Source organism: Pirellulales bacterium, assembly GCA_033762255.1.
Taxonomy (GTDB): domain Bacteria; phylum Planctomycetota; class Planctomycetia; order Pirellulales; family JALHPA01; genus JANRLT01.
Genome location: JANRLT010000044.1, coordinates 1 through 230,686 on the forward strand (window position 1 = coordinate 1; position 230,686 = coordinate 230,686).

The 230,686-nt window shown below is 55.1% G+C and carries 164 protein-coding genes, 3 tRNA genes and 1 other RNA gene (1 of these 168 cut by a window edge); 90 read left to right on the plus strand and 78 right to left on the minus strand.

Annotation, left to right across the window (positions count from 1 at the left end):
- Positions 1 to 1,347: 1,347 nt before the first annotated feature.
- Positions 1,348 to 1,419: transfer RNA gene (locus SFX18_12350), tRNA-Glu, on the minus strand.
- Positions 1,420 to 1,921: 502 nt separating this feature from the next.
- Entirely contained in the window at positions 1,922 to 2,140 is a 219-nt protein-coding gene (gene csrA / locus SFX18_12355; GenBank protein MDX1963938.1) for a carbon storage regulator CsrA, read from the minus strand.
- Between the two features lie 807 nt (positions 2,141 to 2,947).
- Here csrA (SFX18_12355) and SFX18_12360 point away from each other — a divergent pair.
- The 8 genes from SFX18_12360 (at position 2,948) to SFX18_12395 (ending at position 14,808) form a co-directional block, all read left to right on the plus strand.
- Positions 2,948 to 3,475, plus strand: coding sequence for a 4Fe-4S binding protein (locus SFX18_12360; GenBank protein ID MDX1963939.1), 528 nt, complete (start codon positions 2,948 to 2,950; stop codon positions 3,473 to 3,475).
- Positions 3,476 to 3,582: 107 nt separating this feature from the next.
- The gene (locus tag SFX18_12365; GenBank protein ID MDX1963940.1) at positions 3,583 to 4,050 is read left to right on the plus strand and encodes a DUF2203 domain-containing protein; all 468 of its coding nucleotides are present in this window, start codon (positions 3,583 to 3,585) and stop codon (positions 4,048 to 4,050) included.
- A gap of 60 nt (positions 4,051 to 4,110) precedes the next feature.
- Positions 4,111 to 4,758 carry an NADH-quinone oxidoreductase subunit A gene (ndhC, locus tag SFX18_12370; protein ID MDX1963941.1) on the plus strand — a complete coding sequence of 216 codons (648 nt, stop codon included), beginning with the start codon at positions 4,111 to 4,113 and terminating at the stop codon, positions 4,756 to 4,758.
- A 148-nt stretch (positions 4,759 to 4,906) separates the two neighbouring features.
- Positions 4,907 to 5,437, plus strand: coding sequence for an NADH-quinone oxidoreductase subunit C (locus tag SFX18_12375; GenBank protein MDX1963942.1), 531 nt, complete (start codon positions 4,907 to 4,909; stop codon positions 5,435 to 5,437).
- A 93-nt stretch (positions 5,438 to 5,530) separates the two neighbouring features.
- Entirely contained in the window at positions 5,531 to 6,739 is a 1,209-nt protein-coding gene (locus SFX18_12380; GenBank protein MDX1963943.1) for an NADH-quinone oxidoreductase subunit D, read from the plus strand.
- Positions 6,740 to 7,067: 328 nt separating this feature from the next.
- A complete protein-coding gene (locus SFX18_12385) occupies positions 7,068 to 11,363 on the plus strand; it encodes a DUF6288 domain-containing protein (GenBank protein ID MDX1963944.1) in 4,296 nt (1,431 codons plus the stop codon).
- A 143-nt stretch (positions 11,364 to 11,506) separates the two neighbouring features.
- On the plus strand, positions 11,507 to 12,367 hold the full coding sequence (locus SFX18_12390; protein MDX1963945.1) for a homocysteine S-methyltransferase family protein: 861 nt from the start codon (positions 11,507 to 11,509) through the stop codon (positions 12,365 to 12,367).
- Between the two features lie 314 nt (positions 12,368 to 12,681).
- On the plus strand, positions 12,682 to 14,808 hold the full coding sequence (locus SFX18_12395; protein MDX1963946.1) for a prolyl oligopeptidase family serine peptidase: 2,127 nt from the start codon (positions 12,682 to 12,684) through the stop codon (positions 14,806 to 14,808).
- A 138-nt stretch (positions 14,809 to 14,946) separates the two neighbouring features.
- Here SFX18_12395 and SFX18_12400 read toward each other — a convergent pair whose 3' ends face one another.
- Positions 14,947 to 15,432: an Rrf2 family transcriptional regulator gene (locus SFX18_12400; protein MDX1963947.1), complete on the minus strand. Its 486-nt coding sequence runs from the start codon at positions 15,430 to 15,432 to the stop codon at positions 14,947 to 14,949.
- A 247-nt stretch (positions 15,433 to 15,679) separates the two neighbouring features.
- Between SFX18_12400 and SFX18_12405 the strand changes: the two genes are divergently transcribed.
- Entirely contained in the window at positions 15,680 to 16,165 is a 486-nt protein-coding gene (locus SFX18_12405) for a protoglobin family protein (GenBank protein MDX1963948.1), read from the plus strand.
- A gap of 127 nt (positions 16,166 to 16,292) precedes the next feature.
- On the opposite strand, the gene SFX18_12410 is transcribed toward SFX18_12405, so the two are convergent.
- From SFX18_12410 to SFX18_12425, 4 genes are all read right to left on the minus strand, one after another.
- Entirely contained in the window at positions 16,293 to 16,676 is a 384-nt protein-coding gene (locus SFX18_12410) for a DUF4345 family protein (protein ID MDX1963949.1), read from the minus strand.
- 222 nt (positions 16,677 to 16,898) lie between these two features.
- On the minus strand, positions 16,899 to 18,278 hold the full coding sequence (locus SFX18_12415) for a heterodisulfide reductase-related iron-sulfur binding cluster (GenBank protein MDX1963950.1): 1,380 nt from the start codon (positions 18,276 to 18,278) through the stop codon (positions 16,899 to 16,901).
- A gap of 129 nt (positions 18,279 to 18,407) precedes the next feature.
- Positions 18,408 to 19,709 (minus strand): FAD-binding oxidoreductase, encoded by a 1,302-nt coding sequence (locus tag SFX18_12420; protein ID MDX1963951.1) that lies wholly within the window; start codon positions 19,707 to 19,709, stop codon positions 18,408 to 18,410.
- 38 nt (positions 19,710 to 19,747) lie between these two features.
- Entirely contained in the window at positions 19,748 to 21,265 is a 1,518-nt protein-coding gene (locus SFX18_12425; GenBank protein MDX1963952.1) for an FAD-linked oxidase C-terminal domain-containing protein, read from the minus strand.
- Between the two features lie 435 nt (positions 21,266 to 21,700).
- Here SFX18_12425 and SFX18_12430 point away from each other — a divergent pair, with 435 nt between their 5' ends.
- The 6 genes from SFX18_12430 (at position 21,701) to SFX18_12455 (ending at position 27,893) form a co-directional block, all read left to right on the plus strand.
- Positions 21,701 to 22,294, plus strand: a complete 594-nt coding sequence (locus tag SFX18_12430; protein MDX1963953.1) for a hypothetical protein — start codon at positions 21,701 to 21,703, stop codon at positions 22,292 to 22,294.
- Positions 22,275 to 22,697 (plus strand): transcriptional regulator, encoded by a 423-nt coding sequence (locus SFX18_12435; protein ID MDX1963954.1) that lies wholly within the window; start codon positions 22,275 to 22,277, stop codon positions 22,695 to 22,697. Before SFX18_12430 ends, SFX18_12435 begins: the two co-directional genes overlap by 20 nt.
- Before the next feature lie 96 nt (positions 22,698 to 22,793).
- Positions 22,794 to 23,648 (plus strand): hypothetical protein, encoded by an 855-nt coding sequence (locus SFX18_12440; protein MDX1963955.1) that lies wholly within the window; start codon positions 22,794 to 22,796, stop codon positions 23,646 to 23,648.
- 128 nt (positions 23,649 to 23,776) lie between these two features.
- A complete protein-coding gene (locus SFX18_12445) occupies positions 23,777 to 25,108 on the plus strand; it encodes an MFS transporter (GenBank protein MDX1963956.1) in 1,332 nt (443 codons plus the stop codon).
- A 33-nt stretch (positions 25,109 to 25,141) separates the two neighbouring features.
- Positions 25,142 to 26,071, plus strand: coding sequence for a dihydrodipicolinate synthase family protein (locus tag SFX18_12450; protein MDX1963957.1), 930 nt, complete (start codon positions 25,142 to 25,144; stop codon positions 26,069 to 26,071).
- Between the two features lie 223 nt (positions 26,072 to 26,294).
- Positions 26,295 to 27,893: a hypothetical protein gene (locus SFX18_12455; protein MDX1963958.1), complete on the plus strand. Its 1,599-nt coding sequence runs from the start codon at positions 26,295 to 26,297 to the stop codon at positions 27,891 to 27,893.
- Between the two features lie 150 nt (positions 27,894 to 28,043).
- On the opposite strand, the gene gcvPB is transcribed toward SFX18_12455, so the two are convergent.
- From gcvPB to gcvT, 4 genes are all read right to left on the minus strand, one after another.
- Positions 28,044 to 29,510, minus strand: a complete 1,467-nt coding sequence (gene gcvPB / locus SFX18_12460; protein ID MDX1963959.1) for an aminomethyl-transferring glycine dehydrogenase subunit GcvPB — start codon at positions 29,508 to 29,510, stop codon at positions 28,044 to 28,046.
- Positions 29,511 to 29,622: 112 nt separating this feature from the next.
- Positions 29,623 to 30,996, minus strand: coding sequence for an aminomethyl-transferring glycine dehydrogenase subunit GcvPA (gcvPA, locus tag SFX18_12465; protein ID MDX1963960.1), 1,374 nt, complete (start codon positions 30,994 to 30,996; stop codon positions 29,623 to 29,625).
- Between the two features lie 116 nt (positions 30,997 to 31,112).
- A complete protein-coding gene (gene gcvH, locus SFX18_12470; protein MDX1963961.1) occupies positions 31,113 to 31,505 on the minus strand; it encodes a glycine cleavage system protein GcvH in 393 nt (130 codons plus the stop codon).
- Positions 31,506 to 31,604: 99 nt separating this feature from the next.
- Positions 31,605 to 32,825 carry a glycine cleavage system aminomethyltransferase GcvT gene (gene gcvT / locus SFX18_12475; GenBank protein MDX1963962.1) on the minus strand — a complete coding sequence of 407 codons (1,221 nt, stop codon included), beginning with the start codon at positions 32,823 to 32,825 and terminating at the stop codon, positions 31,605 to 31,607.
- A 1,038-nt stretch (positions 32,826 to 33,863) separates the two neighbouring features.
- Here gcvT and SFX18_12480 point away from each other — a divergent pair.
- Both SFX18_12480 and crcB read left to right on the plus strand, forming a co-directional pair.
- The gene (locus tag SFX18_12480) at positions 33,864 to 35,447 is read left to right on the plus strand and encodes a hypothetical protein (GenBank protein ID MDX1963963.1); all 1,584 of its coding nucleotides are present in this window, start codon (positions 33,864 to 33,866) and stop codon (positions 35,445 to 35,447) included.
- 109 nt (positions 35,448 to 35,556) lie between these two features.
- Positions 35,557 to 35,952, plus strand: coding sequence for a fluoride efflux transporter CrcB (gene crcB / locus SFX18_12485; protein MDX1963964.1), 396 nt, complete (start codon positions 35,557 to 35,559; stop codon positions 35,950 to 35,952).
- Between the two features lie 79 nt (positions 35,953 to 36,031).
- On the opposite strand, the gene SFX18_12490 is transcribed toward crcB, so the two are convergent.
- The 3 genes from SFX18_12490 to SFX18_12500 all read right to left on the minus strand — a co-directional run bounded on the left by SFX18_12490 (position 36,032) and on the right by SFX18_12500 (position 41,373).
- Positions 36,032 to 38,431, minus strand: a complete 2,400-nt coding sequence (locus tag SFX18_12490; GenBank protein MDX1963965.1) for a 3'-5' exonuclease — start codon at positions 38,429 to 38,431, stop codon at positions 36,032 to 36,034.
- 178 nt (positions 38,432 to 38,609) lie between these two features.
- A complete protein-coding gene (locus tag SFX18_12495; GenBank protein MDX1963966.1) occupies positions 38,610 to 40,931 on the minus strand; it encodes a DEAD/DEAH box helicase in 2,322 nt (773 codons plus the stop codon).
- Positions 40,932 to 41,025: 94 nt separating this feature from the next.
- Positions 41,026 to 41,373, minus strand: coding sequence for a hypothetical protein (locus tag SFX18_12500; protein ID MDX1963967.1), 348 nt, complete (start codon positions 41,371 to 41,373; stop codon positions 41,026 to 41,028).
- A gap of 304 nt (positions 41,374 to 41,677) precedes the next feature.
- Here SFX18_12500 and SFX18_12505 point away from each other — a divergent pair, with 304 nt between their 5' ends.
- Entirely contained in the window at positions 41,678 to 42,283 is a 606-nt protein-coding gene (locus SFX18_12505) for an RNA polymerase sigma factor (GenBank protein ID MDX1963968.1), read from the plus strand.
- Positions 42,267 to 43,820, plus strand: a complete 1,554-nt coding sequence (locus SFX18_12510; GenBank protein ID MDX1963969.1) for a protein kinase — start codon at positions 42,267 to 42,269, stop codon at positions 43,818 to 43,820. The genes SFX18_12505 and SFX18_12510 overlap by 17 nt, the downstream gene beginning before the upstream one ends.
- Positions 43,821 to 44,129: 309 nt before the next feature.
- On the opposite strand, the gene SFX18_12515 is transcribed toward SFX18_12510, so the two are convergent.
- From SFX18_12515 to thrS, 3 genes are all read right to left on the minus strand, one after another.
- On the minus strand, positions 44,130 to 44,390 hold the full coding sequence (locus tag SFX18_12515; protein MDX1963970.1) for a hypothetical protein: 261 nt from the start codon (positions 44,388 to 44,390) through the stop codon (positions 44,130 to 44,132).
- 20 nt (positions 44,391 to 44,410) lie between these two features.
- Positions 44,411 to 45,499 (minus strand): sialate O-acetylesterase, encoded by a 1,089-nt coding sequence (locus SFX18_12520; GenBank protein MDX1963971.1) that lies wholly within the window; start codon positions 45,497 to 45,499, stop codon positions 44,411 to 44,413.
- 788 nt (positions 45,500 to 46,287) lie between these two features.
- Positions 46,288 to 48,480, minus strand: coding sequence for a threonine--tRNA ligase (gene thrS, locus SFX18_12525; GenBank protein ID MDX1963972.1), 2,193 nt, complete (start codon positions 48,478 to 48,480; stop codon positions 46,288 to 46,290).
- 504 nt (positions 48,481 to 48,984) lie between these two features.
- Here thrS and SFX18_12530 point away from each other — a divergent pair.
- A complete protein-coding gene (locus SFX18_12530; protein ID MDX1963973.1) occupies positions 48,985 to 49,635 on the plus strand; it encodes a hypothetical protein in 651 nt (216 codons plus the stop codon).
- 153 nt (positions 49,636 to 49,788) lie between these two features.
- Here SFX18_12530 and sdhB read toward each other — a convergent pair whose 3' ends face one another.
- The 12 genes from sdhB to queC all read right to left on the minus strand — a co-directional run bounded on the left by sdhB (position 49,789) and on the right by queC (position 72,924).
- Positions 49,789 to 50,697 carry a succinate dehydrogenase iron-sulfur subunit gene (gene sdhB, locus SFX18_12535; GenBank protein MDX1963974.1) on the minus strand — a complete coding sequence of 303 codons (909 nt, stop codon included), beginning with the start codon at positions 50,695 to 50,697 and terminating at the stop codon, positions 49,789 to 49,791.
- A gap of 40 nt (positions 50,698 to 50,737) precedes the next feature.
- On the minus strand, positions 50,738 to 52,777 hold the full coding sequence (sdhA, locus tag SFX18_12540; GenBank protein MDX1963975.1) for a succinate dehydrogenase flavoprotein subunit: 2,040 nt from the start codon (positions 52,775 to 52,777) through the stop codon (positions 50,738 to 50,740).
- A 186-nt stretch (positions 52,778 to 52,963) separates the two neighbouring features.
- Positions 52,964 to 53,773: a succinate dehydrogenase gene (locus tag SFX18_12545; protein MDX1963976.1), complete on the minus strand. Its 810-nt coding sequence runs from the start codon at positions 53,771 to 53,773 to the stop codon at positions 52,964 to 52,966.
- Between the two features lie 638 nt (positions 53,774 to 54,411).
- Positions 54,412 to 55,395, minus strand: coding sequence for a hypothetical protein (locus SFX18_12550; protein MDX1963977.1), 984 nt, complete (start codon positions 55,393 to 55,395; stop codon positions 54,412 to 54,414).
- Between the two features lie 332 nt (positions 55,396 to 55,727).
- Positions 55,728 to 56,150 carry a hypothetical protein gene (locus tag SFX18_12555; protein MDX1963978.1) on the minus strand — a complete coding sequence of 141 codons (423 nt, stop codon included), beginning with the start codon at positions 56,148 to 56,150 and terminating at the stop codon, positions 55,728 to 55,730.
- Positions 56,151 to 56,236: 86 nt separating this feature from the next.
- Entirely contained in the window at positions 56,237 to 57,199 is a 963-nt protein-coding gene (locus SFX18_12560) for a DUF1559 domain-containing protein (GenBank protein MDX1963979.1), read from the minus strand.
- A gap of 702 nt (positions 57,200 to 57,901) precedes the next feature.
- Positions 57,902 to 61,330, minus strand: a complete 3,429-nt coding sequence (gene fliD / locus SFX18_12565) for a flagellar filament capping protein FliD (protein MDX1963980.1) — start codon at positions 61,328 to 61,330, stop codon at positions 57,902 to 57,904.
- A 248-nt stretch (positions 61,331 to 61,578) separates the two neighbouring features.
- A complete protein-coding gene (locus tag SFX18_12570; protein MDX1963981.1) occupies positions 61,579 to 67,965 on the minus strand; it encodes a tetratricopeptide repeat protein in 6,387 nt (2,128 codons plus the stop codon).
- Between the two features lie 401 nt (positions 67,966 to 68,366).
- Positions 68,367 to 70,730, minus strand: a complete 2,364-nt coding sequence (locus SFX18_12575; GenBank protein ID MDX1963982.1) for a flagellin — start codon at positions 70,728 to 70,730, stop codon at positions 68,367 to 68,369.
- A 398-nt stretch (positions 70,731 to 71,128) separates the two neighbouring features.
- A complete protein-coding gene (gene csrA / locus SFX18_12580; protein ID MDX1963983.1) occupies positions 71,129 to 71,371 on the minus strand; it encodes a carbon storage regulator CsrA in 243 nt (80 codons plus the stop codon).
- Between the two features lie 224 nt (positions 71,372 to 71,595).
- Positions 71,596 to 72,036, minus strand: coding sequence for a flagellar assembly protein FliW (gene fliW / locus SFX18_12585; protein ID MDX1963984.1), 441 nt, complete (start codon positions 72,034 to 72,036; stop codon positions 71,596 to 71,598).
- Between the two features lie 222 nt (positions 72,037 to 72,258).
- Positions 72,259 to 72,924 carry a 7-cyano-7-deazaguanine synthase QueC gene (queC, locus tag SFX18_12590; protein ID MDX1963985.1) on the minus strand — a complete coding sequence of 222 codons (666 nt, stop codon included), beginning with the start codon at positions 72,922 to 72,924 and terminating at the stop codon, positions 72,259 to 72,261.
- A gap of 331 nt (positions 72,925 to 73,255) precedes the next feature.
- Between queC and SFX18_12595 the strand changes: the two genes are divergently transcribed.
- From SFX18_12595 to acs, 3 genes are all read left to right on the plus strand, one after another.
- On the plus strand, positions 73,256 to 73,894 hold the full coding sequence (locus SFX18_12595; GenBank protein ID MDX1963986.1) for an HNH endonuclease: 639 nt from the start codon (positions 73,256 to 73,258) through the stop codon (positions 73,892 to 73,894).
- A 426-nt stretch (positions 73,895 to 74,320) separates the two neighbouring features.
- Positions 74,321 to 75,634 (plus strand): adenosylhomocysteinase, encoded by a 1,314-nt coding sequence (gene ahcY / locus SFX18_12600; GenBank protein ID MDX1963987.1) that lies wholly within the window; start codon positions 74,321 to 74,323, stop codon positions 75,632 to 75,634.
- Between the two features lie 554 nt (positions 75,635 to 76,188).
- Complete coding sequence (gene acs, locus SFX18_12605) at positions 76,189 to 78,141, plus strand: acetate--CoA ligase (GenBank protein MDX1963988.1); 1,953 nt, start codon at positions 76,189 to 76,191, stop codon at positions 78,139 to 78,141.
- Between the two features lie 239 nt (positions 78,142 to 78,380).
- Here acs and rpoN read toward each other — a convergent pair whose 3' ends face one another.
- The 4 genes from rpoN to dnaX form a co-directional block, all read right to left on the minus strand.
- The gene (gene rpoN / locus SFX18_12610; GenBank protein ID MDX1963989.1) at positions 78,381 to 80,111 is read right to left on the minus strand and encodes an RNA polymerase factor sigma-54; all 1,731 of its coding nucleotides are present in this window, start codon (positions 80,109 to 80,111) and stop codon (positions 78,381 to 78,383) included.
- 247 nt (positions 80,112 to 80,358) lie between these two features.
- On the minus strand, positions 80,359 to 80,958 hold the full coding sequence (gene recR / locus SFX18_12615; protein MDX1963990.1) for a recombination mediator RecR: 600 nt from the start codon (positions 80,956 to 80,958) through the stop codon (positions 80,359 to 80,361).
- 100 nt (positions 80,959 to 81,058) lie between these two features.
- Positions 81,059 to 81,397, minus strand: coding sequence for a YbaB/EbfC family nucleoid-associated protein (locus SFX18_12620; GenBank protein MDX1963991.1), 339 nt, complete (start codon positions 81,395 to 81,397; stop codon positions 81,059 to 81,061).
- 102 nt (positions 81,398 to 81,499) lie between these two features.
- A complete protein-coding gene (gene dnaX, locus SFX18_12625; protein ID MDX1963992.1) occupies positions 81,500 to 83,413 on the minus strand; it encodes a DNA polymerase III subunit gamma/tau in 1,914 nt (637 codons plus the stop codon).
- A 53-nt stretch (positions 83,414 to 83,466) separates the two neighbouring features.
- On the opposite strand from dnaX, the gene SFX18_12630 reads away from it, so the two are divergent.
- Positions 83,467 to 83,595, plus strand: coding sequence for a hypothetical protein (locus SFX18_12630; protein ID MDX1963993.1), 129 nt, complete (start codon positions 83,467 to 83,469; stop codon positions 83,593 to 83,595).
- On the opposite strand, the gene ffs is transcribed toward SFX18_12630, so the two are convergent.
- Positions 83,588 to 83,686, minus strand: an RNA gene (ffs, locus tag SFX18_12635) — signal recognition particle sRNA small type. The genes SFX18_12630 and ffs overlap by 8 nt on opposite strands.
- A gap of 261 nt (positions 83,687 to 83,947) precedes the next feature.
- Between ffs and SFX18_12640 the strand changes: the two genes are divergently transcribed.
- The 6 genes from SFX18_12640 (at position 83,948) to SFX18_12665 (ending at position 88,066) form a co-directional block, all read left to right on the plus strand.
- Positions 83,948 to 84,367 (plus strand): hypothetical protein, encoded by a 420-nt coding sequence (locus SFX18_12640; GenBank protein ID MDX1963994.1) that lies wholly within the window; start codon positions 83,948 to 83,950, stop codon positions 84,365 to 84,367.
- 396 nt (positions 84,368 to 84,763) lie between these two features.
- Positions 84,764 to 85,213 carry a thioesterase family protein gene (locus SFX18_12645; protein ID MDX1963995.1) on the plus strand — a complete coding sequence of 150 codons (450 nt, stop codon included), beginning with the start codon at positions 84,764 to 84,766 and terminating at the stop codon, positions 85,211 to 85,213.
- Positions 85,214 to 85,269: 56 nt separating this feature from the next.
- The gene (locus tag SFX18_12650) at positions 85,270 to 86,271 is read left to right on the plus strand and encodes a hypothetical protein (protein ID MDX1963996.1); all 1,002 of its coding nucleotides are present in this window, start codon (positions 85,270 to 85,272) and stop codon (positions 86,269 to 86,271) included.
- Positions 86,272 to 86,469: 198 nt separating this feature from the next.
- Entirely contained in the window at positions 86,470 to 86,904 is a 435-nt protein-coding gene (rplM, locus tag SFX18_12655; GenBank protein MDX1963997.1) for a 50S ribosomal protein L13, read from the plus strand.
- A gap of 84 nt (positions 86,905 to 86,988) precedes the next feature.
- Positions 86,989 to 87,387, plus strand: coding sequence for a 30S ribosomal protein S9 (gene rpsI / locus SFX18_12660; protein MDX1963998.1), 399 nt, complete (start codon positions 86,989 to 86,991; stop codon positions 87,385 to 87,387).
- Between the two features lie 169 nt (positions 87,388 to 87,556).
- A complete protein-coding gene (locus SFX18_12665; GenBank protein ID MDX1963999.1) occupies positions 87,557 to 88,066 on the plus strand; it encodes a hypothetical protein in 510 nt (169 codons plus the stop codon).
- Positions 88,067 to 88,213: 147 nt separating this feature from the next.
- Here SFX18_12665 and SFX18_12670 read toward each other — a convergent pair whose 3' ends face one another.
- Both SFX18_12670 and SFX18_12675 read right to left on the minus strand, forming a co-directional pair.
- Entirely contained in the window at positions 88,214 to 89,965 is a 1,752-nt protein-coding gene (locus SFX18_12670) for a response regulator (protein MDX1964000.1), read from the minus strand.
- Between the two features lie 238 nt (positions 89,966 to 90,203).
- Positions 90,204 to 90,575, minus strand: a complete 372-nt coding sequence (locus tag SFX18_12675; GenBank protein MDX1964001.1) for a response regulator — start codon at positions 90,573 to 90,575, stop codon at positions 90,204 to 90,206.
- A 488-nt stretch (positions 90,576 to 91,063) separates the two neighbouring features.
- Here SFX18_12675 and SFX18_12680 point away from each other — a divergent pair, with 488 nt between their 5' ends.
- From SFX18_12680 to SFX18_12690, 3 genes are all read left to right on the plus strand, one after another.
- Positions 91,064 to 92,035: an HD domain-containing protein gene (locus tag SFX18_12680; GenBank protein MDX1964002.1), complete on the plus strand. Its 972-nt coding sequence runs from the start codon at positions 91,064 to 91,066 to the stop codon at positions 92,033 to 92,035.
- 61 nt (positions 92,036 to 92,096) lie between these two features.
- Positions 92,097 to 92,879, plus strand: coding sequence for a class I SAM-dependent methyltransferase (locus tag SFX18_12685; GenBank protein MDX1964003.1), 783 nt, complete (start codon positions 92,097 to 92,099; stop codon positions 92,877 to 92,879).
- Positions 92,880 to 93,017: 138 nt separating this feature from the next.
- Entirely contained in the window at positions 93,018 to 93,176 is a 159-nt protein-coding gene (locus SFX18_12690; GenBank protein ID MDX1964004.1) for a hypothetical protein, read from the plus strand.
- A gap of 39 nt (positions 93,177 to 93,215) precedes the next feature.
- Here SFX18_12690 and SFX18_12695 read toward each other — a convergent pair whose 3' ends face one another.
- The 3 genes from SFX18_12695 to SFX18_12705 all read right to left on the minus strand — a co-directional run bounded on the left by SFX18_12695 (position 93,216) and on the right by SFX18_12705 (position 96,159).
- Positions 93,216 to 94,064 carry a cupin domain-containing protein gene (locus SFX18_12695; GenBank protein ID MDX1964005.1) on the minus strand — a complete coding sequence of 283 codons (849 nt, stop codon included), beginning with the start codon at positions 94,062 to 94,064 and terminating at the stop codon, positions 93,216 to 93,218.
- A gap of 142 nt (positions 94,065 to 94,206) precedes the next feature.
- Complete coding sequence (locus SFX18_12700; GenBank protein MDX1964006.1) at positions 94,207 to 95,679, minus strand: serine/threonine-protein kinase; 1,473 nt, start codon at positions 95,677 to 95,679, stop codon at positions 94,207 to 94,209.
- Between the two features lie 204 nt (positions 95,680 to 95,883).
- Entirely contained in the window at positions 95,884 to 96,159 is a 276-nt protein-coding gene (locus SFX18_12705) for a transcriptional regulator (GenBank protein MDX1964007.1), read from the minus strand.
- A 351-nt stretch (positions 96,160 to 96,510) separates the two neighbouring features.
- Between SFX18_12705 and SFX18_12710 the strand changes: the two genes are divergently transcribed.
- The 10 genes from SFX18_12710 to SFX18_12755 all read left to right on the plus strand — a co-directional run bounded on the left by SFX18_12710 (position 96,511) and on the right by SFX18_12755 (position 108,446).
- Positions 96,511 to 99,606 carry a hypothetical protein gene (locus SFX18_12710; GenBank protein MDX1964008.1) on the plus strand — a complete coding sequence of 1,032 codons (3,096 nt, stop codon included), beginning with the start codon at positions 96,511 to 96,513 and terminating at the stop codon, positions 99,604 to 99,606.
- 78 nt (positions 99,607 to 99,684) lie between these two features.
- Complete coding sequence (locus SFX18_12715) at positions 99,685 to 101,085, plus strand: DUF4147 domain-containing protein (protein ID MDX1964009.1); 1,401 nt, start codon at positions 99,685 to 99,687, stop codon at positions 101,083 to 101,085.
- 200 nt (positions 101,086 to 101,285) lie between these two features.
- A complete protein-coding gene (locus SFX18_12720) occupies positions 101,286 to 101,747 on the plus strand; it encodes a hypothetical protein (protein ID MDX1964010.1) in 462 nt (153 codons plus the stop codon).
- 266 nt (positions 101,748 to 102,013) lie between these two features.
- On the plus strand, positions 102,014 to 102,502 hold the full coding sequence (locus SFX18_12725) for a DinB family protein (protein MDX1964011.1): 489 nt from the start codon (positions 102,014 to 102,016) through the stop codon (positions 102,500 to 102,502).
- A gap of 129 nt (positions 102,503 to 102,631) precedes the next feature.
- Complete coding sequence (locus tag SFX18_12730) at positions 102,632 to 103,711, plus strand: MBL fold metallo-hydrolase (GenBank protein ID MDX1964012.1); 1,080 nt, start codon at positions 102,632 to 102,634, stop codon at positions 103,709 to 103,711.
- Between the two features lie 163 nt (positions 103,712 to 103,874).
- The gene (locus SFX18_12735) at positions 103,875 to 104,309 is read left to right on the plus strand and encodes a hypothetical protein (GenBank protein MDX1964013.1); all 435 of its coding nucleotides are present in this window, start codon (positions 103,875 to 103,877) and stop codon (positions 104,307 to 104,309) included.
- Between the two features lie 582 nt (positions 104,310 to 104,891).
- On the plus strand, positions 104,892 to 106,340 hold the full coding sequence (locus SFX18_12740; protein ID MDX1964014.1) for an AAA family ATPase: 1,449 nt from the start codon (positions 104,892 to 104,894) through the stop codon (positions 106,338 to 106,340).
- Positions 106,303 to 107,394, plus strand: a complete 1,092-nt coding sequence (locus SFX18_12745) for a metallophosphoesterase family protein (GenBank protein MDX1964015.1) — start codon at positions 106,303 to 106,305, stop codon at positions 107,392 to 107,394. Before SFX18_12740 ends, SFX18_12745 begins: the two co-directional genes overlap by 38 nt.
- Before the next feature lie 10 nt (positions 107,395 to 107,404).
- Positions 107,405 to 107,716, plus strand: a complete 312-nt coding sequence (locus SFX18_12750) for a hypothetical protein (GenBank protein MDX1964016.1) — start codon at positions 107,405 to 107,407, stop codon at positions 107,714 to 107,716.
- A 52-nt stretch (positions 107,717 to 107,768) separates the two neighbouring features.
- Positions 107,769 to 108,446, plus strand: a complete 678-nt coding sequence (locus SFX18_12755) for a DNA repair protein (protein MDX1964017.1) — start codon at positions 107,769 to 107,771, stop codon at positions 108,444 to 108,446.
- 236 nt (positions 108,447 to 108,682) lie between these two features.
- Here SFX18_12755 and SFX18_12760 read toward each other — a convergent pair whose 3' ends face one another.
- Together SFX18_12760 and SFX18_12765 are read right to left on the minus strand one after the other, a co-directional pair.
- Positions 108,683 to 109,885 carry an isoaspartyl peptidase/L-asparaginase gene (locus tag SFX18_12760; GenBank protein ID MDX1964018.1) on the minus strand — a complete coding sequence of 401 codons (1,203 nt, stop codon included), beginning with the start codon at positions 109,883 to 109,885 and terminating at the stop codon, positions 108,683 to 108,685.
- A 116-nt stretch (positions 109,886 to 110,001) separates the two neighbouring features.
- Entirely contained in the window at positions 110,002 to 111,207 is a 1,206-nt protein-coding gene (locus SFX18_12765) for a trypsin-like peptidase domain-containing protein (GenBank protein MDX1964019.1), read from the minus strand.
- A gap of 348 nt (positions 111,208 to 111,555) precedes the next feature.
- Between SFX18_12765 and SFX18_12770 the strand changes: the two genes are divergently transcribed.
- On the plus strand, positions 111,556 to 112,446 hold the full coding sequence (locus SFX18_12770) for a hypothetical protein (protein ID MDX1964020.1): 891 nt from the start codon (positions 111,556 to 111,558) through the stop codon (positions 112,444 to 112,446).
- 66 nt (positions 112,447 to 112,512) lie between these two features.
- Here the strand turns inward: SFX18_12770 and SFX18_12775 are convergent, their stop codons facing one another.
- Together SFX18_12775 and SFX18_12780 are read right to left on the minus strand one after the other, a co-directional pair.
- On the minus strand, positions 112,513 to 112,989 hold the full coding sequence (locus tag SFX18_12775; GenBank protein MDX1964021.1) for a DUF1854 domain-containing protein: 477 nt from the start codon (positions 112,987 to 112,989) through the stop codon (positions 112,513 to 112,515).
- A gap of 331 nt (positions 112,990 to 113,320) precedes the next feature.
- Complete coding sequence (locus tag SFX18_12780) at positions 113,321 to 115,561, minus strand: ABC transporter ATP-binding protein (protein MDX1964022.1); 2,241 nt, start codon at positions 115,559 to 115,561, stop codon at positions 113,321 to 113,323.
- 729 nt (positions 115,562 to 116,290) lie between these two features.
- On the opposite strand from SFX18_12780, the gene cphA reads away from it, so the two are divergent.
- A complete protein-coding gene (gene cphA / locus SFX18_12785; protein ID MDX1964023.1) occupies positions 116,291 to 119,164 on the plus strand; it encodes a cyanophycin synthetase in 2,874 nt (957 codons plus the stop codon).
- A gap of 663 nt (positions 119,165 to 119,827) precedes the next feature.
- Complete coding sequence (locus tag SFX18_12790) at positions 119,828 to 121,210, plus strand: PQQ-binding-like beta-propeller repeat protein (protein ID MDX1964024.1); 1,383 nt, start codon at positions 119,828 to 119,830, stop codon at positions 121,208 to 121,210.
- A 190-nt stretch (positions 121,211 to 121,400) separates the two neighbouring features.
- Here SFX18_12790 and SFX18_12795 read toward each other — a convergent pair whose 3' ends face one another.
- The 4 genes from SFX18_12795 to SFX18_12810 form a co-directional block, all read right to left on the minus strand.
- Complete coding sequence (locus SFX18_12795) at positions 121,401 to 121,874, minus strand: hypothetical protein (GenBank protein ID MDX1964025.1); 474 nt, start codon at positions 121,872 to 121,874, stop codon at positions 121,401 to 121,403.
- 132 nt (positions 121,875 to 122,006) lie between these two features.
- A complete protein-coding gene (locus tag SFX18_12800) occupies positions 122,007 to 125,366 on the minus strand; it encodes an efflux RND transporter permease subunit (GenBank protein MDX1964026.1) in 3,360 nt (1,119 codons plus the stop codon).
- Between the two features lie 8 nt (positions 125,367 to 125,374).
- Positions 125,375 to 126,844 carry an MchE protein gene (locus SFX18_12805; protein MDX1964027.1) on the minus strand — a complete coding sequence of 490 codons (1,470 nt, stop codon included), beginning with the start codon at positions 126,842 to 126,844 and terminating at the stop codon, positions 125,375 to 125,377.
- Positions 126,845 to 127,222: 378 nt separating this feature from the next.
- Positions 127,223 to 127,756, minus strand: coding sequence for a hypothetical protein (locus SFX18_12810; GenBank protein MDX1964028.1), 534 nt, complete (start codon positions 127,754 to 127,756; stop codon positions 127,223 to 127,225).
- Between the two features lie 608 nt (positions 127,757 to 128,364).
- On the opposite strand from SFX18_12810, the gene SFX18_12815 reads away from it, so the two are divergent.
- A complete protein-coding gene (locus tag SFX18_12815; protein MDX1964029.1) occupies positions 128,365 to 129,939 on the plus strand; it encodes a PQQ-dependent sugar dehydrogenase in 1,575 nt (524 codons plus the stop codon).
- A gap of 191 nt (positions 129,940 to 130,130) precedes the next feature.
- Here the strand turns inward: SFX18_12815 and SFX18_12820 are convergent, their stop codons facing one another.
- Positions 130,131 to 130,685 (minus strand): hypothetical protein, encoded by a 555-nt coding sequence (locus SFX18_12820; protein MDX1964030.1) that lies wholly within the window; start codon positions 130,683 to 130,685, stop codon positions 130,131 to 130,133.
- A gap of 262 nt (positions 130,686 to 130,947) precedes the next feature.
- On the opposite strand from SFX18_12820, the gene SFX18_12825 reads away from it, so the two are divergent.
- Positions 130,948 to 132,240 carry a hypothetical protein gene (locus tag SFX18_12825; GenBank protein MDX1964031.1) on the plus strand — a complete coding sequence of 431 codons (1,293 nt, stop codon included), beginning with the start codon at positions 130,948 to 130,950 and terminating at the stop codon, positions 132,238 to 132,240.
- A 306-nt stretch (positions 132,241 to 132,546) separates the two neighbouring features.
- The gene (locus SFX18_12830) at positions 132,547 to 133,605 is read left to right on the plus strand and encodes a prenyltransferase/squalene oxidase repeat-containing protein (GenBank protein ID MDX1964032.1); all 1,059 of its coding nucleotides are present in this window, start codon (positions 132,547 to 132,549) and stop codon (positions 133,603 to 133,605) included.
- A 197-nt stretch (positions 133,606 to 133,802) separates the two neighbouring features.
- Here SFX18_12830 and gap read toward each other — a convergent pair whose 3' ends face one another.
- Positions 133,803 to 134,852, minus strand: coding sequence for a type I glyceraldehyde-3-phosphate dehydrogenase (gap, locus tag SFX18_12835; protein ID MDX1964033.1), 1,050 nt, complete (start codon positions 134,850 to 134,852; stop codon positions 133,803 to 133,805).
- Between the two features lie 285 nt (positions 134,853 to 135,137).
- On the opposite strand from gap, the gene SFX18_12840 reads away from it, so the two are divergent.
- Positions 135,138 to 135,797 carry a PEP-CTERM sorting domain-containing protein gene (locus tag SFX18_12840; protein ID MDX1964034.1) on the plus strand — a complete coding sequence of 220 codons (660 nt, stop codon included), beginning with the start codon at positions 135,138 to 135,140 and terminating at the stop codon, positions 135,795 to 135,797.
- Between the two features lie 301 nt (positions 135,798 to 136,098).
- On the opposite strand, the gene cysC is transcribed toward SFX18_12840, so the two are convergent.
- Entirely contained in the window at positions 136,099 to 136,755 is a 657-nt protein-coding gene (gene cysC / locus SFX18_12845) for an adenylyl-sulfate kinase (protein MDX1964035.1), read from the minus strand.
- A gap of 794 nt (positions 136,756 to 137,549) precedes the next feature.
- Between cysC and SFX18_12850 the strand changes: the two genes are divergently transcribed.
- Positions 137,550 to 139,673 carry a DUF1549 and DUF1553 domain-containing protein gene (locus SFX18_12850; GenBank protein ID MDX1964036.1) on the plus strand — a complete coding sequence of 708 codons (2,124 nt, stop codon included), beginning with the start codon at positions 137,550 to 137,552 and terminating at the stop codon, positions 139,671 to 139,673.
- 282 nt (positions 139,674 to 139,955) lie between these two features.
- Positions 139,956 to 141,161 carry an L-2-hydroxyglutarate oxidase gene (gene lhgO / locus SFX18_12855; GenBank protein MDX1964037.1) on the plus strand — a complete coding sequence of 402 codons (1,206 nt, stop codon included), beginning with the start codon at positions 139,956 to 139,958 and terminating at the stop codon, positions 141,159 to 141,161.
- Between the two features lie 111 nt (positions 141,162 to 141,272).
- On the opposite strand, the gene SFX18_12860 is transcribed toward lhgO, so the two are convergent.
- The 5 genes from SFX18_12860 to SFX18_12880 all read right to left on the minus strand — a co-directional run bounded on the left by SFX18_12860 (position 141,273) and on the right by SFX18_12880 (position 144,765).
- Entirely contained in the window at positions 141,273 to 141,653 is a 381-nt protein-coding gene (locus SFX18_12860) for a hypothetical protein (protein MDX1964038.1), read from the minus strand.
- A 147-nt stretch (positions 141,654 to 141,800) separates the two neighbouring features.
- Positions 141,801 to 142,040 (minus strand): hypothetical protein, encoded by a 240-nt coding sequence (locus SFX18_12865; protein ID MDX1964039.1) that lies wholly within the window; start codon positions 142,038 to 142,040, stop codon positions 141,801 to 141,803.
- Positions 142,027 to 142,470, minus strand: coding sequence for a PIN domain-containing protein (locus SFX18_12870; GenBank protein ID MDX1964040.1), 444 nt, complete (start codon positions 142,468 to 142,470; stop codon positions 142,027 to 142,029). Before SFX18_12870 ends, SFX18_12865 begins: the two co-directional genes overlap by 14 nt.
- Before the next feature lie 41 nt (positions 142,471 to 142,511).
- Positions 142,512 to 143,546 carry a hypothetical protein gene (locus SFX18_12875; GenBank protein ID MDX1964041.1) on the minus strand — a complete coding sequence of 345 codons (1,035 nt, stop codon included), beginning with the start codon at positions 143,544 to 143,546 and terminating at the stop codon, positions 142,512 to 142,514.
- Between the two features lie 229 nt (positions 143,547 to 143,775).
- The gene (locus SFX18_12880) at positions 143,776 to 144,765 is read right to left on the minus strand and encodes an SPFH domain-containing protein (protein MDX1964042.1); all 990 of its coding nucleotides are present in this window, start codon (positions 144,763 to 144,765) and stop codon (positions 143,776 to 143,778) included.
- Positions 144,766 to 145,225: 460 nt separating this feature from the next.
- Between SFX18_12880 and cysK the strand changes: the two genes are divergently transcribed.
- Positions 145,226 to 146,188: a cysteine synthase A gene (cysK, locus tag SFX18_12885; GenBank protein ID MDX1964043.1), complete on the plus strand. Its 963-nt coding sequence runs from the start codon at positions 145,226 to 145,228 to the stop codon at positions 146,186 to 146,188.
- 3 nt (positions 146,189 to 146,191) lie between these two features.
- Here the strand turns inward: cysK and SFX18_12890 are convergent, their stop codons facing one another.
- Positions 146,192 to 147,427, minus strand: coding sequence for a lysylphosphatidylglycerol synthase domain-containing protein (locus SFX18_12890; protein ID MDX1964044.1), 1,236 nt, complete (start codon positions 147,425 to 147,427; stop codon positions 146,192 to 146,194).
- Between the two features lie 222 nt (positions 147,428 to 147,649).
- On the opposite strand from SFX18_12890, the gene SFX18_12895 reads away from it, so the two are divergent.
- The gene (locus SFX18_12895) at positions 147,650 to 148,708 is read left to right on the plus strand and encodes an AI-2E family transporter (protein ID MDX1964045.1); all 1,059 of its coding nucleotides are present in this window, start codon (positions 147,650 to 147,652) and stop codon (positions 148,706 to 148,708) included.
- Positions 148,709 to 149,017: 309 nt separating this feature from the next.
- Here SFX18_12895 and SFX18_12900 read toward each other — a convergent pair whose 3' ends face one another.
- Positions 149,018 to 151,267: a DPP IV N-terminal domain-containing protein gene (locus tag SFX18_12900; GenBank protein ID MDX1964046.1), complete on the minus strand. Its 2,250-nt coding sequence runs from the start codon at positions 151,265 to 151,267 to the stop codon at positions 149,018 to 149,020.
- A 215-nt stretch (positions 151,268 to 151,482) separates the two neighbouring features.
- A tRNA-Lys gene (locus SFX18_12905) sits at positions 151,483 to 151,555 on the minus strand.
- Positions 151,556 to 151,974: 419 nt separating this feature from the next.
- Between SFX18_12905 and sthA the strand changes: the two genes are divergently transcribed.
- The 3 genes from sthA (at position 151,975) to SFX18_12920 (ending at position 157,796) form a co-directional block, all read left to right on the plus strand.
- Positions 151,975 to 153,381: a Si-specific NAD(P)(+) transhydrogenase gene (gene sthA / locus SFX18_12910; protein MDX1964047.1), complete on the plus strand. Its 1,407-nt coding sequence runs from the start codon at positions 151,975 to 151,977 to the stop codon at positions 153,379 to 153,381.
- 251 nt (positions 153,382 to 153,632) lie between these two features.
- Positions 153,633 to 154,802: an SWIM zinc finger family protein gene (locus SFX18_12915; protein MDX1964048.1), complete on the plus strand. Its 1,170-nt coding sequence runs from the start codon at positions 153,633 to 153,635 to the stop codon at positions 154,800 to 154,802.
- A 294-nt stretch (positions 154,803 to 155,096) separates the two neighbouring features.
- Positions 155,097 to 157,796 (plus strand): DEAD/DEAH box helicase, encoded by a 2,700-nt coding sequence (locus SFX18_12920; protein MDX1964049.1) that lies wholly within the window; start codon positions 155,097 to 155,099, stop codon positions 157,794 to 157,796.
- A gap of 105 nt (positions 157,797 to 157,901) precedes the next feature.
- Here SFX18_12920 and serA read toward each other — a convergent pair whose 3' ends face one another.
- Positions 157,902 to 159,527 carry a phosphoglycerate dehydrogenase gene (serA, locus tag SFX18_12925; GenBank protein ID MDX1964050.1) on the minus strand — a complete coding sequence of 542 codons (1,626 nt, stop codon included), beginning with the start codon at positions 159,525 to 159,527 and terminating at the stop codon, positions 157,902 to 157,904.
- Between the two features lie 398 nt (positions 159,528 to 159,925).
- On the opposite strand from serA, the gene SFX18_12930 reads away from it, so the two are divergent.
- The 3 genes from SFX18_12930 (at position 159,926) to SFX18_12940 (ending at position 163,927) form a co-directional block, all read left to right on the plus strand.
- Positions 159,926 to 161,179 carry a peptidylprolyl isomerase gene (locus tag SFX18_12930; protein MDX1964051.1) on the plus strand — a complete coding sequence of 418 codons (1,254 nt, stop codon included), beginning with the start codon at positions 159,926 to 159,928 and terminating at the stop codon, positions 161,177 to 161,179.
- A gap of 273 nt (positions 161,180 to 161,452) precedes the next feature.
- Positions 161,453 to 161,535 (plus strand) — tRNA-Leu (locus SFX18_12935).
- A gap of 55 nt (positions 161,536 to 161,590) precedes the next feature.
- Positions 161,591 to 163,927, plus strand: a complete 2,337-nt coding sequence (locus SFX18_12940) for a PQQ-binding-like beta-propeller repeat protein (protein ID MDX1964052.1) — start codon at positions 161,591 to 161,593, stop codon at positions 163,925 to 163,927.
- 22 nt (positions 163,928 to 163,949) lie between these two features.
- On the opposite strand, the gene SFX18_12945 is transcribed toward SFX18_12940, so the two are convergent.
- From SFX18_12945 to SFX18_12955, 3 genes are all read right to left on the minus strand, one after another.
- A complete protein-coding gene (locus tag SFX18_12945; protein ID MDX1964053.1) occupies positions 163,950 to 164,894 on the minus strand; it encodes a GNAT family N-acetyltransferase in 945 nt (314 codons plus the stop codon).
- A gap of 201 nt (positions 164,895 to 165,095) precedes the next feature.
- Positions 165,096 to 165,770 (minus strand): MOSC domain-containing protein, encoded by a 675-nt coding sequence (locus SFX18_12950; protein MDX1964054.1) that lies wholly within the window; start codon positions 165,768 to 165,770, stop codon positions 165,096 to 165,098.
- Between the two features lie 199 nt (positions 165,771 to 165,969).
- Entirely contained in the window at positions 165,970 to 166,203 is a 234-nt protein-coding gene (locus tag SFX18_12955) for a thioredoxin (GenBank protein MDX1964055.1), read from the minus strand.
- A 173-nt stretch (positions 166,204 to 166,376) separates the two neighbouring features.
- On the opposite strand from SFX18_12955, the gene SFX18_12960 reads away from it, so the two are divergent.
- The 5 genes from SFX18_12960 to SFX18_12980 all read left to right on the plus strand — a co-directional run bounded on the left by SFX18_12960 (position 166,377) and on the right by SFX18_12980 (position 170,098).
- Positions 166,377 to 166,697 (plus strand): helix-turn-helix domain-containing protein, encoded by a 321-nt coding sequence (locus tag SFX18_12960; protein MDX1964056.1) that lies wholly within the window; start codon positions 166,377 to 166,379, stop codon positions 166,695 to 166,697.
- 126 nt (positions 166,698 to 166,823) lie between these two features.
- Positions 166,824 to 168,050 carry a hypothetical protein gene (locus SFX18_12965; protein MDX1964057.1) on the plus strand — a complete coding sequence of 409 codons (1,227 nt, stop codon included), beginning with the start codon at positions 166,824 to 166,826 and terminating at the stop codon, positions 168,048 to 168,050.
- 30 nt (positions 168,051 to 168,080) lie between these two features.
- Positions 168,081 to 168,830 carry a Uma2 family endonuclease gene (locus SFX18_12970; protein MDX1964058.1) on the plus strand — a complete coding sequence of 250 codons (750 nt, stop codon included), beginning with the start codon at positions 168,081 to 168,083 and terminating at the stop codon, positions 168,828 to 168,830.
- Between the two features lie 35 nt (positions 168,831 to 168,865).
- On the plus strand, positions 168,866 to 169,021 hold the full coding sequence (locus SFX18_12975) for a hypothetical protein (protein MDX1964059.1): 156 nt from the start codon (positions 168,866 to 168,868) through the stop codon (positions 169,019 to 169,021).
- Positions 169,022 to 169,075: 54 nt separating this feature from the next.
- Complete coding sequence (locus tag SFX18_12980) at positions 169,076 to 170,098, plus strand: TIM barrel protein (protein ID MDX1964060.1); 1,023 nt, start codon at positions 169,076 to 169,078, stop codon at positions 170,096 to 170,098.
- A 263-nt stretch (positions 170,099 to 170,361) separates the two neighbouring features.
- Here SFX18_12980 and SFX18_12985 read toward each other — a convergent pair whose 3' ends face one another.
- Both SFX18_12985 and SFX18_12990 read right to left on the minus strand, forming a co-directional pair.
- A complete protein-coding gene (locus tag SFX18_12985) occupies positions 170,362 to 170,856 on the minus strand; it encodes a molybdopterin-dependent oxidoreductase (protein MDX1964061.1) in 495 nt (164 codons plus the stop codon).
- Between the two features lie 291 nt (positions 170,857 to 171,147).
- Complete coding sequence (locus tag SFX18_12990; GenBank protein MDX1964062.1) at positions 171,148 to 174,276, minus strand: vitamin B12-dependent ribonucleotide reductase; 3,129 nt, start codon at positions 174,274 to 174,276, stop codon at positions 171,148 to 171,150.
- Between the two features lie 682 nt (positions 174,277 to 174,958).
- Here SFX18_12990 and SFX18_12995 point away from each other — a divergent pair.
- The 4 genes from SFX18_12995 (at position 174,959) to SFX18_13010 (ending at position 181,855) form a co-directional block, all read left to right on the plus strand.
- The gene (locus SFX18_12995) at positions 174,959 to 176,119 is read left to right on the plus strand and encodes a cysteine desulfurase family protein (GenBank protein ID MDX1964063.1); all 1,161 of its coding nucleotides are present in this window, start codon (positions 174,959 to 174,961) and stop codon (positions 176,117 to 176,119) included.
- A gap of 147 nt (positions 176,120 to 176,266) precedes the next feature.
- Positions 176,267 to 179,155 (plus strand): hypothetical protein, encoded by a 2,889-nt coding sequence (locus SFX18_13000; GenBank protein ID MDX1964064.1) that lies wholly within the window; start codon positions 176,267 to 176,269, stop codon positions 179,153 to 179,155.
- A 20-nt stretch (positions 179,156 to 179,175) separates the two neighbouring features.
- Entirely contained in the window at positions 179,176 to 180,303 is a 1,128-nt protein-coding gene (locus SFX18_13005; GenBank protein MDX1964065.1) for a hypothetical protein, read from the plus strand.
- 232 nt (positions 180,304 to 180,535) lie between these two features.
- Positions 180,536 to 181,855, plus strand: coding sequence for a nucleotide sugar dehydrogenase (locus tag SFX18_13010; GenBank protein MDX1964066.1), 1,320 nt, complete (start codon positions 180,536 to 180,538; stop codon positions 181,853 to 181,855).
- Between the two features lie 160 nt (positions 181,856 to 182,015).
- Here SFX18_13010 and SFX18_13015 read toward each other — a convergent pair whose 3' ends face one another.
- The gene (locus SFX18_13015) at positions 182,016 to 183,821 is read right to left on the minus strand and encodes an NADPH-dependent assimilatory sulfite reductase hemoprotein subunit (protein ID MDX1964067.1); all 1,806 of its coding nucleotides are present in this window, start codon (positions 183,819 to 183,821) and stop codon (positions 182,016 to 182,018) included.
- A 389-nt stretch (positions 183,822 to 184,210) separates the two neighbouring features.
- Between SFX18_13015 and SFX18_13020 the strand changes: the two genes are divergently transcribed.
- A complete protein-coding gene (locus tag SFX18_13020; protein MDX1964068.1) occupies positions 184,211 to 184,492 on the plus strand; it encodes a BON domain-containing protein in 282 nt (93 codons plus the stop codon).
- 69 nt (positions 184,493 to 184,561) lie between these two features.
- Here SFX18_13020 and SFX18_13025 read toward each other — a convergent pair whose 3' ends face one another.
- Entirely contained in the window at positions 184,562 to 185,455 is an 894-nt protein-coding gene (locus SFX18_13025; protein MDX1964069.1) for a hypothetical protein, read from the minus strand.
- A gap of 626 nt (positions 185,456 to 186,081) precedes the next feature.
- On the opposite strand from SFX18_13025, the gene SFX18_13030 reads away from it, so the two are divergent.
- Positions 186,082 to 188,271, plus strand: coding sequence for a hypothetical protein (locus SFX18_13030; protein ID MDX1964070.1), 2,190 nt, complete (start codon positions 186,082 to 186,084; stop codon positions 188,269 to 188,271).
- A 12-nt stretch (positions 188,272 to 188,283) separates the two neighbouring features.
- Here the strand turns inward: SFX18_13030 and SFX18_13035 are convergent, their stop codons facing one another.
- Positions 188,284 to 189,033: a hypothetical protein gene (locus tag SFX18_13035; GenBank protein ID MDX1964071.1), complete on the minus strand. Its 750-nt coding sequence runs from the start codon at positions 189,031 to 189,033 to the stop codon at positions 188,284 to 188,286.
- Positions 189,034 to 189,509: 476 nt separating this feature from the next.
- Here SFX18_13035 and SFX18_13040 point away from each other — a divergent pair, with 476 nt between their 5' ends.
- The 7 genes from SFX18_13040 to SFX18_13070 all read left to right on the plus strand — a co-directional run bounded on the left by SFX18_13040 (position 189,510) and on the right by SFX18_13070 (position 204,461).
- Positions 189,510 to 189,743 (plus strand): hypothetical protein, encoded by a 234-nt coding sequence (locus tag SFX18_13040; GenBank protein MDX1964072.1) that lies wholly within the window; start codon positions 189,510 to 189,512, stop codon positions 189,741 to 189,743.
- 423 nt (positions 189,744 to 190,166) lie between these two features.
- Positions 190,167 to 191,009: a glycosyltransferase family 2 protein gene (locus tag SFX18_13045; protein ID MDX1964073.1), complete on the plus strand. Its 843-nt coding sequence runs from the start codon at positions 190,167 to 190,169 to the stop codon at positions 191,007 to 191,009.
- Positions 191,010 to 191,028: 19 nt separating this feature from the next.
- Positions 191,029 to 192,978, plus strand: a complete 1,950-nt coding sequence (locus tag SFX18_13050) for a hypothetical protein (GenBank protein ID MDX1964074.1) — start codon at positions 191,029 to 191,031, stop codon at positions 192,976 to 192,978.
- Between the two features lie 242 nt (positions 192,979 to 193,220).
- Positions 193,221 to 197,747 (plus strand): hypothetical protein, encoded by a 4,527-nt coding sequence (locus SFX18_13055; GenBank protein ID MDX1964075.1) that lies wholly within the window; start codon positions 193,221 to 193,223, stop codon positions 197,745 to 197,747.
- Positions 197,748 to 198,146: 399 nt separating this feature from the next.
- Positions 198,147 to 201,701: a hypothetical protein gene (locus tag SFX18_13060; GenBank protein ID MDX1964076.1), complete on the plus strand. Its 3,555-nt coding sequence runs from the start codon at positions 198,147 to 198,149 to the stop codon at positions 201,699 to 201,701.
- Between the two features lie 444 nt (positions 201,702 to 202,145).
- Positions 202,146 to 203,705, plus strand: coding sequence for an MFS transporter (locus SFX18_13065; protein MDX1964077.1), 1,560 nt, complete (start codon positions 202,146 to 202,148; stop codon positions 203,703 to 203,705).
- Between the two features lie 48 nt (positions 203,706 to 203,753).
- Positions 203,754 to 204,461, plus strand: a complete 708-nt coding sequence (locus SFX18_13070) for a VTT domain-containing protein (GenBank protein MDX1964078.1) — start codon at positions 203,754 to 203,756, stop codon at positions 204,459 to 204,461.
- A 649-nt stretch (positions 204,462 to 205,110) separates the two neighbouring features.
- Here SFX18_13070 and SFX18_13075 read toward each other — a convergent pair.
- Together SFX18_13075 and SFX18_13080 are read right to left on the minus strand one after the other, a co-directional pair.
- The gene (locus SFX18_13075) at positions 205,111 to 205,770 is read right to left on the minus strand and encodes a DUF1080 domain-containing protein (GenBank protein MDX1964079.1); all 660 of its coding nucleotides are present in this window, start codon (positions 205,768 to 205,770) and stop codon (positions 205,111 to 205,113) included.
- A gap of 133 nt (positions 205,771 to 205,903) precedes the next feature.
- A complete protein-coding gene (locus SFX18_13080; GenBank protein ID MDX1964080.1) occupies positions 205,904 to 206,845 on the minus strand; it encodes a GGDEF domain-containing protein in 942 nt (313 codons plus the stop codon).
- A 245-nt stretch (positions 206,846 to 207,090) separates the two neighbouring features.
- On the opposite strand from SFX18_13080, the gene SFX18_13085 reads away from it, so the two are divergent.
- From SFX18_13085 to frr, 4 genes are all read left to right on the plus strand, one after another.
- Positions 207,091 to 208,692 (plus strand): amidophosphoribosyltransferase, encoded by a 1,602-nt coding sequence (locus SFX18_13085; GenBank protein MDX1964081.1) that lies wholly within the window; start codon positions 207,091 to 207,093, stop codon positions 208,690 to 208,692.
- 280 nt (positions 208,693 to 208,972) lie between these two features.
- Positions 208,973 to 209,731, plus strand: a complete 759-nt coding sequence (pyrH, locus tag SFX18_13090) for a UMP kinase (protein ID MDX1964082.1) — start codon at positions 208,973 to 208,975, stop codon at positions 209,729 to 209,731.
- 51 nt (positions 209,732 to 209,782) lie between these two features.
- Positions 209,783 to 210,490, plus strand: a complete 708-nt coding sequence (locus tag SFX18_13095) for a Uma2 family endonuclease (GenBank protein MDX1964083.1) — start codon at positions 209,783 to 209,785, stop codon at positions 210,488 to 210,490.
- A gap of 114 nt (positions 210,491 to 210,604) precedes the next feature.
- Positions 210,605 to 211,165, plus strand: a complete 561-nt coding sequence (gene frr / locus SFX18_13100; GenBank protein MDX1964084.1) for a ribosome recycling factor — start codon at positions 210,605 to 210,607, stop codon at positions 211,163 to 211,165.
- Here the strand turns inward: frr and SFX18_13105 are convergent.
- The 6 genes from SFX18_13105 to SFX18_13130 all read right to left on the minus strand — a co-directional run bounded on the left by SFX18_13105 (position 211,162) and on the right by SFX18_13130 (position 218,089).
- Entirely contained in the window at positions 211,162 to 211,710 is a 549-nt protein-coding gene (locus tag SFX18_13105) for a class IV adenylate cyclase (GenBank protein ID MDX1964085.1), read from the minus strand. The genes frr and SFX18_13105 overlap by 4 nt on opposite strands.
- Positions 211,711 to 211,851: 141 nt before the next feature.
- On the minus strand, positions 211,852 to 212,073 hold the full coding sequence (locus SFX18_13110; GenBank protein MDX1964086.1) for a FeoB-associated Cys-rich membrane protein: 222 nt from the start codon (positions 212,071 to 212,073) through the stop codon (positions 211,852 to 211,854).
- Positions 212,074 to 212,398: 325 nt separating this feature from the next.
- Complete coding sequence (gene feoB, locus SFX18_13115; GenBank protein ID MDX1964087.1) at positions 212,399 to 214,678, minus strand: ferrous iron transport protein B; 2,280 nt, start codon at positions 214,676 to 214,678, stop codon at positions 212,399 to 212,401.
- A 13-nt stretch (positions 214,679 to 214,691) separates the two neighbouring features.
- A complete protein-coding gene (locus SFX18_13120) occupies positions 214,692 to 214,913 on the minus strand; it encodes a FeoA family protein (GenBank protein ID MDX1964088.1) in 222 nt (73 codons plus the stop codon).
- A gap of 45 nt (positions 214,914 to 214,958) precedes the next feature.
- On the minus strand, positions 214,959 to 215,195 hold the full coding sequence (locus tag SFX18_13125; protein ID MDX1964089.1) for a FeoA domain-containing protein: 237 nt from the start codon (positions 215,193 to 215,195) through the stop codon (positions 214,959 to 214,961).
- A gap of 413 nt (positions 215,196 to 215,608) precedes the next feature.
- Entirely contained in the window at positions 215,609 to 218,089 is a 2,481-nt protein-coding gene (locus SFX18_13130) for a hypothetical protein (protein MDX1964090.1), read from the minus strand.
- Between the two features lie 385 nt (positions 218,090 to 218,474).
- On the opposite strand from SFX18_13130, the gene SFX18_13135 reads away from it, so the two are divergent.
- The 5 genes from SFX18_13135 (at position 218,475) to SFX18_13155 (ending at position 223,941) form a co-directional block, all read left to right on the plus strand.
- Positions 218,475 to 218,606: a hypothetical protein gene (locus SFX18_13135; protein ID MDX1964091.1), complete on the plus strand. Its 132-nt coding sequence runs from the start codon at positions 218,475 to 218,477 to the stop codon at positions 218,604 to 218,606.
- 6 nt (positions 218,607 to 218,612) lie between these two features.
- The gene (gene rpsB / locus SFX18_13140; protein MDX1964092.1) at positions 218,613 to 219,341 is read left to right on the plus strand and encodes a 30S ribosomal protein S2; all 729 of its coding nucleotides are present in this window, start codon (positions 218,613 to 218,615) and stop codon (positions 219,339 to 219,341) included.
- A gap of 179 nt (positions 219,342 to 219,520) precedes the next feature.
- Positions 219,521 to 220,351: a translation elongation factor Ts gene (tsf, locus tag SFX18_13145; protein ID MDX1964093.1), complete on the plus strand. Its 831-nt coding sequence runs from the start codon at positions 219,521 to 219,523 to the stop codon at positions 220,349 to 220,351.
- Between the two features lie 355 nt (positions 220,352 to 220,706).
- Positions 220,707 to 222,923, plus strand: a complete 2,217-nt coding sequence (locus tag SFX18_13150) for a hypothetical protein (protein MDX1964094.1) — start codon at positions 220,707 to 220,709, stop codon at positions 222,921 to 222,923.
- 61 nt (positions 222,924 to 222,984) lie between these two features.
- Complete coding sequence (locus tag SFX18_13155; protein ID MDX1964095.1) at positions 222,985 to 223,941, plus strand: hypothetical protein; 957 nt, start codon at positions 222,985 to 222,987, stop codon at positions 223,939 to 223,941.
- A gap of 358 nt (positions 223,942 to 224,299) precedes the next feature.
- Here the strand turns inward: SFX18_13155 and lpxI are convergent, their stop codons facing one another.
- On the minus strand, positions 224,300 to 225,202 hold the full coding sequence (gene lpxI / locus SFX18_13160) for a UDP-2,3-diacylglucosamine diphosphatase LpxI (GenBank protein MDX1964096.1): 903 nt from the start codon (positions 225,200 to 225,202) through the stop codon (positions 224,300 to 224,302).
- Positions 225,203 to 225,247: 45 nt separating this feature from the next.
- On the minus strand, positions 225,248 to 226,438 hold the full coding sequence (gene lpxD, locus SFX18_13165; protein MDX1964097.1) for a UDP-3-O-(3-hydroxymyristoyl)glucosamine N-acyltransferase: 1,191 nt from the start codon (positions 226,436 to 226,438) through the stop codon (positions 225,248 to 225,250).
- 600 nt (positions 226,439 to 227,038) lie between these two features.
- Between lpxD and SFX18_13170 the strand changes: the two genes are divergently transcribed.
- Positions 227,039 to 227,341: a hypothetical protein gene (locus SFX18_13170; protein MDX1964098.1), complete on the plus strand. Its 303-nt coding sequence runs from the start codon at positions 227,039 to 227,041 to the stop codon at positions 227,339 to 227,341.
- Positions 227,342 to 227,542: 201 nt separating this feature from the next.
- On the plus strand, positions 227,543 to 228,283 hold the full coding sequence (locus SFX18_13175) for a thermonuclease family protein (protein MDX1964099.1): 741 nt from the start codon (positions 227,543 to 227,545) through the stop codon (positions 228,281 to 228,283).
- Between the two features lie 385 nt (positions 228,284 to 228,668).
- Here the strand turns inward: SFX18_13175 and SFX18_13180 are convergent, their stop codons facing one another.
- Entirely contained in the window at positions 228,669 to 229,040 is a 372-nt protein-coding gene (locus SFX18_13180) for a VOC family protein (protein ID MDX1964100.1), read from the minus strand.
- A 392-nt stretch (positions 229,041 to 229,432) separates the two neighbouring features.
- Between SFX18_13180 and lysS the strand changes: the two genes are divergently transcribed.
- Positions 229,433 to 230,686 carry the 5' portion of a lysine--tRNA ligase gene (gene lysS, locus SFX18_13185; GenBank protein MDX1964101.1) on the plus strand. It continues 252 nt past the right edge of the window, so only the first 1,254 of its 1,506 coding nucleotides appear in the window; it begins with the start codon at positions 229,433 to 229,435; its stop codon lies off the right edge, out of view.

Genomic DNA, 230,686 nt, shown 5'->3' on the forward strand with positions numbered 1-230,686 from the left:
CAGGATCGAACTTTCCAGCAAGGAACCGGAATAAATGGCCAGTCTAAGTAAAACCGCCAAAGCGTATCGGATCGTTTTCATTCACCCAGGCGACCGACGCCGACGCGCGATCTACTTACCCCTCACCAGCAAAGCCGGGGAACTGGATAAGTGGAAAAGCCATATCGAACATCTAGTTGTTTGTGCTGGCGATAAAAGCCAAGTCCCCCATGCCGCGACGGTCCGATGGTTAGGAGGACTCAGCGATGCACAGCATGGCAAGCTGGTGAAGGCGGATTTGGTGGAGGCGCGGGAGGCACAGCGGGTTTACACGCTGCGGGAACACCTGGACGATTACGTCCGCCGACAATCGACATTATCTAACTGGACGGAAAGCACGCATTGGCGGTTTGGCCAGACCGTGAACATTGTCATACGGTATTTTGGAGCGGATCGGCCCCTGCGATCCATAGCCCACAGCGACGCCGTAGATTTTAATGTTTGGCTACGGACGCCAGCGGCACGAATGTTAAAGCACGGTGACGCCGAAAAGACCGACCGGCTATCCGAAAACACGATCCTTAAACGGATGAAGGACGTCCGCGCGATATTTGCCGACGCCCTCACGCTAAAACGAATAAATACCGATCCCTTTGACCAAAAGAAATTCAAGAAAACCGATGGCGCGGCGGAAGATTACGTAACGGTGACGCCGGAAATGTTTCAAGCTTTACTTGCGCGGTGTCCTGACCAAGAATGGAAAGCAATCATGGCGTTTGCCCGTTACGCGCCAGCACGAATTGCCAGTGAGATTGCAGAATTGACATGGGATTGTATTTTGTGGGACTTAAACCAAGTCCGCATGGCCACACCAAAAACACGCCGGTATAAAGGAAAAACTGAAAAGATTATTCCTCTCTGGCCGGAACTGCGCCGGGAACTGGAACCGCTTTTTGAGGAACCGGGCAGGCCACAGAAATTATCCCACGAAAAAATATTCACAATCCACCTAACCCAGGGGGAGCACACAAATCTTCGCACAGACTTAGCGCGATTTATTAAACGGGCAGGATTGCCTAACTTCACATATAAGGATATGCGAAAAACACGCGCCACAGAACTAGCGGAACGGCTACCGGCCCACCAAGCCGCCTATTACGGCGGACACGATGAAAAGATTGCCCGCAAGCATTACTGGAAGATCAAAGGCGACAGTCACGCCCAGGCCCTGGCGGCTATGGCTACCCCCCCGGAATTGGTAGCGCAAAAAGTAGCGCACTCCGAGGCGATCCAAGGCAGTCTACCACAATTACAAGTTGAAAATTCCCCGCAATTAGCATCCCTGGCAATCAGTGAATGTACGTACAGTGACCCCAACGGGACTCGAACCCGTGTTACCGGCGTGAAAGGCCGATGTCCTAACCGCTAGACGATGGGGCCTAAAAGTGGCTCAACTCTGGCTAAAAATACTTTCTGTAACAGGGATATGCAATTCCGCATCAGGGTTCGCATCCGATCCGCGAATGAACTGACCCACATAACCAAAAACTGAGCGGGCGATTAACCAAATAGGCTAAAATGGCTGGGAAAATTTCCGAGGGAAACAGCCACGGGCCTAAATTAAGCCGATTCAATATGACATTTTGTGTCCAAGATGGCAAGCCCGCATCATTTAAGCTTTGAAGCAGCCGAGTTTACAAACCCAGTTGCTGGCATGCATCGTAGAAATGGGCACGCAGCCAACGCCTTGTGTAGGGTAGAGTCGTAGGGGACTAGCGCGCGGTTAGAGCTGAAAAAGCCGTAGACTGCCAGCAGCTACTCATCTACCCAATAGAAATTTATCTCTTGGACAAGTTAATCATCCCGTCGCAGGGATTATTGGCGGGCCACTGGGTTCGCTTTCGTACTATAAAGTACAGGCGTAACAAACTAGGGCTGGGAATTACTGTTCATTCGGCGTCGATGTCGCCGGCGAATCATCAGTATTAACCTGGTTGTTTCCGCGACAAATGGCGTCGTAAACCTCACGCCGATGGACAGGCACTTCCTTGGGAGCCTCAACACCCAGGCGCACCTTGTCGCCGCGGATTTCCACGACAACAATGGTAATGTCATTGTTAATGACAATACTCTCGTTCTTTTTCCTTGAGAGTACAAGCATGATCCGTTCCCTTCCTGATTACTGTGCCTGATACCAGCTACATAACAATAAGCGATACCGGGGAGCAAAAAATCGCAACCGACACCCGCTAGCGTCCTAAAATGCCGCAGCGTAGCGTTAAGTCCAGACACTTCCTTAATTTCACTGTACGAGCAAGAATACGATAGTCAAGCAAATCGAAAGATTTTCACAAGAATTTTGCAAATTTGGCATAAAATTCGTATAGAGCAAAAACGATTCTTACGACATTCAACTTGCCATTCCCTCTGAATTACAGAACGCAAACACATGCCTGCAAACAACTTGTGAAACTTTTTGACCTACTCATCGGCCTCCGGAGTCAATTTTCGGTGTATCAAAAAGACAAATACAAGGCATTAGCAAAACTGTACAATTAATTGAATAATACTTGACAGAATTTTAAGGAATTAGGATTTCTTTTAGTAAAAGGCTGTTTTGGCTAAGTTTTTTAATCTTTGTGCTTTCTCTCCTACTGTTCCTGAGGATGCTGACCCTGCATTTCGCAAATAGCCGTAAACAGTAAGTGGCATGGCGAGCAAAAACACCATGCCAAGATAGAATGCGCATGGGGTGTGCGGATTTGGCAGCGGGAATAGTCCCCTGGCCAAAGCGGAACCAGCTTGGCACAGTAGCACACGCGTTAGGGACTTATTGTGGAAATTTGCTTTGGCGAGCGCGGCGCAAAGTGTGGGGAAATCGTCGCTTGCGAACTTGCATCGCTTTTCTATAATTCTAGTGTGTGCGGGAATTTGCCGGAAAATCACTCGTTTATGGTGAGCGCGTTCCATGCTCCAATGGTTTAAAAATGTCCGAGACGCGGTCTTCACGGTTTTGCAGGGCCTGTGGATCACGATGCGTTATTGGATCATCACTTATGACAAAAAACGCCGCACATTTACCGAACATTTTGAGTATCCCGAGCTTCCCGTACCGGTCACTTCGCGTTATCGCGGCTTCCACCGTTATGATCTGACGACCTGCATTGCCTGCGACCAATGCGCCAAAGCCTGCCCCGTGGATTGCATTTATATTGGTAAAGAACGGGTGACGAACGGCAAGGGCTTTCGGATCACCGGCTTTACCATCGATTACTCTAAATGCATGTTTTGCGCCCTTTGTGTCGAGCCTTGCCCCGTGGATTGCATTTTTATGGGCTCGGTGCATGATCTCAGTTGTTACAGCCGCGATGGATGCATTGTTGATTTCTCCAAGATGCCGGTGGAAATTGCTTGGGGACGGACCACGCTTAATCCCACGGCCGTGGCCATGTCCAAGGTTATCACCCAACCGGTTCATGGCGGTCCCAACCAATAACCGCTTCTTTTTTCAAACGGCAAATTTTGAAAGAAGACGTTAAAAAAGCAACTAAAGAAATTACAACCCCATGGAATGAATGGCATCTCAGAGAGGGCATTTTTTATATGAGTGAACAAACAGAATCCGATATCCAGCATAAGCTTTTCACCCTAGAGCAGGCGAACGCCATGCTGCCGCTGGTGCGGGCTATTGTCCAGGATTTGTCCGTGCTTTCCCAGGATGTGATTGATCGCCGGGAACGCCTGGCCGGTTTAAAAGCCAAGCGTGCTAAACCACGTGACGATCTGTATCAGCAAGAAGTCCAGCAAATTGAACAAGAGTTACAACAAGACACCTTGCGACTCCGCGAGTTTGTCGAAGAACTTCAGGATCTAGGCGTCGAACCAAAAAACGGTCCCGAAGGGATCGTGGATTTTCGCTGCCTCTTGGATGGCCGGGTGGTTTATCTTTGTTGGAAATTAGGCGAAAACCGCATTACCCATTGGCATGAGCTAGAGGCGGGTTTTGCCGGTCGCCAAACTCTGCCGGTCGAGTTTTTATCAGGAAACACCGCACTTTCCAGCGAGAGTTAGTCTTTCGGCCGGATGTTTCATTTTTTTGTCCGAAGTGGTTGCCTTTTTTAAAGTTTTTTTATGCTTACGCCCGTTTCCATCGCCGGTTACATCCTCCTGTTTTTTGGCTTGGGCGTGGTTTTTTTAGCTGTAAATTTGAAAATTGGCGAATTTCTGCGCCCCAGTCTGCCTAGCCGGGAAAAACAGGAAATTTATGAATGCGGCGAACCGGCAATTGGATCGAGCTTTGTCCAATTTGACTTGCGGTTTTATGTGGTGGCTTTGCTCTTCATTATTTTTGATGTGGAAGTGGCCTTCTTTTTTCCCTGGGCCACCGTGTTTGGCAAAGCGTCCAATCTCGCCAATCCTCAACTGCCAGTCGTCATGCAAAGCGGCGATACGTTATCGCTGACTCCCGCCGCCCAGGGTATTTTAACAGAACTGGGTGCCAACCGCTTTTCCTTGACGCCCCCCCTTGGCGGAAATTTGGCTGCCGCGACCGCGCAGATAAAGCAGTCCGCCAGCCAACTTTCGTTTTTGTCATTGTGTGATATTCTGGTCTTTTTTGCGGTTTTGATGGTGGGATTTGCCTATGTCTGGCGACTGGGCGATCTCGATTGGGTGCGGGCGGTCAGCCAAGCCCGCAAAGAGGCGGCAACCGAGCTTAGTCTAGGCAGCCGCGGGAGCGCGCGATCCATTTTGGACCGCGAGCCTGCCATTAGCCCCTAACCTTATGTTATCTTGAGGTTTGCTAGTTTTGCTGGCCGCGTCCAGAGTCCTTCGGCACCTTCCAGTTTTACCATTCCCCCGGGCCGCGCGGGAATCATTTGCGGATTCACCATCCGCCCTTAGTTTTTAACTTTGACATTGTGACTTTATGCGTGGCACAACTTTTTTTGACCGACTAAAGAATCGCTTTGGGGAGGCAATCACCGGGGCTAATTTGGACGCCATTGATCCCTGGATCGAAGTCTCCCCCGCTGGCTTGGTCCCTCTATGCCTATACCTCAAGTCCGAGCCGGATTTGCGATTTGACATGCTTAGCTGTATCACAGGAGTGGATTACTTTGAGCCCGATCCTAAAAAAGCAGCAAAAGTTACCTGGCAACCTCATCTCGAAGTGGTCTACCACCTTTGGAGCGTGCCCAATCGAGTCAGCCTGGTATTAAAGGTCATGCTGCCCCGCTGGAAGAATGACATCCCGGGAGAATTGCCAGAGTGCCCCTCGGTCAGCGGAGTTTGGGCGACCGCCGATTGGCACGAACGGGAGGTTTACGACCTGAGCGGGGTCCAATTTACCGATCATCCGAATTTGCGGCGGATTTTATGCCCCGAGGACTGGGAGGGTTACCCACTCCGTAAGGATTACGAAATGCCACTGGAGTATCATGGAATTCGGGGACGGTGATGTGCAATGAAGAATTAAAAATGAAGAATGAAGAATGTAATGCAGTCATTCCCTGTTCCCTGACCCCTTGCCCCTATCACCTGACCCCATCCCATGCCACTCGCCATCGAAGACGATCCGCGGATTATCGAATTTGACGTCCGCACCGATGAAATGCTCGTCAACATGGGACCGCAACATCCCAGCACGCATGGCGTGCTCCGGCTGGTGTTACGGACCGATGGCGAAGTGGTCAGCGAGGTCACCCCTCACTTTGGTTATTTGCACCGCTGCGCCGAAAAAATCGGCGAAAACCTGACCCCGCGACAGTGGATTCCCTATACCGACCGGATGGATTATCTGGCGGCAATGAATATGAACCTGGGTTGGGCTCTGTGCGTGGAAAAGCTGATGAAGCTGGAGTTGCCCGAAAAAGCCAAACATTTGCGGGTGATCATCGCCGAACTGAATCGAATTGCCAGCCACCTGGTCGGCATGGGGACCTATGGGCTGGACTTAGGGACATTTAGCCCTTTTTTATACGCCTTTCGCGAACGCGAATTAATTTTGAATCTATTTGAAGAAGTCTGCGGCGCGCGGCTGACCTATAGCTATATCACGGTGGGGGGGGCGACCGCCGACCTGCCCAAGGGTTGGCTGCAAAAGTGCGAAAAGTTTTTGGACCAGTTTTTGCCAATCATCACGGAATACCACGCCCTGCTGACCACGAACGCGATTTTTGTGCGCCGTACCGCGGGAATTGGGATATTGACAGCGGAAAAGGCGATTGATTACGGGTGTTCCGGTCCGGTGCTGCGGGGGAGTGGTGTTGATCAAGATTTGCGCCGCGATGGCGAAGAACGCTACACCGAGATGTATGATGGCTACGCGTTTGAAGTGATCGTCCAAAAGAACGGCCATTACCCCAACGACCACGCTTACCCTCCCGTCCCCGAAAGCGCTGTGCTGGGGGATTGTTGGCATCGCTTTTATGTGCGGATGCTGGAAGTGATGCAATCGATCGACTTGATTCGGCAGGCGATCGACCGTTATAGCACGGCCGCCGGTTCCTGGGGTGAACCGGTTAAGCTGACCGAAAAGCTCCCCAAAGGAGAGGTCTATCTGGAGACCGAATGTCCCCGCGGCCAGATGGGTTTTTATTTGGTTAGTGATGGGACGTCCATTCCCTGGCGGGCCCGGGCCCGCAGCAGTTGCTTTTGTAATCTTTCCCCCACGGCGGAGCTTTGCCGGGGCTGCCTGATCGCGGATGTTCCGGCGATCGTGGGTTCGCTGGATATCGTGATGGGTGAGATTGATCGGTAGTTCCTCGGACCCAGGGTAGTTCTTGCGATTGAACCCATTGGGCTATCATCCAGAAACACTTTGTGGTAGCCATTTACCACAAGGTTATTGAATTGAATATCCTAAATTTATCGCTCAGATCATCCTGGATGCGCAGCCTTTTCTGATCCGGTAAACCGCGTCGCGTTTTATAAGAATCAAGACGATGGCGAGTTGGTGCCTGAAATTACCTTAGAGAATAGTTTTTTCAGGCCGCTGCGCCAGCAGCAGCGATAGTTCGTCTTTAGCCTGGCAACGGCCACATGATTTTAGCTTGGGATGCCAGCCCCTGGATCGCTGGGTAGTTTTCGTGAATGCCCGCGTAGCAACCAAAAAAAATCAAGCAAGTGTTGCAACCTGGGTGAAGCTAAAGTTCAATATTAGTGATCCAACCCTCCTTCCCGCCAGAACAACGATCAGCATGAAAACCCGACTAATTCTGCTTACACTAACGATCTTTTTCGCGGCGCACGGCTTGTGCCTTGCCGTAGGAAATACTCGAAAGTCGGCTGCCCCCGATTTTACCAAAGGCGAAAAGATACCGCAAAACGCGAACCACGACTGGAATCTCGGCGCCACGGGTCTCCGCGGTTGGATTTATTGCGACAAATTGGTCACCTCCGATGCCCGTCAGATCGCGATCACCAAGGTGGACCGGGGGTCTCCCGCCGACGGGATTTTTGCGATTGGCGACGTGATTTTGGGCGTCGGCGGCAAACCATTTTCCCATGACCCGCGCACCGAAATGGGCAAGGCCCTGACCCTGGCTGAAACGGAAGCGGGCCAAGGCCAGCTCACCCTGACCCGTTGGCGCGCAGGCAACTCGGAAGAGGTCGTAGTGCGGCTTCCCGTGCTGGGAACTTATAGTGCCACCGCTCCCTACAACTGCCCCAAGTCCGCACGCATTTTAGAACTAGGTTGCCGGGATCTTGCCAGGCGCATGGCTGATCCCAACTATGCCCAGCGGCTGGATCCCATCCCCCGCTCACTGAATGCCCTTGCCTTATTAGCCAGCGGCGATCCCAGCTACCTCCCGCTGATCAAAAAGGAAGCTGAATGGGCCGCGAACTTCTCCGATACAGGAATGGCAACCTGGTATTACGGGTACGTCATGATTTTCCTTTCGGAATACAAGATGGCGACGGGTGATGCTTCGGTCATGCCGGGCTTAGAGCGGCTTGCGCTCGAAGCCGCGCATGGTCAAAGCGCGGTCGGTTCGTGGGGGCACCGGTTCGCTCGGCCCGACGGACGACTTCACGGTTACGGAATGATGAATTCTCCGGGGTTGCCCCTCACAATCTCGTTGGTGCTGGCTCGTGAGGCGGGCGTCCAAGATCCGGCCTTGGACCTGGCGATCGCACGGAGTGCCAAGCTACTCCGTTTTTACGTCGGCAAAGGAGCGATTCCCTACGGTGATCATCATCCCTGGATTGAAAATCACGAGGACAACGGCAAGTGCGGAATGGCCGCCGTGCTTTTCAACCTTATGGGTGAAACGAACAGCGCGGAATTCTTCTCTCGCATGAGCGTTGCTTCCCACGGATCGGAACGGGACACGGGGCACACCGGCAATTATTTTAACATGCTGTGGGCGATGCCGGGTGTCGCACAGTCCGGCCCAAATGCCACCGGAGCCTGGATGAAGGAGTTTGGAAGTTGGTACTTTGACCTCGCCCGGCGTTGGGATCATAGCTACCTGCATCAAGGCCCCCCCGAAGCAGAAGAAGACAGCTACGCTGGCTGGGATAGCACCGGCGGCTATTTGCTGGCCTACGCCATGCCGCTGAAAAAGCTTTATCTCACGGGTAAGCAGGCAAGTGGCGCGCCGCAGTTGGATGCCGCCGCCGCCCAATCGCTTATTGTCGATGGGAGTGGCTGGAACAACAAAGACCGCCATGGTTTCTACGATAAGCTCAGCAATGAACAACTCCTCGAGCGCCTGCGTAGTTGGTCGCCCGTCGTGCGGGAGCGCGCGGCGATGGCGCTGGGCCGCCGCCAGGACGCTCCCGTGAGCCCTTTGGTCGAGATGCTCGATTCTCCAAGCATTGAGGCCCGTTATGGCGCCTGTCAAGGTTTGATCTTTCTTCGCGGACGGGGAGCGCTCGCCGTGGACGCCCTGCAAAAGACCTTGGCGCATCCCGATCTTTGGCTTCGTATCAAAGCGGCCGAGGCACTCGCTGCCATCGGTAAACCGGCGACAAAAGCTGTGCCGCAACTGCTGGAACTGCTGGCCCACGTGGATGAAATGAATGATCCGCGCGGGATGCAGCAGCGCTATTTAACCTTTACTCTATTTGGCAGTGACGGGATGCTCGCCCAATCTTTGGAAGGCGTGGACCGCCCCGCGCTCTACAAGGCCGTTCGGGCGGGGCTAAAGAATGAGGACGGGCGAGCTCGCGGCAGCATTGGTTCCGTCTATCGCCATCTCTCATTCGAAGAAATTAAACCTTTGCTACCTGCCATTCACCAGGCGATCGTTCAGCCCGCGCCTAGCGGCGAGATGTTCGCCGATGCGATTCGCGTGGAAGGCCTGCGTCTCCTGGCGGAGCACCGCATCGAGGAAGGCATCAACGCCCTCGTGACCTACACCCGCGATCAAAATCCTTGGGAAAGCCAAATTCGCACTCCAGAGCTGATGGAAATCCTCCTTACCTACGGCGCGCACGCCAAGGTGGCTATTCCTGAACTGGCCAAGATCGCAAATTACTTTGAGAAGGATGAAAAAGACTTTCCACCTCATCTGATGAGGTTGAAGGCCAAGAGCGTCCGCGATACGATCAGCGCGATAAAAGCCGCGACGGACTCGCCAAAACTCATTCGAATCAACCAGGTAGAGCCGGAAGCGAAGAAAACAATAGCGAAGGAGCCGGGGAGTGATTCCGCAAAAGCCCCACTCAAGGTATTCATCTTGGCTGGCCAATCGAACATGGAAGGCCATGCAGAAATCCGCACCTTTGACTACATCGGCAAAGATCCAGCCACGGCCCCCTTGCTCAAGGAGATGCGTAATCCTGACGGAACGCCGCGCGTCTGTGAAAAGGTCTGGATGTCCTATTTAACCGGGCCTTATGATGGTAGTGCGAATGGCGAGGGGTTGGGAAAATTGACCGCAGGTTTTGGCGCTCGCGGAGACCAGCCCACCCAGGATGGGGGAAAGATTGGGCCTGAGTTCACCTTTGGTATCTATATGGAGAAAGAGCTGAAGGAGCCCATCCTGATTATCAAGACTGCCTGGGGCGGCAGGTCGCTGAACACCGAATTTCGTCCACCGAGTGCCGGGTCATACAAGCTGCCCAAGCAGATTCAAGCAGAGTGGGACAAACATCCGCAAGGTGCCCACGGCATTCCCAAACTTGAGGATCGAAAGAAATGGCAGGAAGACAAAGATGCCGCCTCAGGCGTGTTTTACCGCATGATGGTTGAACATGTGAAAAAAGTGCTGGCCGATCCCGCTCGAGTATGTCCCGAGTATGATCCCGAGCAGGGCTACGAGTTGGCCGGTTTTGTCTGGCTTCAGGGTTTCAATGATTTGGTTGATGGCCAAACCTACCCAAATGGCAACTATGAGGAATATACGCGACTCTTGGCACACTTCATCCGCGACGTGCGCAAAGATCTTGACGCTCCAAAGATGCCCTTTGTCATTGGCGTGCTAGGGGTCGAAGGCGAAAAGAATGTCAATTTCCGCAATGCCATGGCCGCACCGGCCGCCATGCCCGAGTTCCAAGGCAACGTGGTTGCTGTAGATACCGCGCCTTTTTGGGATCGTGATATCGAAGCCGCCGAACCCAAGCAGGGTGAGTATAACAACATTCTCGATACGGCTCACGTATTGAAAGCCGATGGCACGCTCGATATGGAACGGAAATGGGACAAGTTCTGGAAGCCGATCGGCAAACCTTTGCCCGCAGCGCGTGACTGGCGGTTCATCACCATCGATGCCACCGAAACGAAGGATAAACTAGAAGAATTCACCGATAGGAGATTCCGGGATATCACACTGCCCTCCGCAATGAAGAATTGGTATATGCCGGACTTCGATGACAGCAAGTGGTCCGTGGGCAAGGCGCCCATTGGCAAGGGGGTGTGGAACCACAGCGGAATCATGTTGGACAAATATTCCTCAGAATGGGGCAAAGAAGAATTCCTGCTCATGCGTACCACATTTGACGTGGAGAACCTCGACTACGATTCCTACCGCATCGCGATTTTGGCGCGACAAGGTTTTCATGTTTATTTGAACGGCCACAAGATTCACACCTACATCTGGTGGCAGGATCAGCCGCAATACAGATCGATCGTCCTCGATAAAGAACAGACTCAATATTTAAAGAAAGGAAAGAACGTCTTGGCCGTATATGCCAATGATCAATACTCCCCAGGCTCCACGGAACATTACGCCGCGCTGGATGCATGGATTGAAGGAATCACTAAAGGGGATCAAGAGAAGCTCGAACTTGCTTTGGAGGAAGTCCTTTCCCCCAAAGACCGAGAGGCACTTAAGGGCGCTTCCAATGGCGGCTACCATTACTTTGGCAGCGCAAAAATCTTTGCTCAGATGGGTAAGGCGTTTGCCGAAGCAAACCTCAAACTTATCAATAAGTAAAACGGATGTGGATTGCCGCGGCATTCGCCTTTACCTAGAGCGGAAAACGAAACCGCTCGAGAAAGCTACAAGCGCCCTGGTTTCAGCGAAACGGGAATTCTGGTTTTCGAGCATTTGTTTTCCCGAATGGATGAAACCTGATCGTGAATTCGAAACATCTACTACTCGATGGCGCTACCGGCACTGAACTCAACCGCCGTGGCGTGGACACCGGCTTGCCAATGTGGTCGGCGAACGCGCTCACCTCCGATACTGGATTGAATGTGTTGCGCCAGATTCATCTGGATTATTTAAAGGCGGGCGCGGACATCCTCACCACCAACACGTTTCGGACCCATCGCCGCGCGCTGGCTGGTAAGGGGGACATCGCCCGCGAATTGACCATACGAGCGGTGGCGACCGCCCAAGAGGCTGTCGTAGAGCATGGCCAACCTGCGCAGGTGGCGGGCTCGCTGGCCCCGCTGGAAGATTGCTATCGACCGGACTTGGTGCCGTCCGAGGACGAATGCCGCGCCGAGCACTCCGAGCGCGTCCAGCATCTTGTGGACGCGGGTGTTGACCTGTTGTTGATCGAGACGATGAACTCAATTCGGGAAGCTGTCATCGCCGCCAAGTTGGCAACCATCACCGGCAGACCCACCTGGGTCAGTTTTGTGTGCGACCGTGACGGGCGAATCCTGTCTGGCGAACTGCTGACGGTTGCCGCCGAGCTATTGTTACCGCTGGGCGTGAAGGCCCTGGGCGTGAACTGCGCTCCGGCGCATACACTGGCAAAACCACTGGCCAAGTTGCGGGGGATCTGCGGCCCCGATTTTCCGCTCATTGCCTATGGAAACATTGGCTACGCCGACCAGTCGCAAGGCTGGATCAACACGGACGCCGTAAACCCGGATAGTTACTGGCAATATGCCCAGACTTGGCCGGCGCAAATCGTGGGGGGCTGTTGTGGCACCACGCCGGAACATATTCGCCAGCTAAGAGCTAAAAGAACCCCTGCCACATGAATTCGCCCCCTATGATGCAAAAATCTTTTGCTCGATTCGCCATCCCCTTCGCGTCTATCGCCACCGTATTATGACTGCGTGTGAATACATTCACGCCGCTGGTGTCGCAGGGGAGATTGTAACCCCATACGGGCATTGTTCCAGTTTTGCCATTGAGTCCCTATAATAACAGTCCGCTAAGCCGCATACCCCGCGACCAACTCTTCAACTTGGACGAGACCATGTTCGCTCGAATATCTCTTGACGGTATTTGTCAAGATCTGATTATTGTGTGTTCTTTCGCCTGTATCTTTTTGATATCTGAAAGCAGCCTCATGGCCGAACATCCTCCCGTCGCACCAATTCACAATGTCGTCGAAAATCACCATGGCACAACGATTATCGATCCCTATCGATACATGGAGGATTTTAAAAGTCCGCTGGTTCAAGATTGGGTGAGGGCGCAAGCGGAATTTACCGACAAAACCATCCATGCGCTGCATGGACGGGACGCTTTACTCGCGCGAATTATCGAACTGGATGCGGGGACGCCTTACACGATCTCCAACATTACTTGCCGGCCCAACGGGGATTTATTTTACTTTAAGCAGTTAGCCTCGGAGAATGTGGCAAAGGTTTATTTGCGCGACGGAAAAACCAACCAGGAACGGCTGCTGATCGATCCCGAAACATTCCCTAAAACGAATGCTGCCGATCATTATACGATCAGCTTTATTCGCGTCTCGCCCAACGGATCGCAACTGCTTTACGGTTTCGCGGCTTCGGGTAGCGAAGAAACCACGCTAAAAGTTTTCGATTTGCCCACGAATCAAGATCTGCCTATCGCCATCGATCGATTGGAGGCCGAATACGCCTTGCCTTCTTGGTTCTCGGATGGAAAATCATTCGCATACAGTCGACGACGAAAAGTCGCGGCGGACGCGCCCCCAACCGAGGGTTATAAATTTACCCAAGCGTACCGTTACCCAATTGGCGATTCAATCGATCAAGCGACGATGATTTTCGCGGACAGGGCTGCCGGTTCGCCCGCCATGGGGGAAATGGACTTTCCCGCCGTTATTATTCCCGCGGGCTCGACATGGGCGATTGGTCAAATCAGGCATGGCGACGAAACCGACATTTCGCTTTACGTTACGCCACAATCCGCTTTAGGTTCTCCTGACACGCAATGGGTGAAAATTTGCGACCGAACCGATCAAGTCACCAGTTTTGCCGTTCGCGGCGATGATATCTACCTGCTGAGCGCCCACAATGCCCCGCGCTTTAAAGTCATGCGCACTTCGCTGCGCGAGCCCAACTTAGCAAAGGCTGCAACGATTGTTCCCGCCGGGGAATATGTGGTGGATTCGTTGGCGGTCGCCCAGGACGCGCTGTATGTGGACGTGCTTAAGGGAGTCGCCAACCAGGTGCTGCGCATCCCTTTTGAAAACAACGCCGCCCCCGAATTTATCACCTTGCCCGCCGACGAGCCTTCCGGCACCGTCGCGGTTTCGCATCCAGAAATGCCCGGCGTGATGATTCGCACTAGCTCATGGACAAAATCCAGTCGTTTATATCGATATGATCCCCTGTCGGGATCACTAGCGGAAACAGGGTTGCAACCCCCGGGAAAATATGACTCGCCCGATTTTCTCACTTCCGTCGAAGTCATGGTGACGAGTCATGATGGCGTCCAGGTCCCGCTATCGATCATTCATCGCAAAGATATTCGCCAGGATGGATCCAACCCGACATTGCTGTCGGGCTACGGCGCTTATGGATTCACCATGCCTATGCGTTACGACCCCATTTCGCTCGCTTGGCTGGAACGGGGCGGAGTGCTGGCGTTCGCGCACGTTCGCGGTGGCGGAGCTTTTGGTAAAGAATGGCATCACGCGGGACGAAAGCACACCAAGCCAAATACTTGGAAGGATTTTATCGCGTGTGGCGAGTATTTAGTGCAAAAGGGCTATACTTCGCCCGCCAAACTGGCGGGTAAAGGGGGCAGCGCCGGAGGAATCTTAATTGGGCGGTCAATCACCGAACGGCCCGATTTATTCGCCGCCGCCCAAATCTCGGTCGGCTGCACCGACATGATGCGATTTGAATCCACCATGAATGGACCGCCCAATATTCCGGAATTTGGCACTATCACAAAAGCCGATGAATTTCGCGGTTTGCTGGCGATGAGCACTTTTCATCATATTCAAGACGGCGTCAAGTATCCCGCCGTCATCTTGACGCACGGCATCAACGACCCGCGCGTGGAACCTTGGATTTCAGCCAAGGCCACTGCCCGCCTGCAAGCCGCCACCGCTAGCGGAAAACCAGTTTTATTTCGCGTCGATTACCATTCCGGCCATGGCATCGGCTCGACGAAAAAACAACGCCAGGTAGAACTCGCTGATGTCTATTCATTCTTGCTCTGGCAATTTGGCGATCCGTCATTTCAAGCTGATTGAATGTATTTGCTAGAGTTCGTTATTAGAACTGGGGGAGAAAGTAACTCGCGTTACCCTCTGAAAAAAATCAAGTCAGCCGGGAATGACACAGGGGGTGCGACACCATGTTTTTAAAACGGGAATCGCTATCACCCCCCCCTACTTCCCATTCATACCCACCAAAACCTCCAGATGTGCTGTGCCATTCACCTCCCCCTTAGCGGGTATCTCGCATAATGGCCGGCTGGAGTTAGGTTCCGCCAATATCTCGGCCAAGGTCGTCTGCTGAAACGCCGATTCCACCTGGGCCAGCGCATTGTCAATCCGTCGATGGAGGGGGCAAAGCCGCGCGCCGTGTCCCGCCAAACCCAAGGGACATGTGCGAATCCGCGCAATCGGTTCAACCGCATTAACTACTTCTAAAATCGTCAATTCCGCCGGCGTTTTAACTAGTACCACCCCTCCTCCTATTCCCCGCTTGGAATGCAGGACATTCGCTCGACTTAGTCCCTGGATTACCTTGGAAAGATACGGCTTAGGTACAAGTGTCGCTTGGGAAATGTCTTCCGTGGTTTTGGCCTGCGGGGCTTGTGATGCTAAATAAACCACGGCTCTTAAGGCGTACTCAACTGTTTGTGATAACATGAAATTTCCTAAAATTTCAAAATTGGATATTGCAATCCAAAATAAAAGGGTAAAAAATCTAATGCGGACAAATAAATCCAATTTACTGCCTCAGTAGCTTTAAGTGCAAGTTTTATTCCAGATCACATTATCTATTTTGGAGCTTTTCCATGCAAGCCATTCAAGAATCTCGTTTGGAGTATGATCTTGGGTATCGATTTCAGATTTATGCGATTTTATCGAATTTGGAACGCCCGAAATTGACACCATCCACGCAGCGGCACCCCTTTTGGCTCCCCTCGTTCCCCACTTGGTGGATGCCGTCTACCACAAATTGCGTCAATACGACGCCACTTGGCGGCATTTTTTGCCTCGGCAATCGGGCTATGAAGGGGAACTATCCAAGAATCTAGCGGATTTGGATGTTCAGCACGCTCAAATTCAGTTTCGCAAAAGCCATTTGGCTCGTTACTTAACTAGACTGGTAACCATGCCTTACGATCAAAAGATGCTCCACTACCTGGACACAGTGGGCAAAATCCACACACTGCATGCCGGTTCGCCAGAGTTGAATGTCCCCTTGGTACAAATGAACGCCCTTTTAGGTTATGTGGCAGACGCGCTCACCTCGACAATCGTGGGATTCAAACTTCCCCACGAGCAAGAAACCCGAACGGTACGGGCATTTCAAAAGCTGTTATGGCTGCAAAATGATCTAATTAATCGGCATTACAGGGCGGCCCTGGCGGTCTAGTCGACTTTGAACCACTGTTGTCATTTATTCGGCAGCTTTGCAGTCACCTCGACTGCAAAGCTGCCATATAATGTAAGAAAGAACGCAATATGCACAATTTCAATACACATTAGAAGACCGGGTAATACTAAGTGCCCGGTTCTTTCCACCATAGCAGTGCCGCCGCTCCCAGAGCCAACACCCATTCGCTCATCGCAAAGCCAATCGTCATCGTGGGAATGCCGCTAAAGGCAAAAAATCCGATCGTGCGAAAAACCACAATCGAGGCATGAACTAAAAAACAACACCAAAGCGCTGGCTGGGTGAAAGAATTTTGTACCAGCGGCCACAAAAAAATTGCCCCTAGCCCAATTTGCAATCCGCCATACACGGCCAAATATTCCGACTGGCCATTCCCGGGCTGCAGCGTAAAGCCTAACGAACGGGAGGTTTGCTGGGGACTAAACGCGCACCACAAGGCCAATCCCCAATAAATCAAGCCCACAATCGCTAAAATCGAGCGTGTCACCATAAGTAATTTTCCGTTGTCTGGGCTGTAAGCGGACAATTAATCATTGCTTGGATTTTAGCCTGCAAGGAAAATTGCAACAGTGGTGCCGCGACCGAATAACGGGGGGTAGTTTGCAAAGAACTGAGGCGAATGATAAACCACCGAGCGCAGGGAGTGAAGGGAGGCAAGTGGTGGAACCCGTTCCGGCAAAAATGCTGGCGGAACCAGTTCCGCCCTACATTGCTAATACCGTTTTTCCCAGGGGATTTGGCGATAGCTCAGGTCTAAAAGCTCGATGGGGTGGATCACGGTCAATTTGTTGCCATCCAATCGGGCTTCGCGAGCAATTTGCAGCAAGCACCCCGCATTGGCCGTGGCGACAATCCTGGCTCCCGTGCCCAGGATATTGCCCAGTTTGCGGCGACTGAGTTGGGCGGACATTTCCGGCTGGGTCAGGTTGTATGTTCCCGCGGCGCCGCAGCAAAGTTCTGATTCGGGCAAATCCACCAGCGTTAATCCCGGGATCAGCCGTAGCAATCGCCGGGGTGCCTCGCGGATTTTTTGCGCGTGAACTAGATGGCAGGCGTCATGGTAAGTCACCGTCAGCGGCAGTTCGCCTTCCGGTTGATACGGCCCCAACTGATCCAAAAATTCCTGCACGTCGCGGACCTTTTCCGCAAACGCCGCCCGGGTCTGATCATGGGCGTCATGCCAGTGATGGGGATAATCTTTTAACATAGCGCCGCAACCCGCGACATTCACGATAACGGCATCGACATCGGCGGGTTGAAAAATCGCGGCGTTGGCATTGGCAAAGTGGCGCGCTGGCTCGCTTTCTCCCGCATGCAGAGCAATCGCGCCACAACAGACCTGCTCCCGTGGAATGAGCACATCGCAACCGTTCTGCTGCAGCACCCGCGCTGTCGCCCAATTCGTCTGGGCAAAGAGGGCTTCATTAACACAACCTGTAAACAAGGCCACCCGCGCGCGGCGCTTGCCGATGGCGGGTAAAACCTCGGGCAGGCGGGGCAACTTGCGGCCTCGCGGCGGCAGGGACTGGGTCAATTGCCGTAAATTGTGGGGAAGCAACCGCAGCAGGCCGAGTTTTTCAGCCATCCAAAGCAATCCCAATCGCTGCGCTATCCTGGCCGGCCACAACGCCCAGGCCAAACGCCGCGGATAGGGTAACAAACCCATCAGCACGTAGCGATGAAACCAATCTGGCGATTTTGCCTGTGCGTTGGCTAACTCGTGCATGCCCACGCGGAAGGGCTCGATCAAGCGGCCATATTGTACACCCGAGGGGCATGCCGTTTCGCACGCGCGGCAATCCAGGCATAAATCGAGATGTTTACGCACCTCATCGTTAAGGGGTATCCGCTGGTCCGTGACGGCCCGCATTAAGTAGATGCGCCCGCGGGGTCCGTCATTTTCATTGCCGGTCAGGACATACGTTGGGCAGGCGGAAGTACACAAGCCGCAGTGAATACAGTCCAAAAAGTCCGCGTAATCGACCCGCGCGCCGGGATTCGCTTTTCCGTTGCCCGACAATAGAGCATCCGTCCGGGTGGCCGTCGCGGAGCTATCATCAGTCACAACAGTGGAAGGAATGACGTCTGGCATAGGGCGAGCTGCCAAAAAAACCACCAGCGGGCTATGATTTGCGACCGGGACGTGAATTTTGCTCGGGGACAAGGAGAGCAACACGGTCGCGGTCCGATCGGCGAAAACCAACCATGGCAAACGGCATTTTTACCAAAAACGACCCGAGTTCAACCGGCCACGGGGGTCAAACTGCGCGCGCATGCGACCTTCAATCAATTGACCGTCGCCGCGCGGTCCCCAAGCACTCGCTTGGGTGAGTTCCATTCCCGGCGACCATCGCCAGACCCGTAGGCGTCCACCCAGTTGGCCTAAATGCGGGTGCCCTTGCTGCAACAGCCATTTGGACCACCCGCCGCTAGGCAATGCCGAAAACCGCACATATAAAATACCATTCGCCGCATGCAATTGCCAATGAGCCGCGGGATCAACCCCTTGTATCCAACGAACCAATTCCGCCGCCTGGCTGGGTCGTACGCAAAATTTTAAGATTGGCTGCGTTAGCATGGGCAGGTCCGTGGGTAAATTGCCAGGCGCCATTCCGGGGGAAATCCCTCCCGCAAAATCCCGCAACGCATGCAAACAACGCACCCAGGATTCTTTTTCCGGCGTATGGGGCGCGCCCAGCAGTTCATACAATTGCTGGGTGATGGTGGTCAATTGCCAATTGACTTCGGGTATTGTCCCCTCAAAACCGCAAATCAACCATGGCTCTTCGCCAGCGGAGGTCGTTGCAACGGAGTGGCCCGCATGGCCGAGACTTTGCAAAAAACCGCTCCACGCGTTTCCTCCCACCACATCCAACACCGCCGGTCGCGTAGGGCTGGCATGCAGCAGATTGAAAATCGCGGCCAAATCGACGCCAGGCGGCAACTTCCACAGACAAGCTCCGCTGGCTTGCGGCAGGGGCTGCACCTTGAGCGTGACCTGGGTGATGATCCCCAAGAGACCAACCGAGCCTACAAGCAACCGGCAAAAGTCATAGCCCGCCACATTTTTTACCACCCGTCCTCCGCCATGATAGATCCGCCCCGCCCCATCGACCGCCTCGATGCCAATGACATAATCCCGCAGCGTGCCATACAGCACTCTTCGCGGCCCGGCGGTATTGGTGGCAATGGCCCCCCCCAACGTCGCCAGATGCGGTAACGAAATATCGACTGGCAGCGTTTGCCCCTCGGTGGCTAAAACGTCCAGCAGTTCGCTAATCGTGATCCCCGCCCCGACGGTAATCGTCAGGTCCCGCGCCGGATAATCGACCACCGCCGCGAGCTTCTTTGTGGAAATACCAACACCCGCCACACGGGGAACCAGCGCGTCAGCTAGCGCAGTCTCTCCCCCCAGCGGATAGACGGCCAGGTTATCCGCGTCCGCGGCGCGTATGGCCTGCGCCACGGCGTCCACCGTATCGGGTGAATAGACTTCGCGAATGTTGGGCCAGGGAAGATTCACGATTCGACCAAAAACAAACTAGCAACAGTGCTTTACATTTATAACGCCGCGCGGCGACCGGGATGCGTTTGTTTCAAATGGATTTGTTCCGGATGGATGTGCTCCATGCCGCAGCCCCCCGCCGTGGGGAGCAATTTTTGCGGGCTGAGGAGTTGCCGGGGATTCCAGGCCGCGCGGTATCGTTCCATCGCCCGTAAGTCTTCCGGCGTGAACATTTCGTGCATAAGGCTTAGCTTTTCCACGCCAATGCCGTGCTCGCCGGTCACGCTGCCGCCACAGGCCAGGCACGCGCGCAAAATTTCCATCCCGGCGGCCAGTACCCGTTGGACCTGATCGGGATCACGCTCGTCAAAGCACAAAATAGGATGGATATTGCCATCGCCCGCGTGAAAAACATTCACAATCGTCAGGTTATAACGTTGGCCGATCTCTTGGATTTGGCGCAAAATCCAGGGCAGCTTGGTCCGGGGAACCACGCCATCCTGCGTGCAAAAACAAGGGGACAGCCTGCCCACCGCGCCAAACGCCTGCTTGCGGGCCTTCCACAATTTAGCGCGTTCGGCGTCACTGGCAGCGAGCCGCACCTCGCGCGCGCCGCATTGTAGACAGATCTGATGAATGCGGGTCCGCTGCTCGTCCAGGCCGGCCTCTAGTCCATCGACCTCAATCAGCAAGAGCGCCCCCGCGTCCGTGGGAAAGCCAAACCCAAACGCGGCCTCCAGCGGCACGATGATCCCCTGATCCAGCATCTCGAGCGCGGCGGGAATGATCCCCTGGCCAATGATTTCGCTAATGGTCGTCGTCGCCTGGTCCACCGATTCAAAAATCGCCAACAGCGTCCGCCATCCGGCGGGATTGGGCGTCAGCCGCACCCAAATTTTGGTAATGATCGCCAACGTCCCCTCGCCGCCGACCAATCCCCCGACCAAATCACAGCCCAGTTCGTCCGGGACTGGCCCCCCCAACTGCACAATCTGGCCATCGGGCAGGACAGCCTCGAGGCCCAAGACATGATTGACCGTAACTCCATATTTCAGCGTGTGGGGTCCACCGGCATTGGTGGCGACATTTCCGCCGATCGTGCAGGCCCCCTGGCTGCTGGGGTCGGGGGCGTAATGCCAACCGCTCCCTTTGAGCGCGGTGTTCAGTTGCGAATTAACGACACCTGGTTGCACCACGGCGTAACGGTCGCGGGTGTTTAGCTCTTCGATCCGATTGAGCCGGGTCAGTACGATCATGATCCCGCCGCCGACCGGCAGGCACCCTCCGGCCAGGCTGGTTCCCGCCCCGCGCGGGACAAACGGCACTCCAAACTGATTCGCCAGCTTGACGATTTCGGCCACCTGCGCGGTGGAACGTGGAAAGACCACGATGTCGGGCGAATTTTTTTCCAGAACGTAGCCATCGCACTCATAAACGAGCAGCTCGGTCCGATTGGAAAGCACGGCCTCCGCCCCGACAATTTGCCGCAGCCGACCGCACAGTTCGGCTAGCCCCCCGGAGGGGATTATTCCCCGCGCGGCTGAAGATGTTGGCGATTGTGGGCTAGTGGTCATGACGCCTGGGTGTGCAGTGGGGATTTGCCGGGCGGGAACGTAACGGAGATTTCCAGGAAAGCACGTATTCTAAACCAGATTGGACAGAGGCAGAATAGGGGAGAGGGACGCGGGTCGCGGGACGCGGGACGCGGGAGATGGGAGGTGGGAGGTGGGAGGTGGGAGGCGAGAGACGGGGGACGAGCCTTAGAGAGGACCCCTTGGGAAAACTTTCGAAGTTAGTGATACCACGAGACAGCCCACAACTTAGTAACCCCATAAACTCGCTCAAAAAATTTCCCTCATCCCCACGAACCGGCGTTCCCTTCGCCCCGTAGTTTCCCCCAGGAGCGTGATTTGTCGTTTAAATGACATTTCATCGGAAATTGTTCTTGTATTCTAATACTTTGCAGTGTAAAGTTATTCGGGGTACTAGCTCATGTCACGGGAATTGCCATGAATGTCCATCAAGCTTTGGCCGATGTGCGGGCGTTACGGGCCACCTTGGCTCGCAGTCGCGACTTTCCGCTGCTCAGCCCTAACTATGTCCTCTTCACCGGATTGGCCGGTGGCGCGGCGGCGATATACCAGTTTGCCCTGGGTACCGCCGATCCCCCCATCGACCGGGACTTTGTCCGCTATTGGAGTATACAGGGGGCCGTGTTGGCCGGGATCTGTCTGATTTCCGTCGCGGGGCGGTATCTACGCGAACCGTCCGAGTGGTCCTGGGGCATCCTCCGCGATACTTGCCTGCTCTTTGTCCCTCCCCTGTTGGTCGGCGGGTTGCTAACCTGGTTAGTTATGTTGCGCGCGCCTGCGGCGATGGCAATTCTGCCCGCTAGCTGGGCGTTGCTCTTTGGCTGCGCGGTCTGGTCCGCCGCGGCAAAATTTCCGCCAGGCATGGGCGGGGTGGCCATCTACTACTTTTTAGCGGGAATTGGCCTGATTTTTACACCCGATGCCTACCTTTCCGCGGGGATGGGCGTGGCCTTTGGCGGGGGGCAACTCATCATGGGGGGATTCTTGTCCTATGTGCGCCAAACGAGCTAAACCCACGCCCGGTTCCGCCATGCCCCCCAGTCCCCAGGACGCAGGAGCCGACTATGACTTTGCGGGCCTTGACCGGACTTTGCACGAAAAAGCCCGACTGGGCATCGTGTTGGCCCTGGCCAAGGCACCCGCGGGATTGGTCTTTGGAGATCTTAAGCGACTGTGCGGGCTGACCGATGGCAACCTCAGCCGACATTTAAAGACGCTGACCGATGCCCAGTTTGTCGAGGCCTGGAAAGGGTATCGCGACAACTACCCCCAGACGCTGCTGCGCTTGACCCCCCTGGGGAATAGCCGCTTTCAACAATATCTGGCCGAACTGGAACGCGTGCTGCAGACCGCCACGCAGACCCAGGCCGTGGTCGCCCCCGCCCCCCTTCCCCATCGTCCCCGCCTGGCCTAAGGCTCTCCCTTTTTTTAGCCTTTTACTTTGCATTACAAAGTACTTTGCTTTCCAGTGTTTATCTGCCCATTGTGTCATTTTTTTCCAGGTGAATCCATGTTCCTGACTAAATTCTTTGGCACACCAAAGCCCACCCCGCCAAAATTGCTCCCTCCGCCGCGCGAGGCTCACGCCTGGTGCCAGTACTTTCATCAGCAGGCGCGGATCGTGGGTGATGTTTTGCGCGGGGTGGACACCAATGTGACGCCAGCCGAATTGCAGGCCGTTGGCCGCTCGGTGCAAATTTTTCAATTGGGCGAAAGCGGCCAGGGCAAACACTTTCTCGCCTGCGCGGAACGATACGCTCAACAGTCGGGCGATGAGGATTATTTATTGGCTCTACCGCTGTTTCTGGCGGAGGAACACCGCCACGCCCGTGATTTGGGACGATTGCTCACGGCCTGGAAGTTACCACTACTGCAAAAAAACTGGACTAACGGCATCTTCCGCTGGCTGCGGCACCGGGCGGGATTAAAACTCACGATTAGCGTCTTGCTTTCGGCGGAAGTGATCGCCCAGGTGTATTATGCCGCGCTGCGCGAGGCGACCGCGTGCCCGGCGCTACAGCGGCTTTGTCGCCAAATTTTACGCGACGAGGCGCAGCATGTCCGCTTTCAGGCGGAGCGGCTGGCCATCCTGCGGGCGGGGCATTCCCGCTGGTGGGTGGCGGTGACGCAATGGGGAGAGCGAATGCTGTTCCTGGGGACGCGCTGGGTGGTGTGGCGGACGCATCATCCGGTGTTTCGCGCGGCGGGCATGAACTGGCGGGAATACCGCCGCAGGGTGCGTCGATGCTTTGCACGGGCCCAAACGCTGGCCAATCCGGCCAATTACGCCCCTATGCCCGATCGTCATGCCAGTATCACGGAACAACTTCGCTGGCAACTCGCTGGCCAAAAATGGCTGGATTAACGGGAGAAAGCGCGGCGGCGGGACTTGCGAAACGACCCGTGGGGAACGCATAATCCACTCAGTTTTGTTGATCAGCGGTTGTACTTGTATCAATGATAGCGGAAAACGCGGCACACGCGGATATTGGCATGAATCCCTACGCCGCGCCTCAAGCCGTCGACACACAAACCCCGCGGCGGTTTCCGCCGATTGATCCCGCCAGCGGCCTCTGGACGTATGCCTGGCTGGTCGTGCTGGTTTTATGGCCCGTAGCGCTTCTCAATTATCTGGACCGGCAGATGCTGGCCGCCATGAAATCCTCCGTCATGGCGGATATTCCCGATATCGCCCGCGAAGCCAACTGGGGCTACATGCTGGGCCAGTTCAAATGGGTGTATGCGTTTTTTAGTCCGCTGGGGGGGTATCTGGCCGACCGGTTTAGTCGCCGCTGGACCATCTGCGGCAGCCTGTTTGTCTGGTCGGGGGTCACCTGGGCGACAGGACAAGTCACCACGTATGACGGCCTGTTGTGGACGCGCACCTGGATGGGAATCAGCGAGGCGTTTTATATACCCGCGGCGCTCGCGCTCATCGCCGATTATCACAGCGGAGGGACGCGCTCGCGCGCGATTGGCCTGCACCAGACGGCCATTTATTGCGGAATTATCCTGGGGGGCTTTGGCGGCTACGTGGCGGACGCGCCCGACTGGGGCTGGCGCAGCGCGTTTGATATTTGCGGCATGGCGGGACTACTGTATGCGGTGCCGCTGTGGCTAATGTTGCGCGATAAACCGCGCAGCCCATCCGCCGCAACGACCGAAAGTGCACTATCCAGCGGGTCCGGCGCCCCCTCCATCGGTCAAACGCTACGCGAATTATTAGGCAACGGGTCATTCTTGTTGCTTGTCGCGTGTTTTACGCTCCCCGCGCTGGCCGGTTGGGTGGTTAAGGACTGGATGCCCGCGATCCTCAAGGACAAATTCATGATTGGGCAGGGTTTGGCCGGAGTTTCGGCCACGCTGTACGTCAATTTGGCCGCGCTGGTGGGCGTGTTTGCCGGAGGCTGGCTGGCCGATGGCTGGATGCGCCAAAACATTCGCGGACGAATTTATGTGAGCGCCCTGGGAATGACGCTGTTGATTCCGGCGCTGTTTGGCGTGGGAAATGCCGACACTCTGTTGCTGGCAATACTGTTCTTGGTGGTCTTTGGGGTCGGTTGGGGCTTTTTTGACTGTAATAACATGCCCATCTTGACGCAGATTGTCCGTCCGGGACTACGGGCCAGCGGGTATGGTATCATGAATTTGGTAAGTATCAGTTGTGGCGGGCTGGCTGATTGGGGCTTTGGCGAACTGCGCGATCGGCAAGTGCCATTGAATCTGATTTTTGGCGTGTTTGGCGCCGTGGCCCTCTTGTCCGTGGGATTGGTCCTGCTCATTAAGCCCCAACCCGAACAATCCGCCGGGCCACCGGAACACTAACTTCGTCACCCCTTTTTGCAGAAAGTCGCTTGCATGTCCCTCCGCCTTACCGGTTTAACCGCCGCCGCGCATACACCTTTCTTGGACGATGGCAGCCTGCATTTGGCGGCAATTGACCGCGCCGCCGAGCATTTCTTGTCCGTGGGCGTGGAGCGGGTGTTTATCTGCGGAACCACCGGCGAGAGCCATTCTTTGACCGTGGCCGAGCGGCAGGCGATCGCCGAGCGCTGGCTGACGGTCGCCCGCGGCACAAAGTTGCAGGTGGTAGTCCACGTGGGGAGCAACTGCCTGGCTGATAGCGCCGAACTGGCCCGGCACGCCCAGCGACAAGGGGCGTTGGCGATCGCGGCGGTCGCGCCGTCGTATTTTAAGCCGCCGCACATCCCGGCGCTGATCGCTTGCCTGCGGCAGATTAGTTCCGCCGCGCCGGATTTACCCTTTTATGCCTATGATATTCCCGTCATGACCGGACTAAGTTTATCCATGGCGGAATTGCTGGAGCAGGGACAGGCCGATTTACCCCGCTTGAACGGGCTAAAATTTACCAACCCCGACCAAAAGACGTTTCAATTTTGCCTGCAATACCAGGGGGGGCGGTATGACATCTTGTGGGGATTGGACGAGGCGCTGCTGGGGGCGTTGGCATTGGGCGCCACGGGGGCGATAGGCAGCAGTTATAACTTTGCCGCCCCGATTTATCTGCGGATGTGGCGGGCGTTTAGGGAACATGATCTGCCGCTCGCCCGCCAAGAACAATTTCGCGCCGCACGGGTCATTGCCGCGCTGGTCCAGGCGGGATACCTGCCAGCGACAAAACAGGTGATGTGCTGGCTGGGCATTCCCGTAGGCCCCCCGCGCCTGCCACTGGTCGCGCTGACCACCGCCCAAGCGTCAACATTGCGTAAGCAACTGGATGAGATGGAATTTTGGAGCTGGATCGACCAAGAGCCGGTTGGGGAGTAGGAGGGGAGATGAGAGGCAAGGGATGAGAGGCGGGAGATGGGAGGCGAGTGACGAGAGACAGAAGACGGGAGAAGCGAGTGGCGGAATTCAGCTCCGGAGGAGCGTCATCTTTATAGTAACCGACAACACACCACAAATATAATTATTTATTTATTCTTTTAATTGACATGTCCGCCGGGCATCGGCCAGCCCCCTAGCCCAATATTTTGATTACAATAGGTTCATGCGCGAATTTCGTATATTTCAATTTTTCGGAACCAAATCCTTGACGGGGCTGAGGGGAATGCATCTTATGGGAATAGCATTGAACGGCATCATAGCGGTTTTGAACAGCGGAACGCGACTGAGAGGCAATATTTTGGTGTATTGGAGCAAAAATATGCCTGCAGGTGTTTTTCAAATGGCGGGGATGCCATACCTTGATGGGTGTCCCCAGCGGGGTTCCGTTTCCCGCCCGATTCACCAATATGTGATGTTCTGTCTGGCGTTGCTCGCCTGTTTTACTGCTAATACTCCGGCCCAGGCGGTTGAAGCGCGGCTTTTGTACAAGTTGACCGCGCCTGACGGGCAGCCAAGCGAGGGTTTTGGCAGTCTATTAACTATAATCGATGGCGATTTATTGGTAACCGCACCTGCGGTTACAGAACATCTTCCTTCAGTGGATGTGCAAAATTTTGCAAATGGTAAAGCGTATCTGTTTGACGGAGCGACGGGTGCATACAAGTTCGCTTTAAGCAATCCCGAGCCGATGAACCTGGATCGATTCGCCGAAGCTGCGACGGGCGGCGATGGACAGGTGTTTCTATCGGCTATAGGGCTGCAGGAGCGCGTTTATGCGTTTAGCGCGGTCACGGGCAATTACCTGGGAAAAATTCAGAATCCAGAGCCTGTATCCGCGAAATTTGGCGGCAGCATAGCCTACGGATCGGGGAGTTTGCTGGTGGCGGCTCCTTCGTACAGTGATCCAGCGAACGATTACCAAAATGATCGCCTATATATCGGCCAAGTGTATCTATACAACGCGAATACGAGGGAGTTAGAGCTAACCATACCCAATCCGGAGCCAAGCTGGGGCGACCTTTTTGGATATAGTGGCATGGTAGTTAATCGGGATTCAATTTTAATCAGTTGCGTTGCCGATGGTCCGTTAAATGAGCCAAGTAATTTTGCGGGGCGTGTGTGGGAATTAGATCGTCAGTCGGGTCAAGTGTTGGGTACACTGGAAAATCCCAACCATACAATGGAATTTTTAGAATGGGATTGGTTTGGCTATAACGTAGCTGCAAATGAGCAATTGATAGTTGTTAGTGCCGATGAAGAAGACACTAATGGAATATACGGATCCGGGATGGTTTATATTTTTGATGCATTATCCGGAAATTTGTTGCACGCGCTCCACAGCCCTTTTCCTCGAGAAAATGCAGAGTTTGGTCAAACATTGGCGATTAATGCCGCTGGCCAAGTCCTGATTGGAGAAAGCAACTATTTGCAAAACGGTTTAAGTGGCACTTCTCAAGTCTATCTCTATGACGGACACAGTGGGCAATTATTGGCAACGATAATAAACCCTGATTCATCTATCAGCTACACAGGGTCTGTCACGACTTTTGAAAACCGCATTTATATTAGTGCTCTCGGGACTGGAGCGAGTGACCTCCCCTACACAAGCTCGGTTTACGTCTATGAGATCATTCCCGAGCCGTCGTTTTGGATGCTGGCTGTGTTGGCAATATCATATTTTGGAATAAGACACATTTTATGGAACGGGCCAAAGAGATTGAGCACTTGTGCGCCTCGTATTGCTCTAACGTCCCAAACTTAGGATACCCTTCTTAACCAGTCCTTGCCACGCTCTTGCCGGTTCCATTTCCTTGCACCGCGAATCATCCATTATAAAAAACCAAGTGGCACTGGCGTTCCGCCAGTGGAGGGCCAATTACAATTCGGTTTACAGCTAAATAGTATGTTAAGTTCAATGCCCCATGCCCTCCCCACCCCAGCTCATCACGGGTTTTCTCGCCGCGGCCACTTCGTCCGGGCGGCTGGTCGCGGTGGAGTGCGGCGCGCTGTGCAGGTAATCGGCGGATTCCTCGGTGATGCGAAACAGCGTCTCGGCAAAGGCGTCCAGCGTTTCCCGGCTTTCGGTCTCGGTCGGTTCGATCATCAGGGCCTCGCGCACGGTCAGGGGAAAATAAACCGTCGGCGCGTGAAAGCCGTAATCCAACAGCCGCTTGGCGATGTCCATCGCGCTGATCCCTTTCTCGGTCTTCAGCTTTTGGCCGCTCGCCACGAATTCGTGCAGGCAGCGGTCGCCATGCGGCACCGGGAAAATGTGTTTCACCTTAGCCAATAGATAATTGGCGTTGAGCACCGCGTTTTCGGAGACGCTTTTTAGCCCGTCCGGTCCATAGCTGCGAATGTAACAGTACGCCCGCACCAGCACGCCCACCTGGCCAAAAAAGCTGCGGACCCGGCCGATGGAATGGGGATGGTCATGATCCAAAAAGTAACGGTCGCCGTCGCGGCCCACGCGCGGCACGGGCAAAAACGGGGCCAGCATGCCCCTCACGGCGATCGGTCCCGCCCCCGGACCGCCCCCCCCATGCGGGCCGCTAAACGTCTTGTGCGGGTTATAGTGCATCATATCCGCCCCAAAGTCGCCGGGGCGGGCCTTGCCCAGGATGGCGTTCATGTTCGCCCCATCCAGGTAAATCAGCCCCCCCCGCGCGTGAATCAGGTCGGCGATCGCCTTCACCTGCGGCTCAAACAGGCCCAGCGTGTTGGGATTGGTGATCATAAAGACCGCGACGTCGTCGGTCAGCTTGGCCCGCAAATCGTCCAGGTCCACAAACCCCTGGACGTTACTTTTGACCGTGATGGCGTCAAATCCGGCCATGGCGGCGCTGGCGGGATTGGTACCGTGGGCGCTATCCGGGGCCAGGACCTTGGTCCGGTGTTCTCCCCGCGAGCGAAAGTAGGCCGCCGCCACCATGAGCGCGGTCAATTCACCATGCGCCCCCGCCGCCGGTTGCAGGGAAACCGCGTCCAACCCGGCGATCTCCGCCAGATAGTGCTGCATCTCAAAGAGGAGCTGCAATAAACCCTGTAGCGTTTCTTCCGGCTGGTAGGGGTGCAAATCGACAATGCCGGGCAAGTTGGCCGCCTGTTCATTGCGCTTGGGGTTGTACTTCATCGTACAGGAACCTAACGGATAAAAGTGCGTGTCCACGGACATATTCAGCGTGGAGAGATTCAGGAAATGCCGGACGATCTGTGGTTCGGTCACTTCGGGCAACGGGGGGACATCGCGCGCGAGCGCATCCGCGGGCAGCAGATCCGTCAGCGGTTGCTCCGGCACATCACACACCGGCACCCGCGTGGCCCGGCGGCCAGGAAGGGACTGTTCAAAAAGTAACGCCGTGGCACGGGTGTTGCGCATAGGGGAGTAGTGGAGGAGTGGAGGAGTGGAGTTTTGAGGAATGGAGGAGTGAAGCAAAATAGAGTCTCTAGTCTCTAAACTCCAGACTCCAAAAACCAAATACCAAAAACCATTAAGATCCCGCGAGTAGGACTTGTCGGCGGGGGGCTGATGCCAATGCCCGGACCAAGCCGTCGATTTCGCTCTTGGTACGCTTTTCGGTCACGGTTACTAACAAGCAATCCGCCATGTCGTGGTACCACTGACCAAGGGGAATACCGGCAAAGTAGCCCGCATTTCCGGCGGTTTCCAGCAGTTCCATGACTGCCCCGTCGTAATCGCGGATCACAAATTCCTGGTAAAACGGCCGATCAAACGCCGCGCCAAACCGGTTGAGCCGCACCAACTGTTGCTGGGCGTAATGGGCTTTTTGCAGGCACAGATTGGCGGTCTCGCGTAGGCCCTGGGGACCCAACGACGCTAGATACACTGTCGCCCGCAGGGCAAACAACCCCTGATTGGTGCAAATGTTGCTAGTCGCTTTTTCCCGGCGAATGTGCTGTTCGCGGGTTTGCAGGGTCAGCACCCAACAGCGCTGGCCGCGACGGTCGACTGTTTGTCCCACGATGCGACCGGGCATCCGGCGGACAAATTCCTCGCGGCAGGCCATGATGCCCAGGTAGGGACCGCCATACTGCAGCGGCGTCCCTAGGGATTGTCCCTCCGCAATGGCAATGTCCGCCCCGTAATCCCCCGGTCGCTGCAACAGTCCCAGGCTGATCGGATCGAACGAGACGATGTACATTGCCCCCCGGGCATGGGCGATCTGGCCCAATTGTTGGACTTGCTCTAGATTGCCAAAAAAGTTGGGATGTTGAATAAGGACGGCCGCGGTCTGGTCATCGACGACGGCGGCCAAATCCTCGGGAGTGACCACGCCATCCGGCGTCCCCACGGTGACCAGTTCGGTATCCAAATCCGCAAAGTAAGTTTCGATAATGGCGCGGTATTCGGGGTGGACGCTGGCCGCGGTGACCACTTTTTTATGCCGCTGGGTAGCGCTGATGCTCATGAGGACCGCCTCCGCCGCGGCGCTTCCCCCGTCATACAAACTGGCGTTGCTGATCGGCAGGCCGGTCAGCTCGGTGATCATGGTTTGATATTCAAAGAAGACCTGCACATTCCCTTGGCTAACTTCCGGCTGATAGGGGGTGTAGCTGGTGTAAAACTCTCCCCGTCCCGCCACGTAATCGACCACGCTGGGGATAAAGTGGTCATAAGCCCCCCCGCCCAAGAAGCAGACGCGCTGCGCCGGGGAGACATTTTTTGCGGCTAATTCCCCCATGTGGGCCATTAACTCTTGCTCGGTCAGGGCGGGAGGGAGGTTCAGGGGGCGATTGAACCGCAATTCCGGCGGAATCATCGTAAACAGTTCGTCAATGGACTGCACGCCGATCGTGGCCAGCATGGTTTCGACATCGTGCGGAGTATTAAGCAGGTAAGCCATGCGGGAGGAGAGTGGTTAGTGGGTAGTGGATAGTGAGTTGGGAGGTGAGAGGCGGGAGACGGGAAGTGGATAACTGGTATCTCATTCTGCATTCATCATTCTGAATTCTGCCTTCCTCAATGGTTGTGGCATTCTTTTTCATAAGTTGCATGATCCAGCAGATGTCCCGTTCCCGCGCCGGAATCGAGCTTGATTTTCACTAGCCATCCAGCGTTGTAGGGATCCGTATTGAGCGTTTCTAGTCGATTGGCCAAGTCGGTATTGGCGGCGATGATCTCTCCCGCCACCGGACTATACAAATCACTAACCGCTTTTACCGATTCGATTTCACCAAATACGTCTCCCACATTGACATGTTTTCCCACGGGGGAAAGCTGCATATGAACCAGGTCCGTCAGGGCCTCGACGGCAAAGGCCGATATTCCCACCACGGCCACTTGCTGTTCGCCCGAGGTTTCTAAACGGACCCATTCGTGGGTTTTGGCATAGTGCAGATTGGTCTGTGACATGGCGGGTGGTGGGGAAAGAAAGTGGTTAGTGGATGGTGGGAAGACTATTCAACCGGACGCTAGGGCGTGGCGGCTGATGTGGTGGTTTGTGTGTTAAAGTTACTTACGCTTGTAAAATGGCAGCGGCACAACCGTGACCGGGACCAAAGTCCCCCGCAGATTGATCTGTAGTTCTGTCCCGGGCGCGGAAACACCCGGCGGAACGTACGCCATGGCGATGCCCCGCTCTAGCGTGGGCGAGTAGGTGCCGCTGGTCACCACGCCAATTTGCGGTGCGGGGTCAGGACTATTTGCTCCATTGGTAACCGCCGCGTGCACGGGATATTGCTCGCGCGGGGCGCGTTTGCCCTCTACCGTCAGGCCGACCCGCGTCTTGGCTACGCCAGATTCCTTTTGGCTTTGTAATAGAGCATGACCGGGAAACGATCTCTCCCCTAAAGTCACGGCAAAGCCCAAGCCCGCCTCTAGCGGCGTGGTCGATTCATCCAGTTCATGCCCATACAGCGGCATCGCGGCTTCCAGCCGCAGGGTATCGCGCGCACCCAGGCCGCAAGCCATAACGCCATGAGTCTGGCCTGCTTGCAGCAATTTTTGCCAAACATCCACCGCCGCTCCGGCGGGAATAATCAGCTCGCAGCCATCTTCCCCGGTGTAGCCGGTCCGGCTAATCAGCGCCGGTACCCCGCCCACCTGCCCTCGGCCGCAGTGATAGTATTTCAATGTTGCGGGTGAGAAATCCGCAAATCGCGCAACCAGCCCCAGCGCGTCCGGTCCCTGTACGGCGATCATCGCCGTGCTAGCGGTCAAATCATGCACAGTTATTGCCCGAGGCAATCGCGACCGCAGCCACGCGATCACTTTTTGCCGGTTGCTGGCGTTGACCACCATGCCCACCTGCGGACCAGGGGGTATTTCACCTGCGGGAGTATCTGCAACTGTAGCGGCAATTTCCCCTGATATGCCCGCGGGAACATGATAGACCAGCACATCATCCAGAATCCCCGCCGCATCGTTGGTGAGCAGACTGTAGCGAATCTGCCCAGGAGCCAAATCGCTGACGCGCCGCGTGGTTAAACCGTCCACGGCCGCCAGCACCTGGGTGACAGAATCACCCGCGCTCGAGGAAAACAGCAGCCGGCCCATGTGGCTGACATCAAACAGCCCGGCGACGGTACGGACGGCGGTATGCTCGGCCACGATAGAGCTGTACTGAACCGGCATGGACCAGCCGCCAAATTCCACCATGCGACCGCCAGCGGCGGCATGCCAGGCATGCAGCGGTGTCTGCAAAAGCGGCAAAGATAGATTGGGCTGGGTCACGTGCGGCAAATCTTTATATTTTTTGGTCAAAAATGGGCCAATCCGCTTTATTTTGGATTCACCGTGCTAATGTGGTCCTACCGGTGCCAGGAACGGAACATGCCCCGAAGGCAGTGTTGAGAGCACATCCGTGGCTACAATAATTTTGACCACGGCCAGCGTCAGCAATGCTGACCAGGCCGGGGATTACCGCGCGAGCATGGGAGCCTGACCCCCGGTAAGGTGACCTGCACACATAATGTGTGTCATTCACCGAACCAAGTCGGGCTTCTTCCACGGAGCGCCAAATTGCCAAAGGACACTGGGATTTTAGTCCTTTGACCAGAGTCTGTACAGTAGCGAGATTTCGACAGTTTTTCTTACGCGAAAAAATTTGCATCGTCGCCAGCATTCTTCCCTGGTCTAGCCAGCCTGCCTTGTCCGCGGGAATGTGCCTTTAGCGTATATTTAACTATACATACTGGCGGCTTGGCAAACCTTGACGAATAGCCAGCCTTTAGCGGTTAAGTTGTTGCTAGCAGGGGATTTAGGAAAACGCCCCGACACCTTCGGCCAGTCCGGGCAAAAACTTGAAAAAATATTTTTTTGTCCTAAGTCGTTATCGGCTGTGTAGTTGAGTCAGGACTAGCCGCGCGGGGCAAAAAATAGCATTTGCCAAGGTCCAATTTTGCGCCCACATTGCAATGATGGAGTCCACTGTCCGCACAGTCGCGAGGCTGGCATGATCGGTCATGCTAGCAGTCACGGTTGCCATGTTCCCTAAAAAAATTCGGGACTGCGGTAAACCGACATCGAGACTGTCACGTAATACATTTGTTCAGTGGCCCAAGGATCGGGGGTCCGTCTGTTACAGGAAGTGCGCGTCGCCGCGCGCTTCTTTCAACAGGGGGACCCCTGTTTTATTGTCATACCGCGGTGGAGAAAACATTTGCCCGCAACTGACCCTTGTCAGGCAAATTTATTACCTACCGCGGATGGGATAAATGTTGACCCCGGACAGCACCAAGTTGATCGCAAATTGTTCGTGAGATCGCCGTTATGAATCGCCAATTCAAGTTAGCCGCTTTATCCACCACCCTGGCCGCCGCCATTGGCCTGCCGGTGGGAACCGCATTCTGGACTCAGGATAGCTGGGGCCAAAATGTCGGGGCATCCTGCAATGATTGCTGGACCACTCCAGCTGTGGTTGCCACGCCCGCCTTTCGCCTGGAAAGCCGGACCGTCTTTGACCAGCGAGCGGTCACTTCGTACAAGATCGACTGCGAAACCGTCTATGATGAATCGACCATCACCGTCTTTAAGCCTGTGTGGCAAACGGAAATGCGCGAACGGCGATTTACCGTGCAAAAGCCCGTCACCGAAACCAGTGAGCGCGAAGAACGGTTTGTCACCTACAAACCCGTGTGGGAAACCACCATGCGGGATTGCAGTTATGACCGCGTCCGCGAAGTGGTGGAAACCAGCGAGCGCGAAGAACGCGTGATTGTCAGCAAGCCCGTCACCGAGACCTGCGAGAGGTTGGACCGCTATCTGGTCACCAAGCCCGTCACCGAAACCAGCGAACGGGAAGAACGCTATCTCGTCGCCCGACCCGTTACCGAGACGTGCGAGCGCGAAGACCGCTTTTTAGTCCGGCGCCCCGTTACCGAGACATTTGAACGGGAGCAGTTTCACACGGTCTTTGATCCCGTCACCACCTTTCAAACCAATGTCGTTGACCAGGGATTTATGTCCCAGGCCACCGTCTGCGTTCCCGGCCCCACCCGCACACGGCTGATGTTCCGGCCTAATGGCTGCGTGGTTGATCCCGTCACTGGCATGACCCAATTCCAAAGGGGCGGCCTGGGCTGGGGCACGGTCGCCGGTCCCTCCCAACCGGCCACGGTCAACGTGTGGAACTCTAACCCCGTCGCGGTGCAAACACCTGTGACCACCATGCAGCCCCGCACCGTCGCGACCAAGGTGCCGGTCTCGGTCACGCGGATGGTCGAACAAGAAGTCGTCCAAAAAGTCCCCGTGCAAACCACCCGCATGGTTCAGGAAGAAATGGTCCGCAAGGTCCCCGTCCAAACCGTACGCATGGTCCAGGAAGAAATTGTTCGCAAGGTCCCTGTCCAAACCACCCGCATGGTCCAAGAGGAAATCGTCCGCAAGGTCCCCGTCCAAACCGTGCGCAAAGTGACCGAACGGGTCGAAAACATGGTCCCCGTGCAGGTCTGCCGCTATGTCCCCGAAGAGATCGTCCGCAAGGTTCCCGTCCACACCACCCGCATGGTCACCGAGGAACGCGTCGAGGAAATTCCCGTCCAAGTCTGCAAAATGGTGGCCGAGGAACGAGTCGTCCGCACCCCGCGCATCGTCGAACGCCGCACCCCCATCGAACGAACAATTTTGGTCCCCCGCACGGAAACTTTCAAAATTCCCGTCGATGCCTGTGGGCGTGACATATTAACTTCCACCAGTTCCACATCATCCGCATTGGACCGAACTGGCAACAGCGGGAACGGCAGTGGCGCAAGCGGTGAAAGCGCGACCGGCAAACCGACATTGGCGGATCCCCCTAGCGTGATGACATCTAAGAAAGTGACCGAAGACGCGCTGCCAGGACCGGAACCATTTTAAGCCCGGGCCAGGGCGTGACGCCCATATAAGCCAGCGCGTAACGATGCGCTTTTGGCAGGCATGTCATTTTGCCTTCTGCATTGATCAATCTAAAATTCCCCCGCCTCCCATGCCCGCTTGGCTGTTAAATCTTTTGTGCGTGGCCGGGGGTGGAGCCAGCGGTTCCCTGCTACGGTGGTGGACGGCGTTGGGCGTAAAGTCCCTGCTGGGAAACGCCTGGCCCTGGGGGACGCTGACGGTGAATATCCTCGGCTGCTTTTTGTTCGGCTTCGGCTTTCAATGGTCCCTAGCGCGCGGCGTCCCCGACGACCACCCCCTCCGGCTACTCTTCTTTACCGGCTTTTTAGGGGCTTACACGACTTACAGCACTTTTGCCTTTGATTCGCACGAGTTGCAGCTATCGCGCGGCTGGCACTGGGCCATGGTAAATGTCCTGGCCCAAGTGCTATTAGGCTGGTTGGCCGTGTGGGGAGGAATCGCGGCGGCGGGTGCATATAAAAATTAAGAATTAAAAATTAAGAATTAAGAATTTACACTCTCCACTCCCCACCATCCACTCTCCACTCTCCACATCCCACCATCCACTACTCCTTCGCCGGGCGCAGCGGCGCGTGGGCGAGTAAAAACTTCTTTTCCCCCGCCCCGGTCGCAAACTTGACCGTTGCCGTGCGGCGGATCCCCCGACCGCTCAGCGCGGTGATCTTTCCCAGGCCATATTCGGGATGCAGCACCACCATGCCATGGGCGAATGCCTCGGGCGGGACGCGCGGAGGGGGTGTTTCCCGCGCGGGGGAGTCCGGAGCGGTCACCGCAGACCCCTCGGCACCACTTTCTCCGGACAGATGATGCCCTCCATTGCCACCAGGGCCATTCTCCGCGACCGCCAGTTCCGCCGCCGTTTGCAATTTATACTGGGCGATGCGCTCCAGCTTACTTTCCAAAATGGTTTGCAAATCCGCCCGCACGGGAATCACCCGTTCCTCAAAATCTTCGTGAATATGATCCGCGTGGCCGTCGTCCTGTTCCAGCCACGTCAGTTCGCGGACGTGAATCTCGCCGCTGGGCAGCTCCAGCAAAAACATGCTGGGGATGGTCATCCGCGTCTGCCCGCGAAACGTGCGCATCTGCGCCGTGCTCAGGTGCAATTCTGCCTGGGCGCGGGTCATGCCCACGAATAGCAAGCGACGTTCCTCCTCGAGTTCGTCGGCGGCGTGGCGACTGCGCTCATGTGGCAACAAGCCCTCCTCGACGGCGATCAAATAGACCACGGGAAATTCCAGCCCCTTGGCCGCGTGCAACGTCATTAGCGACACGCGGTCAACCTCGGTCTCCCAGCCATCGATATCGTTGGTCAGGCAGGCCTGTTCCAAAAACTGCTCCAACCCGCCGTCATCGGGATGCTGGGCGTCAAATTCGGCCGCCGCCGAGAGTAGTTCTTGAATATTGGCCAGGCGTTCCTCATCCTCGGGGTCGGCTGCGGCGTACAGCTTGTCATAACCGGTGAGGGACAGCACCTGCCCCAAGACCTCTTCCACGGGGGCTTCCCGCGCGAGTTGCAACTGGTCAAAGAGCGCCATGAATTTGGCCGTCGAGGCCATCGCCCGTTTGTTCAGCTCCGCGATTAATCCTGCTTGCCGGGCGGCGTCGGTAATGCCCAGGCCGTGCAAGTTGGCATATTGTTCGATGGCGTCCACCGTGGTTTTGCTAATCCCCCGCGCGGGAAGATTCACAATCCGGCGAAATGCCACCAGATCGCGCGGGTTATTTAGCAACTGCAAATAGGCCAGCAGGTCCTTGACCTCTTTGCGCTGGTAAAATTCCACGCCGCGGACCAACTGATATGGCACCCCTTGTTCGCGCAGGGCATGTTCCAGCGTGCGCGACAGGGCGTTCATCCGGTAAAAAATGGCAAAGTCCCGCGCGCGGCGGCCCGACTTTTGAATGGCTTGCGCGATCGCCACCGCGATGGCGTCCGCCTCGTGCTGCTGGTTGGAGTAGCGCGTCAGTGTGACGGCGGCCCCCTCGTCATTGTCGGTAAACAGCGACTTGGCCTTGCGCTTTTTGTTATGGCTAATCAGCGCGTCCGCCGCCCGCAAGATCGCCTTGGTGCTGCGGTAATTTTGCTCCAGCCGCACAATCGCCACCTGCGGATAATCCTGTTCAAAGTCCAAGATATTGTTCAGATTCGCCCCGCGCCAGCCATAGATCGACTGGTCGGGGTCCCCTGTCACGGCCAGATTGGGATAATCGATCGACATCCCCCGCACGATCATGTACTGCGCAAGATTGGTGTCCTGGTATTCGTCCACCATGATATAGCGATAACGCTCGTCCAGCGCCGCCCGCAGCTCCGATTGCTCGCGTAGTAGCTGCGCCACATGCAGCAGCATATCGTCAAAGTCCACCGCGTTGGCCGACAGCAGGGCTTTTTGATACGCGGGATAAATCTGCTTGACCAAGTTGCCGATCGGGTGGCCGGGGCGGGACTCGTATTGCTCGGGCAAAATCAGGCTGTTCTTGGCCCAACTGATCGCCTGCTGGATCCGCTCCGGCGTGACATGCGTCAGTTGCACCGGGAGCGCGCGGATTGTTTCCTTCAGCAGTTGCAGGCTGTCGCCGGTGTCATAAATGGTAAAGTTCGACCCCAGGCCCACGAATTCGCCGTAGCGGCGTAGTAGGCTGCCGCAAAAGCGGTGAAACGTGCTGACCCAGACGTTTTGGCCGGGGGCGAGCAGTTCGAGCCGGCGTTTCATTTCGTCGGCGGCTTTGTTGGTAAAGGTCATCGCCAGGACCTGCCGCCCCGGCACCCCCTGGCGGAGGATGTACGCCACGCGATGGGTGACGACGCGGGTTTTGCCGCTGCCGGGCCCGGCCAGGATCAGCACCGGCCCGGCAATGGTGGTCACCGCCGCCCGCTGCGCGGGGGTCAGCATGGACAACAGGTCGTGATGGTCGGGGTTGTGCTGATCCGTAATGTCTGACATGGTTCCTCCGTGAGGGGGCGGCCTCCTAACTAGCCTGGAATGCCCACAGGCTTAGCTCCATTATACAGGAGAAAGTGGCTGAATATGCAAGGCTACGCGATACATCCTAGATAAAGTTCTTAGTCGCTTCGCTAAACGCTAAATTTTGCGTATGCCTAACTTTATATCTAGGGAACTTCTACATTACCCAGTTAGCTTGAAACGTGTCCAGAAAACTATTGGCACGTGCCCGCCATACCCCGTTAGACGTGGCTGGTTTAATTCCTCGCTCAAAAGCCTCTTTAATTGCCCCAGACGAGGGAAGAAACAGTCTCTCTCTAGCTTTAAAGTCAGGGTTATGGCCTGCATAGGGCATGTCCGCATGCAGCAATTCGTGGTACAAGAGAAACTCCATCACAAATTGAGGTACATCCGGTGAATTCAGAATTGGATTGATGCTGATACTGCAATCAGATTGTCGGTAAAAGCCAAACAAGCCCTTGCTGACTCGATTCATCCAACGCAGATCGCCCAGCTTTGGAGTTCCATTCGGAAAATGAGCTTTGGCTGCAAGCACAATGTCACGAATTTTCACGAGGTTATAACCTGCATCCTGGTTACCCCAGGAATTAGGTTTCGCGGTGGGAACAAGACTTAAAGTTTCAGGCTCCAATGGAAATGGAGGGGGAGTGATTAAGGTAGTTAATTCCCGAGAAACATCTTCTGCAAAGGCGTGAAAATTGTCGCGGTAAACAAAGCTACACGCTGGCAATCGATTCCAGATTTCTTGCATGCGCTCTTGCATCAGTTTTGGTGTCATTTGCTGTTCAAAGATTTGTTTTGCAAGCGCGGATGGGTCAAAATTCCTTTTATCATCAAAAGTGTATTGATGGATCTCGATGTTATTACGCTTAGCCTCCAGTAACGATTGGATATCCAACCAAGATGGCAAAGGATCTGGAGCATCAACAAAATATTTTTGAATCAAGTTTCTAGCATAGTCCTCGGAGACATCCTCGGGAATATTTTTAGAAGCATTAAGGTGGGCCAATAGGGTATCATAACCTTCGCGTTGGTTTTCAAAAACCATGACCGTCCGCTGATTCTGGTCGTCTTCGGATGTGTCCCACCAAATCAACCAGCCATGCGGCAGACATTGAAAGACGCCTTCTAAATGCGCCGCGCAGCTATTTGAAACCAAGCGATAGGCTTCTCGAACCAATTCAATAGGAATCGGCAATGTGGAAATTGGCTTATATTTGTTGGGCGCGATGTCGTTGTCTTGGGCATCTCCCAGCACATATTTGGGATCAAGTACATCAAATTGCTTCCAAGAATCAAGGAATGTAACAAGGTATGCCATGTCATTTCCGTTGGATTTCTTGCCCCGCAAGGCTCGTCCAACCATTTGTGTCATAAGAGTTTCGGACTTAGTGGGGCGCGCAATGAATACCGTGCGAGTATGAGGCGCATCAAACCCTTCGGTCAGCATCTCGACATTGACAATCACATCCAGCTTCTTCTTTGCTTGATAGTGACTCATCACCTCCTGGGCATCGTTCCGGTTGTGGGTCACATAGTCGGCACGAACCCCCGCCTTTTGAAATTCTTCCGCCAACGTGACACAATGCAGCGCATCCGCGGCAAAAACGATAGTTGGCCCATAACGGTCTTTATTCATGAGGTATTGATTGACTATGAGTTTGTTCCGAGGTGCATTCTTCGCTAGGCGACCTAATACGCCGGGAGCGATTTCGCCCCAACGTGCTAAATGACGGTAATCTTCGGGCGTGAAATCTTTTTCGGCTTCAACCCGCGTATCGACAGTTTCAAAGCAAGGTACTGCCAGGACGTTTGCATCTATTAACTTTTGTCGATTGATTTGGTACACAATCGACTCGTCGAATAAATTTGCCAATCGCTGCTGATCTTTGATATCGCCACGCACCGGCGTGGCAGTTAACCCCAGCACTTTGCAGTGTCGTTTCTTGAGACGACGCAACAGTCGAGCATAACTGGCAGCACTGGCGTGATGGGCTTCATCGACGACTACAAATGTTCCTTGGTCTGAATCATCGATAAATAAATCGACATAATCGAGGTTGTCTTGTCGAACCGCGCTTTGCATCGACGAAAATACCACATCGTGCTTTTGCGTGACCATGGACCAAGTAGAATCACTGGAAGAAATGGCAATTAATCCTAATTTTTGCTTCGGATACACTGAGTTGCCCCACTGGTAGAAAGTGTCTAATGCCTGGCGAAGCAAACTACGACGATGGGATAGCCATAGCACCCGCCCGCCCATCCGAACATGATGTTCGAGCAGCCAATTGGCCGCAACCACAGTCTTGCCAGCACCAGTTGGCATCACGATCATGCCAGTCTGATGTTCTTGGTCAAGAAAGTGTTTCGTCATGGCTTGCCAAGCAGCAACCTGATGATCTCGAGGTTTGTTCGGGTACTGCGTATTCGCCGGATTTAGCAAAACTTCGGATTCCCAAGTTTTCATCGTCGACATCGTTTGCTCCAAAAGAATTCTAGGGCAGTGAAATGAAATCTGTGTACTGTGACTAAACAAGCGAATTCATGCTGCAGCTTTGAGTTAGGTCAATTTAGACGCCTTTCGAGGGTCTTGTGATCGGTGAATTGGCTGGCAGATGAAAACAGCCATGTCCATCGAAGCGGACGCTGACAAGTCCTGTCTGGTAGGTCGAATCAATTGAAATACGGACTTTTTCGGGTTGCAGCATAGCTACACGTTGGATAGCCCTAAGTTTCAACTGCGAAAAGCTTTGCGCTGCGCGTAAATGGCCTTGTTTGGCTGAAATCCGACGCAATTCGGAAGCAACACGGGCACGTTCCCAGGCGGCAACCGCAGCATTGTTCCGGGTGGCTTGGATGGCGTCACGGAATGTTTGGGGGGGATTTTTCATCAGAATTGTTGGGTTTTTTAATTCCATCTTGGGTTATGCGTCAGACCGACAATTAACCTAAACGAAGAAAAATCGGAAGCGGTCCGTTTTGTTGTTAAAATCCATTTCAGATTCCTCACAATCACTAAAATCTCGAAGGATACGCCTTTATCCTAATCCATAAAAAAATCTTGGCATCGGCAACTTAGCAGTAAACCGTCTAGGCTGAATTGCGCGACCTGCAAGGCCGCCTATGGTTTTTTCCTAGACTGATACTAGGCATTTTGCGTTTGGAGGATTAAAATATTAACCATATTCCAATACGTAGCCAGTTGAACCGGAGCCAAAGGCGATGCAACGCAAATATGGCGATACTACCCGAATGCAATTGTGCATTGATCGCTTGCAGAAAGGGGATGAATCTGCGCGTAAAGACCTTTTGGAACGCGCCCAAAAGCGACTCAAGGCATATGCCACTAAAATGCTTAAAAGTTTTCCATTAGTAAAAGGCAGATATGATATTGATGCTCTTGTTAGCGATGTGAATGCACGCCTCCTTGTATCATTCAAGAATCAACGAAAAATTAATGATGTTGAGCATTTCATGTATACCGTTGCCAAGACTATCCGATGTCAGCTTATCGATTTACACAGAAAGCTAAAGAAACAAAGCGAGAAGGTCCAGGTACAAAACGACTCATCTGCTCTAAGTAAAGCAAAGGCAAAAACAATGGGACCTGTCAAACGCGCTGAAACCACAGAAGCGGCTAGTTTGATGCATTCGATCATTGGCACGTTGAAAATAGATCATCGTCAATTACTGGAAATGCGGTTCTATGGTGGTCTATCACTCTCAGAGATTGCTTCCACTCTCGGAATTCCGATAAGCACGATTAAGCGTCGATATGAAGATGCAAAGAAAGAAGCATCGAGGAGGTTAAATGGAAACCAAAACTAACACTAGCCAACTCGATATCGAGAAAGCCTTTCATGAATGGAATTCAAATGGTGGTCAACTAAAGCCTCTAAAACTTCTACGTAACCGGCCAGACATTCAAGAACAGCTTGACCAACAGATTCAAGCTGTCAATACGGTCAGCGGTCTGCTTAGGTTAACTTTTTTTGATCAACAAATAACGGAACAGTTATCAAGTGCTACCAAAGAACTTGATAAGGTCAAAGATAATATCAAAACACTTCTTGGGGGTAACTATAAATTAGTTATGGTGCTTGGGAGCGGTGGTTTTGCCCATGTGTTTCTTGCACAGCAACTAAAACCTACGCTGCGTCAAGTGGCCATTAAAGTCATTTGCAATCAACTTCGCGAACGTATCGAACGCGAAGCAAAGGCAATGCAGAAAATTCAGTCACCCTATGTCGTGAAAATTTACGATGACCCAATAATTTTCAATCACTTATCATTTCTTATAATGGAATTTGTTGAGGGCGGCTCACTTGAACAATACATTTTAAGAGCGGATAGACACGTTGACAAAGAAAAAGTTGCTGAATGGATGATCCAAGTCGCGCGGGGCATGCATGAAGCTGAGAAACTGCAAATTACGCATCGTGATCTTAAGCCTTCAAATATCCTGATTGATAAACTTGGAAATGCAAAAATAGCTGATTTTGGAATAGCTATTGGTAATTCCACTTCACTAGCAACTTCTTACCAAGGGGTTGCGGGTACATATGCGTTCATGGCCCCGGAGCAGTTTAGAAAATCAAGTGCAGTTGATACTCGAGCGGACATCTACAGCTACGGCGCTACTTTCTATTATGTATTGAAAGGCGAGCCCCCAGGTCTCGCAAGTTTCATTAAGGCACCAGATGTGCGCAGCCCTTTGCTTAATGACATATTTGAGATTTTGCAAAAATGTCTCAAAAGGAATCCAAGAGAGCGGTATCAGTCTTTTGAAGAAATCATTAACGCTTTGAATAAACTCCCTGCTTCCAAACAGCCAACGAAGGTGGCTTCGATTCGCAGTCCAGTTTCACAAAATGCGCGGACTAAGAAATCAAAGCTTACAGATTCACTGCCGCCCCTCTGGGTCTACAAATGCAATGCAAAATCAGAGGCCGCAGGTGATTGGAAAAAACATGTTTTTAACAAAAACAGCAAAGTAATTTCTTGGGGTCACGTACACGATGATATCAAAGAAGGCTCAATCCAAAGTCATGCGAGTCGAAAACTTGTACTTGAGCAGATGCAAGTTGGTGATTTGGTCCTTGCGTGGCAAAGTGATCGAAAGCAAGCCATTGGTCTTTGTCGCGTTTATGATTTAAATGTCAAAGGAAAAGTTACAAGAATCGTCTTGGAAAAAGTGTTCAAATTCGCTCATCCTGTCAACTTGTTGGAATATAAAAATAGTGAACCTGTTTTGATGAATTGTTCTGCATTTAAGCAAGGTGCTGGCTCAATATTCGAGACAACTCCGGATGAGGCCAAAAAAATCCTAGAAATCTGTGGTATCGATTGGCGGGATGTTTGCTAATCGCCTTTATGAGGCGGATATTCCAGTTCTATCGCCAAGTGGCTACCACTGGAACTTGTTCCAAGGCGGCACAGCCATAGAAAGCATTATTCGTGTAACGCATGGCAAACCATACCCGACCTAATTCCATATCAGGAGAGTTGGTAGCCCCAGTATCTCACCTCTTACCTGCCACCGTAACTTGTTCCGGTATGCACAGCAAGAGAATCACACGGCGCAAATAGTCTCCATGTTGGTGTGGTAAAAAGCAAAAGCATGCTTCTTACCGCTGCACGGCCTAAAAACAAGTTCCTTGGTTACTCGCAATGGCTATGGAGCAAATAAATTGATTTCAAAGTCATTACTCAAAAGAAACGCCTCCAAATCACTGAAACGTTCAAATAGATGGCGTTCATCACGTGTGTAAGCTGATTCATCATATTGCTTTCCTTTTGGACATTCTTCCCATGTTAAGATAAGTAACTCTTCGTGTTTCCAAACTGTAACTAACCCATCGTTGCCATCTCTTGAATATGTGAGGTTATTTGACTTGCCCTCTTCTAAACGTTTTACAAAGGTATAGGAATTCATAACTAGCGCCCCACCCTCACTTACTTCCTCTCCCCACCCTTTTCTTGCTCTAAAAGCTGGGTCATTGCCTCGCCCAGGCGCAGGCCCACCTCTAAATAAGTCTCGGCGTTCCGATTGTAATGGTAACCCTGGTTCTTGGGGGAGACGGCGACTTCCCGCCACAGGTCGCGGGCCTCCACCGTCCGCACGTTGCCCGCGAAGTTTGGGTGTTTGTTGGGATCGCTGACCGCCAGTTGGGCATTGGCGATGGTCAAGCCATTTCCCGCCAGTTTCCACCCGTCAAAACCGATGGTCGCCAGGACAAACTTGGCACGCGGGGCGTCGTAATCCCGGCGCAAACTCTCAATCAAGCGAACCAAGTTTTCCTCGTACTTGCTCGCGTGGGCCTTGTTGCCGGTGTCCTTGTGCCCTTGCCACCACACAAAACCGGCGATCTCATACCCCTGGTCCCGATAGCCAGGATAAATCGTGGCAAGTTGCTGGAGTGCCGCTTTGGCGTTTGCCTGATCATCGTCGTATTGCTTGCCAGCGTACCAATCGACCTCTTTTTTAGGCTGCCCCTCGATCCACGAATCGGGGGTCTCCTTGTATCCCGCATAGGTCCGCCCCTCATAGGTGTACGGCTCGCTCCCCGGCGGCAATAAATCCCAGCCCAGGCTGCGGTTGCCAATACACGACTTGAGAATTAGCACCGGCTCGGCAAAGTAGTGCCCCATGACATAGCCAAACCCGAGTTCAGGACCGATGGCCTTGCCATTATTGGCGGTGGGGCTGAGGGGAGCCCCCTTTTTTACCCGCGCGTCGTAGTAATAAACATCGCTCCGCGCGGTCCAGGTGTCGCCATCGACCAACCAGGGGTACTTTTTTTCAGTTTTGGTGAGAAAACCGAGTGTTCCCTTGCTCGTTTCGGGGCCAAGGTCCCCCATGCCGACCATGTTCGATTGCCCCATCAAGATAAAGACCTTGATCGGCTTATCCGCCGCGCCGGGCTGCTTGTCGGGTGTTAGGTGGTCGTCCGAAATGCGCTGCCCCATGGCCACCCCGCCGGAAAGCGCGACAAAAATCATCGCCCAACAGATGCTCGAGCGGATCAGCGGAAAAGTTGTCATATTTCACGTCCAGAGTGTTAGGGAACCAGAGTCAGCGCACAGACCGTCTCGCCCAGATAAATCCCGGGATTCAAGTAAATCCCGGGATTCAACCCTTGCGGGGATAATTGGCTATTATAGCAACTCCCTCCCGCACCGTCATAAGGGGGGGTGGGTGAGCGGGTGCCAATTAAGAATTATGAATGAAAAATGAAGAATTGGTTTCGGCATTCTGCATTCATCAATCTAAATTCATCATTCGTACTTCTCACTTTGCTCCACGGGGGGCTCGCTGAGACTCGACCCCCAATTAAATGCAGAATTATGAATGAAGAATGAAGAAAGGAAACAATTTATGCAGATTGATCCTGGGCGAGAAATAGTACGCTCCTCCGGAGGTAGGCATGGCGGCTAACCAAAAACCAGTCCAGCGACGGACCGTCGCTGCTACGGCCTGATCGGCGAGTGAAACTCGCCACTACGGGGAACCACGCTCCGCTACGCGTCGCGGCTAAGCTCCCTGCATCTCCGCGCGGCGTTATTCGGCGACGGAGTCGCCGCTACGGCCTGATAGGCGAGTGAAACTCGCCACTACCGGGAATCGCGCTCCAATATGCGTCGCGGCTAAGCTCTCCTGCATCTCCGCATAGCGTTATTCGGCGACGGAGTCGCCTCCTACATTTTTTACTGCGTCTCCCGCCTCGCGACCCCCAATTAAATGCAGAATTATGAATGAAGAATGCAGAATGGAATACCGGTGAATCTGCGCTCTGCATTCTTACTTCATCATTCATACTTCTCACTTTGCCCTAATACTCATTCGCGCTGCCGCTGGCGGCGAGTTTTGCGCCCGGTTTGACCGCTTGGCGGACCACTTTTTCCCGGACTTCGATTTGCAGTTTCTCGATCGCCTCGGACAGGGGCAAGCTACCCAGATCGCCGGTGATCCGGTCCCGCACCGCCACGCTGCCGGTCTCTTGCTCGCGCCCGCCGACCACAAACATGTACGGGATCAGCTCTAGCTGCGCGGCGCGAATCTTGGCATTAATTTTCTCCGGGCGGTAATCCCCCACCACGCGAAAACCCGCCTCGCGCAACTGCTGTTCCACGCTTTGGGCGTATTCCGCAAACTTTTCGCTGACGGAGAGCACCCGCACTTGCTCGGGCGCTAGCCACAAGGGAAACGCCCCGGCAAAATGCTCAATCAGCACGCCCATGAATCGCTCGAACGAGCCTAACGGCGCGCGGTGGATCATGACGGGCATGTGGGGCTGGTTGTCCGCTCCGACGTACTGCAGGAAAAAGCGGCTTTCGCTGGGCAATTGATAATCGAGCTGCACGGTCCCCAGTTGCCACTCGCGGCCGATGGCGTCCGAGACGACAAAGTCCGCCTTGGGCCCATAAAACGCGGCTTCGCCCGCTTCCTCGGTAAAGGGTAACTCCATCTCCCGGGCCACTTTGCGAATGGCGTCCTGGGCCTTGGTCCAGGCCTCCGCCGAGCCGACATATTTGCTGCTGGCCGGATCGCGAAAGCCCAGCCGCACGCGAAAGTCGTCCAGGCCCAGCGATTTGAGGACGGTCAGGGTAAAGTCGATGCACGAGCGGAATTCCCCCTCGACCTGTTCCTCGGTGCAAAAGATATGCGCATCATCCTGGGTAAAGCCCCGAACGCGGGTCAGGCCCCCCAATTCGCCCGATTGCTCATAACGATAAACGGTACCAAATTCGGCCAACCGGATCGGCAACTCGCGATAGCTGCGGGGCTTGGACTTGTAAATCATCACATGGTGCGGACAGTTCATCGGTTTGAGCAGATACCGCTCGTGCTTGCGGGACCAGTCCTTTAGGCAGTGGCAGCGGTCGGCGTCGCTGTCGGTGGGGCGATATTCGCCGTCAAAGCCCAGTTCGCGGGCGGTGGCGATGAGCCGGCTTTCCTGGTCGGGGGTCAGGTCTTTGGCCATTTCGCGGTCGGCGGGGTCGAGCTTGCGAATGACATAATCGACCACCTGCCCCGCGTCATGGTGAAAGATGGGAGTGAACTGCGCTTCGCGATAGTAGGGAAAGTGGCCGCTGGTTTCGTACAATTCCACCCGGCCAATGTTGGGCGTGTGGACCGGAGTGTAACCGCGCTTGAGCAACTCGCTTTTGACAAAATCCTCTAACAAACCGCGCACAGTGGCCCCTTTGGGCAGCCAGAGGATCAACCCCTGCCCCACGAGCTGGCTGGTGGTAAAGAGTTCCAACTGGCGGCCCAACACGCGGTGATCGCGGCGTTTGGCTTCTTCCACCGCTTGCAGGTATTGCTCTAGCTCTTCCTTGCTGAACCAGGCGGTGCCGTACAGCCGCTGCAGTTGGGCGTTTTTGGCGTCCCCTTTCCAGTAGGCGCCGGCGATGCTGAGGAGCTTGAACGCGCCGATCGCGCCGGTGGCGGGAATATGCCGTCCGCGGCAAAGGTCAACAAATTCACCCTGGCGATAGAATGATAGTTCTGTCTCGTTGGCCAGGCCGGTCTCGATATGTTCGACCTTGAACTGTTGCCGCAGGTCGGCGCACAGTTCGAGTGCCTTGGCGCGGGGCAGGTCGATCCGCTCGAAGGCTTGGTTTTCCTTGATAATTTTGGCCATTTCGGCCTCGATCTTGGGAAAATCCTCTTCGCTGAGGGAGCGCGGCGACTGCATGTCATAGTAAAAGCCATGCTCGGTCGTCGGGCCAAACGCCAACTGCACGCCAGGGAATAGCCGCATGACCGCCTGGGCCATGACATGCGCGCAGGAATGCCGCATGACGCGGAGCGCGGCGGGGTCTTTTTTTGTCAAAAATTTGAGCTGGACGGTCCCTTCGGCGGGGAGCCATTCGGAAAGATCACGCTCGGCGCCGTCCACCTCGGCCACAAGGGCCGCCTTGGCCAGGCCGGGGCCGATGGCCGCCGCGACATCGCTGGCGCGGACGCGCTGTGCAAAGCTTTTGGTACTGCCATCCGGCAACGCAACGATCAAAGTCATCGGGGGGTCCGCCTGAAAATAAAGAGGATTAAAAGAAACGCCGTCGGTACAAAGGACCAGCGCGGGCCAAACGTTTTCCGGCGGCGGTTGCTAGCAACCGCGCCGCGATAATCGGGCCATCATTCACAACCGCCGCCAGTGGTTACCGCCACAACGCGATCTCCACCGCACACTACCCGCCACCCAGCAGAGCCATTTAGCCCAAAATGGGTTCAGGATGCCGAATTGGCCGGGAATTTTTACGCGGGGTGAAAACTACGTCGTAAAATATAGCCTTAACCGGGTTTTCTGAATAGCCGACCAGGGATCGCATCGGCGGATAGCCGTTAAAATTGGCAAAACCACCCAAATTCCCGAAATTGCCCCGTTCGAAACGATGCCAATTGCTTGCTCTGGAATTCCTGGTTGGTTAAGGTCAACTGTAGGGGCACGCTGGGATATGTTAAAATGTGGTGTCCCCGTATTGTTGTATTGCAAAATCCGTCCCAACGCCGCTTGTCCGCTATGAAACCAGTGGAAACCGAACCATCCGAAGAATCCCCCGTGGAAATCGCCCTGACCGGCGATTTGACCGATCACGAGGGGGAGCTTACCGAAAAGCTGCTCAGTGTCCCTTTTGGCGGGGAATGCGTGCTGTATATCGATTCGCCCGGGGGTAGCCCGTACTGCGCCATGTCGCTGGCGACGATTATTCTCTTGCGCAAGCTGCGCGGGACGGCCTTTGTCACGGGGGAATGTTCCTCGGCGGCGCTTTGGCCCTTTGCCGCCTGCGCGCGGCGGTTTGTCACGCCCTATAGCGTACTGCTATTTCATGCCATGAAATGGCAAAGCGAGGACCATGTCGAACTGCGGGAAGCGGCCGAATGGGCCAGACACTTTGGCAAGCTGGAAAAAGACATGGATGTGCTGTTGTGCGATCTGTTTCAAAATTCGCGCGAGCAGGTGCTGGACTGGATCCGGCTGGGCAGGTATGTCTCAGGGCCAGAACTAGTTGCGGCGGACCTGGCGGAAATGGTGGACCTGGGCAAGTTGGCCCAAACGGTCCGCGGGGGAACTTCCGCCCCGAATGCCAGCGAATCAAAACCCTCTGTCCAAGCAAATGGGCATGCGACCGACTCCGCCCGTACAAAGAAGCCAGCGGCGGTAAAAGGCTAAGAGTGGCGAGGGGGCAGGGGCGTGAGGGGGCAGGGGCGTGAGTCGTGGGTCGTGGTAACAGATTCTGCCCGCAGCGTCAGCAAGGGAACTCCACTCAGCCCGTAGCGTCAGCCAAGAACTCCACCTGCTGGCGCGTCTCGTTACGCGTTGAGCTTATCGATCAAAGATCCGCTTGATGGCGTGCACGGTCAACGCGCGCCCCGCCTTGGCAATGGATTCGGTCAAGGGGATGCTCTTGGGACAGACCGCCACGCAGTTTTGGGCAAGGCCACAAATCTGCAGCCCTCCTTCGGCCATCAATGAATCCCAGCGGTCCCCTTCGATCATTTTTCCAGTGGGGTGGCTATTAAACAGCACCGCCTGGCTAATGGCATGCGGCCCGACAAAGCCCTGGTCATAGGCCGCGGCCTTGCGATGTTCGTATTCGGCGGTGGTTTCTCCCGCGCGGGGCGACACCTCGATCTTGCCATATTGGGGGCAGGCCTCAAGACAGCAGCCGCAACTCATGCACTCGCTGAGGGGATAAGCGGTTTCCTGGCTGGCGGGAGAAATCTTGGCCGGAGCCCCGGCGTCATAGTAGCCATCCACCGGCACCCAGGCCTGGACACGCTTGAGCCCATGGAATAACCGCCCACGATCCACCATCAGATCCCGGATCACGGGAAATTTGCTCATGGGGCGAAGCTCGATCTCGCCCGGGTTGTCCGTCAGCAGCTTATCCACCAGGGCGGAGCAAGCCTGCCGCACCTGGCCATTGATCACCATGGTGCAGGCCCCGCAGACTTCCTCCAGGCAATTGCAATCCCAGACCACGGGGGGGACGGTGCGGCCATCCGCCGCCTGGGCCTGTGCCGCCACCCGCTGCAACACGCTAATGACGTTCATGTCGGCTTCGCGGGGAATCTGATGGCGTTCCCAGTAACTGGGTTCACCCGGTCCATCCTGCCGCAAGATGCGCACTTCCAAATATTCCCCTCCCACGCGCTCCTGGCTGGAGGTGGAGTGGTCCTTGGTCGAATGAGAACCCGGGGTTGGCTGTGTTAAGGTTGAGGTAGCGGCCATGATCAAATCCAAAAATGAAATACGGTGCTGTTATTGAATTCTAGGTCGCCACCAGCTTGGCGGGGACCGGGTTACCCGCCATTTGTGACGGGGAATGCCCATTCGCGCCTCCCAGGGGACGACTCGCCCGCTGTTCCTGGCGTTTTTTCCAGACTTGTTCGATCGTGTCCGCCCCCACCAGGCCGTACAACCGGGGGCGGGGGGTGTCCAGGCTCGTGTCCACATCCTCATAAGTGATGACGGGATCATTGTTTGGCCCGCAGGTGGCAATGGTGCTCTTGAGCCAGCGGCGGGTGTTTTCCTCAAAGCGGTCGCACCAAGTCTCGGCCTGGGCCAGCTTTTCGGCCGAATCGGTGGCTGTCAGTCCGGGAAATTCAAATTCCGGCTTATAATGAGCGCCCCGACATTCGTCCCGCTGCAACGCCCCCCGCAGGATCAATTTGGCAAGGGGAAACATATCCAAAAGCGCCTTGGTAAAGACGACATTTTGGTTGGTCCACGCCCCCGTGTCGGACAGGGAACATTGCTTTGCCCGTTCCTCCATTTCAGCCACTTGATCGATCGCCGCGGCCAGGAGCTTGTTTTCACGCACGACCGTGGCGACCTTGGTCATGAGCAGGCCCAACTCTTGATGCAAAAGGTAGGGATTTTCGCGTCCGGCGGGCCGGGTGAGCAACTGGTTGTGCCGTTCCTGATGATACCGCACCGCCTGGCTGAATAGCCCCGCGGGTTGATCGGCGGCGGCTTTACCAGGGATATTTTTCAGATTGGTCCGAATGGTCCCCGCGACGATTAAACCGCTAAAAATGCAGCTCAATAATGAATTTGCCCCCAGGCGGTTCGCCCCGTGGTACTGATAGTCGCATTCGCCTATGGCGTAAATCCCCGGCACATTGGTCTGCTGATTACGCGGCGAATTTAGGACCAAGCCCCCCGTCTGGGCGTGCTTTTCAAAGTCCACCCACAGTCCCCCCATGCTGTAATGCACGGCGGGAAAGATTTTCATGGGTTCATCGCGGGGATCGACTCCTTGGAATTTTTCGTAAATTTCCAAGATCCCCTTGAGCTTGGCATCGAGGGTGGCGCGGGGAATATGCGTCAGATCTAAATAGACGCATAGCCGCGTGGCGTCAATGCTAAGCCCCTCCTTGGTGCAGACGCTAAAGATCTCGCGGGTGGCGATATCGCGCGGAACCAGATTGCCGTATTTGGGATAGCGTTCTTCCAAAAAGTAGTAACGCTCCGCTTCGGGAATTTGCCGCGGCGGGCGCGGGTCCTGGGGTTTACGCGGCACCCAAACGCGGCCCCCTTCCCCCCGTGCGCTTTCGCTCATCAGGCGCAGCTTGTCGGCGCCTGGGACCGCCGTGGGATGGACCTGGATAAATTCGCCGTTGCCATACTTTACCCCCGCCTGATAAGCCCGACTGACCGCGCTCCCCGTGCAGGCCATCGACATGGTCGAACGGCCATAAATCAATCCGCAGCCGCCGGTCGCCAAGACCACGGCATCCGCCGGAAAGTCGCGGATTTCCATGCTCACCAGATCCTGGGCCACGCCTCCCCGGCAGACGCCTTGTTCGTCAAGGATGGGACCTAAGAAGTCCCAAAACTCGTATTTTTTGATTCGGCCGGCGGTCTCCCAGCGGCGAACTTGTTCGTCCAGGGCGTACAGCAGTTGCTGCCCGGTAGTGGCCCCCGCAAAGGCGGTTCTTTTATATAATGTCCCGCCAAACCGGCGCTGGTCGCGATTTCCCTCGGCCGTGCGGTTAAAGGGGACGCCCAGGCGATCCATCAGGTCGATAATGCGGGGAGCCCAATCGGCCATTTCCTTGACGGGGGGCTGATGCTGCAAAAAGTCGCCGCCGTAGACGGTGTCCTTAAAGTGCTCCCATTCGCTATCCCCCTGCTGGCGGGTGTAATTGTTGACGCTGTTGATGCCCCCTTGCGCGCAGACGCTGTGCGAACGCTTAACGGGGGTCAAGCTCATGAGATCAACGGCAATTTCGGACTCGGCCAATTGCATGGCCGCGGCTAAACCCGCCAACCCGCCACCAATCACCAACACGCGCTGCTGTGCCATAACAATTGGTTCCCGAAATAGTTGTACTGATCTCACTTTGTGAGAGGTTAATGTACTCCTCTCACTCCGTGAGAGGGACCTTTTTGACATCATCACGCTTAACTCGATAACCTGCTTCTCACGCCCAAATTCGCTATGCATTCATCACACGGAGTGTGATGACGACGTCATTACCCACCTTATAAATTATTTATCGATGGTCCCCTCGGGAACAGAATTTACACCGCTGGATTTTACCGCCGAAGAGTGGCCTCCAGACTGCAAATCCTTACCCTGAATATAGTTGCGCTGATCGTAAATCCGCTGTTCGATCTGCCGGGCGGTGGCGGGGTCGGTCGAACTGACCCCATAAATGGCCGCCAGCCCAATCGCCGTGATCCCTAGACCCAGGACTAGCACGGCATACGTGGCCCGTTGCATCGCCGCTTCGCTGGTCCAGATCCCCCAGCGGCACCCGAACGTCCAAATACCGTTTGCCAGGTGGTAACTTACCGCGATCACGCCAATGGCGTACAAAATGCGATAAAACGCGGGGTGCAACGCCTCCGCCGCGCTCGAGGCCGCAAAATGCGGGTCAAACTCGCCAAATCCCTTCCCCAGGGGCGCGCCATAGGCGTGCATGTGCAGCACATGCCAAATGATAAAGAAAAACGCGATCACGCCCGTCACCCGCTGCAAAGTGTAGCGGATATTCCCCACAAAAGGGTAGGAGCCGACATTCACCACCGCCCCGCTGATGACTAAAAAGCCAACCAAAGCGTGAAAAATCATCGGCCCAAAGATAAACAGCCACTCGACCAGGGGCAAAATCGGCCCCAGGCCGTGGATGAGATTCACATTGTTTTGAAACGCGGCCGGCCCACTGAGCGTGGAGGCATTGGTGCTCAGGTGAACGACCACAAACCCGCCAATGGGCACAATCCCCGATAGGGAAAACAGGCGATAAAGCAAAAATTGCCACGGGGCGGGGGGGGCCTTACCAGACGACTGGGACAAGGAAGTCACCTCTGTCAAAGATGGGCAAAAATCCGCACAAAAACTCAAAAAATCATGGGCGTGCGGGATGATCAACGCAACCCACTTGCTTCATTCTAGCGAGTTCGCGTCAATTGAGAAACTGGACAATTTATCCAGCAATTAACGCAATCATTTCGGCGGTTTTGCATTAAAAAATGTAATGCGAGGCAATTTATGACCCGTAGCTGCGAGTTTTACTCGCCCAAGAATTATCCGTAGCGGCGAGTTTCACTCGCCCAAGAATTACCCGTACCGGCGAGTTTTACTCGCCCAAGAATTACCCGTACCGGCGAGTTTTACTCGCAAAGAATTATCCGTAACTGCGAGTTTTACTCGCCACCATAAAGTACCCGTTGTTGCAAATTCCAATCGCCCGGTGAATGAGGCATTTCACTCGCCAAATGACCCATAAACAAAGCCGCCGATGGCATCGGCGGAAGTGGCAAAGCGGCGGAAATAACAAAGGTGCCGACTTATAAAAGCCTACGCCAGGGTTGCAAATCATATACAGCAGCGACAACACCAAAAAACCAAGGCAACCCGTGAAGTAACTAAAAACCGGCGAGGGAGAGCAATCTTGTGTTTAGGGAAGTAAGTTCCCGTCGTACTGGTCCGACTTAGACCACATGCCTGCGCAGCCCATAACCGGCCCAGCCCAGGAGCGCGCAGGCTGCCAGCGCGACGAGCGATGGTTCGGGAATTTGCGGGGCGATAAATTCCACGCCGGTGAACGAGTTGGGCAGAAAGGGGGTATTTATGCCTCCCGGATTCAAACCAGCAGTGAGAACTCCATCCTGTCCATAGTTCATGCCGGCAGCAGGTGAGGGTGCTATGGAGCTTGCACGATTGCGATGATAAGAGAACGGGGTGAATGTGGTTTTGTCTTGATTGGTGCCAAAATTCACGCTATTGATGGTGATCGTAAATTGGCCAATGAGGACTTCCCAGGAATTGGGGCGCAAGTTGGATGAGCGGCCAATGGCATATCCCGGAATGACCTCAATGGCAAAGCGCCAATTGTAAGCCCGTGTCGGAGCGGAATTCGGATATAGCGGAGTATTTCCGGAATAAAAAGTAGCCATGAGCGGATTTGTGGCTGTTGCGCCTGCGGCTGATCGGATATAGCGTTCATCCGCTCCCCAGTCCAAAATACCGTCGGGGTTTCCTGTACTCCCTTCCCCCCCTCGATCAGTTGTCGTCAAGGGATTCCCATCCAAATCGCGCCACAAATCGCCCGGTTGATCCGTAGTCGTGCCCAATTGCAAATAAAGCGTGTCGAGTGTCGTGGGGTTGAGAACCGTACTAGGGGGAACACGGCTCGTCACACCGCTAAAGGTGCCGGGCGTGATTGCCCCGCCATTCAGTTGCTTGCTAAATAGGGTTACGAGTCCGCCACGGATATATTCATCATCATAGGTATGATTTCCCCGATCAATGACAGCGTACAATTCCACCGGATATGTCCCCACGGCGGCGGTTTTGGACCGGCTGCCATCGGCAAACCGCAAGTCATATGTCATAACAGCAAAAGCGCTTGTCGAAGATAACAGCAAGCCCAGCGCGGCGAGCGCAAGAGAAATTCCACGAAAAAAACGGTTCACGAGCGTCCTCCCCAGGTGAAAAAGCAGAAAAGAGAAGATTAGTGCAGTTGCATCTCAAATAAATGAGAATTATATTATCTCACAATATTATTTGGCGTCAATAATTTGGGCCAATTCCTCAATGTTTAGAATAGATGAGGGAGCGGTGGTATAAGTCGGTTATTAAAATTTTGGTCATGCTACCTGAATTGCGTGGCTAAGTCGCGGATACTTTTTTTTCTACCCCGCCTCGCCTTCACGCAGATGATTGACTTGGCCATGCCACCAGTCACATTCGGCGACGGAGTCGCCTCCTACAGCCGCGCGTTGCGGCTAAGCATCGTTCATCCCCGTTAGGGCTTTAACTCGATCACCAGTTCTTGCCCGTCGGCCAAGATATCCTTGACAATGGTTGTTTTTTCCGGCGTGTAGGCTCCTTGCAGTTTGTCCTTGCCGCTTTCGTCCGCCACGACCGAAATCTTGTATTTGCCCGGCTTGATCCCCCCCTGGCCGTTACCAATCCCCGCATTGATTAAAAAAGTGCCGTCGGCCGCTACATCGGTCTGGACCGGCTCCACGCCAGCATCCACGGGAATAAACCGCAAAATCACCCGACCAATTCCGACCTGCCGCCCCGCCACCTCGATCGGCTTACCCTGGAGAAGCAGCTTGCCGCGCAGCTCACTCGATCCATCCGCCGGCTTGCCGCCGCATCCCGACAAACCGATCAACAAACAGACGCAAACCAGTGCCCATACGGATCGCAGCGCAGCCATCAGGGTTTCTTTCTGTGTAAATAGAATGAAGGGATTTGCCAGCGTAGGGCCATGCAATCAAGAGAATTACGGAGGGATGCGGCCAATTACGGCAGGAGGTATTGTTTGCCATCGGCCCGGTCGGCCATCCGCCGAAAGACTTCCGCCGTCACATCCCAGGGCATAAAATGAATCGAGCTATCCGCCATGGCAATGGTCATGCCCGTGGTATGCGAACTGCCAAAGCGGTCATCCCCCGGATCGGTGGGGTGGCGAAAATCGGGCTGCGGCACAATATTGGTGTAACGGCTGGTATCGTGATTCCACCCGCAGGTGTACCCTTCGTTGTCATTTGCCTGATATTCGCCCAATACTTGCACATTCATCCGCTTTTCCCCCAAAATCAGCGTCTTGGAAATGCCGTCGCTGATTTCCCGTACGCCCAGCCCTTTTTGGCGGTCGTTGCCATTGGCGCGGGGATCGCGGGCGATCGACCAGGGATTGACATTGATCACTACGCCGATACCTTCTGACCGATGGCGGTCGGTGTCCAGCGACGAAGCGGCATAATCATTTTTAGCATGGGCGTAGGTTTTTCCAGAATTGGGATGATGGTACCAGTCGCCCGTGGGTGGAGAGACCTCCGGTTGGCGGCGGGTGGGGCAAAACATCACGTTGATTGGCGTTTTGATGGCGAAGATTGATTTATCGATGTCCTTCACGGCCCCGCCACCCTTCCAGGTATAAGTTTCCTCGATAAAGGGCAAAATTTGAAATCCCCAGCCCCCGTGCTGCAACGGAGCGGCCACGGGAAGCCCCCCCTTGTACGTCATGTGGTGGTTCCATTCGGGTCCACCCGCCGAGGGGTAAATCCTGTGCGAACTCAGGTGCGTGTTAAAGCCCACCGCCAGTTGGCGCAAATTATTTTTGCATGTGGTGCGGCGGGCGGCCTCGCGGGCCATTTGCACCGCGGGCAACAGCAGCGCGACCAGAATGCCAATAATCGCAATTACGACCAAAAGTTCCACCAGGGTAAAGGCACGCCGGGAATCATAGCAGGACGCACCCATACAGTCCCTCCTTAAAATTCCATGAGTCACTCTATAAAGGCAAACAGCCGCGCGTCGCTTGCGTGAATCCTGGCACATGCAATTTCCCCTCTTACAAGTGAGCAAAGATCGTTTCCCAGCCAAGAGATAAGCCTCTCACCCAGCAGGGCGCAAATCCAGCCGACAGAATTGCGACTGAAAGCCCAGCTGTCATCCCCTGCCCTCTCCGGGTTGAGTTTCCCCCAAATTAGTTTACTCGGTTATTCGCCGAAGTGAAAGCGAATGGTACACAGCAGGGGAACTTATTTGCCGCGTAAATTTCTTACAGGCCGGGTTATGTGCGGCTTTTTCCGCTGTTCGCCGTAAATCCAGGTTGTTAGACCCTTTACCAGGTATCAGAAAGGCGCGTCCATTGGCCCGCAGACCGTCTCGATGTCAAAAGTTGAAACAATTGTTTTAATCAAGAGATTTGAGAACACGAATCCTCGCTAAATTAAACTAATCAAAAATGCCATAGCCGCAGCAGTTCATCTATTCGCTCTGCACAGTTGGGAAAGTAGCAAAAACCGTGGGCTAGCGCCCAGCGGCTGATTGGCCTAACTCGAATCTTTAGCTGTGACACAGCACTAGCCTTTGATATTTGGGCTAAGTAAATCGTATCGTAACGGATTACTTTAATTAACAAGTCCCTGGAAAACGGGATATTACGGCTGCGCCAAAGTATTATGTGGTGTTGATATTTGCGGCCAGGTTGGAGAGCGTATTCAAATACGTCTGATTCGCTTTCAGCTTGGAAATTACCAGTTCGGATCGTTGAAACTGCAGGGTCAGTCGTTCTTTATAGCGGTCCAGGCGGGCATTGAGAAATTCCACCCGCGTCTGGTTGCTGTCAAATTTGCGGGTCAAAGCCCCCGCGCGATTAATCAAGAGCGAGGTCCCCACGCCGGCCAATTGTTCGATCAATTTGTCAAATTTGGCCGCAAAGCCATTTTCCGTCGATTTGAGAAATTTTTGCACGTCCCCGGGTTGGGAATCCAGCTTGGCCTGCAGGACGGATTCATCCAGGCGCAATTGTCCCTGATCATTCAGCGAGACACCAATTTCCTGTAGCGACTGAATCGGCCCCGCTCCAAAAAACCGCCCACTGACCAGCCGCGAAACTTCATTTTCCAGCCTTAGGGTCGTGCCGTCCCCCTGGAGCACGGCGGAGGTATTGGTTTCAGCGTTATAGGCTGTTAGTTTGGTCAGATTATCGCGCAGTCGGTTGTAACTATCAACCAGTTCCTTAACCGTTCCCACGATTCCAGATGTCGTATTACTGACCGTGACGGTCACGGGGTTAGCGCTGGTCCCCGTCAGGGTCAAGTTCACATCGGGCAGCAAATTGCTAAAAGTGTTACTGGCGGAGCTGGCCAGCGTCCCTCCCGACCCGCCGCCAATCTGTAACAAGGCGTCCTGCGCGGCGATCGATTCCGTCAGCGAAAAATTGACCCCGCTGGTATCGATCAGCAATTCACCACGTTTACCGGAAACTTGATTGAACAAGTTGAGCTGAAACGGTTTGACGGTGGCTCCGTCATTGGAAATGGTTGCCCGCACGCGGCCATTCAGCGCGTTAATTTTTGTCCCCAGGTCTTGGAGGGTGTCGGTGGAGCTAAGCTCCACGCTATAGTACTGGGAACCGTCGATGATCTTTTTGGATTGGCCGTCGATGGTGGCGGTTTTGACCGCACCCAACAAATGCAAATCCCGGCCGGTCCCCCCTCCGCCGTCCGTCACCTTGAGCAGCGACGCGCCGTTGTTGGTGGAGTCAATCAGCACGATACCGTCCCCCGCGTCATTAATTCGGGCCTGCAGGGAGAGGCCCAGGGATTCGATCGCGACCAGCAGATCACCCACGGTTTCCAGGCTGGCGTCAACCTGCAGCGAACGGGAGGCGCCGTTATTATCCGTGATGGTCAGGCTGCCCGCCGCCACGCCAGCACCGCCGTTCAGGTCGGACAGGCGGGTCGCTTCGCTCACGATTTGCAGCTTGAGATCGCCGCTGGATTTGCTGGTCTGCGCGGCGTTGACAGTCAGGCCCAGCTTATCCGCGGTGTTGGTGGCGTCGTTATTGGCAATAATCAGATTACTGGACGTCAGGCCGGTGGTGTCGGTCAAGACAATGCCGTTGCGCGCGGTATTATAACCGGCCAGAATCCCCAATCCGGCGTTGTTGATCTGTTGGATCACATCATCGGTTGTGTCCGCCGCAGCCAGATTGACAACAGCCGTTGTCCCACCCCGATCGGTCAAACTGATCGTCCCCAACGTTCCCAGCCCCGCCCCGCCGTTCAGGCTCTCCAAGAGCGTGGACTTTAACCCGCCCCCCAATCGCTTACCCGTGATCGTGCCCCCGCTGGCGGTGGTATCCAGGCCCAGATCACGGGCCGCGGTCGAAAGGTTCAGTTGTTCCACGCTAAAGGAGTAGCCGCCATCGGCGGTCAAGTCCGTCAATTGCAGACGGTTGTTGTTGATCGTGGCCTGCAGCCTGGTCGGCGCCGCGGCGTTAAGCAGATCGACGACATTTTGCAGGGTGAGCTGCTCCGCGGCGGGGCTAGCCGCCTGCAGCGTCCCGCCACTGGTGTAGGCGCTATCGGCGGGGACGACTTTTCCCAGGCCGGTGCTGCCCGCGACATTGGCCGCTGTAAAATACTGGCTGGCGGTGGGGTCGTTGGTGAGCGCGTCAATGATATCGTTGGCGTTAGTGTTTCCCTGGTCGATGCGAAACGTCAGTTTTTTTTGCAGGGGGTTGCTTTGGTCAAAGGTGACGGTTTCGTTGCCGCCGGTGATGAGGGCATCGTCAATAAACTCGATCCGCACGTCATCCAGTCCCGCGCCAGGGGTAACCGCCTTGAAGAGTAATTTGGCGTTGGGGCTGTCCGTCCCCAGGGTGGTGGCCGTGGCTTGGGGACCGGTGGTCGTGGCGGTATCCGTGGCGGTCACCAGGCCCGACCCATCCGAACCAGCCGCGCGGGCGGCGGTGATGACGGCGGTGACGCTGGAATTTGCGCTGACCGCGGCGATGACCTGGTCCGCCGTGCTATTACCCTCGTCAATATTGATCGTCAGGACCTTGGTCCCGGAATTATAACTGGCGGTTTCCGCTCCCGCGGTGATGCCGGGATTATCCACAAACTGCACCTGAATGCCCCCCGAATCCGGCCCGGCGACCGCCGCGGTGAACGTAATTTTGGCGTTGACGCCATTGGCCGCGGTGGTGGTGGCGGAGGCCTTGGTCCCCGTCGTCGCCAGTTTTTCAAAGTCGATCAACTGGCTGCTACCATCGCGAAAGCGAATGCGCAAATCGGCCAGCGCCCCGTCAAACCGGACTCCCCTTCCGTCGCGCAACCGGCTCAAACGCAGATCGCCAAACAGTCCATAAATGTCGTTCCCGCTGGCTGTGGACGAGGCGACATTGATTCCAGCCAACCCCAGGCTGGCAGCGGTGCTCCCGCCATTGACTTCCTCCACCCGCAAATTGGAACTACTTCCCCCCGATTGATCCACCAGCCGCAGCGTGTCATTGGACACATCGGCCTTGATCTTGAGCGTGGTTTGGGCGTTGATCGCGGCTAACACATCGTCGATCGTGCGGGCATACGCTAAATCGACTTCGGCGGAAACACCCGCGCGGTTAGTGATTTTGATTTTTCCCGGAGTGAATCCCGCGCCAAAGTTCAATTCATCCAACGCGACCCCGTTATTGATAAATCCCCCCGCCCGAAACTTAAATGTCCCGGCCCCCACGGCCGTCGTCGCGCTGGTAAAACGGCCGCTTTGCAACTGCTGCGCGCGGGCTTGCCGAATGGCCGTATATTGATACGAGCCTAGTTCCGGCGTCCCCGTGCTGGTCGCTTGAATCACCGCGGTGTCGCTACTGGCCACCGCCCGCTGGTCGTACAAAGAGTTATTCGTAAATTTTTTGACGGAGATTTGCACGGCCAACAATTGCGCCGTGAGCTGCGCGATGGCGTTACGCTGGTTGTCAACTTGCTTATTTTTAGCAACCAACAAATCGCGCGTGCGCCCCTGGATGGCGACTAACTGATTCACCGTCTCGGTGATGTTAATTCCGGTAACTAAACCGACGCTGGATTGAACGCGCGCCATGACCGTTGCCTATTTGTAAAAGCCCTTTCCTTGACCTGATTTCTAATCCTTGCGCCTTGGCCAAAAATTTCCCCGCCGACAGACGATATCCCCACCTTTGGCCTTTCAGCACAATTCTAGCTTTGGCTTCCCGAACAAATCCCAAAAGCAGCGCTGATTTTTCGTTTACCATCGATCAGCTTTTTTCAAAAACTGCTCATTTTTTGCTCAAGTTTCCCACGGACAGGACCGAGCCATAGAGAAACCCGTTAACCCAACTTGTGCTGTTCCCGCGGAATATGCGAGGTATGCTCCGCCTCCCCTTGTCGCAGAAAATGCGGCGCAGCCACGGTTTGACGCCGCGCGGGGATCGTCATGGCTGCCAGCTCTCCCGCGACCCGTTCCAGAACGTCCTGCCATTCCCCCGTCCGCGTCCCCCGCATCACCCGCACGCTGCCATACCATGGCGTGTTGTGGCCCGTGGGACCCCATCGCCATCCCTGAAACGCGGGAAGCAGGCACCAGGTCCGCACACCCAACGCTCCGGCTAGATGCACGGTGGCATTTCCCACCGCGATGACGGCATCGCAGGCGGCAATTCGCGCTAACGTCTCCTCCAGGTCATTTTTTAAATCACTTCCAGGCCAATCATGCACGGTGATCCCGGTTTGATTAAGGAGGTCGTGAATTTCCCCCTCAACCGCTCCATGCTGCAAATTCACCCAATGCGCCCGGGGCGTGGCCAGTAAACTTTCCCACTGGGCCAGCGGCAAACCACGAATTTGGCGGTCCAGCGGCTTCGCTCCCGCCAACCAAGAGAGACCAATTTTTGGCCCAGGCCCCAACTGCGACAGTCGGGCCTGCCATTCACCTAAACGCCGGGGGTCGGGGGACAACAGTTGGGTTTGAGCGGGAAAATCCTGGATCCGGTTGCGTAAAATTCCGGGCAGGCTACCAGCGGCAATTTGAAAATCCAACCGTAACTCGGCGGGGCTGCGCCAATTTGCCTCTGTCCCCCGTGGGCAGGGGATAATCCTGGCCCGCGGGAAGGCCCGCTTCCAACAGGCCAGCAGGCGCGGGTCGCACAATATGGACACTTCCGCCGCTTGGCGCAAAACATCGGGATAACATGTGGCAAACATCACCTCGTCCCCCAGGCCTTGCTCGGCATGGATCAAGATTCGCTTGCCAGCCAAGGATTCCCCCCGCCACTCGGGTATTCCAACGTCGCGGCACTGCGTGGCGGAATCCGGACACTGCCAACGCCATTCGTAGGCCCGCCAGCCCGCCTGGTAGTTTCCTTGATATAGCCGTGCAAAAGCCAAACTAGCCTGGGCCAACGGATAAGCCCGCGCGCCGCTACAATCCAACGCGCGTTCATAGCAAGCGATCGCGTCGTCCAATGCCCCTTGTTGGGCCAGCATCATCCCTAACGAATGATGCAGTTCGCGTTGATCGGGCCGAATCCGCAGCGCTCGGCGATAACATTCTTCCGCCTGCGATGCCTCTCCCGCCTGGGCGTAAATTGTTCCCAGCCGCACCACCGCTTCATAACAATCCGCGTCGTGGGACAATGCCGCTTGGTAAGCGCGCTTCGCCTCGGCGAAATTTGTCAGTTTTTCACATATCGTTCCCAAGCGAACGTATGCCGCGGAAGTTGGCTGCGCGATGCATATTTTCTCTAATTGTATTTTAGCCGTCGCCCAATCTTGATCCTGGCAGCAAATCTCCGCCAGGAGCGAGCGCGCCTGCAGATTTTCCGCTTTGGCACGCAGCAGTTGTTCCAAAATTCCCCTTGCGGGGTCGAATTGACACCGGGATATCAACTCCTGGGCCTGCTGCAATAACGTTTGCTGGTTGGCGGGGGTGTTTTGGGTGGCTGCTGTGTCCTGGGTGGCGGGAGAAAATGGAACTTTTACCCCCGACTGTGAGAGAGCGTTCCTGGCGTCAAGAGCGGGAATGGGGTTGATTGGGTTACTGGAGTTGGAACCATGGGGGGGGATGCTGGATTTATCGTTGGTCATCTCACGGGGGGAGATGTTGGTATTTTCGTTGTTTATCTCACGGGGTGGGGTGAGGACATTTTCGTTGGTCATCTCACGGAGTGAGATGAGGACATTGTGGTCCGACGCGGGGGGTGGGCTGAGAAGCTGTTTTTCCAATTTAGCTAATTCCACGGTTGCGCGTTCATAGCCCGGCAAGAGCTCCAAAGCGCGGCGGTAACAGGCGATCGCTTCGTCCGTGCGGCCCGCGCCGGCGTAGGCCACCGCCAGATCACAGCGGCGCTGGGGGACCATTTCCGCCGTGGCCAAGGCCCGCTGCAGACAGCGTATCGCCAGGTCATAGCGCTCCTGCTTGATTGCCACCAGGCCCAGACAATGCAGCGCGGAGGGAAATTTGGGGGCGATGGTCAAAATTTGCCGTAACAGCCGTTCGGCTTCGGTGTAATCGGTCCGTTCATATGCTTGTTTGGCCTGTTCCAAAATTTGCGGAAAACTCTCGATCGTGGCGGCGGCGGAAAATTGCGTATGATCCAGCCAGACATGTTGGGCCAGCGGCGGCAGGGAGGGTTCGTTGATTCGCTCGATAGGGGGGCAGGGGATTGTTTTCAATAGGTCCGCTTGTGCCACGGCGGGAGCGGCCAAGACTCCGGCCAGCATCCGCCGCATCGCCGCCAGCACGCCGGGCCACTGGTTGCGTTGGACCTGGCGAAAGAGCCGCACCGTTTTGTACCAGGGACTTTCGTCGCCGCGAATCATCCACCTCCAAGAGGGAATCATGGGGAGGAGCGTCCAAGCGGGTGTTCCCACCGCACCCGCCAGATGCACCGTGGCATTTCCAACCGAAATCACCAAATCCAGCGCGGCGATCTTGGCCGCAAAGCTATCCACATCGATAAGCGGATCTCCTTGTTCCCAATCATGCAGCGTCACGCCAAACAAGTCTTGGACTTCTTGGCGATCCTCGCTGGCGTCGCCGTATTGTAAATTGATGAATTTAATGCCGGGGGTTTGCAAGATTCCCCCCCACAGATCCAACGGGATGGAACGTTTTCGGCGTTCCAGGGGCTTTCCCCCGGCCCGCCAACTGATGCCAATTTTTAATCCCGGACCCAGTGACGCAAATTTTTGCCGCCACGCGTTTACCAATGCGGGATCAGGCGTTAAGAACCGCTGCCGCCGGGGAAACGCCGACAACGTGGGCCGAAAGTGCAAGGGAAGACTTCCCATGGGTAACTGATAATGAATTTCTTCTTTTACCTGGCAAGGAAGCCGATCTTTGCGCCGCAAATAACCATACACAATCGCCTGGGGAAAGCTGCGGCGAAAGAGCTTTTCCAACCGCGGCTCACAGACAATCACCACCCTGCCAGCTCGTTCTAACAGATCGGGCAAACAGCTACAAAATACAATTTCATCTCCCAATCCTTGCTCGGCATGGACCAGAATCGTTTTGCCCGTTAAATCCTCCCCTTGCCAGCGGGGTTGGGGATAATGATCAAATTCGACCTCTCCCACGGGGCCGCGCGCCTCGTACCCTTCCCAACCCGGTCCATAATTTCCCAGGTGCAGATTACAAATCCCCAGGTTCCACTTGGCCCGCACATAGTTGGGATCGATCGTGAGGGCGTGTTGATATTCGCGAATGGCTTCTTCCAGGGAACCTTGCTCCCGGTAAGAATTTCCCAGGTTGTAGCGGGCCAAGACGCAATTTGGCAGGACGGCGACCGCTTTTTGCGCCCAATGCGTGGCGTCCGCATAGCGCTCTTGCTGCTCCATGATGCCGCTCAGGTTGACATAACTGGCCTGAAAATCGGGCTTCAGCGCCAACACCCGCAAGAAGCACTCATAGGCCAATTTTTGCTCGTGCCGCTCTAAATAGCAGACACCCAATTCGAACGGCATGGCAAAATTTTGGGGATCGGCGATGCAGGCCTGGCGCAGGCTATGGATCGCGGCGGGCAGATCACCCCGCTTGCGTTGGCCCACCCCCAGAATCCGCAGTGCGATCGCGTGGCGGGGTTGAATGGCCAGGATACGTTCGGCCAGTTCCGCGGCCGTGGCAAAATCCTCGGCATTGAAGAGCGTGGCCGCCCGTTCCAGCAATCCCCGCGCGGCGGGAGAGTGTATTTCCGTCTGGGGAAATCGGAACGTGGCATCCGTCGATTGTTCGGCTTGCAGCCAGGGGAGCTCCTCGGTAATGGACGCCAGCGATGATGGCAAACCGTGATCGGACGGCGTTTGAGCGCCGTCTGGAACTGTCACCGAGCCAACCGAGGAAGAAATTTCCGACACAGGGGAACCGGTGCCAAAACTTGCGGGCGACACCTGAGACCGCGCACAGGCAACCTGTGCCCGCAACTGTTCCAGGTTTTGGGCCACGGATTGATGATTGGCATCCAGCCGCATAACTTGTTCAAAACAAGCAATTGCCTGCCCATAATCATGCTGCGCTTGCCAGACGCAGCCCAGGTTATTCCAGGCGGCGGCATAATCCGGGGCCAAGGCCACCGCCTGTTGAAACGCGGCAATCGCCCGCTCGGGCTGGCGTAGATCAATCGCCACCCCACCTAAAAAATTAAATACCTTGGGATTGCGGGGCGCAATTTCGCGGGCATGTTCCAGCGTCTCCCAGGCGGCGTTAAAGTCTCCCGCTCCCCGCTGGGCCAGCGCGCAGCCCAGCCACCCTTCCACCCGTTCCGGCCAACGGGTAATCGTGGTTTGAAACGTGGCCAAAGCCAGGGCGGTATTCCCGCAAGCCAGCGCTGTTTCGGCCAAATCCTGGTGGATGGCGTAATCATCATTTGATAATTCGCGGGCCCGTTGCAAACTGCGCAAGGCCAAATCCCAGCGTTCGGTCTGCTTGGCAATGTGCGCCAGCAGACTCCAGGCTGCGGATTGTCGCGGCGCGTGGACTAAAATTTCATCTGTCAGTCGCTCGGCGGCCAATAAATCCCGTTCCGCAAATAATTGCCGCGCCTGGGATAGCGCCGCAGCAAAATCAAAACTTCCCGTCGGAGTGCGAAATTGCCGGGTATGGTGATTCATAAGCTTTGTTTCCTGGATATCCAACTGACTTGACGAAAATGGCAACGATACATTATCGAGTGGTGGCTCTGGGCCAGGCTGACTCGTGGCGGCACTAAAAGTAGGCTGTGAATTCCAGTGGGGAAACACTAGCGACAACCGTGCAAACAAACCCAGCCAGGATTCCCCCGGCGATTGCCGCCAAGCCCTTACCGAGGGATACCAGGGAAGGCTATCCCCGCGTAATTGCCACCTCCAAGAGGGCACCGTGGGCAAGACCACCCAAGCCGGGATTCCTAACGCTCCGGCTAGATGGACCGTGGTGTTTCCGACGGCAACAACCAGGTCCAGCCCCGCCACGAGCGCCGCAAAATCCGTGAATCGAGTCAGAGGATCAGCGGCGGGGAAATCATGGATGACAATCCCCGTGTCGCGGGAAAAATCGTTTATTTCCCGCGAGGTTTCGCCGTACTGCAAATTGATCCACTGCGCGCCGGGAGTTTTTAATAAGGGGAGCCAATCCCGCAATTGAGTGGAGCGGCGAGCCCGTTCACGGGGATGTCCCCCCGCCCGCCAGGAAATTCCGACCTTGACCCCGGATCCTAGCTGGCCCAGCCGTTGTCGCCAGACGGCGGATAGTTCGGAAGGAAGGGCGAGATAAGCATTTTCCCGTGGCGGGATGATTTCCGCGGATTGCAATAATCCGGGCAAATCCCCGGCGGGAAGCCAATAATCCACGCGCGTGTCCAGCAAGGTTTCGACCGGACAAGGAGCGCGATCCTGGCGGCGCTCGTAGCCGATAACCCGGACGTTGGCAAAGGAGTCTGCGAACAGTTCTTGCAAACGGGGTTCGCAAACCAAGATCACCCGTCCCGCATGCCGCGCAAATTCCCGCAGATTACCGGCAAAGAAAATTTCATCACCCAGGCCTTGCTCGGCGACGACCACGATCGTCCGCCCCGCGGCTTGAGAAAGTCGTGCCAACCGTGGAAAAGCGTAATTATCCTGAACGACTTCGCCAGCCGCTTCCCGCCAGACATATTCCGGCCAGCCCCGGATAAAATCCCCCGTCAATAAGTAACATGTCGCCAAATTCCAGTGCGCCGCGGCAAAATCGGGCTGGATCTCTAGAGCCCGCTGGTAACGGTTAATTGCGGTGCCTACCTCGCCCAACTGGCGTTCAATATTTCCCAGATTATATTGGGCTATCGCGTGACCGGGATCCACGGAAACAGCGTCCTGCAAACGCAGGCGGGCCTGGACCAAATCACCACGCTTCTCGCACAGATTTCCCCAATTGACCAACGGCTCCGCCCAGTCCGGGGAGAGTTGATGCGCGCGGGCAAAGGCGTTCGTGGCGGCGGGCCAGCGCTCGGCGCGTTGCAAGGAACAACCATAGGCAAACCACAATTCCGCGCAGTCCGCCCCATGAGCCAGCGCCTGTTCCAGCACCGCCACACTGAATTGCGTCCGACCAGCGGCGCGCAGCTCGGTTCCCAACCGAATGGCCTCGGCCACTTCCGGGCGAATCGCGGATTTGCCGGCGCGTACGAAGAGCGGGGCCTGGTCCAGCGTATTTTTGGACAGGGCCGTCGTCAGTCTGCAAGGCGCTTCTTGCGCAATGTTCATGACACTCAGCGAGTTGCCAACAAAATCCAATGTTGCGTCAAGCTTGCCCGATCCGCGGTCAACTCCCCAGTCTTCCCGGCCCAGGCATTTGTGACGTGTTATTAAAGTTCGTCATTCGCGGGGGCGTTTCTGCGCAGAATTTGAGTTTGCCGCTGGAAATGATTAATTCGAATGCTTAATATGCGGATTATGCATAACATGCGCAAGCCAGAACGGTCGGATAAAATGTTCTTCTTGCTAGCAATTCCCCTTTATGCCTCCCGCATGGGCGGAGCGATGCCTTGATCCCCGGGGTCGCGGCTCTGGCCGCCCCCCAAAAAAAACGAAAAAACCCACGGCCAGCAGGCCGTGGGTTTGTCGCTATCCCGACAGTCGCAAAATGTCTGTTACCGTGGCCCGGCTTATCGCAGCAGGGACAGGATATTTTGCGGATTTTGGTTGGTGATCTGCAACACTGACGTGCCGGACTGGACCAGAATCTGGGCCCGAGTGAGGCGGGCGCTTTCCGCGGCAAAGTCGGCGTCGCGAATAGAGCTTTCGGCCTCTGTCAGGTTTTCCAGGGCGTCATTGAGCGTGGTGATGTTCGTTTCCAAAGTCGTCTTTTGGAACGCACCCAGCCGCCCGCGAAGTCCGGAGACGGCGGAGATCACTTCATCCACGACCTTGGCGGCACCCTTGGTGTCGCTGTCCAGGTCCTTGGCGCCACCGGAACGAAGTTCGTATAGCTTGCCGCTCACGCCACCCAGGGTGGAGGTGCTAACCCCCTGGATCCCCAAGCGGGCTTGCTGGTTGCTGACCACGTCGGGACCGATTTGGAAGTTGGCCCCGCCGCCGGTGATGGAAAAGCTGAAGGAATCGCCGTCGGCCAGGTTTTGGTTGACGGTAAAGCTCAAGTCCAGCGTGCTGGTGTTGAGCGTGGTCTTGAGGCCATTCCCGATCGCCTGCACGCCATTGATACGGGTAGAGACGTCGGTGCCAATGGTCCGGTCGGTGGCCGTGCCGCTCAGGTTGACGGTGTTAAACGAACCGGTGAGGGCCTTGGCCTGGACAAAGGCATCGCTGCCGAACTCCACGCTGGTCAACCGCAGCACCGAGCCGGAAACCGTTCCGGAAGTCACATTCGCGGAAACCCCGGTGGCATCCGAAACCAGGTTGATCGCGTCGCGGATCTGAGTCACGGTGCTTCCCGTGCCAAAATTGAACGTCTCAAAGCCCCCCTTGCCGCCGACTTGCAAAATCAGGTCGCTACTCAGCGTGCCGCCGGAGTAATACAACGTACTTTGGGTCGCCTGGCGGTCCACCCGCACGTCGACGGTAATGGAAGAGGCGGTCCCAAAGTTAGCCTGGTCGATCTTGAGGTCGCTTAGGTTGGCATTTCCCGTGGCACCGCCGGTGGTGGCGGCGCTGATGGTGCCGGCGGTCAACACACCCTGGCCATTCCCCAAAGCCGTGGCGCTGAACACGCCGTTGGCGTTGATAGCGGTGGCGACCTGGCTGCTGGTGGCCGCGGCGCTACGCGAGATCGTCAGCGTGTTGCTGGCGGTGTCATAGCTGGCGCGGGCGGCCGCGTCCGAGGTCGCGATTACGACATTGGTATTGGAATAGGTCGGACCGCCCGTGGAGGCGGACAGCAGAATCCGGTTGCTGTTCGTTCCCCCCGTCGTGGCCGAAGTCGTCGACCCCGCGGCGTAAACACCCAATCCCGCGGCGGCTTGGGCACTGGCCTGAAAGACCCCGCCCGCGTTAATCGCACTGACGACGGCGGCGGTGTTGCCGGCGGCGCTGACGCTGATACTGAGGGTGTTGGTCGCGGTGTCAAAGCTAGCCCGTGCGGCGGCGTCGGAGATCGAGATCGTCACGGTGGCGTTATAAGCGGCCCCGCCATTCACGGCGGAGAGGCTAATCTTGTTATTGAACGCCCCGCCGGCCAGCGTGGCGCTGTATTTGTCACCTTCCGCCGCACCGCCCGAGAAAATCGTTCCCGCGGTCACGACCGCGGCGGAAATTCCCGTAGAGCCGGTGAGGGCGTTCACCAGGGTCGCGACATTGGCCGCGGTGGTGCCGGCGGTCAGCGTCACGGTCAGGGTGTTGCTGGCGAACGTGGCGCTGGCGGTTCCGCCCGAATCAAAGACATATTCAACCTTGGCCCCGTTCAAGGTCGAACCGGCGCTAATCGCGGTAAAGGATAATCCGCCCAGGCCGGCTCCGCCGCTGAGGGTGACGGTGGCGTTGGCGTCGACCGCGGCTCCAAAAGAACCAGTCGCAGCCGCGTCAACGGCCGTGCCAATGGTGCCTGTGGCCTTCGGATCCGTCGTCCCGACGCTGCTGGTCAAAAAGTCCAGGCTGCCGTCCAGCAACCGCCGACCCTGGAAGGATGTTGTTTGCGCGATCCGGTCGATGGCTTCCAGGGAAGAATCGACTTGCAATTGATTGGCCGCGATTTGCTCTTCGCTAAGTGCCCCGCTATTTGCCGCTTCCGACACCAGCCCACGGATGTCGTTGAGCAGAGAGCTGACCTGGCTTAAGGCGCTGTCAGCGGTGGCAATAATTTGATTTGCCCGTTCGCTATTCGTAATGGCCCGTTGCGTGGCCACGATATCCGACCGCAGAATTTCACTGGCAATCAAACCGGCGGGGTCATCCTTACCCTTGTTGATTCGTAAGCCAGTGCTCAATCGAGTCAACGATGTCTGCAAATCGTTGTTCGATCTCGCCAATGCTTTTTGAGCGACAAGTGAGCTGACATTGGTGTTAATACGGGACATGCAAGACACCCCTCAAAGGTAAACAAGGAACAATGCCCAAACTGGAATTACGTGCGCGGGGAGTTTCGCCGCGATCCAAGTTTGACGGTGTGACGCGCCCATCCACCGGGCATCGCTGCGCACCTGTTAAACTGATATCAAATGCGCCTGACCACGGGAGGGGCTTCCACCCCGCGACGGCAGCGCAGTCGAGACTACGGTCTCTGGAAACTTCATCGGCCAAGCGAACTGGGGGCTTTAGGTAAATTGGTGGGTCTGGTCCGCTTTTTTCCCACATTACAGCTATTCATCGGCCAATTCTTACCCCGGGAAAAGCAAAAGGTCCGAACAACCGCGCTAATGCTTTTGTTCGGACCCTGCTCTGTGCCATATAGCCGATACCATCGGCTTGATTTGATTTATCCACTTAACCCGTTGCGTCCCGCCGGCTTACCCAATTGCTGCGCGTCCTTGGGATCCAGGCGGCTCGACCGCTGATTTTCCCGTTGAATCGCTTCGTACACTTCCTGGCGGTGGACCGGGATCTCGCTGGGGGCGTTGATCCCCAACCGCACCTTGTCACCACGAATATCGACAATCGTCACCACGATGTTATCACCGATGATGATGCTTTCGTCGCGCTGTCTCGACAACACAAGCATCGCGAACTCCTTTATCACTACGCTATCGGAACCACGCGGCGGGCCGGTTGTTCCTGGGTTGGCTGTCTGGAAAAAACTGGGGATGGCGATCGGGAATAGTGCCGCTGAATCACCGACAGCCACTTTCCCGGTGGCGGCTGTCGGCCCTTCTGCATCTCTTGCTTGACCTGGGGACTGGCCAAGATTCAGAGTATGCCCCGCTTACTAGCTAATCTTCAACCACGCTATGCGGAGATCCGCAGACGCGCCGGTTCCTGGTCCAATTCATACTGCACCGACAGATCATTATTGGCGATCACCTGCCGACCCACCCGACGCTCTTCATGAATCACCAATGGCGCCCGCAAATTCAGCGTCATCCCCCGCTCGTTTTTTCCCACGATTACCAGCACCTGGGCCTGCGACAGATCGTCCAGGGCCAGCGGCAATAGTTCTCCGCGGGAAACGCGCAATTGATAATCCGGGACAAAACGCCGGGGACTCACCACGGCAAATGCCAAATCGGCCTGGGTAAGGCTTTGCAGCCAACCAAGGGCCTCATTTGTGGCATCCGCCAGCAGCACCCAGTGGCGGCACTCTTCCATTCCAAGCAAGCCGTTGGGAAACAGCAGGACGTCGTCGGCCCGCATCTCCACGCGGCCAAATCGTGTGGTCATAACCAACATGGCAACCTCCGTGTAACCATTAAATCCGGTAGGCACAATCCCGTTGCAAAGCAGGCTCGCCTTCCTTGCAAGCACCCACCGGCGAAAGAAATCTAGCTCCCGTTGGGGGAACACCCCATTCATCGGAAAGAATGATAGCTTTGGTAAAAGAAAAAAATGCGGCAAACTAGAAAATTTGGATAATCCGCAATGAATGGGGGTTTATGGGGCCATGGAAAAACTTTACTGGCTGGAAGCCGTGTATTCAGTAGGGTCGGCCACACCCGCCAAGGCAAAGGCTTCCTTCCGTTCGGTACAGGTGCCGCACATGCCGCAATGCTGTGCTCCCCCCTCATAACAGGACCAGGTTTGACTAAAGTCCACCCCCAGGGCAGCTCCACGCCGGACAATCTGGGCCTTGGTAAGCTGGAGGTAGGGGGTGTGGAGAAGCAAGGGATGCCAGTCGGCCAACCGCAGGGCGGATTGCATGGCGTCCACAAATTCTGGTCGGCAATCGGGATAAATGGTGTGATCACCGGTGTGCGCGCCGTAGGAGACGCGGTCGGCCCGCAAACTGATCGCCCAACCCGCCGCCACAGCCAACATGATCATGTTGCGATTGGGAACGACGGTCAGCTTCATCGATTCGGCGGCATAGTGTCCATGCGGCACGGCAATTTCGGGGGAGGTTTGGCTTGATCCAGCCAAAAACGGCACCAAGGGAGATAAATCCGCGATTTGCCATTCGACCCCAGTCGTTTTGGAAATTTTTTCCGCGTGGATTAATTCCCGCCGATGCCGTTGGCCATAGTCGATGGAAAGCGCGACAACCTGGTCCCCCTGGTCCAATAAATCATGCAGCAAGACCGTGGAATCCAAACCTCCCGAGTAAATTAGCACCGTTTTCATAGGGCAAAAACTCTAATGGCAAAGGGGGTATGACAGAAATTTTAGCACAATTCTCACATTCCCCGAACAGTTTGCCAATGCCGAGTGTCTCTGGTTTTATAGCGGAAAACGCGTTCAATTTTTGATTCTAGGACGTGGGGGAGGCATTGAAATTCCCCGCCAGATTCACTAGCTGTCAGAATTGATCCTGGGTAGAATAAGATTAGAACCGGAAGCGGACGCTTTGTCTAACGGCGCCTCGCGAGCGGGAATTCCCTGCCCACCGCCGTGTCCACGCGTCAGCGTCACGGTCGCGTATTCCCTCCACCGTATTTTTTTTGGGAGGCAGGGCATGGTTGCGGCAGGTCAGATAAATTCCCTTAGCGCCAGTGTGTTGGTGCTCAATCGCTTTTATATGGCGGTGCACATTATCAATGTGCGGCGGGCATTGGCGCTATTGTGCCGCGAATTGGCCGAAGTCATCCATCTTGAGGATGAGGGAACATACGGCAACTACAATTTTGAAAGCTGGCGCGAAATTAGCGCGCTCCGCGCGGAATTCAAGGAACCGCACGATGACTGGATCCAGGGAATCAGCTTTGAACTGCAGGTTCCCCGCGTGATCCGGCTGTTGGGCTACGACCGGGTCCCCAAAAGCACCGTTCGCTTTAACCGCCGCAATCTGTTTGCGCGGGATGGAAACCTGTGCCAGTACTGCGGGCACAGCTTTCCCACCAGCGAATTGAGCCTGGACCACGTCATGCCCCGCAGCCGCGGTGGGGACACCTGCTGGGAAAACATCGTTTGCGCATGCGTTTCCTGCAATGTTCGTAAAGGGGGTCGCACCCCGCAAGAGGCAGGCATGCGGCTGATCCGTCACCCGGTCAAGCCCAAGCGCAGCCCGCTGCTGGCCATGAAACTGGGAAATCCCAAGTATGAAAGCTGGAAAACCTTTTTGGACAATGCCTATTGGGAAGTCGACCTGAAATAAGCCCAGACATTGCGGTGTAGGATTAGCTGTATTAACCAGGATTTCCTGTATTGTCTAGGATTGCCTGCGGTCTTTGCCGTCAATCACCTTTCCCCCCCGAAATGCCAAACGGCGTTTTGAGGGGGTTTGTTTTTATCAATGAACGCCCGCAAAAAAATCAACAATCGTCGCTAGCGCAAGCCCCTCTTGCCGCAAAATGCGGCCTTTTTGGGGCTTGCCACCCTCTTGGGCCAAGGACCCCGTGACGATTCCTGGCAAATTCGTTAAACTAGGGCCTGAATTTCGGTCCTATGATTATACATGATTGCCCGCGTTTTAGCCCGCAGCGTTAGCCAGGTTAGCCCGCAGCGTTAGCCAGGGACCCCAGCCTGCAATTTAACCACCCCCAGACAACACATCTCTTTTTTTACCCTAGGAGTTTTCCTCGTGCCCACTGTCGCTCAGCGTTTACCGTACAAAGTCAAGGACATCTCTCTGGCCGAGTGGGGCCGTCGCGAAATCACCCTGGCCGAAAACGAAATGCCGGGCCTGATGGCCCTACGTAAAAAATACGGCGCGACCAAACCGCTCAAGGGTGCCCGGATCGCCGGTTGCCTGCACATGACGATTCAAACGGCCGTGCTGATCGAAACGCTCACCGCCCTCGGGGCGGATGTCACCTGGTCGAGCTGCAATATCTTTAGCACGCAGGATCATGCCGCCGCCGCCATCGCCGCCGCCGGCGTCCCCGTGTACGCCTGGAAGGGTATGAATGAGCAAGAATTCGACTGGTGTATTGAACAATCGCTGTATTTCAAGGGTGGCCAGCCGCTGAACATGATCCTGGACGATGGCGGCGACCTGACCAATATGGTTCACGACAAATATCCCGAACTGCTGGGCGAGATTCGCGGCCTGAGCGAAGAAACCACCACCGGCGTCCATCGCCTGGCACAACGAGTGCAAAACGGCACGCTGAAGGTACCCGCGTTTAACGTGAATGACTCCGTCACCAAAAGCAAGTTTGACAACCTGTACGGTTGCCGCGAATCACTGGCCGATGGCATCAAGCAAGCGCTCAATTACATGGTCGCGGGCAAAACCATCGTCGTCGCCGGTTATGGCGACGTCGGCAAGGGGTGCGCCCACTCGATGCGGGGCTTGGGTGCCCGGGTGCTCATTACCGAAATCGACCCCATCAACGCCCTCCAAGCCGCGATGGAAGGGTACGAAGTCGTCACGATGGAGGACGCCGCCCCGGAGGCCCACGTCTTTGTCACGACCACCGGCTGCTGCGATATTATCCGCAGCGAACACATCCTGGCGATGCGGAACGACGCCGTTATTTGCAACATTGGCCACTTTGACATCGAAATTGATGTGAATTGGTTGGTCAACAAGTCCGGCGCCAAAAAGACCGAAATCAAGCCGCAAGTCGACAAATACACGTTCCCCAACGGTAAATCGGTGATCCTGCTGGCCGAGGGACGATTGGTCAACCTGGGCTGTGCCAACGGACACCCTTCCTTTGTCATGTCCAACAGCTTTTGCAATCAGGTGCTGGCCCAAATCGAACTGTGGAACAACGCCGATAAGTACGAGCTAAAGGTGTACACCTTGCCAAAGGCCCTGGACGAGGAAGTGGCCCGCCTGCATCTGGACCACCTGGGGGCCAAGCTGACCACGCTGACGGCCAAACAGGCGGATTACCTGGGTATCCCCGCAACCGGCCCATTCAAGCCGGAACATTACCGGTACTAGGGGTTGAGCCGATCCCAAGCCAACTGTGCTGTATGTAGTGGCGACGTTCCGTCGCCATTTTGGGCGTGTTGGCATATCGTCCAGCCTATGTTTGGCATTTGAAATTGCTGGTAATAGGAATCTTGTGCGGGGGCAAAATTTGTTTTGCCCCCGTCAGCGACCTATATTTCCTCGCTATGTTTGCAATTTGGCAAAACCAAAAGCGTATCACTTTTAACCAACCGTTAGCTTCATAAAGTGTTGTACAAGTTTTTCTGACCACTCTAAACTCATAAGCGCCACCCCGCACGAGCCTATTGTTAGCAAAATTTCTGGCTGGGGTTTGGGCGCATCGCAACTTTATCCTTCGCCGCTGCGCGGCTTTGGAAATTGTTAGATTATCACAACCGTGGGCTTGCGCCACACGGCTACAATCCTGCGCCGCTGCGCGGCTGTTCCCAACTCCCGTCTCCCATCTCCCGTCTCCCCCGCATTTGACAGACCCGCTCACACAATCTTAAAATCTCGCCAGGGGATCAAAGGGGAAATTACGCTTTTTGGGGGAGCATCCGCGCATGTCAGAATCGTCCGGCCAGTTGGATACCATCCTGCGCGAGTCGCGCGTTTTTCCCCCTCCTGCGGAGTTTGCCCGCCAGGCGCGTATCGGCTCATGGCCCGAATACGAAAAACTTTACAACCTCGCCGCCGCCGATACCGAGGCCTTTTGGGCAGAGCAAGCCCGCGAACTGCACTGGTTTACCCCCTTTACCCAAACGCTCGTTTGGAAAGAGCCTTTCGCCCAGTGGTTTGTCGGCGGCAAAACCAACGCTAGCTATAACTGCCTGGACGCGCATTTGGGGACACCCCGCCAAAACCAAGCCGCGATCATCTGGGAAGGGGAACCGGGGGAAGAACGGACGCTGACGTATCAACAACTGCATCACTTGGTGTGCAAATTTGCCAACGTGCTGCTAGACCGGGGTGTCACGGCGGGGGATCGGGTCTCGATTTATATGCCCTTGGTGCCGGAACTAGCCGTGGCCATGCTGGCCTGCGCGCGGATCGGCGCGGTGCATTCGGTCATCTTTGGCGGGTTTTCCAGCGAGGCGATCGCCGACCGCAACAACGACGCCCAGGCCAAGTTGATCATCACCGCCGACCACGGCTGGCGGCGCGGGCAGCAACTGCCGCTCAAGGCCAACGTGGACGCCGCGCTGGCCAAATCCCCCTCTGTCCAGACCTGCATCGTGCTCCGGCGGTCGGGGGTGCATGTCCATATGGAACCGGGGCGGGATTTTTGGTGGCATGACCTGCTTGAGGACGCCCCCGCGCATTGCCCCGCTGTTCCGCTGGATAGCGAACATCCGCTGTTTATCCTGTATACCAGCGGTTCCACCGGCAAGCCCAAGGGAATCCAGCACACCACCGCGGGATACAACCTGTATGCCAAAAAGACATTTGAATGGGTGTTTGACCATCGCGACGGCGATACCTTTTGGTGCACGGCCGACGCGGGCTGGATCACCGGCCATAGTTACCTGGTCTATGGGCCGCTTTCCGCCGGAGCGACGTGCGTCATGTATGAAGGGGCGCCCAACTGGCCCGATGAGGGGCGGTTTTGGAAAATTATCGAAAAATATCGCGTTACCACGTTTTACACCGCCCCCACCGCGATCCGCTCGTTTATCAAATGGGGGGACGCCTGGGTGGACAAATACGACCTCAGCTCGTTGCGGCTGCTGGGGAGCGTGGGGGAGGGGATCAATCCCGAAGCCTGGATGTGGTACCACAAAAAGATCGGCGGCGAGCGCTGCCCCATTGTGGACACGTGGTGGCAGACCGAGACCGGCGGCATCATGCTGAGTCCCCTGCCAGGGGCCATAGCCACCAAGCCCGGCAGTTGCACCAAGCCCCTGCCCGGCATATTGCCCGAGATTGTCGACGCGGCGGGGAATCCCGTTCCCCTGGGGCAGGGAGGGTGGTTGGTCATCAAAAAACCGTGGCCCGGCATGCTGCGCGGCATTTGGGGAGACAACGCCCGCTATCAAGAGCAGTATTGGAGCAAAGTGCCGCATAAATATTTGGCCGGGGATAACTGCCGTCAGGACGCGGATGGCTATTACTGGATCATGGGACGCATAGACGATGTGCTAAACGTGGCGGGGCACCGGCTGAGCACGATCGAGATTGAAAGCGCGCTGGTCAGCCACGCAAACGTGGCGGAAGCGGCGGCGGTGGGCCGCCCGCATGAAATCAAGGGGGACGCGGTGGCGGTCTTCGTCGTGCTAAAAAGCGGCAATCCAGATGAATCCTTGCGGGCGGAATTAAAAAAGCACGTGCGCAAGGAGATCGGCGCGCTGGCCGTGCCGGACGATATTCGCTTTACCAACGCCCTGCCAAAGACCCGTTCGGGAAAGATCATGCGGCGGCTGCTGCGGGATATTGCCGCAGGCCGGGAATCGGTGGGGGACACCAGCACGCTAGAGGATTATGGCGTGTTGGCCAAGCTGCGCGGGGACGAGGAATGATGTCAATTACTAATAGCAAATTTGTGTATCTAAATAAAAATTAACCTTTACCAATTGTTAGTAATCCTAGCGAGCGCCAAAAACGAGGGCTAACACCCAGCGGCTGATTAGCATCCCACAAATCTGTGGCTTATACAGAATGCCGTCGCTTGATTTTGAGCGATTAATGTCAGGCGAATAATCCCGGCCAACGCTGCCCGGCCGCCCGAATAAAATCTCGCCATGGCCGCGCGGGGACTTTAGTCCGTGGGGAGCACGGCGGTAGCATACTCATCCGCTTGGTCGGAATCCGTGTCTTCAGCGGTATAATCCACTACATGGCCATGCCGCGCGTGGGTCTCCCCCGTCAGCGAAGCGGCGGCAAGATGAGCGCCATCCGTATGGCCGTTATTCTCGACCGGATGATTTGTCCGCCCATTGCCATGATTGGCGGACGCGCGGCTTTTCGTGGTGTCTTCCAGGCTCCAATCGCGCCGCTGGCGCGAACTGGGAATGTTCATGGCCTTGCGATATTTCGTGATCGTGCGCCGCGCCACGGTAATACCATGCGTGGCGAGGGCTTCCACCAGTTCATCATCGGATAAGGGACTGGCTTTGTTTTCGTTGTCGATCACTTCCTGCAGTTTTAGCCGCACCGTGTCCCAGGCGACTTCCTCCCCGTCGGCGCTGACCGTCCCCCCCACAAAAAACCGCTTGAGCGGAAAAATCCCCCGCGGGGTTTGGATCCACTTGTCATCGACCGCGCGGCTGACCGTGGTGACATGCACCCCCACCTTGTCGGCGATTTGCTGCATTTTCAGGGGTTCCAGCGACTCCGGCCCCCGGGTCAAAAAGGCAACCTGATGGTCAATGATCGCCTGGGCGACCTTGGTGAGGGTGCTGCGGCGCTGTTCAATCGCTTCGATCAGCCATTGCGCGGAGTTAATTTTACGCTTAATATATTCGCGGGTTTTTTCGTCCGCCTGGCCGCTCATGAGCAACTGGCGATAATAGGGACTGATGTATAAATTAGGCAGGCTGGTGTCTTCCAGGCGAATTTTATACGTGCCGTCCTCTTGCTGATCGATAAACAAATCCGGTGTGACATTGGGGGCGTGCACGCTTTGGTAAATGGCCCCCGGCTTGGGCTTGAGCCGACGCAATTCCCCCAATGCTTCCTGAATTTGTTCCAGCGTGTAGCCCGTTTTGCGCTGGATGGCGGGCATGCGGTTATTTTCCAGATCCTCCAGGTGGTTTGTCACCAGAGTCTTCATTTCCTCATAGCAATGCATCTCGGGCTGCATTTGCAGCAGCAGGCATTCCCGCAGATCGCGCGCCCCGACACCGGCGGGGTCCAGCTTTTGGACGATGGCCAGGGCTTCCTTGGCCACGGCCAACTGGGTTAGGGGATTTACCGTGTTATCTCCGCCGAGCGCGATGCTCCCGGGCGGGTCGAGCAGATCCTCGAGTCGGCCTTGCAAATAGCCGTTGGGATCGAGGTTATATATAATCCGGTCGCACATCGCCCGCACGTCGTCGCGCATGTCAAAAAAGCTTAGCTGATCGTGCAAATGGTCATGCAGCGTCTCGGGACGGCTGACCATATTGGCCATCGTGTCGTGCTGCCGGTCGGATTCTTGGTCAATTCTGGCTGAAGAGGGACGAGTCCGTTCCTCAAATGTATCGGGCCATTCCTCATCCAGGTTTACCAAGCGTTCAAAGTCGTCGGCATTGTCGTGGCGTTCGTCCACGATCAATTCCCGCTCTTCGATGGTGCGGGTGGACTCCGGCTCAATATTGGCTTCGGCCCCTTCGGGAGCGTCTTCGCGCTCCTCGACAATTTCCAGGGCTTCGTTTTCCTGGATTTCCTGTTCGATTCGTTCTTGCAATGCCAAGAGCGGCAATTGCAATATTTCCATCGACTGAATCATGCGCGGAGCCAGAATCTGTTTCTGGACCTGCCGCATTTCTTGTCCGAAGGAGAGCCGCATTATGATTTCAGCCTGTGTTAAACTTCAAAAATTGTTCTCTTGCGGGACTTCGCCGCTCATTCACCTAACATCCCGACCAATCCGACCGATCCTGGTCCACTTTTCCCCGGTAATCACCCGGCCGCCGAATATGAATTTTTATATTCCGGCGTTCGGATATTCCCGTGGAATTAGTACTCTCGCCCCACAACCCTAAGTCTACCTTGCAATTTCCGTTCCCGCGATAAATTTGCGCGGGGGATTTTAGCTAAAATTTTTGCCGTCCGGTCAGCGCGTCGGCCAAAATCTCTTTATTAGCAAACTCTAACACGCTGCCCGAAGTAATCCCCCGCGCCAGTCGGGTGATCTGTACGGGAAATTCCGCTAGCATGTTCGAAATCAACAGGGCTGTCCCGTCCCCTTCCAGGGTCGGATTGGTCCCCATGATAATTTCCGCAAAGCTACCCTGTCGGACCCGTTCGATCAAAGGCTCTATCGTTAATTGATCGGCGTGGACCCCTTCTAGCGGAGCCACCCGTCCTAACAGCACATGGTACAGCCCCTTGTAGGTTCCGGAATTTTCCAAGGCGATCAGGTCGCGCGGTTGCTCAACCACGCACAATAAAGTTTGATCACGTTTTGGGTCGCTGCAAATTGTGCATCTTTCCCCTTCTGCCAAATTATAACAAACAGAACAGTAGCGGACGTTCTCGCGCACATTCCGAATCGCCTCCGACAAAGCCAAGGCGTCAGCTTTGTTTACCCGCAAGATATGGTAACAAATCCTCTCTGCGGATTTTCGTCCGATCCCGGGCAGTTTGGCCAGTTCTTCGATCAAGCGGGTGACGGACTCGGTAAGTTGCGCCATGAATCAGAAAATCCGTTAAAAATAATTCTGCATCCAATCCGGTAGTGACTTCAATCCATCCAGTTTCGCCGTCGCGGGGTAAATCATTCCATCCACAGGATTACGGGGATTGCTCTCCGGCAATTTTGTTAATGATATCTTTGAGTCCCGGCATATCGCCCATGCCGGACATTTCCGACAGCGCCTCGGCATGAAGTTCCTTGGCCTTTGTTAAAGCGGCATTTATGGCGGCTGGGAGTAAATCCTCAATCAACTCCTGGTCTTGATCGGCAATCAGCCCGGGATCCAGCGTTACCCGCAAAATCTGGCCCAGGCCGTTGGCCTCGACCGTGACAAAATCCCCCCCCGCCTTGCCGATGGCTTTTTTTTGCTTGAGAGATTCAGTGACATCCTGCATTTTAGCGCGAATGCCCTGAAAATTGGCCAGCAAGCTGGCCATGTTAGAGATTCCTTTAAACATGGCGTTTACTCATGTGATAAATGACATTAACGATTTGGCAAACAGCATGCCAAAGCTATCGAAAATTTGAAAAAATCGAAATTAGGCGTTGTCAAGGACCATGGGGCCTTCGACGTGCATGATCCGCCCTTGAAACAGTTCCACGGCCTTTTTCACAAAATCTTGCTCTAAAATCGCTGCTTGATCCACCTTAGCCACGGTCGTGGCCTTGACAGGGGGTGGGCCTGCAGGGCTGGATCCTGCTGTATCTAACTTTAATACCAGTGAGACCTTACAGCCTAAATACTCTTGCAAAAAAGATTCCAATTGGGCTGTATTACGATTTCGCTCGCATTGTTCGAAATTATACTTCTTACCAAAGGTTAAAACTAGCTGGTTTGGCGCAAGAGTTGCACAATATTTCGCCTGCCGTGCATGATCGACAATCAGCGATTCCTTTTCCTCGAGGACTTTTTGCCACGCGGACTCAATTTGAGCCACGGTCACCGCTTCTTCTACAGCCTCTGTTACCCCCCTTGTCACGGGCAGAACTCTCAACGTGTCCGCTGTGGAGGGAGTCGAGTTAGCGGGGGCTAAAGCAGCGGGAATAGGGACCGATTCCACGGATACGGAGAGGGGTCCCGGGGGGGGATTCCCTGACAAATCTGCTGTAAATACGGCATTATCAGCCGTTAGCTCTTTTTTTTTTGATGGCTCCGGTGTGGCTGGTGATTCCGCCGGGACTGGCGTTTGAGGGGTGGGCAGCTTAAGCGTTAACTGCGGCAACTGACCACTTTGCAGGGCGGCCACGACCTGGCTCACGGCTTGCAGATTTGCCAAACGACTCATGCGGACCAGCGACAGTTCCGCCAAAATCCGCGGTTGGGGCAGATTCTTAAACCGGGCCAGCGTTTGATCGATGATTTGCATCATGGCCAGGATGGTTTCCAGACCAATCCTGTGACCCAAGTCGCGCAATTCCGCCGCTTGTCCGCTGGTATGCTGCAGCAACACGTCCGCCTCGGCCCCGACGGACATCACCATCACGTCGCGGAGGCAGCCGAACAATTGTTCCATGATTTGACCAACTTCACCCCCGTCCCGAACCGCTGCGTCAAATTCGGCCAAAGCCCCTGCGGCATCCTGATCGGCAAGTTGCCTCAAGATGCGCGTTAAGCGAGAATTATCCGTGGTCCCCAGCATTTCATGGACATCATTGACCGAAAGTTCGGTTTTATTAAGGGCGAGCAATTGCTCCAACAGGGATTGGCTGTCGCGCATGGACCCGGCGGCCCGCCGCGCTAACAGTGTCAACGCCTCTGGCTCGACCGTGACCGGTTGACCATCGACTTTTTCGTGGGAAACAATCTCCGCCAGTCGGGCCAAGATTTTGTCCTCTTGGACATGGGCAAAATCAAATCGCTGGCAACGAGAGCGAATCGTAATGGGGAGCTTTTCGGCCTCTGTCGTGCAAAAGATAAACTTGACATGCGGAGGGGGCTCTTCTAGCGTCTTGAGAAGTGCGTTAAATGCCTCGCGCGTCAGCATGTGCGCTTCATCCAGGATATAAATCTTATAGCGGCTGCGCGTGGGGCGAATGGAGACTTTTTCCCGCAAATCCCGCACGTCATCAATACCGCGGTTACTGGCGGCGTCCATTTCGATCACATCGATATCCTGACCGCCGTCCGAAATCCCGCGGCAACTGTCGCATTCCTCCGCCGAGCCCGCGACACAGGGGGTAATGGTCGGCTGATCGGAGCGATGGCAGTTGAGGCACTTGGCCAAAATTCGGGCCGTGGTGGTTTTTCCCACGCCGCGGGCGCCCGTAAACAAATAGGCATGCCCGATCCGTTTGGCCAAAATCGCCCCCTTCAGCCCTTTCCAGACGTGCTCCTGGCCAACCAGTTGCTCAAAGTTTTGGGGGCGGTACTTGAGTGCGACCACTTCATACGGCTGATCATCGCGGCTTTCCGCAGGGGGCGCATGTTCGCCCAGATTTCCCAGCAAATCCATCAGCCGGCTCCTTTTTTAGTGGGAAATTCCCCAGATAGGGGAAATTCCTGTTCATGGCAAATACCGCAACGAAAACGGAAGACCGCTATGCCGGGGGGTACCGGTTTTGGTTATGGCAGATTCCGCCCAAATCACCCTTTAACAGCGGCACCAATCTAAAGAAAATCGACGGCAGCCGATGAGTGACCCACAACACCTGAAAAGTATTGCTTATGGCTGCTGATGTTACTCCCTGACCAGGTTCACAGCTTCCCACCGTGTGGGCCACTCATAGGCGACCGTCAACAAGTATTATGGCCGAATTTTGCAAATGGTCAAAGGGGGGCCTGCAAAAGAGCAAATAATCGGAAACGGGAGAAAAGTCGGGGAGAATTTTGGCCGGTTGCTTGCTCATGGGCACCAGCGAGGCTTAGAATAAATTTGTGAACACGTCTGTAGGCGGCCGGGAGCCATGTTATGGAAAATTTATGGTATTGGCTAATTGGCGGCATGCTAGTCGGGGCATGTGCGGCGTATTTTTTTTATCGATGGCGCATGGTATCTGTCCGGCGCCACGGGCAGGGGAACCATCTGCTGCGCGCCCAGCGTGACTTTCAACTGCGCCGCGAACAACTCGAGGCGAAATTCTTAGACAAAGCTGGCTCCAGTGGCAAGCCGCGCGGCCTGCGCTGGTTGGATTGCGACTTTGACAATCCGATCGTGTTTGCGCGGGATAAACGGACGGGGCAGCTTTCGGCGTTTGTCGGCGTGACAATCAGCTTTGAAGCGATTCCCGGCGGCGGGATGGAAGACGTCGAAGCGGTCGGTAACTTGCGGGCCGCCACGGCCGTTTTTCAACTGGATGAGCAGGGCGTTTGGATGACCGACGGCCGTGCGATATTTAATCTCAATCCCAGCGAAGCGGTGCAGTACTACCAGGCCAATCTGGAGTTGATCGAACCCGCCCTCCCCTAGCGAGACTAGCGCTGTCCTGACGGTTCGTTTTCCGATGAGCCGTAGAGCGCAAGCCCACGGTTGGAGTGGCAAAATCCTGATCTACCTAAACCGTATCTTTATCTTTGACAAAGCACTCGCCTTAGTAGCTCATCTTGACGCGTAGCAGAATTCGCCAGAATTCTGAGCGTATTAAAATTCTATTCGTAGCAGAATTCGCCAGAATACTGTGCGTAGCAGCAGTTCACTGAATTCGCCAGAATTCTGCCTCTTGCAAAGCCTGTTAAAACCTTTTTTCGCAAATTCCGCTACCAAGTTAATCACAAAACTTCCCGCGACGTTGGCGGCAATGCCAGTGAGCATTATAACAGCGTTGTATTCACTCGCTACGCTTTTACTTGGCAAACCGATTATTTTATGCCTCCTGTAGTCCCCCGCAGCCACCAACTAGAGATTCGCGTCCGCTACCAAGAGACCGATGGCCAGGGGCGGCTGCACCACGCGAATTATTTAACCTACTTTGAGCTGGGCCGGACGGAATTGCTCCGCTCGGCGGGATACACCTATCGTGAATTTGAGGAAACCGGGTTGATGCTGGTGGTGGCGGAGATGCACATACAATACTTTCGGCCGGCGGTCTACGATGACCTGCTTTTGCTGACGACTAGCGTCATTCAATCCAAGGGGGCCCGCATTCGCCACGCTTATGAATTGCGGCGCGGGGTGGAATTACTGGCCAAGGGAGAAAGCATGATCGCTTGTGTTGATCGGACGGGACGCGTGCGCCGCTTGCCCGAATGGCTATTAGAGCCGGAGACAAACGGGGACTCGCGGGAATTGATTCAACGTAACAACGAAACGGTTTAACAACCCGAATACTTTTTCTTGTCGCGAATTATATTGGCCTCCGGGAAATCTGAAGCATGAATTGGAATCAGAAACCTGTCATTCGCACCCTGGGGATGCTGCTAGGCTGCGCGGTGGTTGCTTGCTCTCAATTGGGAAGCACATCGATCAGGGCCGAAGAGACCGCTCCCCGCCAGTGGGCCATCGTGCGGGAACCAAAGCTTATCGAAGGGAGCGGCATAGCTCCCGCGCTAAGCTCCTCGCAACCGGCATTTTGGATTTTAAATGATGGCGCGGGCATATTACGGATCTATGCGATAAACAGTACTGGCCAGCGCTGCGGCCTCTTGGAGGTCCCGGATAGCCAGACCGTCGATACCGAAGACCTCGCCAGCTTTTCCCTGGGGAACATGACTTTTCTGCTGGCGGCCGATACCGGCAATAACGATTTGGACCGTCCTACCGCGCGGCTGTTTCTTTTGCCCGAGCCAACCCTGGAGCATGATTTCTCTTCGGGCGAAACCGCTGGCAAACAACCCTCCGACCAAAAATTTTCCGTCAAACCACTGCTCGCCTGGGACATCGCCTATCCCGACGCGCCCCGCAATGTCGAAGCCCTGGGCGTGGACCCCGTCCAGCGAAAAATTTTATTGGTCAGTAAAGAAAAAAAGGATGCTCCCGCCACTGTCTATCAAACCGACCTCCCTATCAATGAGCAAGGGAAGCTCACGGCGGATTGGATTAACTCTGCCACTACGCCGCGAACCTTCGAAAAGTTGGGCAGGATCAACGTCCCGACCGTCCTGGGGATGACCATGAATCCCACCGGAGACACTGCGGTCCTCCTGGGAAAATCAGCCGTCACAATTATTAGACGCGACAAAAACCAAACCTGGGCAGACGCTTTTACCCGCCCGGGAATAAAACTGGATATTCCCCGCCAAAAAAAGGGGGAATCGATCTGTTTTGGCCCCGTTGTCGCTGCACATAACGGCCCGCAAAGTTTATTTCTGCATAGCGAGGGGACCGACCAACCGATCTGGGAAATCCCCTGGCCCACCATTGTTACCCCGAAATAGCCTGTCCCCCAGGCGTGGCAGTTGTGGCGGAACTTACCAAAAAAGTTCCCGAATCGCACCCTTGCAAGGCTGCCAGGCTTGGGATAGACTTTGAGTTTCCCCAAAATTGGCGGAAACTGGTCGCTTTTTAACCTTTACGATTGTCAGACTGACGCGGGCAACGGTACTGCCTTCGGCCAGTCCGGGATGGAACTGAACATGGCAACTTTCATGGCCAAGCCTGGCCAAATCGAGCAAAATTGGTGGGTCGTGGACGCGCAGGATAAGGTCGTGGGCCGCTTGGCTAGCGAGATCGCGGTCATCTTGATGGGCAAGCACCGGCCGACCTACACGCCGCATGTTGATACGGGCGACTTTGTGGTGGTACTGAACGCCTCCAAGGTCAAATTCACCGGCAAAAAGCTGCAAAACAAAGAATACCAGTGGTACACCGGTTTTACCCGCATTAGCAGCGAGACCGCGGAAAAGCGCTTGGCCCGCCGCCCGGAACTTATCCTGCACGAAGCCGTCCGCCGTATGCTGCCCAAGAATAAGCTGGCGTTCAAAATGATCAGCAAGCTGAAAATTTACCCCGGCACCGACCATCCCCATCAGGCCCAAAATCCCCAACCGCTGGAAATGGCGGTTAAGTAAATTGAACGGGGCTGGCTCCACGAAACAATAAAATTACCTTCCACTTCACACTGTTTTACACTTAACCGCTAGAAGCAATCGATTATGGCCACTGCCGCCCCGGAAGCTCTTGGAACAGGTCGCCGCAAAACCGCCGTCGCCCGCGTGCGGGTAACGGCTGGCAAAGGTAAAATCACGATCAACGAACGTCCGTTTGAGGAATACTTTACCACGGAAAAAGAGCGCGGCCAGGTGCTGGAACCGCTGCAAGTGACCGGCAAACTGGAAACAGTGGATGTGCGCATCTTGTGCGACGGTGGTGGGCCTAACGGCCAAGCCGGGGCTTGCAAGATGGCGCTCGCCCGCGCCTTGCGGATTTTTGACGCCAGCCAGGATGATTTACTACGGCATTCGGGCTTGTTGACCCGGGATAGCCGTATGAAAGAACGCAAGCATTACGGTTTGCGGGGCGCACGCCGCGGCACCCAATTTTCCAAGCGTTAATATTTTTCCACATCAACATTTGCCAGTCTCCATTTTCAGATTGGCCAAGACGTCGCTAATTTTAAGCCACAAGACCGCTGGAGGATTCCGGCGGTTTTTTTTGCGCGTCTGAAGGATCATGAGAGAAAGCCGCGGTTGTTTAACCATTTGTCTTATTCTTGCGCGGGTTATGTGCATTGGCATCGCGATTGACGCGGAACTATTGACCGAGACGTTTCTCCGGCGGTTTGGCTTGGCCGCCAGGATGCAAGGGGATCTCTTTGACAGCCCGCCGGAACTTTTGTTTCAGTTTCGCGACCGGATTCCGCAACTGCCTATTGTGCGGCTAACGCCTGAAAATGCCCAACAGCCTCTCCCGACCAGCGACGACTGGGACCTGGTGGAATGGGGAAACCGGGGGAATCGGCAGTCGCGGCTGCCGTTGACCGGTTGGGCCCGCGAGGAAAGCACATCCGCCGGCAAATGGAAATATCTTCGCCCCCAACCGGTGTGGATACCCGCGAGCCGGGGACTGGAAAAAGGGGTGTGGTTTCCCACGCCTGACGGCCTGCAGGGGATCCTGGTCGAGGATGAGAATCGCCAGCCACATGTGTACATGCTGACCCGCGCATCAACCCCCGAATATGAACAGTTGACCAAACACCACCGCATGCCTGTATGGGGCGCGCCGATGGTGTAGCAAAGGGGCTACAGCGCCGATATGACTGGCTGAGTAGCCATGTTAAAATTCAAACGACAGGAACAGCCTTTCATTATTTTAGCTTTGCCAAATCCACAAGATTTTGTCCCGGGAAATGCTTCTTCAACAGGCTGCCAGGCAAAGATGTTACAGCGTCGGCGTCGGGGTTGGCTTGCGGCTACTGATAACTTTTTCGGTCACGGTCAGCAGTTGGTCCAGGCGGAACGGCTTGGCCAGGGCCGCATAAGAGGGGAGCAGTCCTTCCTCCCGCGATTTAGTAATGGTGTGCGTCGAATCATATCCGTAGCCCAGCATCATGACCATGGGGACGGGATCCACCATTTCCTTTAACTTTTTCAGTAATTCATAGCCATTCATATCGGGGAGGCGAATATCACTAATAATGACATCATAGCCTCCCTCCATGGTCAACTTATTTTGCACCATGCAAATGGTCTCATGGCCGTCATGCGCGGTTTCCACAATACAGCCATATCGTTCCAAGAGCGCGTGGGCGGCGTTGCGGACGGTGGCGTCGGCGTCAGCCACCAAGACTTGCTTTCCCCGCAACAGCGGTCGTTTATCGACTTGTTTATTGGCGGGCAGGGCCTGGCTGGGGGCCATCTTTTGGCCGACTTTTTGGATGACTTGCTTAATATCGCGGGCGTTTCGCAAGATATTTTCCAGCCGCTCGACTACTTCCGGCTCGTGGCCGATATACCGCTGCATTACATTGACCGCCTCGTTCAGAATCTCATCAATGGGCAAGGCCACGGCGCTGTGAATCGCCTCCACGCTTTCCACGCAAGTATTGGCTTTTTCGGCTTCGAGTAAAAAGAGCGTGTTGATCGCCTGGGCCACATCGCGAGTAAAAATCTCTAAAAACTGGCGGTCGCTTTCGGTAAATGCCCGGGGTTCGGGGCTTTCGACATTAAATGTGCCGATGACCGTTTCATGCAAAATAAGTGGTACGGTTAAGGAGCTTTTGGCCCCTTTACACCCTTCCAAATATTTTTTATCGCCGTGCGTGTCGTCGCAAAGATAAGTCTTGCCCGAGGCCGCCACGTAGCCCGTGACCCCGTTGTCCTCTAGGTCGGCCCGCAAGACCCGCTTTTCCGCTTCGGGAGACATGCCAACCGCTAGCAGCGGCATCAGCAAACCTGTTTTAGCGTCCAACAGGCGAATTTCGACCACGTCAAAATGCAACAGATCCTTGGTGTATTGCAGAATATTATTTTTGAGATATTCAATTCTTTCTTCTACGGTCATCAGGCTCAGTTCATCGGGCGTCATGTCGGCCAGCTTTTCGCCAGCTTCGTGGATAGTCGCCAGTTTTTGCTGTTGTAGCATTTCCGGTGTTACATCCCGCACCGTAACGATGAGATGACGCGGGGCTTCTTGCCCCTCCAGCACGGGCATGGCGTGCAAGTGATAATAGCGGTTGTCCCCCACGCGCGACGCATCACCAACCTTTAGCGTGGAACCACTCGCCTTGCCGGTGCTCAACGCCGTATGAAACGGACAAAAATCCGGCCCCAAAATTTCAGGGCTACCCATCACGGTGTAAAAGTTTTGGCCGGACAGATGCTCGCGCTGGCACCATTCTTTGATCCGCTCATTGGCCCAGATAATTGTATTATCCGCATCCAGCAGAAGCACCCCATCGGGCATTCCCTCCAGGATGCGTTCATTTTGCAGAAGTTTGCCGACGCGCTCGACCCGTGCCAATAAATTTCCCGCTACAAAGACCCCCGCGTATTGGGTACGAGCTAATTTCGCCAGACCGCGAAAAGGGCTAGAGACTTGCTCTAACTCAAAGTCCTTACCCAGCTCCGGCAGATTCGCGGGAATCTGGGATTGGGGATCGCGAATCACCAGGATTTTTGGCTTTGTTGACAAAAATTCACTCCTGGATAGTTGACCTCTTGGTACACATTTAATGAATTATAAGAGGGAGGGAAAAACGTCACAACACTTTTTCCTCGCATTTTGCGCTTTGACGCAAATCATTCTGCGGACTCAGCTTATAAATAGTTCATATTCGTCCAAAATTTAAGGGATATGCGGTTTATGGCCGCTAACCAGGGGGGGTTACCCTTTATTATTTTCTGTAATCAAAAGTTGGACAGAGGGGGAGTTATCCATAGTAACAACTCATGGCTTGGTTGACCGTTTGAGACAAAACCTGCCGCGTAACAGGCTTAGGCAACAAAGAAAACACATTAAGTCGTTGGGCCTGTTCCCGGACTTGGTCATTTATTCCCGCCGAAATCAATATCCAGCGATTTCGCAAAGTTGTTTGTTGCAACTGTTGTGCACATTCTAGCCCGCTTAATCGGGGCATCTGAAAATCCAGCAAGACCAAGTCTACACGCCGGCGGTGAACGATTTGGAGGGCTTCATCCCCATCGCCCGCAGTCAGCAAGTCATAGCCACAAGGCTCCAACATCGTCAGCAGCGTTTCGCGGAACGCGTCGTCATCGTCGGTAATTAAAATCGACCGTGTCATGAAAGAACCAACCGATTTTGTCTCATAATTTTGTTGTTTCAACAGTCCCCAATTTATTCTACGCTGCAAATAGAATACCGATCTGCTCTAGGGTAAAGATTTTGTCAATTTTACCTCTTGTGCTAAGAATCCTTATTCATACAAAAAACGTTAAAATCCCCCAAGAGAAATTCATCGAAGTCGTTCTACCCAGCAATGATGAATTCTTTAAAGGTGGACGGATTAAGTTTTTTTTCGATTAGCTGTCATTTTGGCAGTTCGATATTTACGCACACGCAGGCTAGTTTGAGGACTCGGTTGCCAGATCATGGCCAAAGCCTTATTCTATGAAAACTTCGATCCAGTCGGGAGAAACAAAGGGGACGGTGCATTATCCACGATTTTTCTGGTAATTATTGTCCAGAAGTAACGTGAGGTGCTAGCTCAGATGAGTTTTTTGATTGCGATTCATTTTTAACTAGACTTCACACGCGCATTTTTTACAGCCCATGCCCCATCAATTTATCCAAAATCTGGCCCATCAAGAGCAAATCGATCAAATTTATCTGGCCAGTGGCAAGCAATTGCGACCTAACCGTAATGGGCAATTGTATTTGCAGGTTGATCTGAGTGATCGGAGTGGCACCTTAAGTGGAAGATTGTGGAATGCGCAAGAAGGGGATGGAAGTCGCTTTGAGGATGGCGATTTTGTGCGCGTGCGGGGAACCGCACAATTATATCAAGGGGCCATGCAACTGATCTTGTCCGATATTCAGCGGGCTAATTCGGCAGATGTGGATTGGAATAATTTTTCTTGCTTAACACCTGCGGACGTGGACAAACTTGCCCGGCGTCTGGCGGAACTGTTACGCGGGCTAAAGGATCCCGGGTTAAGAGCCTTGGCCGAATGCTTTTTGGGGGACGAGGCCTTTATGGCCAGTTTTAGCCGCTGTCCCGCCGGTGTGAAAAACCACCATGCCTACCAGGGAGGGTTGCTTGAGCATGTTGTCAACTTGATGGAAGTCGCCAATCGCATTTATGATCGCTATCCGCAACTCAATCACGAACTCTTGCTGTTTGGGTGCTTTTTGCACGACATGGGGAAAATCGAGGAGCTTTCCTTTGAAAAAGGCTTTGCCTATACCGACGCGGGACAGTTGCTGGGGCATGTCGTGCAGGGGATAAGCCTGTTGGATGAAAAAATCCGCCAAGCGGAGGAATTGCTGGGGGAGCCAATTTCGGGCGAAACCATCTTGCGGTTAAAACACATGATTTTGAGCCACCATGGCGAATACCAATATGGCTCCCCCAAACTGCCGATGACGTTAGAGGCGGTGGCCTTGCATTATCTGGATAATCTGGACGCGCGGCTGCATAATTTTCAGCAGTTGTTAAGGGACGAGGCCAATGTGGAAAGCTCTTGGACGATGTATCATCCCAGTTTAGGGCGCAAAATTTTTAAAGGCCGGGTCAAAGAGTAACGGCCAAGGCGCTTCGATTAGAATTGTTACCGAAGGAAACGAAGGTTCAAAATCCGCCGCTATGACCGTTCCAGATTGGCAATTACCGGCTGGTGTCACGCGCGGGGCATGGGATTATTTTCAAGCGCGGCATATCGCCCGCGACTATGACCAGTATTTTGCCGATTGCCCGCTGTTTGATGTCGATAGTCGGCTTCTCGCCAGGTATTTTTCCCCTCCAGGCGTGGTGGCCGATTTTGGCTGCGGCACCGGAAGAGCGCTTTTACCATTAATCCACCGGGGGCATACGGGACTGGCAATCGATCTTAGCGAGGAAATGCTGGCCGTGGTGGCTGAGAAAGCCGCCGCGGAACAACTCCCCGTTCGCTGCGTGCGGGGAAATCTGGTGGAGCTACCCCATGTTTCGGACAATGCGGCCGATTATGGCATGTGCCTGTTTAGTACGCTGGGGATGATCCAGGGTCGGGAAAATAGACAGCGGGCGCTACTGGAAATGCGGCGAATCTTGCGTCCCGGGGGAATCCTGATCCTGCATGTGCACAACGTCTGGTTTAATCTGTACGATCCGGCGGGTCCAGGCTGGGTGCTGGGGAGCTGGCTCCGTTCATGTGGCAAAGGGGATTATGAATTTGGAGACAAGGTTTTTCCCTATCGCCAAATTCCCGCCATGTTCTTGCACGTTTTTCCCCGGCGGGAAATACTCTCCACCGTGCGCCAGGCAGGACTGCAAATCATCGAGTTCATTCCGCTTGGCGCTCCGGGTTATCAGCCCCTTCGCTGGGGATATTTTCTGCAGGAACTGCGCGCCAGCGGTTGGTTGATTGTCTGCCAAAAAAGCGTTTGAGTACCCGCGCACGGTTGATCCCCGCCCAGTTTTCGCTTTGGCACATGAACATTAGCGGAATTTTGGCTCCGGGATTTCTCTGGAATGTTATTTGCTAATACTTCCGGGCGGGCAAAAACTCAATCCAGGAGGCTGGTCATGTTAAAGCCGGAAAACCGGAAAGATAAAGAACGGTTTAAAAAATTGAAAAAGCATGAGGTCGAGCGGGAACGTCCGCCCGAGCAAGCCACGGACGTGGCGGCGCAGGAAGTGAAAAACCTGCGAAAGATGGAAGGCCGGGGCAAAAAGCAAAAATAACCGGATGAATTGGCTGGCGATCAGGAAACCGAGGGGCATTTACAGCGCCGCGGAATCGGAAGCCGCCAGCCATTTCTCTTGAAATTCGGGGCGATTGAGTTGAAAAATAAACTCACTGGCTAAAGTTTGAAATAACTGCTTATAGTGTGCCGCGCGTACCTCCGGCTCTATCCCCTCCAGGGGAGGCAATCTTTGCCGCCAAGCCAAGGAATCCAGCATGTGGCGGCGCAGCTCATCGTAAATGGACATGGCGGTCCGGGACAGTATTCCGATGGATAAAATCAACGATAGTTGATGCGATAAATTTTTTGCGCAATGCCAATACCCTGGAGGGAGATAAAGCAAATCCCCGGGGCTGAGGGAGACCCGATAGAGGGGAGTTACCTCACGTTCATAACGCATGTTGGTGGGAAGATTTTCTAGCAGCGGCAGGGGATTAACTGTGTTTTTGCGAATCCCATATTCTTTAACGCCTTGTAACGAAACTAGATACACATCCTCGACATCATAATGCCAATTTAGTCCCTCCAAATGCCGGGTGGTGGCAAACAATTGGATATCCACTGCTCCGCCAAAGTATTTTTCAAAACATTTTGCCAGCTCGGACAAACGATCGTCATGCTGTTCCGCATGCCGAATAACCAAAGTGCCCCCTTGATCCAGCAAATTTTGAATTTCTATTTCCGAAGTGAAATACTTTTGAATAAAGCCCGCCTGGCTATCGGCTAATACCTCCACTTGGGGAGTCTGAGCCATAATAAAAAAGTCGGCCAACCTGGGAAGACGAGATAAATCCGCCGCCTGGGGGGCTGTATAGGGAAGCCGATGCAAATATTCGGCTGTAAATCCAGGTAAGCTGGTCTTGCCAAAAATTGTCGAAAGATCCATGTCGCCACCCCCGTAAGAATTGACAAAAAAATTCCTACATGATCGGGGGAATCATAGGAAGCGACAGAAATTATGTCAAATATGTCAAATTGACGAGCATGCGTAGAATCTAATAGATCATCCCATCCAATTTATGCGGCAACTAACCCACGGCTTGTTCCTGCGTGACAAGTTTTTCTACCAGCGTCTTAAATTCCCCCATTTTTACGGGGCTGCTAACAACGGCGCGATTTTCGTTGAGCACGGCCCGTTCGGCCAGGACGCCATGTTTGGCCCCTAGCATCAAAATCGCGGGTATGTGGCGGGTGTGTTCTCCTTCTCCAAAGGCATTAAACGCTTCCAGCGCGCGTAATCCCAATTCACTGGTGCTGTAAATCACGCAGTCCGCGGGACGTTCGTGTTCGTTAAAGGTATTGGCCGGACGATTGGGGTCGCTGCTCATTAATACGCGAAAACCGTTCTTTTTAAACAGTTCGCGAAACACGTCCTGATGACCCGTGTTGGATTCGATAATCATTAAGCTGCGCTGCTTTTGAAAGACTTGATGCAGCGCGCCGGGGTCCAAGGCCGGTTCGACATCACCCGTGGGATTGGCCTGCAGCTTTTGATATAAAACCAGCAAATCGCCTAGTAAATCATGCGCCGTCTGATAACGCTGATCGGGATTAAAAGCCATTGCCTTGGCCAATACCGTCGCCACTCCGCGCGACACCTTGGGCACGACCTCTTGAATCGGCTTGACATCCAAAAACCGGTTGCGGCTCATCCGCAATAGCCGATCCTTGGTTTCTATCAAGGGAGGCGTCCCGGCCAGCATGTGGTAGTAGATACAGCCCAAAAAATAGATGTCACTGCGTGGATCGTCTTTTTTGGCGTTGGAATATTTCTCCAGGGCGGCGTAATCAATGGTCCGCGGATTATCCAGTTCGGCGATGGCTTCTTCGCTAAGGTCAGGATCAACTCCCGCCAAGCCAAAATCGACTAGCTTGGCCATGCCATGACTGGAAACCAGCACATTGCTGGCTTTGAGATCCCGGTGGGAAAGCCCCTTGCGACTGGCGGCATCTAGTCCTTTGGTAATATCGATCGCCAGGCGGGTAGCTTCTAGTTGGTCCAACTGCCCCCGCACGCGAATAAATTCCCGCAAATTCCGCCCTTCCACGAACTCCAACACCATGTAATAGTGGCCATGCTCGTTGGCCACTTCATAAATCCCCACAATATTGGGGTGTTTGAGCAGCATGCCCACTTCGGCTTCTTGCTCGAACTGCTGGATTTTACTTTCTTCGTGCGAAAACCGGTTGCGCAGGACCTTGATCGCCACGATTTGGCCGGTTTCCACGTGCACTGCCCGATAGACGCGGGCAAAGGTCCCCTGCCCAACGGGGTACAACACTTTGTATTTGCCGTAGAAATATCCGTGGCGTTCACCGCGGATTAGGCGGTCCAACTGGTGGGTGGTCAGCAAATCATGTCGAAGGAGGATCTGCTTGATTTCATCTAACTCGACTTCACGTCCGCCGACGTCGCTCCAGATGATGCGCGTGCCGCGCTCATCCAAGAGATCGTAATCGATGGCGCGCTGAACCAACGATTCAGCGGTCAGGGCAGACATTTTAGCCTCCGCACACGGGGACCCATAATAGGTCAAATGGGCACTCGCGGCAGTTCCGGTGCCGCTTGCGCCTACATGAAATCCTAACACTTCGATCCTACTTCATCCGTGCGGGAAAGGCAATCTTTTGCCCTGCCGGGGAGCGTCCATTTGCCGAAAATACCGCGAAATTGCCCCCTTTATCTACTTCCACTCCCCGGTTGATTACGCTTCCTCCGACTTCCGCTTGTATTCGTCCCGTTCGCGGCGGGTGGCTTCTAAATCAAACATGAGATACTTCATGTCCAGCCGCAATTGACTGAGCGCGTCCTGGACCAGGTTTAAAATGCGCCGCCGCCGCTTGGTGCTTTCGACCACCCGGGCAAAGACCGGTTCTAAGCTAAGACGCTGCTCCAACGGCAATTTTTGTAACGCCTGGGCCAATTCAATGATATCGATGGGCAATTCTTCAGTAACCGGTTTGACCACAGAGGGTTCCATGTCATGTTCCTAGAGAAGGCAGCGGTGGATAAGTGACTTTCAAAAGAGCAGACTTTGTGCCAAATTGCAAATCAAATTACCGATTTTTCATAAACCCAATACTGGTAACGGTTTAAAATTTCCAGCTAGCATATGCCAGCGAATGCAAAGCGGGATAAATAGCCACAAGTGATCTGGTCGCTTTTTGTAACCCTAGATACACTTTGCACTTACAAAAAATCCCCAGTAATCGTTCCCTTGGCATTTTTGCAACGAACCCGGGGTGCATTTTTGCAACAAAGCCGCCCAGACTGGGCTGTTTAGGCGGACTTTCATCATTGTTCAAAGTTTACAGTTATGCGGCGGGCCGGAATGACTCACGGGCATCTTTTAACCTGCCTGATACTGGCGGTGTTTTGTGGGGCTATTTTCGTTCCGCGCGGCAGCCGATCGGCTGAACCTTCTTCCTCGGCCACGACAGACTCCCGGGCGCTACCAACGTGGCGGGAAGAGGGGGAAGCGGCCGCGACCTCTTGGAAAATTGCCGGAGGCGACGCCAAATACCGCGTGGAACGGCATGAACGCAGCCTCGGCGGGGGGCGAATTGGACAGTGGGCCGAAGAAGTCCAAATCACCGCGGGCAATGGCACACAACTGTACGCCATCCTTTCGATACCTCCTTGCCATATAATCCCCGAATGCCAACCTCGTATTTGGCTCAAAGCGGAACGCGCGGGCGTGCAATTTGTCGCGCGAGTGGTTTTTCCCCGGGCTATCGATCCCCTAACGGAAAAACCGTTGACATCCTTGATCGTGGGTGGGCAAACCACCACTCCCGGAACCTGGGAACAGGTCACCATTGACAACTTGCCGGTCTTGGTCGAACGGCAAGCGCGCGTTTGGAGAACCAAATACGGCGCAACGATCGATCTCAATCAACCGTATTTGGATTTGCTGCTGCTGAATCTGTATACCGGGACGGGAACCACGCAAATTACCTGGGATGGGGCGGAAATTTTAGGCTTTGAAACTCCCCCGCAAATGTTGGTGGCCGAAGCCACGCCCGGCGTTGCCCGTACCCAATCCGCATCAGGGATCGTGCCCGATCAAGCGATCCACCCCGCGCAGTATGCATCCGCGTCAACCGCGGACCCGACAGGCAATCTTCGGCTAGCTGATACATATCCGCCGGTGGGGATGGCGGGTTCGGTATTACTGGTCAATAATCGGCCGTTTTTTCCCCGCGTCATCGAATATCGCGGCGAAAATTTTACCCTCTTCAAACAATGGGGCTTTCACGCTGTTCGCCTGGCCGAAATACCCACCAATGAACAACTGGCCGCCGCCAGGCAAGCGGGAATCTGGCTGGTCGCGCCCCCTCCGGCTTACTTGGCCGGGCCAACTTCGACCGCGGCCGCGACGTCCCAGCCAGCGAACAACTCCCCCGCGAATGATTGGCAAATCCTGGAACTGGGCCCTGAATGGGATTGCGTGCTGGCCTGGTCACTGGGCGATTCCCTTTCCACCGCCGATTTTCCCGCCAAAAGCGCGCTGATTCGGCAGTTGCGTCAGGCCGATAAACGGCGACAACGTCCCATCCTGGGCCATCCCCGGGAAGACATTCGCCTTTGGAGCCGCCAAGTGGAACTTTTGGGCGTGGGTCGATGGCCGTTGGGGACCAGCCTGGAATTGGCGGATTTTCCCGCCTGGTTGCAGGGGCGCGCGCTGTTAGCCCGACCGGGAACTCCGTATTGGACGGTAATTGCCACCCAACCAGCCTCCAGTCTAATAACCCAAGCGCGGGCCTTGACCGGCCAAGATTGGAGCACATTGGGACATGAACCTGCGGGGGTGCGATTGCAAACGCTGTTGGCTTTGGGGGCGGGGACGCGGGGTTTGGAGTTTGCCTCAAGCAGCCGCCTGGACGCCAATGATCCCGCCACCCGTTTGCGGCTCATGTCGCTGCGCCTCCTCAATCAGGAACTGGAATTGCTGGAACCATGGCTGGCGGCGGGAAGCTTTGCCGGCCAGGTTAACTCCAGCGATCCACATGTGCAAGGCATGGTCTTGCAATACAATACGTCCAAAATGCTCATTGCGACACGGATTTCACCCGGCGCGCAACAAGTGCCACAAACAAATAGCGGCGCGGTACGTTTTGTCGTGCCGGGCATTCCCGAATCCTTTGACGTGCTGGAACTGCAAGGCGCGGGATTGGAACGATTAAAGACGAAACGAATCACCGGCGGTCTGGCGGTAACCCTGGAAAATTTTACCGACAGCGCATTTATTTTATTAACTCCGGATCCCGTGGTGGTCAATAATCTGAAGCGGCGGACGGGAGAATTAGCCGGGGAGGGGGCGGAATTGCACCGGCAATTCAGCGCGCAGTTGCTGTCCCAAACGGAACAACTTGCGAGTCAGCTCCCCATTCTCAAACAGGATGAATCCCAATCGCAAAAGTGGCTGGCGGCGGCGCGGATGGCCCTGGATGAGGCCGACCGCGCGGCGCAGGCGGGAAATCGCCCCGCGGCCTACAATGCCGCCCGACGCGGAGCCGCCGCGTGCGGGGAACTGCGTCATTCGGCGTGGGAACGGGGGCGACGGTCACTGGGTTCTCAGGTTGCCAGCCCCTTTTGCGGAATGGTCGAACTGCTGCCGGTGCATTGGAAATGGTTGGAGGGCTTGCGCGGCACGGTTCCCCTGGATAATCGCCTGTCCGGGGGCGACATGGAACTATTGGCGGCGATGCTCCGCGCTGGTTGGAGAAACTTGCAGCCCACGCCTGACCGTGTGGCTTGCGATGTCAATCTACTGCCGGACGAGAGCGATCCCAAACACGCGGGGAATGCTCTGTTGATGACCACTCGGTTAAAATCGCCACAAGCGACGGGGGGGTCGGCGACATCCTCCACCGGGCCAGGAGGAATTACCGACACGCCCACCCAGCCCGGCCGGGATAGCCGCGTGGCGGCGGTCTTGCTCGAGACCACGCCGTTGTTGATTGTCTCGCCGCCGATTGCCGTAGCTCCGGGGGAATGGATTTGTATTCGGGGAAAAGTAAAAATCCCCCGACCGATTACCGGCAGCGTGGATGGACTGATGATTGTCGATTCACTTGGCGGAGAAGCCCTGGCTGAACGCTTTGGCCAGACTAACGGCTGGGAAGAGTTTGTGCTCTATCGGATCGTTCCCGCTGAGATTTCTTCCCTGACGCTCACCTTTGCCCTGACCGGCGTGGGTGATGCCTGGATCGACGAAGTAAGCGTGCGGGGAATGGGCCGGCAAAATTTTTCAAACCTCCCTCTCCCCCCGGGAGAGGGCCGGGGTGAGGGTTCCATCAACCTCCCTCTCCCCCCGGGAGAGGGCCGGGGTGAGGGTGCATCTGCATCCCCGCCGACTCAACTTTCTCCTCTTGGCACCCCCGATGATTGGTCCGGTGTCACGCCCCCTTTCCAGCGGCGGTAGCTTATGTTTTGCTTGATAATCTTATAAACTATGCGGTACGGCGATTTTCGGCATGTTCTCTTACCGCACATCATTCCCATGCAGCGTTCCGCCACCCAATTACGCGCAGATGCATTGGCGATTTGGCGCGCCGGGGTGGCGGGTGTTCAGTCTGAACAATTGATGCAACAGCAGGTACGGGTGGAAAAACAGTGGTTGGTGCTGGACGAGTTTGAACTCGACCTGCGGACAATCAGGCGAATTGTGGTGGTGGGAGCGGGCAAGGCGGGAGCTGGCATGGCCGCGGGATTGGAAGCCGCGTTGGGGCCAAAGTTACTAGCGGAAAAGCAAGTGACCGGCTGGGTCAATGTCCCCGCCGACTGCGCGCGGCCTTTACAGCGAATTACGTTGCACCCCGCCCGCCCCGCCGGGGTCAATGAGCCAACCGCCGCGGGTGTGGCTGGTAGCGAACGGATTTTGCAACTTGTAAGTGGTTGTGGGGCGGAAGATTTATGCTTGGTCTTGCTTTCGGGCGGGGGGTCGGCGCTTTTACCCGCGCCGGTGGAGGGGATCACCCTGGAGGATAAACTTTCACTCACGCGTCAATTGAGCGCGGCGGGAGCAAATATCTATCAATTAAACACCGTCCGTAAACAACTCAGCCGGATCAAAGGGGGCGCTCTAGCCCGTGCGTGCCGCGCGGGCAGGATGGTCTCACTGATTATCTCCGATGTGATTGGCGATCCGCTGGATCTGATTGCCAGCGGCCCCACCGTCCCCGACACCAGCACGCCGCAAGAGGCCTGGGATATTTTGCAAAAATTTGGTGAAAAATTGGTTGCCGTGCCCGAGTCGGTCTGGCCGGTGTTACAAACCAAAATTGCCGCTGACGCTCATCACGCCCCGCCGGGGAAATTATCCAACAAGGGTTATCCCCACGTGGCGAACTTCATTTTGGCCAATCTGGCCACCGCCGTGGATTGCGCGGGGGTGGAGGCGGAACGACGCGGTTATTCTTATGCAATGCTCGCCGCAAAAATACTGGAAGGCGATGTTGAGAATATCGGTCGCGACTTGGCCCAAAAGGCTATGAAAATGAGCGTGCTGGATGGCCCCGATTGCTTGATCATGGGTGGGGAGGGGACGGTGCAACTGGTTGGTCCGTCCCTGCGGGGCAAAGGGGGGCGAAATCAACAAACCGTGTTGGCGGCCTGGTGCGAATTGGCGGAATTGTGCGGCCAGGGGGGGAAAAATCCCGCGGTCGACCTGGTCATTTTGTCCGGGGGTACCGATGGCGAGGATGGCCCAACCGACGCCGCCGGAGCGTGGCTGGACGAAGAGGTGGCGAACCGCGCGCGGCAGTTGGGACTGGACCCGGCGGCGGCCCTCGCGCGGAATGACGCGTATCCGCTGTTTGAACAAGCGGGAGGACTGCTCATCACCGGACCCACGCATACGAATGTCTGTGATTTGCGGGTGGTGGTGGTGAATCAGCTATAAATAGCACAAGTCGAATAATCAATTACACGTAACATAAAACATTTTTTGCAAAATATTTTGATCCAGCAAAAAAAACTCATTAAATTCTAAAATTTGTGGAATAAATTGGCTTTGCAATCGTTGCTAACTTGCGGCGACTTCCAATGACCACAAAATACCCCCTGTCTCTAGCTACAAACTTCCCCTCCCGGAGCGTAACCATGCTATGCCAACATTGCGGTGTCGAAGCCTCCACCAAATACGTGGCTTTTTATCAAAACATTGGCGCGCTGATCATGCGTTTTACCAAGTCCATCGAGGGGAATCTGTGCAAAAGCTGTATCCACAAACAGTATTGGTCGCTGACCGGCACCACCGCCATCCTAGGTTGGTGGGGGATGATTTCGCTGGTGGTGACGCCGTTCTTATTACTAAATAATACGGTGCGGTACCTCTTTTGCCTAACGATGGAACCGGTGGGTCCGGGCGCTTTGGCCCCCACCCTGACCGATGCGGCCGTGCAAAAGATTTTACCCCATACCGAGGAATTGTTTAACCGTATGGGCAATAAAGAGGAACTGCCACAAGTGCTCACCGCTATCGCCCAGCGGGCGGGGGTGACACCGGGCCAAGTCCTCTTATTTGTGCGGGCGGTGATCGAAGAGCAAGAAAAAGGGAGTTGATGGATGTTGGAATTTTCATATTTTTAGTCGGGAAACAGGTTCTGCGTTTGCTCCCCTTCTTTATGGCAGCCACACGAAAATTCAGAAGGCGGATTTCGATACTGCTTATGCCGATTTGCGGGAATTAAATTTGCAAGAAAGCGAAAAATCCCCTCATGCATGGCATTTCCCGATTCCGCCCGGTATCTTACGGGTAGCGGCACCCGGGGCCCAGGCGTGACTGTCACACTGGGCAAGCGCTGCTTACTCCTCTTCTGATGACGTTCATGTCACCCAACCAAATTTTGCAGTCCACGCTGGATATGAGCCTCTTTGTGCTCAACGCCTACTACGCCGATTTGACGGATGCGCAACTGCTGGAGCGACCCGGCGAGGGCTGCAACCCGCTCGCCTGGCAATTGGGCCACTTGATCAATTCCCAAAACAATCTGATCAATGACATCCGCCCCGGTGCGGGCATTGAATTGCCTGCGGGGTTTGCGGAGCAGCATTCGAAAGTGACAGCCGCCGATCCCTCCGCCAAATACCTAAGCAAGCAACAGTATCAAGACCTGTTTAGCCAGGTGAATGCCGCTGCGGCAAAGGTGCTGGCTTCACTCACTCCCACAGAGTTGGCGGGGCCGGGACCAGAACGATTCCGCCAGATGTTTCCCACGCTGGGCGAGTTTGCCGTGCTAATTGCCACGCATCCCATGATGCATGCCGGTCAGTTTGTCCCGGTGCGCCGCAAGCTGGGCAAGCCGGTGGTCATTTAGCCCGCAGCGTGATCTCAGCCCGCAGCGTCAGCAAGGGATATGGGTATTAGTATGCAGGGGAGCTAGGGTGCAGTTAAGCAGAGAGACCAGGGGAGTTAAAAGATACGAAATTTAACCGGAGGGTTTTTTATGACGCATTTTCTCAGCCGTGCTTTGGTAGTGGCGATATTCTGGGTTGGCTTCCATTGTGGGTCCGTCCTTGCCGCCGAACCAACCCCCGCGCCGCAACCTGGCAAGACCCTCAACATCTACTGGATCGACGTCGAGGGGGGCGCCGCCACGCTGATCGTCACCCCGGTCGGGGAGTCGGTGCTTATCGATAGCGGCAATCCCGGCCCACGGGACGCGGATCGTATCTTTCAGGTGGCGACCAAAGTGGCTGGCCTGCGCAAGCTGGACCACCTGGTCACCACGCACTACCATATCGATCATTTTGGCGGGGCGGCCCAATTGTCGCAGGTCCTGCCGATTGGCACGGTCCATGATAATGGTGAGTTTGCGGAATTGCGCGAACGGCCCAGCGACGAGTATTTGCGGTTTCCCTGTGAACGGCGGGTGCAGATTCAACCGGGAGGGGGAGTGGAATTACAATCTCCGGCAGACCAAACAGCCGTCAAATTGACCTGCCTGTGCGCCCGGCAGCGGGTGATCCAGCCACCGGCGAATGTCCGCCTGGCACGCAATCCCCTGACAGACGAGGCGGTCAAAAAACCGGCGGACACCTCGGATAACGCCAACAGTATTGTGCTTTTGCTTCAATTTGGCGATTTTCGCTTTTTTGACGGGGGAGACTTGACCTGGAACACGGAGGAAAAATTGGTCTGCCCGTTTAATCTGGTGGGTGAAGTCGACCTCTATCAGGCCAACCATCATGGGTTGGATGTCAGTAACAACCCTGTGTTGCTCAAATCGCTGCGCCCCCGCGTCGCGGTAATCAACAACGGCCCGACCAAGGGGTGCATGCCGCTGACCTATGGCACGCTCAGCCAGCTCGACAGCGTGCAGGCAATTTATCAACTGCACAAAAATGAACGTATGGGCGAGAAAGAAGGAAACACCGCGGGGGAATTTATTGCCAATGACAGCGGCGCTGCCTGCCAGGGAAATTATGTCCAGTGCACGGTCGCGGCGGACGGCAAATCCTACGTACTAAAAATCCCAGCCAAACAACACCAACAGCGATTTGACTGTAAAAGCGCTCTACCCTAAGAATTATGGTAGTTGGATAATGGATTTTGGTCAGTGGTTCAGCGTCGATGACGTTTCCACAGGCAAAACAAGGCTTGAGGTAGCCTCCTAGCTGACAATTTGCAATAATTCATTGAATATCGCAACAAATACCAAAAACCAGTTACCAAAAAACCACCCCCCCATGACCAAAAACACTTTCTGGCTACTGCTGGGCGTGACTTTGACCGTTTGTGCGGGAATTTTAGCCATGGAGACCTTGGGTCGGCCGCGCACAGTGCAACTGCAAATTGAAGGGTCGCACTGTGAAGGGTGCCTGATGAACGTGCGTAAGTCACTGTTAAACGTGCCGGGGGTCAAAATCGCCGAAGTAAAATTTGTGGAGGATGGAACTCCTCCAGCCGTTCCATCGGCGGGTTCCTCCGGGGATCAGGCTGGGAGCGGAGAGTCCCCCGCCATGGCGGACGTCCCGGCGGAAAAGGCTACGCCATCTGTCGAAGAACCCGCCACCCGCACAGCCGTGGCCACGTTGGAGGTGGACGGCTGGAACACGCCCTCACAAGCGGAGCTAATCAAAGCGGTAGAAGACGCTGGCAAACAGGGTCGGGTGCTTCCCTAATAACCTGCTGAAAAGCATTTTCCGACCCAAGATGCTCTGTATTTGACGAACCAAAAATACAGCTCGCTTTTTTACAATTAGTTTGATTTTAAACAGGCGGTAAAATTAACTTCGCGCGGCATGGAATTATTAGCGTCGCCGGATTTAACTGAACAGCAATTGAACCGCTTACCCGCACTAATCCTCGCTAATCTAGACAGTATTCTCCAACTAGTGGATCGTTCAGATGGATTACGACGGCCAGGGCATTCTGGATTAATGTCGATTAGCCAGGATGCGTATTTTAAATTTCTTCATCAAAAAAAACATCGTCCACCTCTTTCTGGCAGCCTGTTGAGCAAGCATTTACCGGCACAAAATGTTGTGAATTTGGCAAAGCTAAAATAATGAAGGGCTGTGCCCGCCGATTGATTTTCAACAGGCACTTAGCCCGGCGGAAGGTCGATCCCGTTATTTTTACGCTCTCTTTGCCACGCGTCGCCCCCCTATGGGCACGTGTGGGCCTGTACACTTCCCCGCAAATGTTGTAAAAGTAGGGGAGTGGGGAAAAAATCGCTGTATACTCGAATAATCGAGGGGCCGATGATTGTAAAAATTCTGCTCGAAAACTTTATGTCCCATGCGCGGACGGAGATGGAGCTTTGCCCCGGCCTGAATGTGCTGGTCGGCCCTAACAACTGCGGCAAAAGCGCGCTCGTCGCGGCGCTGCGCATACTGGCCCATAACGAAAACTCCACTTATGTGACGCGGCACGGGCAAAAGTTTTGTGGCGTGACCCTTACCACCAGCGACGGCCATACGATCCAATGGTCGCGAAAAAACTCTCCCAAATACAAAATCAACGGTCAGGATTTTGATCGGCTAAAATCCGGCGCTCCCCCGGAATTGCACTCGATCCTACGAATGCCGATCATCGAGTGTGAATCCGACGAATTTGACATCCACTTTGGAGAACAAAAAAAGCCAATTTTTTTGTTGGACAAGTCCCATACCAAACAAGCTCAGTTTTTTGCCAGTTCTTCCGACGCGTCCCAGTTGCTGCGGATGCAAAAGCGGCACAAGGATAAGGAATCCGACGCCCACAAACGCAAAGCCCGTTTGGAAGCTGAATCCCGGCAGTTGAGCAAAGAGCTGGAATCCCTGGGACCCGTGGTGGGAATCGCCGAGCAGTTTGCGCGCGTGACGGCTTGGCGAAATGAGTTGGCTCTGTTGGCCCAGCGGCATCAGGCCTGCGCGGCGGCCACCGCGGCCCTGGCCCGGCAACGCCGACAAGCGGAATATTACCGCCAGCAAACCACGATCTACGCTCCCCTGGCCCCTCCCCCCCTGCTCCACCCCGTTGAGCCTTTATCAAACCTCATCCTGGCTATCCGCGCTGGTCAGCGCGCGCGGGCGTATCGCCAGGGTCAATATGCCTGCCTACAAGCTCTGCCCGCGCCGCCCCAAATGAGGACCACGTCCGCGCTGGGGGATTTGTGCGCAAACTTACATGCCGTCCAGGCGAGTCAAGCCTGGGCCAGCGCGCAACTGCGGGCCTTGCGGCAGCTTTCCCGCGCGCCCCAATTAGCGGACACACACGCCCTGGCCACACAATTGCAATCGTTAAAAAGTGTCAAAGCAACTAAGCGGCGGCTGACCGGCGAAGTGGCGGTTTATCGCGCCCTAGTCCCCCCGCCGGAACAGCATGCCACAGCCAGGCTCGAAGAGAAATTAATACAATTGCGCCAGTCGCGGCGTGCCGCCCTGATGGCCGAGTCCCGTCGCGGGGTTGTGGCAAAAATCGTTCCCCCCGCGGAACCGGCGGCGGTGGGCGAAATTTCCACGTTCATCTGTCAATTGCGCAAAGCCCACGAGCAGCTCGCGCAGTCCCGGGCAAACGCGCACGCCGCCGAGCGACAACTTGCCCAGGCGGACCTGGCTATCCGCGCCCAACTGCGGGACAGGCGCTGTCCGACCTGCGGAGCGATGGTGGATGCCGCCACGTTTTTAGAACATGCGACGCCGCGCGGCGCGGGGGGGGACCATGCCTGACATCGCTTATGCGGGACTTTTGCTCATCGGCGACCCGCACCTGGAAGGACGCGTCCCCGGCTTTCGCATGGATGAGTATCCCACGGTCATCCTAGAAAAATTAAAATGGTGCCTGGATTACGCCCGCCGGGAATCCCTCCTCCCCGCGATGCTGGGGGACTTGTTTGACAAACCGCGCGATAATCCCAATTGGCTGGTCGCGCGGCTGTTGGACATTTTGCCGCCGAACCTATTGGGGATTTATGGCAACCACGATTGCAAGGATCCCGAGCTAAACGAACATGACACCCTCAGTATTTTGATTAAGGCGGGCCGCTATCGGCTTTTGGACGCGCAGCAACCCTGGCGTGGCGAAATCAATGGTCGAGAAGTGATCCTGGGTGGCAGCTCTTATCGGCAGCCTTTACCCACGGGTTATCCGCCGGTTACCGACCAGAGTGGGGCCCACCGCAAACAAACACTTTCCCCCGATAACGGCACTCCGGCCGCACCCTCTCGTGGTCGCAATCGCAAAGTCCCCGCGACCGTTGCCACCGAACCATTATTTAAAGAGGCCTGCTCCTCACGGCCGTTGGTGATTTGGCTGACCCACCATGACCTGACATTGCCGGGATACGACGATGGACGGCACAATTTGTGTGAATTGCCCGGGATTGACCTGGTGGTCAATGGCCATATTCACCGCAAATTCGCGGAGGTGGCGTGCGGGGGGACCGTCTGGTGCAATCCCGGCAACATCAGCCGCCGCGCGCGGAATGACGCCACTCGCCTGCATATTCCGGCGGCTTTACGCGTGGATGTGACCGTGGAGGGATTGCGGCGGCGGTGGATAGATATTCCCCACGCGGGATTTGACGATGTGTTTTATCCGGCAATCGTTGAAACCGAGGCAACCGGCGGGCCATCGGGATTTGTCGCGGGACTGGCCGAATTACAAGCCCGTCGGACTGCCAGCGGGGCCGGTTTGCATGAGTTTTTGCGGCTCAATATGGGAAATTTTGAGCCGGACATCGCGCAAGAGATTTGGACTTTAGCCCAAGAAACCACCACCTAAGGAGTCGAACATGAATACGGCGGAACCGCAATCGATTGAACAGCTAAAAGAATGGTATCTCAGGCTGGATAAACAAAAGACCGTGGCGGAAACCCAAGCTCAAGCCGCCGCCCAGCAATTGGAGCAATTGCAAGCAGCGGCCCGGAAAGAGTACGGCACGGACGATCTGGAACAACTGGAAGCCTTATTAGAAAAGATGAAAGCCGAAAATGAAGAAAAACGTGCGGCTTATCAGGCCACGTTAACCAGCATCGACTTGGAATTAGCCGCGGTGGAGCGGGAATTTGCCGCCAGTAAAGAAAACTCGCCGGGCGCAAAATAAGCTCGCGGAAAGCCTGTTTACAACCTTATTGCTGTTTTTGTGTGTGGACCTTATGACGTCATCTGATTTTTCCCCCCTGGACGAGCCTAGCCACCTGGGCCGCCGCGTGGAGCAACTTAACCTCGAGCGGGAATTGCGCGTGCGCCGGTCGCAGGAATTAGCCGTGGAATTCGCCGAACTTAATTATTATCTCGAGTTGGCTCCACGCGTGGGCCAGCAGCTTAATGAATTGGCAAAGAATTTATTTAACCAACTATTGGATGTCGTCACTAGCAAATTAACGCTGGCCCTGCAGGAAATCCTCGACCAACCGATCACGCTTAAAACCACGGTGGAGCAATCGCACAAGGCGGCTAGCGTGGAGTTTTATATCGAACGCAATGGCCAAAAAGAAGATATCATGGACGGCCAGGGAGGCTCCGTGGCAAATATCCTGAGCGTGGGCCTGCGCATGTTTGCCCTGGCGACGCAGGACCCGGCCCGACACCGGCCATTTTTGGTTTTGGATGAGCAGGATTGCTGGCTGCGGCCCGATCTGGTGCCCGGGTTGGTCAAGATGATTCGCGACGCGGGTAAAGCGTTGGGCTTTCAGGTGTTGATGATTAGCCACCACGATATTAGCGTGTTTGAGCGGTACGCCGACCGGATTTATCAATTACAGCCAAAGGGCGAAAATGGGGTGGAAGTCCGCTTGCACAACGCGTCCCCGGCGGTGGTAGATCAATTATGAATTAAGAATTGGATTCTAGTCATGCTTGCTTTCTCATCGTTACTTCTCACTTTCGGCGACGGGGGGCTCGCGGAGGCTCGATACCCGCCACCCTCCCGCCTCTCGTCTCCCGCCTCCCGCCTCTCGTCTCCCGTCTCCCGTCTCCCGTCTCCCGTCTCCCGTCTCCCGTCTCCCACCTCCCGCCTCCCGTCTCCCGTCTCCCGCCTCCCGTCTCCCGTCTCCCGTCTCCCGCTCCATTACTCTTGCCGCGCGAGCGCTTCATCCCGGTAAATTGCCGTAAAGATCTTTCCCGTCGCGGTCACATAGCCCCGGTACATGCCCGGACACAAAGCCGACATGGCAAACGCGCAGTTACCCCGCGGATCGAGCGCAATCAGCCCCCCCACGCCCCCCGCTTCATCCGGAAGACTGGCGATCGTGCCGCTGGCGGCGGTTGGGACATCCTGGCCGCCATACAGCATCCGGGCCGCCACGTCGTACGCCGCAACATGCCTGATAAATAGCTCCCCCGTCCCCGTACAACTCACGCCGCACGCCCGATCATCCGCGTATGTCCCCGCGCCAATCAGCGGGCTATCGCCAATCCGCCCCGGTAGCTTGTGGGTGTGGCCCCCGGTGGAAGTTCCCGCCGCCACCGTAGACGGGCCAAATGTTGTAGAATACGCATTCGCGGCAAATTCTTGATCAAGATCCTTTAGAACCCCGGGGCCTATCGCCGCGACCGCCCCCACCGTGCCAAACCGCGCGCTGGGTGGAGCATGCTCGGCGAAGAGCCGTTGTTGGTAGCGTTCGATTTGTTTCAGGCGATAAGGGGTCCAAAAGTAAATGTTCTCCACGCGTTCGATGCCATGCCGAGCGCGCACGTCTTCGCGCAAGACGTACGCCTCGGCCCCCGCACCAACCAGCAATACATGCCGCCGGTCGGGCATTTCCAGGACCGCGCGGGCAGCGGCGATGGGGTTTTTCAGGTGCTTGACGGCGGCCACGGCTCCGGCGGGTTTACGTGGATCGCGGCGGCCAAGGCCCGCCCACGGCATGGCGTCCGCCGGGGGATAGTGCCCGGTGGAGGGGTTGTCCGGGGGGTCCATGCGGCCTTGCATGATCGCGGCGTCCAGTTCAATTTCGCCATCGGTGTTAAAGGTTCCTCCCCGCCCCGCGTTAAACAGTTCGCAGTCCTCTAGCACGCGGATCGCGGCCTCGACCATGTCCAGGGTTGTGTTATCCGCGGCAAAGTCGCGTGGTTCCTGCTGAAGCCGATTTCGCAGGACGGCGTATCCCGCCGCCAGTGCCCGCGCGAGCTCCCGTTCGTAGTCTTGCCGGGTGTGGCCGTATTCGGCCATCTCAGCGCTGGACAAGACCCCCGCTCCGCCATGAATGGCCAACACGACCGGGTCAGTGGCGCGGGGGATGGGTGATTCGTGCGGAGTGTTTTGAGCCATGCGGATAAATTTTTGAACTACAGATTAAAGGCAGTGATTCCCAGTCTACCCACTCCCTCCCCCCCCGGAGTCCTCGCCGAGACCCGTCCCCCGCCACCCGCCTCTCGTCTTCCGCCTCACTCTCCGCCAGCCAGCTTTAGACGGGCGGTCATTTCCCGCCCTTCTCGAATAAAATTGATTGTAACTTCATCACCCGGTTTGTAATTTTCGATGGTTGACAAAAAATCATCCGCGGTGCGGACCGGTTTGTCATCGATCCCCACGATCAGATCGGCCTTGGACCGGTCGAGGGTTTCGGTCTCGTAAATAAACGGTCCCTGGCGTTTCTTTTCCCGCTTGATTTGAATCCCGCTCAGGCCGGCTTGGGCGGCGGGACCATTGGGGGCTAGCGTCGCCACCAGCAGACCTTTTTCGGTCTCAAAGACGCGGGTGATCCCGGTTTCGGGCCGGATGATTTTGCCATTGCGAATGAGTTGCGGCACGACCCGGGCGATCGTATTGACCGGAATGGCAAAACCCACACCGGCGTTCTGGCCGGTGCGGCTGGCAATGGCGGTATTCATGCCAATCATGCGGCCATGACTATCCAACAGCGGGCCGCCGGAGTTGCCGGGATTGATCGCGGCGTCGATTTGGATGATGGATTTGATGTTGCGGCCGTTGCGCGTGGGAATGGTGCGATTGAGGCTCGACACAATCCCGGTGGTTAAAGTCCGTTCCAGGCCAAAGGGATTTCCAATGGCCAAGACCCGCTGGCCGACGCGGAGGATCGCGGAATCCCCAAACACGATGGGAAAGAGCGATTTTTCCGGCGCGGCGATTCGAATCACCGCCATATCATTCGGCGGATCAATTCCCACCACTTCCGCCTCGTATGATTTGCCGTCGTACAAGGTGACTTCAATTTCACGGGCGCCGTCGATGACATGATAGTTGGTCAGGACGTGCCCCGCCTTATCCAGGACCGAGCCGCTCCCCGCCCCTTCCTGAAACGATTCGCCAAAAAACGCCCCCCGGTCGCTCACCACCTTGGTGCTGATATTTACCACGGTTTTGTTGGTGTTTTCATAAATGCGGATGTTCAATCGTTCTTCCTCGGACAGGCCCTCGTCCAGCGGCATGGGGGAGGATGTGGCGGCGGTAAATGTACCCCGCCCCAGCGGTTGGGAAGGGCGTTGTTCGGCCCGGGCTTGTCCCGGGGTGGTCGCTTCGGTCCAACCGCCGAGCAAGTATCCCGCGGCCAGTCCCAATGCAATTCCCATACAAATCCATAAGACCGGTCGCGAATGCAGGCTGGACTGTGCGGCTTGAGCGTGTGTCATGGGGAAGACTTTCTTAATAAACGAGAGACGGCTGTTTTCGACTTTAAGAAAACCGCCCCAGGCTCGTCAACGGAGGTTAGAAACGCTAGCAAAAAAACGTCAGCTCTTTCTGTAGTACGCCACAATTTGTGAACAGGTTTTCCCCACGGCCCGAAAAAGTCATTTTCCCCCGCCGATGCACATTTTTCCGCGTTTTTTGGCTTTCTCATTAGTTCTTGCTAGCCATGGCCCCGCGCAGCCCCGGGTATTCCAACATCAATCAGGTAAAATGGGACTTTTGCCAGAGAGTCAACGGGATAGGAACCCGCGCTGGCAAATTCGCTTTTTTTGCAAGGTTACAATCTACCGATGGATGCCGACACGGGAATGGCTGGACTGGCCGATCAAACGTCCCAAGTTTATTTACACCGCTGGAGCCGGTTGGTTAGCACCACCAACTGGGAAAAAGGGCGTATCATCCACGATTGGCGCGCCGCGCTAATCGGCGCCGAGGCCCCGGTCGAGGAATATTCTGACGAAGCTTGGGCCAGGCGCGTCGGTCAAGTCAGCGGTCAGCACGTGGGTCGGCTGCGTCGCTGTTACGAGCGTTTTCATCCTAGTTACGAGAGCTACGCGGGCCTATACTGGAGCCACTTTCAAGCGGCCCTGGACTGGGAGGACGCGGAATTATGGCTAGAGGGGGCGGTGCAAAACCAGTGGTCCGTCGCCCTGATGCGCCGCCAGCGGGGAATCACGCTGGGCGAAATCGCCGCGGACGCCGCTAGCGAAGAGAGCAACGGGGAACAGGGGACTGACGCCACGGCCAATCATTCCAGTGCTCCTTGGGATGAAGATGCGGAAGTTCCCGCCTCCGCTGGTCCGATTACTGGCGATTTAGCCTCCCAGCCGATCCGCCCAGGTAAAGACGCATCTGCGGCGGGGAGCGAACGATTGACGAGCGGGCCCCTCCCCGAAGGACCAGATTTTGGCCCGGAGGATTTTAGCGAAACGGGCGCCGGCGGCAGAAAGACAGAGCTGACAGATACCGCGGCTGATTCCGCTTTGACCATCGCGGCAAAGCAAGCGGCTCATCGTCCCTTTGCCGATTTGCCCACGCTTCCCGATGATCTGGCCGAGGCGTTTGAAAATCTTAAATTGGCAATCCTGCGGCACAAAACCCAGGACTGGCAATTTGTGCAACCTAGCGAGGTGCGGGCGCACCTGCGGGCGTTTGAGGATTTGCTAAGTTTGCCGGGGTAGATTCTTGGTGTATTGTGCTTGGTTCCGTTCTTGAACTCATCCAAGAATGGCAAGCGGAAAATCATTTTACAAATACCGCTCCAGATACCGCCGCGAGGCGGCGTCCATTTGCTTGAGATTTTTGACCAGGTACTGCACGCCAAAAGCGTCGGTCACCATGGCGCGCTGCGCGTCGATCCGCCGAACATGCTCATCGCTTTTTAGGACAAAGCGCGTGGGTCCGCGATCGGTTTCGACCTGCCATTCGCACGGTTCCGCCAGCCGCGAAACCGACACGACCCGCGTGATCCGGGGCAAGAAATCCCGCAGGGCCAGTTCTTCGGCCAACGGTTGCCGAATAGCCGCGGGGAGCGCGGTAAAATCCTCGATCCAACACACTTCGCGGCCGTCCGCGTCGACCAGGGCCACGCCGTATTCCGGCTGCGAAATCGGAAATCCGCGCACCGGGCGCACGTCGCCACACCCGCCCCCGTCGGCAAATTCGACGCGCAAATTGCCGTAAGCGTCGCGAACCACGGCGGTAATGTTGTGGCTGTTGTTCATAGCGGCAAAAACCCAAAACAGATTTTTCGACAGAAGAAAACGGAGAGAACGAAGTTCGATGGATACCACCTGTTAACAAACTTCGTTCCCTTCGTTAACTTGTGTAAATTCTAATTCATTCTTTTTCAACAGGAGGAAATAGAGGAAGCAGAGGAAAATGCATTTCACTCTTGCCTTGCTCCGCTACCTCTGCTGCCTCCTGTTCAATACATTTTAAAATTTCTTGTAGAACTAAAGAAACGATGTCGTTTATACCGCCATTCAGTTTCCTTCGATTCCTTTGGTACGACCCGATTTTGTGCTTTTTTTCTGTGTCTCGAATCGTGCATTTTTAACTTTGCAAGCCCAGCGTCTGCTGCATTTGTTGCTGGGCCATGACCAAATTATAATACGCCCCCCGCCGCGTCAGCAGTTGCTCGTGCGTGCCGATCTCGACGATGTTCCCCTTTTCGACCACGACCAGTCGATTCGCGCGGCGCAGCGTGCTTAGCCGATGGGCGATGGCGATGGTGGTACGCCCCTGGGTCAGGGTCTCGAGCGCTTGCTGGATCTGGCGTTCAGTCTCGGTATCGACGGCGCTGGTGGCCTCGTCCAATATCAGTAGCCGCGGATCGATCAATAGCGCCCGGGCGATGGAAATGCGCTGCCGTTCCCCGCCCGATAGCGATTGCCCCCGTTCCCCCACCAGCGAGTCATAACCATCACTCAGCCGCAGGATAAATTCATGGGCGTTGGCCAAGCGCGCGGCGGTGATGATTTCCGCACGGGTGGCATTGGGTTTGCCGTACGCGATATTTTCGGCAATCGTGCCATAAAACAAAAAGGGATCCTGCAGCACGATGCCAATATTATGCCGGTATTCGGCCACGGGAAAGGAACGCACATCATGGCCATCGATCAGGATTGCCCCCTCGGACACGTCATAAAAGCGGCAAATCAGATTAACCAGCGTGCTTTTACCCGCGCCGCTAGGACCGACCAGACCGATCATTTCCCCGGGTTCGATAGTCAGATTAATCCCGTGTAGCACTTCCCGCGTGCCATACTTAAACCGCACCTCGCGCAGCTCCACATGCCCCTGGAGGCGGCCCGGATGAACGGGGCGTAGCGGTTCCGCCACGCTGGGGACGCGGTCCAATATTTCAAAGATTCGCTGCGCCGAGGCACCCGCGCGCTGTACGGCGTTGACCATCATGATGATCGATTCGCTCCGGCCGTAAAAACCCAAAATATAGGTAATGAACGCCTGCAGGTCGCCATACGTCAATTCATGGCGAAAAATGAGCCACGCCCCCACCCCCCAGACGATAAACAGCCCAAACTGCGTGAGCAGTCGAACCAAAGGGCCAAAGAACGACCAGACCACATTGACCCGGTCGTTGGTGTCCAGCACTTGCTGATTGGCCGCGTCAAAGCGTTCCACCTCGCGCTGTTCCTGGGCAAACGCCTTGACCACGCGGATGCCGGGAATCGTATCCGCCAACACGCTGGTCATTTCTCCCCAGCTGACTCCCGATTGCCGAAAACCCCGCCGCAACTTGGCCCGCACGCTATGGGTTAACCAAATAATCAACGGAAACGGCAGCAATGTGACCAGGGCCAACTGCCAATTGAGCCACAGCAATATCCCCGCGGTCATGATGATGGCCAAAACATCGACAATAAAATCAACCAGATTCAACGATAAAAAATTGCAAATCCGGTCGGAATCACTGCCAATCCGCGCCATCAGGTCGCCCGTCCGCTTGCCCCCAAAAAACTCCACCGACAACGTCTGCAAGTGGGCAAACGTTCGCGATCGCATGTCCGCCGCCACGCGCTCACTCACCCAGACCAGGGTCCAGGTCCGTGCCCAGTCCAGCCCCCAGGCGACAACTCCGACCGCCGCCAACCCCCCCAGGCACCACCACAACAAGGCATAATTTGGCGGCGGGGGGCTGGGAACTTGTTGGGGGATCAGCACCTGATCAACCAGCACCCGCGTGATAAGAGGGGCTAATAGTCCAATCGCCGTGCTGGCCAGTGTCAGCGTCAGCCCCAAAATAATCATACCGCGGCGCGGTCGGGCAAATTTGAGCAGCCGCCAGAGGGACGAATAGGCCGAGGGAGGGGCCGCAGGCGCGCAGGCCGTACAGACACCGTTGGCACTGTTAATCATCGCCCCGCAACTGGGGCAGATGGTCGGCTGGGCGGTACGGGGGGCGGACCCATTGATGACCTCGCGTACCCGCTCCACAAACCGAATCGCGGCGGTCTGCTTGCCTACGGTAAAATACCAGGCGACTTGTCGTCCGGCGGGACTAAGCAATTCGAGCCGGCAAACGCTTTTTTGCTCGGTAAGCAATATTTGCAGTTCGGGCGGTAGCGCAAACTCTTGATTATTTTCCGCCTGCGACAAGCAGACGATCCGTCGAGGCGTCAGGACCAGCAGACTTGGGGCAAAGAGAAGAGCCGAGGTAAGATCAACTTCCAGCCAGGCCAGGATCGGTTCAGTCGGGTCCAAAGTCTCCCGCGCGGCCTTTTGCCACTCCATCGGCAGGTCAGAAAATTCGTATTGAATTGCCGCGGTCAAAAAAGTCACTTCCTCTGCCAAAGATCAAAGATGCTAAGCTACAAAGTGTAATCCAAAGCAAGAAATTTTCTATGCAATCAATTAGACGACAATCGACTAGCCCTAGTGTAGTCATTTTGACTAAATAATGAACTACGGCGGGTGCCTCAAAGTATAACAAGCCGGAGGAGTGAAAATCTGCAAAATGGCCTGATTTTTGCTGGTTTTTCCCGACGCCATGAATGGTTTAGGGCCTCTGGTTTGCAATTGGGTGGGGACTGCGAGTCGCGAATTGACCCGCCAATAAAGCCGGTTAGGATAATTACAACCTAAAAAATGGGGGTTTTGGGGTAAATGGCAAAACTTTGTGACGATTTTTTCCCCAATTGCTACACAATTTTTGCTATGTTTTCCCGCATTTACCGCTAAGCTTGCCCGACATTTGTTTTCACAGAGGTCACATCACGCCACAGGCTAAGAGTTGTCGATACTGGCGAATGTCCGTCACTTGGCAATCGTTATGACCGTTACATTCACTGCACTTGTCTGTTTGATCCTTCCATGGCACATGATTTTTAAAACTTTTACGTAGGATTCACCGTCGGATCGAAATAATGTGTACGTATGAATAGAACATGCCCGGTGAAAACTGATAAAGTATTCGCCGTGTTCCCCCTGTTTGGTTGCAATTGATCGTTACGCACCCCTTCACGACCAGCCCTTCTTCTGTGTTTGACACCGCCCAATTGTATGAAGATTTTGAAAATCCTGACGCTGCGAGGACCAAATTACTGGGCCAACTTTCCAGTATTAGAGGCGTGGATCGATCTGGAAAATTTGAAAGATCGCTCTTCGGAAGAGTTGCCCGGCTTTAATGAGCGGCTGACCTCTTGGCTGCCAACCATGATTGAGCACCGGTGCAGCATTGGGCATCGGGGGGGATTTTTTGAACGACTGCGGCGGGGTACCTACCTGGCGCACATCATGGAGCATGTCGCCTTAGAGCTGCAATCACTGGCGGGTTGCGAGGTGGGCTTTGGCCGCACGCGCGAGACCGCGACCGATGGCATTTACAAAGTCGCCCTGGAATATACGGAAGAATCCTTAGGAAAGGCGTCTATTTCAGCGGCAATTCGCGTCTGCCTGGCGGCGGTGCATGATACCACGGTCGATTTGACGGCGGAAATTTCGGAACTAGCCAAACTCTATCAAAATGCCCGTCTAGGCCCCAGTACTAATTCCATCGTACAGGCCGCGCAGCGCCGCGGTATACCCAGCCGCCGCCTAAACACCGGAAGCCTGGTCCAGTTGGGCTATGGGTCCAAACAACGGCGCATCCTGGCCGCGGAGACCGACCAAACCAGCGCTATCGCGGAATATATCGCCCAAGATAAAGACCTGACGCGTAGTTTGCTGGCGGCGGTGGGGGTGCCGGTCCCCGCGGGTCGTCCGGTGGAGTCGGGGGAAGACGCCGTCTCCGCGGCGGAGAATATTGGGTATCCGGTGGTGTGCAAGCCGCAACATGGCAACCAGGGGCGGGGCGTGGCGACCAACCTAAAAACTCGCGAGCAAGTCCTGGCCGCGTATGAAGCCGCGCGGCAAGAGGGACGCTCGATCATTGTCGAGAAGCACGCACCGGGAGAGGACTACCGCCTGTTGATTATTGGAGGCAAGCTGGTCGCCGCGGCAAAACGCGAACCAGCGATGGTGATTGGCGATGGTCGGCACACCATTAAAGAACTGATTCAAATCGCCAATCAAGATCCCCGCCGGGGGGAAGACCACGCCACCAGCCTGAGCAAAATTCCGCTGGACGCCATTTCGCTGGCGGTGGTAACCGACCAGGGGTACACGCCGCAATCGATTCCCGCGGCCGGCGCGCGGGTACTCATCCGTCGAAATGCCAACCTGAGCACCGGCGGGACCGCCGCGGATGTCACCGATCTGGTTCATCCCCAAATCATCGATCGCGCGCTGGAGGCGGCCCGCGTGATTGGCCTGGATATCGCCGGCGTGGATGTTGTGGCGGAAGACATCGGCCGCCCGCTCGAGGAACAAGCCGGGGTCGTGGTCGAGGTCAACGCCGCGCCAGGTTTGCGGATGCATCTGGAACCTTCCAGCGGCACGCCGCGCGATGTGGGGGCCGCCATTGTCGATACCATGTTTACCCCGGGCGACACCGGCCGCATCCCGGTCATCGCCATTACCGGCGTCAATGGCAAGACCACCACCACGCGGTTTATCGCCCATCTGGCCGCCGCCACCGGCGGATGCGTGGGCATGACCTGCACCGACGGCATTTATGTGCGGGGCAGGCGGATCGACACCGGCGATTGCAGCGGACCGACTAGCGCTCAGAATATTTTACTGAATCCTCAGGTGGACATTGCCGTGCTCGAGACCGCCCGCGGCGGCATTCTCCGCGCGGGACTGGGCTTTGACCGTTGTGATGTCGCCGTGGTCACCAACATTGGCGAAGGGGACCACCTGGGCCTGCATGATATTGACAGCCTGGAAAAACTGGCCCGGGTCAAACGAACGATCGTCGAGGCGGTCACTCCCCAGACGGGCCACGCGGTCCTGAATGCCGCCGATCCCTTGACGGTGGAAATGGCCGAGTATTGTCCCGGCGAAGTGATCTTTTTTGCGCGCGAGGCGCAGCATCCGGTCGTGGAGGCCCATTTGCAAAAAAAGGGCCGCGCCGTGGTAACGCGCCAGCGGTCCATTTATCTTTGCGATGGGCCGCGTGAACAAAAATTGTTGGATTTGGCCCGCGTGCCGCTGACGCATGGGGGGGTGGTCGGCTTTCAAGTGGAAAACACATTGGCCGCCGCCGCCGCGGCTTGGGCCTGCGGTTGGAACCTGAATGTAATTCGCCGCGGACTGGAAACTTTTGGAGCTGATATGACCAGCAGCCCGGGACGCTTTAATCTGTTGGACTACAACGGCGCCACGGTGATTGTGGACTATGGACACAATGTTTCCTCATTAAAAAGCATGCTGGAAACCCTGGACCAATTTCCCGCTTCCCGTCGGATCACGGTGTACACCGCCGCCGGCGACCGACGTGACGAGGACATGATTCGCCAGGCGGAACTGCTGGGGCATGCCTTTGACACGGTCATTTTATATGAGGACCATTATGTACGCGGACGGGAAGCGGGTGAAATCACGCGTTTGTTTCAACGTGGGTTAGCCCTTGGCTCTCGGGTAAGAGACATCCGCGAAATCAGGGGAGCGGTAACCGCGGTGGAGGCGGCCCTGGCCATGGCCCAGCCGGGAGATTTGTTGCTCATCCAGGCGGACACCATTGATGAGACCGTGGCCTTTATGCGCGAGAAATTGCTCGCTCCCCAACATGCCCGCGAGGTAGTTTGGCGGGACATCCAACCAGTGGGTGCAGAGCCGGGTGAGGTGGATTCCATGGAAGTAAACTCCGTGGGACAAAATTCCGGGAAACTGGCCCTGGTAAATACATACGGAAATATCCGCGAAACCGGGGGCGAGCGATTAGCCGGGATCGGGGCCGCAACGCAGGTAGATTCGGAATTATACGGCTCTGTGAATACGCTGCCCCACAGCCGCGCGGGGAATAATCCCGAACTATCCCCGGTGGTGGATTAATAACAATGCGAATTAACAATGTTGTCTGCTCACTCCGTGAGCAGAAATGCAAAGCGGTATTCATCTAGCAGCATTAACACTTGCCAGCAAATTTCTGGCAGCCCAAATTCATCACACAGAGTGTGAGGAGTACAATGTTGCCTGCTCACTCCGTGAGCAGAAATGCAAAGCGGTATTCATCTAGAAAAGTAAAAACTATTGCGCAGATAAATTTTAGATTCCAGCTGCGTACCTCAGTCGCTGTCTGCTAGCCGAAAGTATGTTACTTTTCATCCAAAGGCTAGTCACCTAGGGTTTATCCGCTTAGAAAGCGTTGTCATAACAAAAGCGATATCAGCTATCACAAATTATTGATACAGAAAGGTATTTCCATACGGTATCAGGCTCCCCAACTCCCTGCGGCTAACACAATTCACACCTATTTTTCGTATTTTAGAAATATCCGGAGGTACCTGCCTTGCGTAACATTGATCATCACTTATGATTTTTTTGTGGCGGTTCCGTTCTTGTCCCGCAATTCATGGATTTTTGATGTCTACAACTCTTCTCCGGCTTAAACTCTTTCTTGCAACCTTGCACGGTAAAATGCACTTGATACGCGCTTGTTTGGTTGGTGCGGGGATGATGGTTACCTGCGGGGAGATTAACTTTACCACCCCAAGCATGGCCGCCACCCCCCAGTGGTCCCAGTTTCGCGGACCGAACAACAGTGGCGTCGCCCTGGAGGCGCAACCACCGGTTAAGTTTGGGCCTGCACAAAATGTTCTTTACAAGGTGCCGCTCTCTACTGGCGCTTCTTCGCCATGTATTTATGGCGAGAGGATTTACGTCACCGCCTTTGATCAGGGCCAACTTTGGACGATCGCCCTGGATCGCGCCACCGGAAAAGAATTATGGCGCAAAGCGTCTCCGGCTGAAAAGCTCGAGGATTACAACCCGTTCGAGGGGAGTCCCGCCGCTTCCACCCCCGCGACCGACGGGGAGCATATCGTGTCGTATTTTGGCTCCAATGGGCTATTTTGTTACGATACGACCGGCAAGCTGTTGTGGAAGTTTCCTCTTCCCCCCGCCGAGGTGCTAGGGCGTTTTGGCAGCGGGGTTTCGCCGATTATTGCCGATGGCAAAGTGATTTTAGTGCGGGATGTGCTACAAACCCCCACGATTTACGCGCTGGATGTCAAAACCGGCAAACCGGTTTGGGATAAATCGCGCGAGGGACTGATCACGGCGTACAGCACACCGGTGATCTGGGAAAATAACGGCGTCAAGGAAGTGGTGACGGCGGGGATTGGCCGTTTGGTGGCATATGACCTGCGCGATGGTTCGGAGCGCTGGACCGTTCGCGAGCTCCCCAGCAATGTCTGCACCAGTCCGGTGGTGGCGGATGGATTGCTGCTCTTTGCCGGATGGTCCCCCGGCAGCCCGGACGATCCCACCGGAGCCATGCCCGCCTTTGCGGATATTCTCAAAGGAGCGGATAAGGATAGCGATGGCGCGCTCTCCCGTGCAGAAGCGGGCGCTAGCATGTTCGCCAAATTTTTTGACAATAACGATTACGACCGCGATGGACTGATCGAGGAACCGGAATACACGCAAATGATTGACTTTATGAAACAGGGAAAAAACGTCGCCCTGGCGATCAAACCGGGTGGAACCGGCGACATCACCCAGTCGCATGTTGTGTGGCGCCAGACAAAGAATCTGCCATACGTCCCCTCTCCAATTTATGTGAATGGGTTGATGTTTATCCTCAAGGACGGGGGAATTGCCCATGCGGTTGACGCAAAAACAGGCGAAATCAAAATCAAGCCCGAACGCGTCGGGGCCAATGGCAGTTACTACGCTTCCCCCGTGGCGGCGGGCAATCGTATTTACCTGTTCAATGTCGACGGCGTGGCGACGGTCGTGGAACTGGGGGAGAAATTTAGCAAATTGCACAGCGTGGAACTGGGGGAGCGAGTCAGCGCAACCCCGGCCATTGTGGACAATAAGCTGTACGTCCGCACGGCGGGACACTTGTATGCGTTTGGCACGGATGGACTATAGTTCGACTGTTGCCGACGTTTCCCAAGTGATGATTTCGCGGATAGCAAGCAAAAAATTGCTATACCACGTTGACCGCCAAGGGCACACTGGCAGGCAAGTTTTGTTCTTTAGCCGGTTTGTCGCATCCCATAACTCCCCGGCGCGAGAATCCACAATTTCGCGCTGGGGGATTTGCGAATTTGCGGGCGGATTACTCCTGAAACTCACCCAAAACCGGCTTGCCGTCGATTTCACCGATGACAGTCCCCGCAAATTCCGCCTTATAACCAATTCCCGGGTCCGTCCCGACAAATTTGGCCGCTTTGCCCTCGCACTCATCGACCGGGTACAGGGTGATGGTCATGGGCGCGACAACAGCGCTATCTGCTGTTTTGGTCTCTTTAGTGCATAAAGTCAATTCCTTGGCGGCAATTGTCAACGGGGATTTTTCATCGCTTCCCAGGATCAGCAGGGTGCATTCTTTTTTTTCGTGATCCACACTCAATTCCGCGTGGTGGCTCCCCAATTCAAACACGACTCCCCCCGTCGGTCCGGAACCGTGGTGATGTTCCTCCGAGGTGGAAGGAGCAGGGGCGGGGTTTGGTGGATCATTGGAATTTGCGCAACAACCGAATAGCACTATCAGCAGCAGCATATTGGCAAGCGCCGTTTTTAAATAAATCATGGCTATCAACCCATGTGAAAAAAACATTGGAAAAAGAACTTCAACCGAAATAACAGCATGCACAACTACCGATCCGAGAGTAAGGCTTCGGGGGAGTTGCTGTCGCGGACCAAGCGCTCGGCGTCTTGGCCGCTATATTTCCAAAAAAGCCCCGGGTGCAGCAAAAATTCGCAAAAGGTGGAGGTAATCAATCCGCCCAGGATGACCGTCGCCACGGGATAAAGAATTTCCAGGCCGGGTTTTTTGCCCCCCCAGGACGATTGGCACCAGGCCGATCCCCGCGGTAAGGGCGGTCATCAAGACCGGAGCCAGACGCTCCAAACTGCCCCGCAGCACTGTCGCTTCCGAAAATTCCGCTGCTTCTTCCCGCATCAAATGAAAATAATGGGTGACTAACAAAATGCCATTACGCACGGCGATCCCCCCTAGTGAAACAAATCCCACCAAACTCGCGACGGACAAGGTCTGCCCGCTAAGGACCAGTGCCCAGACTCCCCCGATGAACGCCGTGGGAATGGCGTTAAGAATTTGCAATGTAATTCGGAATGATGGATAAAGCAGCATCAGCACCATGAAGATACCCGCGAGCGACACTACCGCCAGTCCGGTAATCATCAATGTCGCCGATCGCTGCGCTTCAAATTGGCCCCCGAATTCGAGGAAGTACCCTTCCGGCAATGGTACTTGTTGCCGCACGACACGTTCAATTTCGGCGACAGCTCCGGCCAAGTCACGCCCCGTCACATTACAGCGAATGACTTGCTTGCGGCGGGCGTTTTCGCGATTGACCAGATTGGGTCCGCTGGCCGCCGCGGGAAAATCCGCCAGGTCCTTGAGCCGCACTTGGCCGCGTCCGTTGGGCAATTCGATTCTCAAATCCTGAAGAAAATTCGGATCCGAGCGAAACTGCTCGCGCAGCTTTAAGACCAAATCAAACCGTCGTTGTCCTTCTAATATCTTAGAAACCGCCTCTCCCTTTAACGCGGTCTGCACAAAATTAGCGACATACTCCCGGCTTACCCCATGCAACGCCAATTCACTTGGCCTGAGGACCACGTGCAGTTCGTCAACTCGCTCTTGGGGATCCACAATCGGCGGCGTCACGCCCCGCACCGCGGTGAGCACCGTCCGCACGTCCGTGGCGAGCTGCCGCAATTTATCCAAATCGTCGCCATAGATTTTGACGGCGACCTGGGCATTGACCCCCGAGAGCATGTGGCTGATCAAGTGCGAGAGGGGTTGCTCGGCGTCAATTTCCACGCCGGGTACCTCGGCGCGCAACTCCGTCCTGATGTGTCGTAAAAATTCATCGCGATTAATCGCGGCGGCCGGATTCATCGTAAGAATATATTCACTTATGTTAACTGGTTCCGCGTGTTCATCCAGTTCCGCGCGACCCGTGCGGCGCACAAAATGCAGGATGGGAGCCTCTGGCCGGTTAGGAGATTTTTGCAGCGTTAGCAGTTTGCGATCAATAATCGCGGAAACTTCATTAGAGGCGGTCAAGGATGACCCGCCCGGAAGCGCGACATTGATCTGAACGCTTCCCTCATCGAATTTTGGCAAAAAATCCCCTCCCAGGCGGGATAATTGCCACGCGCTGATCCCCACCAGCGCCCACGTTAGCGCCAGCAGCTTGCCGGGGTGCCGCAAGCTGAAACAAATCAAAGGGCTAGCTCCCGCTTTGAGCCAGCTCAATAACAAACCATCCCCGCGGTGATGGGTGGCGGCAGAGCCGGCCAGCAGGTAATAAGACAATACGGGGGTGACGGTCAGCGAAACCAGGAGGGAGGCTAAAATAGAGACGATATAAGCGATACCGAGCGGCGTGAATAACCGTCCCTCGACTCCTGATAAGGCGAATAGCGGTAAAAATGCCAAGATGACGACCGCCGTGCCAAACACAATGGCGGAGCGAATTTCCCGACTGGCCTCATACACCACCACGATGCCGGGCCGCGGATTTTCCGCCGCGTCATTTTCAGAAAGCCGGCGATAGATGTTTTCCACATCCACGATGGCGTCGTCCACTAGTTCGCCCATGGCGACCGCGATTCCCCCCAGGGTCATCACGTTGATGGATAATTCCGTCCCCATCAAGATGCCGATCGCGCTAAAGACGATGGCCGTGATGAGTAGGGACAAGGGAATCGCCGTTAAAGTGATAAATGTCGTGCGCAAATTCAGCAAAAACAAGAATAGCACGATGACCACCAGCGCGGCCCCGATCAGCATCGCTTCCTCGACATAGTAAATTCCTCGATCGATAAAAGTCTTTAATTGGAATAAATCCAAATTAACGACGATATCGGCGGGCAGCGTGGATTCCAGTTCCCGCAGGGCATTTTTAACCTGGTCCGTCAGGCGACGGGTGTCGGCGTGGGGCTGTTTGACGATGGTGACCACCACGCCGGCATATCCGTCAATGCCGGCGTCGCCCCGTTTGGGGGCGGGCCCCTCCTGCACCTCGGCGACGTTTCGCAGCAATAGCGTTCGACCGGAGTTGACCTTGATCGGAATTTCCAACAGATCGGCGATGACCTGGGGTGGCTGCGGACCCAGCCGCCCAATAATTCGCACGGGGCGTTCCGTCTGGCCTTCTTCCAAAAATCCACCGCTTGTATTAAGGTTATTAGCCTTGAGGGCGGTCTCGATCTCCGTCAAGGAGACATTGTATTCCCGCAACTTTCCCGGATCGACTAAAACCTGATATTGCTTGACGTCACCCCCCATGATGATCACTTCCGCGATTCCCGGCAGCTTGAGCAAGCGGGGACGCAGGACCCAATCGGCAAATGACCGCAATTCCATGCGCCCTTTGAGTGGCGAGGGAAAAGTGACCGTGTGCGCCGTTTCATTAATCTGAAATGTCGCGGTGGATCCCTGGGCGTTCTCGGACCAAATCGCATCGGAAATTGCTTGTTTTTCCCAGTTTTCCGGAGCGTTTCGCGGTATGGTTTGCCAAACCCGCAGTTCGGGTTTTCCCTCTTTTACGGTACGCTCGGCCATTAGCCCGGCTGGCAAAAGCGGTGCCAGTTCGCCTCCCCTGGGACCCGGTCGGCGATGCAACCCGACATGCAGGATTTGGCCCATGATCGAGGCCGGGGGGGTCATTTGGGGTCGAATTCCCGGCGGCAGTGAGACCACCGCCAGGCGTTCCATGACCACTTGGCGGGCGTGGCGAATTTCCGTCCGCCAGTCGAATTCGATATAGACCACGTTCATTCCCTGGCTGGACTGGCTGCGAACCGCCTCAACCCCTGCTGCCCCCAAGAGCGCGGTCTCTAGCGGCGCGGTTACCAGTGTTTCGACTTCCTCTGGCGACAGTCCGGGACACTCGGTCAAAATAACCACGCGCGGGCGATCCAGATCGGGAAACACGTCGATTGGCATCACGGTCGTTAAGTAACCGCCATAAACCAGCACGAGCAGGCACGCGGCCAAAACCAATCCACGATAGCGCAGCGCCTGGCGAATCACCGCATTTAACATAATGTCACCTACTGTTTTCCTTCGTCTTCATTTTTATGCAGGCTGCCGTCGGCATGGATGTGATAGCCCTTGGGGATCTCGGAGGACCCTCCTTTTGCCTGTCGATTGAGCTGCGCCGCGGCCACCTGCACAATCGCCGCGAGAGTAATCACTTGTTCTCCCTTGACGTATGTTGCCAAAGCGCCGTTGTTGTCAATCACCACTTGCTGTTGATCACGATGCAATACATGCACGCTTTTTCGCTCAAACGTGTTGGCGTTTTGGGTAAAGACATAAGCTTCTGGTCCATCAAAGACGACCGCTTCGGCGGGTAGCACAAACACGTTTTGCAATTTCTCCACCTGAAGCTTTACCAGTACTTTTTGACCTGGGCGAAATCTCCAGAGCAGGCGGGGCATCTCCCCCTGGAGAATCGTCTTGGATTGATTCTCGAGGGGAATCAAAAATGAAAACGTCCGGGAGTCGGCGTCAATCGTATTTGCCAAATAACTGATTCGAGGCGTTTGGTCCAACCGGGGCCATTCGGCCTCTGGATCTTCTTGAAAATCGATCTCCACCGGCCAGCCCCGCTCGACATTTCTTTCCAGGATGGCTGTTTCATCGCGAAATGCCCGCCCCTCAATGGCCAATAACCGATGATTTGATAGGTGGCATAACGCCTGCCCAGCCGCAACTTGCTGGCCTAGCTCCACCCGTAGTTCCTGCACCTCGTACGCCCAGTTCGTATCGTTGGGCCTGTTTTGATCTGGTTCTGGGGCTGAATTTTGGCTTAAAGGGGGAGCGTCTTTCGCGGTTTCCGTCGGTGAAAGGGTGGCTGGTTCGGGGACTAAGATGGAAATCTCGTTCAGTAATTTACCTTGGGTAATGCCGACAATTTGATCGGGCGTAAACCCGCGATTCAAAAGCTCGAGCCGGTAAGCCGTGGCCGCTGTCTTCAACCTGGCAATTTCGTTCTCCACCTCAATCAATTTAGCCTGCGAAATACCCATTCCGCCCGCGGCCAACCGCTTTTGTCGGGCAACGGCTAATTCAATTTCCTGGCTAACCTTAAATAGTTCCGACTGTGTTTCCTGCAAAGATTCGCTAGCCAACCGGAGTGTCATTAACACATCACCCTGGCGGACGGTATCGCCGGGAAAATGCGCGATGCGACTGACAATGCCGGCTCCCGGCGCGACAATTTCGCGGTCGCTTACTCCAGGTCGATCCACGATCATGCCGGGAATGGAAATCGTTTTCCAATAAGACCCTGCCACCAGACGGTTAGTGGTTATCTGGAGATTTTTTTGCGCTTGGTCCCCGACGATAAATTTAGCAATCGCCGGGGAAGCTTTCGCCATCGAATCACTGGCCGGGCCAACGCTTTCTTTGGCCGTTGGCGGCAACCACTCTGCCTGATAAAAATACCCGGCGATTCCAATCCCCGACAGCAGGCTGGCAATCAGCAACATTCGCCAATAGTAATAAGATGGATTCATCGATCTTTCGCGGTGAAGCGGAAAAGTAACCTGAATTGAAACAACCTGTGCTGTCCGTCCGAAATGCTTTCAAGAGTAAAACGCGATACGAGCGTTCGAGTATTGCAAAAATCGCTTGCCAGCGCCGCGCGAACCCAATTTCCCTGCGACCGCCATCGAGCCTAAGAAATCATGGGTCTTCTGTTTTAGCGACGTTTTTTCTGCGGAATTACAAAATAAATCGCTAGCCAACGGCGGGAGCGGCCGTAAGCATGGATTTGCGTCCCGCGGCTGATCAGTCCCACTTAAGCCGGTTGCTTTGACAGCACAGAGGCCAGTATTTTACCCCGGGACATATGTGCAAAACGCCAACTCCACCAGGCTATGGCATAGCCGGGACTAAATGCGGAGAGACCGCAATTCTAAGAAGCGCGCGCAGTGAGGCGCGCAAAGTTTATTCGTAGAGACGATATCGAAAATCAATGGTTGGCCAGGGGCAATGCTGGGAAAACCACCCCGGCAGGCAACGTCCATGCTAATGGCACGGGATAAAACATCATCAATCCCCTTTACTTTGGCCGTCGGACGGCAGAGCGAATTGATTGGAAAATAAATCGCGTCATCATCATGGCACAAAAAATGATCCAATTCGGCGAGAGCAGCCGATCGCTCATCAGCCAGCATGCTATCTGTGGATTCGTCATCAACGGCAAACGTTGATTGCGAACTGGAATTGTGTTGCCGGGTTCCCCGCCTGCCAAAATCATGCTGATGCCCATGCTCCCGTTCGTGGGCGTGCCAATCTCCCATCAGCCAAGAAAGATGAATATGCGGTGCCTGATGCGCGGTCGAGTCAGGCAGGCCCCCGTGGATGTGGGCGGACTGGACCAATTGACCACAGAGGAACCCGATCCAGGCGAGAATAGCTAACAATCTAATGATCATAAATTGGGCTTTACTTTTTTCCTGCTTGCGGATTTTCCAAGTTCCGCTGATTAAAAAAGCATTTCTTCCGCCATGCCAGCAAATGTTTGAACTCACATTCTAGTATCACTGTTTTTTAGTGTTTAATCTACGTCATTTTACTGACAACCCGCGTTTCTCGTCTTTTTGAATTATTAATATTGACTTTTCCCCTCACGGGGGTTGGCATGAAACAGCCATCCATCAAAACAGAGGGCTACTCGCAAAAAAGATAAATCATTAAATCCAAATGCATTTTAAGAATCTTTAAAACAGTAAAATAGCATAATCCACAAGCCAGTATTGGCTACCGTCTAGGCCCGCCAAACATACGTTACTAATAAAAAAGCCAAGCATTTCTCACAATTCGTGCGCCCAATTGAGGACATTTTTGTACTTTTTGTTTACGCTAGCTGAAGTGAATTTCACTTGTGATGTGGGAGTAGCTAGTGGAAACGCAAGGCAAGAATGGGCCTTGGCTTTGATAGAAATGACTCTGTTCAACAGTTCATTCTGGATTAGTCGGCATAGCCCCATATTTGCCTCATCGGGCCTTTTTTTGACAATTCTGGGGATTTATGTCATCGAATCATTGGGGACGCGGACTGGCGGCATCGGTCATTTCTTTTGCAATTGCTTGCATTGGTCAATTTCCCGCTTACGGCCAGGACCTGCTGAACGATAACATCCCTTTTGCCGCTTATAATTTGAAATTGCGCCCCTATGTGACCATGCCCAATGGGCAGCGGAACATCATCTCCATGACGACGCGGCCGGACGATGACCGGTTGTATGTTACCACCCAAGAAGGCAAGATCTTTGCCGTGGAAGAAAACGCCCAGGGTCAGACGCAACTGGTCGAGTGGTTCAACATGCGGGCCGCGGTGCAGGCGGCCACGGGCCGGGACCTGAATTACCAAAATTTTGCGCATGGAGGCTTGCGGAATGTCTCTTTTCACCCAGAATTTGCAACCAACGGCAAGTTTTATACCTCCGCCATGGAAAACCGTCCCGCCAACACCGCCGGACATAACTATCTGGGCAATAGCGTCAGCAATGTCGCCGCCGATAGCGCAGTGGTGGAATGGACCTACAACCACCAAACAGGCCAGGTTGTCACCAATAGCTACCGCGAGTTGTTTCGCGTGAACATGCCGGTCTATGACCACCCGGTCAAGCAGATGAAGTTTAACAAGCATGCCGTGCCGGGGGATGAGGATTACGGCAAGTTGTATATCACCCATGGCGATGCCAGCGTCCAGTCGGCCACGGCGGGAGGGGGCCAAAACCGCAACGACGCCCTGGGGAAGGTCCTGCGGATTGACCCGCTACAGGCCGGCAACCAGCGCTACACCACGCCGGGGAATCCTTTTAATAATGATCCAAGTACCCTGGACGAAATTTACGCCCTCGGCTTTCGCAATCCGCATAATTTGGCCTTTGCCAAGGATGCCACCAATCAATCCAAACTGATCGTAGTCGATATCGGCCGCGATAATATGGAAGAGGTCAACCTGATCGAAGCTGGGGGGAATTATGGCTGGTCCAATCGCGAAGGGACGTTTGTCCATCTGCCGGGCGGGGGGTACATCAATGGCGTCGCCCCGCTCCCCGCTAATGAGGCCAGCCTGGGCTATATTTATCCCGCGGCGCAGTTTGACCACGACGCCATCACCGGCCAGGGATTTGTGGGCGTGGCGGTCGCTGGCTCGCACGTGATTGCCAACGGCAGCGATCCCAATCTGCAGGGGCAGTACATCTTTGGCGATTTTGGCCAAACGGGCAAAATTTACACCGCCAAGTTTGACGACATGCTGGACGCCGTGACCAAGCTGGACCCGCTGGATCCCACGCGGGACCATCCCTCGGAACTGACCCAAGCGCCGATTAGCCAATTGCGGTTGGAATTTGACCATGACAACAATCCCCTGACCCCGGCGCTGCTGCACGACACATTCACGTCGTTGATTGGAAACTCTCGCACTGATTTGCGGTTTGGCGAAGGGGACGCGGGGGAATTGTATTTGTCCAGCAAGCGGAATGGCACGATCTATCTGGCGACCAACACGGTGCCGGAACCTTCGGCGCTGGCGCTGGTTGCTTTCGCGTTGTGTGCAGGAACTGTTGCCCGAAAATCCTGGTTAAAAAAGTAGGTCCTGTCCGCCGGACTGGACTTCTGCAATTGGAAATTATGGTAGCTCCCACATCTATTAGGGCTTGAGTGTGCGGGCAATTTCCAAATGCTTCTCACTATCCATGGTTTGCTCGCCCAACCATCACACATTCTTTTTATCGCGCTACGCACCAAGGGGGCAGAATTTACTAGCGCACAGCTTACTATGGGCTATCTGTTTTCCCGCTGGCTGTCAATTTCGGCCAGCATGTCCCGCACTTGCAGGCAGTCTTTTACGCCCGGAATTGACAAATTGTCATTTCGACCGGTGGTTGACATTTGCAGCGACTCGATCTGAAACAGTCGCATAAAGTAGCTTTGAGAGACGGTGTAATCCACAATCGAGCGAAAATGCAATTTGCGGTCGGTGAAAATTTCCGAGTGTTGGCGAATGCGCAAGAATGCTCCTTCCACCGTGAGGGACAGAGTGTAGGCGTAGCGCGCGCAATAAAAATACACACATCCAAAGTACCCACTTAAGGCGATTAACAGTGATATACCCACCCCTGTGCCGATGCACCTCAGCACAAAGAGTAGGGTGTCGAAGTTGAACTCGCCGGTTCGTTCAAGCGTTTTGATACTGCTGGTAAAGCCTATCAAAGCGCCAAAGATCAACAGCGGAGTGAAATAGAATAAATATTTTACACGCAGATACTTTCTCAAACGGTCGCGATCAATTTCAATCGTCAGGTTTTCCGGATACGGGATGTCAGTTTGAGTGTTCATGTTTTTACAAGTGTTGTTCCGATCAAAAGCAAATGGCTTTCCCGTGTATTCGCGGAATTTCTTCAAATATTTCGACAATTCCAACCCTCGGTTTTCGTTTTAACCGTAACAACGCATTTTTAACGGCTCTTTCGTCGCAAATCGTAGTTCAGCCAAGGCTCCCTTGTCTCTCCCGCAAGGCCGCGGCACAATGAGTTTTTCTGGGGAGGTATTCTCCCGGTCATTTCCCGCTGGGCTATCCTTTGACTTTCGCGTGTGCCTGATGAACAATTTACCCGTGCGGCTTTTCCTGGCTTGCGTCGGCTTGTTGGGCGGGAGTCTCTGCCTGTGGGGCGCCGATGACGTGTTGACCCGCACGTATCCCGGGTCCGACAAACCGGGGGAACTGACCTGCGAGGCCAACTATTACCTCTGGCTGCCGCCAAACGCCAAAACGATTCGCGGGATCATCGTTCATCAGCATGGCTGCGGCGACGGGGCGGAACGGGGCTGTCTCGAAGCCGCCCGCGATCAACACTGGCGGGCACTTGCCGCCAAGTGGGACTGCGCGCTCCTGGGTACGTCCTATCGCGCGGGGGACGCCAACTGCGCCGCCTGGTCCGACCCGGCCCGCGGCTCGCAGGCGCGATTTTTACAGGCACTAAGCGACTTTGCCGCCAATACCAAACATCCGGAACTGGCCACGGCCCCCTGGTGTCTGTGGGGGCATAGTGGCGGAGCATGGTGGGCCAGCAATATGCTAGCGCGGCAGCCAGAGCGGTGCGTGGCCGTCTGGCTGCGCAGCGGGAGCGCTTTTGGCCCGCCACGGGAGGACAAGCAGCAAGCCCCGGCCGTGCCGGAGGCCGCCTACCGCGTGCCCGTGATGTGCAATCCGGGTGAAAAGGAACGCAACGACGAACGATTTCATAATGCTTACAATGCAAATGCGTTTATGTTTGTCGAATGGCGAAAACAAGGGGCGCTGATCGGCTTTGCCGCGGAGCCAAATTGCAACCACGAGTGCGGCCAGTCCCGGTACCTGGCCATTCCCTGGTTCGACGCGATCCTGGCCGCCCGGTTGCCAGATAAACCAACCGAGCCGCTGAAAACGATCGCCGAGCATACTGGCTGGTTAGCCCCTTTCGGTAGTTGCATTGCGGTTCCCCCCGACAAGTACACCGGGGATATGGCGCATTCGATATGGCTCCCAAATTCCGCCATCGCCCAAAAGTGGTGCGAATATGTGCAAAGCGGGTCGGTCAGCGACACCACTCCGCCACCGCCTCCGGCCAATGTCAAGCTGGCCGGGAAATTACTTTCCTGGCGGGCGGACGCCGACCTGGATAGCGGCTTGCGGGGATTTAGTATCTTGCAAAATGGAAAGGAAATCGCCCGTCTGCCTGAAAAGCAAGAGTCAACCACCCTCTTTCAAGGATTGACCTATCACGACACACCCCTGCAGCCCTGTCCCGTCATGGAATACACCCTGGCGGATCCCACGGGTGAAATCCGCCTGATCAGCCACAACACCGTCGGCCTAGCGTCAGAACCAAGCTTGCCCGCCCTACGGGACTAGGGTGGCTGATGACGGATACAACAGGCGGGAGAAGACAGGTGGGAGGCGGGACAAGCAATGGACAGAAATTTCACCATTTTTCGCTGCAAATTCCCCACGACCAATTCACGTCAAATTCCGAATGCAAAACCATTGCGGATGTACCGTAAACTCTTAAAATTCGCTCAACTCCTCCAATTTAGCTGAACTTTTTGCCTAATTTGGGCGACTCAGGTTGTCAGGCCCGTCTTGCACAGGTAACAATGAATGAACCTGCGGCGGTATTTGCCAGCTCCCACTTTTAGCCCCCTTCGAGGGTTTCGTTTTATGTTGCATCGACGTCAATTGTTGCAAAATACGTTAGGCGCGTTGGCCGCGGTTTCCGCCAGCGGCTTGGTGGGGGGATTGCCGACTGCTTCGGCCTACGACGAAAAGCAATACGAACGAATCGTGAATGGCGGGTGTGACTGGATCGCCAAAACCCAAAGTAACTCCGGGGGCTGGACCGGTGCCCAAAGTTCTTACCCCACGGCCATGACCGCGCTCGCCGGAATGGCCCTTATTTGCCACGGCTCCACCACCACCCAGGGGAAATACTCCGGCGCCTTGCGCAAATGCGTGGATTACCTTTGTGCCAAGTCCCGCTCCAATGGGCTGATCGGCGATCCCAAATCCGACGACCGCTACACCTATGGGCATGGCTACGCGATGATGTTTCTCTCCCAAGTCCTCGGGGAGGAAGAAGACATTCAACGCCGCCAGGAATTGACCGAAGTGCTAAAGGCTTCCGTCAAGTTTTGCATTCAGGCGCAGACCTCTTCTGGCGGCTGGGGGTATGTGAGCGCCAAAGAGGGGGGGGACTTTGACGAAGGCTCCACCACCATCACCCAGGTGCAGGGGTTGCGCGGCTGCCGGAACGCGGGAATTCCCGTGCCCAAGGAAGCGATCGACAAGGCGATCAAATACATTCAAAAGTGTACCTTGTCGGACGGGGGGGTACAGTACAGCGCCAAGACCGGCGGCGGGGGGCGGCCCCCGATCTCGGCGGCGGCGATTGCGTGCCTGTACAATGCCGGTGATTATGACGACAAGCTGGTCCCCAAGATGCTAGAGTATGTGAAAAAGCATTATCAAAGCGTGGGGAGCGATAACGACGGGCACTGGCATTACGCCCATTATTACTACGCGCAGGTTGTTTATCGCGAAGGGGGTAAGCTATGGCAGGAATACCGCGATAAGATGTACGTGCGGCTGATGAACGAGGCCAAGTCCGACGGCAAGGTGCATTACTGGGACCAGGGGTATATTGGCCCGATCTATACGACTTCGATCAACCTGACGATCTTGCAACTGGAAAAGGCGTACTTGCCGCTATATCAGCGGTAGGGAGAGTCAATTAAGAATTACGAATGAAGAATAGGGTGCCAAAATTTATTCTGTATTCAATATTTTTTGGTACCTGTCATTTACAATGCATCGGCACTTCATTGCTAGGTCACATTGCCAGCAAAACAAACGGCGGGGAAGCGAACTTCCCCGCCGCTTTGTATTTTTAACTAGATGACTGGCAGCCGCGGCACAGACTAAAATCCCTTGGCGATCACATGCTTGAGCAGGTCGCACACGCGCAGGCTATAGCCCCATTCGTTGTCGTACCAACTAACCAGTTTAAAGAACTTCTTGTTCAGTTCGATCCCCGAACCCGCGTCAAAGATCGAGCTAGCCGCGCAGTGAATAAAATCGCTGCTCACGACTTCGTCGGTGGTGTGGTACAAAATCCCATTGAGATAGGTTTCACTCGCTTTCTTCATCGCGGCGGAAATCTCGGCGTAGCTGGTCTCTTTGACCGTCTTTACCGTCAAGTCCACCACCGATACCGTGGGGGTCGGCACGCGAAACGCCATCCCCGTGAGCTTGCCTTTGACCTCTGGACAAACCAGGGCCACGGCTTTGGCGGCGCCTGTGGTGCTAGGAATGATATTCTGGGCGGCGGCACGTCCCCCCTTCCAATCCTTTTTGCTGGGGCCGTCCACGGTTTTTTGCGTGGCGGTGTAGCTGTGGACCGTAGTCATCAGCCCTTCGTCAATGCCAAAACCTTCTTTAAGTAGCACATGCACCAGGGGCGCCAGGCAATTCGTGGTGCAACTGGCGTTGCTGATGATATTGTGTGACTTGGGGTCGTATTTGTCATGATTGACCCCCATCACCACCGTGATGTCCTCGTTCTTGGCCGGGGCGGAGATAATGACTTTCTTGGCTCCGGCGGTGATGTGCCCTTTGGCTTTTTCCGCCTCGGTAAATAAGCCCGTCGATTCGATGACGATGTCCACGCCCATGGCCTTCCAGGGCAATTCGGCGGGGGATTTGGCGCTAACGACATGCATGTCGTCGCCGTTGACGGTCAAGACATCGTCATCGGCCTTATCGGGGGATGATTTGCGGGAGGTTATTTCTCCCTTGAATTGCCCTTGGGTGGTGTCGTATTTGACCAGATAGCCCAGGTTATCCGCGGGGACAATATCACCCACGGCGACTACATCAATATCCTTGCCGATCATTCCCTGTTCTTGCATGGCGCGGTAGACCAACCGACCGATGCGGCCAAACCCATTGATAGCGACTTTGACTGGCACACCAAACTCCTTTGTTATGAAGCAGTTGCAAAAAATGTAGAGGCTATGCTTGGCCCTCCCCCCGAATGGTGGCAGGGCGTTATGACTATCACCATAAACTGCGTGGATTATATCGGGGCCAGGCCGGGACGGCAATTGGCCCTGCCGGAATTGCCCCCGCCCGCCGCCAAGAAAAAAACTCGCTGTAACTTGCGGAATCAAGTTAATCCGAGCAAAATCAAAAGGGCTTTTTGCCGGGGCTAAATCCGTTGCTGTTTTTTTGTCGTTTTACAACAGGAGTCGCTCATGAATCGGACATTTTTTGCGTTTTCATTGGCCTTGTGGGGAGCCAGCTGGGCTTGCTTTGTCCAAACCGGCCGCGCAGGGACATTTACGCTGGATCCAGATAATTATGCCCCGCAGACCGACCTGCGCACGATCGATCCCAATGTAACGTTGCGGGTCATTGTGAACGAGACCTTTCCCACCCCTTTTGCCGTTACCGCCAATCCGGACGAGAACAACTCCACCAGCCCGCACGTCTTTGGCCATGCGAACGTTCCCTTTTGGAATGAGAATCGCCGGTTGGAAATGAATTTTAACGCCCCCACCACCAATGTGCAGATCGACTTTATCGGAGCGAGCATCTTTAGTGATTACATTGGTCAGTTGGATGTATACAGCGGCCCAACACTCTTGTTTAGTTACCAGACGCCTCCGCTGGGAGATAACGAAATCCGCACGCTGACCGCTTATCGCGCTGGGGGAGACATCACCCGCGCGGTCGCCTATACCCCAGTCAACGGCAATTCTCCCTTTATGCGGCTCGATCACTTGGTTTATTCAACCGTTCCCGAGCCATCCACCTGGTGCCTGGGCGTGCTGGGCCTGGGGGGAATGTTGGCCTTTGCATGGAATCGTACGGCTAAGCCGCAGAGTCGATCGGTTAAACCGCAGAGGCACTGAGTCCGCCGAAAATTTCACGGAAAAGAGATCCCGCAAAAGATGTGGTCGTGAAATAGTTGGCCGTGGATAAGCACTGAGTGACGGGGGGGGCATGAGGAATTTCCCCCCCCGCTGCCGACCGTTTTTGTGGCAATTCGTGCAGAGTTATTTAGCCACGGATTTTCACTGATGAAACACGGATAATTGATGTCTTATCTGTGTTTGAATCCGTGCCAATCCGTGACTATAAAGTTTCAGCTGCTTTGGTAAGTGGCAGCCTTACGGGGGCAATAACGCGTTTTTACCCCCCGACATCCATCCCCTAGCCTAGTTTCCCTTGGGCTTGCAGGTAGGCGATGACCTCGTCGGCCAGGGCTTCGGCGGTTTTTTTGCCGCCGTCCAGGGTCAGTTCGGGTTTGGCAGGGGCTTCGTAGGGATCATCAATCCCCGTAAAGCCCTTGATCTCGCCCGCGCGGGCTTTTTTATACAGGCCCTTGGGGTCGCGCTGTTCGCAAATTTCAATCGGTGTGTCGACAAAAATCTCGATAAAGTCGCCCGGTTGCATCTTGGCTCGAATGGCGTCCCGATCCTTACGATAAGGGCTAATAAAAGCGGTCAAGGCCACAATACCAGCGCTAGCAAACAACTCCCCCACCGCGCCAATCCGGCGGATGTTTTCCTCGCGATCCTGGGCGGAAAAACCCAACCCAAACCGCTTGGCAAATTCCTCTCCATGGCGTTCCTTTAGTCCGGCGGGGGCAGCGTTGAGGCCCAGGCGGACGTTGTCTCCATCCAGCACAAAGCTATGTTTGCCCAGTTGGTGCAGTTTGTGATCGACCAGATTGGCGATGGTGCTTTTGCCGCACGCGCTCAAGCCGGTAAACCAAACCACACACCCTTTGTTCTTATTCAAAGCCTCGCGTTCAGGGCGGGTCACACTGTGTTCGTGCCAATGCAGATGGACTTTTTCGTCAGCCATTCCCAGTAACTCCTGTGCTGCGCCATTCAGGCGACAAGTCAATAAATAAAATGCCCCAAGTAACGTCAACTAAAAATAGCGGCAAGTCCGGCAGAGGAAATCATCGAGCCTCTGCCAATCAGATGAAAATCCCACGAAAATGCTAGTATTTTGCCACCGTCAACGGATCAATCATAAGAAAATCTGAATTGGCCGAATAGGGGGAAAATGCCCGTTTTACCCCGATAAAACGATGTTTGATTTTGTGCCAAGGAGTGTGTCATAATTAGGGTTTCTGCGGAGCAAGTAGAGTCTGCCTTCCCTCGCAAGCCGACAGCCCGCGGCGTCAGCAATGTAAAAACTTAGCCCGAAGCGTCAGCAAGGGAGCTTGATTCAGCCCGTAGCGTCAGCAAGGAACAAAGTTGCGAAATTTCGTTGCGGGAACTCTACCCATATACGATAATGAGCAGTTCATCCCCCGCCACGGCGTGAGGATGGCCCCGCCCGCGATCCCCTCTCCGTCAAAACCGTGCCACTTGCCCGGTTCCCTACCCTCCTGTGATCGGGATTTTGTGATGCTAGCTTTTCAGCAAAATTCCCCTCCCTGTAGCGGAACTTGCCAAAGTTCCAAGGCACCTTTCCGGAATTCTGGCGAATTCCGCTACGCTCCAGCTCTTCGTAGTTCCGGACTGCTCCCATTTTGCATCACGGCGTTGTTGTTGATTCTGGGGGAAATACTTTCCCCGAATGCATACGGTCAAGAACTCTCCGCCACAACGGAAACTAGTGCCCCGCCCCGCTTTGATACTGACGTCATGGCTGTCCTTTCCAAGGCGGGTTGTAACATGGGTGCCTGCCACGGCAATCAAAACGGCAAAGGCGGGTTCAAGCTATCCCTACGGGGCCAGGACGCCGCATTTGACTTTCACGCTATCGCCCGCGAATTTGCCGGTCGACGGGTGAATGCCTTTGACCCCGACGCTAGCTTGCTCCTGCAAAAACCGAGCATGGCCGTCGCGCACGAAGGAGGGATGCGGCTCCGTCCCGATAGCCTGGAATATGATATTTTGCGCAAGTGGATCGCCGCCGGGGCGCAGGCGGATTCGGGGGATTTACCCACGGTCCGCGGATTGCACGCGACGCCCCAAGATTCTATCCTGACCGCTCCTCAAAGTAGCATACCACTGAATGTCCAGGTCGAATGGTCCGATGGCCGCGTGACCGATGTCACCCGCCTGGCTTGTTACGAAACATCCGATCCCCGGGTAAAAATCACGCCCACAGGTGTGGTCGAATTTGTGGAGCCTGGCGAAGCGACGATTTTGGTCAGATACTTGGATGTGCAGCAACCGGTGCGAGTGGCACAAATTCCCAACCGATCGGACTTTGTGTGGCAGGCTCCACCGGGGGAAGGGGCCAACCTGGTTGATCGCCATATCGAACAGCGCCTCAAAGCCCTGCGGATCAACCCCAGCCTCCCGTGCGCCGATCATGAATTTATCCGCCGCGCCACGCTGGACTTATTAGGCATTCTCCCCACCACGGCCGAGGTTCAGGCGTTTCTGGCTGACTCCGCGACGGATAAACGGGAAAAACTAATCGACTCGCTGTTGCAGCGGCCCGAATTTGCCGAATCTTGGGCGACGAAATGGGCGGACATTTTGCGGGTGGAAGAAAAGTACTTGGATAGTAAAGGGGTGCGGGCGACATACGAGTATTTGCGCGGCAGCTTGGCCGCGAATAAGCCGCTGGACCAGCTTTGCCGCGAACTGGTCAGCACAACCGGCAGTACGTACGACCAGCCGGCTTCCAACTATTACCGCGCGCTCCGCGACCCTATTAGCCGGGCCGAGGCCACCGCGCAGGTCTTTTTAGGCATTCGGTTGCAATGCGCCAAATGCCACAATCATCCGTTCGACCGCTGGACACAAGAAGACTATTACCGCTGGACCGCGGTCTTTAGCCGGATCGACTACGACATATTAAAAAATCTCCGCCGCGACGATAACGACAAGCACGAATTCATTGGCGAGCAAATTGTCAAAGAGACCAAGTCCGGCGAGGTGACCAACCCCCTCACGCAGCAGCCAGCCGAGCCGCGGTTTTTGGGGGGGGCGGATGCACTGCCGCAAAATGAATCCCGCCTGGCCACACTGGGCCAGTGGCTAACCGCGCGGGACAATCGCCAGTTCGCCCGCGCGCTGGCCAACCGGATTTGGTTTTATCTGCTGGGACAGGGGTTGGTGGAGCCGGTGGATGACTTTCGCGCGGCCAATCCCGCGACACACCCCGAACTGCTGGAAGCGCTGGCGGACGAGTTGATCAACTCCGGCTATGATTTACGGCGCTTTATCACATTAGTCATGCGGTCCCAAACTTACCAACGTTCTTACCTGACCAATGCCTCCAACTCCGGGGATGAAGGGCACTACGCCCGCACTATTCCCCGGCGGTTGCCCGCGGAGGCGCTCTTGGACGCGATCTGCCAGGTTACCGGATCAAGCATCGATTGGGCGGGCCAACCAGACGGCACCCGCGCGGCCCAGCGGGCGGGAGTGGGGACGCGGCGCAAGCGGGCCGAAAGCGGTGATGTCGAAAAATTTCTCAAATCGTTTGGCAAGCCGCCGCGCTTGACGAACTGCGAGTGCGAACGATCCTCCGCGGGAACAATTGGCCAATCATTACAACTGCTCAGCGGGCCGCTTCTACAGGAACTGCTGGCCGACCCGGACAACCGGCTTTCCACTTGGCTCCAGAACGGCAAATCCCCGGAAGAGATCATTAACGAACTGTGGTGGACCGCGCTTTCTCGTCCCCCCACGCAGGCGGAACTGACGCAGGCTCTCGCTCATTGGCACAGACAAGAAGACCCGCGGCGGACGCTAGAAGATTTTGCCTGGGCACTGATCAACTCGCACGAATTTTGGTTCAGGCGGTGAATCACTCAGCCCGCAGCGTCAGCAAGGTAGTGAAACTCAGCCCGCCGCGTCAGCAAGGGACTCAGCCGCCGCGTTAGCCAGGAACCGCAGCCCGCAGTCGGGAGAGAGAATATGAGATTTGAAATTTAAGATCAATCTGAGATTAACGATTAAAATTCATCATCCGTAAAAATCCGTCCCCTCCGTGGCTAAGTAGACTCATCTGTGCAAATCAGTCTAATCTGTAACAACTGTGATCTAACCCTTGTTCTAGCGTTAGCATAATTTTACCTCAATACCGCCATGCCCTCCACGCGCACCGCTGAAATTGCGATCATTGGCGGGGGAATTATCGGTTTGGCCACGACCTATGCTTTATTGCGTAAATATCGCGATAAATCCGTCATTCTGCTAGAAAAAGAAGATCGGCTGGCCGCCCATCAGTCGGGGCATAACTCGGGCGTGCTACATTCGGGCATTTACTACAAACCCGGAACATTACGAGCACAAAACTGCCTGCGGGGAAACCGCGAACTGGTCAAGTTTTGCCAGCATTACGGCATCAAGCACGAGATTTGCGGCAAAGTCATTGTCGCCACTACCGAGGCCGAATTGCCCCGCCTGCAATCAATCTATGAGCGCGGCCAGACCAACGGCGTCCCCTGTGAACGGATCGACCAAGCGCAACTAGCCAAGCTGGAACCGCACGCCCAGGGTGTGGGAGCGATTCATGTGCCGGCGGCGGGCATTGTGGATTATCCGGCGGTATGTGAAAAGTTGGGCCAGTTGATTCAAGCCGCCGGAGCCAGAGTGATCCTGAATGCCCGGGTGGAGCAAATCCATTCCACCGCCAGCGAGGTGGAACTGCGCACGACCGCGGGGGATTTTACCTCAAAGTGGCTGATTACCTGTGGCGGCTTGCAATCCGACCGGCTGGCGCGGATGGACCGGCATGATCCGCGGGCACAGATTGTCCCTTTTCGCGGAGAGTACTTTCAACTGCGGCCCAGCGCCAATCATCTTTGCCGCAATTTGATTTATCCAGTGCCTGATCCACGATTCCCATTTTTGGGCGTGCATTTCACCCGCCGAATCGATGGCACGGTCGAATGCGGACCAAACGCGGTCCTCTCTTGGGGTCGCGAAAATTATTCCGGCAAGCCCGACTGGGGGGACCTGTGGGAAACGCTGTGCTACACCGGTTTTCAAAAGTTGGCCTGGAAACACTGGCGCATGGGCTGGGCGGAAATGCGCCGCAGCCGCAATAAGGCGCTCTTTTTGCAAGCGTTACAGACGTTGATCCCCCAGGTCGCGCTCGATGATCTACAGCCCGCGCCGGCGGGCATCCGGGCGCAGGCGGTTTCACCACGGGGAGAGCTAATCGATGATTTTGTCATCGAAGAAAGCACGCGAGGGGTGCATGTACTGAACGCCCCGTCCCCGGCGGCGACGGCGTCCCTGGCAATCGGTCAAATCGTGGCGGAACGGCTGAGCAAAAAGTGGTGGTAGGAGGGGTAATAAGTCGGACTTAAACAAATTATGGATCTTGCGGCTACACCATAATGAATGAGAGTGTAAATTCCTTTTCGATATTTGTGTCAGCCGTTGCATTTTTTATCATCATTTAGGCAACGTGTGTTGATTTCCTCTCGCTCTTTTTTTTATGTATATCAGGATATGACCCAACGGTATTATCGCAAACACGATAATTGGATACCACATACTCAGCATGAAAGTCCAAAGCGTGTCATCTATCCACTCAAAATAGCGATAGTAAATGCCAGCATATGTCCCAAACGCCACTTCTCGAACCCTAGGATTTAAGTCGTTGCCGTTTGCATCCACAAGACTGATAATACTTCCCCTATAAGGACCGTATTCGGCATCATTAAAAACTACAATCCGTGAATCCCAGCCTCTTCCCCAGATGCTGATGTGGAATTCTTCACTAATACTTAAGTAATTCTTCCAAGGATCAAGATGCGAGCAAAGCAAAAACACAAGCACGCATAGCAGAAAAAGTGCCGTTGAAATTTTTAGACTTAACTTTGATACAAACGAAAACCAAGATCGTGGTGGAGGATGCATCTCGTGCCTTTACCAAAAAAAGTTGCAATTCCGCCCTCAAGTGTTCCTCTTCAGTACCATTTATTCCAGCCGGTCGTGTGGTTCTGGTTCGGAATTGCTTACTTTTTGCATCACGATATTAAACTTTTCCGCGCTACCGCGTTCTGCTCGCGTGAGCAAGTATTCCGCGTCCAATAACGCGGATATTTTTTCCGTTATTGCCACAAGAATGAATTGATTAACAGAGGTGCCTTCCCGGTCTGTCACATCGCGTAGTTGCTCATGCAAATCGTCTGGCAGGTGAACGCTAATTGAATTCATGGGTTATTCCCGGAGTGTGGCTCAAGGCTTGTTGGGGGGTCCAAGTTTCAATTTCAAATTTGTGCGATATGCCTATAAAATGTTTAACATTATGTGTCACAATAGCGTCACATTTCGCTGTAACCGCCAATTCTAGGATCATTTCATCCGCTGGATCAAGCAGTTGAGGCCGCCAAAAATAAAACACACTTCGACGGTCAGCGATTTTGCAAATAAAGTCGATAATATCGTCGATATCATTATAGGTTAAGCCCAATAGGAGTGAGTGTCGTTTAGCAACTGCCTCGTATTCAAAAACTAACGGAACTGAAACAGCTACTTGGAACAATCCCTTGTCAATTGAACTCAATAGCTTGTAGGAAGCCCCTAATTGACTTTTCAGACCCGCAATCAAAACATTTGTATATAGAACAAGCTTGGGTAATACAATACTTCCATTTTAGGCGAAAAATTTTTGTAATCAATTCCATCCTACCCCACCACCAGATTCGCCTGGCGTCCCGCCACGCCAATGTGCGCGATCGTGCCGCTGGTAAAGTTCAAAAAGTCTAGCTCGATCCCGTCGGAAAAAATCACGCCGTTTTCTGGCATCAATGATTCCACCCGCAAACGGTCCCGGGCCCGCAACTCTCCCGCCACCAGCGTCGCTTGGCTGGTCCGGCTGACAAACGGTTCCCTCACCGCCCAAAAGAGCCGCAACTCTTCCCAGCTCCACTGGACCCGTTCGTTCGATGTTTTGCCAAAAAAGCCATTCACCCCCGCCGCCATGTTGAACACGCTCGAAAGCCACCCCGTGGATCCCGCCCCCGTCGACACCAGGACCCCGCTCGATGATTGGGCCTCTAGCTGTTCCCCGGCGGTAAGGAGGTACCGGGCCGACACGTGCGTTTTGGCCCCGATGAAAAAGTCATTAAAAGCGAGCATCTTTTGCCCGTCACTCAGTTCGCATTCCGCCAAAGTCACCCGCCGCGACTGGTATCTCCCCGCGAGCACGCGCTCGACTGTCGGCCGCAAATGTTCATAAGTAAACGGCAAGAGCACGCCATCGATCCGCTGCGGATCGGGATTAACGCCGATCACGGGCAACTCCCCCACGTATTTCGCCGTGTTCGCGACCAACCCATCCTGGCCGATGACGATCACGACCGCTGTGCGGGAAAAATCATACGTGGGGACATACTCCCGCTTTAGAAATTTAACCGGCAGGCCAAAATTCAGATCCCGTTCGAGGGTCTCGAGCGCGCTTTCGTATTGCTGGTGCTCGGCTTCCAAAAAAGCAAATTCCCCCATTTCGTCGGACGGTCGCTGCGCCTGGGCGGAGTTTGCGTTTTTTTTGCCCCGGGATAGAGACGTGGATTTGCTGCCAGCCGACTCGATTCCTTCCCGCGCCCGAGCGCGCGCGGATTCCAGCACAAACCGCGCCTGGCCCAAGGTCCCCCATTTGGCCCGCAATTGTTCCACGCGGGTCTCGCGGGTGATGACGGTGATATTTTGGGTATCAAACATCGGTGAGGCAATTACAAATTACGAGTTACGAGTTACGAGTTGGTCGTTGTCAAGATTTCGTTTTAATTACAGCCAATACTCAACACTCCGTACTATCCACTTTCCACCATGCACTACCCACTTACTTTGTTGGGACTGCGCCGTGATAAACATTCGCCATGAATGATCTCTTCCCGCGGCTAGTCCCAACCCACAATTTTACCACTCGGCAGTATCCACTTTCCACTTCTCAGTCGTTGCTTCTTAACAGAGTATTCAACAGATCCGGTGAAATTGATAACTCTTGTATCTTCTCCGCATTGGCGGCCAATTCCTGAAATGCCAGAGAGATGACGGACTTGCTTTGGTCGTTCCCCGACATGGCAAAAATCGTTTTCCAGTCGAGTCCTCGCATCGGTTCCAGTGTGGCCCGCAGCGCATATGCCCGCGCGTCGGCGGCGACTTGCTCGTTTTTGCTGCTTTGTTCGACTAACTTGGACCGCTCGGTCTCGCGAGAGATATCGGCGTTGAGCCGCGTCTCAGCCAGGGCGATCTCCGCGGCCAATTGGCTTTCTTGCACTTCGCGTTGCCGCTTTTGGACGACTAGCTCTGTTTGCAACTCGTTTTCCTTGATTGTCCGTTCCAAGAGAACGCTATTGTTGCGGCGTTCGTACACCGCCTCGTCCGCTTCGCGCAGCAGTTGCTCGCGCGCGGCGGCCTGCAGCGCCTTGGCCATTTCCGGCCGGGCGCTAATGGATATGACATTAAACTGCGTCACTTCCACACCCAACTCGCGCAGGGCCGGGGCTTGGGGCAGTTGGGAACCGAGTGTTTCCACCAATCCCTCGACACTGGTCAATGCCTCGCGGAGTCGCAGCTTTTGCAAAAATCCCCTGGCAAACTTTTGCGCGATGTGCGTGATCCGTTCCGGCAGCTTTTGCGGGTCGTCGGTGCGGTACTTGCCATCGGGAGTGACCGAATAATCCAACTGGGTCGATAGCTTCTTTGGCTCGGTGATCCGATAGGTAAACTCCCCCTGCACGCTCACTTCCTGAAAGTCGGCTGTGGTCTCGTTAAAGACATACGGCACCCCAATGCTGGAAAGCGGGATGAGCACAATCTCGCTCGTCGGCGAAAAGTACCAAAACGACAGCCCCGCCCCCTCGCGGACCGCCTTGCCCGATTTGTACAAGGCGACGTAAATATTTGGCGGCTGCTTTAAATAGCGAAAACCGAGCATGGGCGTGGATCCTGGGGGAGATAAGTGGATAGAGGGTACTGGGTAGGCGAGAGGAAAGGGAGTCGCAAATAGTGTCAATAGACGCCGTTTCCTGCCTAAAAATACGTTCTAGCGATCAAAAATGCAAAATTCCTTACAAAATCGATAAAAAAATGCGATCTCATCCCTTCACGCCCCCAAAGCCGCCGATGCTATCGGCGGTGAACTGACCGCGATTATTCCCCTAAATTATTTTCACGGTTGACCAGTTTTTTTTCCTATCCCTATAATCGGAACAAGCGGGCTTAAGGGATTTTCTGGAAAAAACTCCCGCGCGAGGCGGTTTTTGCCCGGCCCTAACCACGGTTTGACGGTACTTGCGGTTCCCCTAAACGTTACAAAACCGCAAAAACCACCACATTTTGACGCCCGCCACAGAGCATTCTCCAGCAGGCCCAGCCCCCAGAAAGGTATTTTTTTTATGCCCACCACCACCTTGCCCAAGGGTATCAAATCGGACATCACGCAGTGCATTGGTAGTACGCCGCTAGTGCTCTTGCGTCATATCACCGGGGGCTGCGTGGCGACCGTCGCCGGAAAAATCGAAAATATGAATCCGCTTTGGAGCGTCAAGGACCGGATTGCCCGGGCGATGATTGACGCGGCCGAAGCCGAAGGGAAGATCAAGGAAGGGACGATTATTATCGAGCCAACCAGCGGAAACACGGGCATTGGCCTGGCATATGTGTGCGCCGCGCGGGGGTACCGCTTTATGGCGACCATGCCGGAAAGCATGTCCCTGGAACGTCGGCGATTGCTCAAGGCCCTCGGGGCGGAACTGGTCCTAACTCCGGCGGCCGAGGGGATGCCCGGCGCGGTCCGCCGCGCGACCGAAATGGCGGCCGCCGACAGCAACTACTATATGCCCCAACAGTTCAATAATCCGGCCAATCCCGCCATTCACCGCAAAACCACGGCCGAGGAAATCTGGCGCGATACCGAAGGACAGGTTGATATTGTGGTCAGCGGCGTCGGCACCGGCGGCACGATCACCGGCGTGGGGGAAGTCCTCAAAAGCCGTAAACCCGGCGTAAAGATGATCGCCGTCGAACCGGCGAATAGCCCCGTCATCACCCAGCATCGCAACGGTGAAGCGCTCAAACCGGGGCGGCATACCATTCAGGGGATTGGCGCGGGGTTTATTCCCGGAGTGCTGAATGTCGAAGTCATTGACGAAGTGATTCAGGTGCAGGACGACGACGCGATGGAAACCGCCCGCGATCTGGCTAAACGGGAAGGATTGATGTGCGGCATCAGTTGCGGGGCGGCGGCGTGGGGAGCCTTGCAAGTTGCCCGTCGACCGGAAAATGCCGGTAAACTGATCGTGGTCGTTCTACCCGACCTGGGCGAGCGGTATCTGAGCACAAAGCTGTTTCCGGAATAGAATTTACGTCCTGGGGGCTGGCCGCGCGAACCATAACGCCCCCGCGACGATCAACTCCGCCAGCAGCCATTCGACCCGCAACAAGATCGGGACCACCACGTTGAGCAGTGGCGTTGTCCGAAACAGCGGGGCCAAGATCGCCAAAAATACCAATTCCCGCACGCCAAATCCGCCTGGTATCAGCGAGGCAAACCCCGCCACAATGGCCAAGGCGGCACAGGCGGTTAGCAAAAGCCCATATTCCGCCAACGACAGGTCCATTCCGACCCCCTGGATCGTCGCCCAGAGGCTGGCTCCTTGTAATAACCAGCCCAGGGCAATGCCGCACCAACCCCAGCACATGTCGCGCAGGACAATGGCAAAAGGGCTATCGGCAGCGACATCGGCCAGTTGAATTTTTGCATTTTCCGGACTTTTGCTAAAGTCCGGCGTCTCATTTGTGGTTTGATTACTCACCCCTGAAACGGAAGCGGATGGGGAAAAGGGGGGGTCGGAGGCCTGAATTGGTTGCGCTGGGGTTTCGCCGCTGGTCATTGATTCGGCGCGGGTTTTTAACCGTTTGATCCGCATTTTTCCCACAACATATCGAAACACGGCGGGAATCGTGGGAATTCCGGTGACGATTGCCAAGCCGACGGCAATTAATAACAGTCGCGGATCGGACCCGATGGTGCTATTGGGAATCGGCTGCCAATGGGCCAGCGATTGCCACAATAGTTCGCCGTTTTTTTGCAGGTAATATGCCAAGATCAAGCAGGCCAACAGCGAACCGACGGCCATGCTGGTGAATGTTTCATAAAAAATTGCCTTGATGGCGGCTGCGGCGGTGACCCCCGGTCCCCGGATAAGCGCGGTCCGCAGCACCACCACCAGCGCCTTGCCGGGAACATACTTACCCAGATGGCCAATGAGGTGGGCCCGGATGGCCGCGTACCAGCCTGGTTTTTGGCCCAGATTTTTGAGGATGACATACCAAAACTGCGCGGCGGGCAGTTGGCCCAAAATATACAACAGGCCCCCCAGGGCGATCCAACCCCAATGCACCTGATCCCAGGAAAAACGTTCGCGGCGGAGTTGGTCGAAGGCTTGCTCCAGGGTTTGCCGCGCCCCCCAGGCTAAGAGGGCCAGCAGCGCTAGTTTTCCGGCGAATAAGAGCCACTGCCGCGCGTTACCGCTGTTCGCGGAGAGCGCCGGGGTGGTGGAGTAGGGATTGGAGTCGGGTGGATCAAGTGGTGACAAGGAACAATGCTCCGTCGCTGTCGGGCCATGCCGCGATCATTTTTTGAGGGACCAAAAAGGAAACTCCCGCACTTATTGTTACCAAGAGCGATGCAATTGAACAATTCCAACCGCCGATGATGTCTCCTTCCCATTCAGCTCATTTGTTTGTGGTAGGCAAATTCTGGTCGCGATTTTTATAATGCCACCACCTCCCGCATTACTCATTTTTGACCCACGATCATGATGCCCCGCCTAGCCACGTTATTAGTGCTTGTTTGTCTGGTGGCGCTGTTTGGATATCTGTTTTATCAAGTCATGGCGGGCTTTTTGATGCCGCTATTTTTGGCGCTATTGTGCGCGATTCTTTTTGAACCCCTGCATGAATGGGTCTTATCCAGGTGCCGGGGGTATCGCTATCTAAGCGCCAGCCTGGTGACTTTTTTGGTTTTTCTGATGATCACGGTGCCGCTCTTGATCACCAGCGCCAGCCTGATCCTGGAAGCGCGGCAACTGGTGGAAAACCCGCAGCTATTTATCATTGATCCCCGAATCATGGAAACCGGCGTTGCCTGGGTGAATAAACGCTTTTCGTTAGAGCTGACCGCCGCCGAGATTCAGCAAGTCTTGTATACCAAAACCCGCGATGTGCTGGGACCGATTGCCGCCGCCACGCCGATGCGCGTGCTGGACTTTTTAGTCGGGCTGTCGATTATGCTCATTGGGCTATTCTATTTTTTGTTGGATGGACAACGGATGATCGCCGGCGTCAGGGCGTTAATCCCGCTGGATGAACAATATCAAAGCCGGTTAATTCACGAATTTGCCTCGATCAGCCGGGCTGTCGCGGCGGCGACACTATTGTCGGCGTTGGGACAGGGGCTATTGGCCGGGATTGGCTACTATTTTGCCGGTTTGCCCTCGCTGACGCTCTTGATTATCGCGACCATCTTAACCGCGGTGATCCCCTTTGTGGGTGCCTCCATTATTTGGTTTCCCGCCGCATTATGGCTAATCTTTATCGCGGAAAAATTCTGGCCCGGAGTGTTTTTGATCGTGTATGGCGGGGCGGTGGTTTCCCTGGTGGATAATCTGATCAAGCCGTTGGTCCTGCAAGGGAGGACAAATCTGCATCCCCTGTTGGCGTTGCTAAGTGTATTGGGAGGCGTGCAGGTCCTGGGAATGATCGGGCTATTTGTGGGGCCAATGACGGTCGTCTTTTTGCAGGCGGCGCTGACAATGCTGCAAAGCGAGTTGGGCCGAGGGCCGGTGGAGACTACAACGCTGAATGTACGGACCTAGCGGCTGCTGAAACAAGTGTGTTGCTTAATTCGGCCTAATTTCAAAATATTGGTGGGATTTGTGTCCAAACGCCGAAATTTTAGTGCCTAATGGTGTAACGGTAGGAATATTCGCGTTCAACACTTGGCCCGGAATGGTTGAAATGTGCTCTGAGCAAGGTGTAACAGGTGGACACCACCCTGTGCACGTCACAAAAGGTAACGTATTTCTGTCACAACAGACCACCGCCCCAAAGGATTTAAAAAATGAGAATGCGCGTCATTTGTGTCATCCGAAGTACTGAACCAGTGGATTGACTTGAAGGTCCATTCAACGAGGTCCCGGAGGCAGGTGTTCGATGAGATAGCGCACAATGAGCATCTGCACGTGGACCTCGGTGCCTTTCCCTTCCCGCAGGCCATGGTCGCGGTTGGGATAAACAAAATAGTCGAAACGTTTGCCCAATTCGATGAGGCGGTCCACCAGTCCTTCGGTGATCTCGATGTGCGTGTTGGTTTCGCCGGAGCCAGTAATGATCAGCAGATCGCCGCGCAAACCCTCGGCGTAATTGATCGGTGCACAGGTGCGATAACCTTCCGGGTTTTCCTGTGGAGTGCGCATGAATATCTCTTGATACTCAGCGTTGTAATACTGCGGCTGAGGCTTTGGCACTACGGCAATGCCGACATGGTAATCGTCTGGCTTGCGAAACAGTGCGTTGAGCGTGTTCGAACCGCCGCCGCTCCAGCCCCAGATACCCACGCGCGAGAGGTCCACGAACGGGCAGAGCCGCTCCAATGCTTTCAAGCCCTCGGCTTGCTCTTCGGTCGAGAGCGGACCGAGACTGCCATACACCGCCCTGCGCCACGCCGCACCCTTAGGCCCGGGAGTGCCGCGGTTATCGATCGAAACCACGAGATAACCTAGGTCGGCCACCGCACGGTGAAACAGGCTGAATCCCTGTCCGCCGCGCCAATCGTCTAAAACCGTTTGTCCGGCGGGCTCGCCATAGACAAACACAAACACCGGATACTTTTTCGCTGGATCAAAATCGCGTGGTTTGATCATCCAACTGTCCATCACCACCCCGTCGCCGATGTCAAGCTGGAGGAACTCGGTGGGTTGCGTAATGAGAGGCTTGACGCGGGCACTTGCAGCCGAGTTGTCCTCCAGTACACGTACGGACCGGTGTTCCGGCAGTTCCACCAGATCGGTGACCGGCGGTTTGTCGAAGGTGGAATATGTGTGGAACGCCCAATGGCTGTCAGGTGAAAACACATAACTGTGCGAGCCGGGTTGATCCACAGGCGTTAGACGTTCGGGTGTGCCAGTTCCAGCAAGGCGCGCACGGTATAGGTAGCGTTGCGTCGCGTTATCCGGCGAGGCGTAATAATAGTACCAGCCATTCTTATCATCGATCTGGACGGGGGCGATAAGGTCGCTGCCCGCTGCGGTAATCGGGGTCTGGCGAGAACCGTCCCGCGAGACGACATACGCGCGCCGCCAGCCGTCCCGCTCACTAAAGATGATAAAGGACTTGCTGTCGCGAACCCATTCCAGGCAGCCGGGTTCCATATCCACCCAGGACACGACCCAGGCGGGATCGGTCGCCTCGTAGGCTTTGGTCATTGCTCCAGTCAGGTGATTGGCGAGCAACACTTCCCGTGCATCACGGCCGCGGTTGAGTTTATCGATGAGCACTTCGTCGGAATTCCCGGCCCAGCCCAACGGATTAAGGTAAAAGGTGCCTGGTTTATCGGCCAACTCGATCCAACGCGTGGGGCCCCCATTCACGCTGACGACTCCTACGCGGAGCGTGGGGATCGGCCCACCGATCCGTTCAAACCGGGTTTCTTGAAAAGTGCGATAGGTTGGATCGCCAGGGACGAGGACCGCCCGTTTCGGAATCGCGGACGAATCGGATCTAACATAGGCGATCCATTTCCCGTCCGGACTCCAACAAGCGCGGCCGTTGTTGACAGCGTCGGAGTCGCCGTCCCGGGTCAGTTTGGTGGTCCGACCGCTGGCAATGTCAAAAACGAGCAAGTCCGCGCCACGTGAACCCAACAGGCGTAGGCCATCCGGCGAAAACGCATTGGAATCGAACTCCACTCCTTCACCGGACTTCACCGGACGCAGGTCACCGGATCCCTGTTCATACAGCCAGTGATCTCCGCCTTTCTCGTTGCTGGGCTTGTCTGCGTGCAGCAGAAACCACTTTGCTGTGGGCGAACAGATGAATCCCCTGATCAGCAACCGTTCGGTAGTGCCAGGAACGAGAATTTTTTCACCGGCGATCACCACCGAGCGCTTGCCACTGGCGGAATCGTAGCGTGCGATCTCTGGCCCGGACTGGCCCTCGGGCGTCTCCAACTTCAGATATCCCGAACCGTCCGGCAGCCAGGTGGCGTCGAAGGATCGCATGTGATATTCGTCTGAATTGTAGATCGACATGAGTCGCGTTTCGGCTTGCGCCAGCATGCGGGCGTTAGCCTCCGCTACGGGGTTGGCTGCCTGCCCCGGCAGGGCGATCGACGCCGCTACAAGACCGATTACTCCAAATGCTGTTGCGCTATTCATAATTTGGCAATTCCTGTTTTATTAGGCCGCAACCGCGTAGTTTGTCTCACCGGGATTGGATTACACCATTGTAATTTATGACAAATCTTCAGCAGATCCGCATCATTGAGTGTGCGAATACTATGACAGGGTGTAATCACCGCACCGTAAGACAGATGTTTCTTATAGATACAGATGGGGGTACACAGCCCCCCAAAAAACATCTTAAATTTCACTGCCCCCTGTAGGACTCGAACCTACGACCCGGTGATTAAGAGTCACCTGCTCTACCAACTGAGCTAAGAGGGCAAAATCTTATTACGATTTAACAATCGTAATCCCCTAAATTACCGCAACCCGCCCTGACTTTCAAGGGCTGAAAAATGCTCCCTTTAGGATCACGTTGGCATGGTGGCAGGCATGATTATCGACGTGCGATCCCAGCGGGTTTGCCGCAATGCATGATCACCCTTTTCGCTCGTATGTGCCGTGAATGTCCCTACAATTGATCCAACCGCTATAATTCAATAAACCCAGTTCGCGCTAATCCCGCGTGTCAGAGGCGCAAACCCGTTTAGCTCCCAATTTCTTAGCTATTTTTACCCGATTCCACCCCCCCGCCATCCCATCGTGGTACATTTGCATACTTTGCAGCAAAAACCACGCCCGGCAGGCGGTCGGCCGCGGATCCCCACTCAATTTAAGGTCTTTGCACGGAAGGTGACGTTGTGTCCGCAACAACCAAATATGACTATGATCTGGCGGTGATCGGGACCGGTCCCGGCGGCGAAGGGGCCGCCATGCAGGCCGTAAAAAACGACTTGCGCGTCTTGGCCGTCGAACGCTACTGCAAAATCGGCGGCAGTTGCACGCACATGGGGACGATCCCCAGCAAGGCTCTGCGGTACACGATCTTTCAAATGACCGAGGCCAACGCCAATCCCCTCTTTCGCGGTTGCGGGGTCAAAGTCCACCTGACGTTCCCCCAGTTGCGGCAATCTGCCCGCGGCGTCATCGAAAAGCAAGTCGATATGCGCCGCGGCTTTTATGAGCGTAATCAGGTCCCCGTGGTTCAGGGTGCCGCCCGTTTTGTGGATGAACATACCCTGGAAGTCTGCGAGGAGAACGGCGCCAAGCAGCGGTTCACCGCGCGCGGCATTGTTATTGCCGCCGGGTCCCGCCCCTATCGGCCCGATGATATCGACTTTCGCCACCCCCGCGTCTTTGATAGCGACACCATCCTGGACCTGGGCTTTACCCCGCAGTCCATCACCATCTATGGGGCGGGAGTTATCGGCTGCGAATACACCTCCATGTTTCGCAATTTGCAGTGCAAGGTCAACCTCATTAACACCCGCGCGCGGCTGCTCGAGTTTCTCGATGACGAAATCACCGACGCGCTTAGCTATCACATGCGCGAGCGGGGCGTCCTGATCCGCCATAACGAGGAATACGAAAAAGTCGAACCCCGCGACGATGGCGTGGTTTTACACCTCAAAAGCGGCAAACAACTGAAAACCGATATTCTGCTCTGGGCGAATGGCCGTACGGGAAATTCCGATAACCTGGGCCTGGAACATATTGGCATCACGCCCAATAAGCGGGGGCAAATCGACGTTAATGCCAACTATCAGACGGTGCATCCGCATATTTACGCGGTGGGGGATATCGTGGGCTGGCCGTCGCTGGCGAGCGCGGCGTATGTGCAGGGGCGGTTTGTCTCTACGCACTTTATCAATGGCGAAGGAAACCCCGAGCTTATTAAGGACATTCCCACGGGAATTTATACCAGCCCGGAAATCAGTTCCCTGGGCAAGACCGAACGGGAGCTGACGGACGCGAAAATCCCCTATGAAATCGGCCATGCCCTGTTTAAAAGCCTGGCCCGCGCGCAGATCACCGGCCGCACGACGGGGATGCTCAAGATTTTATTTCATCGCGAGACGCTAGAGCTTTTGGGGATACACTGCTTTGGCTATCAGGCGGCGGAAATCATCCACATCGGCCAGGCGATCATGTCGCAAAAGGGAGCCGCGAATACGCTCTTGTACTTTATCAACACCACGTTCAATTATCCGACCATGGCCGAGGCCTACCGCGTGGCGGCGCTGAATGGTTACAACCGGTTGTTTTAGGCGTAAAGCGCGCTAACAACGCAAATTTACCGGGCTAGGATGTCAAATTTTACTCCGGGGATGGAGCAGTCACACCCGTTCGAAAAAATAATAAATGGGGCGGTAAAAATTCCAGCAAATTTACTAGCTCCGCAAGTGCGTTTTTTGTAAGATCATGCATGTGAATATCATCCAAGTTGCCAGTGCTTGGCGGATGCGGCCAACGATTAGTATCATTTTCCTGTTAAGCCGCTTATCCAAGGAGGGATGCGATGTACTATACCTGGAAACCATACGTCCCGGTGGCAAAACGCAGGGCCAATAGCGCACGGCTGATTAAGCAGCAAGCTAAAAAGACTGGCCGACAGTACTCGCCGGTTATCATCCCGGGGCGAAAGATCGCCACCACGTTTTGGGGATCGGCATGGTGCGACCATTTGGAAAAACACTGCGATTACGAAAACCGCTTGCCGCGCGGTCGCACCTATGTGCGGGGCGGCGCGGTCATTGACCTGCAAATTAGTCCCGGCCAGGTTTCCGGGCTGGTTAGCGGCTCTAGTGTCTATAAAGTCCATGTAAAGATCAAGACCCTGGATGCCCCGTTATGGGAACAAATATGCAACGATTGCGGCGAGCAAATTGATTCGTTGTTGGATTTATTGCAAGGAAAGTTTTCTAGCGGAGTCATGCGGCGTCTGACGGACAAAGAGCAGGGTATGTTTCCCCGTATCAAGGAATTTACATTTTCCTGTAGTTGCCCTGATTGGGCCGTGATGTGCAAGCACGTCGCGGCGGTCCTATACGGCGTGGGGAACCGCCTGGATCAGGAGCCGGAGTTGCTATTTAAGCTGCGGGGAGTGGATCAACAAGCGCTACTGGCAAAGGCAACCACGAGCGAAAACCTGGATCAATCGTTAGGGGGGGATTCCAGCAATAACCTCGCGAACGCCGACCTAGGGGCGATCTTTGGAATTGAATTGGCCGACAAAACCGATGCCAATGTGTCCAAAGCTAACGCATCTAGTAATGGGGACAACAACAAAAATTCTGACCGGGTGGCTCAGTCGGGCAAACGGCAAAAATCCCGCATAAAAAAGCGGCCTCCCCAAAAATCCGCCAAAAATCTAACTTCCCGCGCAACTGCAAAAAAGCCCGGTTCCGTGAAAACCAAAAAGTCCATGATAAACCAGCCGCTAACCCGCAAATCGTTGCATTCCGGCAAAAGCAGCGCCGCGCAAAAAAAAGTTAAACCACGCAAGCTATCCAAAGTCTGGCCAGAAACCCCTGCGGAAACTCGCTCAATCCTGGCGTCTTTGGCCAAGTTGGTGAAACTTGAGCAAGCAAATTTATTGCAGCTTCCGCCACCCGCAAAGCAGTCAACCAGCCGGTCTAACAAGCGTCATTCGGCAGCAGGCAAATTACCCATCGACCGCAATCGTTAGCGCGGGATATTCGCTGTGTTTAGTTTGCAATTGACACGGCGTGGTCTTTGGCCCGCAACCCAGTATTAATTTTGAAGGGAAGTGAAGAGCGAGAATGATTCGGGTCGTGGTTCCACTAGTAGCAATCGTTTCAGTACGCAGAGATTTAACGCGGTTGACCCACAAAAAGCCAATGCCGTCGGCACGCAAAGAAAACCTCATGAACCCCGCGAGTTAATCTCAATCGCTAAATTCTTTTACAACGCCAAAAGTTAACATTAAGTGGTTTCTTTTGACTAGGATGCACCCATCCCGATGACCCTCACGCTGAGCCTGACGCCCCGGCATACACTGAAACTTACCGATCAGGCCGTTAATCAGCCGCAGTTATTGGTCGAACATGCCACCGAACTGGCGACGGCGGTCCAGCACTCGACGGGTCGGGCGCTTTTACTGTTGGCGGCGGAGGGATTGAATTGGCCCGTTCCGCCGGAATTAGACTTTTGGCGCGGTTTTGCCCGCAAATTTTTAGAAAAACTGTGCTTGTTTGGCAATCATTGGGGAGCGGAGTGGGAAAATCTGCCACCCTTATCCCCGTCCGAATCACAAGAATTCTTATCAACCGCGCCACCCCTCCCCGGGGGTGAGTATCTGACCGAAGCGGCCCTGCTATCGATGTGGCGGGATCTCCACCAAGAAATACTCGCGCGCTCCAAGGTTTTTACCGGCGGCCCCGAAGCTTTTTTGCAAACACTCAATCCGCTCTGGCATGCGCTGGGACGGTTGACCTTTCATCTGGCCGAAAATCCCCAAGACCCCGAACGCCCATTTGCGTTCATGGCCACTTATACAGAGCGACTCTCCTCCCAGGCCAAACTTCAACATCGCCCCTTGGCGGATGCCGTTCGGCAATTTGCCTCGGCCCGCGACCAGCCAAAATTATCCCAATTGCTCGAACCAGTGCGCCGCGCGGCCGAACAATCCAAACTAGCCGCTGAATTGTTAGCCACCAAGGCCATCTTTCAGGCCCAGGCGTGGAATATTAACCAGGCGCATCGCTTTTTGGTGGAGGCACCGGTGCTCCAATCCGCGGGGATCGTGCTCCGCTTGCCAAATTGGTGGCGGGCGCGACAAGCCCCCCGCCCCGTGGTCGATGTGCGCATTGGCGAGCGGCGCGGAGATACCACCACCTCGGCTTTACTGGATTTTCAGGTCGGTGTTAGCCTAGATGGTGAACCCTTGACTGAGGAAGAGAGGGAGCAAATTTGGCAATCCGCTGAAAAAATGTTGTTTTTACGGGGGAAATGGGTGGAAGTGGACCGCGAGAAATTGCAACAGGCCGTCCAGCAATGGAAGGACCTACGTCAGGAGCGCGCCGCGGGACTCAACCTGTTCGAAGGAATGCGCCTCTTGGCGGGCTTGCCCAGGATGCCTGGCAAGGAGGAGGAGCTACCCGCCGCCGATTGGTCGCGCGTCACCGCAGGGAGCTGGCTCCAAGAGACATTGACCAAGCTCCGCGATCCGGCCACCGTGCAAAATTGCCAGCCTGGAAAAAAACTGCAAGCCACCCTCCGGCCTTATCAAGCCGAAGGAGTCCGCTGGTTGTGGTTCTTGCACAGTCTGGGGCTGGGGGCCTGTCTGGCCGACGATATGGGCCTGGGAAAAACAATTCAAATTATTGATTTATTGCAGCAATTGACAGAATGCGACCAAACCAGGCTACCCAGCCTGTTAGTCGTGCCCGCGTCCCTCGTGGGAAATTGGAAGCAGGAATTTGCAAAGTTTGCCCCCAATTTACGGATCTTCCTGGCCCATCGGAGCGAATGCGATCAAGCCGGCTGGGAAAAATTTTTGAAAGCCCCCGAAGCGACCTTAAAGGGTTACGACGCCGTCGTGACCACTTATACCCAGGTGCGCGGGGGAGATTGGGCCAGCAAGCTGGATTGGCGGCTGCTGGTCTTGGATGAAGCCCAGGCTATCAAAAATCCCCGTTCCGCCCAGACCAAGGCGGTCAAACAGCTATCCGCGCAGGCCCGGGTCGTGTTGACCGGCACACCGATCGAAAATCATCTGGGGGATTTGTGGTCATTGTTTGATTTTTTAAATCCCGGGCTGTTGGGCACGGCGTCTGATTTTAAGAAATTTGCCAAACAATCCAGCCAGCAAGCGGCGGGATCGTCGCTGGGTTCGCTGCGACGGTTGGTGCGGCCGTATATTTTACGGCGGCTAAAAACAGATCCGCGAATCGCGGCGGAACTACCCGAAAAAACCGAAGTCCACGCGGAATGCGGTCTCTCCAAGCGGCAAGCTGTGTTGTACGAGCGGGCCATTATCACACTGGCTGAAAAATTGCGACAAACAGAAGGGATCAAACGCCGGGGATTGATTTTGGCGGTGCTGATGCAGTTAAAGCAAATTTGCAATCACCCCGCGCAATACCTGGGCGAGTCGGAGTATGTTCCCCGGGATAGCGGCAAATTTACCCGGCTGGCGGAACTGTGCGAAACGATCGCTGCCCGCCAGGAGCGAGTGCTGGTTTTTACCCAATTTCAGGCCATGACCGGGCATTTGGCGGAATATATGCAAAGTTTGTTTGGGGAGGCGGGGCTGGTCCTGGACGGCTCAACTCCGGTCGCGTTACGTCAAAAATTGGTTAAGCAATTTCAAGCGGAAAATGGCCCGCCGTTTTTTGTGATCTCACTCAAGGCGGGGGGGAGCGGTTTAAATCTGACCGCCGCGTCCCAGGTGATTCATTTTGACCGCTGGTGGAATCCGGCGGTAGAGAATCAGGCAACGGACCGGGCCTTTCGCCTGGGCCAAAAGCGGAATGTGCTGGTGCACAAGTTTGTCTGCCGGGGGACGTTGGAGGAACGCATTGACGATCTACTGCGGTCTAAGCAAACACTGGCCGACGAGATTTTAGCCGAACAAGAAGGAAAGCTGCTGACGGAAATGAAGGACGAGGAACTGTTGCGGTTTGTGGCACTGGACCTGCACCGCGCCGAAGATACGTAGGTTGGAGTAATGGAGGAGTGGAGAGGTGGAGGAGTGGGAACTTTGAAATCTTAAATCTCAAATATTGGATTTCAGATTAAAAATCTCAGATTTGGCAAAAGAACCTTACTTCAACCAATTTGGCAGCGCGTTAGCCGGGGGAAGCTTGATCGTGTAAGCGTTGGTAATGCCGGGGCAGGCGCGGACTTCATTCATGGCGGCGGCGCTCGGTTCACTATCCAGGTTGAGCACACCGATCGCCGTCCCGCCGGCGGTCATGCGGCCTACGGCCATTTGGCCAATGTTGACCTTGTGCTGGCCAAAGATCGTCCCCACCCGGCCAATGATTCCCGGCATGTCCGTGTGATGAAAAATCATCAAGGTGCCGTCAAGGAATGCCTCGAGCCGCTGTTCGTCGATCTGCACCAAGCGGGGCATATTCTGGCCAAAAAGCGTCCCCGCCGCGCGGTGGAGTCCGTCCGGCGCGACGACTTCCGCGGTGATCAGGCTGCTAAACGCCCCCACATCCGAGCGGCGCAGTTCCACCAACTCGATCCCCCGCTCGCGCAATAGCACTTCGGCGTTGACAATGTTGGCCTCTTGTTCCAGGGCATGTTCCAAAAAGCCCGCCGCAAACGCCGCCGTCAGTAATTTTGTGTTCTTTTCGGCCACTTCCCCCCGGTAATTCATGATGATCCGCATCGCCCCGGGTTTGACCATTTGGGCTAGGAACAATCCCAGCCGGTAGGCCACATTCAGATCGCCGCGCAAGTCCTCCAACGTTTTGGCGTCCAGCGGGCTCATATTCACCGCGTTGCGAATCGAGCCATGTTGAAAGTAATTTACCATCAATTGCACCGCCTCGATCGCCACCTTGGCCTGGGCGTCTTCGGTGCTGGCCCCCAGATGCGGCGTGCATAAAACGCCCGGCATGCCAAAGAGTGGACTGTTGGTGCAGGGTTCAACCGCAAACACATCCAGGGCGACACCGGCGATGCGGCCCGACTTTAACCCTTCCACCAGGGCCGCCTCGTCATAAATGCCCCCCCGCGCGCAGTTCACCAGCCGCGCGCCGGGTTTGAGCAGCTTGATCGTCTCGGTATTGATCAGATTGGCGGTTTCCTTGACCAGCGGCGTATGCACCGTCAGATAGTCGACCTGCGGCAGCAATTCTTCGATGCTACCCGCGGGATGAATCCCCATGTCGCTGATTTTTTCGCGGGTTAAGAATGGATCAAACCCAATCACATTCATCTCAAACGCCTGCGCCCGCCGGGCGACCGCCAGCCCGATCCGTCCCAGGCCGACAATGCCCAACGTTTTTTCGGCCAATTGGGTCCCCATGTAATTTTTGCGGTCCCATTTTTTTTCCAGCAGGCTTTGATAAGCGGGAAAGACATGCCGCGAGAGCGCGAGCATGTGCGAAAAGGTCAACTCCGCCGTGCTGACGGTGTTTCCCTCGGGCGTATTCATCACCACAATCCCCAGTCGCGTGGCAGCGTCCTTGTCGATATTGTCCGTTCCCACCCCCGCCCGCGCGATCGCCTTGAGGCGAGTATTTCCGGCTAGGGCGTCGGGGGTAATTTTTACCCCGCTGCGGCAGATGGCGCCGTCAAACTCGGCCAGCGTGGTTCGCAGCGCGTCCCCTTTGAGCCCGGTCCGCACTTCATAGGTAATCCCATGATTTTTGGCTTTATCCAACAGGGCCAAACCATCGGGGCTAAGTTCGTCTAAAATGACAATCCGGGGCATGGATGCTACCTAACAGGGGAAATGTTTCTAACCTAAATGTGTCCAACCAATTCGTGGCCAGTAACCCCTCTCTCTAGCAAAATCGTTACCTGCAACGACCGCTAAAAAACTTTGGTTGCTGACAAAACTGGGAAAAGCCCTTAATATAGCGAACCAGAGGGGCAGGGGGGAGTGCCTTAGCCGGATTTCAGGAGTGTTGTGGGAACAGAGTTAAATTGCGGAAAGGGCGTAATCTACGATTTGACCTTGCAGATGAGGCAGTTCTTCGCGGAAAATACTTTTTTACCCACCTTTGTCGGCGCAGGTCCCCTGATCGCCCCAATTTTTGCCCCCCTCCCACCTTGGCGAAAAACCTGTCGCTGCTTCCGCTTTCTATTTTTGCATCAGAAAGGCTTGTTATGTTCCGTTGGAGTTCAATCTTAACATGCTGCGCCGTCGTCCTGGGTTTGGCTTTGACGGTGCGAACATTCGCGCAGCCAGGTGAGGCAGCCCAGTCCGGCCAGGAAACACCCCCACCGGCGGCAAATCCTAATCCGGCTCTTACCCAGCCTGCGGCACCTGCCCAACCCGCAGCACCGCCCGCGGGCACGGTCCAAGCGACCGTGGCGGAGCAGGAATTTCAAATGGTTTACAGCAAGTGGAAAGAATTGCTGGGCCAACTTAGCAAGCTGCAAGCCGAATACCAGGTCGCTGGACCCGCCGATAAACCGGCTTTAGAGGCAAAATTTAACCCCATCCTCGAAGAAGCGCGAAAACTGCAACCAACCGTGCTCAAATCGGCGGAAGGGGCCATTGCCGCCAATCCGGGAAATATTGAAATTGCCAATTTTTTATTATTTGTGGCCAGCCGTGAACTTGACCAAGAGCATTACTCCGAAGCGTGGCGCTTGGCCCAATTGTTAAAAAATGCCACCTTTCCCGATGAACGTTTTTTGATGTTTCTCGCCCAATTGGGGGGACAGGTGAACGAGTTTGAAAGCTCGGCGGCCGCGCTGCAGGCGCTGGCCAAGGACCCCAAAATTGCCAAAAAAGTACCCCAAATCGAAGAACGCTTTGCCGAAATGCAAAAGTACTCCAGCATGTGGGCGAAGGAACTAAAAATCCGCGAGGCCGAAGCCAAAGCCGATGATTTGCCCCGCGTCAAACTGTCGACCACCAAAGGGGACATCGTGATTGAACTGTTTGAAAACGAAGCCCCGAACACCGTGGCCAACTTTATAAATTTGATCGAAAAAAAGTTTTACGATGGTTTGATTTTTCACCGGGTTTTGCCGGGATTTATGGCCCAGGGGGGAGATCCCAAAGGAGACGGGACTGGCGGGCCGGGATACTCAATCAATTGTGAAACCAAAAATCCCCAAGCCCGGATGCACTTTCGCGGCACGCTGAGCATGGCCCATGCCGGGCCAAATACGGGGGGTTCGCAGTTTTTTATTACGTTTGTGCCGACGGGGCAATTGGACAATGTGCACACGGCTTTTGGCCGGGTGATCGAGGGATGGGACGTGCTGGATAATTTACAGCGAATTGATCCGGATCGGCCTTTTCCGCCCGAGCTAGGGATCAAACCGGATAAAATTGTCACGGCCACAGTTGTGCGCAAGCGGAATCACGAATATACCCCGCAAACGAACCCCGACCCGCGCAAATAGGTCTAGTTCTTGGCGGAGGTAACAGTCGGTAGCAAAACTTGCAGAAAGTTCCGTGCTTTTACTGTAGCGGAACTTACCAAAAGTTCCGTGGCCTGACGTAAAGACCAGAATTCTAGCGAATTCCGCTACTGGGGAAGGACCTTCGCCGGAAACCAACTCATTCAAGATCAAATGGCAAACTGTGCAGAGCCGGGGTCTTGCAAAACACCCCGGTTGGTGAATAATAAAAAACTTGCCCGCAATTTGCGTCCCTTGGGCCGCAAATTGCCCTTAGCCGGAGTGGCGGAATGGCAGACGCGCTAGACTCAAAATCTAGTATCCTCACGGGTGTGTGGGTTCGACTCCCACCTCCGGCAAATTCCAAATTTTTCAAACACCTGCAACGATAGGATTTTTGAAGGAGTGAACACGGTGTGGAATTTGATGTATTTTTTTACTAGAATACTAAACTTCAGAGTTATTGTTGCTTTCTACGTCTTTGGATATTTTTCTAGCGTACAAGTCTTTGGAGATGATTCTAAATCCTGGAGTTCCTTTCGGGGAGGAACAAGATTAGGAAATAATGGCGAGCAAGTATTACCGTTAGAATGGTCTGCACAAAATGGACTTAACATTAAATGGCATAAAGAAATTAATGGTATTGGCCACTCCTCTCCTGTCATCTACGATAACAAAATATTAGTTACAAGTGCTTTTCAAGACGACAGTCACGTTTTCAGGAAAAAAGCAATAGTTGCAATAGAATCATTTTTAATGGCACTTGCATTCATTATGTTAGTAAAATACACTTTGCATGACACTCGCGATATACTGGATAACTCATTTTTAATTACTCACATAATGATCTACATAATGTACTTTCTATCCTTGATTTTTACAATTAATGGTGAAACTTTATTTGACTACGCAAGATGCCCTATCCGGTATTGGATAGGACTACATATAACTATATTAATTAATGTAGTTTTAACCTCAACATTATTTCCGGCTCAATCAAAATGGAATCCAGGCCTTGGATTAGCAGCTTTATTTCTCATAGTGCTATACTTTTACTACTTGCCCAATCGTGAACATATTTGGCGTAATGGATTTATCTCCGCTAATGGAATTATAGGAATAATAACTCCAGTAATACTCCTTGTTTATTCAATACTAATCTTAACTAGGTATTTTTGCGCAATTCGAGAGCACAAAAAAGCAACTAGTCGTATCTTTATTACCGTAAGTATATTTTTTCTTTTTACAGTTGTGATCTCATCAATTATTGCTGCCTTTTTCATACTCACAGTTGACACTAGCTTGAAAGCCCCTACATTTAGTTCAATGATTTCATGGTTAACAATGGTTACATTTTTTTCTATACCATTACTATTGTGGATTCGCGTGTTGATGATTAACAATTTATATGATGGCACAACAATCTCTGATTATGGATATTATAAAGTTGCCATTACAGTTTTCTGTGCACTTACTTTTATTATTTTTTGTTTTGCTTCATGTTACAATACTGTACAGTATTGCACATTTCTAACCTATCATTTTGACGGTTTTTCACTGTCGAAAGCGTACTTACATCCTGCAACAATACTTTATGCCAGCATAGTTACACTACTTGCCGGATTATCCCTAACAATTCGTATTGCCGGACTCAAAACAATCCTACCTAAGTGGAATTTTCACGTTAATTTCTTAAGGCACATTATTATTGTATTATTATTTATATCTATAGCTGTAAGGGCAATCGTCTATTTGAACGACAACATCCAAAATATCCTTGGTTGTTGTGTAACTTGCTTAGATGCTAACACAGGAAAAGTTTCTTGGGAATGGAAGGGGCTATACGGAAAGAAAGAAATTATTCACCGAGCAAATAGTCATGCAACAGCAACACCTGTTGTTTATCAAGATTCTGTGATAGCTTATTTTGGAAACAAAGCGATGATATGTATTGATCGTAATGGTAAACTAAAATGGAAGAATTCCAACTTAACACATGAGAGTGCATATGGCTATGGTAGTTCGCTAGTTCAGTATGATGGAATTGTGATTATCTGCTGTGGGGGACCAAAATCTTCTATGATCTATGGAATAGATGCCGACACTGGAAATATTTTATGGCAATTCCGATTACAACATTACCCTAACAAAGTTAGTGGTCTCAACAGAACACCTACAATTCTCAACAAAGATCAGATTTACTCAGTCTTAGTATGGGATGTTGCGCAGGCTGTACTTTTGGATTTAAAAACGGGTAACTTACTTGATACCATCACTTTAGAAGAATCTTATGGTGACATGGTTAGTAGTCCTGCTTCTCAAAATAATAAATTTTACACTGCCAATACTCAATCTATTGAGTCTTTTGATATTAATTCTAGCTCAATGTTTGATAAAAATAGCAAATGGAGAATCCACTCTTCGGGTGCTAACTGCTCTTCCCCCGTCATTTGCGGTAAGAACCTCTTTTGCATATCAGACCGAGGCATACTTTCATGCATAGATACAATTTCCAGAAAACAAGTAAAAAAAATTCGTCTTTCAGGCACATTTTATTCTAGCATAATATCATCTTCGAACTACATTTATGTTACTAATACCGATGGTGTAACATATGTAATAACTGCTAACAAAAACATGACTCTTGTTTCTCATAATGACCTGGGGGAACCTGTTTACGCAACAATTGTTCCACACGCAGACAAGCTGTATATTCGAACTATCAATAGTGTATATTGTATTGCGAAGTAAATTGAGAACATTCTCGCCCCCCCTACCCGCTCTCCGGCATAAATGTGGGGATGACCACGCCTTTTAACTCCTGTGCGGCGCCGTGGACCTGCAGCACATGCAACTCGACATTCTTCGCACCCCAATCGTACATCCCCCGCACCAGGCGTGGGCGGTCCGCCGGTACCAGAACCACGGGGGACCAATCGCGACGGCGGTTGAGGGCATAGGGTAATAGCGCGAGCGCGGTTTCTTCGTCCCGCATGACACCGGGGCCCGCCAGCGTGCTGCCGGGATGCTGGATCGTCACCAAAAATCCAGCCAATTCTCCCGCGGCATCGATCGCCACGCTGGTTTGCCAGCAGCCCAAATGGTTATCGTGAAAGTAAATATAATCCCCGGGACGGGAGATGCCAACCAATTGTTCCTCTAGGGCCGTCATGGCCGCCAAGTCCGCTTTTTCAGCGGGCCGCAGTTGCCATCCGGTCGGCGGGGGGGATTCGGGAAGTCCGCTATGCGGCACATGGATCAACAAATCCTGAAAAATCGCCCGGGGACTAAATCCCTGCCGTGTATACAGCGAAAAGGAATCCAAGTTTTGCGCGCTTGACACCAGCCGCACGCTTTGTTGGCGTTCCCGGGCAAAGTTGACGATCCAGGCCAGCAATTTGCCCGCCACTCCCCGCCCAAACGCGTGAGAAGCGACATTCATGATTCCCAGGGAGACATGCGTGGGCCGGGGGTGATAAAAGCACGAGCCCAGCAGTTGTTCCGTGGCCGCATCCGCCGCGACCAGGCAGCAGCCCGGGTCCAGGTCTTCATAGACTTGCGGAAACAGCAGTGTCGCCTCGGGGGGACCGGTAAAAATAGGAGGCTTACCGTGGGCGACATACCAGGCGTTGGTCGATTCACGAATTAGTTCCGCCACCGCAGGCCATTCATCGGGCCGTAGGGGACGCAGTTCCAGTGCTGGGGCTTGGCAGGTCATAAGTTCCCATTTTCATTGAATTCCACTAGCTATTGTAGTCTTATCATACTCACAACCGCGGGCCTAAGAAACTATTGGAACACACGGTTACAGAGGAAGCAGAGAATATTTTCCAGCCTGAATACACGATTTGCATTTCTGGTACTTCTTGCGGCAACCACGTTATTTTATGCATTTCTTGCGGTGATTTGCCGGTTGCGACTAGGCCAACAGGTTGGCCCGGCTTTCCAGCATTTCACGCCAACTGGCGGAGAGTTCTGGCACGCTGGCCAATTCCCGCGACAGCGATTCGCTTTTTCTTTCGACATAGAGCACATGATTCGCCCGCGCGATCGACCAGTCTGGCCGGGGGCGGGCCGTTAGCCGCAAATCGTCCCCCGTGGCAATGATCCCGGGCCGCAACACGCGAAAATACCAGCCGGTTTTGCCATTGGCGATGACCCGCGCGGTCAACTCCTTTATGCGCCAACGACGGGCTAGCTTCCAGCAAGGTTGCCGCGGTTGCGAAACCTGTACTAGCGCCGTGCCGGTTGCGTATTCATCGCCAATGCAGACGTGGGACTCAACAAGACCAGCGATTGTCAAATTTTCGCCAAAGGCCCCATACGGGAACTCATCCAGTGACAAATCCCGCCGCCATTCGGGATAATGTTCGGCCGCGTAAGCGCAAATCGCTTTATCGCGGCCGCCATGATTTTCCAGATCGGCCTGGCCATCCCCCGCCAGATTGCACCAATCAACCGCCACCGGCCCGGTGACCGATTCCTTATAAAAGCCGGTCGTCCAGGGTTTGTCATGCGGGTCGGACACACCCATGCGGCCATAATCCCGTGGCCGGCCAACTTGGATCGAAATGATACTGGGGGTGGAGGACATGCAAGTAGCGGTATTCGCCAGAATTCCAAAATTTACGTAGCGTAATTCACCAGAATTCCGATCGCCATTTTAATTAATAATCAAAGTGAGCGGAACTTATTGTATGTTCCGCTACGACATGTAACTTTGGGTATGTTCCGCTACGGGTGAATCTCAAATCTCAAATTTCAGATCTCAAATTTCATAACCAAACCCCATTTTACCCCAAGACGGTTAAATCCGCCCCATGATTAATGTGAAAAACAGTCCCCTCGACAACCAGCGCTGGCACGGACCGCACTCCCGCGGCCCGGGCGTTGGCGACTTGCGCCCGTTCCTGGCCTAAATGCACGATTTTGACGCAAAATTTTGCCGGATCAAGCGCGGCGACCAATCTTTGTTCGGCGGTGACGCAAACCGGGCAACCAGCATGATAAAACGTGGCGTTGGTCATATTAAAACTTCCTAGGAACGACAGGATTTTGGGCTTAGACCGCACGGCCGCATGGCGGTGCACAAAGTGAAAAAGCCTACTCCTTGCAACTGTATTCACCCCACGGTCAGTTTCCAGCGGGCACCAAAAAGTGCGTATGCCCTGGAAGCGGATTTTTCAGTAAAATTAATGGAATGAACACCTCTTCGTCACCCGCGAATGTCACCCAAATGCTGGAAAACTGCCTGGGCTGCAAATGGACCATGCATGTCCTGGAACAAATTCGGCAGGGAATCCGACGTCCTGGCCAGTTGGAACGGACGGCCGTGGGCCTGACGACCAAAGTCCTGGGGGAGCGGCTAGAAAAGCTGCGGCGGTACAGCCTGATAGAAAAGACCGACTACGACGAATCACCCCCTCGGGTGGAATACCATCTGACCCCGTTTGGCCAAAAATGCGTGGAAATTTTGGACCAATTTCAGGCCTTACAAGTGGCATACAAGCCCACGGGGTGATACATTCATAGTCGCGCGGGGGGGAGGCTTAATCCCGTCAAATTCGGGGTTAATGCTCAACCACGGCTTACCTCCCCACTATCCACCACCCATTATCCACCACCCATTATCCACCACCCACTAACCATGCAATCATCAGACAATGTCGGCAAGATACTGAATTTGGCCCTCGACGCGGGGGAAGGGTTATTACGTTTGACGCCGACCTGGGTGCCGCGCAGCTTTTTGCATCCGGGACGCCGGATTAAGTTGCATCCCGCGGATTATTATTCTTATGGAGCAAACCGGGGAGGGATTGACGAGCGGTGGTTTTCCAGCACGACCGAGGCAGCCAACGAAGGGCGGGTCTGGCACGAGGGGCTGAGCTTTGCCAGCTTTGAAGGGAAAACGTTCTTGCTGCGGGACGCCGTGGCGGAAGCGGGTGCCCGGCTCATCGGCCAATCCATGTTTGCCAAGTACAACCGCTGGCCCGTGTATTCCAAATTTTTTGACAACATGGGGCCGATCCCGCATCACATGCATCAATCGCAGGCGGACGCCAAACTGGTCGGCCAAGAAGGCAAGCCCGAAAGTTATTACTTTCCGCCGCAGTATAATAATGTGGACAACAACTTTGCCTACACATTCATGGGCCTGGAACCAGGAACCACTAAGGACCAAGTGCGCAAATGCCTGGAAAATTGGGACAAGGGGGAAAACGGGATCATCGACCTGAGCCGGGCGTACCGGCTCCAGCGCGGCAGCGGCTGGCTTATCCCCCCCGGCGTGCTCCACGCCCCGGGATCGCTCTGCACGTATGAGCCACAATGGGGGAGCGATGTCTTTGGCATGTTCCAAAACATTGTCGAGGGTCGGTACGTTCCCTGGTCGCTCCTGGTCAAGGACATGCCAGCGGAAAAACACCGCGACTTGGACTTTATCATCGGACAGTTGGACTGGGAAAAGAACGTGGACACCTACTTTAAGGAAAGCAATTACCTGGAACCGATCATTGACGAGACCAAATCCGGCACGGGCTACACCGACAAGTGGATCGTGTATGGGCGGATCGACGGCGAGCAACTCTTCAGTGCAAAGGAACTAACGGTATTGCCCGGCGCCAAGTGCAAAATTCAGGATCCCGGAGCCAGCGGCTGGATCACCGTCCAGGGGAAGGGGCGAATGGGCAAACTGAATCTGCAGACCCCCGCGCTGATCCGCTTTGGCGAAGCGACAGAGGACGAAGTCTTTATCAGTGCCGAAGCCGCGGCCCGCGGCGTGGAAATCGAAAACACCGGCAGCGAACCACTGGTGGGGTTGCGGTATTTCGGCCCGGCGGTTCACTCGAATTTGCCACTGCATGGGCGGAAGTGATAACACGATAATTTTTTATAGGTGCCTGCCATGTCAAATACAATTGCCAACAGTGGATCATTGGAGTACCCGGTGGCCAGCCTGGCGTTGAGCGCGCCATCCACTTTGGAAGCGACGCCCACCAATGCCCCGAAATCAGGGATTGCCACTTCCCCAAAATCCGAGCCTTATGAGCATTTGGTGCTCTACGACGTATCGTGGGAACTCTACCAGCATTTGCTCAAACTGTGCGAATCGCGACGGCTACGGCATACCTATAGCAATGGGACCTTGGAAATTATGTCACCGCGGAAACGGCATGATCGAATCAAGGGTTTTGTGGCCCGCTTGGTTGGGGTTGCAGCTTACGAACTGGGAATCGCTATTCAGCCGATCGCGTCCACCACCCTGGACAAGGAGGAGCTTGATCAAGGAATTGAACCGGACGAAAGCTACTATATTCAACATGAGGCATTGGTGCGGGATCAAGATGACTATGACCCTAGCCGCGATCCACCGCCTGATTTGTCAATCGAAGTCGAGGAAACCCGTACGGTGCTCAGCCGGATGGCCACTTTCATGAAATTAAAGATTCCCGAAATCTGGCGTGTCAGTGCCGACTATGTGAAATTTTTTCAACTTGAAGAATCTGGATACGTTGAAATATCCCGCAGTCGGGCGCTTCCTTTCATCGAATCGAAGATGTTGGCACAATTGATTCAAAAGCGTAATTTGCTAAACCAGAATGAGTTGATTACCGAATTTCTGGATTATTTGCGGCAACAACGTCAATCGAATTAATCCACCACCTTACATAATTCCTGGATTTTCATCCCATGTTCAACCTGATCCTCGGCCTAGTCTTTATCATCGGCGGATTATCAGGCCAGTTGGTGCTGATTGGCACCAACAGCGGCGTCGCCCTGGCCGTGGTCGGGGGACTGATGATGGCGTACGGGGGCTATCAAATGTACCAGAGTCGGACACAGTAACAGATTCGCGTCAAACATTTCATCATACCTTCCCACATTACCCCTTTCCCACCCATGCCCCACACACTTCCCAAACTGCACAACGCCATGTGGCCCGGTCTGGTCGGCAAAGAACCCGGGACTGAACATCCCCCCATCAGCCTCGAACGGATGCTGGACCTGACCGCCGCCGCCAGCGTCAACGGTCAAAAGTTCGATGGCGTCGATATGTTTTTGTTTCATCCCCATACCGATCCTGACGCCACCGACGACCAACTGCGGGCGATGGCCGACCTGGTCGCGGGGCATGGCCTGGCGATCGGCTCTTTGGTCGCTCCCGTCTGGCCGGGGACGGTCGGCGGGCCGGCCATGGGGACCGACGCCGAGCGGGCGAACTTTGTCCTGGCGGTCAAAAAAGCCTGCCGCATCGCCGCCGTCCTGAACAAACATGGCGTCCGCAAATATGGCGTCATTCGGATCGATTCCGCCACCGGCGTGGAACCCTGGGCGGCTGATCCCACCGCCAATACCAAGAAAATCGCCGCCACGTTCCGCGAAGCGGCCAAAGTCGCCGCCGATCATGGCGAACGCCTGGCCGCCGAGGGGGAAATCTGCTGGGCGGGGATGCATTCTTGGAAAAACATGCTGGCCCTGCTCGAGGAAGTCAACATGCCGGCCGTCGTGGGCTTTCAGGCCGACCTCGCCCACACGTATTTGTACCTGTTGGGTTATAACGCGCCGGAACACGCCTTGTTGCAATCTGGTTACACACCCGAGCAGTTTACCGCGGCGTACAAAACGATGACAGACGCGCTGCGTCCCTGGACGATTGATTTTCACGTGGCCCAGAATGACGGCAGCGTGCATGGGACCGGCTCGCACGACAAGACGGGCCGCCACTGCCCGGCCAACGATCCCAATGGCAAAGTCGACATCGTGCGCGAGTCCGGGGCCTGGCTGCAGGGAGCGGCCGAACGGGGCATCAAGCATATCTGCTGGGACGGCTGCATGTTTCCCAATGCGATGCTCGAGGATCAAACCACGTGGAATACGATCCTAGCTAAGATGATCGAGGTGCGGAACGCGTGGGGGTGGTAGGGAGAGGGGGCAGAGACGGCAGACGGGAGAGGAGAGGCGGGAGACGAGAGGGCAGGGGTAAGTGGCGAAGATTAGCCAGCCCGGCCAAAATCGGAGGCCACTTCCCCTGGCATATTGCCATGCAGGGGGCTGGGGAGCAGGTGTGCGGAGGCGCAGGGGAGTGCGTTTTCTAGCTCGAAATGTTTTTTGTACTTCTTGTTCTTCTTGCGGCAAAAATTAGATTGCTACATTTTTTGTCGCTTTGCCCCTTTGTCGTTTGTGTTCTATCCTTGCCGCCGGTGCAACTCCGCGTGCGCGCGCTCTTCCACCGGGCGGTTGTCGTGGCCCCGTTCCGCCGAAAGTTCCAGGCTGGCCAAGTATTTCACATTCGCGCATTCGTCGATTTCACTTGGGTTTCCATCCGCTTGTAGGGTGTGGCAAACATGCAGATCGGGAATGAGAAACCGAAACGGCCCCCCCGCCGATTCCGGCAGCGGTTGGCCATCCCGCTCAAAAATAATCACCGCCTGATCCCGCACCGCCGCTAGCGGAATGCTGGCATGAAAATCGTCCCGCCCCGAATGCAGCGTCAAGTACCGCGCGTCGGTCGAGGGTTGGGACTGATCTAACAGCGCCGCCAGGCGAACCGCGCGGCCAGCGCGCTTGGGATCGAGTTGGCTCACATCTGGCACCAGAGCACTGGCCGGGAGAGCCGCTAAATCCGCGGCAGTTAGTTCCAGTGCTTTTTCCACGGTGCCAAAAATTCGCAGTTGGTACATGATTTTTACCAAAGCCAAATACGAGGATGAATCGGGCCGTTGGCCCTTCCTATAAAACGTTCTAAACCTAGGGCTACGCTGCGCTTGCCACAATTACAGTGAACAAGGCTGGGATTGGTCGGGCCGTTGGCCCGCAAAGTGTCAATTGCCGTTGGCCCGCACAGCGATCCGCTAACTGAACAATTACTCGCAACGTGAGCTATTTTTTGCGTATGCAAAAAAAGCTTGGGAAATCACGGTTGATTTCCCAAGCTTGGATTTTAAACGATTGTTGCCAAACTGGCAAAATCCCTAGCTGCAGCCCATGCTGTTGCCGCAATTATGGCACAGATAGCAGTTGCCGTTGCGAACCGTGATGGAACCGCAACGGTCGCAACTGGGGGCATCCAACTGAAACCCCGCAAATTGTTCGCTGCGACCAGTGGCTGCCCCTTTGGCCAGGTTGGGGCGCACACCCGCGCGTTGCAACAGATCGGCGTTGGCCTCGATCACATTGGCAGTTCCATTTCCCGCATGATGGCCGTTCCCCTGGCTCAGGCCATTGGCCAAAGCCATGCCCCCCGCGGCAGGGGCGTGACCGTTGGCATAACCATTGGCGTGGGAGAGCTTCGTCGCGCTGGCCGGGGCCTTGATCGTGACTCCCACGGAAGGGAACTTTGGCTCGGCGGCTTTGGCGGCGTTTTTCGCATCTTGCGATACCGTCGGCCCGCCAGCCATCTTGGCGGCAGGCCCGGACTGCCCCGGGGAGGCCTCGCTGGCGGCGTCATATTCGCCCGCGGGTAGGCCCCGATTCGCTTCGCGATAGCCGGGCAAAAACGTGATCCCCATAAAGCGGAAGATGTAATCCACCACGCTTTTCGCCATGCGAATTTCGGGGTTCTTTGTAAAGCCCAGCGGCTCAAACCGCGTGTGCGAAAATTTGTTAACGTACACTTCCAGCGGGACGCCATATTGCAAGCCCATGGAGATGGCGGTGCCAAAGCAGTCCATCAGGCCGCCAATGGTGCTCCCTTCCTTGGCCATGGTGATGAAGAGTTCGCCGGGACGGCCATCCTCGTACAGGCCGATGGTCAGGTACCCCTCGTGCCCATCCACGCTAAATTTGTGCGTGAGGGATTGCCGGGTGTCGGGGAGCCGCTCGCGGCGGGGAGTGGCGATAACCTTGGCCGCGGCCTTGTCGGATTCGGAACTGGTATTCAGCGGTTGCGATTCCTTCGAACCGTCGCGGTAAATAGCCAGCGCCTTTAATCCCAGCCGCCACCCTTCCAGGTAAGCGTCGGCAATGTCCGCGGGAGTGGTGTCCCGCGGCATGTTCACCGTCTTCGAAATCGCCCCGCTGAGGAACGGCTGCGCCGCGGCCATCATCGTCACGTGGGCACGCCAGGCGATCGAGCGCTTGCCGTTTCGCGGGGCAAAGGCGCAGTCAAACACGTCCAAATGTTCCGTGGCCAGGCCAGGCGCTCCCTCGATCGTGTCCTGCTCCGAGATATACGCCAAAATCGAGTCGATTTGCGGTTGGTCGTAGCCTAGAGTCTTTAGTCCCAGGGGGACGGTGTTATTGACAATCTTGAGCGAGCCGCCGCCGGCGAGTTGTTTATACTTGACCAGGGCGATGTCGGGCTCGATCCCGGTGGTGTCGCAATCCATGAGAAAGCTGATCGTGCCGGTCGGGGCCAGCACGGTCGCCTGCGCGTTGCGAAAACCGTGAATCTCGCCATTGGACAAGACGTCGTCCCAGACTTCGCGGGCGGCCTGGCGCAGGTATTCCGGGCAAGAGGGGTCGATTTGTTCGACCGCGTCCCGGTGCATTTGCATGACATTTAACATTGGCTCATGGTTGGTTTCGAACCCGGCAAAGGGGCCAACCGCGGCGGCCAGTTCCACGCTGGTCAGATTGGCAGCGCCGTGCAAGAGCGCGGTCATCGCCCCGCACAAACCCCGGGCCGCGTCCGAATCATACGGCAGCCCCGCCGCCATGATCAGGCTTCCTAGGTTGGAATAACCCAGCCCTAGAGGGCGGAATTTGTGGCTGTTTTCGGCGATCTTTTTGGTCGGATAGCTGGCGTGGTCAACCAGAATTTCCTGCGCGATAAAGAATATCCGGCAGGCCTGCTGAAAGCGGGACACGTCAAATGTGCCATCCGAGTTCCGGAACTTCATCAAGTTGATGCTGGCCAGATTGCACGCCGTGTCATCCAGGAACATATATTCCGAGCACGGATTGCTGGCGTTGATCCGGCCGCTATTGGGGCAGGTGTGCCACTTATTTATGGTCGTGTCGTACTGCACGCCCGGATCGCCGCACTGCCAGGCGCATTCGCTCATGCGGGCCATGATATCCCGCGCCTGATAGGTCGGGCCGGCCTGCTGGGGATTGGTCACCCAATGCGTGGTCCAGGGTTTATCAGCGATCACGGCTTCCATAAAGTCGTCCGTCAACCGCACCGACAAATTGGCGTTTTGGAACAGGATGGAACTGTACGCCTCGCCATTAAAATTACTCTCGTAGCCTCCTTTTTCAATCAAGACGCGGGCTTTCTTTTCTTCCTTGGCCTTGCATTCGATAAATTCCATCACGTCGGGATGCCAAACCTTGATCGATTGCATCTTGGCCGCGCGGCGGGTCTTCCCCCCGCTTTTGACCACCGCGGCGATCTGGTCGTACACTCGCATAAAGCTGAGCGGACCGCTGGGCTTGCCGCCGCCGCTGAGTTTTTCACGCTGCGAGCGGAGCGTGCTCAGGTCGGTTCCCGTACCGGAACCAAATTTAAACAGCATCGCCTCGCTACGGGCCAGTTCCATGATGTCCTCCATGTTGTCCTGCACGCTTTGAATAAAGCAGGCCGAACCCTGGGGATAGACATACGGATTTTCGGGCTGATGGGTCTTTTGGGTTTCTGGGTCAAAATGCCAGTTGCAGGCGGCCCCCTGGACGCCGTATTGATGAAACAGGCCCACGTTAAACCAGACCGGGGAATTAAAGGCACCGTGCTGGTGGAGGCACAACCAGGTCAATTCACGATAAAAGCGTTCCGCGTCATCATCACTGGCAAAATAGCCATCTTCCCGGCCCCAGTCGGCAATGGTGCGGGTCACGCGATGGATGAGTTGCTTGACGCTGGTTTCTCGCTCGGGCGTGTTGATTTCGCCGTAAAAGTACTTGCTAACCACCACATTGGTGGCCAATTGGCTCCACCATTGGGGGACTTCGCAGTTGGTTTGTTCAAACAGGACCTCGCCGTTCTCCCCTTTGATTGCGGCAGTCCGCAAATCATACTGCGCGGTGTCAAAAGGGCTTTCGACATCCGTGGGACAAAACTCTGGCTCAATCCGTAGGCCCGCGGCGCGAATTTTAGTGCTGGGGCGTTTCATAGATTTAGCGGTCCGACGTTTAGAAAAGCTTAACTCTGCCTGAGCCATAACGGATTGCTCCTTGCGAATAAAGTACGGGGGCGTCCAGCCATCAATGTACACAAATACACATATATGTACAATTGTCGTCTAGTCCAGGGTCATCCGTGACAAAAACATTGTGAATCCTTTCACGAATTACCCAGCCTGGGTTAAAATTGGACTAACGGGGGGTCAGATCACTATATGTAGTAGTCGGCATTCCCCCAACCACAACTTATAGCGTGCCTGGAAATGATACAAGTTTTTAGAAAAGCGTCAACAGGGGCTTCCCAACTCTTAAAATTCCTCCGAAAGTCATGCTAGCATTAGGTTTTTGGCATTTTTTAGGGACCCGTCCCCAGGTCCGCCTCTCAGGCAACGAAAGCCGAAAAAACCCGGTTTCTAGCCAGAATTTTGGCAAATTCCTGATCCCTTCCTAACACAATCTGAATTGTGGAAAACTTTTTAAAAATATTTCCCTAACAATATTTTGCACAAACTGGACAGTTTGGGCAGAGTCTCTGCAAAACCAAAATTCCATTCACTTATTTTGAGCAGCCAAAAGACCGCCAAAACCTAATGTTAGTTTTGGATCAATAATTCATTTTTTCCCTTCCATGATATGGCCGGGGCATTCGCCCAAATTGAATCCGTTGTCGATGTGGTAAACTGCGTGTAGCTCTCCCTAATTTGATTTTCCGGCCCCTCCATGCCCCCCTCCAACACTATTTACCTGGATTGTGCCGCCACAACACCGCTCCTGCCAGAAATTGCGGACGTATTCTTGGCTGGTTCCCGCGATTTTCCCGCCAATCCCGCCAGCCAACATCGCGCCGCCCGCGCCGCCCGCGCCGCCCTGGAACAAGCACGCGAGGAACTAGCGGCACTCCTGGGTTGTTTAGTCACAGGCCGCGCTCCCGACCGCGTGATCTATACCAGCGGCGGGACCGAGGCGAACAATCTTGCGCTCTTGGGTCTGACCGCCGGGCAACCGCCGGGACGCGTCGTGGTTTCCGCGATTGAGCATCCCAGTATTCTTGAAACCGCCAAAGCCCTGCGAACCGAGGGCTGGCGGGTGGATCATTGGCCGGTCACGAGCGCGGGGCAGGTTGATCTGACGCGGATCGAGTCAATCTTGGATGATGCGCCGCCGCCCAGATTGGTCAGCGTGATGCTGGGGAATAACGAAACCGGCGCGCTCCAACCAGTACGAGAAATTGCCGCCGCCTGCCGCGCGCGGGGAATTCTGGTTCATACGGACGCCGTCCAGGCCGTGGGGAAAGTGCCGGTCCATTTTCGTGAGTTGGATGTTGATCTGCTGAGTTTGGCGGGGCATAAATTTCACGCCCCGCGCGGCGTGGGGGCCTTGATCGCGCGTGATGCCGTACCACTAGTCCCACAACTCTATGGCGGTTTTCAACAAGCGGGCATCCGGCCCGGTACCGAGACCGTGGCCTTGCCGCTGGCCATGACCGCCGCGCTCCGTTTGGCGCAGGATAACCTGGCCGCGCGGACCGCGCATTTAGTTTCGCTGCAACATCAGCTAGAAAGCGGCCTACGGCAAATTTATCCCGCCGTGGAATTTATCGCCGCGGATGGCCTTCGCTTGCCGCACATTACCAATGCGGCGCTGGTGGGGATCGACCGGCAGGCGTTGCTACTGGCACTGGACCTGGCGGGGGTTGCGGTTTCCACCGGGTCGGCCTGCGCCAGCGGGTCCAGCGAGCCTTCCCCCGTGCTCTTGGCCATGGACTTGCCGCGCGCACTGGTCGATAGCAGCCTGCGATTTAGCTGGGGGGGGACCACTAGCGCGTTCGAAATAAGTGATGCATTAGTACGCATGAAAGGCGTTTTGGGGCGAATTTGTTAGACGCTCTAAGTCAATCAACAAATGAAAATCATTGCATTTGCGGTATTCCGCATGATACTATGTTCTTTTGTTTAAACAAATCAATTAATTCATTGACATTGGGATACCAAAATGTACGGCAAGAATATGTTGTGGCCACGTTTGTGCATGTTAGCACTCTGCCTGTGCTTTTTGCAAACCAACAGCTTGCCAGCGCAGTTCAACTGGAATAACACCACCAACGTCAACGCATCTTTTAACACCCCCGCGAATTGGGTGGGGGGGGTCGCGCCCGGAAGTACCAATGTCGCCCGGTTCGGTCTGCCCAATACCTATGAGGTGTGGTGGGATGCCAACACGCCGGTGCAAATTCCCAGTGTGAGCGCCTTGCGACAGCCGGCGGGGAATGTCACCTACCGCAATTTAGACGCCAGTCCCCAGCATACATTGACGATCAATGGCGCGGGGGGCGGGGGGGCCTATGACGACCTCTCGGTCAGCAACGCGGGGACGATCATGACGCTGGGGGGGTTAAATTTCCGCAGTCTGGGAGGGGCTGAGATTTTCAACGGCGGGCGGCTCAATCTGGTGGGACAGCCGACTTATCCGGCGGGGACGCGGGTCTCGGTCGAAGGGACGCGGGGCATGCAGGTAAACGGCATCTTAAACATGAACTTGAATGCCGTCTTGAGCGTGAACGACTTGGCCGCGATTGGGCGAACGGCGGGGACCACGGGATCGGCGACGCTCAATATGAGTTCTGTCTGGAACAACGCCGCCGAATTACGAGTCGGAGCGGCGGGCTCGGGAACGCTAACGATCCTCAACAGTTCGCAGGTCACCAGCGCGCTGGGCGCGGTGGCGCGGGGAGCCGGCTCCACCGGCGACGTCGATATCGCGTTGAATGGGCGCTGGACCAACACCGGCGATCTGTCGATCGGCGGGACGATGACCACCCTCGGCGGAACGGGAACAGTCGATTTGGATTTCGGGAATCTGAGCGTGGGGGGGACGACCAAACTGTGGAACGGCAGCCGCTTGAGCTTGAACGGCGGGACGGTCACCACCGGTTCGTTCGACATCTCCGCTGGCGGGAATTTTTTCTTTAACGATGGCACGTTGACCGTCAATGGCGCGGGGGGAACGTTCAACCCCGGCTCGGCTAATTTTACCCTCGACGGCAATCCGTTTCAGAATCCCAATGCCGAAGCGATCTTGGAATTGGCCAACACGGCGACGGCAACGTTCACTGATACTTTAACTGTCGGCAACGCGAGTAAGGGGCAACTTAAAATTAATTCGGGTGGTGCGGTTACTAGCTTTTCGGGAAGGGTGGGAGACTCGGCCGTCGGCGTGGGAGCGGTAACCTTGTCGGGCATGGGTTCAAGCTGGAATGTGACATCTGATTTAATTGTTGGCTGGGTAGGCACGGGGTCAGTGACCATTGAATCCGGGAGCGTGCTAAATACGCCTAGAATAAATATAGGAATTTTTTCCGGCTCGAATAACATTGTTACAGTCACCGGCAATGGCTCCCTTTTAAACGCTAGTAGTAATGCCGGAATTGCAATTGCTACTCAGCCAGGTTCTACAGGCAGCTTGCAGGTACTGGCAGGAGGACGTGCGGATTCAGGTAATCTGTTCATCGGCACTGGTGGATCCGGCTCGGCAATCGTGAACGGCGCGGGTTCGCAAGTGAATGTCGCTGGATTGCTTTCAATAGGAAATTCCGCAAGCAGTACGTTAAATATCGAAGCTGGAGGCGTGGTCACCAGCGTGACCGGCCAATTGACCAGATTTTACAACGGTCCGGCAACCGTCACGGTGACCGGCGCGGGGTCGCAATGGTTAAACTCCGGAAATCTCACTGTGGGAAACAATGTTTCTGCTATTGGAACAATAAATATCCAGACTGGCGGCTTGGTCAGGGTCGGCGGAATGAGCGTGATTATGCCCCAGAGCATCGTCAACTTGACCGGCGGGCGGTTTGAATTTGGCACGATCAGCCAGGCGGACTATGCACGAATCAACGCCACGAGCGGCTCCTTGGCAGGCAAAGTCAATGTCAGCGGCGTGAATCCCGTGGCGTCGTTGTCGTTTCTCAATACGAATAATCCCAATCTGAACATCACGGAAGTGCAAGCGGCTAATGCTGGTTTGCTCTTTGGTGGCGCGATTGTCCAAGGGGGATTGATCAACCAGTCCACGGGTGAACTGCGCACGCTGAGCGGCGAGTGGGTCCGCTTTGGAGGAAGTAGCGGCAATGAAAACTACGGAAGGATCACGCTGGCCGGGGGGTCGGTTGAATTCGTCAGCTCTTTGACCAATCAAACGGGGGGATTGATTACGGGGCGGGGTATTTTGACCACCGGCGGCGGCCTGACAAACTCGGGCACCATCGCGCTGAGTGGCGGAACGACCGATATCTATGGCGATGCAAGCAACCTAACCGGCGGCACGATCATCACCAGCGGCGGCGGAACCACCACTTTTTTTGACGATGTGGTCCATAACGGCACGGAAATCCGCACCAGCGCCAACTGCCACACGGTCTTTTTTGGCTCGGTCAGCGGCGCGGGGGCGTTCACCGGTCCCGGAACCGTCTATTTTGAAGGGGATATCCGACCGGGTAACTCGCCCGCCGCCGTATCCTATGAAGGGGATTTGGTCCTCGGTGGAAACGCCGCCCTCACCCTGGAACTGGGTGGACTGCTTCCCGGCGCGGAATACGATCAGATGGCCATTGGCGGCTTGCTCTATGCCGACGGTATCCTGAATATCGAACTGTATGACGGCTTTTCGCCTAAAAATGGCGATCGCTTTGACCTGTTTGACGCCACATTCCAGGGGAACTTTGACGCGGTCAACCTGCCCACGTTGGGGAACGCGCTATCCTGGGATACCACCGCGCTCTATAGTGAGGGAACGCTCGCCATCACCGCCATTCCCGAACCAGGCGTCTGGCTAGCGGCGGGTCTGCTGTTTGCAGGGAGTGGAATTACGCTCTTCAGGAAAAAACTTGGAAAAACCTCCTTAACGACGAGCGATTTAGCTTGAATTCAACCATATTTTCAGACTTGTCCTCCGCTCGGACAAATCTCGACACCGCTTCCCTGTTGGAGCTTGCCGCACGTTATTTTCACCAGCAGGCGAACTACCACGACCTCTTCCAAATTCGCCTCATGCAGGTCCGGACTAAGTTGGGCCTGCCCGCCGTGGCAACTTCCCAGGCGGAAGAGCTGCCAGCTCCCCAACGCCAGGCCCTGGAAGCGGCGTATTTGGAAGTGTGCGAAGAGGTGGGCCAGTTGTGGCTGGCCGCGGGAAACCCGCGCGCGGCGTGGAGTTACCTGCGACTAGGGGGGCAGCGGGAACCGGTCGCGCGAAAACTGCGCGAGACCCCCGTCACGTCCGAAAATCTGGATGAACTGTTGGAGCTGGCCCTCAGCGAGCAAATCGCCCCGGCCTATGGCTTGCGGTTGATATTGGACCATTTTGGCGTCTGCCAGGCGATAACCGCGTTTGATAGCGAGCTGGCCCAGGCCAGCCCGCGTGAGCGGGAACTAGCGGCAAACGATCTGGTCGCGCGGTTGCACGCGGATTTGTTGGCAACATTGGGGGAGGAAATTACCAGGCGCGAACCGTCCTTCACCCTCGCGAACGCGGACACGCTCTCCACGCTCTTGCATGATCGGCAGTGGCTCTTTGCCGACAATGCCTACCACCTGGATACCACGCATCTTAGCTCGGTGGTGCGGATCGCCCGCTGGGTCGCTGATCCCCGTTATCTCAAATTAGCGCGTGAACTGTGCCAGTATGGGCAACATTTGTCAGCGCAATTGCAACTGGCCGGCGATCCCCCCTTCACGGATAACTATCGCGCCCACGAGTTGTTCTTTGCCGCGCAGTTAGGTGAAAATATCGATCAGGCGCTGGCCTATTTTGAACAAGCCGCCGCACAGACCGACTCGCCTTATGATTTGACCCTTCCCGCTGAAACCTATATCGTGCTGCTCACCCGGTTACGGCGCTGGCCCCAGGCTCTGGCCGCCGCGGCACGGTGGTTTCCCCCGGGTCAACGGACCAGCGGCTTTGCGCCAACGCTGGTCGAGCTATCCAATCTGGCAGGGGATTATGCTCCCCTGTGCGCTGCCAGCCGGGAACGGGGAGACGTGCTCCACTTTGTCGTGGGACTGTTGGGCGGATAATTGTTGTGACACGGCTGTCTGGTCTCTACTTTCCGCAAGACTGTAACAATCCTTACAATCACATACAATCCTCATCAAACTCGCTTCTGGGGGGGTGTGGAGTCACAAAGAATTCTAGCTATAATTAAGTTTCTTTTCCTGAAAGATTTTGTCGTTTTCGGGCTTATTGCCCTTCCACACCGCTTTGCTGGCCGTATCATGCGGCCCCTTCCGCCCGTCAGGTTATCCGCCCATGCATCAAAAATTGTTGTCGTTAATCGAGTCCAAGCAGGCCAAAGTGGGGATAGTGGGCCTGGGTTATGTCGGCTTGCCGTTGATTCGGGCGTTTGCGAATGCCGGATTTCGCACCATTGGCTATGACGTGGACAAAACCAAGGTGGAAAAGCTGCTGGCGGGTCAAAGCTACATCGCGCATATCCCGGAAAGCTGGGTCAAGGAATGGCTCGAGACCAAGGTTTTTGAACCGACGGCCGACATGGCCCGTCTGAACGAGGCGGACGCCATATTGATCTGCGTTCCCACGCCACTCAATGACAGCCGCGATCCGGATGTCACCTATATCGAAAACACGGGCCGGCACATTGCGCGGGCGTTGCGTCCGGGGCAGTTGATCGTGCTCGAAAGCACCACGTATCCCGGCACCACGCGCGACGTATTGTTGCCCATCCTCAAGGAAAGCGGCCTGACGCCCGGCAAGGATTTCTTTGTGGCGTACAGCCCCGAACGCGAGGATCCCGGCAATCCCAATTACACCGCCAGCGGCATCCCCAAGGTCGTGGGGGGGATGGACGCGGCTAGCTTTGAACTGGCGCATAAGCTGTATTCCTTTGCCGTGGTCAAGACAGTGCCGGTATCTAACTGTGAAGTGGCCGAGGCGTGCAAAATCCTGGAAAACACCTACCGCGCGGTCAATATCGCGCTGGTGAACGAACTTAAGATCCTGTTTGATCGGATGGGGATCGACGTGTGGGAAGTGATCGACGCGGCCAAGACCAAGCCGTTTGGCTTTCAGGCGTTTTATCCCGGTCCGGGCCTAGGGGGGCATTGTATTCCCATCGATCCGTTTTATCTCAGTTGGCTGGCGCGCAAGTATCAACTCACGACCCGCTTTATCGAGGTCGCCGGAGAGATCAACACCTCTATGCCTATCTATGTGGTTAATAAGGTGGCCGAGGCCCTTAACGACGCTGGCAAGCCCATCCGCGGCAGCAAAATCTGCATCCTTGGCATGGCGTACAAAAAAGACGTGGACGACCCGCGGGAAAGCCCCTCGTTCGAGCTATTGGAATTGCTTCTTGGCCGAGGAGCGGATGTCAGCTATAGCGACCCGCATATCCCCCACCTGCCAAAAATGCGGCACCATGACGTGCCGGCGCTTTCCAGCCAGGAATTGACGCCCGAATTTCTGGAATCGCGGGATTTGCTGCTCATCGCGACCGATCATACGGCGTTTGACTACGCCCACATCGTGCAGCATGGGCGGATCATCGTGGACACCCGCAATGCAACCAAAAATGTAAAAGCGGGACGCGACAAAGTGAAAAAAGCTTAATCGAGGGAAAAAGAGACGGGAGTTTGGAGACGGGAGACAGAAGGGGATCGATGAGAGACGGCAAAGACAGGCGGCGGACGAAAGTCCGCCGGTGTGCGGGCGGCCCAGCAGGAGATAGGCCAGTGTGCTGTTTAGCCGCGACGCGCGACAGACATTCTCTTTAACCTCCGCAGCGCGAAAGCAAGTCAGCGGCTCCTTTGCGATGAAAAAAGTCACCTAGCGTTTCGCCGGGCTGGCGGTCGGCTTGAAAGTAAGCAAATAGCGGCACAAGCGTCGCCACCACCTCGGCCGTGGGGACCAGATCTTTGTACAAAAAGTTCAAGCGATCTCCCAGCAATCGTCCTCCCACAAAAATGGTGTACTTATCGTCTGTCTTTCCCACCAGGCCGATATCGCAGTTATACGGACGCGCGCAGCCGTTGGGGCAGCCGGTCATGCGCAAGGTAAATGGCTCGTTGTCCAGGCCTAGCTTTTGGAGTTCGGGTTCTAATTGATCAATGATTCCGGGCAACACCCGTTCGCTTTCGGCCACCGCCAGACCACAGGTTGGTTTTGCCACGCAAGCCATCGACCAACGGCGGACGGTGCTGATTTCCTCTGTCGTGGGAGCCTGGTATTTGCGGCAAATGTCGGCAATCACCCCCCGCGAAACCGCGTCCAGGTCGATAAATAGAATGCTTTGGTGCGCCGTCAGCCGCAAATTGCAATTCAGCGTGCGGCAAATTTCCCGCAGGGCTGATTTGAGTTGGATTTGCTCATTGTCCACGATGCGGCCATTTTCGACATTTAGCCCATAGTAATAGCGCCCGTCACCCTGTTCCCGCCAGCCCAGGTGGTCATCGTGCCCGGTCACTTCCGTGGCCGTGGGGAGAGCCAGCGGAAAATTGACGTACTGGCGCACATACTGGCGAAATTGCTCCATCCCCAAATTGGCCAGTGTATATTTTAGCCGGGCCACTTTGCGGTCGGCGCGGTTGCCATGATCGCGCTGCACCTTGACCACCGCCACGCCAATCGCGATTGCCTGATTCGGGGTGACAAAGGCCAACTTTTTTCCCACGGCGGGAAAGGTCTTGGCCGCGCTGGGGGTCACCCCCATGCCTCCGCCGATCAGCACATCGTAGCCCACAATACGCCCTTGCTCCACGATTGCCAAATAACTCAAATCATGCGCATACAGATCCACGCAGTTATCCTCTGGCGTGGCGATGGCAATTTTAAACTTGCGCGGCAGATACGTTTGTCCATAAATCGGTTCCTGGTCCTCGCCGGACAGCGACGTCCCATAACCGGGACTGACATGGGCATAACGAGGATCGCCATGCAACAGTTGCTCTTCGCCGGTTTCGTCGTCTCGCAGCCAGATCTCGTAATAAGCGCGGGTGCGGGGCGCTAGTTCCCGCGCCAGGGCGTCGGCTAGTTCCTGCAGATCCCGATGCACGGCGTTGGTATGGTCGGGCGCGGGGCAACACATGACATTGCGGTTGACGTCGCCGCAGGCGGCCAGCGTGCTTAATTTAATGTCATTAATTTTCTTGATGCATTCCTTTAATTCGCTTTTGGGAATGCCATGCAGTTGCAACCCCTGGCGGCTGGTGATACGCAGCGTGCTATTGCCCAGTTGATCGGCGATATCCAGTTCCGCCAGCAACTGCGCGCTGGTCAGCTTGCCTCCGGGAATCCGCGAACGGACCATCATGGAAAAAGCCTTGCCGCTTTTGGCCCCATCTTTCTTGGTCCGGGCGTCCCGGTCATCCTGTTGGTAAGTGCCGTGATTCTTTAGCAGTTGAATGGATGGCTTGCCAAAAAAGTCGTTTCCATCGGTCAACTCCCGGTCAATGTCTCCGCGCAGATAATGGCTTTGCGTCTTGAATCCCTCCACTGGCGAAAGTTTTTCTACGGGACCGCTGGTAGTGGACTCCGCGGTTAGGGGAGAAGAGGCAGGGGTGGAAAGCGTATCAGCCATGGGGCACCTCGACAAAACCTAGGATTGACCGCAAAAAATGCAGTTATTTGGCAAAAGTGACAATCGTACACAATCCCCAGCCGTTAACCTACTACGATTTATGACGGCAAATCAATGCCAAATGTTCACTTTGTTTACGTAAATACTGAACTTTTATCCTAAACGGGTTCCATAGCTTGGAAAACTAAGCCCCGTAAAACTTTACGGGAATACCGGTTGACGACCTAAGACATATCCCCTTACAACAAAAGCTGCAACGCCATTAGTGATTTTTATATACTCCTACACAAAATGGCATAATAAGCAGCGGTTATTCAATGGATTATGCATCACGGATTGTTTAGTCGCAGAATGGATTTTTGCAATTGCCGCAATTACCAAGGTGTGTGATGGAAAACCTCGCCTACAATGACATCCTGCCGGTTGTACCCTCTTCCCCGTCGACCGAGGCCCATCTCGGGCAATGTAATCGGATTGCTTTGGCGATTCAAACACTTACCCACGCAGCCATCCGGGACTTGCGGGTCGAGTCCAACGGCCAGAAAGTGATTTTGACGGGTGAATGCAGCACATTTTATCTAAAGCAACTGGCCCAAGAAGCGGCGCTGCCGCTGGCTGGCGGGTTATTGATTCACAATGAAATTGTGGTACGGCATGCCTTGCCGCGGTAAAGCTTGGCCATTTTATTAATTGCCGGAATGTAGCAAGCGAAACCGGACGCAGGCACCTAGCCGCGAATGTTAATCGCTAAACAGTCCCGTTGCGTACCAGATGCCGTTATTGCCACGCTTGATGTCAAAAGAATAACTGGCATGTTGGGCCCGCACCGCCCCCCAATGGCCAGCGGACTGTCGCCAGCTTTGCACACAATCGGCACAAGAGTCTAGCAAGTTCTGTTGTGGCCAGCTTTCAGCGACGACTTCGCGCGGCAGCCCCGCATAACCGCGACGCTGGGCTAGTCGCCCGCGAATTCGTTCAAACCGCTGCCCCCAGTGGTGGTGGCCCTGGTTTTGAATACGCGCTTGATAGTGCGAATGGCTGGCGGCTTCTTCGCCCAAGACGGCATCATGTGCCCCCCAGGCGCTCGCGGGACGTTCGGGATGCATGCGTACGGCAAGGATCAGCGAGCGTTGCGTAAGAGTTCCCGCCGGCAAGCTAAGCAGCGCGGGAACGGCGGACTTTTCGTAGCGATAATATTTTCCCGCTGAAAACGGCACTTGGCTGACCACTTGGCGATAATGGGGCGTATTGGGATTAGCCAGATCGATCACCGCCAGTCCCGCCTGGCCCTGCATTTCGCCAAAACTGGCATGGCTAATCAAGCGTATCTTTTTCCCCGAGCTGGATATCGTTTGTTCCAATGATTGTCTGAGCAACACAAAGTTAGAGAGGGATTTTGCATGACGGGGATCTTGCAATTGACGCAGGACATCCGCCGCGTGACCGGCACGGTCTGTTGCTGGCTCAAAAAGCATGAGAAGATATTTTTTGTCTTGTTCGGCTTCCTTCATGGCCGCCCCATAGTCCGTCAACCACGTGATTTGCCGAAGAGCAGGCGCTTTCGCGGCTGGGGGCGGTGGGACAACTTTTTTATCCACGACGGCCGTCGCTTTTGACGGCAGCGGGGAAATCATGGGTAGTGTGGTTTGCTGACCCCAAAGTCGCCCCGAGTTAAAAGCAATCGCCATACTCAGCGAGATTCCCCCCAGCAAGCACCTAAAAATCGGTATCCGGGCTTTAAGAAAATGCTCCACCCAGCGAAATTCCGTGCAAGAAACGTGTCGGGGATGAATGCCGTCGGACAACAGTCTCTCCGCAGTGAACGCTGGACAAGCCATGCTATACCTCAAGAATAAAGGAGACGCCGGGCGCAATTTGCCCTCTTCCTTGAGAGGCAAAAAACGGACCTGCGGGTCCAAACCTGCAAAAGGTGGGGAAATTCGGGCATTTTATGGGTCAACCCAGCGATGCGCGAATTTTCGGAATAACAGGATCCTACTGTTTAGCTAAAAAGGGTAGTTTGCAGAACCTGGATATGTTATGCTAGTTGGGCAGCCTGTTGGCAAGTGGGAGGAACGGACTTTTCTCGTCTTTTTTGACCTAGTCTTAGGAAGAGAACAAGCTGTTTAGTTGAGCATTTTTTCCCCATAGCACCGTGATGGAACGGCGATATGGCAAATGCTTTTCCCTCTGGCTCTAGAGGCTCTCAGCGTTCCGCTTTTCCCTGTTGATTGGTTCTCTTCAAATAAGATTTACGATCATGCAGACCCGCATTCATGCCGTCGTGCGCCCGGCCTTGATAGTTGTCGCGATCTGGTTCGCCAGCTTTGGGAACCAGCTTTGGGCAATGGCCAATCCGGCAAACACGAAAAACGCATTGGTAAATTTAGAGCGGTACCTCAGCCAGTTTCCCGCGGGATCAACCTGGCGCGATTACCTTGAACTAGAGGCGTTACACGCCGAAGCCGATGCCCCTCCCCACGCTTCACGCCCCGCGTTACTCACCACGCTGCGCAAATTGCATAGTGGCGCGGCGGGTTTAGAGCTGGCCCCGTTTGTTAATTTTCGCCGGAGCCTCCTTTCCGAGTTATCCAACGCCGAACTTGTTGAGTTTTTGCAAAATTTCCAAGGCGCCTTTCGCGCTGTCAACCCCGAAGAACTCCATGCCGCGCGAAGTGAACTGATACAGGCGGTGCAACAACTGGATAATTATCTGACACCCGGCGGCGCAAACGGCCAAAAGTGGAAAAAGTTCTTTCATTGGGACGATTTACAAAAGCAATTGGCCGCGGGGGATCAGGCTGACCCCGAGATGCTGTACTTTCTCAGCACGCTCTTTATCGAGGGGCACGAGGGGTTGGAACTACCCGTCATGCAAAACACCCGTAAAGCCATCATCCGCTATATGGACTTGCTGGAAACCGCTCAAAACGTCCAAGCCAATATCCAATTTCCCCAAGAAGTCCAAAAATTAGGGGCCACCCTGGCCGAATTCAACCAACAACCCAATCACAAAAATCGAACCGCCGTGGGCCTGCAAGTAGGACGGCTGGCCGCCGCTGGCCAAATCCCCGAAATTCTGCACACCGTGCGTTCCCGCTTTTCCCGCCCTAATCTATGGGTGCGGGTCAGCGAACGCCTAGTCGGGTCGGGAATCAACAACCACATTAGCCAGGTAGATCCGTTGACGGATAATATCTTGGGAACCTCCATTCGGGGCACAACCAACACCCAAGCGTGGCTAGTGGCAAGTCTGCGGGATAATCCCAACTATGCGCTGATCGATCTGCATCTGTCAGGCAATGTGTATTCCAAGACTGTCGGCGTCAATGGACCGGCGGTTATCCATAGTAACGGCGTCACCCGGATTGACGCACATAAGCTCATGGGTATTTATCCACAGGGAATCACCGCTGGCTCGGCCACGGCCTGGGCGGATACCGACACGACCTTTACGGGGATTGGTTCCAATCGCAAGCACTTTAATGGCTTGATCACCAAGGTCGCAACAAAACGGGCCTATGAAAGCAAGCCCCAGGCCGAAGCTATCGCCAGCCAGCATGCCCAACAACGACTGCAAAACCGGATGGAGGCCCAGGCCGGTCCGCTGATCGCGCAGGCCGACCGCGACTTAAAACGGCGGGTCAAAACGCCATTGATCCGTTGGGGGCTGACGCCTCAGGACTTGGCGATCTCATCCAGCGCAGACCATTTATATATGCGTTCATTGACCGCGGCGTCATTTCAGATGGCGGCCAATGACCAGCCCCCCGCGATTGCCGCCACGCCCTTGCCGGCCGAGATGGTGGTCAACGTGCATGAGTCGCTGGTCAATAATGCCGCAGCGACGGTCTTTGGTGGGCGAACCATGACCAAGGACGACCTGGAAACAATGCTGGTTCGCCTGACGGGCAAAACCCCCGCGGAATTTAGCCAGGGAAGCCCCTCCCCCATGCTAGACCCTGACAACCCGGATAAGGAAGATCTGGAAAACAAGGATTACGCGATAGCCTTTAGCAGTGAAAATCCCATTTATGTGGAATTTGCCGATGGAGGCTTTAAAGTCACCATCGCCGCCGATCGCTTTATCTCGCGGCCAAAGGTCAAGCCGGCGTCCGGCCCCACCCCCGCCGATGCGGCGAATGCGGCTGGGGAAGAGGAAAAAGAGTATCCCGGAGCCTACATCAGCGCCAATTACAAGCTGGAAACCAACGGGAGGGGTATTCGCGCGGTCCGCCAAGGTGACATTGAAATTACCTTTGATCAAATGATCGATACCGAACTGCGCGTCTTGCGGCGGCGACTGGCGGCCCGCTTTGGCGAAATCTTTAAACCCACGCTAGAAGGTGAAGGCCTGCAATTGCCAGGAAACTACGCCAAAATGGGCAAGCTTTACGTCCAATCGTTTATCAGCGACCAGGGCTGGCTGCAATTAGGCTGGCGAAATTAACAGCGCCGGTTGCTAGCGGGGACGATAGGTGGTGTCGCCGGTGGCCCGCAAATATCGCAGTCCCTGCCGCAGATTCGTCCGGGGACCTGTTTTTAAATGTGCCGCCCATGCTGGATCAGGCTCTTCCCGAAACAATGCCAAATGCGCGAGGGCCCAACCGTACATCGGGTCATTCATGTATTCCGGCTTGAGTAATTGAGAGTCCGGCCATTGTGTGTAACCGCTGCGCCACCCACCCCGCGGCACATTCGCTAAAAATATTCCCAGCCCAAAGTGGACCACCGTCAAATCCGTCACGAGTTCGTGGTCGTATACCTCTCCCCAAATTCGATCCTCGCCCAGTAATCGCACATGGGCCAATTCATGGGCCAGGGTTCCCACCAAGGTCATGGGATCTAGCAACTGGCTGGTTTCGACTCGTATTCGAAATCCGTCATCGTCCATCTCAAAGGTTCCCGCCGCCTGCCCCACGGCGTGCCCTTGGTCGTTGACCAGGTAGGTGTCGGTATTTTTAAAGAACACCAATTCCACGCTAGCAGGTTCGACATCCATGTAATAGCAGATCCGATCCAGCATCGTGCGGACCGTCTTATACGTCCCATCGTAGCGATCGGGAAAATACCGCGGCGTGGGCAGGATCACCGGCCGCCCACTAAAAGCACTGTCGGGAAATTCCTCCGCCAGCCATAACAAGCGATCTTCGACCCATTCCTTGGCCAGGGGATCGCAAGGACAAGTAGGAGGGAAAAGCCAATTCCACATTCCGGGCCATCAGCTAGCAAAGGTTTTGAATTGACGGATAATTTACGCGATCATCCGGGAAAAGTTCTGGTGGAACGATTTTTCTAACATTTGGCGAACACTTTTTCCACAAAGAACAACAGAATCGGGATAATTCCCTGATTATTTTACTAAGGTGTTTCCCTATATGCACTTACGTTGTATTTCAGAATTCTAATTTATTTGTAAAAACCCCAGTTTTGCGAAAAAAAAGCGTGCCAGCACAGAGTTTGCAGATTGGGAAAACTGTGAGGTACTTGCCACAGAAAAAAAATCGGGTGAAATAGAGCATGTTAAGAAGCGTGAACGCGAAGAGGCGGTATAGGAAGGTCACGCAGGGCGTTCGCCCACGGGTAGTTTTGTGTTGCTAGCAACTTTGGGTCAATCACTCATGCTGATGCCAGTGAAATTCACAATTACTACAATTAATATTTACGGATTCTACTTGCGAGGATTGCATGCCTAGGTCAAAGCTAGTCCACGAGGTTCGTTTAGGACAGGTGCGGGCGACAGTTTGGGAAGAGTCTCGCCCGGAAGGAATGAAGCATTCGGTTGCTTTGCACCGGATGTCACGAATTGACAATCATTGGTTACCGGTGGAACGATTTGAGCCGGAAGATCTGCCTATCTTGGCGGAAGCACTCGACTTGGCCCATTTATGGATCTGCGAACAAGAAGTGCTGATTGGCTAGCGGGCAACTTTTGCTAGCGATTCATTCTTTGCTAGCGGGATATAGTGAAGCCTCGGGTTACAGTGAAGCCTTGGGGCAAATGCAACCTTTGTTTAGTTGCAAGACACGTTCAGTGGCAACTATGCGTTGTCGCTTTCTACGTTGATGGCGAAGCATTCTCCGCCCTATACGGCGTAATTGATGCTAGCATATCTGCCGCCGGATTATCTTTTCCGGTGATTTTCTGATTTTTTGACGCTGTTTTATTTCAGTGAAAATCTGTCAGGCCAGTGATTATTGGCCCCTTGCCGATTTTTTCTTGATTCGAATTGCCTAGCTGGCGCGCCTGTTGTAAGATTCTTGCCCAAATGAAATTTTGCGCGGGTCCGCGGCCCGACGGGGGGGGCGCGTGAGTGAACGAAATCAATGACAAGGACGTCTGCGATGCGGATTTCGGTAATTTTAAGCACGTACAATTCGCCTGATTGGTTGGAAAACGTGCTCTGGGGCTACTCGGTGCAAACATGGCCTCCTCTGGAAATCGTGATCGCGGATGATGGCTCCACCCCCGAAACCTGGAGGCGGATCGAAAGTCTGCGTGGCGCGACCGGGTTGCCAATTCGTCATGTCTGGCATGCGGACCAGGGTTTTCGCAAATGTGCGATTTTGAATGCGGCCATTCGCTCCGCCCAGGGGGATTATTTTATTTTTTCCGACGGGGATTGCATTCCCCGGCGGGACTTTGTGGAACATCACGCGCGTCTGGCGCGGCCGGGCCGATTTTTATCCGGCGGTCTCCTGCGGCTGCCCCTGGAATTAAGCCACAAAATCTCTTCAGAAGATATTCGCGCGGGTCGGGCAACCGACGCCGCTTGGCTGCGAATTAACGGTCTGCCCGGGACTTTCAAATTGCTCAAACTTGCCGCGGGGCCGCGCTGGGGATGGTTGTGGGATCAGCTAACCCCCACCCGCGCCACCTGGAACGGGCACAACGCCTCCGGCTGGAAGAGCGATCTGATCGCGGTGAATGGCTTTGACGAGCGTATGCAATACGGCGGCGAAGACCGCGAATTAGGAGAACGGCTCATACACACCGGGATTCGCCCAATGCAAATTCGCCACCGGGCCGTCTGCGTCCACCTGGAACACGCGCGGGGTTACGTTTCCGACGAAGCTTGGGCCAGAAATCTGCAAATTTGGCGCGATACCCTGGCTCGCCGGGCAACCTGGACCGACTTTGGGTTGATTCAAAAAAACTCCGCACAAGGCCCCGCGCAGGCCGCATAATTTTTTTGCACCGTCAGACATGGAATTGATTTCACACCAACCCCACGTAGCTCATCCCCGCTTTGTGCTGATGGATCATTCGATCAAGCGGCTGGGGGGGCATAACCTGGAATACGCCGTGCATGTGTTGGCGGCGGCGGAGCAGGCGGGTTTTCAACCTGTGCTGGCGGTAAACCGGCAATTTTCAGCAACACGGCAGATTTCCCCCTCATGGCGGGTTTTGCCAGCGTATCATTACACCACGTACGAAGTCCCCAAATGGCGGGCCCGCCAGTCAAGGCTAGACCCCGCGGCGGAATTCGCCCGCTTGGTACGGCGGCAGGACGGCGGGGAGACTTGCCCCACACCTGAGGCGCATTCGGCAACATGGTGGCAGTGGCTTTCGCGGCCAATACGGCATTGGTTGTGGCAACGATATGATCGTCAACTCACGCGCTTTATCCAACAGTTTGCCGCGGACACGGCCTGCGTCTGGCAAAAACTGGGCCTGCGACAGGGGGACCAGATTTTGCTGGCCACCGTGATGGAGAGTGAATTGGCGGGCTTGGTCCAATTTTTTGAAGTAGAACCCGCCGCACTGGCCGTGGATTGGCATTTGCAGTTTCATTTTAAATTATTTGGCGGCAGGGAACCGGACTATCCCGCGCAGCAACCACAAAACCCGAACTTGGCTAGAATCTTTGCCGATGCCGCGGCACTGCCCGGGCAACAGCTAAAAATATATTGCACGACGGATCGACTGGTCGAGCAATACCACCGGATTACCTCCCTGCCCGTGCGTGATTTACCCTGGCCGGTCAATCCGCAGTTTGCCTTGCATACCAGGGAATCCGTAAGTTGTCCGCGACCGTTGCGCGTGGGTGTACCAGGTTGCATTCGCGCCGAAAAAGGAACAGGCCAACTCGCTCCGGTGGTTGCCGCATGCGCTCAAGAATTCGCGCCCGAAGGCCAAATGCAGCTCTTTGTGCAAAGCAAGCGGTTAGGCAAGCTCAGTCCGTTGTTGCGCGAGTCTGCGCAATTTTATCCATCGGTCGCGGCGGCTCGTTCATGTCGAAGGTCGGTCGCCGTGGTTAAATGGCCGCTGGGAACACGGGATTACCTGGAATTTATCCGCGCGACGGATATTGGACTGCTGTTGTACGACGCCAGCGAATATTACGTTCGTTGCTCGGGCGTGTTGGTTGAACTTTTGGCCGCGGGAAAACCGGTAATTGTTCCCGCAGGTTGCTGGATGGCCAACCAACTGGCCGAAGCCAACTGGCTGCATGTCGAGCAAATCTTACAAGCGTGTGCCATCGTCGAAAAAATACCCAGTCCAGCATGGAACTGGCGGTATCGGCCAGAGTATGTGAAAACAGCGACCTCTGCGCCGCGGCTGTTTGATAATGCCGAGCCCAAGCAGGGTTTAACCGCGGGGGGACATCTTCAACCTGCCACCATGGCAGAGGTGACGGTTCCGGCAAATTGTGCCCAACTGGCCTTGAGTTGGCGATGGCCCGGCCCACCGGCCCCTGGAAGTTATCTGGCTGTGCGTTGCAACAGCTTTAATGCCGCCAATAGCGCCCTTGGCGAATGGCGCGAAATCACCGGACAACGCGCCAGTACAACATCCGTTCCACGGCAACAAGGCTTATTAATTCCACTTCCCCGGGGGACGCGGCGGTGTGAAATTTCCCTGCAGAACGCGTATCACAATCATCCTTTGAGTCTGGCAGATGTGGAATGTGCCTTCCTTGATGTTCAGCATGAGCAGCCTTCCCCGCCTCTCGGCAAATTTGGACTCTGCTTTGCCGATGTGGGAATGGTCGGACACTTACTCAGGCAAATGTGTACTAACTATATAGCTTATGCCCAAGGAGCGCGGGAGCAGGCTGCCATGTGGGCCAAGCAGCATTCTCCAGAGGAAGTTATAACGCAATTAACATCAAACACTTACAAACCATCCCTGCATCAGTCGCGTGCAGCGTAGTATGACTAATCTTGATTATTAATGGAATTGATGACAAGTATCTATGGTAATTGCTATTATTTTTATCACAGAATGTATTGATTCTTTGCAATAAATGGCATTTTGCGCCATAATCGCAACTGTCTTGGCCATGTTGGATTTCAACACGCGTACCGCGTGAATTTCAAGTGCGCAAACTTTGACTGTCGTGCGTCTTCGGCGCGGGGGTGTTTCCCCCTTTGTTTATTCCTTAAGGTACATCAATGAAAACCCCAAATTTCCGCCGGATGACGTTGGCTGCTGTGGTTTGTTTGCTACCCGCGACTCTTCCCGCAGCGGATCGATTTTGGATCGATCCATTAGGGGGGAATTTTGTGGATAACGGCAATTGGTCCGCCGTCAGTGGCGGCGCGGGGGGCGCAAGCGTGCCGGGGGCGGCGGATGACACAAATTTTGATCTTAATAATACCTATACAGTGTCATTTTCAGGCAATGTAACCAATAACTCGTTGGATGTGGATAATGGAAATATCACGTTCGATTTGAATGGATTAACCTACACCTTGCTGACTAATTTTGGCGTGGATATTGGGACAGTATCGAATCAAACCGCGCGTTTGACCCTTATCGATGGAACATTGAATAGCGATGGCACTGGAGACGACATCTTTGTTGGGCTTTTTGGCACGGGATTTTTAACCGTCGGGACAAATGGCAAAGTGGGCACCGACACCATTCGGCCAGATTTTAATATAGGATCCAATTCCGCGGGAACCTTAACGATTAACGACAATGGGCAGGTCTTTGGACAGACAATGGTACTGGCAAGCAATTTCGGGACCGGGACCGCCACTGTCACCGGCCCCCAGGCCAGCATTGACCTAAGCGGGGGCGTGACCGTGGGATCATCTGGCACGGGGTCCCTTAACGTGCAGAGCGGCGGAACATTCAACACCCTAGGTTCGTTGACGATTGGAAGCGCGACTGGATCGGAAGGAACCGCCACGATCACGGGAAGCGGTTCTAGTCTTAACGCCGGATCAATATCGATTGGTTCCATTGGCCTGGGTACACTCACCATTAGCTCGGGGGCGACTGCCAGTACAACAAGCCTTACCCAAGCCAGTAGCGGCGTCAGCGTGGGAAACGTGGTGGTCACGGGGACCGGATCGGTCCTCAATCTTTCTTCCACCCATACGATTGGAGGGGCGGGGGAGGCCTCACTGACCATTTCCGCCGGCGGCCAGCTTAATTCGACCTCGAATGTTTCAATCGGCAATACCGGTTCGGCGAATGGCATGGCCACTGTCACGGGGGCAGACTCGCGTTGGACATTGGGTAGCGGCTTGGCTGTCGGGGCAGCCGGTCCCGGGGCGGTTACAATTTCAAACGGGGGGTTTTTTAGCACGACGCAAAACATTGTCTTGGGAACGACGGCTCCTGGCGCGGGAACCTTTACCGTCACCGGCGCGGGTTCGCAAAGTTTTTGCGCGTCGTTCATAGTTGGAAACGCGGGCCAAGGGACATTTAACGCGCTGTCGGGCGCCGAAGTTTATGTCTCTGGCAATCTCAGTATTTTCGATCCCGCGGGGGCTCCGGTCGGCGCCATGCTCTTGGATGGAGGATCCGTCTTTGTCAGCGGCAATTTCCAAAATTCAAGCGCGTTCAACTTTGTGGACGGCTTGCTGCGGGTTAATGGCAATTTTCAGGCCGCGGCCGCGACGGGACCGTTTACGCTGAACGGCACGGACAATAGCGACCTGCCAACACTGGAATTGATTGGCGGGGGATTAACCTCCAACATCACCACGCTGAATGTGGGGACGAATCGGCGCGGCGAATTACGCCTCCGCCAGGGGCGGATTGTGAATTTGGGGGCGAACTCCATCAATATCGCCTCGCTACCGGGAGGGGAGGGGACGCTCACCGTCGATTCGAGCGCGCGGCTACTCAGCAGCGGTACGCTCACCGTGGGGGGGATCGGCTTTAATTTTGGAGGCACGGGAACATTGAATATCGCCACTGGAGGGAGTGTCGATATTGGCACGTTGTTTGTCTTGGGGGACGGCACGGTTAATCTCACCGGGGGAGAGTTGGCGTTCGATTCAATAGGCTTTCTCTCGGGCACCGTCAATTGGTCCAGTGGCACGGTCCGTATGGACGCGGCTTCCAATACCATAGACGCTACTTTTGTAGAAAAATTCTTAGGCCCCGCCAATACGCTGGGCCCAGGTCGGTTGCTCTCGACTCCCGTTGCCGCGCATACATTAACTCTTACAAGCCCCATTACCCTCACGGGAGGCATGATCGACGTCAGTTCGTTTGTCAATCAAACCACACTCCAAATCCAGGCTGGTCAGGTGCGTGGCTTTGATACGGCGGCAAACTCCGGGGTGGTCCTGTTATCCCATCCGTTGGCCATATTCGACGGCTCAACAATCTCCAACACCGGCACAATTCGCGGCACGGGCAATGTAAGGGGTTCGTTAATCAATCAACTAACCGGCCGAGTCGAGGCACTCACGGGCGAACGGCTGATTTTACAAGACCCAACCTCAAACGCCGGCACCGTCTCGGTCATCGGCGGCGAACTCCAATCCAACGCGTTATTTACCAACGCCGTCAGCACGGGCCTGATCGCTGCCCGCAATGCGCTGCTCAAGTTTAACGGCGGTCTTACCAATAACGGCTCGGTCGGCCTTTCTTTTGGAACCAGCGACATTTACGGCGACATCACCAATTCCGCCACGGGCCGGATCACCGTCTCGGGGAATTCCAACGCCACGTTCTATGATGATCTGGTCAATAGCGGCGTCGTGCAGGTATCCACCGGCTCCACGGCGGTCTATTTTGGCGGTGTCAGCGGCGCGGGCAGCTTTCCCGGCGGCGGCACTAACATGTTCGAAGGGGACCTTCGCCCCGGTGCTAGCCCGGCCAATATCGTCTTTGGGGGGAACATTGTTCTGGGAAGCCTGGCCAACACCCAAATCGAAATTGGCGGCCTAATCCCCGGCACCCAGCACGACCAAATCAACGTGGGGGGTTCGGCCTCGCTCAACGGCAACCTGGAATTAGCTCTCATCAACGGGTTTATGCCAACGCCAGGCGATAGCTTTACCATACTCAACGCCGCCAATAGGATCGGTACATTTAGCAGCGTCACGGGGACCAACCCCGCGCCGGGAATCACCCTGACACCCATTTACCTCCCCACCAGCGTGGTCATCCTGAGCAGCACGACCGGCGATAAGGTCTGGGGTGTCGATGCCAGCGGCAACGCTAGCGTGGGCGGCAATTGGGTGGGCGGCGTTGCTCCCGGCGGCATCGGCGACACGGCGGCGTTTACAACAATTATCACGGCCAATCGAGTCGTGACGCTGGACGCGCCCTTAACCGTGGGAACGGTAAAATTCGACGATAACAACAACTATACGATCGCCGGCCCTGGCACGCTCACCCTGCAAAACACCGGCATGTCGGCGGCAAATATCAGCGTCCTAAACGCCCACGGAAATGGCAGCCACACAATTAACGCCAATGTCAACGCCTTAAGCAATGTCAATCTCAGCCAAGGGAGCGGCGGCATATTGACCTTGGGGGGAAATGTGACCCTCGGCGCTTCTCGCACCCTGAATAAAACAGGGGGAGGCGCGGTCCTCTTGACTGGGGGCCAAACCTACAATAACAACTCCACCCTCAGCTTCGCCGGGGGACCGATCACCTACAACCTGGACGGTATGGACGGGGTCGCTTTAGGTACGGGCGTCACGGTGCAACTGGCCGCCGGAACACAACTCAATCTGGCCGGTAGCAACACTCCGTTTTCCGATGGCACCGACCGCGCGCGGGTCTTTACCAATTCCCCCACCAGCCTGCTGAATATCCTGGGCATTAATCAAGCCGCTGGCCGAGTTACGGGACCAGTGACGATCGCCTTTCCCAATGGCAGCCCCACGGGACGCACCGATCTCGACACTCGCACTGATTTAACAGTCACCGGTCTGCGGCAAAATCGACTCACTCTGGCCCCAGGATCGCCTGTCATTCCCACCCGGCTTACCGTGGAAGCAACCGACGGCGCGGCGCAGGGGTTGCTGGTCCTGGATAACACGACAGTCAATGGAGGCACCGGCGCGCCGGGACTGATACTAGGGAATGACGCTTTGATCGACCTGAACGATAACGACCTGGTCCTCCACTACGAGGACACCCCCGCCGATCCCAATCCCCTGGCCACCGTCACCGGTTACCTGGATAACTACTACAGCTTTGGCATGGCACCCGGCAGCGGGGTGCCGATCATCGGCAGCACCGTTGTTGATAACTCTGGTGGTACCCGCGTGATTATCGCCGTGGACAACGTCAACACTCAATTTGGCAATATCGGCAATCCTTTTTATGATCTCACCCTGGGGGATTCCAACCTAGGGACAGGTTTTACCCAAATCATTATTCGCTTTACCTATCCGGGGGACTACAACCTGGACGGACAGGTGGACGGCGGCGACTATGTCGTGGTCGATTCGTTCCTTGGCACACCCACGCCTGGATTATCCGGGGGTTGGACGCTGGGGGACGGGGATTTTGACGGCATGGTCACTTCGGCGGATTACCTGCCGATCGACAGCAACTTTGGCTCGGGCGTGGGGAATCCCCTAGGCGTGAATTTGGGGTATATCGGTAATGCAGCCAATCCTGCGGTAACTGCCATTCCCGAACCGAGCGTCTGGCTGGCAGCGGGACTGGCCAGCCTGGGTGTCGCCCGCCTGGGCCTGCGCCGGCGGCGGTAGGGGGCAGGGGAGAGGGGTTAGGGGTCAGGGAGACGCGGGACGCGAGGCGCGGTGCGTGGGACGCGGACCTGCCGCTTAGCCGCGACGCGCAGCGGAGCACGGTATTTGGTTTTTGGAATTTGGTTACTGGTATTTTTGCTACGACCCACAAAGCCACCGATGGTATCGGCGGTCCGCGACGCGGTGGACAGCAATATTTGTAGGAGGCAACTCCGTTGCCGAATATCACCGTGCAGGGGTGCGTAGGCCCCTTGCCGCGATGCACGGCGCAGCGTAGCGGACAGTACCCAGATCGTCGAATTCTGGGTACTACCTACTTCACTCATAATATTTACATTCAAGTTCCTTTTCTCATTTAAAATTCACAACTTCACACTTTAACACGCCACAAGGTTCATCATGCAACAGAATCGCAACCACACAGCCAAGCGTCTTTCCCTGGCCTTGGCAATTGCCCTGGGTACCCACTTCACACAATCCGCATTAGCCGTGGACCGGACGTGGGATGGCAACGGCCTGGTCCCGCCCAATGGCACGTTTAGCGTGGCGGCCAACTGGGACACAGCGGTGCCGCTGGCGGCGGACCGGGCAATTTTTAACATTGCCAATGCCTACACGGTGACGTTGGCCACATCGCCCACGTATACGCAGAATGACGTGACGGCGGGGACGGTGAACTTTCGCAGCAATAACGCCACGGTGCGCACTGTGACGCTAACCGGTGCAGACGCATTGAACGTGGATAACGCCACGTTATCCATTGGGAGCGCGGCGTTACCGGTGGTGGTGAACACAACTAAGTTTGAGGTCGGTTTAGCGGGCGCCGCCACGATTGAGATCGATGGCGGTAATTCGGCTCTCAATGTTTCCGGGCCGGGGACAACTATTATTGGGCTTAATGGCAATGATGGCACCGTCTTCTTGTCCAATGGGGCCACGCTTTCTTTTGCCCCTACCGCGCAATTAAATCTTGGCATTTCGGGATTTGCCGCGACTGACGCATTTTTGAATATTCAGAGCGGATCGACGGTGACCGCCGGAGATATTTTTGCCGGAACTAGTTCAAATGGTGGCGAGGGTAATATTTTGATCACCGGCGCTGGATCACTATTGAATTTACCGACAGCGGCGGATTCCCTGACGTTGGGGGCGGCGGTCGGCACCGAGATTTCCGATTTGGACGTGATAAACAACGGCACCCTCACAACGGCCGGGATCACGACTATCAACAACACCGGGGATGTATTTATCGCAACCAATGGCACCTGGAATGCCAATAACAACGTCAGCATTAATGGCGGCAGCCTGAGTCTGCTCAGCACCGGAAATTTCAATTTGGGGGCAAATCGCACGCTGGCGATTTCTAACTCCGGCGAATTCTCCTCCAATAAGGACTTGCTGATTAACAGTGGCCAAATTCTGAACGTCACCGCTGGCGGCGAACTGCTGGGGGCTAGTTCGATGCTCGTGGATGTGGGGGACGCCACGACCGGAGCTACCGTCACCGTCGATGGCACTGGCTCGCGAATCGCCGAATCGACCGGCAGCGCCAGTTTGCGGATCACCGGCGGCGCGGCCAGTTCCACGGTTACGGTCAGTAACGGGGGGAATCTGTCGCTCCCCTCGGGGTTGGCCTTGCAATCGTTGGCTGGCGTCGGCAACGCCACGCTCAATCTGCAAAGTGGCGGCACGGTCACCGCCAACACATTTAGCATGCTGAGCGATCTGGATGGACTTTCGCAAATCAATATCGGCAATGCCAGTGGTAATTCGTCGCTCACGTTGACGGGCGGTTTTACCTCAAGCATCGGCGATGGCGCCGGGGCACCCGACTCGGCTGTTGTCTCTGTCAACGGCGGCGGTGCTTTTGCGGCTGGAACCAATCCCATTTTTATTAACTCCACGGGGTTATTACATATCAACGGGGGTAATTTCTCTACGTCAGCTAGTATCTTGATTAATGGCGGGGAATTCCGGAGGAGTTCTAACACGAGCCTAATTTTCGGAAATGGCACTAATTTTACCATCCTGAACGCTGGTGAATTAAATGCTACAAGCCCACTTAGCTTTGCATCGAATCAAACTATTTCGATCACGGATGGTGGTAAAGTGCAAGGGACGGGATTTGTGGATGTGCAATCCGGAACGGTGGTGATCAGCGACCCAGGGACCACTTGGTCAGCGGGTTTCAACACGTTCTGGGGGTTCAATTCCGCCGATCCCTTAAATGTGACTATTTCCAATCAAGCCGTGGTTACATTAAATAGCCATATCCTGCGGCATAGTGGCGATGGAGCCACAAATGTCACCGTGGAAACCGGCGCAACGCTCAACCTTGACGGAACGACAAGTATTAATTCCAACGCTGGAACAATGGCCTCAAACGCAACTATCACCGTCACGGGGTCGGGTTCGACAATCGCATCCAGTGGAGCGAGCTCGATCACCCTGGGTCGGACGTTAGCGCAAGGCGGAACCGCCCGTATCGAAGTCCTTAACGGCGGTTCGTTTGCAAAAACTACCGGAGTCGTCATTCTCAACGAAACCGGGGTGTTCCGGCTCGATGGGGGGACGGCGGTCCTCCCCCAAGTCGATTACAACGGCGGCCGGATCGAGCACCTAAGCGGCAGCCTGACGATCGGGGATGATTTGCCAATTGGCATCAATGGCGCTTTTGGGGATAGTAATGTCACGATCAGCAGCGATGAGTACGTGACGGCCACGGGCGTTACCACCATTCGCGACTTTAAAACTCTAACCCTGGCGGGGGGGAGTCTGACGACCGCCGATATCACGATTCCCGCCGGCCAGGGGCAGTTTGCGTTTTTTAACGGCACGCTCAACCTGACCGGCCCGGGGGGACTTACGGTTGGCGCGGGGGGGCTTTTTGGCGCCAATTTGACAGTCGGCGCCAATCAAAACCTCAATGTAACCAACATTACCACCGTCACGCCCGGTTCGCTTTTGATCGTGGGGACGGGAGGCGACTTTTCCAGCGGCAGCCTTGGTAACAGCGGTGAAATCATTCTAGGCTCGCTCTCCGCGACTATCTCGGGGGGGACGGTCTTTAACAACGGCCTGATCCGCGGCGATGGACGTTTTCAATCACAAGTGACAAATAATACTGCTGGCGTTATTCGCGCCGAGTCCGGCGACCGGATCAAGTTCGAGGGAACCAATGGGCCCAACAGCGGCCGAATCAACCTGCAAGGGGGAACAGCAGAGTTCTTGCAACCATTGACCAATGGCGGCACCGGCCAGATCACCGGCCGGGGGACGCTGGTCACTGGCGGGACGGGACTGAATAACCTGGGGAATGTCGCGCTCAGTTCCGGCATCTCGGACATCTTTGGCGATGTGCTCAATAACACGGGCAACGCCGCGCTGGGCATTAGCGTCAGCGGCAACGCCGACGTGACATTCTGGGACGATGTGACCAACACCAGCGGGCTGTTTCGCGTGAGCGCGGGCAGCAGCGCCACATTCTTTGGGGGCTATAGTGGCGGCGGGATCAGCGGCACGGGGGATCTGTACTTTGAAGGGGACATTACCCCGGGCTTTTCGCCCGCCGATGTTGCCTTTGAAGGGGATGTCGCCTTTGGCCCCGCGGCCAATCTGGTCATGGAATTGGGGGGGAACACCCTGGGTTTCGAATACGACCACTTGCAGATTGGCGGCCTGGCCCAACTGGATGGTCTGTTGAGCGTGCGGCTGATTGACGGCTACCGCCTGCCAACGGGGGCCAGCTTTGACCTGTTTGACCTGCCTAACGCCCGAGGCCAGTTCAGCGGCATTAATCTGCCCGGCAACCCCGCCGATTGGGACCTGAGCCAACTATACAGTACGGGCCAGGTCACTTATGTGGGCGTGGCCATCCCCGAACCGAGCGTCTGGCTGGCAGCCGGAATGGCCGGCGCGGGTCTCGTCTGCCTGGGCCTGCGTCGGCGGCGGTAGGACTCGTCCGCAAAGTAGGTCCCGTCAGCAAAGTAGGTCCCGTCCGCCGGACGGGACTTGCTAGGGGACAGGGGTCGCGGGGCTGGAGACGCGAGGACAAAGCCGCCGATGGTATCGGCGGTCTGCGGTGCGGGAGGCGGGAGGCGAGAGACTGGAGACGCGGGACCACCCGGTAAGCCGCGACGCGCAGCGGAGCGCGGTATTTGGTTTTTGGAATTTGGTTGCTGGTATTTAGCTACGTCCCACAAAGCCGCCGATGGTATCGGCGGGGGCTGGGCGTATGACGGGTTGCGGAGCACCGCCACCATCCCCATTCTGTATTCATCATTCATAATTCTGCATTCAGCTAGACCACCGCCCTCCCGCCCATTATCATGCTGACTGGTATTCCGGGTCCTCTTGGCCCGTATCAACCAGTGATTTTACGCTTAGGCATCCACGCGCATGGCGGATTTATCCGGTTTTTCCACTGTAGGACCGTCCCAGTCCCCGAACCAATCCGGCCAACCCTGGTACCGGTTGCTCACCCGTTATCACTGGTTTGTGCTGGTGGTGGCGGCGCTCGGCTGGCTGTTTGACTGCCTCGACCAGCAGTTGTTTGTCATGGCCCGTCCCGCGGTCATGGCTGATTTCTTTCCCGTTCCCGCCAACGCCACCCCGGCAGAGAATGCCGCTATCCGCCAGCGGCAAAGCGACGGTGGCAACATCTCCACATCTATTTTTATGGCGGGTTGGGCGTTGGGGGGGATTGTCTTTGGCGTCCTGGGAGACCGCATCGGCCGCGCCCGAACCATGGTCATCACCATCCTCATGTATTCCCTCTTTACGGGGCTAAGTTCCTTTGCCGTCGGCCTGTGGGATTTTGCCTTTTACCGATTTTTGACCGGCCTGGGTGTCGGCGGAGAGTTTGCCGTGGGCGTGGCCCTGGTGGCCGAGGTGATGCCCGCCGCGGCGCGTCCCTACTGCCTGGGCCTGTTGCAGGCTCTTTCAGCCGTGGGAAACATCAGCGCTGCGCTCATCAATCTGGGCTTGGGTATCGCCGATGAGGGGGGCCTCCCCGCCAGTCCCTGGCGGATCATGTTTCTGATCGGCGCCATCCCCGCGCTTTTGGCCCTGGTCATCCGCCGAAACCTCCAGGAACCAGAAGTTTGGCAGCGGCAACAAGCCCTCAATGCGTCCCAACCCACGCCATTTTTTTCCCAATATCAAGAGCTATTTTCCACGCCCAAGCTGCGCAAGCACGCGATTTTGGGGTTGATTTTGGGCTGTGCGGGGATCATTGGGCTGTGGTCGGTCGGTTTTTTCACGATGGACTTGATCAAAAGCGTCGCTCGCCCCGTCGAACGGCAGGCATTGTATGGGCAGGCCGTCAGCGCCGCGCGGGCGTCCAGCGATCAATCGCAATTGGCACGTCTGGATCAACTGATCAAGTTGGGAGCCGCGGAACGGGACACCCTGGACGCCACAACCCTATCGCCTGAATTGCGCGCAGAGTATCAGACAATCGCCCGGCAGTTGGACAAGCGGCTGATCGCCCTGCAAAGTTATACCGGCATCGCGCTCAACGTGGGGGCGTTTTTTGGCATGTTCGGATTTGGCGCATTATCGCAGATAATCGGCCGCAAACCGACGTTTGCCCTGGCCTTTATCGCGGCGTTTATTTCGACGGTGGTGGTGTTTTTATACTTGCAGGATTTTTGGCAAATTTGGGTGCTCGTGCCGATCATGGGTTTTTGCCAGTTATCGCTCTTTGCCGGATACGCCATCTATTTTCCCGAATTATTTCCGACGCGGCTCCGTTCGACCGGCACCAGTTTTTGTTACAATGTTGGGCGGTTTATCGCCGCCAGCGGGCCGTTGGTGAAATTGTATTTGGAATGGTTGTTTAAGGATTCCACCGAACCGCTGCGCTACGCCGGCGCGACGATGTGCTTTGTGTTTATCATTGGGCTGTTGGCGCTGCCGTTTTTGCCCGAGACCAAGGGCCGCCCCCTGCCCGAGTAAGCCTGTTGATTCTGATTATCTTTTTTTCCTTTTTACCCCCGGCCCGGCATGGAGTTTATCCAACAACTGTTCGCGGGACTGCTGTGGCTGGTGCGGGACTTTCCCCAGCCCGAGAACCTGCAATCCCTGGTGCAGCAGATCGGCCCGGTCTGGATCTACGCCCTACTGGCCCTGATCGTCTTTAGCGAGACGGGGTTATTGGTGGGGTTTTTCTTGCCGGGGGATTCGCTCTTGTTTGCCTGCGGGTTATTGGCGGGGATTGGAGTCTTGGATATCTGGACGCTCAATATCACGCTGATCATCGCGGCCATCGTGGGTGACGCCGTCAATTACAGCCTGGGCTGGTGGATGGGCTCCCGCGTCTACGAAAAAGGAAATCTGTGGTTCATCAAGCATGATCACCTTTTAGCGGCCAAGGCCTTTTATGAAAAGCATGGCGGACCGGCGATTGTGCTGGCGCGGTTTGTCCCGCTGGTGCGGACGTTTACGCCGTTTGTGGCGGGCGTGGCCCGCATGAATTACCGCGAGTTTGTATGGTACAACGTCGCGGGGGGAATCGGTTGGGTGGTGTCGATGACGCTGGCGGGGCTGCTGTTGGGCAAGATCCCCTTTGTGAAAGAAAACTTTGAAAAGATCGTTTATTTGATCATTATTTTAAGCATCGTGCCGGTCGTCATCGGCGCCCTCCGGCACAGGCGTGGCCAAAAAATCGCTGAGCCGGCGACTACGTCCGGGAATACGGACTTTAGCCCGTAAGTACATTACACATCTATAATCGTCGAGTTGGTGATATCTGAATTGGCAGAATGAACACAGATAACGCTGATTATACTGATTTTCGAAGATCAGATTCTCGCAGTTAAGATTTTTAGATGGAGCGAGGAAGTGAAACTATTCCGGCAAATTCCGGCTCCTCCCTACGGCGGATCATGATCCGCCCTGCGGCTGTTTCTATTGTTGCATCACGGACTGCTATCTCTCTTTGCTACCACCTCACCCCCGCCCCCCTGCCACCCCTCACCTCTGCTCCTCCGCCCCCCTGCCAGCTCCCAGACCGCCGATACCATCGGCGGCTTTGTTTGGCATTCTCCAGTCGCGGGGGCAAAAGCAAGTTTTGTCCCCGCCACCCATCTGAATGCAGAAGTATGAATGAAGAATACAGAATTGGATACCATAGTTTCGGCGCTCTATATTCTTACTTCATCAGTCTTATTTCTGACTTTGCTCCAGCGGGGCAAAAGCAAGTTTTGTCCCCGCCACCTGGATCAATTAAAAATGAAGAATGAAAAATTAAGCTGAGTAATGCGGCACTGGTTCTGCCCATTTACCGTGTGACCAGAGTGGCGGATCATGATCCGCCCTACGGATCTACCCTCACTGCTGGGCAAGCCAGCAGTGGCACACATTACTTCAGTGGCTTCACCCGGATGTCCTTGTAATGGACTTCGCTATCCGGGTCGTGACCTTGCAGGGCAAAGGTCCCCCGGTCCAGCACCCGCTTGGGAAATTGAGCGCTCGGTTGTTTGCCTTCTTCCTGGGTCCATTCGGTCACGGTCTTGTCGTTGATTTTGATCGTCACATCCTTCCCTTTGACAATGATGTGATAATCAAACCATTCATCGTCCGGCACGGGAGCCTTGTTTACATCCTTGACCCCATACAGACTGCCGGTTTTGCGCGGGTCGCCATAGTTGGCGCTGCAAACCTGGGCCTCAAACCCCTTGGCCGGCCAATCCTGATCCTGGAATTCGGTGTGAAAGTAAATTCCAGAGTTGGAATTGCCAATGATTTTGACCTTGGCCTTGAATTCAAAATCCTGAAAATCATGCTTATTGACCGGGCCTTCATAAAACAAGTGCGAACGACCGGTCTTTTTGATCTTCAGCACGCCATCCTCGACGACGGCCATTTTGGGATTTTCGTTGGATTTCCAACCGTCTAGCGACTTGCCGTCAAAAAGCGAATAAAAGCCCTCGGCGTCCGCCTTGGGGGCGTCCTCGGCCCGTACAGCGCTCGTCCCCACCACCAGCAACACTCCCGCAAAGATGCTACTCCATCCACGCATGGCGAACTCCCCGCAAAAAAAGTATTAACAACACATTCAGGCCTTTTGGCCAGAAATCTCCCTTAGGTCCCCCTAATCTAATCCACGGCGTAATATGACGCCACACCCGCCGCGGGTACATTCTGGCAAATTTTTAACCCAGACTGTCATCCGCCAGGGACACCGGCCCTGGGGCGGTGGGCAAAGTCCCAGATTCCCAGCAAATCCCCGCTTTTTCCGACATTTTGGCGCGTAACAGGGCCTGCTCCGCTCGGTTCAGCGCCTCTCCCCACGCACAATCGGGAGCGGAAAAATATTGCACGCCCAGCGAGAGGGAAACCTCGCATTCGTGATCGGTCAGGGAGCTAATCTCTAGCGGAATGACGTGCTGTAACTGCTGTTCCAGCTCTTCCCGACTGGCCACGGGCAAGAGTACCACAAATTCATCCCCACCCCGGCGGCCTATCAAATAAGCCGTGGGAAAGAGCACCCGCAAATAATCCCCGACGACCATTAGCACCAAATCGCCAAACTCGTAGCCGTATTCGCGGTTAAAGCGGCGAAAATTGTCCCCATCCAGATAAATCACCGCGCAGCCGCGCTGCGTCGCGCGCAGGTTTTCCCACCAGATTTGGCCGCAACCCTGGATCGCCTCTCGATTTCCCAGCCTTGTCAGCGGGTCAAACAACTGCGCGTCCCGGCTTTGCACCAGCAACTGGCTGGCATATTGGGCCAAAAATACGACGCTCGCCTGGGGCAGCGCTCGAGTGGCTAACAATTCCCAGGGAAGAGCCGCGGTTCCGTTTGCGTTGGCGGCCAGTTGTAACCGCCAGGCTGTCCCCACCCATGCCGCCAGGGAAATCCCCACCCCCCAGCACAGCATTTCGCCCACGGTCGCGGTTCTACCAAACACCCACGCCCAAACCAACAGACCCAGCCACAGCCACCAGGCGTCGGGCCAGGCGGAAAGCAGCATGGCCCCACCCAACCAGAGGGCAATGGCGGGGACAAGCGTGGCGGGTCCGCGGGTGTTAAGCGTCGCCAGCGACCGCCAAAAATCGTAGGATTGCCGTGATTGCTGGGGCAATTGTTCCATGAAAAACAGGGTCGCGGCAAAATGAGTCGGGCAGCCGCCGAAAGAATGCCGCCGCACTCCTACAGTCGGGAGCCAAGATTTGTTAAGCTAGATGTGGATATCTTAGCATGGGCGGGCAAAAAAATGGTCGGCGTGGCGGAAAAACCGCAATGCGCTTTGCCAGCGGAGAGGCTGTCGCCACCGGGGAATTTCCTCTGAGGCGGCCGACACCCCGCCCCCGCGCCCGTATTTTTACGGAATATGTAATGAGTCAATTGCGGCATGAATGCGGTTTGGCGGCGATTTATCATCTTCCCGGCGAAGAACGCAGTCCGCTGGCCCCCGATCCCGGCCCCGAGGAAGTCTCGCGGCTGATCCCGCGAATGCTGTTGGATGTGCAAAATCGGGGACAGCTTTCAGCGGGGATGACCACGTATGCTCCCGACCGCAACCAGCTCTTGTTGACGTTTAAGGATTTGGGGGGAGTCAGCGAGGTATTTCGCCTGAGCCACCGGGGCAAAGCCGAAAGCCTGATGAAGGAGTACGCGGGGCGGGCGGCGATTGGCCATGTGCGGTATGCCACCTGCGGGGCGGAGGATCGCAATTACGCGCAGCCCTTTGAGCGGCAGCATTTGCAAAAGCCCAAGTGGTTTAGCTTTGCGTTTAACGGGCAACTGGCCAACTATGCCGCCCTGCGTGAGCGGCTGCTGGCCAGCGGCGAAAGCCATCTGTCGCGCGAGACCGATACCGAGATCATCCTGCACGAAATCAGCCACGAATTGAGCGGCGATAATCGGCCCGGCCTGGCCGAGATGTTTAGCCGGGTCACGCGGGATTTTGACGGGGCGTACAACATTGTCTACTTAAACGCACAAGGGGACATGGCGGTGCTGCGCGATCCCTTGGGCCTGCGACCGCTCTGTTATGCCAAGGAAGGATCTTTGTTTGCGGCCAGCAGCGAAAGCGTGGCGTTATTAAATTTGGGCTTTCACGCGGAGAGCATTCATTCCCTGCCGCCAGGCGAAATGATCAGCATTACGGAGGGGCGGTTTTCTATCGAGCGGGTCGCCCCCGCCAGCCCCCGGGCGCATTGCTTTTTTGAATGGATCTATTTTGCCAATGTGGCCAGCACGATGGATGGACATGGGGTGTATCTGTCGCGCAAGCGGTTGGGCGAGGAACTGGCCCGCCAAGAGACGGTGCCCATCGACGACCAGACAATCGTGGTGCCGGTGCCGGACACCAGCAAAGCGGCGGCGGATGCCATGGCCTACGCGCTGAAGATTCCTTCGTTGGAGGGGTTGATTCGCAATCGCTACAGCGGCCGGACATTTATCGAAGGGGGGAGCAGCCGCCGCCAAAAGGTCGAGACCAAGTACACTCCCTTGCGCGAGATTCTGGCGGGAAAGCGGATTTTTTTGGTGGAGGACTCGATTGTCCGCTCCACCACTCTAAAAGTGCTGCTAAAACGGATTCGCGAATTTGGCCAGGCCCGGGAAATTCACGTGCGCGTCGCCTGCCCGCCGATCATCGCCCCTTGCTTTTATGGGATCGATATGTCGACCATCGGCGAGTTGTTTGCCCCCCCGTATCTGCGGGACGGCACATTGACGATTGCTTCACAGGACGAGATGGCCCGCGCGCTGGGAGCGGATTCGCTCCGGTATTTGCCCGTCCCCTCGATCGCCCGCGCTATTGGCCTGCCCGCGGATCAACTCTGCCAGGCCTGTATTACCGGCGATTACCCAACCCCTTGGGGGAAGGAACTGTATCAAATTGCCTTACGGAACACCGGTCCGGGTCAACATGGTCAGCGTACTTACGAAAATCTCCCCGTGATCCAGCAAAGTACGATTGTGCGGGGGTAATGGGGCAAAGTTAGAAGTATGAACGATGAATGATTAACGGGGAATTTGATTTTCAACATTCCTTCCCCTGCTTTTCCGATGTTCCCACGCTTCCCGCAAAATACCATCGGCGAATTTACAGATTTTGATCTAAAGCCCGAAGTGCCGTTCCCCGTTCCCTATCCCGTGTTCCCCGTTGCCCGTTCCCCAACGCCTGTTTTGCGGATATATTAGAGAAAGGGGGCAAATAGAGGGCACGCGCGCACGCCCAAGTCCCGGTACCCTTATTCGAGGTATAACCATGATGGAAACAATGCCCACTGAATCGACCTACCGGCGCGTGCTGCTCAAACTCTCGGGCGAAAGCTTTGTTCGGCCCGGGGAGCGCGGCATCAGCATGACCGAAGTCAGCCATATCGCCGTGCAAATCAATCAAGCCCGCCAACACGGGGCGCAAATTGCCATTGTTATCGGGGGGGGAAATATCTTGCGCGGGTCGCAGTTTGCCGCGGGCACCTCCAGCATTCACGAAGCGACCGCCCACTACATGGGGATGCTGGCCACCGTGCTCAATGGACTGGCCTTGCAGGACGCGCTAGAGGCCCTGGGCTGTGAATGCCGATTGATGACGGCCATCCGCATGGAGGGAGTCGCCGAACCGTACATTCGCCGCCGCGCGCGGCGCCATCTGGAAAAAGGGCGGATCGTGATCATGGCCGCCGGAACTGGCAGTCCTTACGTCACAACCGATACCGCCGCCGCCCAACGCGCGCTCGAACTAGAGACGGATATCCTCTTAAAGGCGACCAAGGTGGACGGCGTGTTCAGCGAAGACCCGGAAAAAAACCCCCACGCGGTGCTATTTCACGAGATTCACTACAACACTTTGCGGGAAAAAAACTTGCGCGTCATGGACTCCACGGCGATTGCCCAATGCATGGAACACGACTTGCCAATCTTGGTGTTTAACTATAAGCGCGAGGGAAACATCGAACGCGCGGTCCGCGGCGAGCAGGTGGGGACGCTGATCTCTAGCGCGAATCAAGTTTTAAAGGTCTAAATCAATTTTGATGACGGCAAGACGCCCAAATCCCTCCCTTTGAGTTCCCCTATGGCCACCGTCATCGCCACCCCCCCTTTGTCCGTCGCGGAAGCATTTCTTTCTCCGGCGTCATTACCAGGCATTCCCACTGGACCGGTGCTGATACCACGGGGGGAATGGATTGGGGATTTCTTGCGCAACCGCCGGGACTGGGGGGGAGCCCGCTGGGACGAAGTATGGAATGGAGTTTACATCATGTCCCCCTTTCCAAATTTTGTGCATCAACGGCTGCTCACTCGATTAGCGGCGTTTTTTGAAAACGTCTTGGCATCTCGCCAAGTGGAAGTTTACGCCGGTCTGAACGTCAGCGATCGGGAGGAGGATTGGACCAAGAATTTTCGCATTCCCGATATCGCGGTACTGTTTCCGGACAATCCGGCTCGCCGGCTGGACGCGGCGCTGGTCGGTGGCCCCGATTTTTTAGTCGAAATCCTTTCCGAGGATGACAAAGCGGCTGAAAAACTCGAATTTTACGGCCGCATTGGCACGCGGGAATGTTTGTACCTAATCCCCGAAACCCGCGCCTGCCAGCTTTATCGACTCATTGACCAGGAATTGCGGTTGGTCGCGCAGTCCAGTTGTGAGCAACCCAACATCTGTTCCAGCGACGTGCTGGGCCTAACTTTTCAGACCGTGGGGAGCGCGGCGGACCCCAAGCTGCGAGTGGCCATACCCCCGGACAGTACAGTCCAACTGGCGGTAAGCATCGAGATCTAGCCCCAACAGCAGTTGAATTGCGTTGTTTCGGCCCGTAGGCAAACCGTCAAAAAATTGGTATCTTCGCGATTGAGAAACGGTTTTATTGTTGATTCCTCTCGCCCAGGCCCCGCCATGCCCGCCGACGAAATATTACTGGATAGTGAAGAACGAATGGACAAAGCGGTCGAGCATTTTAAGCATTCCCTCACCGGTATTCGGACTGGCCGGGCCAATCCCGGGCTGGTTGATACGCTGCGGGTGGAAGCCTATGGAACCATGACGCCGCTCAAGGGGTTGGCGCAGGTCGGCGCTCCGGAACCGACGCAAATTGTCATTCGTCCGTTTGATCCCACCACGATCAAGGATATCGAAAAAGCGATTCGCAACAGCGACCTGGGCCTGAATCCCCAAAGCGATGGCCGGGTGGTGCGGTTGAATATTCCCCCCCTGTCCACCGATGTCCGCAAAAAAATGGTCGCCCGCATCAAGGAACTGGCCGAGGAAGCACGTGTCAGTATCCGCAATGTCCGCCGCGATGCCAATAAACTGGCAGATCAAGAACAAAAAGATAAAATCTTGACCGAGGACGATTGCGACAAACTCAAGGAAGACGTACAAGAATTGACTAAAAAATACGAAGAGCAGGTGAACGATATGGCCAAGGGGAAAGAATCCGAAGTCATGGACAATTAACCTCTTCCGGCTCGCGGTAACATCATTTCCTGATAAGAACTGGCAATCCCTTCCGCGGGATCCAGCCCAAATTCGCCAATTAACCGCTCCACCAGTTCCCTGGATTGGCGCATGACAAGCAGCTCCTCCCCCTCGGAGGTCGACAGCACCGCCTCAAATTCTAAAAAATTCCCCAAGCCGGCCACCTGATCCAGGTGGATCCGCACATGCTGGTGAAGCCATATCTCGCGCGTTTTCGCCACCCGGACCACCACCCCCATACTGGCGGACAACACCTCTCGCAGCACCGCCGCATCCGCCACGGGTATTTGCGTGTAGGTGCTGGCCTTGGTCCCCGCCAAATTCGCCCGTTCATACCAGATTAACTCCGCCCATGATTCCAGGGGCGTGGCGATCTCGCGCAATTTCAAGCGTCCGCGTCGCGAGTCAAAATAGGTATCGACCTGGGTTTGCCGTTCGACAGGTTGTGTGGCCAAGCGGGCCGCGGTAGCGCGGGCTTGTTCCCAATCCTTGATCGCCCCTTTCCATTCGATGTTTTGCGGCATGGGAAGAGTTAAGGGGGGGGCTTGACGCGGCGTGAACGCTTTTGGCAATAAGTCTAGTACGCGGAAGCTCCCTGAACCCCTTTCAGTGATGTTTTCGCGGGACGGGAGTTCTGGGCGAATCAGGCTGATTAGCGAAATACGCTAATCCCGCCCACGACTCGCGGCCCCTGCGCGTTTGCCGTTAAAGTTAGTCAACTGCACCAATTGTGGCGTGGAAATGGCGGACTGGACTGGATTTTGCTGGCAATTGCCGCAACCCCCGCAGCCCTCCGTCGTGCGCGGGACAAACCGCCGAAACGCCACGACAGCCAAATGCCCCGCCGCGGCTACCACGATCAGGGCGACAATGATGGATTGGAACATGGTAGTGAGTAGTGGTTAGTAATACTAATCGCAAGTAATCATAGCGCGGTTTTTAGCCATTTTACCAAGAGTTTATGCAACTCCGTTGGAGTAGGGGTTCATTGGTTTTGCCCTTTTTCCCAGGGCTGTTCGCTGCGCTCCAACCCGTGGGCTATGTTACAGAACCGCGTTGCGGTAGTGGAGTACCGTACGCGGTTGCGTCATCCGGAAATAACTCATTAATACAGGGGTGCCTTCACAAAAACTTAGCCGTGCTACGTTTAACTAGAAAGCGTATAAAGACTCACATGCCTATCTATTCCCTATTCCCTAGCCCCTGCCCCCCCTAGAACAGCCACATACCCACTTGGTAAGTCGCCAACGCTCCCACATAGGCCAATAGTGTCATGTACACAAAGGTAAATATGGGCCAGAACCAGCTTTGAGTTTCCTTGCCGATGATCGCCAGGGTGGAAACACACTGTGCGCAAAGCGCAAAAAACACCATGATCGAGAGTGCGGTCGGCACCGTAAAAACCGGACGCGTCGAATCATGATCCCAAGTGGCTTGGCGCAGGCGGGCCTGCAATTGAGTTTGTCCGGCTTCTTCCGCGACATCCTCTCCCACATTATAAATCACGCCCAACGTCCCCAACACCACCTCGCGTGCCGGAAAAGAGGCAATTGCCGCCGCGCCAATGCGCCAGTCCCAGCCTAGGGGTCGCACCACCGGTTCGATCACCCGGCCCAGTTGCGCCAGATAACTATGCCGCTGGGCAATTGCCGCTAACAGGGCCGCTTGCTGATCGGGATCGCGGTACAGGGATAATTGATCGTTTAGCGAGGCGATTCGTTCCGCGTCCAGCCCCGTGGTAGCCAGCTCCCTTTCGATCGAGGCTTGCTCCGCCGCGCGTTGTTCTTCTAAAAAAACCGGATCGTTGCCATAGGGATAATACTGCGCCGCCCAAACAACAATGGCGACCGCCACGATGACGCTGCCCGCCCGTTTAACAAATTCCCACCCCCGTTCTAGCATCCTCCGCAGGACAAACGCCAGGGAGGGCCATTTATAACTGGGCAGTTCCAGCACAAAGGGGGGAGTTTCGCCACGTAACAGGGTCCCCTTTAGCAGCCAGGCGACCACGACCGCGGCCAGTATGCCCACCAGATACATGGCAAATAGTGTGAGGGATTGCAAGCTGAGCCACCCCCCCAGATAGGCCACGTTGGCCGGTATCACCGCTCCGATGAGCAGCAAATACACGGGGAGTCGGGCGGAGCAACTCATGAGTGGCGCGACCAAAATGGTGGTCAACCGGTCGCGGCGATTTTCAATAACGCGGGTCGCCATGATTCCCGGAATGGCGCACGCAAATGACGAGAGCAGCGGAATAAACGATTTGCCGCTAAGACCCACGCGCGACATCAGCCGATCCATGAGAAACGCCGCGCGGGCCATATAGCCGCAATCCTCCAGGATGCCAATGAACAAAAAAAGCAGCATGATTTGCGGGACAAAGACGACCACGCCCCCCACGCCGGCGATAACGCCATCCACGAGTAAAGCCCGCACCGGTCCCGCGGGCAAAGCGGCTCCCACGGTATCGCCAAGGGAGGTCACCGCCTGGTCGATGGCATCCATAAAAACCGGTGCGACCCAAAAGATCGTGGAAAATAACAACAACATCAACGCCGCAAAAAACATCGTCCCCCACCAGCGGTGGGTCAGCACGCGGTCCAGCGCGTCCCCGGCGGTCGCGGGGCGCAGGGCTGGCCGCTGGAGCACGCCGCGCAGCCGCTCGCCAATCCAGGCATAGCGTCCCACGGCCTCGCAAGCGGGGACTGGCTGGCCCAGGCTGTGCAGCGTCTCTCGTTCCGCTTTTACCGCGTCGTGCAGCGCGGTTCCCCCCCGGGAAAGTTCGTGTTCCAAATAGCCACTGGTGTCCAATAGCAACCGCTCCGCCAAAAAATGCCCCGCCACGCCGGTAATTCCCAGGCACAGGGGCAGCAGTCGTTCCACTGCGGCATAAAATTCGGGCGAGAGGGGGCGCGCCACGGGGGGAGCCTGTTGGCGTGTGGCGGATACCAGGGCTTGGCGCAGTTCCTCGAGGCCGATTCGCCGATTGGCTTGCACGGGAACAACTGTTACATTTAACCGTCTCGCCAGTTCCGCCGTGTCAATGCGGACGCCCCGCTGCCGCGCCACGTCAATCATATTGAGCGCGACCACCACCGGCCGACCCAGGGCCAACACTTGCGACACGACAAACAGATTGCGCTCTAGATTGGACGCATCGACAATGCATAGGATCGCGTCTGGCGGGGGGACATCCTTCCGCCTTCCCAACAGAACATCCACGGCCACCATCTCGTCGGGGGATCGAGGAGCCAAGCTATAAGTTCCTGGCAAATCCACTAAATCCACCGCCACCCCCGCGATATCGCATCGGCCCACTTTTTTTTCGACGGTCACTCCCGGATAGTTGCCCGTCCGCTGGCGAACATTGGCCAGCGCGGCAAATAAGGTTGATTTGCCCGTGTTGGGATTTCCCACCAGCGCGATCGTCATGACCGCCGCGGAAGAAGTTGCGGAGTCGGTGGTCGCGGGCGTGGCTGGCAATGTCATAGTGCCCGTTAAATTAAGAGATGTGCACGCGGGCGGCTTCTGATTTGCGCAGACTCAGCCGAAAGCCCCGCACTTCAAATTCCAGCGGATCCCCCCACGGAGCGGCACCCACGGCCGTGACGATTGTTCCCGCGACTAGCCCCATCTCCCCGATTCTTACCGCCACCCCATCCGTCCCGGAAACCTCGGTGATCGTGGCTTGCTGGCCAACCGGCAAATCGGCCAAAGTTTTCATACAGGCAAATCTACTAATGAATTTGGATAAAAAAGTCTTGGTTTGCTAACCCACCAGCCGGACCAACACGTTGAGTAGTTCGTTGCCGCGAAGGCACAAAGTTTGGTTCCCTAGCCGGCAAATACAGGGGCTTCCCCCTTGTAACATGTCGATCCTCACGCCGGTATGAATGCCTAACTCTTGCACACGACGGACTTGCTCGGGTAGGCCAACAACGTCGACCACATCCGCGCGCGCCCCGGCCTGAAGCATGTTAAGCGGCAAAATATCGTGAGCTGTCACTGCAAACCCTTAATCATTAAATGTTTGTGTCACTAACAAGCTGCTAACAACAGTACCACACCAGATTGCAGGTGTTATTGAGAATGAATCTCAGTCTTAATATCGTCATTCTAGCGCAAGTTTTGACAAAAAACAAGCAAGGTCGGTAAGAGTTTAGGATCCAAAAGGAGAAAATCCGCCCCTGGCGTGCTAGTAAGCTTGCGGTAACACGCCAAACTGTTACACGAGAGCGCTAGAGGCCAAACTGCAACAGCCCCCCCCTCAAAAATAGCATGCGCTAGTTATAGATAGAATGACGCATCATCAGACCCCCATAACCAGGATAGCGGGGCTGTAACAGCAAGACCGCGTCCCGCTTGAAAGAGCGATCTTTGGATCAAGATCAACCAAAAATGACCTTAACAAAGCGGTTCTTAGGGTGAACCAAATGGATTGTCACCAAACGGACTGTCATTGTCCGTTGATGGGGGTGTCGCCGAATCCGTGGCTGGCACATCTACCGCAGGCGAGTCACCTGTTGACGGCGTTTCACCTTTGGGTGTGGAATTATCCGAATGAGGGACATTCGGATCAATCAAGCCGGGATCGGTGGCTTCCGAAGCCGGGGGAACAGAATTCATCTCGGCCGGATCGGGTGTTGCCAGGGAATCCGGCAGAGGGGTAATCGACTCACTACCCGCACCATTATCACTCCCTGTACTTTTAATCGCATGGGCCGGGGCCACACTTACCCAAATTACCCGCTCATCCGTCCCGGTATAGCCGGGAATAAGAGTGGTGGGCGCGTCAACAATTGTCCCTAACAGGGTAACCTGTCCCTCAATGAGGGGCTGCGCGCTATAAATGGTAAAAGGAGGCTCGTTAGGCTTGGCGGTTGGGGTTGCTAGTTTGTATTTATGTAATCCCGGAGTCGCCGCGGCGGTGGAATCGGCTACCACCTCGCCTAAAAGCAAAACACCGTTATTAGTCCGCTTCTTGGCGGTAAGCCACAACGGACTCAACTCGACCATGGCGGCAAGTTGCGTTGGATTCTGTGATAACTTTTCCATTTCGCCGCGAATCGCCGTGAGGTATCCGACAATGGCCGCTTGATCCGCATCGGGGGGCAAACTGGAGATCACATCGCCTAGCTTGACCAGGGACTTATACGCGGTCATTTTAGCCACTTTATCCGTGCTAGCCGCTTGCCAGGCAGCCAGGGCGGTTTGACTGTCACTAATCGCGGATGCTAATTCGGCCAACTGGCTTTGTCCCGTGCTGCGATTTAAAACGACGTATTTATCCCCTGTCGCGGCGGGAGCCGGATTTGTGACAGTGCCAGAGGGGTCTGGAGTCAACGCCGGCGTTGTTCCGGGGTCGCTGCCGGGAATACTGGCCACCGCCGGATCATTGGGGGTGATTGCTGGCGCTGGATCTGACCCAAAAGGATTATTCTCTGTTGGGTTTGTAACCACCGGGTCAGTGGGCGTTGTGGTTGTATTCGAATTGGCGGCATTCGCGGGATCGACGGGAGTTAACGGTGGTACAGGGGAGGTCGGCGGATTCGCGGGATCAACTGTGACGGGATCGACGGTGGTTGGATTTGTTACGGGAGATTCGGGGGTAGCGTTAGGGTCGGTAATAGTGTCCGTGGAGGTGATGGAATTTGTGGCATTATCCCCGGAATTATCGCCGCCGCTGGACGGATTGGGCGTGTTATTGGATGTCGCGCTTTTAAAGGGATCGCTTACCGGCTTGTCGTTCTCTTCGGGAGGGACAATACCACTGTCGCCAGGAACTTCGTCTGCTCCATTCGATCCTAAATTGTCAAAGTCGATGTTGGTGGGTTTGGCAATACTGGGGACTTTTTCCTGATATAACTTGGGAGGAACCAGTTCCTTTGGCAACACGGCCCATAAGCTGAGGGGATCTTGATTTAACACCCACATCAAGATGCCGTAATAGGCAATCAACACGCCTAATAAACCGCCAAAAATCACACCGATAAGCATGGTGAGCATGCCGGAGGATTTGCGACGACGGGTCGGAAACGAGGGAATGCTGGCAAAGGACGCGGGGGAAACTCCCGCTGCGGATTTGGTGGCCCCCAGCAAAGGTCGTTCGCTGGTGGATTCTTCGTCGGCGCTTGGTTCCAGGGTAAATTCTGCCTCGGAATCTTCGGCCCTGGCCATCGCCGCATCCAGGTTTTCATCTTCCGGGGTGGACTCTTTGTCTAAAAAGCCAAAATTCCCGGTCGCTGATTCGTCTGCAGACGCGAGCTCGCCAAATTCCCCCTCCGTCGTGGCAAAGGGATTATCCGGGTCAAATTTGCCGATTCCCCCGGAGCCGCTGTGATCTTCTGGCGCAAGATCCAAATCCAACGCGATGTCGTCTCCGCCGACAACTTCCCCCATGGAATCCGCGGTTGCAGTGGAGTTGTCGTCAGGTAAGGGAGAAAGCTGTAGTGGCGTGAATGGCTCTTCATCATCGGAAAGCGCTAGGGGAGCCAGGGGTTCTGTCTCTCCAGTATGAGAGCTTGTCGTGGTTGCCCAACCATTTTGTCCCGAGCGGTCAAAACCCGCTTCGCCCGGGGGAGAATTTTCCTCCCGAAAACCAAATTCCAGCGGATCGGCCAACGAGACATTGGTCGCCAGGGTATGTTCGGCAAAATGGGGGTTGAGTTGTGCTTCGGAAGGAGCGGGAGCGATGCCAAACGCCTGCCGTCCCGCGGTCCCCGCAATATAGGCCGCGGAGGGTCCGTCCAAAATCTCCAATTCTGGCGGCTGAAAATTGAGAGCCTCGTACAGGTGATATTCGGCGGCACATATACGACAGCGGACCCACGCCTGGTGGTCGGCGGTCAAGGGGACCAAGACTTGTGTGCCGCAGCGTGGGCAATGGGCAAATTCTGACATAAAAAAGCCTCTTCAAAGCCAAAAAAGCAATCGTATCCCCCGCCAAGAATTTTGGACCACTTAAAAGGTTGGAGGATATTTTTTCTAGTATAAACAAACAGCCTGACCTATTGGTCTTAATTTAACATTAGCAAAGTTGGGAAAACCAGTATTTTTTGCGGGGTTGCGGATTTTTCCGGTTATTCCAGGAAGCCCTGGCCACCCCTCCGGGCGGGTTTTGGACTGAAACGATCCGTTGGCCCCAATTGACCCCAAAATGCGGAAATTATAGACTGTCTGTTCTACAAACATGGTTTGTGCCCACGAACTTTTGTGGTGGAGTGGACCAGGGTTAAAAAATCCCCGGAGGGGACTTCCCCGCCAGCGGTTTTTTCACGGTCCACGCATGGCAACCTTTGCCACCGCCAGGTTGAACGACTTTGTGGGCGACTTTTTTCCGCAAAATGTCCATCGCCCCGGCGAATATAGTTTTTCGCCAGGCACATTGGGCATGACCTCTTTTTCCAATGGAAAGTAACTTGTTATGGCAACCCTCAGCGCGAAGGAACTGATTGAAGCGGGCGTCCACTTTGGCCATCGGGCCAGCCGGTGGAACCCCAAAATGCGTCCCTATATTCATGGGCGGCGCAATCTGATCCACATTATTGATGTCAAGGAAACCCTGCGTGGATTATTGCGGGCCAAAAAATATCTCAAACAAGTCGCTGCTAATAACAGCCTGATTCTGTTTGTCGGGACCAAGCGGCAGGCCCAGGATTGCCTGAATCGCGAATGCACGCGGGCGGGGATGCCCTTTGCGGCGGAGCGTTGGCTGGGGGGGACCTTGACCAACTTTCGCACGATCCGCAGCCGCCTGACCCGGCTAGAAGAAGTCGAAAAAATCATGAATTCCGAGGAATTCAACGCCTACTCCAAAAAAGCCCAATCCGCGCTCAAACGCGAACATCGCAAGATGTATCGCAACCTAAACGGCATCCGCACGATGAACCGCGTGCCGGAAGTGATGGTGGTGATCGATCCCAAAAAAGAAAAAAATTCAATTCGCGAAGCGCGTAAATTGGGCGTGACCGTGGTCGCGCTGATCGATACCGACTGCGATCCGGATTTGGTCGATTTGCCCATTCCCGGCAATGACGATAGCATCCGTTCGATCGAATTGATCGTTCAACAATTGGCCGACGCCATCCTAGAAGGCAAAACCGAATCCGTGACTAAGCAATTTGACAAGGACGCCGTCCCCGCGGGACGCTAGAACCATCGATTGGCGGCCACTTTGCGGGTCGTCATTGGTGGATCGGCGGATTGATGCCCCGCGGCAGCATGACACTCTGCGTGATCATGACACCTCGGGATCGGTTCCATAGGCCGAACCCGGGGAGTTCCGGACTCTCCTTTTTTTCATGAACTAACTTTTGCCAGGAGTTTATTTATATGGCTGAAATTACCGCCGCCGCCGTCAAGTCGCTACGGGAAAAAACCGGCTTACCGATGATGGATTGCAAGGCCGCCCTGGCCGAATCCAACGGCGATGAACAGGGTGCTATTGAGTACCTGCGCAAAAAAGGGATCAAAACCCAAGAAACCCGCCTCGGTCGCGAAACCAGCGCTGGGCGGATCGCGGTGTTTGTGGATGCGGCCCGGCCCGTGGCTGCCATGGTCGAACTCAAGTGCGAAAGCGCGCCCGTGGCCAATCATGACGATTTTAAGCAGTTGGCCGCCGATTTGGCCAAACAACTGGCCACCGGACCGGGCGCCGCGACCGGCGACGAGCTGTTGACCCAGCCTAGCCCTTCGCACCCCGGAAAAAAGCTGGGAGACATCAAGGACGATTTATTTAACCGCATGCGGGAAGTCTTTCAAGTGGGACGAATTATCCGCGTGGACGCCCCGTGTGGGGTCTACGCCCATCATGATGGCTCGATGGCGGCGCTTGTCGAAATTACCGGGTCCAACATGGATGCCGCGAAGGACATAGCCATGCATGTGGTGGCCCAACGTCCCGCCGCGGTGTCCAAGGAAGACCTGGACCCCGCGATAGTAGATAAGGAACGGGAAATTTTATCTGAAGCCGCCCGCAAGGAAGGAAAGCCCGAAAACATCATCGCCAAGATGATCGAAGGGCGGTTAAAGAACTTTTATGCCGAGCGCGTCCTCAACGAGCAACCCTTTATCAAGGACGACAAGCAAACCGTGTCGCAATACGCCAAATCGGCGGGCATCGCGGTAAAAAAGTTTGCCGCCTGGGTCATGGGCAAAGAGTAAACAAAGTACTCATCTCACTCCGTGAGATGTTATTAGCATAAATTTCCCACACTATCATATCTGCTACCAAAAACTCTGTTGCCAATGGAGGGGGTGTTTTTCGCACCCCTTTCCCGGCGGCATTCTTACTTGCGTACGCCGGTAGCGGGCCGGGACGCATAGTTTCTGTAAAAATTGGCGCGTATCTTGGCCATTCCGCCAGAATTGTTGAAACTTGACATGTCAGGCCGAGGTCTGGATGGTGGCAAGTTTTATTCCAAAGACAGTTGCGGGGAGAATGTTTCCCCCGTAGCATAAGAAAGAATTCCAGATCACTGGCAAATTAAATCGCATCTAGCAATTCATGGGTACTTCTATGTTGACGCATTGGCGGGGAGCGGGACTCACCCTTTTTACCAAAATTTGCGCGGGCTGTTGCGTCTTGGGCCTGTTATGGGGGGGGCGGCCCATGCCGTCGACGGCGGAGACCCTGGGAAATTCGCTGGATTTTGTCCCGGCGGATGTCTCCTTTTATAGCTCTTCGCTGCGGCTGCGCGAACAATGGGAACTGCTGACCGACAGCAAGGCCTGGGTGGCCCTGACCAATATGGCCAGCGTGCAACTGGGGTTGCAGCAGTTACGCGGCCAATTCAATAGCGAGGATGGCGCGCTTGCCCCGGTGCAGGCATTTTTAGAAGATCCCGAAAACGCGGACCTGCTCGAACTGTGTCATGACGCATTTAAGCACGAGATTTTTATCTATGGCGACGCCCAATTCGCCCCCACGCTCAATCTGATTAACAACGCGTACGGCTCGATTTACTATTCCTCAATGATGAGCGGACTCAAGCAAGGGATTAACGATGATGGAGAGGGTCCCCCCCGTCCCGAGGAAATGGCCGCTGCGTTTTTGCAGACGCTTAACGCCGACCTGCCCAATGTGGCGATCCCCAACATGGTCATTGGCCTGAAAATCACCAAGCCCGAAATCGCCGAAAAAGAACTCCGACGGTTGGAAATGGTGCTAACCCGCCTCTTGGCCCCCATCCCCCCCGCGCTCGAACGCTTTAAACGGGAAAAAGTCGGAACGGGCACATTTTTAACCTTGAACGTGGAGGGGGCTTTAGTTCCCTGGGAAGAAATCCCCTGGCAAGATGTGGAAAACGAACCGGGTGAATATGACAAGCTGCGCAATCAGTTGCAGCAAATGAATCTAAATGTCAGCATTGGCGTCAACAATGGTTATATTCTGGTGGGGATTGGCTCGGGGAATCAACATTTGGGCAACCTGGCCGCGGAAAAACTCCTGCGCGACCGCGAGGAATTCGCCGCGCTAAAACCGCATCTCGATCAGCGGTTGACCAGCATCGCCTGGACCAACCAACAAATGATGGAGCTATCTTCCGGACTCACCACCGCCAATATTGACGGCTTGGTCCAATTAGTCGAGCAAGTCCTGGTTGAAACCGACCTCCCCGAAAATGTCCAAAGTGACCTCAAGTCCGACGCCGCCAGTTTGGCGGAAGATATCAAAAAGCAAATGCCTGCTATTGGACCCAGCCTAGGCTTTAGCTTTATGACCAACCGCGGATACGAAGGCTACTGGTACAACTGGACCGAAGACCGCCGGCTGGACGCTTCGCAACCCTTAGGCATCCTTAGTAACTTATCGGGAAACCCCCTGCTGGCGATTGCTTCGCGGGGACAATACCGCCCCGAGGATTATGACATTTTGGCTAAATGGGCCAAAAAGGGGTTTGGCTATTTCCAAGAACATGCCTTGCCGCAAATGAGCGAGGAAGAGCGCGCCCAGGCGGAACTTGTCATCTCCAAGGCCATGCCATTGGTGGAACGCCTGGACCGGGTCAACCGGGAATTGCTCATTCGCTCCGTCAAAGATGGCCAGTCCGCCATCGTGCTGGATGCGCAAATCGCCAGCAAAACCTGGATTGGCGAGCAACCCCCCGCCAACGAACCTCTCCCCATGCTGGAACTGGCGGTAATTCTTAGCGTTACCGACATGCCCAAGTTTAAACAAGCGTTTGTCGAACTCCGCGAGATTGGCCAAGGCGTGGTGGATATGATTCGCGAATTGAATCCCGGCGAGATTCCGGCCGATTACGCGGTTCCCACCCCTAAGACCCGCAAACTGGACAACGGAGCGGAATCCTACTGGTATGATCTCCCCGCCGAAATCCAATTGGACAAGCAAATCCTGCCGCATGGGGCCACCACTGAAAATTTGGCGCTCATTTCCAGCAGTCCCCGCTTGACCACACAAGTCCTCAAGCCAACACCACTCAAAAATGAATTCCTAAGCGCGGTTGCCAGCAAACCCATCAGCATGGCGTTTATCATCAACACGGGGGACCTTTTGCAAAAAATCGCCCCTTGGGTGGAATACGGCTTTGCCCAGGCCGCGGCCGAACGCGGGGGTAACATCACCGATTATCCGGAGATGATCTTTGCCCAAAACGAAGTGCGGACCGCGCTTAGTGTATTGGCCTGCGTGCAAAGTATTTCGGGTTATAGCTATCGCGAGGGGGCCGCGACCGTCACCCACACTCAAACGCTGATTCGTGATTTAGAGTAAACGGAATGGATGCAGCGCTCCGCGTTGCTGGCTGGGTTGGTGGGTGAGTAAATATTTCCAGATGTCCTTCGAGACTAGTTTCGAATTTTTTGGCAGTTCTACCTTACTTGACCACGCCTATTCTGAATATGCCGTGTTCCTGGCGTCGTTTGATCAGGAAGGTTGTTTTACTATTTATAAAGATCCGATTGCCCGACGTACGGCGGCCCAACAAGCTAACAGTATTATACAAAAATACCTAGCTAGCACGAGCATCAGCGAAGGGGAGAATGCCATCTCCGCAAGCTATGTTTGGCCTGCCAGGAAAGGAGAGGGATTTGTCCTTGTGGATTCCATTGTTTATGGTGCTGGATATGATAAGCGCATGAACCCGCGATTGCTGGTTCAAGTGGAGATGCCGGTGTATATGCCCAAGTGCATATCTCCGCTGGGCATAAGTGACATCCTGCATGGCAAAGTTCAGAGTCAGGGGAAAAATCCGAAAGTCTATCCAAAGGGAATGTCTGGTGTTTCGGCTCGCTCCATGTACAATTGTGTACAACTGTATTCGTATTTTGCCATGCTACCCAGTTTACAATGCGTGCCGGCTGATCAGGAATTCTATGGGACAATCGAGCGTCAACATGGTGAATGTTTACCATTTAACCAAAATGGTTTGCATCGGAGAAGCGTACTTTCTTTTCGGGACGATTTTAAACGGCTCCTTGCTTATTTGAGTGTAAAACAAGGCGAGACAAGTCCAGCGCCAGCAGGGCTATTCCCCCATGGCACATTTATGGATTATGAAGCAGAATACACTGTGAAAGCTGGTCAATATGAAAAAATTGTCAATACTTCAGACGAAGAGTGGGTAACTCTGTTTCACGAGTTCATCCAGCAATTGGATGACCGGTTTTCCTGGTTCATCATGCAAGACGGTTCCGTATTGCTCTATACCAATAATCCGATAGTTTGCAACCTGCGGCCATTTTATAATGCCTTACTTGCGTTTGTGAACACCGGTAATATTCCTCTGTAGAATTCATAACGCGGCTTTTTCCTGGATTACCAAGAGCTTCCAGAACTCCGTTGGAGTTCGGGGTGATTGTTTTTGCCAGCTTTCCCAGGCTAGTCGCTGCGCTCCAACCCGTGGGCAATGATCCACTGTATTGCCAAAGAACAGGGCGCTTCGCGGTACCCTTTTACCGCAACGCGGTAACGTAACTCAGCCCAGGGTTACCGCGCAGCGGTTACCCTGGGAATACTAGCCTAGCCAAAAAATTCTACCGCAACGCGGTTGCGTCATGCCGTGATTTCCTATTAATTGTACATGCATTTGCATAATGCTAGCTGCGCTAAGTTTAGCTTGAAATCGTATTCGTTCGTAGCTAGCTTTTTTAACTCCCTGCAAACTCCCCCTCCCGCAGCGCCACGACCACCAGCCCCTGCTGATCAGCGAATTTAATAAATTGTTCCTGCTCGACCAGGATGGTTTTGTCCGCTTCGATGGCCAACACCTTTCCTCCGGCGGCCAACATACTTTCCAGGGTTAGCACGCCCACGGTTGGCACGTCAAACCGCATATCTTGCTGCGGTTTGGCTGTTTTAACCACGGTAAAACCCCCCGCGGTGCATAACTCTCCGGCGCGGCGGATGCACGCATCGGTCCCTTCCAGCGCCTCCACCGCGACGGCCGTGCGATCCTTGACCACCACGCTTTGGCCAATATCCAGCCGGCCTAGTTCCTTGGCCAGCTTCCAGCCAAAGCGAATATCCGCCCATTGGGCATCGGTGGGGGCTTTTTTGGTGAGTTGTCCGGCGGGCACAAGCAACTCCGGTGCGTAATTGGTGGCGGGTCCGAGGGTGATGCCATCCGCGGCAAAGGCCTCCACGATTGCCAGTAAGAGCGTATCATCCCGACGATCTCGCTGGGTCGTGACAAAGTGGGGCCAAAAGACCCGCAGCGCGCGCCAGTCGGGAAAATGCCGCCACCACGCGCCCCGCTCGTACAGGCGCGTTTTAAAGACTTTGCCCGCCATCAGGGCGTCCGGCACGCCTCGCCGGGCAAAAAACCGAATCGCCCGGCCCAATTGTCCCAGGCCAATCCATTGAAATTCATGGGCCAGGTTTTGTAAAGCCGGATCGGCGTGCTGCGCGATACCCAGACAGTAGATATCGTAATTTTGTCGCGCTAGGGCCTGGGCCACCGCCCGGGGAAACTCTCCCCAACCGGCGATAAGGCCAATCTTTGGCCGTGAAGGGGCAGTGGCTGGCGGAGTGATCGTTGTGTAACGCAACATTGTCAAAAAAGTCGCGGCCAAATTGGGATCGAGATATTTTTGATGTTACGCCGCCCGTTGTTCCGTGGGATTCGTGTTGAGGGGCAAACTGGCGGGGGAATTCGGGTTATGATCCGTTCCCGCCGCGGCTTGTTGCAGACTGGCCACAACCAGCCGTAATTGCTTCAGCTCTTTGCGCATTTCGGGGAGCTTGCTGAGTGCCGCGAATTGCAGTTTTTGTTCCCGTTCGGGGATGGCGGGAGCCCCCAGCATGTGCGTATGTTCCGGGACGTCGTTGGCCACGCCCGCCATGGCCCCCAACTTTGCCCCGGTGCCAATATGCACATGGTCGCGCACGCCCACCTGGCCCGCCATGACCACATAATCACCGGTGGTCGTGCTGCCGGCAATGCCGACCTGGCTGCAGATCATATTGTGCTTGCCCAGGCGGCAATTGTGGGCGATCATCACCAGGTTATCGATCTTGGTTCCTTCGCCGATGATAGTCGGCCCATAGGTGCCGCGGTCGATGGTGGTATTCGCGCCCACTTCGACGTCAGACTCTAAAATGACATACCCCAACTGGGCGGAGAGGCAGTGTCGGCCATTGACTAGTTTATAGCCAAAACCATAGGCCCCCAGGATGGCGCCCGCATGAATGATGCACCGCGGACCAACCAATGTTTCTTCGTAGAGCACGGCATTGGAAAAGATCACCGTCCCCGCGCCGATACGACAGCCGGCCATAATTTTTGCGCCGCTATGCACGATGACGCCAGCTTCTAGCTCGACATCGTCACCGATGAGCGCGAGCGGATGGACGGTGACATCGGGAGCGATGCGGGCGGTGGGGCTAATGTGCGCGGCGGGACTGATACCCCGCGACGGGGGGGCGCGGCGCGGACGAAAGTGCTGGACAATTTTTGCAAAGGCGGCGTGGACATCGGCCACGGCGATGACGGGAATATTGAGTGGCGTCAGTGTTAAATTCGCGGGAACCAACACCGCGCTGGCCGCGCACTGTGGCAGGCGCAGAGCCTTGTCCGCGGTGTCGACCAGGGTAATGTGTCCCGTTGAGGCGGTTTCCAGGGTGGCGGCGCCGGTGATGGCGATCGCCGACGCGGTCGAATCGCCGCGAAGTTCCCCCCCCGTGATTTCCGCCAAATGCGACAGCGTGACTATCATGGTCATCCCGCTTTCCCCTGCTGGGCCGCGCGGATCATCGTTCCCGCGCAGCGCGTGTCTGGTGTCTGCCATTTCTTTGGACCGGTGATCGTAACGACGGGCGGGACAATGGGCAAGAGGAATGTCCACCCGCGCGGCGGAGTATCACGGCTCTCTTATGACGAGGGCGACAGACCCTGCCCGCTAGCAATCTGCTGGCGGCGTTCCGTTAGAATTGATACGACCCGCGCGCCGCCGCGCGGGGCCTGCCGGTCGCGGTCAAAAAAGAGTCGAGGAATAATCGCTGTTTTATGTGGAAATTTAACACCCGGGGGTCGGCGGCGAGGATCTAACTTGACGCGCGGCGATTTGTCAAGATGCCGTTGCCACCGAGCGCCGCTTTTCCAAAGTTTTATAAAAAACCACTCTTTTCAGGGTTGATCCTCAATTCAATTTGTCATTAGGATAAAGGTAGCGATGTGCGGATGGGTTGCTCGCAACGAGCTGCCAACCTTTCCCAATAACCAGCCCGTTGCGGAAAACAGGCTGACTCGCATCCGCTACGCATTCCTCCCGGAAAGGAATCGAGGCGCCTGTGATTGTGCTAGTTTCGCTCCCTTTTTCCAAAGCGGCGCGCGGGATTAGTCACAGTTGAACTGCACTTCATTTGGGCCACGCTGTGGAGTATGTCCGATGATTCATTACAGTTGTGATTTGTGTAAACGTACGCTCGACCCCCAGGATGATCTGCGGTATGTCGTCAAGCTGGAGGTTTTTGCCACACTCGACCAGGAACATTCCCCCCTTGATGAGGATCAAGATAATTTGCTGGAACTGCAAGACGTCCTGCAGCGCCTGGATGACCACGCGGACGAAACAATCAGTAGCGAAGTTTACCAATCGCTCAAATTCGATCTTTGTCCCGATTGCCGCAAAAAATTCCTAAAAAATCCGCTTGGTCGTGAAGTCAAGCAATTTGACTTTAGTAAAAACTAGCCGTAGTTTTTTGGCCGTAGCATTTTGATGGTCGCCGATGGCGCGGCTATCATATCACCGGCAGTCTGTGGTATCACCGCCAGCCTGTTTTAAGATCGGTTGGCATATTTCATAGCCGGCGGTATTCAGAACCAGCGTCCGTTCCACCGACCGCATTTTACGTTGGTCGCTTTTCATTAGTTCCTCTTGCCGGTAACGAGCATGTCGGCCTCCACGCCACGCCGGCCAGCAGCTTCGGACTCACCCCTCCCGTTTCGCTTTAATCCGCGTTCGGGTTATTCCTGGCTCATACTGCTGGTCATTTTGGCGTTGGCCGCTTATCAGGCTTGGCAGCGGCAACAACCACCGCCAATTCCCAATCCCCCGCCGGTGGCGGCGGATCCGGCATTGCCCCCTGCATCACCGCGGGCTACTCCGCCCGAACATGGCGGTACGTCCGCCAAATCGCGCGGCAGCGATATCCCTCTTGAAAATTCCCGGGAAAAACCGGCGGTTGATCAGCCCGCTGGCGAATCATATCAAGTAATCCGCGTGGCCGATGGCGATACGCTGACGGTCCGCGACAGCCGCAACCGTGAAATTCGCGTGCGTCTGATCGGCGTGGATGCTCCCGAAATCGACCATCCCGATCAGAACATTCGCGCCGAACCCGGCGGCTATGAGGCCAAAATTTTTACCACCCGCGCCGTCCAAAAGCAACGCATCCGGCTGGTTTTTGACGAGGGTTATGAACGGGAGGACCGGTATGGCCGCTGGCTGTGCTATGCCTACTATCAGGAGGGGGCGACCGAGAAATTTTTAAACGTGGAACTGGTGCGGGCGGGATGGGCCAGTGTCTACGATGACCGGCGTAGGTTTCCATACTCGGCGGCGATCTATCGCCAACTAAAAGCGGCCCAAAGCGAGGCCCAATCCGCGCGCCGGGGAATTTATGGGAATTAATGGCATTTTGCAGGTTCTCAAATTTCAAATCTCAAATTTGAGATTTGAAATCTCCGATAGTTACGCGGCTACCCACCTTCACCGTGTCCCTCCGTGTCTCCAGCGTTCTTCTGTGGTTTAGAAAGATATTTAGCACGCAGCCACAGATGATAAATAGAAGCGGCACAGAGAAGGTAAAAATACTATGACTGTGACTTGAAATTTAGCATCTCGATCCGTGAAAATCCGTATTCATCCGTGGCTCAGTAATAATTTTCAGCCACGAATATTCACTAATTGAACACGGATATGGAATTCTCTTCTCCCTGCCCCTCCGTGTCTCTCAGTAACTCCGTGATAAATGTATTCTGTCCCTGGCTGACGCGGCGGGCTGAAAACATGCTGGCTAGCCCTGGGGCCAGGCAAATAACCGTACCGTGTTCCCATCGGGGTCCTTGGTCACTATTTCGCTAAAACCCTCGTTGCTCTCGCGGGGAGCCTCCACCGCCAACCCGGCCTCCTCCAAACGCTGCCCAATCTTGGCCAGGTTTTCCACTTCAAAGCCCAACGACCAGCGGGGGCTGGCATCCCCCGCCTGCTCGCGCTTTAATAGCGAGATCCGCGTCTCCCCCGCCTCCAACAACGCATATCCATCTTCCTCCACTCGGACCAACACCCGCAGGCCCAGCGTCAGGCGGTACCACTGTAACATTTCCTGCCAACGCCCGGTGCGCAGTTCCACACAATACAAACTAGGGCGATTTTCCCGATTTAGCATGGCCATAGATGAAAAAAAGTTGAAAGACAGGTTGTGGTAACTGGCATTTCCGGCGCGTTCCGCTAGCACACCGGGGCCTGGCACCGACCAACGGATGTTTCAAGCCCGGCTGCGGGAAAGTGGGCATGCCAGTTGGCCACTGGCATTGACGGAACCGGCAAATTCCCGGAAAATATTGCCTCATTTAGGTTTAGGACAATTCTTTAGGCCCGGGGAAAATTTCCCGCACTCAACAGAGTTGTCTATTTTAGGGCGTCCCTTGCCTGGCAAACAAGGGATTGTTCCCACCACCTGAATTAAAGTTTAAGCATCCCCCGCTTTGATAAACCCACCGAATGTTGACCATCCCAGGGGGGGTGCGCTCATTTTGTCCTCCGAAAGACCCGCGCTCGATGTCCGATTCGTCACCATCCCCCGAATTGAGTTCCGGCCAGCAATTGGAAGCCGCCCGCCGCGCCAAACTACAAAAACTGGTCGAATTGGGCGTGGACCCGTGGGGTTGCCGCTTTGACAACCATAAAAAAATCAGTGAGATCCGCGCGCGCGAGGGAGAAATCACTAGCAGCACTACTTCCGACGGCCAGACGGAACAACATGGCCCCACCGTCCGCGCGGCCGGGCGGATTATGCTCTTGCGCGATACCGGCAAACTCATTTTTATCACGCTGCGCGATTGGTCGGGCGATATCCAGTTGTTCCTGGGAAAAAAACAAGTCGGCGACGCCAACTGGGCTGTCGCGCAGTGCCTGGACCTCGGGGATCTCTTGGGCGTGGAGGGAGAACTCAAGCGAACCAAGACAGGCGAACTGACGATTTTTGTGACGGAACTGCAGTACCTAGGCAAGTCGCTAGAAACCCCGCCGGATAAGCATAAAGGGCTAGCCGATCCCGAATTGCGTCAACGGATGCGGTACCTGGACCTCACCCATACCGAGGGAGTCTGGCCGCGATTCCTCAAGCGGACTCAAATCGTGCATTCGATAAGGCAAACGCTGGCGGGAGAGGGATTTGTGGAGATTGAGGGGCCGACTTTGCACGCTATTGCCGGGGGCGCGGCGGCGCGGCCCTTTGTGACGCACCACAACGCCCTGGATATGCAATTGTACCTGAGAATCGCGCTAGAGTTGCACCTCAAGCGGTTGTTGGTTGGCGGTGTGGAGCGCGTGTACGAATTGGGACGCGTCTATCGCAACGAAGGGATCAGCCCGCGACATAATCCGGAATTTACGATGCTGGAGGTGTATCAGGCGTATGGCGACTACCGCACGATGATGGACCTGACCGAAAAACTGCTAGTTGGCGCGATCCAAGCGACCGGACAGCCGCTGCAACTGGCCTGGGGCGAAAAAAACATCGACTTTACACCTCCCTTTGCGCGGGCGACTTATGACGAGTTATTCGCCCAGCACGCGGGCGTGGATCCAACTGATCCTGCGGGATTAATAACTAAAGCGAGGGAGTTGCATCTGGACACGGCAGGCAAACACCCGGATGTGATCAAAAGCGAGATTTTTGAGGAATGCGTGGAGGACGCGCTGGTGGGACCGATTTTTGTCATGGATTATCCCGCTAGCATTTGCCCCCTGACCAAGCGCAAAAAAGAGAATCCCGCCGTGGCGGAGCGGTTTGAACTATTTGTGCAGGGC

What these genes read in the sequence shown, in the direction of transcription:
- csrA (MDX1963938.1), bottom strand. Translation starts at nt 2,140, where the DNA reads ATGCTTGTACTCTCAAGGAAAAAGAACGAGAGTATTGTCATTAACAAT.
- SFX18_12360 (MDX1963939.1), top strand. Translation starts at nt 2,948, where the DNA reads ATGCTCCAATGGTTTAAAAATGTCCGAGACGCGGTCTTCACGGTTTTG.
- SFX18_12365 (MDX1963940.1), top strand. Translation starts at nt 3,583, where the DNA reads ATGAGTGAACAAACAGAATCCGATATCCAGCATAAGCTTTTCACCCTA.
- ndhC (MDX1963941.1), top strand. Translation starts at nt 4,111, where the DNA reads ATGCTTACGCCCGTTTCCATCGCCGGTTACATCCTCCTGTTTTTTGGC.
- SFX18_12375 (MDX1963942.1), top strand. Translation starts at nt 4,907, where the DNA reads ATGCGTGGCACAACTTTTTTTGACCGACTAAAGAATCGCTTTGGGGAG.
- SFX18_12380 (MDX1963943.1), top strand. Translation starts at nt 5,531, where the DNA reads ATGCCACTCGCCATCGAAGACGATCCGCGGATTATCGAATTTGACGTC.
- SFX18_12395 (MDX1963946.1), top strand. Translation starts at nt 12,682, where the DNA reads ATGGCCGAACATCCTCCCGTCGCACCAATTCACAATGTCGTCGAAAAT.
- SFX18_12400 (MDX1963947.1), bottom strand. Translation starts at nt 15,432, where the DNA reads ATGTTATCACAAACAGTTGAGTACGCCTTAAGAGCCGTGGTTTATTTA.
- SFX18_12410 (MDX1963949.1), bottom strand. Translation starts at nt 16,676, where the DNA reads ATGGTGACACGCTCGATTTTAGCGATTGTGGGCTTGATTTATTGGGGA.
- SFX18_12415 (MDX1963950.1), bottom strand. Translation starts at nt 18,278, where the DNA reads ATGCCAGACGTCATTCCTTCCACTGTTGTGACTGATGATAGCTCCGCG.
- SFX18_12425 (MDX1963952.1), bottom strand. Translation starts at nt 21,265, where the DNA reads ATGACCACTAGCCCACAATCGCCAACATCTTCAGCCGCGCGGGGAATA.
- SFX18_12430 (MDX1963953.1), top strand. Translation starts at nt 21,701, where the DNA reads ATGAATGTCCATCAAGCTTTGGCCGATGTGCGGGCGTTACGGGCCACC.
- SFX18_12435 (MDX1963954.1), top strand. Translation starts at nt 22,275, where the DNA reads ATGTGCGCCAAACGAGCTAAACCCACGCCCGGTTCCGCCATGCCCCCC.
- SFX18_12440 (MDX1963955.1), top strand. Translation starts at nt 22,794, where the DNA reads ATGTTCCTGACTAAATTCTTTGGCACACCAAAGCCCACCCCGCCAAAA.
- SFX18_12445 (MDX1963956.1), top strand. Translation starts at nt 23,777, where the DNA reads ATGAATCCCTACGCCGCGCCTCAAGCCGTCGACACACAAACCCCGCGG.
- SFX18_12450 (MDX1963957.1), top strand. Translation starts at nt 25,142, where the DNA reads ATGTCCCTCCGCCTTACCGGTTTAACCGCCGCCGCGCATACACCTTTC.
- SFX18_12455 (MDX1963958.1), top strand. Translation starts at nt 26,295, where the DNA reads ATGCGCGAATTTCGTATATTTCAATTTTTCGGAACCAAATCCTTGACG.
- gcvPB (MDX1963959.1), bottom strand. Translation starts at nt 29,510, where the DNA reads ATGCGCAACACCCGTGCCACGGCGTTACTTTTTGAACAGTCCCTTCCT.
- gcvPA (MDX1963960.1), bottom strand. Translation starts at nt 30,996, where the DNA reads ATGGCTTACCTGCTTAATACTCCGCACGATGTCGAAACCATGCTGGCC.
- gcvH (MDX1963961.1), bottom strand. Translation starts at nt 31,505, where the DNA reads ATGTCACAGACCAATCTGCACTATGCCAAAACCCACGAATGGGTCCGT.
- SFX18_12480 (MDX1963963.1), top strand. Translation starts at nt 33,864, where the DNA reads ATGAATCGCCAATTCAAGTTAGCCGCTTTATCCACCACCCTGGCCGCC.
- crcB (MDX1963964.1), top strand. Translation starts at nt 35,557, where the DNA reads ATGCCCGCTTGGCTGTTAAATCTTTTGTGCGTGGCCGGGGGTGGAGCC.
- SFX18_12490 (MDX1963965.1), bottom strand. Translation starts at nt 38,431, where the DNA reads ATGTCAGACATTACGGATCAGCACAACCCCGACCATCACGACCTGTTG.
- SFX18_12495 (MDX1963966.1), bottom strand. Translation starts at nt 40,931, where the DNA reads ATGTCGACGATGAAAACTTGGGAATCCGAAGTTTTGCTAAATCCGGCG.
- SFX18_12500 (MDX1963967.1), bottom strand. Translation starts at nt 41,373, where the DNA reads ATGGAATTAAAAAACCCAACAATTCTGATGAAAAATCCCCCCCAAACA.
- SFX18_12505 (MDX1963968.1), top strand. Translation starts at nt 41,678, where the DNA reads ATGCAACGCAAATATGGCGATACTACCCGAATGCAATTGTGCATTGAT.
- SFX18_12510 (MDX1963969.1), top strand. Translation starts at nt 42,267, where the DNA reads ATGGAAACCAAAACTAACACTAGCCAACTCGATATCGAGAAAGCCTTT.
- SFX18_12515 (MDX1963970.1), bottom strand. Translation starts at nt 44,390, where the DNA reads ATGAATTCCTATACCTTTGTAAAACGTTTAGAAGAGGGCAAGTCAAAT.
- SFX18_12520 (MDX1963971.1), bottom strand. Translation starts at nt 45,499, where the DNA reads ATGACAACTTTTCCGCTGATCCGCTCGAGCATCTGTTGGGCGATGATT.
- thrS (MDX1963972.1), bottom strand. Translation starts at nt 48,480, where the DNA reads ATGACTTTGATCGTTGCGTTGCCGGATGGCAGTACCAAAAGCTTTGCA.
- SFX18_12530 (MDX1963973.1), top strand. Translation starts at nt 48,985, where the DNA reads ATGAAACCAGTGGAAACCGAACCATCCGAAGAATCCCCCGTGGAAATC.
- sdhB (MDX1963974.1), bottom strand. Translation starts at nt 50,697, where the DNA reads ATGGCCGCTACCTCAACCTTAACACAGCCAACCCCGGGTTCTCATTCG.
- sdhA (MDX1963975.1), bottom strand. Translation starts at nt 52,777, where the DNA reads ATGGCACAGCAGCGCGTGTTGGTGATTGGTGGCGGGTTGGCGGGTTTA.
- SFX18_12555 (MDX1963978.1), bottom strand. Translation starts at nt 56,150, where the DNA reads ATGGCTGCGCTGCGATCCGTATGGGCACTGGTTTGCGTCTGTTTGTTG.
- SFX18_12560 (MDX1963979.1), bottom strand. Translation starts at nt 57,199, where the DNA reads ATGGGTGCGTCCTGCTATGATTCCCGGCGTGCCTTTACCCTGGTGGAA.
- fliD (MDX1963980.1), bottom strand. Translation starts at nt 61,330, where the DNA reads ATGGCGCGCGTTCAATCCAGCGTCGGTTTAGTTACCGGAATTAACATC.
- SFX18_12570 (MDX1963981.1), bottom strand. Translation starts at nt 67,965, where the DNA reads ATGAACATTGCGCAAGAAGCGCCTTGCAGACTGACGACGGCCCTGTCC.
- SFX18_12575 (MDX1963982.1), bottom strand. Translation starts at nt 70,730, where the DNA reads ATGTCCCGTATTAACACCAATGTCAGCTCACTTGTCGCTCAAAAAGCA.
- csrA (MDX1963983.1), bottom strand. Translation starts at nt 71,371, where the DNA reads ATGCTTGTGTTGTCGAGACAGCGCGACGAAAGCATCATCATCGGTGAT.
- fliW (MDX1963984.1), bottom strand. Translation starts at nt 72,036, where the DNA reads ATGTTGGTTATGACCACACGATTTGGCCGCGTGGAGATGCGGGCCGAC.
- queC (MDX1963985.1), bottom strand. Translation starts at nt 72,924, where the DNA reads ATGAAAACGGTGCTAATTTACTCGGGAGGTTTGGATTCCACGGTCTTG.
- SFX18_12595 (MDX1963986.1), top strand. Translation starts at nt 73,256, where the DNA reads ATGGTTGCGGCAGGTCAGATAAATTCCCTTAGCGCCAGTGTGTTGGTG.
- acs (MDX1963988.1), top strand. Translation starts at nt 76,189, where the DNA reads ATGTCAGAATCGTCCGGCCAGTTGGATACCATCCTGCGCGAGTCGCGC.
- rpoN (MDX1963989.1), bottom strand. Translation starts at nt 80,111, where the DNA reads ATGCGGCTCTCCTTCGGACAAGAAATGCGGCAGGTCCAGAAACAGATT.
- recR (MDX1963990.1), bottom strand. Translation starts at nt 80,958, where the DNA reads ATGGCGCAACTTACCGAGTCCGTCACCCGCTTGATCGAAGAACTGGCC.
- SFX18_12620 (MDX1963991.1), bottom strand. Translation starts at nt 81,397, where the DNA reads ATGGCCAGCTTGCTGGCCAATTTTCAGGGCATTCGCGCTAAAATGCAG.
- dnaX (MDX1963992.1), bottom strand. Translation starts at nt 83,413, where the DNA reads ATGGATTTGCTGGGAAATCTGGGCGAACATGCGCCCCCTGCGGAAAGC.
- SFX18_12630 (MDX1963993.1), top strand. Translation starts at nt 83,467, where the DNA reads ATGGCAAATACCGCAACGAAAACGGAAGACCGCTATGCCGGGGGGTAC.
- SFX18_12640 (MDX1963994.1), top strand. Translation starts at nt 83,948, where the DNA reads ATGGTATCTGTCCGGCGCCACGGGCAGGGGAACCATCTGCTGCGCGCC.
- SFX18_12645 (MDX1963995.1), top strand. Translation starts at nt 84,764, where the DNA reads ATGCCTCCTGTAGTCCCCCGCAGCCACCAACTAGAGATTCGCGTCCGC.
- SFX18_12650 (MDX1963996.1), top strand. Translation starts at nt 85,270, where the DNA reads ATGAATTGGAATCAGAAACCTGTCATTCGCACCCTGGGGATGCTGCTA.
- rplM (MDX1963997.1), top strand. Translation starts at nt 86,470, where the DNA reads ATGGCAACTTTCATGGCCAAGCCTGGCCAAATCGAGCAAAATTGGTGG.
- rpsI (MDX1963998.1), top strand. Translation starts at nt 86,989, where the DNA reads ATGGCCACTGCCGCCCCGGAAGCTCTTGGAACAGGTCGCCGCAAAACC.
- SFX18_12665 (MDX1963999.1), top strand. Translation starts at nt 87,557, where the DNA reads ATGTGCATTGGCATCGCGATTGACGCGGAACTATTGACCGAGACGTTT.
- SFX18_12675 (MDX1964001.1), bottom strand. Translation starts at nt 90,575, where the DNA reads ATGACACGGTCGATTTTAATTACCGACGATGACGACGCGTTCCGCGAA.
- SFX18_12680 (MDX1964002.1), top strand. Translation starts at nt 91,064, where the DNA reads ATGCCCCATCAATTTATCCAAAATCTGGCCCATCAAGAGCAAATCGAT.
- SFX18_12685 (MDX1964003.1), top strand. Translation starts at nt 92,097, where the DNA reads ATGACCGTTCCAGATTGGCAATTACCGGCTGGTGTCACGCGCGGGGCA.
- SFX18_12690 (MDX1964004.1), top strand. Translation starts at nt 93,018, where the DNA reads ATGTTAAAGCCGGAAAACCGGAAAGATAAAGAACGGTTTAAAAAATTG.
- SFX18_12695 (MDX1964005.1), bottom strand. Translation starts at nt 94,064, where the DNA reads ATGGATCTTTCGACAATTTTTGGCAAGACCAGCTTACCTGGATTTACA.
- SFX18_12700 (MDX1964006.1), bottom strand. Translation starts at nt 95,679, where the DNA reads ATGTCTGCCCTGACCGCTGAATCGTTGGTTCAGCGCGCCATCGATTAC.
- SFX18_12705 (MDX1964007.1), bottom strand. Translation starts at nt 96,159, where the DNA reads ATGGAACCCTCTGTGGTCAAACCGGTTACTGAAGAATTGCCCATCGAT.
- SFX18_12710 (MDX1964008.1), top strand. Translation starts at nt 96,511, where the DNA reads ATGACTCACGGGCATCTTTTAACCTGCCTGATACTGGCGGTGTTTTGT.
- SFX18_12715 (MDX1964009.1), top strand. Translation starts at nt 99,685, where the DNA reads ATGCAGCGTTCCGCCACCCAATTACGCGCAGATGCATTGGCGATTTGG.
- SFX18_12720 (MDX1964010.1), top strand. Translation starts at nt 101,286, where the DNA reads ATGCTATGCCAACATTGCGGTGTCGAAGCCTCCACCAAATACGTGGCT.
- SFX18_12725 (MDX1964011.1), top strand. Translation starts at nt 102,014, where the DNA reads ATGTCACCCAACCAAATTTTGCAGTCCACGCTGGATATGAGCCTCTTT.
- SFX18_12730 (MDX1964012.1), top strand. Translation starts at nt 102,632, where the DNA reads ATGACGCATTTTCTCAGCCGTGCTTTGGTAGTGGCGATATTCTGGGTT.
- SFX18_12735 (MDX1964013.1), top strand. Translation starts at nt 103,875, where the DNA reads ATGACCAAAAACACTTTCTGGCTACTGCTGGGCGTGACTTTGACCGTT.
- SFX18_12740 (MDX1964014.1), top strand. Translation starts at nt 104,892, where the DNA reads ATGATTGTAAAAATTCTGCTCGAAAACTTTATGTCCCATGCGCGGACG.
- SFX18_12745 (MDX1964015.1), top strand. Translation starts at nt 106,303, where the DNA reads ATGCGACGCCGCGCGGCGCGGGGGGGGACCATGCCTGACATCGCTTAT.
- SFX18_12750 (MDX1964016.1), top strand. Translation starts at nt 107,405, where the DNA reads ATGAATACGGCGGAACCGCAATCGATTGAACAGCTAAAAGAATGGTAT.
- SFX18_12755 (MDX1964017.1), top strand. Translation starts at nt 107,769, where the DNA reads ATGACGTCATCTGATTTTTCCCCCCTGGACGAGCCTAGCCACCTGGGC.
- SFX18_12760 (MDX1964018.1), bottom strand. Translation starts at nt 109,885, where the DNA reads ATGGCTCAAAACACTCCGCACGAATCACCCATCCCCCGCGCCACTGAC.
- SFX18_12765 (MDX1964019.1), bottom strand. Translation starts at nt 111,207, where the DNA reads ATGACACACGCTCAAGCCGCACAGTCCAGCCTGCATTCGCGACCGGTC.
- SFX18_12770 (MDX1964020.1), top strand. Translation starts at nt 111,556, where the DNA reads ATGGATGCCGACACGGGAATGGCTGGACTGGCCGATCAAACGTCCCAA.
- SFX18_12775 (MDX1964021.1), bottom strand. Translation starts at nt 112,989, where the DNA reads ATGAACAACAGCCACAACATTACCGCCGTGGTTCGCGACGCTTACGGC.
- cphA (MDX1964023.1), top strand. Translation starts at nt 116,291, where the DNA reads ATGAAGATTTTGAAAATCCTGACGCTGCGAGGACCAAATTACTGGGCC.
- SFX18_12790 (MDX1964024.1), top strand. Translation starts at nt 119,828, where the DNA reads ATGGCCGCCACCCCCCAGTGGTCCCAGTTTCGCGGACCGAACAACAGT.
- SFX18_12795 (MDX1964025.1), bottom strand. Translation starts at nt 121,874, where the DNA reads ATGATTTATTTAAAAACGGCGCTTGCCAATATGCTGCTGCTGATAGTG.
- SFX18_12800 (MDX1964026.1), bottom strand. Translation starts at nt 125,366, where the DNA reads ATGTTAAATGCGGTGATTCGCCAGGCGCTGCGCTATCGTGGATTGGTT.
- SFX18_12805 (MDX1964027.1), bottom strand. Translation starts at nt 126,844, where the DNA reads ATGAATCCATCTTATTACTATTGGCGAATGTTGCTGATTGCCAGCCTG.
- SFX18_12815 (MDX1964029.1), top strand. Translation starts at nt 128,365, where the DNA reads ATGTCATCGAATCATTGGGGACGCGGACTGGCGGCATCGGTCATTTCT.
- SFX18_12820 (MDX1964030.1), bottom strand. Translation starts at nt 130,685, where the DNA reads ATGAACACTCAAACTGACATCCCGTATCCGGAAAACCTGACGATTGAA.
- SFX18_12825 (MDX1964031.1), top strand. Translation starts at nt 130,948, where the DNA reads ATGAACAATTTACCCGTGCGGCTTTTCCTGGCTTGCGTCGGCTTGTTG.
- SFX18_12830 (MDX1964032.1), top strand. Translation starts at nt 132,547, where the DNA reads ATGTTGCATCGACGTCAATTGTTGCAAAATACGTTAGGCGCGTTGGCC.
- SFX18_12840 (MDX1964034.1), top strand. Translation starts at nt 135,138, where the DNA reads ATGAATCGGACATTTTTTGCGTTTTCATTGGCCTTGTGGGGAGCCAGC.
- cysC (MDX1964035.1), bottom strand. Translation starts at nt 136,755, where the DNA reads ATGGCTGACGAAAAAGTCCATCTGCATTGGCACGAACACAGTGTGACC.
- SFX18_12850 (MDX1964036.1), top strand. Translation starts at nt 137,550, where the DNA reads ATGGCTGTCCTTTCCAAGGCGGGTTGTAACATGGGTGCCTGCCACGGC.
- lhgO (MDX1964037.1), top strand. Translation starts at nt 139,956, where the DNA reads ATGCCCTCCACGCGCACCGCTGAAATTGCGATCATTGGCGGGGGAATT.
- SFX18_12865 (MDX1964039.1), bottom strand. Translation starts at nt 142,040, where the DNA reads ATGAATTCAATTAGCGTTCACCTGCCAGACGATTTGCATGAGCAACTA.
- SFX18_12875 (MDX1964041.1), bottom strand. Translation starts at nt 143,546, where the DNA reads ATGTTTGATACCCAAAATATCACCGTCATCACCCGCGAGACCCGCGTG.
- SFX18_12880 (MDX1964042.1), bottom strand. Translation starts at nt 144,765, where the DNA reads ATGCTCGGTTTTCGCTATTTAAAGCAGCCGCCAAATATTTACGTCGCC.
- cysK (MDX1964043.1), top strand. Translation starts at nt 145,226, where the DNA reads ATGCCCACCACCACCTTGCCCAAGGGTATCAAATCGGACATCACGCAG.
- SFX18_12895 (MDX1964045.1), top strand. Translation starts at nt 147,650, where the DNA reads ATGATGCCCCGCCTAGCCACGTTATTAGTGCTTGTTTGTCTGGTGGCG.
- SFX18_12900 (MDX1964046.1), bottom strand. Translation starts at nt 151,267, where the DNA reads ATGAATAGCGCAACAGCATTTGGAGTAATCGGTCTTGTAGCGGCGTCG.
- SFX18_12915 (MDX1964048.1), top strand. Translation starts at nt 153,633, where the DNA reads ATGTACTATACCTGGAAACCATACGTCCCGGTGGCAAAACGCAGGGCC.
- SFX18_12920 (MDX1964049.1), top strand. Translation starts at nt 155,097, where the DNA reads ATGACCCTCACGCTGAGCCTGACGCCCCGGCATACACTGAAACTTACC.
- serA (MDX1964050.1), bottom strand. Translation starts at nt 159,527, where the DNA reads ATGCCCCGGATTGTCATTTTAGACGAACTTAGCCCCGATGGTTTGGCC.
- SFX18_12930 (MDX1964051.1), top strand. Translation starts at nt 159,926, where the DNA reads ATGTTCCGTTGGAGTTCAATCTTAACATGCTGCGCCGTCGTCCTGGGT.
- SFX18_12945 (MDX1964053.1), bottom strand. Translation starts at nt 164,894, where the DNA reads ATGACCTGCCAAGCCCCAGCACTGGAACTGCGTCCCCTACGGCCCGAT.
- SFX18_12950 (MDX1964054.1), bottom strand. Translation starts at nt 165,770, where the DNA reads ATGTCCTCCACCCCCAGTATCATTTCGATCCAAGTTGGCCGGCCACGG.
- SFX18_12955 (MDX1964055.1), bottom strand. Translation starts at nt 166,203, where the DNA reads ATGACCAACGCCACGTTTTATCATGCTGGTTGCCCGGTTTGCGTCACC.
- SFX18_12960 (MDX1964056.1), top strand. Translation starts at nt 166,377, where the DNA reads ATGAACACCTCTTCGTCACCCGCGAATGTCACCCAAATGCTGGAAAAC.
- SFX18_12965 (MDX1964057.1), top strand. Translation starts at nt 166,824, where the DNA reads ATGCAATCATCAGACAATGTCGGCAAGATACTGAATTTGGCCCTCGAC.
- SFX18_12970 (MDX1964058.1), top strand. Translation starts at nt 168,081, where the DNA reads ATGTCAAATACAATTGCCAACAGTGGATCATTGGAGTACCCGGTGGCC.
- SFX18_12975 (MDX1964059.1), top strand. Translation starts at nt 168,866, where the DNA reads ATGTTCAACCTGATCCTCGGCCTAGTCTTTATCATCGGCGGATTATCA.
- SFX18_12980 (MDX1964060.1), top strand. Translation starts at nt 169,076, where the DNA reads ATGCCCCACACACTTCCCAAACTGCACAACGCCATGTGGCCCGGTCTG.
- SFX18_12985 (MDX1964061.1), bottom strand. Translation starts at nt 170,856, where the DNA reads ATGTACCAACTGCGAATTTTTGGCACCGTGGAAAAAGCACTGGAACTA.
- SFX18_12990 (MDX1964062.1), bottom strand. Translation starts at nt 174,276, where the DNA reads ATGGCTCAGGCAGAGTTAAGCTTTTCTAAACGTCGGACCGCTAAATCT.
- SFX18_12995 (MDX1964063.1), top strand. Translation starts at nt 174,959, where the DNA reads ATGCCCCCCTCCAACACTATTTACCTGGATTGTGCCGCCACAACACCG.
- SFX18_13000 (MDX1964064.1), top strand. Translation starts at nt 176,267, where the DNA reads ATGTTAGCACTCTGCCTGTGCTTTTTGCAAACCAACAGCTTGCCAGCG.
- SFX18_13010 (MDX1964066.1), top strand. Translation starts at nt 180,536, where the DNA reads ATGCATCAAAAATTGTTGTCGTTAATCGAGTCCAAGCAGGCCAAAGTG.
- SFX18_13015 (MDX1964067.1), bottom strand. Translation starts at nt 183,821, where the DNA reads ATGGCTGATACGCTTTCCACCCCTGCCTCTTCTCCCCTAACCGCGGAG.
- SFX18_13020 (MDX1964068.1), top strand. Translation starts at nt 184,211, where the DNA reads ATGGAAAACCTCGCCTACAATGACATCCTGCCGGTTGTACCCTCTTCC.
- SFX18_13025 (MDX1964069.1), bottom strand. Translation starts at nt 185,455, where the DNA reads ATGATTTCCCCGCTGCCGTCAAAAGCGACGGCCGTCGTGGATAAAAAA.
- SFX18_13030 (MDX1964070.1), top strand. Translation starts at nt 186,082, where the DNA reads ATGCAGACCCGCATTCATGCCGTCGTGCGCCCGGCCTTGATAGTTGTC.
- SFX18_13035 (MDX1964071.1), bottom strand. Translation starts at nt 189,033, where the DNA reads ATGTGGAATTGGCTTTTCCCTCCTACTTGTCCTTGCGATCCCCTGGCC.
- SFX18_13040 (MDX1964072.1), top strand. Translation starts at nt 189,510, where the DNA reads ATGCCTAGGTCAAAGCTAGTCCACGAGGTTCGTTTAGGACAGGTGCGG.
- SFX18_13045 (MDX1964073.1), top strand. Translation starts at nt 190,167, where the DNA reads ATGCGGATTTCGGTAATTTTAAGCACGTACAATTCGCCTGATTGGTTG.
- SFX18_13050 (MDX1964074.1), top strand. Translation starts at nt 191,029, where the DNA reads ATGGAATTGATTTCACACCAACCCCACGTAGCTCATCCCCGCTTTGTG.
- SFX18_13055 (MDX1964075.1), top strand. Translation starts at nt 193,221, where the DNA reads ATGAAAACCCCAAATTTCCGCCGGATGACGTTGGCTGCTGTGGTTTGT.
- SFX18_13060 (MDX1964076.1), top strand. Translation starts at nt 198,147, where the DNA reads ATGCAACAGAATCGCAACCACACAGCCAAGCGTCTTTCCCTGGCCTTG.
- SFX18_13065 (MDX1964077.1), top strand. Translation starts at nt 202,146, where the DNA reads ATGGCGGATTTATCCGGTTTTTCCACTGTAGGACCGTCCCAGTCCCCG.
- SFX18_13070 (MDX1964078.1), top strand. Translation starts at nt 203,754, where the DNA reads ATGGAGTTTATCCAACAACTGTTCGCGGGACTGCTGTGGCTGGTGCGG.
- SFX18_13075 (MDX1964079.1), bottom strand. Translation starts at nt 205,770, where the DNA reads ATGCGTGGATGGAGTAGCATCTTTGCGGGAGTGTTGCTGGTGGTGGGG.
- SFX18_13080 (MDX1964080.1), bottom strand. Translation starts at nt 206,845, where the DNA reads ATGGAACAATTGCCCCAGCAATCACGGCAATCCTACGATTTTTGGCGG.
- SFX18_13085 (MDX1964081.1), top strand. Translation starts at nt 207,091, where the DNA reads ATGAGTCAATTGCGGCATGAATGCGGTTTGGCGGCGATTTATCATCTT.
- pyrH (MDX1964082.1), top strand. Translation starts at nt 208,973, where the DNA reads ATGATGGAAACAATGCCCACTGAATCGACCTACCGGCGCGTGCTGCTC.
- SFX18_13095 (MDX1964083.1), top strand. Translation starts at nt 209,783, where the DNA reads ATGGCCACCGTCATCGCCACCCCCCCTTTGTCCGTCGCGGAAGCATTT.
- frr (MDX1964084.1), top strand. Translation starts at nt 210,605, where the DNA reads ATGCCCGCCGACGAAATATTACTGGATAGTGAAGAACGAATGGACAAA.
- SFX18_13105 (MDX1964085.1), bottom strand. Translation starts at nt 211,710, where the DNA reads ATGCCGCAAAACATCGAATGGAAAGGGGCGATCAAGGATTGGGAACAA.
- SFX18_13110 (MDX1964086.1), bottom strand. Translation starts at nt 212,073, where the DNA reads ATGTTCCAATCCATCATTGTCGCCCTGATCGTGGTAGCCGCGGCGGGG.
- feoB (MDX1964087.1), bottom strand. Translation starts at nt 214,678, where the DNA reads ATGACATTGCCAGCCACGCCCGCGACCACCGACTCCGCAACTTCTTCC.
- SFX18_13120 (MDX1964088.1), bottom strand. Translation starts at nt 214,913, where the DNA reads ATGAAAACTTTGGCCGATTTGCCGGTTGGCCAGCAAGCCACGATCACC.
- SFX18_13130 (MDX1964090.1), bottom strand. Translation starts at nt 218,089, where the DNA reads ATGTCAGAATTTGCCCATTGCCCACGCTGCGGCACACAAGTCTTGGTC.
- SFX18_13135 (MDX1964091.1), top strand. Translation starts at nt 218,475, where the DNA reads ATGGCAACCTTTGCCACCGCCAGGTTGAACGACTTTGTGGGCGACTTT.
- rpsB (MDX1964092.1), top strand. Translation starts at nt 218,613, where the DNA reads ATGGCAACCCTCAGCGCGAAGGAACTGATTGAAGCGGGCGTCCACTTT.
- tsf (MDX1964093.1), top strand. Translation starts at nt 219,521, where the DNA reads ATGGCTGAAATTACCGCCGCCGCCGTCAAGTCGCTACGGGAAAAAACC.
- SFX18_13150 (MDX1964094.1), top strand. Translation starts at nt 220,707, where the DNA reads ATGTTGACGCATTGGCGGGGAGCGGGACTCACCCTTTTTACCAAAATT.
- SFX18_13155 (MDX1964095.1), top strand. Translation starts at nt 222,985, where the DNA reads ATGTCCTTCGAGACTAGTTTCGAATTTTTTGGCAGTTCTACCTTACTT.
- lpxI (MDX1964096.1), bottom strand. Translation starts at nt 225,202, where the DNA reads ATGTTGCGTTACACAACGATCACTCCGCCAGCCACTGCCCCTTCACGG.
- lpxD (MDX1964097.1), bottom strand. Translation starts at nt 226,438, where the DNA reads ATGGCAGACACCAGACACGCGCTGCGCGGGAACGATGATCCGCGCGGC.
- SFX18_13170 (MDX1964098.1), top strand. Translation starts at nt 227,039, where the DNA reads ATGATTCATTACAGTTGTGATTTGTGTAAACGTACGCTCGACCCCCAG.
- SFX18_13175 (MDX1964099.1), top strand. Translation starts at nt 227,543, where the DNA reads ATGTCGGCCTCCACGCCACGCCGGCCAGCAGCTTCGGACTCACCCCTC.
- SFX18_13180 (MDX1964100.1), bottom strand. Translation starts at nt 229,040, where the DNA reads ATGCTAAATCGGGAAAATCGCCCTAGTTTGTATTGTGTGGAACTGCGC.